Here is a 227200-nt window from a genome sequence, read left to right as displayed (position 1 = left end):
CGTAGATGCTCTGGTCGTCGTCGCCCACGGCGATCACGCTGCCGCGCGCCTCGAAGCGCCCACCGCTGTCGTTGCCGGCCAGTTGCTTGAGCCAGGCGTACTGCAGCTTGTTGGTGTCCTGGAACTCGTCCACCAGGATGTGCGCGAAGCGGCGCTGGTAGTGCTCGCGGATCGGGTCGTTGTCGCGCAGCAGCTCGTAGCTGCGCAGCATCAGCTCGCCAAAATCCACCACGCCCTCGCGCTGGCACTGCTCTTCATAGAGCTGGTAGACCTCGATCTTCTTGCGCGTGTCGCTGTCGTTGGCCTGCACGTCTCCCGGGCGCAGGCCCTCCTCCTTGCAGCCGGAGATGAAGTAGGCGAGCTGCTTGGGCGGAAAGCGCTCGTCGTCCACGTTGTGCTGCTTGCACAGGCGCTTGACGGCCGAGAGCTGGTCCTGCGTGTCCAGGATCTGGAAGGACTGCGGCAGGCCGGCGGGCTTGTGGTGCGCGCGCAGCAGCCGGTTGCACAGGCCGTGGAAAGTGCCTATCCACATGCCGCGCACGTTCACCGGCAGCATGGCCGACAGGCGGGCCACCATTTCCTTGGCCGCCTTGTTGGTGAAGGTCACGGCCAGGATGCCGCTGGGCGTGGCATAGCCGTTCTGCAGCAGCCAGGCAATGCGCGTGGTGAGCACCCGGGTCTTGCCCGAGCCGGCACCGGCCAGGATGAGCGCATGCCCCGCCGGCAGGGTGACGGCGGCGAGCTGCTCGGGGTTGAGATTGGCCAGCAGGGGCGGTACAGCCGATGGTGCAGCGGGCGTGGGGGGCACCAGGGGATCCGGTGCACCCGGAAACAGGTCTTGTGGGAACATGGGGGCATTGTAGAAAGCGCCAACGCCCGCCATGAAAAACATTGCCCTTGCCGCAGCCATGCTGCTGGCCCTGCATGCCCCCCACCTCGCAGCCCAGTCGAGCTGCAGCAGTGACGGCGTACCCCGCCCGGTCGCGCTGTTCGAGCGCTTCGTGAGCGCCGACTGCGACAGCTGCTGGGCCGACAAGGCCACGCCCGCTCCCAAAGCGCCCGGCACCCTGGTGCTGGACTGGATCGTGCCCGGCACCCAGGGTGACGACGCGCCGCTGTCGGCCGCCGCCACGCGCGATGCCCTGGCGCGGCTGGCCGCCCTGGGCCGCACGGCGCCCACGGCCACGGACGTGAACACCGCGCCCGTCCAGGGCGTGAAGGGCAGCCGGCTGCGCGTGTCACACGGGCCAGCCTTCAACGACTACCTGGGTGCCTCCATCGCCTTCTCTCCGGTGCCCACGCGCGGTGCGCCCCCTGCGGCACGGCCCGATGCGGGCGGTTTCTACCTGCTGCTGGTGGAGTCCATCCCTGCGGGGGCCGAAGGATCGCCGGTGGCCCGCCACCTGGTGCGTAACGTGTACCAGCGCTCACTGGACAACCCGCAGACGCTGTCCAAGGGCGAGCGCTCGGGCTGGCGTGACTCACGCCCCATCTACATCCCCGAAGGCGCCAAGACCGACCGCCTGCGCCTGGTAGGCTGGGTGCAGGACCAGGACGGCCGCATCATCGACGCTGCGCAGTCGCGCTGCACGCCATAGAACCCGTTCTCTATTGGAGAGATAACAGTAGGGATATACCCGCACCGGTTGGCGCGGGTAGAATCAATCACCGGGCCCAAGTTTCTTGCAGCCCGGTTTTTTTGTGCCTGCGCACAGCAGGGTTCGTTGCCACCACCACGGTGGCAATCGCATGACCGGTCTCCAAGCCAAGCGCCCACCGCAGCGGAAATCCTTCTGCTGCGTCCTCTTATGGAGCTTGGAAATCATGGAAATCTTCGACTACGACAACGTTCTCTTGCTGCCGCGCAAGTGCCGGGTGGAAAGCCGCTCGGAATGCGATGCCGGCGTGGAGCTGGGCGGGCGCACCTTCCGCCTGCCGGTCGTACCGGCCAACATGAAGACGGTGGTGGACGAAACCATCTGCACCTGGATGGCGCAGAACGGCTATTTCTACGTCATGCACCGCTTCGATCTGGACAACCTGCAGTTCGTCAAGGATATGCATGCCAAGGGCTGCTATGCCTCGATCTCGCTGGGCGTGAAGCAGCCCGACTACGACACGGTGGACCAGTTGGCGGCCGCAGGCATCACGCCCGAGTACGTGACCATCGACATCGCGCACGGCCATGCCGACAGCGTGAAGAACATGATCGGCTACCTCAAGTCCAAACTGCCTGCGGCCTTCGTGATCGCTGGCAACGTGGCCACGCCCGAGGCGGTGATCGACCTGGAGAACTGGGGTGCCGACGCCACCAAGGTGGGCGTAGGGCCGGGCAAGGTCTGCATCACCAAGCTCAAGACCGGCTTCGGCACGGGCGGCTGGCAACTGTCGGCGCTCAAGTGGTGCGCCCGCGTCGCCACCAAGCCCATCATTGCCGACGGCGGCATCCGCAGCCATGGCGACATCGCCAAGAGCATCCGCTTTGGCGCCAGCATGGTCATGATCGGCTCTCTGTTCGCGGGGCACGAAGAATCGCCCGGCAACACCGTGGAGGTCGATGGTGCCCTGTTCAAGGAGTACTACGGCTCGGCCAGCGACTTCAACAAGGGCGAGTACAAGCATGTCGAAGGCAAGCGCATCCTCGAGCCCATCAAGGGCAAGCTGGCGGGTACCCTGATCGAGATGGAGCAGGACGTGCAAAGCTCCATCAGTTACGCCGGAGGCAAGAAGCTCATGGACATCCGCAAGGTGAACTACGTGATCCTGGGCGGCGACAACGCAGGCGAGCACCTGCTGATGTAAACACGGAAGCCCCCCTGAGTCGCTTCGCGCCTTCCCCCGGAGGGGGACGCCGCCCCTGCGGCGGGGCGGCCCTTGCACGGCGGCACTGGCCTTGATTGCGCCGGTTGTCGCGTTCGTGGCTGTATTGCGGCCGTCTAGGCCCTCAGCAGGATCAGGGCCATGTGGTGCACATCGTGCCCGGGCCTGGCCAGCGCATCGACGATGCTGAAGTGGTTCAGGCCTTCCTGCACCTGGCAGCGCGGCACGGCGTGCGAGCCCCAGGCGTCCTGCACCAGCCGCGCCTGGCGGATGAACTCCGGGCTCTCATCGCCGCCCACGGCGCAGTACAGCATGCCCTGGCCGGGTGCCTGCAGGCGTGCCGGGCTGTACTGCAGCACCTGCTGCTCGGTGAGCTTGAGTGTCTCCTGCAGGAAGGGCGTGTGCATCAGCGGATCGAGGTCGTGCAGGCCCGAGATGGACAGGGCGCTGCGCACCGCGCCATCGGGCAGGTTGCCGATCAGGGGCCAGACGCTGGTGAGCAGCATCGCTGCCAGTTGTCCCCCCGCCGAATGCCCGGCCACCGTGATGCGGTGCGGGTCGCCGCCATAGCGCCCAATGTTCTGCCAGATCCAGGCGATGGCCTTTTCCATCTGCCGCATGATCTGGGGAATGCCGACCGGTGCCTCCGGGGTGCCTGGGCACAGCGAATAATTGACCACCACCACGCAGACACCTTCACGGTTGAACGCCGGCGCGATGAAGGAGTGGTCCGACTTGTCGAGTGCGCGCCAGTAACCGCCGTGGATGAAGACCAGCACCGGCGCCCCCTTGCCCGATCCGGGCGGCAGCTGGGTGGTGGGAAAGACATCCAGGGTCTCGCGCGCGCCCTTGCCATAGGCCAGGTCGGCCACGCAGGGGTGGTCGGCCCGCACCTGGGCCGACTCCTTCGCCCAGCGGGCGAAATAGTTCACGTGCTCGGGCACCAGGGCCCGGTTGTTGTACATCAGCTCGAGCCAGGCGGGGTCGTGCGGTGTTTTGGTATCCAGGGCCATGGGGTTGTTCTCCTCGTCGTCCTCGTTACATCATCCCGGCAAGTGGCGCGGACTGCAAGCCCGATGACAGGCTGGCAGCGCAAAAACCGCCGATGATGGCGCCAGAGACAAGCACACCAGGAGACAGACAGCATGAACAACAAAACCCCTCCCCTGCGCGCCGCCGTCCTGGGCATCGGCATGATGGGCGCGCCCATGGCGCGCCGGCTGCGCGCCGCCGGCCACGAGGTCCATGCCTGGAACCGCACGCGCGAGGCGGCCGACCCGCTCGCCGCCTTCGGCATCACCGTCCACTCCGATGTGCGCACTGCCGTGGCCGGTGCGGACGTGGTGATCAGCCTGCTCGCCAACGGGCCCGTGGTGGGCCAGGTGCTGTTCGAGCGCGGCGCGGCGCAGGCCCTGCGCCGTGACGCGCTGTTCATCGACATGGCCTCCATCCAGCCGCGCGAAGCGCGCGACCACGCGGCCCGCCTGGGCGAGATGGGCATCGCCCACCTGGATGCGCCGGTCTCCGGCGGCACCGTGGGCGCCGAAAGCGGCACCCTGGCCATCATGGCCGGTGGCCGGCCCGAGGACTATGCCCGTGCCCTGCCGATCTTTGCGGCCTTCGGGCGCGCCACGCATGTGGGGCCGCACGGCGCGGGCCAGCTCGCCAAGCTGGCCAACCAGATGATCGTGGGCATCACCATCGGCGCCGTGGCCGAAGCGCTGCTGTTCGCCGCCAAGGGCGGGGCCGACATGGCCAAGGTGCGCGAGGCCATCAGCGGCGGCTTTGCCGACAGCCGCATCCTACAACTGCATGGCCAGCGCATGGTGGAACGCAACTTTGCGCCCCAGGGCCGCATGACGGTGCAACTCAAGGACATGCGCAACGCCCTGGCCACGGCTGGCGAGATCGGCTTCGACGCGCCCGTAACCGCGCTTTTCGAGGCGCTTTACGCCGAAGGCGTGGAACACGGCCTGGGCGAACTGGACCACAGTGCGCTGTTCGTGGAACTCGCCAGCCGCAACGCGATGCAATAATTTTTGGGCCCTACTTGCAAGCCGGCCAAAAACTAGTGCATAATTCGAGGCTCTGCAGCAATGCAGGCAGATCACTAAAAGATTTGGGTTCTTAGCTCAGTTGGTAGAGCAGCGGACTCTTAATCCGTAGGTCGAGTGTTCGAGTCACTCAGGACCCACCAAATCTAAGCCGCAAGGCACATGAAGCCGACGCCATGAACAACATGGCGCCGGCTTTTTTGTTTCTGCCCGAGGCGATACGGGCCCTGCAGCGTGTCGCTCCCGCATCGTGGCCCCCGCCATGGCCGGCCCGCGCCGGCACCTTGCAATCGCCACATTCGCCACCATCTGCTGCTGTCGAAGAACTGCCGCTCAAATCACGTCCCGCCGCTGGACGCCTGCGTTCTGCAGACCTTTTCCCTTCCTCCGGGTACCTGCTTGCGCCTTCCTTTGCAGAGGGTTGCTGGCGGAGGCCCGAACGCCCCACCCCGGCAACGCTGCGGGTGGCTGAGACCATTGCGCCCGCCAACCCACGGGGCGTGTTCCAAGCGAAGGAGCCTTTCATGGCAGGAAAAGAACAGAAACGCGGCAACAAGGAATCGAAGAAGCCCAAGCAGAAGCCCGTAGCGGTGGTGGCACCCGTCGCCCCCGCGAAGGCCGGCGGCGCACCGCCGCCGCGCGCAGGCAAAAAGGGCTGATCTCCACCACAGGGCACAGCCCCTGGCTGCACCACTGCTTCAGGCGCCTCGCCTGAGCGCAGCGCTCAGCGTACTTGGCCTCGCGCGAGCGCGCAGGCCCGCCAGCGTGGCAACACGCAGGCACCTTTCAACGCGGACGGCCTGGCCCGTCCGCCCCTTTTCCTGCAGCGGGCATATCACAGGGCACAGCGCGGCCCCGGGGTGCCCCGAAAGGCGCCCGTGCTTGTTGTCGATACCCTGTCTTCCCTCTCCCATGTTCTGAGGGGCGCTGACGCGCCGCCGTGGAACGGCACCGCCCCCGTGCGCGAAGAACTCTTCGGCATGGAGCGGCTGGAGCAGCATGCGCGCAGCCTGGCCGCCGCCCAGCAGGTGAGCCTGCGTCCGCCCTCGGTCCCTTCGCTGCACCGGCGCCTGCGCTCCAATGCCAGCCAACTGCTAGCCGCGTACCGGGCCAGCGCCGCCGAGCTGGAGTCGGGATCCAGCGTGGTGCCCGCCGCCGACTGGCTGCTGGACAACTACCACGTGGTGGAAGAGCAGATCCGCGAGATCCGGGTCGACCTGCCCCCGGGCTACTACCGGCAGTTGCCCAAGCTGGCACAAGGGCCGTTTGCCGGCTACCCGCGCGTCTTCGGCATTGCCTGGGCCTTTGTCGCCCATACCGACAGCCACTTCGACCCGCTGGCGCTGCGCCGCTTCATCGCGGCCTACCAGGAAGTGCAGCCGCTGATGATCAGCGAGCTGTGGGCGGTGGCCATCACCTTGCGCATCGTGCTGGTGGAAAACCTGCGCCGGCTGGCCGACCAGATCAGCGCCGGCCGGGCAGACCGCGCCGATGCGCAGGCACTGGCCAACCGCCTGCTGGCCTCGGGCAGCGCGCATTCGGCCCTGGTGGGCGACATCGGCACGCGCGCCAGCGGCCCGCTGTCGGAGCTGTTCGCAGCGCAGCTGGCCAAGCGCCTGCGCGACCAGGACCCGCGCACCACCCCCGCGCTGCAATGGCTGGAAGAGCGGCTGGCCCAGCAGGGCACCAGCGTGGGCCAGGTGATCGAGCATGCACAGCAGCGCCAGGGCGCATCGAACGTGAGCGTGCGCAACGTGATCACCAGCATGCGGCTGATGTCCGACATCGACTGGGCCGACCTGGTCGAGGGCATGAGCCTGGTGGACACGCGCCTGCGGGGCGGCAGCGGTTTTGCGGCGATGGACTTTGCCACGCGCAACCTCTACCGCAACGCCATCGAACAACTGGCACGCGGCTCGGCCCTGTCCGAACTGGCGATTGCCGAACAGGCCATGGCCAGCGCGCAGGCAGCCGCGGCCGCCCAGGTCAGCGGGTCCACCCCCGCGCGCGCCACCGACCCCGGCTACCACCTGGTGGCCGAGGGCCGGCCCGCGCTGGAGCAGGCCATCGGCTTCAAGCCGCCCTGGGGCTTTCGGTTCAACCGTTGGCAGGTGGGCCTGGGCGTGCGCGGCTACATTGCCGCCATCCTGGGCCTGGCGCTGTTGCTGCTGGGCGCGGCCCTGTGGTGGGCCGGCCTGCACGGCACGCACCCGGGCTGGCTGGCGGCGCTGGCGCTGGCCGGCTTTCTGCCTGCCACCGAGGTGGCCAGCGTGCTCGTCAACCGGCGTGTCACCCGGCGCTTCGGCCCGGTGGGGCTGCCGGGCCTGGCACTGATTGAGGGGGTTCCCACCCATTTGCGCACCCTGGTCGTAGTGCCCACGCTGCTGACCAGCGAGGCCGACCTGCGCGCCCACATCGAGAGCCTGGAGGTGCACCACCTGGCGGGCGCGGGAGGCGACCTGTCGTTTGCGCTGCTGTCCGACGGGCTGGACGCCGCCACCGAGGTCACAGGCAGCGACGCCCACCTGATTGCCGTGGCGCAGGAGGCGATTGCCGCGCTCAACCTGCGGCACGGCCCGGCGCCGGGCGGCCAGCGCTTTTACCTGCTGCACCGGCACCGCCGCTTCAATGCCGGCGAGAACTGCTTCATGGGCTGGGAGCGCAAGCGCGGCAAGCTGCACGAGCTCAACCGCCTGCTGCGCGGCGCCACGGATACCAGCTTCATGGCACTGGACGGTGGGACACAGCCCGACATCCCGCCCGATGTGCGCTACGTCATCACGCTTGACGCCGACACGCGCCTGCCGCGCGATGCCGCGCTGCGCCTGATCGGCAAGATGGCCCACCCGTTGAACCAGCCCACCTTCAGCGCGGCCGAACAGCGCGTGGTGGGGGGCCATGCCATCCTGCAGCCGCGCGTGACGCCGGCGCTGCCCATGGGGCTGGAGGGGTCTCTCTACCAGCGCCTGACCTCGGGCCCTGGCGGCATGGACCCGTATGCGGCCGCCGTGTCGGACGTGTACCAGGACCTGTTCGGCGAGGGCTCGTACACCGGCAAGGGCATCTACGACGTGGACGCCTTCGAGGCCGCGCTGGCCGGGCGCGTGCCCGAGAACGCGCTGCTCAGCCACGATTTGTTCGAGGGCGTGCTGGCGCGTGCCGGCCTGGCGTCAGACGTGGAGGTGGTCGAGGACTTTCCGGCCCGCTACGACGTGGCCGTGCAGCGCCAGCACCGCTGGACGCGCGGCGACTGGCAACTGCTGCCCTGGGTGCTGGGCCGGCGCCACCAGGGCGCCGCCCTGCCCGCCCTGGGCCGCTGGAAGATGCTGGACAACCTGCGCCGCTCGCTGCTGGCCCCGGCCGGCCTGTTGACCCTGCTGCTGTGCTGCGCGCTGCCCTGGCCGCAGGCGCCCTGGGGCGTGCTGCTGGTGCTGGCGGCGCTGGGCGTGCCGGCATTCTTGCCGGGCATGGCAGAGCTGTGGGCCAGCCGCCCCGGCATCCGCGTGGCCAGCCACCTGCGCCTTCTGGCCTCGGACTTACGCGTGGCGGTGCTGCAGACCGTGGCCGCCATCGCGCTGCTGCCCGACCATGCCTGGCGCGCAGTGGACGCCATCGTGCGGGCGCTGGTGCGGCTGTTTGCCACGCACCGGCAGATGCTGGAGTGGAAGACCGCCGCGCAATCGGCCACCAAACCGCGCCCGGGGCCTGCGGGCTTTTACGGGCTGATGGCCGGCGGCCTGCTGCTGGCCACGGTGCTGGCTGCGGGAACCGCCATGCTTGCGCCCGCATCGCAGCCCCTGGTGCTGCCGCTGCTGGCCCTGTGGCTGGCGGCACCGACCCTGGCCTGGCGTTCGAGCCGCCGCTCGGTGCCCGCGCCGCAGAGCGCGCCCGCGCTGGACAACGCGCTGGCGCTGCGGCGCATCGCGCGGCGCACATGGCGCTTCTTCGAGACCTTCGTCACGGCGGCCGAGCACCACCTGCCGCCCGACAACTTCCAGGAGGACCCCAAGCCCGTGGTGGCGCGCCGCACCTCGCCCACCAACATCGGGCTGTACCTGTTGTCGGCCGTGGCCGCGCGCGACTTCGGCTGGGCCGGCGCCGTGCAGACTGCGGACCGGCTGGAAGCCACGCTGGCCAGCATGGGCGCGCTGGCGCGCCACCGGGGCCACTTCTACAACTGGTATGACACAGGCACGGCGCAGGTGCTGGCGCCGCCCTATGTGTCGTCGGTGGACAGCGGCAACCTGGCCGGCCACCTGATCGCGCTGGCCAATGCCTGCGAGGGCTGGGTGCGCGCGCCGCTGCCCGGCACCTGGGTGCAGGGGCTGGGCGATGCCGTGGCGCTGGCGCGTGAATCAGTGACCAGCGTGCCCGCAGCCCAGGGCGCGCAGGGCCGGCGGCTGCTGGCCATGCTGGCCGAGATCGACACCGCAGTGGCTGCAGGCGCCGTGGAGATGGGCCTGCCCGCCCTGCAGCGGCTGGCCGACAAGGCGCTGAAGGAGGCACAGGACATCGTGGTGCCGGCAGGCAGCGGTGATGGCGATGCATTGCTGTTCTGGACCAACGCGGTGAGCGCGCGCATCGCCGAGCAGGGGAGCGACCTGCACGCTGCCGGGGCGGATGCGTCCACGCTCGACATGCGCTGGCAGGGGCTGGCCGACACGGCGCGCGCGCTGGCGCTGGACATGGACTTCGCCTTTCTGCTCGACCCCGAGCGCAAGCTGCTGTCCATCGGCTACGCGGCGGTGGAAAACCGGCTCGACGCCAACTGCTACGACCTGCTGGCGTCCGAAGCACGGCTGGCCAGCCTGTTCGCCATCGCCAAGGGCGACGTGGAGACGCGCCACTGGTTCCGCCTGGGGCGCACGGCGATTCCGGTGGGCAAGGGCTCGGCCCTGGTGTCGTGGTCGGGCTCGATGTTCGAGTACCTGATGCCATCCCTGGTGATGCGCGCGCCTGCGGGCAGCCTGCTGGAGCAGACCAACACCCTGGTGGTGCGCCGGCAGATGGCCTACGGCGCGCAGCAGGGCATACCGTGGGGTATCTCCGAGTCGGCCTACAACGCACGCGATCTGGAGTTCACCTACCAGTACTCCAACTTCGGCGTGCCGGGGCTGGGGCTCAAGCGCGGGCTGGCCGAGAACCTGGTGATCGCCCCCTACGCCACGGGCCTGGCCTGCATGGTGGACGCCACGGCGGCCGGGCACAACTTCGCGCGCCTGGCGCAGCTCGGTGCCCTGGGGCAGCACGGCTTCTATGAAGCGCTCGACTTCACACGCAGCCGCCTGCCCGAGGGGCAGGCCGTGGCCATCGTGCGCAACTACATGGCCCACCACCAGGGCATGACCATCGTGGCCATTGCCAACACCCTGCACGGCGGGCAGATGCGCGAGCGCTTTCACCGCGAGCCCATGGTACAGGCCTGCGAGCTGCTGCTGCAGGAGCGCATGCCGCGCCTGGTGGCCGTGGCCCACCCGCGCGCCGAAGAGACGCAGACCGGCCCCGCCGACGTGCGCGACGACCTGCACGCCGTGCGGCGCATGGGCGCGCCGGGCGCGGGCGCACCAGCCACGCACCTGCTGTCCAACGGGCGCTATGCCGTCATGCTGACGGCGGCCGGCACCGGCTACAGCCGCTGGCGCGACCTGGCGGTGACCCGCTGGCGCGAGGACGCGACCAGCGAAGACTGGGGCTCGCACGTCTACCTGCGCGACGCGCACAGCGGCCGCACCTGGTCCGCTGCGGCAGAGCCCTCGGGCCGCGCTGCCGACAGCTACGAAGTGGCGTTTGCCGAGGACCACGCGGCCTTCACCCGCCACGACGGCAGCATGACCACCACCACCGAGGTGATCGTATCGGCCGAGGCCGATGGCGAGGTGCGCCAGGTCACCCTGGTCAACACCGGCCCGCGTGGGCGCGAGATCGACCTGACTTCGTACGCCGAACTGGTGCTGGCCCCGCCTGCGGCCGACAACGCCCACCCGGCGTTCTCCAAGATGTTCGTGCAGACCGAGTACCTGCCCGAGTTTGGCGCGCTGCTGGCCACGCGGCGCGCGCGCAGCCCGGGCGAGCCAGGGGTGTGGGCCGCGCATTTCGCGGTGGTGGAGGGCACGGTGATCGCCCCGGCGCAGTACGAGACCGACCGGGGCCTGTTCCTCGGCCGGGGCCGCACGGCGCGCAATGCGCTGGCGGTGCATGGCGGCGGCGCGCTCTCCAACACCGTGGGCACGGTGCTCGACCCGGTGTTCGCGCTGCGCCAGCGCGTGCGCATTGCCCCGGGTCAGATGGCCCGCGTGGCCTTCTGGACGCTGCTGGCGCCCACGCGCGAGGCGCTGCTCGACCTGGTGGACCAGCACCATGACCGCAGCGCCTTTGAGCGCGCGCGCACCCTGGCCTGGACTCAGGCCCAGGTGCAGCTGCGCCACATCGGCATCGGCGCCGAGGCCGCGGCGGACTTTCAGCGCCTGGCGGCGCACATCCTGTATGCGAACGCGCGCTTTCGGGCGCCAGCCGACGCCATTGCGCGCGGCGCGGGCCCGCAGTCGGGTCTTTGGCAGCACGGCATTTCGGGCGACCTGCCCATCGTGTTGCTGCGCATCGACGATATCGAGGACATCGCCCAGTTGCACCAGTTGCTGCAGGCGCATGAATACTGGCGCATGAAGCGCCTGGGGGTGGACCTGGTGGTCATCAACGAGCGTGCGTCGTCGTACGTGCAGGACCTGCAGATCGCCATCGAGACCGCCGTGCGCAGCAGCCAGTCGCGCCCGCGCCTGGGCGAGTCACTGGCGCAGGGCGTGGTGCACACGCTGCGTGCCGACCTCATGGATGCGGCCTCGCGCGCGCTGCTGCAGTCCATCGCCCGCGTGGCCCTGGTGGCGCGGTGCGGCCCCATCGCCCAGCAATTGGCACTGATGCCCGCAGAAGCCCCCGAGACGGTGGGCAGGCCAGCGCCTGTATCGGCGCTGCAGCCACCTCACGAACCGGCGCCGGCGCAGGACACCGCCGGGCTCGAGTTCTTCAACGGCCTGGGCGGCTTCGACAAGGATGGCACCGAGTACGTGACCATCCTGCGCGACGGGGCGACCACGCCCGCGCCGTGGATCAACGTCATCGCCAACCCGGCCTTCGGCTTTCAGGTGTCGGCCGATGGCAGCGGCTACACCTGGGCCGGCAACAGCCGCGAGAACCAGCTCACACCCTGGTCCAACGACCCGGTGAGCGACCCGGCGGGCGAGGCCTTCTTCGTGCGCGACGATGCCAGTGGCCAGCTGTGGAGCCCCACCGCGCAGCCCATTCGCGGCAACGGCACCTACACGGCGCGCCACGGGCACGGCTACAGCCGCTTTCTGCACGAGGCCCACGGCATCGCGCTGGAGCTGCTGCAGTTCGTACCCATCGCCGACCCGGTCAAGGTCTCGCGCCTCACGCTGCGCAACCGCACGGCGCAGGTGCGGCAGATCACCGTGACGCTGTATGCCGAATGGGTACTAGGCACTTCGCGCGGGGCATCGGGCCCGTTCATCCTGGCGGAGCGCGATGCCGACAGCGGCGTGCTGCTGGCGCGCAACCCCTGGAGCACGGCGTTTGCGGGCCGCGTGGCATTTGCCGACCTGGGCGGCCAGCAGACCGCGTGGACGAGCGACCGCACGGAGTTTCTGGGGCGCCATGGCAGCTTGGCGGCGCCAGCGGCGCTGCGCGGCCAGGCCGTGCTGTCCGGCGGCGGCGGCGCGGGGCGCGACCCGTGCGCGGCGCTGCAGTGCAGGCTCACGCTGCAGCCCGGGGAGACCCGGGAGGTGACCGGCTTCATCGGGCAGTGTGCAACGGCTGCCGAAAGCCTGGCCCTGGTCGCCCGCTACCGCCTGCTCGACGTGGACACCCTGCTGCAGGAGGTGGTGCGCCATTGGCGCAGCCTGCTCGGCGCCGTGCAGGTGCGCACGCCCGACCGGGCCATGGACATCATGCTCAACGGCTGGCTGCTGTACCAGACCCAGGCCTGCCGCATCTGGGCGCGCTCGGCCTTCTACCAGGCCAGCGGGGCTTATGGCTTTCGCGACCAGCTGCAAGACGGCATGGCGCTGGCGTTTGCGCGCCCCAGTGAGACGCGCGCCCACCTGTTGCGCGCCGCAGGCCGGCAGTTTGCCGAAGGCGACGTGCAGCACTGGTGGCTGCCGCACTCGGGCCAGGGCGTGCGCACACGCATCTCGGACGACCGGGTGTGGCTGGCGTTTGCCGCCGCCAGCTATGTGCAGGTGTCGGGCGATGCGGCGGTGCTGGACGAGGCCGTGCCCTTTCTGGACGGGCCTGCGCTGCAGGCGGGCGAGCACGATGCGTTTTTCCAGCCCATGCTGGCGGATGCATCGGCTACCCTGTTCGAGCACTGCGCGCTGGCGCTGGACCAGACCATGGCATTGACCGGTGACCTGGGCCTGCCGCTGATGGGCACGGGCGACTGGAACGACGGCATGAACCGCGTGGGCCAGGAAGGCCGGGGCCAGAGCGTGTGGCTGGGCTGGCTGCTGGTGCGCACGGTGGCATTGATGGCGCCACTGGCGGATGCCCGCGACCCCGCAAGGGCAGCGCGCTGGCGCGCGCATGCCGAGGCGGTGCGCGCAGCGCTGGAGCACGAGGCCTGGGACGGCGCCTGGTACCGGCGTGCGACCTTCGACGACGGCACCTGGCTGGGCACGCACGATGCGCAGGAATGCCGCATCGACTCCATCGCCCAATCGTGGGCGGTGCTCTCGGGCGCGGCCGACCCGGCGCGCGCGCTGATCGCCATGGCCTCGCTGGGCGACAAGCTGGTGCTGCCGCAGGAGGGCCTGGCGCTGCTGTTCACGCCGCCGTTCAACGCCACGCCGCACGACCCGGGATACATCAAGGGCTACCCGCCCGGCCTGCGCGAAAACGGCGGGCAGTACAGCCATGCCGCCATGTGGGCCATCATGGCCCGGGCCCAGCTGCGCAACGACCCACAGGCCGGCACAAAGGCCCACGCACTGTTCGCGCTGGTCAACCCCATCCACCATGCGCGCACGCCCGACGAGGTGGCGCGCTACCGGGTGGAGCCGTATGTGGTGGCGGCCGACGTCTATTCGGTGGCGCCGCATACCGGGCGCGGTGGCTGGACCTGGTACACCGGGGCCGCCGGCTGGATGTACCGGGCCGGGGTGGAAAGCATCCTGGGCATACGGCGCGAGGGGCAGATGCTGGTGATCGACCCGTGCGTTCCTGCCGAGTGGCCGGGGTTCCAGGTGCAGATCGTGCTGGGTGACGCCCGCTACACGGTGGAAGTCACTGCGGCCATGGGACAGGGCAGCAGTGTTGCATCTGCCGAGCTGGACGGGGAGGCTCTGCCCTGCCATGCAGGCCCTTTGCGCCTGCCTCTGCGCATGGGTGAGCACCACGTGCGCATCACCCTACAGCAGCGCTGAGGGCCGGGGGCGATAGCCCCCATACCCGACCAGACTGGCAGTGAATTTTGCGCGACAGGATTCTTTTTTTACACATTTGAATCCAGTTGGCATCTCCCAGCGTACAGGCTGCGTAAGTCCGAAAAAGCATGTGCGCTTAATTGCAAACTAGTGTCTTCCATCATTCCATAGCCAAAATGTATCGATACACTTTGTCATACAAATGACATCGTCGGCAGATGGACCACGGGCGTCTTTTGCACCAACACGCCAGAACACCCCTAAAGCACCGTGAATTCTCGACACACCACCCGAACAGCTCCCCTGCTGGCTGCGCTGATGGCCCTGGGCTTGGTCTCTGCGCCCCTTCCCACAGCCCAGGCCCAGACGGCGCCCGCCAAGGAATCGAGCGCCAAGGAGCGGGCCAAGGCACGCGCGGCGCGCGCGGCAGCGGCCGCCGCTGCGGCATCCGAAAGCGCCGCCCCAGCCCCCGTGGCGTCGGTAGCCACGGCGGCAGCGCCGGCCCTGCCGCTGCGCCAGTGGAAAACCAGCCTCAAGGACCTGGGCCTGGCACGCCCGGTCACGCTGCGCGGCGTGGAGAGCGAAGCCAGCGTGGGTGTGGGTGTGCGGCGCGACGAAATTGTGGAGGCCGCCCGGCTGCGCCTGACCTTCACGCTCTCGCCGGCGCTGATCCCGAACCTGTCGCACCTCAAGGTGATCTTGAACGACGAGACGCTGCAGACCATCGTGCTCGACAAGGAGCGCCTGGGGACGCAGCAAACGGTCGAGCTGAACATCGACCCGCGCTACTTCACCGACTACAACCGCTTTCGCTTCCAGTTCATCGGCCACTACACGATGGAATGCGAGGCGCCCAACCATTCGAGCCTGTGGGCCACCATCAGCAATGAAAGCCAGCTGGACCTGTCGCTGCGCCAGATCCCGCTGCGCGACGACCTGGCCCTGCTGCCCGCACCGTTTTTCGACCCGCGCGACAACCGGCCGGTGAACCTGCCCTTCGTGTACGGCGCCAAGCCCAGTACCGGCACGCTCAAGGCATCGGGCTCGATTGCCAGCTGGATCGGCATGCTCGCCGGCTACCGGGGCAACCAGTTCCCGGTGTTCGAGAACCAGCTGCCACGCCAGCACGCCGTGGTGCTGGCCACCAACGACAACCGCCCCGCCTTCCTGCAGGCGATGGCACCGGTCACCGAACCCACCCTCTCCGTGGTGCCCCACCCCGATGTCCCGGGCGCCAAGCTGCTGCTGGTGCTGGGCAAGGACGATGCGCAGGTGCAGATGGCCGCCGACGCGCTGGCTCTAGGCAAGGCCGTTTTGTCGGGCCAGACCATCGCCGTCAAGTCGCTTGAATACCCCGACCTGGCCAAGCCCTACGATGCGCCGCGCTGGATCACCACCAAGCGCCCCGTGCGCCTGGCCGAGCTGGTGCAGAGCGCGGCCGACCTGCAGTTGCGCGGCTCGGTGCTCAACGACACGGTGAACGTCTACACGCGCATGGCGCCCGACCTGTTCACCTGGAACGCCAAGGGCGTGCCGCTGGACCTGACTTACCGCTACACACCCAACAGCGTGTCGGACCACGGCGCGCTGAACATCTCGATCAACAACCAGTTCATCCAGTCCTACCCGCTGCAGTCGCGCGAGGACCGCACCAGCGGCAAGAGCACGGTGATGCTGCCGCTGTTCGATGACGGCAATGCCCAGACCCGTTCGGACCTGAAGATCCCGGCCTTCATGATCGGCGGCGACAACCAGCTGCAGTTCGCTTTCCAGATCCCGCCCAACGACCTGGGCCGCTGCCGCTCGGCGCCGCCCACCGAGCTGTTCGCCGCCATCGACCCGCAGTCGACCATCGACCTCACGGCGTTTCGCCATTACCTGGCCATGCCCAACCTGGCGGCCTATGCCAACAGCGGCTTCCCCTTCACGCGGGTGCCCGATCTGGCGCAGACCTCCATCATCCTGCCCAACCAGCCCACCACGGCGGACGTGGAGGTCTTCCTCACCGCCGTGGGCCGCATGAGCGCCTCCACCGGCTACCCCGGCACGCGTTTCAAGCTGCTGCGCGCGGACGAGGCCGACAAGGCCGCCGACACCGACATCCTCGTGATCTCCCAGGCCGACAGCGACGGCTTGCTGCAGAAGTGGAAGAACCACCTGCCGGCCCTGCTGGCCGCAGGCGCGCGTTCCGTGCAGCCGCTGGAGCGTGCCATGGGCTCCTTCATCGACCTGTTCAACCTCGAGTCCAACCAGCGCCTGTCGGCCTCGGGCGGCCAGGCCATCCTGCAGGGCAACGGGCCGCTGGCGGCAGTCACGGGCTTCGAGTCGCCCCTGTCGGCCGGGCGCAGCGTGGTGGCCCTCACGGCCACCGACAAGGAGGCCATGGCCCTCTTGAGCCTGGGCCTCAATGACGCGGGCAAGATCAAAAGCCTGCGCGGCGACCTGGGCCTGATGCGCGGCGACGCCATCGAGAGCTTCCGCATCAAGCCGGTGTACTACGTGGGCGACCTGCCCTGGTGGCAGCGCCTGTGGTTCCACATGCACAGCCACCCGCTGCTGCTGGCCCTGGTGGGCATCGGCACTGGCCTGCTGCTGACCTTCATCGTCTATGCCGCGCTGCGCAGCATGGCCCGGCGCCGACTGGCGGCACGCAATGACTGATTCCCTTCGACGCCGCACCGCACTGCAGGCCACAGCCGGTGCCGCACTGCTGTCCTGCCTGCCGGCTGCTCTGGCCCAGCAGGCGGGCGCCGGCCGCGCGGCCTGGCCCGCCTGGGATACCTTCAAGGCCCAGTTCATCAACGAAGGCGGCCGCGTGGTCTCCGACGACGACGGTGGCGGCCAGACCTACTCCGAAGGCCAGGGCTATGCGCTGTTCTTCGCGCTGGTGGCCAACGACCGCCCCATGTTCGACAAGCTGCTGCGCTGGACCGAGAACAACCTGTGCGCCGGCGACATGACGGCACGCCTGCCCGCATGGCTCTGGGGCAAGCGGCCCGATGGCACCTGGGGCGTGATCGACGCCAACGCCGCCTCCGACGCCGACCTGTGGATCGCCTACGCCCTGGGCGAAGCCGGCCGCCTGTGGAACGAGCGCAGCTACCGGGCCCTGTCGGCCCTGCTGGCGGCGCGCGTGCTGCGCGAAGAGACCGCCGACATCCCGGGCCTGGGCCCCACGCTGTTGCCCGCACCCAAGGGCTTCGTACAGCCCAATGGCCGCTGGCGCCTGAACCCGAGCTACATGCCCATGCACCTGATGCACTGGCTGGCCGCAGGCGACGCCGATCCGCAGTGGAAGCTGCTGGTGGACAGCTCGCTCAAGGTCATCCGCGGTTCGTCACCCAAGGGTTTCACGCCCGACTGGACGGTGTACGACGCCAAGCAGGGCTTTCTGGTCGACACCGAGGGCAAGGAAAAAGGCCAGGGCACCTACAACGCCATCCGCGTCTACCTGTGGGCCGGCATGATGCATGCCGACGCACCGGGCCGCAAGGCGCTGCTCGACACCCTGGCGCCCATGGCCCGCTACGTGCGCGACCAGGGCTACCCGCCTGAATCCATCGACATCCTGACCGGGCAGGCCTCGGGCCCCGCGCCCTCGGGCTTTTCGGCCGCGATGCTGCCCTTCCTGCGTGCTGCGGGGGACGACAAGGCCCTGCAAGCCCAGCGCATGCGCCTGGAAGCGCGGCCTTTGCGGCCCACGGCCTATTACGAGCAGGTGCTGGCCCTCTTCGGCCAGGGCGCATTCGATGGCCAGTACCGCTTCACGGCGGCGGGCCAGCTCATCGCGCGGTGGAAGCCGTGACCCGAACGCCGCGCCGACCCCGCCACTGGCTGCCCTCGCTCACCCTGCTGGCAGCCGCCTGCCTCCCGACCAGCCAAGGCGTGCTGGCCAGTGCGCCGCCGGCCATCGAGGCCGAGCTGCTCAGCGGTGCGCGCCTGTGGGCCTCCAAGAACCGCCCCGACATGGCGCGCCAGCTGATCGACAAGCTGCTGGCCATGGACCCCTACTCCCCCCAGGGCCTGGGCGCCCTCGGTGACCTGGCGCTGCGCGAGAAGAAGACCGACGAGGCCAAGCGCATCCTGGAGACGCTGCGCACCCGCCACCCAGGGCACAAGGTGACGCAGGAGCTCGAAACCCTGGTGCGCGTCTACGGCCCCGACCGCGAAAAGCTTTCGCAGATGCGGCTGATGGCGCGCGCCGGCCGCAAGGCCGAGGCCGCCGACGTGGCGCGCGAACTGTTTCCCAATGGCCCGCCCGAACTGGGCGGCCTGGCGCTGGAGTACCTGCAGATCGTGGGCGGCTCGGGCACCAAGGGCGGCGGCGAATCCGTGCGCCAGCTGGGCAAGCTCTACCAAGAGACGGGCGAGTCGCGCTACCGCCTGGCGCAGCTCGAAATGCGCATGTACGGTGGCGAGAACCCCAGCGCCGTGGTGCAGGAGATCGAGGCGCTTGCCAAACAACCCGACGTGAATGCCCAGCAGCTGCAGGACCTGTGGCGCCGTGCCGTGGACCGGCTGCCCAACACCGCCGCGAACATGCCGCGAGTGCGCGCCTTCCTGCAGCGCTACCCGGCCGACCAGGCCATGGTCGACCGCCTGGCCGCCATGCAGCAGGCCGTGGAGCGCGCGGAGCGCGCCGCCCGCGACCCGGCCAACATCGCGCGCAATGCTGCGCGCGTGGCGCTCGACCAGGGCAACACCGAACGCGCCGAAGAGCAGTTGCAAACCGTGCTCGCGCTGCGCCCCGGTGACGGCGAGAGCCTGGGCAACCTGGGCATGATCCGCCTGCGCCAGGGCCAGCATGGAGAGGCGCAGGACCTGTTCGGCCAGGCCTTCGCGCTCACGCGCCAGGGCAAGTGGAAGGACCTGCAGGCCACCTCCCGGTTCTGGGGCTTTCTGCGCCAGGCCGATGTGGCGCTGGAGAAGAGTGAACTGGCCACGGCCGCCGACCTCGCGGGGCGGGCCCTGGCCATGCAGCCGAACAATGCCGAGGCACTGACCACACTGGCCAGCATCCGCGACCTGCAGGGCGACCGCCCCCAGGCCGAAGCCCTGTACCAGAGCGCGCTCAAGGCCGAAGCCAACAGCAGCTCGGCCCTCAAGGGCCTGGCCGGTCTCTACGCTCGCACAGGCCGCTCGGGCGAGGCACTGGTGCTGCTGGAAAAGGCCTCGGCCAGCGACACGGCCCTGGGCGAGAAGCTCGTGGGCACGCAGGCCGACATCCTGGTGGCACAGGCCGACGGGCACATGCAGGCCCAGCGCCTGAGCGCCGCGATGCGCACGCTGGAGTCGGCCATCGTGCTGACGCCGGGCGATGCCTGGCTGCGCCACCGCCTGGCCCGCCTGTACCTGCGGCTGAACCTGCCACGCGAGGCGCTGAGCGTGATGGACGAAGGCATCGCGCGTGCCACCACGGCCAGCTCGGACCGCAGCGCCATGCACTACGCACGCGCCCTGATCCGTTCGGCCGTGGACAACGACCTGGGTGCCCTGTCGGACCTGGCACAAATCCCTGCCGCCGAGCAGACCGATTCCATGCGGGCGCTGGTGCAGCGCTCCACGGTCAAATCGCTGGTCGCACGGGCCGGCGCCAGCCGTGACGCGGCCGACGCACAGGCCCTGCTGGCCCAGGCCGAGCAGGCGGCAGGCAACGACGCCGAACTGTTGTATGCCGTGGCCAACACCTGGTTTCGCCGCACGCAACCGGCCCGTGGCGTGGCCGTGTTCGACCGCCTGGCCGCACGCAGCCCCGGTTTGCCACCGGAGGTACAGCTCGACCACGCCCAATTGCTCAACCGCGCGCTGGACGACGTGGGCCTGGCCGCCCGCCTGCCCACCCTGCTGCAGTCGCCGGGCTGGAGCGAGGAGCAGGAGGCACGGCTCATCGCCCTGTACACCGCGCACCGCGAGCGGCTCATCGAGCAGCAGCGCCAGGCCGGCAACCTGGGCGAGGCCTTGCGCCTGGCGCGCCAGCCGCTGCAGCTGCCCGACACGCCGACCACGGCACAGCAGCGCACGCAGACGCAGGCGCGCCTGCTGATGGCGGCCGGCGAGTACGCTGATGCGGCCCGGTTGCTGGCACCGCTGGCCAAGGCCCAGCCCGACAGCCTGGAAATCCGCATGAACCTGGCGGACGCACTGTCGCGCCTGGGCGATGCCCAGGGCACCACCGAGCAGGCGCTGTGGCTGCAGGACCACCTGCCGCCCGCCGACGCCGGCCAGCAGCTGGCGCTGCTGCGCATCTGGCAGCGCGCAGGCCGCATGGACGAGGCGCGTGCCCTGTCCGCCAGGCTGCTGCAGGCCTTCCCGCAGGACAGCGACGTGCTGCTGCATGCCGCGCGGCTGGAACGCGCCAACCGCAACTATGCGCAGGCGCTGGTGTTTTTCCGCAGCGCGCTCACGCTGGAGACGCGCGGCGCTGCCAGCGCGCCCACGGAGCCCGCCCCAAGCGAATCCGCAGTGGTCGAGCCCCCGCTGGCGCTGCAGCAAAGCTACGCCCTCTCACTGCCGGTGGACCAGGCCGTGGTGGCCAAGATCCAGGGCGAGATCGACTCCATCGAGGCGCGCCGCCAGGTGTGGATCGAGGCCGCCCACACGGGGCTGCGCAAGAACTCCACCGACGGCATCTCCAGCCTGCGCGGCTGGGAGCGGCCCCTGGTGGCCTTCATGCCGCGCGGCTACGACGGGCACTACTTCCTGCACGTGGACCGGGTCAAGCTCGATGCCGGCGAACTGCCTGCCGATGGCTCGGATTTCACGGACTTCGGCCAGATCGCGGCGCTGCCGCCCAATTCGCCATTGGCCTACCGGCGCCAGCGCGGCTCGGGTACCAACCTGGGCTTTGGTTTTGTGGGGGACGATTTCCAGTGGGACATTGGCACCACGGGCGTGGGCTTTCCGGTGACCAACCTGGTGGGCGGCATCGCCCGGACCGGCGACCTGGGCCGCTACGGCTACAAGCTCGAAGGGTTCCGCCGTCCCATCACCGGCAGCCTGCTGTCGTATGCCGGCGCGCGCGACCCCATCACCGGCCAGGTGTGGGGCGGCGTGGTGGCCACGGGCGCTTCCGGGCGCCTGTCGACCGACTTCGGCCCCTACAGCAGCTCGGTGAGCCTGAGCCTGGCGGCTCTCACTGGCAAGAACGTGGAGAGCAACACCCGCGCCCAATTGCGCGTGGCGGTAGACCGCGATGTCTGGAAGAACAACCACAGCGTGGTCAACATGGGCGTGACGTTCTCGGCCTGGCACTACGGCAAGGACCTGTCGGAGTACAGCTTCGGCCATGGCGGCTACTACAGCCCGCGCAGCTATGCCTCCGTGGCCCTGCCCCTCGAATGGAGCGGCCGCAAGGGGGCGTTCACCTGGCTGGCGCGGGGCGCGATCTCGGTCTCGCGCAGCAGCAGCGCCGACACCGATTACTTTCCGCAGAACGCGCTGCTGCAGTCGCTGGCGCGCGCACGCCTGGCCGAAAGCGGCAGCGTGCCGGTGTACACGGGCAGCTCCGGCTCGGGCTTCGGCCGCTCGTTCCGCGGCGTGCTGGAGTACCAGGTCAGCAAAAACCTCGCGCTGGGTGCCCAGCTGGAGCTGGACCGCTCGGCCTACTACGCGCCCACCAACCTCATGGTCTACGGCCGCTACCGCTTCGATCCGGTGCTCGCGCCGCTGGAGAACCGGCCGCGCCCCGTTCAGCCCTACTCGAGTTTCTGAGATGTCCTCCGCCTCTTCCTCCCAGCGAAAAGCCGCCCCGCCCGCGGGCTGGCTGCGCTCCCTTGCCCGGCTCGTGCGGCCCCCATCGCGCCAGGACATGGTCGGCGGCGCCGCACCCACGCGCATCGGCATCGAAGGCCTGCCCGACGGCGTGGGGCAGTTGCCGCCGCATGTGCCGGTGTCGCTGGTGGCGGCCGACGACAGCAGCGCCGCGCTGTGGTTCCCGGCACTCATCGAGGATGCCGTCGCCGCAGGCCCGGTGGCGCTGGTGGCATCGGGCACCGCATGGGCGGACCAGCTGCTGCTGCGCCCGCCGGTGCGCGAAGCCTACCGCACGGGCCGGCTCAGGCTGTGGGTGCTCTCGCCCGGCCTGCAGGCCGAGGTGCGGCGCCACGGCCTGCCGCCCTTGATGGAAGAGCTCGGGCGCACGGGACTCAAGGACGAACACGCCCTGTACATCTGTGACGCGCAGGGCCTGCTGACGGGCCTGAGCGTGACCGAGCTGGCGCGCGTGAGCCGCCAGCTCAGTGCGCTGTGCCGCGAGCGGCTGCACCCCGTGGTGCTGGGCTTCTTTCCCCCGCTGGAACCCGAGGTGCTGCTGCCTGCGCTGCGCAACCTGTGCCAGATGTCCATGCACATCGCCACGCTGCGCACCGAGGCCGACCGCTGGAGCCTGGGCCTGGAGCGCTGGAACACCGATGCCGGCGCTCTCTTCCAGACCGCCTTCGGCCTGCTGCACGACGGCGCATCGGGCCGCCTGGCCGCCGATGGCACGCGCACCCGCGGCGCCGTGCGCGAGCTGGTCGAGGCGGTGGACCAGTCGGAGGTGATCGCCACACGCGCCTCGGTCGATGGCCAGCGCGGCGTGCCCGGCCACTGGCGCATCGTCGACAGCCTGGCCGACATGGAAGTGGCCGCCGCCGCAAGCGTGGCCGCCACGGTGCTGATCGACGCCGGCCAGGCTTCGGACTTCGAGGCGCGCGCGCGCCTGGTGCACCAGTTGCGCCTGTCGCGCCCGCTCACGCTCAAGATCGTGGTGCGCGAAAACCTGGGCAAGCTGCGCACGCACAGCGAGCAGGCCCTGCTGCAACTGGGCGCGAGCGCCGTGGTCTACAAGGAAGTGGGCTTCTCCCGGCTGCTGCAGCTGCTGCAAGACATCAACGCCCAGAGCCACACGCGCAAGGTACACCCCGACTACGAAGAGGCGCTCGGCAGCTTCATGCCCGCGCGTGAGCGCGGCTACCAGCCGCCCGCGCAGTTCTGCACCCTGGTACGCGGCATGCTGGACCGCACGCACGGCATCGGCCTGTCGCACAGCCTGGTGCGGCTGAACGTGCTGGCGCAGATACCGCACCTCGACGCCCTGCGCGCCTGCCACACCTCGCGCGACGGTGACCTGTTCACGGCCGACCATGATAGCGTCTACGTCTTCCTGTTCGCCTGCCGCGAACCCGACGTCGAGCTGGCGCTCAACCGCCTGTTCACGCTGCCACTGACCCAGCTGTTCTCCAGTGAAGCCACGGACAGCTCGGACACCGGCATCCGCGCCATGCTGACGCCCCTGCAGGAATCGCTGCGCAAGGGCCTGCCCGACTACAGCGCCGCCCTGGCGGACAGCCCCCGGCCCAGCGCTTCACCGGCCCCAGCGCTGGCGGCGCGGGCGGTGGCACCGGTCTCTGCAGCGCTGCCGACCGCGCCCATCCCGGCGCCCGACGCGCCCGGCACCGAATCCCGCCCCCTGCTGCCCATGGCCGCCGGGCCTGGCGTGCAGCACCGGCCCATTGGGCGGCGTGCCGTGCCGCGCCCCTCACCGAGGTCCATGGCATGAAGATCCTGATGGAGCTGCTGCTCTACACCGTGCTGGGCGCGCTGCTGGCCTGGCCCTGCTGGCTGGTGCTGCGCCGCCTGCGGAACGCACGCCGGCCGCTGCGCTGCGTGCAGCCCTACCGCCCTGAGCTGCCGCACCCCGGCGCAGTGACCCCGCCCCGCGCGGAATGACCGAACGAATGAAGAGAGACCCTGCATGCGCGTGATTGCCGTCGTATCGCCGCTCGGTGGATCGGGGCGAACCACCCTGGCCGCCCACCTGGCCACGCTCCTGGCGCGCCAGGGCCAGCCCTGCCTGGCGGTGGAACTGTGTGCCCAGAACCTGCTCGGCAGGCACCTGGGCATGCACGAGCCCAGCGCCCTGGGCTGGGCGCCCCTGGCAGCGGCGGGCCAGTGGTGGGCCGATGGCGGCTTCGACAACACGGACGGCGTCAGCGTGCTGCCCTTCGGCAAGGCGCCGCCTGATGCCATCGAAGCCCTGCACCGGCAACTGCAGGCGCAACCGCGCTGGCTGCTGGACCAGCTGGAACTGCTCGACGTGCCCGACGATTGCACGGTGGTGCTGGACACGCCCGCGTGGCCATCGCCCCTGGCGCGGGCAGCGCTGCGCTGTGCCGATGTGGTGCTGGTGACGCTGGAGGCCTCTGCCCGCGCCTGCGCCGACCCCGCCGGGGTGCAGGCCATGCTGCACGAGGCAGCAGCGGCACCGTCCGACCAGGGCGTGCTGGTGACGCGCTTCGACCCGCGCCGCATTTCGCACCGCGAGGCCCTGCAGACGCTGCGCCAGCAATGGGGCGAACAGCTGATTCCCTACACGCTGCACGAAGACGAGAACATCCCGCGCGCGCTGGCACGCGCGATGTGCGTCCACAGTTTCGCGCCCCAGGCCCAGTCTGCCCATGACCTGCAGGGCGTGTGCAACTGGCTCACCGGCCAGCGCCAGGCACCCCCGTCGATGCTGGTGGCGGGAGCCAGCCGGCCATGATGGCGCAACCCGATACCAGCGCGGCCCTGCCCGCTGACACCCCGCTAGCGCAGGACGCCCGCGCACGGCTGCGCCTGGCGTGGGCCTGGTTGGCGCGCCAGCTCGAAGTGGCACCCGGCGCTCCCTGGTGGATGTGGCTGTGGCGCTGCGTGGTGCTGCCCGCCACCCCGGAGCGCGCCCTGCTGCCCTGGCTGCTGCAGCCGCTGCACTGGCTGTTTGCCGGCCTCGGCTTCGTGCTGCGCTGGGGCTGGAAGGGCCTGGCGCTGGCGCTGACCGCCGTGTTCTGGCCGATCCGGCTGTTCCTGCGCGCCATGGACCGCCTGGCCGCCCACGTCAATGTGGGAAAAGGCATGCGCCTGGCCGACCAGGTGCTGTCCCCTGCCCTGGAGATCCCCGGACTGCGCTGGGCCGTGCTGGCCGTGGGCATGGTGGCCGGCCTGGTCGTGATGACCACGCCCTTCAACTGGTTCGGACAGACCCTGTTCATGCTGCTGTGCTGGAGCCTGTCGCTGGTGCTGCGCCGCCTGCCGGGGCGCTACCCGTCGCTGGCCCTCGCCGCCATCAGCCTGCTGGCCATGGGCCGCTATGCCTGGTGGCGCATCACGTCGTCCATCGAGTTCGACTCGGTCATCGAGTCCTTCCTCGGCTATGGCCTGCTGGCCGCCGAGGCCTACACCTGGCTGGTGGTGGTGCTGGGCTTCATCCAGACCGCCTGGCCACTGCACCGCCGCCCGGCCGAACTGCAGGGCATGCCCGCATCGTGGCCCACGGTGGATGTGTACATCCCCACCTACAACGAGCCGCTGAGCGTGGTGCGCACCACGGTGCTGGCCTCCATGGCGCTGGACTGGCCCAAGGACAAGGTCAAGGTCTTCATCCTGGACGACGGCCGGCGTGAGGAATTCCGCGAGTTCGCCGAGTCCATGGGCGTGGGCTACATCGTGCGCCCCGACAACAACCATGCCAAGGCCGGCAACCTGAACCACGCGCTGGCCAAGACGGACGGCGAGCTGGTCGCCATCTTCGACTGCGACCACATCCCCACGCGCTCCTTCCTCTCCACGGCGGTAGGCTGGTTCCAGCGCGACCCCAAGTGCGCCATGCTACAGACGCCGCACCATTTCTTCTCGCCCGACCCGTTCGAGCGCAACCTGGGCACCTTCCGCCGCGTGCCCAACGAGGGCGCGCTGTTCTACGGCCTGATCCAGGACGGCAACGATTTCTGGAACGCCACGTTCTTCTGCGGCTCCTGCGCCGTGATCCGTCGCGGCCCGCTGATGGAAGTGGGCGGCATCGCCGTGGAGACGGTGACCGAGGACGCGCACACGGCCCTCAAGCTGCACCGGCGCGGCTACACCACGGCCTACATCAACGAGACGCAGGCCGCCGGCCTGGCCACCGAGAGCCTGTCGGCCCATGTGGGCCAGCGCATCCGCTGGGCGCGCGGAATGGCACAGATCTTCCGCGTGGACAACCCCTTCACGGGCAAGGGGCTCACGCTGTGGCAGCGCATCTGCTATGCCAATGCCATGGTGCACTTCTTCTTCGGGCTGCCGCGGCTGGTGTTCCTCACCGCGCCCATGGCCTTCCTGTTCTTCGAGTGGCACATCATCAACGCCGGCGCCGTCATGATCGCGCTGTACGTGCTGCCCTACATCCTGCAATCGAACATCGCCAACGCCCACGTGCAGGGCGAACACCGGCACACCTTCTGGGCCGAGGTCTACGAGACGGTGCTGGCCTGGTACGTGGCCCTGCCCACCACGGTGGCGCTGATCAACCCGCGCCTGGGCAAGTTCAACGTCACCGCCAAGGGCGGGCTGGTGGACCAGCCCTATTTCGACTGGGTGATCTCGCGCCCCTACACCGTGCTGGTGCTGCTGAACTTCGCCGCCTTCGGCATGGGGCTCATGCGCCTGTTCTTCTGGAACACCGAGGAGACCGCCACGGTGCTGCTGAACCTGCTGTGGACCACCTACAGCATCCTGATGCTGGGCGCCGCGCTGGGCGTGGCCTCCGAGGCACGCCAGGTGCGCCGCATGCACCGCGTGTCCACGCAGCTGCAGGCCACCCTGTACCAGGACGACGGCAGCGTGCTGACGGCCGTGTGCACCGATTTTTCGATGACCGGCGTGGGCCTGCAGCTGCCGCAAGGCACGCAGCTCACCGTGGGCGAGCAGGTCCAGGTAGGCCTGTGGCGCGGCGACACCGAGTGCACCTTCCCTGCCACCATCATGCTGCACCGGGGCCAGAGCGCCACGGGCCTGCAATTCGACCCCATGACCCGCGAACAACAGATCGACCTGGTGCAGTGCACCTTCGCGCGCCCAGACACCTGGCGTGAGTGGAACGACAGCCATGACACCGACCGCCCCCTGCACGGCCTGCAGGAGATCGCGCAACTGGGGGTACTGGGTTACCGCAAGTTCTGGGGGTCGCTGGTGGATGCCGCCAGGGCCCGCTGGCCGCTGGGTGCCCAGCGCGGGCAACAGAGGCTGCGCGCATGAGCTACTGGAACCTGTATTTCCTGGCCAAGGTTGGCCTGACCTTCTCCGGCTACATCGGCTTCAACTGGTGGCTGAACCTGCTGCTGTGGCTGGCGCTGCTGCCACCCATTGGCCACCGGCTGCTGCAGCGCACCCGCGCGGTGCTGGCCTGGCCGGCAGCGCTGGCGCTGCTCTACCACGACTCCTATCTGCCCACGCCGGCACGCGTGCTATCGCAGCTCAAGGCGCTGGCCGGCTTCAGCGCCGACTACTGGCTGGAGCTGGCCACGCGGCTGGTGAATCCTGCGGCGCTGGTGCTGGCCATTGCCGGACTGTTCCTGTACGCAGCACTGGCGCGCCGCGTGCGCTTTGCCACGTTTGCCCTGGTCGGCATCCTCAGCGTGCCGCTGGTGGCGGCCATCCAGGAGCACAAGGCCCAGGAAAATGAAGCCGGCGGCACCCTGGCCAGCCAGGGCGATGGCACGCAGCCGGCCGATGCCTCTGACCCCGACGCCCTGTTGCAGAAGTTCTACGCCAGCGAGGGCCAGAAACGCCTGCAGTTCACCTCGGCCGCGGGCAGCACGCCGCCCTTCGACATCATCCTGCTGCACGTGTGCTCGCTGTCCTGGGACGACATGGAGTTTGTAGGCCAGCGCAACCACCCGCTGCTGCAGCGCTTTGACGTGCTGTTCACCAACTTCAACAGCGCGGCCAGCTACAGCGGCCCGGCCTCGCTGCGGGTGCTGCACGGCTCCTGCGGGCAGACGCCGCACAAGAAGCTGTACGAGGGTATCGATCCGCAGTGCTACGTGTTCCCCAACCTGGAAAAGCTGGGCTACCAAACGGCAGGCCTGCTGAACCATGATGGCGTGTACGAGGAATTCGCCCACACCCTGGAGCAGCGCGGGGGCCTGGCCGGAAAGCTGCAGCGCAACCAGGATGCGCCGGTGCACATGCAGAACTTCGACGGCTCGCCGATCTACAACGACTACGCACTGTTGTCGCAGTGGTGGAAGAAGCGCAGCGCCCAGAGCGGCGGCGCGCCCGTGGCGATGTACTACAACACCATCTCGCTGCACGACGGCAACCGCGTGCCGGGCATGAGCTCTCGCAGCAGCCTCGATACCTACAAGCCGCGCCTGGTGCAGCTGATGGCCGACTTCGACAAGTTCATCTCGGAGCTGGAGAGCGCTGGCCGCCCGGTGGTGGTGGTGCTGGTGCCCGAGCACGGCGCCTCGCTGCGCGGCGACAAGATCCAGATCTCCGGCATGCGCGAGATCCCCGGCCCGCGCATCACCCTCGTGCCGGCCGCCGTGAAGCTGGTCGGCATGAAGAAGGCCGCCGACGCGCAGCCCGTCGCGCCGGTGGTGGTGAACCAGCCCATGAGCTACCTGGGCCTGTTCACGCTGCTGGGCGACCTGCTCGGCGACAGCCCCTATGCGCCGTCAGCCCGCCCGCTGTCCGAGCGGCTGCAGGCGCCCGAAACGACGCCTTTCGTCTCGGAGAACGCGGACGTGATCGTGATGCGTAATGCCGCCGGCAAGTACATGATGAAGTCGGGCAATGGGGAGTGGATTCCTTATACCTACTGATGCATCGGGGACCTGGGGCGCTTTGCGCCTGGGTGCAGGCCGGGCAGCCCCAATCTGGTGCAGGGATTGCGCTGGCACAGTGCCGCAGGCCGCCGCTTCCCGCATAATCGGTCGGAGAGCCCGCCACGCGTCGGGCCTCTTTCCTGCCCGCCTGCGGCGCACCCCTCACGAACTCCCGGCTCCTCCCGCATGAACCCACAAGCCCATCTGCTCTGGAAAGCACCCCGTTGGGCCCTGGCGGTGCTGCTGGCGGTGCTGGGCATGCTGGGGCCGTTCTCCATCGACACCTACATCCCGGCGTTTTCGGGCATTGCGGCGGCGCTGGGTGCCACGCCGGTGGAGATGCAGCAGACGCTGTCGGCCTACCTGTTCGGCTTTGCCTTCATGAGCCTGTTCCATGGTGCGCTGGCCGACAGCTTCGGCCGCCGGCCGGTGATCTTGTGGGGCATTGCGGTGTTCACGCTGGCATCGGCGGGCTGCGCGCTGTCGCAGACCATCGGGCAACTGGTGGTGTTCCGTGCGCTCCAGGGCCTGTCTGCGGGCGCAGGCATCGTGGTCTCGCGGGCGGTGATCCGCGACATGTTCCCGCCCGCCCAGGCCCAGAAGGTGATGAGCCAGGTCACGATCTATTTCGGCGTGGCCCCGGCCATCGCACCCATCGTGGGGGGCTGGCTGTTCGTGCACACCGGCTGGCACAGCATCTTCTGGTTCCTGACCCTGGTGGGTGTCGTGCTGTGGACGGCCAACTACCGGCTGCTGCCCGAGACGCTGCACATCGAGCAGCGCCAGCCCTTCAACGTGCGCCACCTGATGCAGGGCTATGTGCAGCTGGGTTCGAGCGCGCGCTTCGTGCTGCTGGCGCTGGCCAGCGGCGTGCCCTTCAACGGCATGTTCCTGTACGTACTGTCGGCGCCCGCCTTCCTCGGGGACCACCTGTCGCTGGCGCCCACGCAGTTCTTCTGGTTCTTCATCCTCACCATCTCGGGCATCATGGGCGGGGCCTGGCTCAGCGGGCGCCTGGCCGGGCGCATTCCGCCCAAGCGGCAGATCCGCCACGGCTTTCTGATCATGTTCACGGTGGCGCTGCTGAACCTGGCGGCCAACCTGCTGTTCCCGGCGCATGTCGGGTGGGCACTGCTGCCGATTGCGGCGTTTGCCTTTGGCTGGGCCCTCATGGTGCCGGTGGTGACCCTGCTGGTGCTGGACCTGTACCCCGAGCGGCGGGGCATGGCCTCGTCCATGCAGGCCTTTGTGGGTTCCACGGCCAACGGGCTGGTGGCGGGTGTGATCGCCCCGCTGGTGATGCATTCGACCATTTTGCTGGCCCTGTCATCCTTGCTGATGATGGGCATCGGCATGCTGGCATGGATCTACCTGCACCACCGCTGGCCCGACATCGGCCGCATGCCCGTCAATCTCTGACCCGCCCCAGCACCGGCCCCGGCATCACGACCCCGGTTGCCGGCGGTCGATGTTCTTTTGCTGGTAGTAGCGGTTCTTTTCCGCGTACATGGCCTGGTCGGCACGGTTGATGGTGGCCTCCACCGCATCGCCGGACTGGCAGCTGGCAATACCCATGGCCAGGCTCAGGTGCTGGCCGGGGTAAAACTGGTTGTTCAGGTCCAGCATGGAGATGATGCGCTCCTGCAATGCCAGGGCGCCGCGCTCGTCGGTGCCCGGCAGCAGCACGGTGAACTCGTCGCCACCGATGCGTGCCGCGCAGGCCGGGGCATCCACGGCCTTGGCCAGCACCTCGCCCACGCGGCGCAGCATGGAGTCACCGGCCGCATGGCCCTGCTCGTCGTTGACGACCTTGAGGCCGTTGAGGTCGATGGCGATGACGGACAGCGGCCAGGGCCCCTTGCGCGTGAGCCGGTTGAGCTCTTCGGCATAGAAGGCGCGGTTGCGCAACTGGGTCAGCACGTCGTGCTTTCCCAGGTACTCAAGGTAGGCCTCGGCCTTCTTGCGGGCGGTGATGTCCACCAGCGACAGCAGCACAAGGCCCCAATCGTGCCGGTGGCTGTCGGGCACCGAGAACTGCATGTGGATGTTCACCGCATCGCCCGAGAGCGAATAGTTCACCACCTCGCGCTGCTGGAAGGTCTTGCCCTCCCACAGGTCCTGCAGTTGTTCGCCGAAGGATTCGTGCATCTCGCCACGGAACACGCGGCCGATGCTGTTGAGCAGCATCTCCTTGCTGGAGGCTCCGAACATGCGCAGGGTCTGCTGGTTCACGTCGATGACGCGGATCTCCTGCATGCAGCGGGCCACGAAGTCCGGGTGCACCTTGAGGAAGGTCTTGAAATCGCCGATGCCCTGGGCACGCACGCCATCGAGCAGGTTCTTGACCGCGCTGAAGTCCTCGACCCAGAGCGACACGGGCGAATGCTCGAACAGGTCGCGCGCGTACTGCTCGCTGCGCTGGATGCGGCGCGCATCGTTGAACTGCACGGTGTTGTCTTCGAGCGAAACGAGCACACGGCTCCAGTCGTGCTCGTGGCCGGGCAGGATGCGCGCACGCACCTGCACGTCCAGGCGCCGGCCATCGAGTGTGTAGTTCACCGTCTGGTTGGAGAACTCCAGTTGCCCGTCCCACAGCTGCGCCAGCTCGTGCGCTGCGGTATCGTGCCGGTCGTCGCGAAAGACCTTGTCCAGGTTGGCGACCAGGTGCTCCAGGCTGTCGGCAGAGAACAGCTCCAGGGTGCGGCGGTTGACCTGAAGGACGCGCAAGGATGCACTGCACTGACGCAGGCGGGCTCGGTCCTGGGCCAGATGAGCACGGACATCGGTCACCCCTTGCGCGCGCCAGCCGTCGAACAGCTGCTTGAGTTCGCTGAAGTCCTCAAGCCACAAGGACACGGGCGTCAACTCGAACATGTGCTCGTAATCGGCCCCCGAGGATAGAGATGACACCACGAAAATTTCCTCCGTGGACAATTATTGACGACATGGCCAGGGAAAACCGGGCCTGTGCAAGCTGCCGACGCAAAAAAGGGCTGGCACCTTGCGGTGCCAGCCCTTCATGACCCTTCAGACCAGGGTCTCTGTGCGATCAGCGTGCAGGACGGGCAGGACGCTTGCGTGCGTCGTGGGCCACGAACGGCTTGGCGCCGCCAGCACCGGCTGGCTTGGAGAATGCGGGCTTGCGGGGAGCGAAGTCACCACGCGGTGCACCGGCGTCGGCACGGGGGGCAAAGCGGCCCTGGCCCGCGTCACCGAAGCCTGGCTTGCGGCCATAGCCATCGGCATCGCGGCGGGGAGCGCCACCACCAAAGCCACGGTCTTCACGGGGAGCGCCGTAGCCGCCACCACCGTTGCCACCCTGGTAGCCACCTTCACGGCCGCCACCCTGGGGGGCGGCGCCGCGGTTGTCGCTGCCACGGCCGGCAAAGCCGCCGCCAAAGCCACCACCGAAACCGCCACGGTCGTTGCCACCGCGGTCATTGCCACGTGCGGGGCCGTTGAAGCGGCCGCGCGATGGGTTTTCACGGTTGTCGTACGAACGGCCGGGGGCGCCACGGCCACCACCGAAGTCGCCACCGCGCGGTGCCTGGGGCGAGCGCTGCGTGGGTTCCATGCCGGCGATCACTTCCGACTTGAACTGCTGGCGGCTGTAGCTTTCGATGTCGAAGATCTTGCGACGATCGCGGAACTCGGCGAAGGTCACAGCCAGGCCGTCGCGGCCGGCACGGCCGGTACGGCCGATGCGGTGGGTGTAGTCCTCTGCCTTCATGGGCAGGCCGAAGTTGAACACGTGGGTAATCGTGGGCACGTCGATGCCGCGGGCGGCCACATCGGTCGCCACCAGGATCTGCACCTGGCCGGCGCGCAGCGCCATCAAGCGGCGGTTGCGCAGGCCCTGGCTCAGGGCACCGTGCAGTGCCACTGCCGAGAAGCCTTCTTGTTGCAGGTCGTTGGCCAGGCCGTCGCACTCCACCTGGGTGCTGGCGAAAACGATGGCCTGGTTGATCGTGGTATCACGCAGCCAGTGGTCCAGCAGCTTGCGCTTGTGCTGGGCGTTGTCGGCCCAGTACAGCATCTGCTTGATGTTGGCGTGCTTCTCTTGCGGAGAATCGATGGTCACCTTCTGCACCGACGAACCGCCGTCGTGCATCACGCGCATGGCCAATTGCTGGATGCGCGGCGCGAACGTGGCGCTGAACATCATGGTCTGCTTGCGCTGGGCGGTCAGCTGGTTCAGTTCGGCCAGGTCGTCCGAGAAGCCCAGGTCGAGCATGCGGTCGGCTTCGTCGACGACCAGGAATTGCACCTTGTCGAGCTTGATCTGCATCGAGCGCTGCAGGTCCAGCAGGCGGCCGGGGGTGGCCACAACCAGGTCGGCGTTCTGCAGCTTGGCGATCTGCAGTTGGTAAGGCATGCCGCCCACCACGTTGGCAACGCGCAGGCCACGGCAATGCTTGACCAGGTCGATGGCGTCGTGCGCCACCTGTTGCGCCAGTTCACGCGTGGGGCACAGGATCAGAGCGCCAGGGGTGGCGGCCTTGAAGTTGCGCGAGCTGGTAGGGTCCTTGCGCTTGGCGCGCTTGGGAGCAGGTTCGCCACGCTCGGCGGCTTCGGCCACGGAACGATCGAAGGCAGCGCGTTCTTCGGCTTCGGCAGCGGCTTGCTGGTTGATCAGCGTGTGCAGCACGGGCAGCAGGAAGGCGGCGGTCTTGCCCGAGCCGGTCTGGCTGGAGACCATCAGGTCGATGAACTTCGAGGCATCGCTGCCCATGGCCAGGGGAATGGCCTTGAGTTGCACGCTGGTGGGCTGGGTGTAGCCCAGGTCGGCCACGGCCTGCACGAGTTCAGGGGCCAGGCCCAGTTCCACGAAACCATTGGGTTCGGCGGTCACGGCGGCATCGGCTTCAGCGGCGGATTCCACCACGGCGTCGAGGGGGAGGGACTGCACGGAAATGTCGGCAGCAAAGGAAGTGTCGGCAGGCGCGAATTCGCCCTGCACCAAGGAGGTGTCGGTCATGATTTTTCTCTCACGAAGACGGCCGCAGGCGGAGCCCACGGTTGGCTTCGTTAAATGGTTAAAAAACATCAACCATCAAACGAAACCTGCGCTGACTCAGAAGGTCAAGGCGGGTGGGCGTTATTCGCCAGTCCTGCACTGTCTTGGACAGTCGGCTGGCAAGCCCGGTGTGTGAGGGGAGATGCACAATCTGCGAGGGATTCCTGCGCAGCCAGCGATTATGACACGATTAAGGGTTTCCCCGCAATACCCCTCAACTTCGAAAACTTGCAAGCCGCACAGCCTCATCCCGTGACCGGGAAGGGAGCCCGAGCGCCCCGGAGATTTACTTCACGTCCACGGACAGCAGGTGCTGGCGGTAGTGCGCGAGCTCGTCGATGGATTCGTGCACATCGGCCAGGGCCGTGTGCTTTTGCGCCTTCTTGAAGCTGCTGTAGGCCTCGGGCTTCCAGCGCTTGGCCAGCTCCTTGAGGGTGCTCACATCGACGTTGCGGTAGTGGAAGAACTGTTCCAGTTTGGGCATGTAGCGCACCAGAAAGCGCCGGTCCTGCCCGATGCTGTTGCCGCACATGGGCGCCTTGCCCTTGGGCACGTACTGGGCCAGGAAGGCGATGATCTGCTGCTCGGCCTCGGCCTCGGTCACGGTGGACGCCTTGACCTTGTCGATCAGGCCGCTGCGGCCGTGGGTGCCCTTGTTCCAGGCATCCATGCCATTGAGCAATTCGTCCGACTGGTGGATCGCAAACACCGGGCCTTCGACGCGGGGCTCCAGGGTGGGGCCGGTCACGACCACGGCGATCTCCAGCAATCGGTCGGTGTCGGGCTCCAGGCCGGTCATTTCGCAATCGAGCCAGACCAGGTTCTGGTCCGATTTGGCGAGCTTTACGGGGGTGGGGTTGTTGGCTTCTGACATGGCGCGCATTGTCTCCTATCCCCTAAACTCCCCGGTACATGCCGAACACAGAAGACTTCTCCCCCTCGATGCTGCTCACGCTGGCCTTTGCCGCGGCCCTGGTCATCGGCCTGGCGCTCAAGTTCTGGCTGGCCAGCCGGCAGATCCGCCACGTGGCAGGCCACCGTGCCAGCGTGCCGGCGGCGTTTGCCGAACGCATTCCCCTGGCTGCGCACCAGAAGGCGGCCGACCACACCATCACCAAGGCACGCTTGGGGCTGCTGGAAATGGCACTCGGTGCCGCCGTGCTGCTGGGCTGGACGCTGCTAGGCGGCCTGGATGCCCTGAACCAGGCGCTGCTCGCCGTGCTGGGCGGCGGCATGTGGCAGCAGCTCGCCCTGCTGGCGGCATTCGCGGCCATCAGCGGGCTCATCGACCTGCCGCTGTCGCTCTACCAGACCTTCGTGGTGGAGGAGCGCTTTGGCTTCAACAAGATGACGCTGCGCCTGTGGCTGGCCGACGCGCTCAAAGGCCTGCTGGTGGGCGCCCTCATCGGGCTGCCCATCGCGGCGCTGATCCTGTGGCTCATGGGCGCTGCCGGCCCGATGTGGTGGCTTTGGGCCTGGTGCTTCTGGATGGGCTTCAACCTGTTGCTGATGGTGGTTTACCCGACCTTCATCGCGCCGCTGTTCAATAAATTTCAGCCGCTCGAAGACGAGTCCCTCAAGGCGCGCGTCACCGCGCTCATGCAGCGCTGCGGCTTCTCGGCCAAGGGCCTGTTCGTGATGGACGGCAGCCGCCGCAGCGCGCACGCCAACGCGTACTTCACGGGCTTTGGCGCGGCCAAGCGGGTGGTGTTCTACGACACGCTGCTGCGCCAGCTCGCGCCCGGCGAGGTGGAAGCCGTGCTGGCCCATGAACTGGGGCACTTCAAGCACCGCCACATCATCCAGCGCATCGTGGGCCTGTTCGCCATGAGCCTGGCGGGCTTCGCGCTGCTGGGCTGGCTCTCCAACCAAGTGTGGTTCTACACAGGCCTGGGCGTGCGGCCCAGCATCTCGCTCGACGCGGGTGTGGCGTCCGCCCCGAACGACGCGCTGGCACTGCTGCTGTTCATGCTGGCCGTGCCGGTGTTCACCTTCTTCATCTCCCCGCTCTTCGCGCGGCAGTCGCGCCGGCACGAGTTCCAGGCAGACGCCTATGCCGTCGCCCAGGCCAGTGGTGCGGATCTGTCTTCGGCCCTGCTCAAGCTGTACGAGGACAACGCCTCCACGCTGACGCCCGACCCGCTCTACGTGAGTTTCTACTATTCACACCCGCCTGCCACCGAACGGCTGGCACGCATGCACACACCGACACTGACACCATGACAGCCCCCTCCTCGATGCTCAAGAAAAAAGACTGGTCGGCCATCACGCGCCGCGCGCTGACGGCGACCGAGGTGGTCACCCAGCTCGCCAAGCTGGAGGGCTGGAGCCTGACCGGCGATGGCGCCAACGTGGCCATCGAGAAGACCTACCACTTTGCGAACTACCACGAGACCATCTCGTTCGTGAACGCCGTGGCCTTCGTGGCCAACGCGCAAGACCACCACCCCGACCTGTCGGTGCACTACAACCGCTGCGTGGTGCGCCTGAACACGCACGACTTGAAAGGCATATCCAGCACCGACTTCGAGTCCGCCACGCGCTTCGACGCACTGGTCGCTTCATGAGGCCGCAACACCATGGCTGAGCGCAGCGCCCTCATGGAAGGTACGGTGGTCGCCAGCCACGGGCGCCACTGCATGGTCGAGACCCCCGATGGCGAGCGCCGCATCTGCCACCCCCGGGGCAAGAAGAGCCAGGCCGTGGTGGGCGACCATGTGCTCTGGCAGGCGCCCCCGCCCGGCCAGGGCGAGGAAGGCACCATCGAGAAGGTCAAGGAGCGGCGCAACCTGCTCTACCGCCAGGACGAGATCCGCACCAAGTCGTTTGCCGCCAATCTGGACCAGGTGCTGATCCTGATTGCGGCGGAACCGGTGTTCTCCGAAAGCCAGCTCTCGCGCGCACTGATCGCGGCCGAGGCGGCGCGCATCCAACCCATCATCGCGCTCAACAAGAGCGACCTGATCGAACCCTTCGCGCGGGCCTGGGAGCGGCTGCTGCCCTACCGCCACATGGGTGCAGGCAAGCACTACGGCGTGCTGCCGCTGTCGCTGCGCCTGTCGAGCGACGTGGACCGGGCCCTGCTCATGGAGCACCTCACGGGCAAGACCACCTTGGTGCTGGGCCCGTCAGGCTCGGGCAAGAGCACGCTGATCAACCTCCTGGTGCCCGGCGCCACGGTGCTCACGAATGAGATCTCGCACGCGCTGAACTCCGGCAAGCACACCACGACCAGCACGCACTGGTACTGGATGGACAAGGAGCGCACCACGGCGCTGATCGACTCGCCGGGCTTCCAGGAATTTGGCCTGCACCACATCGCACCCATGCAGTTGGCTGCCTGCATGCCCGACATCGCGGCGCACGCCACGGATTGCAAGTTCTACAACTGCACGCATCTGCATGAGCCCGGCTGCGGGGTGATCGATGCGGTCAAGCGCGGGCCTGCGGATGATGGCATCAGCGAGAACCGGTATCGGATCTACGGGGATCTGTTTGCTGAGTTGAGCCATACGCGGTATTGAAGTTTCGGCTTCTTTGACGGTGTTTGCTTCTGCTTTTGCTTTGAAGGCGGAGGCCGGGTCTCGGCCCGGCGGCCGAGGCACTTGTTCTTTGCTTCGCCAAAGAAAAGTGCCCAAAAGAAAGGCGACCCCGCTGCCCGTGTCCCCACTCGCCCGGTGGGCGAGTGGGGCAGCCTGCGATGCTCGGTCCTGGGGTGCACCGCGGAACTCGCTGCGTTCCCCCTGCGGGTGAACTCCGCTCGGACAACCGCGGTGAGTCAGTTCACGAGGCGCGTGTCCTTCGGCACGCGCTCACCCCAGGCCCTGCGCTTCTCGGCACGGTCAGAAGGGGGTGGGAGCGGGCTCCATACGGGCCATTGCTTCGCTCGGCCTGTGGTCCTTCGCTGCGCTCGGCTCGCCCAGGCGGTCGCCCAACACGTCGGCAGCGCACAGCGCGTAACCGACACCCGGCGCCGCTGCGAAGCAGCAGCCGTCCTTGTCCCCGCTCCCCACCCCTGCTGGCTGCGCCGAGAAGCGCAGGGCCTGGGGTGGGTGCGTGTGCCGCAGGACACACGCACTTCGTCCTCTGGCTTGCCGCAGCTGTTTGAGCGGAGTTCGAAGAACGCAGCGAGTTCTGCGGCACCACCCCAGGTCCGAGCATCGCAGGTTGCCCCCGTTCGCCCGACAGGGCGAACGGGGGACGCAGACTGGGGGTCGCCTTTTCTTTGCCTACTTTCTTTTGGCGAAGCAAAAGACAAGTAGGTGCGCCGCCGGGCGCACATCCCGGCCTCCGCACCCAGCACAGGCATGCCGCACAAACAAGCCTGCCAGCCAGCGAAGCCCCGAGGAGAGACCCGAGATCAGCCCAACAACCGAGCCAGAGTCAACAAAGCCAGCAGCAGCATCCACACCACCACCGACCGCCAAACCAGCCCTACGACACTGCGCAGATGCCCCACTTCAGGCTCGCGCCCCGGGGTAGCGTCACTGTCCCCCATGTCCGCATCAATCTCCAACCCCTGCGGCGTATGCAGCACCGACCGGGCCTTGAGCGCCTCGCCCCCCAAACGGACGTTGATGGCCCCGGCCGTCGCCGCCAGCACCACCCCGTCGTTGTCGTTGGGAAAGTGCTGCGCATGGAAACGCCAGCCCTCGATGGCCTCCTCGAAACTGCCCACCACCGCAAAGCTCAGCGCGGTGAGGCGCGCAGGCACCCAGTCGATCACCGTCCAGGCCTGGGCCGAAGCGCGCTGCAGCGATTCGCTCGCGGGCTGCGCCCCCATGCGCTGGCGGTAATGCCAGTAGCGCGAGGCGAATTCAGCCAGCCGGTACAGCACCGCCCCCGTAGGCCCCAGGCCCAGGGCGGCCAGCACCGAGAACCAGGCCAGCACGCCGAACACGTGGCGATGGGCGGCCAGCACCGAATACTCGATCACATGGCGCACGATCTCGCTGCGCGGCAGCAGGCCCACATCCACCTGCTGCCAGTGGGCCAGGCGTTCGCGGGCCGCGTCTTCATCGCCTTCTTCCAGCGCATCGCGGATGCCGGTGAAATGGTGGCTGAACTGCCGAAAACCCAGGGTGACATACAGCACCGCCACGCTCCAGAGCACGGCGAATGGCCAGCCCAACCCCCACAGCAGCAGCAAGTGGATGGCCAGCACGACCAGGGATGGGACGAGCGCCGCCAAGCCCCAGGCCACCCAGCCGTGGTGCGACTTGCCAGCGTCGAAATTGCGGCTCACCGACAGGGCCCAGGCACGCAGGCCTGCGTGGATGGGGTTGCTGCGGGCCAGCGGGCGGGCCTGCTCGATCAGCAGAGCGAACAGGATGGCGAAGAAACTCATGGGCGCCAATGATACTGGCGTGGCGGCCAGCGGGGAGGTGTTTGTGCAGGAGGCGCGTGAGCCCCCGCAGCCTCACGCCATCATGAAACGGTAGAAGTTGCGCAGCATGCCCGCCGTGGCGCCCCAGATGTGGTGGTTCTTCTCACCGTCCTGGTAGGGCATGGAGAACCACTCGCGGGCCACGCCCTCCCACTCCAGCCGGTGGCGCTGGTGGTTGGCCGGGTCGAGCAGAAAGGCCAGCGGCACCTCGAACAGATCCGCCACCTCGTAGGGATTGGGCGTGAGCACGCAGTCGGGCTGCACCAGCGCCACCACCGGTGTGATGATGAAGGAGGTGCCCGTCACGTAGAGGGGCAAGGAACCCAGCACCTCCACGTACTGGCGCTCCAGGCCCACCTCCTCGAAGGCCTCGCGCAGCGCGGTGTCGGCCGGGGTGGCGTCCTCGGGGTCGGCCCGGCCACCGGGAAAGGCGATCTGCCCCGAGTGCGTTGACAGGTGCGCCGTGCGCTCGGTCAGCAGCACCATGGGCTGCTCGCGCAGCACGATGGCCAGCAGCACCGAGGCATGGGCCGGCTCGCGCTGGGCAAACTTGCGCTCCAGCACCACCTCGGGCTCCCACTGCGGCGGGTGCGCAAAGCGCAGGCGCAGCGCCTCGGGGGTCTGGGCCGCCAGCGGCACCGCAGGCAGGTGCACATCCACCCCCACCACGGGCACCTTGCGCGGATCGAAATCGGGCAGCGTGGACAGGGGCGGGATGATGGAGGACACGGGGCTGATCGGTGGTTTCACTGCAGTCGGGATGAGGGAGCCAAGGGAGCGTTGGCGGGGCGGCACAATGCAAAAAGCCGCTACAGGCTGGCTGTAGCGGCTTGCCTGGACGGGTCCAGTCCTCAGGCGGCAGTAGCTGCTGCTGCTGCGGCGGCGACAGCCGCCTTGTTGACGCGCTGTGGCAGCTTTTCCTTGATACGTGCCGACTTGCCGCTGCGGTCACGCAGGTAGTACAGCTTGGCACGGCGCACGTCACCGCGGCGCTTGACTTCGATACCGGCGATCAGCGGGCTGTAGGTCTGGAACGTACGCTCCACGCCTTCGCCGCTGGAGATCTTGCGCACGGTGAAGCCGCTGTTCAGGCCGCGATTGCGCTTGGCAATCACCACGCCTTCGTAAGCCTGCACGCGCTTGCGGGTACCTTCCACCACGTTCACGCTCACGATGACGGTGTCACCAGGCGCGAATGCGGGAATGGTCTTGTTGAGGCGGGCGATTTCTTCCGCTTCCAGGGTTTGAATCAGGTTCATTTTTACATCCAACGATCATGTCCGCGCCAAAAATGGCAGCGTCGGGATTGACGTCTCAGTGTTTCGCACAAACGGCAGGAGCCTGCATGCTCCACATGTTTGCTCAGCAAAACGGCCGGCCAGAGGATCGAAAAGCCTTTGATTATAGCAAGTCAGCGCAACTTGGCCAATACGGCCTCGTCGGCAGGCGTGATGCGGCCTGCCTGGCGCGCTGCGGCGATCAGGTCGGGACGGTGGCGCACGGTGACGGCCAGGCGCTGATCACGCCGCCAGCGCTCGATCTGCGCGTGGTGGCCGGACATCAGCGCGGCCGGCACGGCCTGGCCCGCCCACTCTTCGGGGCGGGTGTAGTGGGGGCAGTCGAGCAGGCCGTCGAGCGCGGGGTTGAAGCTGTCGAGCTGGTGGCTGCCCTCGTCGTTGAGCACGCCAGGCTGCAGGCGCGCTACGGCATCGAGCAGGGCCATGGCGGCAATCTCGCCACCCGAGAGCACAAAATCGCCCAGGCTGATCTGCAGGTCCACATGGGCATCGATGAAGCGCTGGTCGATGCCTTCATAGCGCCCGCACAACAGCACGGCGCCCGTGCTGACAGACCAGCGCTCCACCGCCGCGTGGTTGAGCGCCGCTCCGATGGGCGAAAACAGCACCAGCGGAGCCTGGCCCTCGACAGGCTCGGCGCGCTCGGCGCGGATGGCGGCCAGGCAGCGCGCCAGCGGCTCGGCCAGCATCACCATGCCCGGGCCACCGCCAAAGGGCCGGTCGTCCACGCGGCGGTAGTTGCCCTCGGCCTGGTCGCGCGGGTTCCACAGCCGCACGTCGACCTGGCCGCCGGCATAGGCGCGCCGCGTCACGCCGCTGGCCAGAAAGGGCGCAAACAGCTCGGGGAACAGGGTGATGATGTCAAAGCGCATGGTGCGCAGCGGACCGCAACCGGTCGCTCAGTAGTCGGGCTGCCAGTCGACGGTGATGCGCTTTTCGGGCAGTTCCACCTTGTCGACGAAATGGGCCACGAAGGGAATCATGCGCTCCTGCACCTTGCCTGCCTCCTCGTACTCGAGCACCAGCACGGTCTGCGGGCCGGTGGACAGCAGTTCGCGCACGGTGCCCAGGGCCAGGCCCTCGCGGTTGACGACGGCCAGGCCGATCAGGTCCACCCAGTAGTATTCGTCGGTGGCGGTGGTCGGAAAGCCCGAGCGCGGCACGAAGATGCGCGCGCCGCGCAGCGCCTCGGCGCCGTTGCGGTCGTCGATGCCCTGCGCCCAGGCCACCACGGTGTCCGAGTGGTCCTTGGCCTGCCGAATCGGCAACAGCACCGTGCCGGAGAAGGTCTTGGCACCCCGCTCGGAGGGCTGCAGGTACCAGCTTTTGGCAGAGAACAGGGCTTCGGGGTTGCTGCTGTGGGGCACCACCTTGAACCAGCCTTTGATACCCCAGGCGTCGGCAATGCGGCCCACTTCGACGGCGTCGGCAGGCAGTTCTGCGGGTGCGAGGGTCAGGTTCGTGGCCATGGAATGGGTCTCGGAAATAGGAAAAGGGCGGGTTCCGCCAGGCAAGCCGACGGAACCCGCCCTTTTCAGGGAGCTTTAAGCAGCCTTCTTGGCAGCTTGCTTGATCAGGCGGTCCACGGTAGGCGAGGACTGGGCGCCCACGCTCTGCCAGTACGTCAGGCGGTCCTGTGCAATGCGCAGGCCTTCTTCGGTGTCCTTGGCGGTGGGGTTGTAGAAGCCCAGGCGCTCGATGAAGCGGCCGTCGCGGCGCACGCGCTTGTCAGCAACGACGATGTTGAAGAAAGGACGGCCCTTGGAGCCGCCGCGAGAAAGTCGAATGACGACCATGATTTATCCTTCGGGTGTTGGGTTCCGGCAGTGCCTGCCGAAAGCCATAGTGTTCGCAACCATATTCTCGCAACGCTTGAGACACGCGACATGGCCACCCGGCCAGCGACACGCTGCAAAGCCCGCGATTATATCCAATTCCCCATTCCATGCCCATTATTCGTCCAAGCACCGACGCTGACCTGCCTGCAATCACCGCCATCTACGCCCACCATGTGCTCCACGGCACGGGTACTTTCGAGATCGATCCCCCCACCGAAACCGACATGGCCGGCCGCCGCGCCGACGTGCTGGGCCGGGGCCTGCCCTGGCTGGTGGCCGAGCAGGACGGCCAGGTGCTGGGCTTTGCCTACGCCAACTGGTTCAAGCCGCGCCCGGCCTACCGCTTCTCGGCCGAAGACTCGATCTACGTGGCCGACAGCGCCCGCGGCAGGGGCTTGGGCCGACAGCTGCTGGCCGAACTGATGGTGCAGGCCGAGGCGGTCGGCGTGCGCAAGCTGCTGGCGGTGATCGGCGACTCGGCCAACGCCGGCTCCATCGGGGTGCACCGCGCCCTGGGCTTCACCGACGTGGGCGTGATGCGCTCCATGGGCTGGAAATTCGGCGCCTGGCGCGACATCGTGCTCATGGAAAAGACCCTGGGCGCGGGCGACACCACTTCGCCTGAATAATCCCCCCATGAAAAACAAAACCCTGGCCGCTTGGCTGGCCTTCCTGGGCGGCCCGCTGGGCCTGCACCGCTTTTACCTGCACGGCATGGGGGACATGCTGGGCTGGCTGCTGCCCATCCCCACGGCACTGGGGATCTACGGCATCCAGCGCGTGCAGCAACTGGGGCAGGACGACCATTACAGCTGGGTCCTGATCCCCCTGCTGGGATTCACGATCGCGGGTTGCGCCCTGCGCGCCATCCTGTACGGCCTGATGACGCCCGAACGCTGGAATGCCCGCTACAACCCCAGCGCCACGGCGGAAGCACCCGCTGGCCAGACGCAGTGGATCACCATCGGGGCCATCGTCCTGGCCCTGCTGATGGGCACCACGGTGCTGATGGCCAGCCTGGCCTTCAGCTTCCAGCGCTATTTCGAGTACCAAATCGAGGAAGCGCGCAAGATCTCGCAGTAGGCCCCTGATCCAACGAAAAAGCCCCTGCGGCGCGTGGCCGGCAGGGGCTTTTCTTTGGGCGTGCAGCAGCCGTCAGAACAACTGCAGGCTGACCCAATAGGCAATGGCTGCCACGAAGGCACTGGCCGGAATGGTGAGCACCCAGGCCCATACGATGTTGCCGGCCACGCCCCAGCGCACGGCGCTGGCGCGCTGGGTGGAGCCCACGCCCACGATGGCACCGGTGATGGTGTGCGTGGTGGATACGGGGATGCCCAGCGCGGTGGCCAGGAACAGCGTGATCGCCCCGCCCGTTTCGGCACAGAAGCCGCCCACGGGTTTGAGCTTGGTGATCTTCTGGCCCATGGTCTTGACGATGCGCCAGCCACCGAACATGGTCCCGAGGCCAATGGCCACGTAGCAGCTCACTATGGTCCAGGTGGGCGGCGATGCGTCGCTGGCCGAAGCGTAGCCCGTGGCGATCAGCAGCAGCCAGATGATGCCGATGGTCTTCTGCGCATCATTACCACCGTGGCCCAGGCTGTAGGCTCCCGCCGAGACGAGCTGCAGCCGCCGGAACCACTTGTCCACCTTGCTCGGCCTGGCGCGCCGGAAGATCCAGGCCACAGCCACCATCATCAGCGAGCCGAGCAGGAAGCCCAGCAGCGGCGAGACGAAGATGAAGGCCACGGTTTTCAGGATGCCGGCCGAGATCAACGCACCCGCGCCGGCCTTGGCGATCACCGCACCCACGATGCCGCCGATCAGCGCATGCGAAGAGCTGCTGGGGATGCCGTAGTACCAGGTGATCACGTTCCAGGTGATGGCGCCCACCAGGGCGCCGAACACCACGTGCGTGTCCACGATGCCGGGCTGCACGATGCCCTTGCCCACCGTGGCGGCCACGCTCAGGTGGAACACGAAGATGGCCACGAAATTGAAGAATGCCGCGAACAGCACCGCCTGCGCGGGTTTGAGCACACCGGTGGAGACCACCGTGGCAATCGAGTTGGCGGCGTCGTGGAACCCGTTCATGAAGTCGAACAGGATCGCAAGCGCCACGAGCAGAACGACAACCCACAGGGCTGCTTGTACGGTTTCCATGCTGCTGGGCCCTGCCGATCAGGAGTTCTCGAGGACGATGCCCTCGATGCAGTTGGCCACGTCCTCGCACTTGTCGGTGATGGTTTCCAGGAGCTCGTAGATGGCCTTGAGCTTGATCACTTCGCGCACATCGGGCTCCTCGCGGAACAGCTTGCTCATGGCGCTGCGCATCACGCGGTCGGCGTCGGATTCGAGCTTGTCGATCTCCTCGCAGGTCTTGAGGGCGGCCTCGGCCACGGCCGGGTCGGCGATCTTGTCGAGCAGCTTGACGGCGTCGCGCACGCGCTCGCAGCACTTGAGGCTCAGGTCGGTGAGGCGCGTGATCTCGTCCGTCATGTGGCGCACGTCGTACAGCGCCATGGTTTCCGCCGAGTCCTGAATCAGGTCGGCCACATCGTCCATGGTGTTGATGAGCGTGTGGATCTGCTCCCGGTCGATGGGGGTGATGAAGGTCTTGTGGATGGCCTTGTTGACCTCGTGCGTCACGCGGTCGGCAGCGCGCTCGGCGTTGTCCACGTCCTGGTTGTACTTGTCGCGCAGGTGGGGATCGTTGTAGTTGGCCACCAGTTGCGAAAAGGCGCGAGCCGCTTCCACGATGCGGTCCGCATGCTGGTTGAACATTTCGAAAAAATTGCCTTCGCGTGGCAACAGCTTGGCAAACAGCATGGGGGATGCTCCTGGAACGGGGGTCGGACTTCTTGAAAATGACAACGCCATGACAAAACCATGACGCCAACGTGACTGCCGGGAGTTTAACCGCCGGGCCGTTGCAAACCGGCCCGGGATCGATGGCAGCGGCTTCGCCCAGGTCGGCATCCCCGGGTCGGACCTACCCGCCAGGCACCCTCCGTCCTACAGCAAGCGCCGGTGCAGCACCTTAGATTGGGCATTCGCCCCGCGGGCATCTGTTGCCCGCCGAATTTCCCCACGTTCCAAGGACACCTTCCATGCCATCCTCGTTCCGCCTGATCCCCTGGCTGGTTGCAGCCGCCTGCGCCGCCACGGGCGTGCAGGCACAGACCAGCAGCGCTTCGCCCAAGCAGCGCGACTCTTTCATTCCGTATACCCAGCAAGGCTACTTCGGCCTGAGCGGCGGCCGCGCCAACTACGACCTCAATGCCGGCCCGCCGGGCACCGGCCTGGGCTTCGATGACTCCGACTCGGCCTGGAAGCTCTCCACCGGTGGCTATTTCCACCCCAATGCCGGCGTGGAGCTGAGCTACCTGAATGCCGGCAAGGCCCACCGCCTGGGCGGCACCACCAAGGCCGAGGGTGTCAACCTGAGCCTGATCGGGCGCGCCCCGCTGAACGAGCAGTTCGACCTGTTCGGCAAGGTGGGTACCACCTATGGCCGCACGCGCACTTCGGGCTTCTCGGGCCTGGGCGTGGCGACGGGCAAGGACAGCGGCTTCGGGCTGTCCTACGGCGTGGGCGCACGCTGGAACTTCAACCAGCAATGGGCCGCCGTTGTGGAGTGGGAGCGCCACAAGTTCCACTTCTCGGATGAGAACTCGGGCGTGAAGATGACGACGCTGGGCGTGCAGTACAAATACTGACCAGCAACTGGAGGGCTTGCGTCCTCCCCATGAAAAATGCCGTCCCGAGGGACGGCATTTTGCTGGCGCAGCGAAGCCCTTACTCGCCCAGGTAGGCGGCGCGCACCTTGGGGTCGCTCAGCAGCTCCTGGCCCGGGCCGGTCATGGTGATCAGGCCCGACTCCATCACGTAGCCACGGTCGGCGATGGCCAGCGCGCGGCTGGCGTTCTGCTCCACCAGCAGGATGGTCACGCCCAGGGCATACACGTCGCGCACTACCTCGAAGATCTTGTCCACCATGATGGGTGACAGGCCCATCGAGGGTTCGTCCAGCAGCAGCACCTTGGGCTGGCTCATCAGCGCGCGGCCCATGGCCAGCATCTGCTGCTCACCGCCCGACATGGTGCCGGCCAGTTGGTCCTTGCGCTCGCGCAGGCGCGGGAAGATGGTGAACATCTTCTCGATGTCGGCCAGGATGCCCGCCTTGTCCTTGCGGATGTAGGCGCCCATCTGCAGGTTCTCGGTGATGGTCATGCGCGCGAACACTCCACGGCCTTCGGGCACCATCACCAGACCGTCCTTGACAAGATCCCAGGCGCCCTTGCCCTTGATGCTCTTGCCCAGGTACTCGATGTCGCCATCGCCCATGGGCAGCGTGCCCGTGATGGCCTTCATGGTGGTGGTCTTGCCGGCACCGTTGGAGCCAATGAGCGAGACCAGTTCGCCTTCGCGCACTTCGAAGTCCACGCCCTTGACGGCCTGGATACCGCCATAGCCCACTTTCAGGCCCTTGACCTGCAGCAGTACCTTGTTGGATTTTTCGGCCATTCTCAATGTCCTCCGGTGCCCAGATAGGCCTCAATCACTTTTTCGTTCTTCTGCACGGTGGCAGGCGTGCCTTCGGCGATCTGCTTGCCGTAGTCGAGCACCGTCACGCGGTCGCACAGGCCCATCACCAGCTTCACGTCGTGCTCGATGAGCAGGATGGTGCGGTTGTCGTTGCGGATGCGGTCGATCAGCTCGCGCAGCTGCACCTTCTCGGTCGCGTTCATGCCGGCAGCGGGCTCGTCCAGCGCAATCAGCTGGGGGTCCGTTGCCAGGGCACGCGCGATCTCCAGGCGGCGCTGGTCGCCGTAGCTCAGGGTGCGCGCCTTGTAGTCGGCGAACTTGCCGATGCCCACGTAGTCGAGCAGCTCCTGCGCGCGCTTGGCGATGGCCAGCTCTTCGGCCTTGAAGCTCTTGGTGCGCAGCACCGCGCCCAGCAGGCCGGACTTGGTGCGGATGTGCCGGCCCACCATCACGTTTTCGAGCGCCGTCATTTCGGCGAACAGACGGATGTTCTGGAAAGTGCGGGCAATGCCCGCCTTGGCCACTTCGTGCACGGCCGTGGGCTCGTAGGGCTTGCCTGCGAGCTCGAACGTGCCGGAGTCGGGGGTGTACAGGCCGGTGATCACGTTGAAGAACGTGGTCTTGCCAGCACCGTTGGGACCGATCAGGCCATAGACCTGGCCGCGTTCAATCGTGATGCCTACGTCGGAGAGGGCCTGCAAGCCGCCAAAGCGCTTGGAAATGCCCGCAACCTTCAGCACCACTTCGTTGGATTTCTCTGCCATGTTCTAACTTTCGGTGGTGTTCAGGACTTCTGCGTGAGGCTCTTGCCATGGTCGGGCGCAGGCCACAGACCACGGGGGCGCATCAGCATGATGACGATCATGGCCACGGCAATCAGGAACTGGCGCAGGATGGCGGAATCAAGACGGCCATCGGTCATGGCCTGCAGCGGGCCGGCCACGTAGCGCAGCACTTCGGGCAAGGCCGACAGCAGCACGGCACCCAGGATCACGCCGGGGATGTGGCCGATGCCGCCGAGCACGACCATGGCGACGATCATGACCGACTCCATCAGGCTGAAGGACTCGGGCGAGACGAAGCCCTGGAAAGCGCCGAACATGGCACCCGAGACGCCGCCGAACGAAGCGCCCATGCCAAAGGCCAGGAGCTTCATGTTGCGGGTGTTGATGCCCATGGCCTTGGCAGCGATTTCATCTTCGCGGATGGCCATCCAGGCGCGGCCGATGCGCGAGTCCTGCAGGCGGTAGCAGATGATGACGCTGATGATCACCAGGAACAGGAACAGGTAGTAGTACAGCGTAACGGAGTTGATCTCGAAGCCGAACAGCTCCAGCCGCTTGCCCAGGTCCAGGCCGAAGATCTTGACCGAGTCGATCTGCCCCAGGCCCTTGGGGCCGTTGGTCAGGTTGACGGGGTGGTCCAGGTTGTTCAGGAAGATGCGGATGATCTCACCGAAGCCCAGTGTCACGATGGCCAGGTAGTCGCCGCGCAGCTTGAGCGTGGGCGCCCCGAGCACCGCCCCGAAGAGCGCCGCGACCAGCGCCGCCAACGGTATCACCACCCACAGCGAGGTGTGCAGCCCGTTGGGGAACATGGCGGCAAACGCGGTAAAGGTATCGGCCAGGTGGGGCGATGCCATCAGCGCGAACAGGTAGGCACCCACGGCGTAGAACGCCACGTAGCCCAGGTCGAGCAGGCCGGCGTAGCCGACCACGATGTTCAGGCCCAGGGCCAGCATCACGTACAGCAGGGCCAGGTCGGCGATGCGCACCCAGGCGTTGCCGAAGTACTGGAGGATGAGCGGGAGAATCAGCAGCGCGATGCCGCCCATGACCCATTTGGCAAGGTTGTTGTTCTTCATGGCAAAGGTCCTCAGGCTCGGTCGGCCACACGTTCACCCAGCAGACCCGAGGGGCGCAGCGTGAGGATGATGATCAGCACGATGAAAGCAAAGATGTCGGTGTAGTGGCTGCCCAGCAGGCCGCCCGTGAGGGTGCCGATGTAGCCCGAGCCGATGGCTTCGATCAGGCCCAGCAGAATGCCGCCGACCACCGCACCGGCCAGGTTGCCGATACCGCCGAACACGGCGGCCGTGAAGGCCTTGAGACCAGGCAGGAAGCCCATGGTGTGCTGCGCCGTGCCGTAGTTGGAGGCGTACATGATGCCGGCGATGGCCGCCAGCACGGCACCGATGATGAAGGTGGCCGAGATCACCATGTCGGGCTTGACGCCCATGAGCGAGGCCACGCGGGGGTTCTCTGCCGTGGCACGCATCGCGCGGCCCAGGTTGGTGTGGTTCACCAGGTACATCAGCGAGGCCAGGGCCACTGCGGTCACGCCCAGGATCAGGATCTGGGTCGGGGTGATGTAAGCGCCACCGACCTGGAACGGCGTGCTGGGCAGCATCGTCGGATAGGGCTTGTAGTTGGGCTTCCAGATGATCATGGCCAGCGTCTGCAGCAGGATGGACATGCCGATCGCGGTGATCAGGGGCGCCAGGCGCGGGCTGCTGCGCAGCGGCCGGTAGGCGACTTTCTCGATCACGAAGTTCAGGGTGGCAGCGACCACGCACGCGATGAGGGTGGCCAGCAGCAGGATAAGCCAGCCGGGCGCGCCGGGCATGGCCCCTTGCATTAACCCGATACAGCTCCAACTGGTGAGTGCACCGATCATGAGCACCTCGCCGTGGGCGAAGTTGATCAGTTGAATAATGCCGTACACCATCGTGTAGCCCAAGGCTATCAAGGCGTACATGCTGCCGAGAACCAGACCGTTGATGATCTGTTGCAGCAAAATGTCCATAAGAGAAGTCCTTCGTTTGTAACGCACCCCAAGCGCAGGCACCGGAATCGGTACAGCCTTGTGGGCCCGACTGCCATCTAGCAAAAAACCCGCCAGAAATGCAGCTGTGCGGGTTTGTGGACGGGATTGTAGCCAGTAGTGTCAGGAGCCCCTCTTCAGGATTGGCGGGGTTTTCCCTCGGGTTGCGGGTCCATCAGTGACGGGCCGGGCACATAAGTATTTTTGATACACGCAAGAATATTGCTGAGCAAACTTATTACCAGAATCATGCAAAATCGGCATAACGTCGGTTTTTCGCCGTTTCTCCTGCGGCCAATCAGTCCTCGGGGAGGTCGGCGCCATCGGCGGTGGTATTGCGATTGCGCAGCTCACGCAATTTCTGTGCGATCTTGATTTCGAGCCCGCGTTCCACCGGCTGGTAGAAACCAGGCGCCGGCATGCCCTCGGGAAGGTAGTTTTCGCCCGCCGCAAAGCCGCCCTCCTCGTCGTGCGCGTAGCGGTAGCCCTTGCCGTAGTCGAGCTGCTTCATGAGCTTTGTCGGTGCATTGCGCAGGTGCATGGGCACCGGGCGCGTCCCGTCCTGCTTGACCCAGGCGCGCGCGGCGTTGTAGGCCTTGTAGACGGCATTCGACTTGGGCGCCACGGCCAGGTAGACCACACACTCAGCCAGCGCCAGCTCGCCCTCGGGCGTGCCCAGGCGCTCATAGACCTCGGCCGCGTCGAGCGCCAGGCGCAGAGCGCGCGGATCGGCCAGGCCGATGTCCTCGCTGGCCATGCGCACCAGGCGCCGGGCCATGTAGCGCGGGTCGGCACCACCGTCGAGCATGCGCACCAGCCAGTACAGCGCCGCATCGGGGTCCGAGCCGCGCACGGATTTGTGCAGCGCGCTGATGGTGTCGTAGAACTGCTCGCCGCCCTTGTCGTAGCGGCGCATGCGCTCGCCCAGCACCTTGAGCAGCCAGGCGTCCGTGATCTCGGCCAGTTGCTCCTGCGTGGCCGCCATGGCCAGCGTTTCCAGCGTGTTGAGCAGGCGCCGGGCATCGCCATCGGCATAGGCCACAAGGCGGTCGACGGCGTCCTGCTCGATGGCGGGCAGCGCGTTGTGCGCCTGGGCCAGGGCCACGAGCTGCTGCAGGTCCTCGATCGACAGGGGCTGAAGCACGTACACGGCGGCGCGCGAAAGCAGCGCGGAGTTGACCTCGAACGAAGGGTTCTCGGTGGTCGCGCCGATGAAGGTGAACAGGCCGCTTTCCACATGCGGCAAGAATGCGTCCTGCTGGCTCTTGTTGAAGCGGTGCACCTCATCGACGAAGACGATGGTGCGCTGCTGCATGAGCCCATCGCGTGCCAGCTCGGCCCGCTCCACCGCCTCGCGGATGTCCTTGACCCCGCCCAGCACGGCGCTGATGCTGATGAACTGCGCGTCGAAGGCATCGGCCATGAGCCGCGCAATGGTGGTCTTGCCCACGCCCGGCGGGCCCCACAGGATGCAGCTGTGCGGACGGCCCGATTCGAACGCCAGGCGCAGCGGCATGCCCGGCCCCAGCACCTGCTGCTGCCCGATCACTTCGCCCAGCGTGCGTGGGCGCAGGCGCTCGGCCAGCGGCTGGTGGGCTGCGCCAGAGGAGGGAGATGGCGAAGGACTGCGGGAAGGACTCATGGAAAGAGCAGAAAGGGAACAGCGAATGGCATTCAGGTGAAGGCCCGGCGGCAAACTGCAAGCCGGTGGCAGGCCCCGATTCCAACACAGGCACATGCGCCAAACGCCGAAAATGTCACAGAAGCTTGCAGGCACTGGCGGCAGGCGGTGCCTGCATCGCTTATAAAGCCCGGCAGAACAACCACCGGCTTCGTTTTTTCCATGACCATGACACCCTGGCACAGGGCCCTGCGACTTCTCGTACTGGCCCTGCTGGGCTTTGTGCAGCCCATGCTCCCCGCCCATGCGCAGGAGGCCACCACCCAGGCCAGCACACCGGATGCGGCCACCGCCCTGGCGGGCTGGTGGGAGGAGTACTCCCCCTCGTCCAACATCGTGCAGTTCCTGCCCGATGGCACGGTCAGGCTCTACCTGAAGAAGGACGAGATCGGCGCGCTGCGCACCCTGGACGGCACCTGGAAGCTGGAGAACAACCAGACCACCATCGAGATGGTGTTCACTGTTCTCGGGCGCACCCTGAACCGCCAGGCACAGATATCCTTTGAAGGGGCCGAAATGGTCCTCACCGACAGCGGGGCGAAAAAAACCCGGCACCGCAGGCATTCGGGCCAGCTGCCTGCCGCCTACCGCTGGTGACAACACGCATTTGCATGATCCCACCTTTCCCCCCCAAGAACTGAACCATGACGCACCCACCAAGTTTCGCCAAACTCAGCCTGCTGCTGGGCCTGACCCTCGCCCTGCTGTGCGGCACCGCCCATGCCGACGTGACCGAAGCCGAGGCCATCGAAGCCCAGCTGGGCTCGGCCCTGGCTTCGGCCGATTTCGCCGCCAAGAACTGCCCGAACCTCGTCATCAACGACGACAAGGTGCAAGAGTTGCTCAAGCGCATCAAGAAGACGGCAGCAGACCTGCGCGCGGGCGAGGACTACGAAGACCAGGACAAGGTGGTGCAGCAGCTCAACAAGCAGCAGGGCCGCGCCATGATCTGCATGGTGCTGCCCTCCGCCCACGGCGGCTATGCGCGCGGCGTCATCCAGAAGAAATAGGCGCCAGCGCCACCCGCGGATTTACTGCTTGACCACGTCCGCCCCGGCGGGCGGCTTGAACTGGAAGGTGCCGGACGGCAGCGCCGCATTGGCCTGCATGCCAGTGAAGCGGATGGCCGAGCGTTGGCCGAAGCTGTCCAGGATGTCCAGGGCTGCGAGCTGCTCACCCGCAAAGCCCACGCGCACGCTCTGCAGCTGCCCGTCCTTGGCCTTGGGGCGTGCCAGCACCCACTGCAGGCCATCGGCCTCGGGGGCCGACTCCAGCGTGAAATCCGCCTTGAGCGCCGACAGGTCGGGCGCCGACGCCAGCAGCGCAGCCGGCGTGGTGCCCAGGGCCTGCGCCTGTGCGCGCTGCGTGACCTGGTTCAGGTCCACGTCATGCAGCCACAGGGTCTGTCCATCCGCCACGATGGTCTGCTCGAACGGCTTCTTGTAGACGAACTTGAAGCGCCCGGGGCGCTGGAACTCGAACGAGCCGCTGGAATTCTTGGTTCGCGCCGTCTGCCCCTCCTTGGGCGGCGAGGTCACCACCTGCGTGAAGTCGGCACGGCCCGTCTGGGTGCTCTTCATGAACGCTTCGAGGCTCTTGAGTCCGTCCGCACTGGCCCACTGGGCACTGGCGGCGATCACGATGGCTGTCACAATTTTTTTCAACAAAAGCTCCTGTCTGTGGGGTTGCAGGCCGCGAAACGCATGCTCCGCAGCCGCTGCGCCGATTACTCGGGACGCGCGGGCACCAGCACTTCGCGCTGGCCGCTGGTGGTCAGGCCGCTGACCAGGCCTGCTTTCTCCATGTCTTCGAGCAGGCGCGCGGACCGGTTGTAGCCGATGCGCAGCTTGCGTTGCACGTAGGAGATGCTGGCCTTGCGGTCCTTGAGGACCACTTCCACGGCCTGGTCGTACATGGGGTCTTTTTCACCCCCTTCACCGCCACCGCCCTCCCCTGACAGATCCCCGTCGCCGTCCACAGTTCCGCCTTCGAGCACGCCGTCGATGTAGTCCGGCGCCCCCTGCTCCTTGAGGTAATGGACGACACGGTGCACTTCCTCGTCCGACACGAAGGCCCCGTGCACACGGATCGGCAGGCCCGTGCCGCTGGCCATGTAGAGCATGTCGCCCATGCCCAACAGCGCTTCGGCGCCCATCTGATCGAGGATGGTGCGGCTGTCGATCTTGCTGCTGACCTGGAAGGCGATGCGGGTCGGGATGTTGGCCTTGATCAGGCCGGTGATCACGTCCACGCTGGGGCGCTGCGTGGCCAGGATCAGGTGGATGCCGGCAGCGCGGGCCTTTTGCGCCAGGCGCGCGATCAGCTCTTCGATCTTCTTGCCCACCACCATCATCAGGTCGGCCAGCTCATCGATCACCACCACGATGTGCGGCAGGCGCTGCAGCGGCTCGGGCTCCTCGGGCGTGAGGCTGAAGGGGTTGTAGATGAACTCCTCGCGCGCCTTGGCCTCGTCGATCTTGACGTTGTAGCCGGCCAGGTTGCGCACGCCGAGCTTGCTCATGAGCTTGTAGCGGCGCTCCATCTCGGCCACGCACCAGTTCAGTCCGTTGGCGGCCTGCTTCATGTCGGTGACCACGGGCGCCAGCAGGTGCGGAATGCCCTCATAGACCGACATTTCCAGCATCTTCGGGTCGATCATCAGGAGGCGCACGTCGCGCGCCTCGGCCTTGTACAGCAGCGAGAGGATCATGGCGTTGATCCCCACCGACTTGCCGGAGCCCGTGGTACCGGCCACCAGCACGTGCGGCATCTTCGCCAGGTCGGCCACCACCGGGTTGCCCACGATGTCCTTGCCCAGGCCCATGGTGAGCATGCTCTTGGCCTCGTGGTAGACCTGCGAGCCGAGGATCTCGGACAGTCGGATGGACTGGCGCTTGGCATTGGGCAGTTCCAGCGCCATGAAGTTCTTGCCGGGGATGGTCTCCACCACCCGGATGGACACCAGGCTCAGCGAGCGCGCCAGGTCCTTGGCCAGGCCCACGATCTGCGAGCCCTTCACGCCCGTGGCGGGCTCGATCTCGTAGCGCGTGATCACCGGGCCGGGCATGGCCGCCACCACGCGCACCTCCACGCCGAAATCCTTGAGTTTTTTCTCGATCAGGCGGCTGGTCATCTCCAGCGTCTCGGGCGCTACCGTCTCCTGGCGCTGCAGCGGACCGTCGAGCAGGTCCACCATCGGCAGCTTGCTGTCGGGCATCTCGGTGAACAGGGGCTTTTGCCGCTCCTTGACCACGCGGGCGCTCAGCGGCGGGTCGACCAGGATCGGCTCGATGATCTGCACCGGTTGCGGGTGGTGCTCTTCGCTCTCGGTCTTCTCTTCCAGCACCACCACGGCGCGCTCACGCGCTGCCTTGCGACCCACGGCCACATCCTTGGCCACCTCGCGCTGCGTGCGGCGCGACTGCACCAGCGCATCGATGCGCCCGCCCAGCACCTCGGCCACATGGCCCCAGGAGAAACGGAACACCAGTGCCGCGCCCAGCACGGCGAGCACGATGCACAGCAGGGCCGAACCCGTGAAGCCCAGCCACTTGACGCTGGCCGGCCCCGTGAGGAAGCCGAGCACGCCGCCGGCATGGCCGGGCAGCAGCGATTCGAAGCGGTACAGGCGCGACCATTCGAGCGCGGTGCTGGCACACATCAGCACCACCAACCCACCCCAGAACAGGCCGCGGCGCGCCATGGGACTCACGGCGCCGGGCAGCACCTCGCCGCCGCGCATCCAGCGTGCCAGCGACGACAGCCACGAGCGCACGCCCGCCGCCACGCACCACCAGACGGAGAAACCCAGGGCGAAATAGCTGCCGTCGGCCAGCCAGGCACCGATGCGCCCGGCCCAATTGAGCACGGCACGCGAGTCCGAGGGCCCCGAGGACGACCAGGCAGCGTCCTGCGCCGAGTAGCTGACCAGCGCCAGCAGCCAGAAAACCAGGGCCAGCAGGCCCAGCACCAGGCCGATTTCATGCCCGAAGCGGGCCGCTCCCGTGCGGGGCGGCGACTTCGCGGCGGACGATGCGTTCAGGGTATTGAGTGAATAGGTCATAAGGAGCCGGGCAAGCTTACCCCAAGCACCGCCCGGAACCGGCGCGCAGGATCAGCCCAGCGCGTCCAGGCGGTCCTTGAGCACGGTAGCGCCGGTGGGCAGCACCTCGATGAAGCCGCGCTCCTCCAGGTCCTTCATGACCCGGCTGACCATCTCGCGCGAGGCGCCGACCATCTTGGCCAGGTCCTGGCGCGATATCTTGTCGCGGATGATGCGCTGGCCCTGCGCATCGGTGACCGCGAAATCCAGCAGCGCATGGGCCACACGTCCGTACACGTCCAGCAAGGCCAGGGATTCGATCTTGCGGTCGGCATGGCGCAGGCGCTTGACCAGGCCGCGCATGACCACCAGCGACATGGAGGCGTTCTCGGTCAGGCAGCGCGCGAACTCGGTGCGCCCGAGCATCAGCACATCGGTCTGCACCTCGGCGCGTACCGTGGCGGAATGCGGTTCGTTGTCGATGATGCTCATCTCGCCCAGGTAGTCGCCCTGCGCCAGGTTGGCCAGGATCACCTCGCGACCCCGGCTGTCGGTCGTGAGCACGCGCGCGCGCCCGGTGAGCAGGATGAAGAGTGCGTTGGATTTTTGCCCCTGCTCGACCAGCGCCTCCCCGCGCTTGAAGCGCTTCTTGACCACGGCGCCACTGATCACCTCGGCCTGTGCCACGGTGAGCAGCGAGAACAGCGGTACCCGGCGCAGCAGGTCCAGGTTGGACAACATCGTTGACATGGAAACTTCTCCTCTCAAAAAGGCGCGGCTCCACCGGTGCCGCAGCGGGGTTATCACAGGGGCGCGCCATCGCACTCCCTGATGGGTTCTTACAATCGCCGTGATTGAAAATGGGCCTGCGTGTGAAGACCGTGCGCGGTTGATACTTGGCGCCCTGCCCCCCAGCTTTCCCAACAGCGCCCCGTGCAGCGGGCGCAAAACACAGGCTTTTACCATGTCTACCACCCAACACGCGAAAGTTCTGATCCTCGGCTCCGGCCCGGCCGGCTACAGCGCAGCGGTCTACGCCGCCCGTGCCAACCTCAACCCGGTGCTGATCACCGGCATGTCCCAGGGTGGCCAGCTGATGACCACGACGGAGGTCGACAACTGGCCGGCCGACGTGCATGGCGTGCAGGGTCCCGAGCTGATGCAGCGCTTTCTGGAGCATGCCGAGCGCTTCAAGACGCAGATCATCTTCGACCACATCAACAAGGTCGATTTCAGCAAGCGCCCGTTCACCCTCACCGGTGACAGCGGCACCTACACCTGCGACGCGCTGATCCTGGCGACCGGCGCCTCGGCCAAGTACTTGGGCCTGCCCTCCGAAGAAGCCTTCATGGGCCGGGGTGTGTCGGGCTGCGCCACCTGCGATGGTTTCTTCTACCGCGACAAGCCCGTGGCCGTGGTCGGCGGCGGCAACACGGCCGTCGAAGAAGCGTTGTATCTTTCCAACATCGCCAGCAAGGTCACCGTGGTGCACCGCCGCGACAAGTTCAAGGCCGAGCCCATCCTGGTGGACAAGCTCAACGAAAAGGTCGCTGCCGGCAAGATCGAGCTCAAGCTGTTCAACACGCTGGACGAAGTGCTGGGCGACGCCACCGGCGTGACCGGCATCCGCATCAAGAGCACCAAGGACGGCAGCACCGAGGACATCACGCTGCACGGCTGCTTCATCGCCATCGGCCACTCGCCCAACACCGACATCTTCCAGGGCCAGCTGGAGATGGACGGCGGCTACATCATCACGCAGGGCGGGCTCAAGGGCTTTGCCACGCAGACCAGCGTGCCCGGCGTCTTCGCGGCCGGCGACGTGGCAGACCATGTGTACCGCCAGGCGATCACCAGCGCCGGCACGGGCTGCATGGCCGCGCTCGACGCCCAGCGCTTCCTCGAACAGCAGGACTGAAAACCGCCGCCAGGGACGCAATTTGACGCCCCGGCGCGCGGGCCGCTATAATCCAAGGCTTTCCTGAATTCAGGCGGGTATTTTCGTACCCGCTTTTTCTGCAGGCAAAAACCAAATCGGGCCGGCCACATCGGTCTGCCCGGGGTTACCGCCACCCTTTCTGGCGAGGTGAGGTCGCAAGCTGTGCTTTTGGGAAACATCCCGCGAGCACGCAGCGAACGGCCGTTAAAAAGTATCGGAGTGTCCTCATGGCACGCGTCTGCGACGTAACGGGCAAGAAGCCCATGGTCGGGAACAATGTTTCCCACGCCAACAACAAAACCAAGCGCCGGTTCCTGCCGAACCTGCAATACCGCCGTTTCTGGGTCGAGACCGAAAACCGCTGGGTTCGCCTGCGCGTTTCGAGCGCTGCCCTGCGTTTGATCGACAAGAACGGTATTGACTCGGTGCTCGCAGACCTGCGCGCACGTGGCCAGGCTTAAGGAGAAACACCATGGCAAGCAAAGGCGGACGCGACAAGATCAAGCTGGAATCCACTGCGGGTACCGGTCATTTCTACACCACGACCAAGAACAAGAAGACGATGCCTGAAAAGATGCTGATCATGAAATTTGATCCCAAGGCACGCAAGCATGTCGAATACAAGGAAATCAAGCTGAAGTAATTCAGCGCTGGTTCTCCCCGAAAAAGCCGCCCGGCAGTCTGCCAGGCGGCTTTTTCTTTGGCCACACACAGGCCGTCATGCGGCCTGCCGCACCGCCCGGACTTGCCCATGCAGGAGGCGCCCGAGTTCGCCGTAGGCCCATTCCACCTCGGGCGAGAACGGCAGGCCGCAGCTCAGGCGCAGAAAGCCTTCGTACCGCCCCGAATTTGAGAAGATGGGCCCCGGCGCCACGCGGATGCCCAAGGCCAGCGCCTGCTCGAACAGCAGCGACGAGGACACGCCTGCGGGCAACTCGATCCACAGGCTGAGCCCGCCGGGCGGCACGGACAGGCGTGTGCCCTGCGGAAAATGCCGCGCCACCATCTGCACGCTGCGCTCGCGCTGCACCCGCAGCGCACTGCGAAAACGGCGCAGGTGGCGTTCGTGCGCGGCAGTCCCCACGGTGCGGGCCGCGAGCAACTGGGACCAGACCTGCATGTTGCGCGTGCGGGCGAATTTGAGGATCTGAATGCGGTCATGCCACCGCCCCCCATTCATCCACCCCTGGCGCAGGCCCGGCGCCAGGGTCTTGTTGAAGGACACGCAGTAGATCACCTGGCCCGTCTCGTCCCAGGCCTTGAGCGGGCGCTGTAGCTCGGGCACATCGACCAGCTCGCGGTAGATATCGTCCTCGATCAGCGCCAGCCCGTGGCGCCGGCAGAACGCCACCAGCCGCTCCTTGTGGCTGTCGGGCATGAGCGCGCCATTGGGCATCTGCAGGTGCGGCACGACGACCACGGCCTTCAGGCGGGGTTCGTGCTGCACGGCCAGCTCCAGTGCGTCGAGCGAGATGCCGGTGCGCGAGCTGCTGGGGATCTCCAGCGCGCGCAGGTTCTGCGTTTCCACCGCCTGCAGCACGCCGTAGAAGGTGGGGGATTCCACGGCCACCACATCGCCGCGCTCGGTCACCGCCGCAAGCGCCAGATTCACCGCATCCGAGTTGCCCAGCGTGGCCATCACCTCCTGCGGCGCCACGTGGACGCCCACTTCCAGCGCCTGCCGGGCCATCACGGCCTGGAACAGCGGGTGCGTGCCGGGCCGCGAATGGCCTTGCACCAGCACGTCGGGAAACTCGCGCAGCAGCGCGGCGCCCACCCGGTTGAGGGTGAGGTGGTCGAACAGTTCGGGCGCGGGCATGGCGGCCCCCAGGTCCACGCGCACCTGCGCGCGCCGCCCCTGCTCCAGCCACAGCGAGATGCGTTCATTGATGCCCGCGAACTGGGTGCCATCGATCTGTTGCACCGGGCAACGGGGATCGGGTTCGCTGCTGTGGTCCAGCAGGTGCACCTGCGGGTCCTGCACGAAGTAGCCGACCCGGGGACGCGCCTGCACGCTGCCCTGCTCCTCCAGGGTGCGCAGCGCCTGCAGCGCGGTCGACAGGCTCACGCCGTGGCGCTGCATCAGCTCGCGCACCGATGGCATGCGCGCTCCGGGCAGCAGCACGCCCTGGGCCACCGCCTGCTGGTAGTGGTCGGCCAGTTGGCGGTACAGGGGAAGGTTCGCTGCGGATGTGACAGGCATGGCCTGCCCATGATGCGCCCGAACCGCCGACCAGAACAGATACAGGATTACCGAAAACCGACCAGAACAGAGCAAAAATCAATCCGCTGCTCTGCATCCCCCAGCCAGTTTCTGTGCCTGTTGCGATGCAGGCTGCCGCCCTACGCTGAAGGCATGAAACAGCACCACCACACCCCCCCCTCCGTCGCGGCCAGCGGCGGCACGCCACAGGTCCTGCACCTGCCACTGGCCGCTGGCCAGGGCCGCCTCGTCTGGCTGGACGCAGGCTGCGAACTGCGCAGCCTCTCGGGCACGGCCCTGCTGCAAAGCACGGCGCCGGGCCACCTGGGTGCCGCACCTCCCGCCTGCCTGCCACCCCATGCGGCCTGGCGCAGCCCGCAGGGCATGTGGGTGGGCGTTCAGGCCCAGGGGTCGTCACCCGCCGCGCTCACACTGACCATGCCAGCGGGCGCCGACCTCACGCAGCCTGCCGAATCACCGGGGGCCCATGAAAAAAGCCGCCCAGGGCACGGGTCCCTACAGCGGCTTTGGCAGGCGCTGAGACGGCTTTTCGTCAGGCGCGCGCAGCACGCAGGCTGATCGAGAAGTCGCGCAGCGCGGCAATGCCGCTCTCTTCCGCGCGGCGGCACCAGGCCTGCAGGTCGGCGGTGAGCTGCTCGCGCGACTGCGTGGTGTTGAGCCACAGCTGGCGCAGCTCTTCGCGCATGGTCACCATCTTGTCCAGGGCCGGATGGGCAGCACGCACCTGGGCCAGCTGGGGCAAGGCATCGGCGGGCACCTTCTCGGCGTCGCGGTGCAGCCAGCGCTTGGCAGCCTTGAGCACCGAGGCGTCGGCCTGGCGGGCCTGCAGCGCGGCGATCTCTTCCCTGCACGCCTGGCGCACGCCGCGGGCATAGCCGGCCATGACCTCGTAGCGGTTGGCGATCAGCGCCTCCAGCGTCTTTTCGTCGGCCACGGGCTTCACGTCGCCGCGTTGCAGCTTGGGCGGCACCTTCTTCACGGTGGCCCAGCCGATGGACTTCATCAGGCTGATGTAGGCCCAGCCGATGTCGAACTCGTAGGGCTTGACCGAGAACTTGGCCGAGGTGGGGTAGGTGTGGTGGTTGTTGTGCAGCTCTTCGCCGCCGATGACCAGACCCCAGGGCGAGAGGTTGGTGCTGGCGTCCTGCGCCTCGAAATTGCGGTAGCCCCAGTAGTGGCCCACGCCATTGACCACACCGGCAGCCCAGAACGGGATCCAGAGCATCTGCACGGCCCAGACGGCAGCGCCCACGGCACCGAACAGCGCCAGGTTGAGCACCAGCATCAGGCCCACGCCCTGCCAACTGAAACGGGTGTAGACGTTGCGCTCGATCCAGTCATCGGGCGTGCCGTGGCCGAACTTCTTCATGGTCTCGAGGTTCTTCGACTCCGCGCGGTACAGCTCGGCGCCGCGCCACATCACGGTATCCAGGCCGCGCGTCTGCGGGCTGTGCGGGTCGTCCACGGTCTCGCACTTGGCGTGGTGCTTGCGGTGGATGGCCACCCACTCCTTGGTCACCATGCCGGTGCCAAGCCACAGCCAGAAACGGAAGAAATGCGAAGGAATCGCGTGCAGGTCCACCGAGCGGTGGGCCTGAGCGCGGTGCAGAAAAATCGTGACCGCCGCAATGGTGATGTGCGTGGTGGCCAGCGTGTACAGAACGATCTCCCACCAGGCGAGATTCCACAGGCCATGGCCGAGCCAGTCGATGGCCGCGTTCAGTACAACCCAGTCGGGTAACAGCATATTCAACAGAACCTTGTACAAAGTACCCGGCCACCAGCGATGGCAGGTGCAAAGATTTTAAAGCGCGGCCCCTCTTTTTGATTAGAGGTTATCCACAGTATCGGGAGTGAATTGGCCCCTGCGTCGCCTGCACGACAAGGCGGCACAACAGATATGCCAACGTGCTCGCGGGGCACATGGCGGATAAAACTGGCGCGGCCAAGGCCAGTGCCCCCGTGCAAGGGCCGCCAAGCCGCACAGGCGGCGCTTCGCTTGCGTGCACTGGGGGCGTCCCTCTCCCGACTCGCGCAGCGAGTCGGGAGAGGAGGCGCGAAGCGCTTCAGGGGGTGCTTACTTCCTTGTCCAGACCGCAGCAAAGAACCCGTCTGTCTTGTGGATATGGGGCCACAGGCGCAGATAACCAGTGCCCGAGGCACCGCCACTGCACAATTTTTCAGCACCCTCCACCTTGAGCTGCGTAAGCGCTTCGCCTGCATCCAGCGGCACGAAATCAGGGTGGGCGGCACTGAAGGCCTCGGCAATCGCCTCGTTCTCCTGCGGCAGGATGCTGCAGGTGGCATACACCAGCCGGCCACCGGACTTGAGCAGGCGTGCGGCGCTGGCAAGGATGGCCGTTTGCTTGGCCACGAGCTCTTCGACCGATTGGGGCGACTGGCGCCACTTGAGGTCGGGGTTGCGGCGCAGGGTACCGAGGCCCGAGCATGGCGCATCGACCAGCACCCGGTCGATCTTGCCGGCCAGGCGCTTGATGCGGTCGTCGCGCTCGTGCGCGATGGCGGCCGGGTGCACGTTGGACAGGCCGCTGCGCGCCAGGCGCGGCTTCAGGGCGTCAAGGCGGTGGCCCGAGACGTCAAAGGCGTACAGGCGACCGGTGTTGCGCATGGTGGCGCCGATGGCCAGCGTCTTGCCGCCCGCTCCGGCGCAGAAATCGACCACCATCTCGCCGCGCTTGGCGTCGAGCAGCAAGGCCAGCAGCTGCGAGCCTTCGTCCTGCACTTCCACGGCACCGCGGGTGAAGACGTCGAACTTGGCGAGCGCCGGCTTGCCGTCGATGCGCAGGCCCCAGGGTGAGTACGGGGTGGCCACGGCCTTGATGCCGGCCTTGGCCAGTTCCTTTTGCACATCGGCGCGCTTGTCCTGCAGGGCATTGACGCGCAGGTCCAGCGGCGCGGCATTCGACAGGCTCTCCACCAGTGGCCAGAAACCGGTACCCAACTGGTCCTTGAGGGGCTGCACCAGCCATTCGGGCAAATTGTGGCGGTGGCGCTCCATCAGGTCGTCGACCGTGACGCCATCGCACTGATCAAGCCACTTACGCTCCTGGTCGGTCAGGGCGCCCTCCAGAAAATCGCGCGGGCCGTAGAAGCCCAAAATGGCCAGGCGGCGCTCCTTGGGGCCGGAGCCCGAGGGGGCCATGTGGTCGAACAGCAGCTTCTTGCGCAGCACGGTGTAGACCGTTTCGGCCAGCGTGGCCCGCTCGCGGGGCCCCAGGCCCCGGTTGTCACGGAAAAAGCGCGACACCACCGCGTCGGCGGGGTGTTCAAAGGTGAGGGTGAGCCTGACGAGTTCGGCACAGGCGTCGAGAAGAACTTTGGGATGCATCCCCCGATTGTCCCACTGTGGCCCAAATCCCTCTTTCAGGGCCTTCGCCGGCCCGATCAGCGCGTGAAGACCGGGTCGAACGCCGAGCGCTGGATTTCCTTGAGCGTGGGCGATTCACCGGCCCAAAGCACCAGCGCCGGGCCTGGCAGGCCGAGCTGGCGCTCCATGGCGCGGCACAGCTGGTAGCGGCTGCCGTCGTCCAGGTCGGGCAGGTCCACGAAGACCAGGTAGGCGCGCCGCTGGGGGTGTTCGCGCAAGTTCTTGCGCACCAGCCAGCAGCGCTCCACGTCGGCATAGCGCACCAGCTCGGCCTGCAGTTCTTCGAGCTCGAACGGGCTCAGGTCGTGGCGCGTGGTCTGGCTGAAGAACGAGGTGCCCGAAAGCTCCTCCCAGGCGCGCTCCTCGGACTCCTGAGCGCGCTCGAGGCGCTTGCGCCACTGCTTGAAGGCCGTGGCGTCGTGGTCATAGCCAATGCGCGGGGTTTCGAGCTCGGCCAGTGCGGTGCGTGCGGTCCAGTAGCGGTCGCTGCTGCCGGCCTCCCACAGGCGGTGCAGCAGGGCCATGCGGCCCTCGCGGTCGTCGGCGGGCAGGCTCTGCACCAGGCCGCGCAGGGCACCGGGGTGGTCGGTGCTGCGCTGCAGTGCCGTGGCGTAAAGGCCGCGCACATCGGCCCCTGGGTCCAGGTGGCGCTGCAGGCGAGCCAGCTCCACCAGTTCTGCGGCGCTGGCCTGGGGCATGCCCGCCTGCAAGGTCTGGGCCCGGTCGCGCACCCGGCCCAGCCAGCCGTGGTGGCGCTTCCATTCACTGGCGTTGTCGCGGCACCACTGCTTGTCGAAATGCGCCACCCAGCGCTTGGCCTCGGGGCCCAGCAGGGCCAGAGCACTGCCGCGCGACCACTCGGCAGGCACGGTGGGCACCGCGTCCAGCGACTCGATGCGGTCACGCAGGCCCGGGTGGGTGTCGTCCACGTTGCTGATGCGCTTGAGCGCCTGGCGCAGGGCATCGTTGGCAAAGGCCGCATCCGGCACCTCGGCCAGGCGCTTGCGCATTGCGCGGTAAGGCCCCACCGGCAAGGGATTGCCGGCCGCTGCGCACCAGTGGTCACTCCAGAAGGTGCTGTGCAGCCATTCGCCGCGCACCTCGATCTCGATCAGCGCGGCCGCCGTGATATCGCGCCCCAGCAGGCGGCCTGCGATGCGATCGGCTTCGTACTCGTCTTGGCGCGCCAGTGCAAAGGTCTTGGCGACAAAGCGCGGGAAATACCAGCGCATGAAGGCCTGGGTGGCGGCGGCCACGGCGCCTTCATCGTCTTCGAGGCTGCTGTTCAAACGCATCCAGGTCAGCCGGGTGCGGTAGATCCAGGCTGCAAAACGGCCATGGTCGCCCCGCAGGTGCCCGTACTCGTGCGCGAGCACGGCCAGAAAGCGCGGCCGGTCCAGCGCCAGCAGCAGCGGCAGGCCGATGGTCAGGTAGTTCACCGCCCCGCCCAGCAGCCCGTAGCGGGGCAGTTGCTGGATGCTGGCGTTGAACTCGTCGTTCAGGTACACATGGTGGATGGGCGGGCCCTTGATCTTGCGGCGCATGCGCTCCAGCGCCTCGAACAGCTCGGGGGCCTCCAGCGCGGTGATCTCCATGCCCTTGGGCTCGTCCACGCGCACCCACAGCGCGCGGATACTCACCCACAGCAGGCTGGCCGCACCCAGCAGCACCAACACCAGCACCAGCCGGAACCGGCCATTGAACAGCTGCGGTATGACCCAGGCGATCAGGCCGGCCCCCACTGCCAGGCAGCCGAGCACCCAGGCATAGCCCAGCGCGGCGAACGCAGCCACGCCGAGCCGGTACCGGCGGCTGTTGTCGGCACTGGCATGCTCGCTCATGCGCACCAGGTGCACAAAATCTGCCTGATCCACTGGATTTCCCCCTCAACCTTGTTTTTTGACCACCTGCCATCCTAACCAACATGACCGACGACGACCTGCCCCAAATCACCCCGACCCCGCCCGGCCTGTACCGGCACTACAAGGGCATGCTGTACGAGGTGATCGACACCGTGCGCCACAGCGAGACCCTGGAGCCCATGACGCTGTACCGCGCGCTGTACGGCCAGCGAGGCCTGTGGGTGCGCCCGGCGGCCATGTTCGCCGAGGAGGTGCTGGTCGACGGCCGCAGGCGCCCGCGCTTCGAGAAATGCGCCGACGAGGCTTTGCCCCCACCGTCAGCACCGGCCTGATCGCCAACCTGCACAACCGCACGGGGCCAAAACGCCGAACTGGCCGGCAATCATCCGCCAGTTCGGCAGATTGATGCCGCCATTGTGTCCCCATGGACACAAACAGTACAAACCGCCTTGACCTGGCCTTTGAAGAATGGGATCCGGGCCGTTGCCGGCGTTGTTCGCCACCTCGGGGAGCACGGGCCGCAGCCCGCAACCCTTGGAAGGAACGACGATGACGAGCATCAATAGCGTCAGCAGTGCCTGGTCCAGTGCAAGTGTGCAGCGGGCGTCACGCCCGGGGCCCTCGCCTGAGCGGCTGCTGTCCAAAATAGACGCCGACGGCAGCGGCGGCGTGAGCGGTACCGAACTGCAGGGCCTGCTGGACGATGTGGCCAAGAAGACCGGCGCCAGCAGCCAGACCAGCGCTGCCGACCTGGTCCAGCAGTACGACAGCGACGGGGACGGCAGCCTCAATGCCGACGAGCTGGGCAAGACGATGCAGAGCGTCCTGCCCCCACCGCCCTCGACCATGTCCTTTGCCCAGTCGCGCAGCGACAGCAGCAGCACGGGTGCCACGGGCCAGGCCGGTGATGACCTGTTCGGCAAGGTGGACACCGATGGCGACGGCGCCGTGGGCCAGGCCGAGCTGCAGGCCTTGCTGGAGAAGATGTCCGGCGGCACGGCCAGCAAGACGGGTGTCAGCAGCGACGAACTGTTCAGCCAGCTCGACGCGGACGGCGATGGCAGCCTTTCGAAGGCCGAATTCGACGCCGGCCGGCCGTCGGGCGAGGCCGGTGGCGGTGCCGTAGGCGGCATGCCACCGCCGCCGCCCGGTGGGCCTGGCGGCCCCGGCGGAGCCTCTGCCAGCAGCAGCACCTACGACCCGCTCGATACCAATGAAGACGGGGTGGTGTCCGCCGCAGAGCAGGCAGCGGGCGCAGCCCAGACGGACGCCATCACGGCGCTGTTCAAGACCATCGACACCGACGGGGACAGCAGCATCAGCAGCGAGGAGGCCCGCTCCTTCGTCGACCAGCTGGCCAGCCAGCTCACCAGCGCCAACAGCACCACCGATGCCGGTAGCCAGACGGCGGACAGCGGGCAGAAGACGGACCTGATGAAACTGGCACAGTTCGCACGCAGCCAGTACGAGGCCGCCGCGGGATCCTGGTCGAGCACCGGGAGCACGCTGAGCGCACTGGCCTGACACCAGAAATGGGGAACGGCGGGCAGGGAATGGGCTTGCGCCGCCATGCCGCACCGTCCTACAGCCCGGGCGCAATGCCCGGGTTATCTTGGGATCCATCACCCCACATGTCCCGTGCTGCCACGGACTGATCGAGGGAGCCACCCGCCGGTCCAGGCTGGAGCATTGCACGCCTCGCACCGTTGTGCGCATGACACGGAGCACCCCATGGACTATCTATTGCAAGGAATGTTCAGCGAAAAGTCGCTGAGCAAGGTCGTCGGATTTTTCGCCAGGCAAGCCGATGCGGACATCGCCGTGCGCCGGTTGCTGCGGCTGCCCGGCATGGAGCCCGGCCAGGTCCGGTTGATGGGGCCGCAGCACGCGGACCTGCGCAACCGCGATCTGCTCAGCCGGGCACTGGAGCCAGAAGCCCGCGGCGTGTTCACCACCCTGGTGCGCACCCATGCCATTGCCGGCCTGGTGGGCGCCGTGCTGGGCCTCATGGCGTTTGGTTACCTGATCGCCACTTATGAACCCGCAGTATTGAACAACCCCTTGCTGGCCTTCATCGCCATCGTGGGTTTCGGCACCACCTTCGGCCTCATGCTGGGAGCACTGAACGCGCTGCGGCCCGACCGCGTCTGGGTCGTCAACCGGGTGCGGTCTGCACTGCGCAAGCGCCAATGGGTGGTGGTGGCGCACCCGACCGATGCGCACCAGGCGGCACTGGCCCAGGACCTGCTGGACAGCAGCGAAGCCCAGGTGGTGCGCACCCTGTAGCCCCCGATTACGCCAGGGCCGCCATGAAGGCCCGCACGGCACGCGGGTAGATCACATGCTCCTGCGCCTGCACCCGGGTCGCCAGCACCTCGGCCGTGTCCCCAGGCAGCACGGGAACCACGGCCTGGTCCAGGATGGGGCCCACGTCCAATTCGTCCGTCACCTGGTGCACCGTCACGCCCGCAACCTTGCAGCCCGCGTCGATCGCGCGCTGGTGGGTGTTCAGGCCCGTGAAGGCTGGCAGCAGGGACGGATGGATGTTGATCAGCCGGCCCGCGTAGCGCGCCACGAATCCCGGTGTGAGAATGCGCATGAAACCGGCCAGCACCACCAGAGCGGGTTCATACCGGTCGACGGCCTGCGCGAGCGCGGTGTCGAAGGCCTCGCGGCTATCAAAGGCCTTGTGGTCGAGCGCCTCGGTGGCGATGCCTTCGCTGCGGGCAAACGACAGGCCTGCCGCGTCGGCCTTGTTGCTCAGCACGGCGGCCACCCGGGCGCCGTACCGGCGGGCCCAGTCTTCCTGTTGCGCGGTGCGCACGATGGCCGCCATGTTGGAACCGCTGCCGGAGATCAAAATCACGATGTTCTTCATAAATTGCCACGGATTATCCCAGCCATGCCCTTCGAACCCGCAAACCGCCCCCTGACCGCGAACGAGGCCCGCGTGCTGGCCACGCTGATGGAGAAAGCCCGCACAGTGCCCGACAGCTACCCGATGTCGCTCAACGGCCTGCTCACGGGCTGCAACCAGAAGACCAGCCGCGAGCCGGTGATGACGCTGAGCGATGCCGAAGCGCAGGAGGCCCTCGATTCCCTGCGCCAGCTGACCCTGGCGTTCGAGACCAGCGGCAACCGCACCACGCGCTGGGAGCACAACTTCCAGCGCGGCGTGGGCGTGCCCGAGCAATCGGCCGTGCTGCTGGGCCTGCTGATGCTGCGCGGCCCGCAGACAGCCGGCGAGCTGCGCATCAACGCCGAGCGCTGGTACCGCTTTGCCGATATCTCCTCGGTCGAGGCCTTCCTGGACGAGCTGCAGGAGCGCAGTGCCGAGAAAGGCGGCCCGCTGGTGGTGTTGCTGCCGCGCGCACCGGGCGCACGCGAGCCACGCTGGACGCACTTGCTGTGCGGGCCGGTGGACACCAGCAGCAGCGCTGCCGCGCCCGCCACGGGCGGGGCAACCGGGGCACTGCAATCGCGCGTGGCGGCGCTGGAGACCGAGGTGGCCGGTCTGCGCGCCACGGTGGAACGGCTGTGCGCCGAACTTGGCATCGAGCCGGTGGCGCCGGCGATGTCGCCACCCGGACAGGAATAAAACGAACGACCGTGCTACAAACACGACTTCTCAGGAGACAAGCCGCATGGATCTCGCATTCACCCCCGAAGAACAGGCCTTCCGCGACGAAGTTCGCGCATGGGTCCACAGCAATCTGCCGCCCGCCATTTCCCACAAGGTGCACAACGCCCTGCGCCTGACCCGTGACGACCTGCAGGGCTGGGCCAAGATACTGGGCAAGAAGGGCTGGCTCGGCTTTGGCTGGCCCAAGGAGTTCGGCGGCCCTGGCTGGACCGCCGTGCAAAAGCACCTGTTCGAAGAAGAGTGCGCCCTTGCCGGCGCACCGCGCATCATCCCCTTCGGACCCGTGATGGTAGCCCCGGTGATCATGGCCTTCGGCAATGCCGAGCAGCAAAAGCGCTTTCTGCCCGGCATCGCCAGCGGCGAAGTCTGGTGGAGCCAGGGCTACAGCGAACCGGGCTCGGGCTCGGACCTGGCCTCGGTCAAGACCCGCGCCGAGCGCGTGGGCGACAAGTACATCGTCAACGGCCAGAAGACCTGGACCACGCTGGGCCAGTACGGCGACTGGATGTTCAACCTGGTGCGCACCAGCACCGAAGGCAAGCCGCAGACGGGCATCTCCTTCCTGCTGCTGGACATGAAGTCGCCCGGCGTCACCGTGCGCCCGATCAAGCTGCTGGACGGCGAGTGCGAGGTCAACGAGGTGTTCTTCGACAACGTCGAAGTGCCGGCCGAGAACCTGATCGGCGAAGAGAACAAGGGCTGGACCTACGCCAAGCACCTGCTCAGCCACGAGCGCACCAACATCGCCGACGTGAACCGCAGCAAGCGCGAACTCGAGCGCCTCAAGCGCATCGCCAAGGCCGAAGGCCTGTGGGATGACAGCCGTTTCCGTGACCAGGTGGCCCTGCTCGAAGTGGACATCGTGGCCCTCGAAATGCTGGTGCTGCGCGTGCTCTCGGCCGAAAAGTCGGGCAAGAACTCGCTCGACATCGCCGGCCTGCTCAAGATCCGCGGCAGCGAGATCCAGCAGCGCTATGCCGAGCTGATGATGCTGGCCGCCGGCCCCTTCGCCCTGCCCTTCATCGAAGAGGCGATGGAAGCCGGTTGGCAAGGCGACTTTCCGGGCGGCGAGGTGGCCAACGCGCCCCTGGCATCGACCTACTTCAACCTGCGCAAAACCACCATCTACGGCGGCTCGAACGAAGTGCAGCGCAACATCGTGGCGCAGACGGTTCTGGGCTAAGGAGACATACAAATGGATTTCGATTTCTCTGACGACCAGGAACAGCTGCGTGACGCCGTGCGCAAGTGGGTGGACAAGGGCTACACCTTCGAGCGCCGCCGTGCGGCCGTGGAGGCCGGCGGCTTCTCGCGCGAGGCCTGGACCGAACTGGCAGAGCTGGGCCTGACGGCCCTGACCGTGCCTGAGGACCACGGCGGCCTGGGCCAGAGCGCCATCGACGCGATGGTGGTGGCCGAGGAACTGGGGCGCGGCATGGTGCTCGAGCCCCTGGCACAGGCCTTCATCGCCAGTGCCGTGCTGTCGCAGCACGGCTCTGCCGAGGTGCAGGGCGCCTGGCTGCCCCGCGTTGCCAGCGGCGAAGCCCTGGTGGTGCTGGCCCAGCAGGAACGCAAGGCGCGCTACCGCCTGGATGTGTGCGATGCCAAGGCCACGGCAGCCAGCGGCGGCCACAGCGTGAGCGGCACCAAGAGCATCGTCGCCGCGGGTGACCAGGCCGATGCCTTCCTCGTGCCCGCCCAACTGGACGGAAAGATAGCGCTGTTCCTGGTGGAGCGCTCGGCCACCGGCGTGGCCACCAAGGGCTACGTCACTCAGGACGGCAGCCGCGCCGCCGAAGTGCAACTGGCCAACGCCCCCGCCACCCTGGTGACCACCGACGGCCTGGCCGCGCTGGAATTGGCCGTGGACATCGGCATTGCCGCCACCTGCGCCGAGGCCGTTGGCGTGATGGACAAGTCCGTGGCCGCCACGGTGGAGTACATGAATCAGCGCAAGCAGTTCGGCGTGCTGATCTCGAGCTTCCAGGCCCTGCGCCACCGCGTGGCCGACATGAAGATGCAGCTCGAACTGGCCCGCTCGATGAGCTACTACGCCAGCCTCAAGCTGGGCGCCCCTGCTGCCGAGCGCCGCGCCGCCATGGCCCGCGCCAAGGTGCAGCTGGGCCAGTCCATGCGCTTCGTGGGTCAGCAGTCGGTGCAGCTGCACGGCGGCATCGGCGTGACCGACGAGTACATCTGCAGCCACTACTTCAAGAAGCTCACACAGCTCGAAATGACCTTCGGCGACACGCTGCACCACCTCGGTGAAGTGTCGGCCCGCATGCAGGATACTGCCGGCGTGTTTGCCTGAGAACAACTGACGCAAGGGCGTAACACCCATCGATCATGCTCGTGGATTTGACCGATCCACGGGCATTTTTTATTTTCAGAAAAGAACACATGATGATGATTTCCCTACAACGCCGGTTGGCCCTGATGGCCGCAGCCACTACCGTGATGGCCCTCGCCGGCTGCGCCACGCAAGGCCCTTCACAGCAGGCGTTGCCCCCCATCGTCTTCGTGCACGGCAATGGCGACACGGCCGCGCTGTGGCAGACCACGGCCTGGCGATTCGAGTCCAACGGCTGGCCGCGCGAGCGCCTGCACGCCATTGACGTGCCCTACCCGATCAACCGCGACGACGATACCAAGGCCCAACCCGGCCGCACTTCGGCCGCAGAACACATGGCCTACCTCAAGGCCGAGGTGGACAAGGTGCTCAAGGCCACGGGTGCGCGCAAGGTCGTGCTCATGGGCAATTCGCGCGGCGGCAATGCCATCCGCAACTACATCCAGAACGGCGGCGGCGAGCAGACCGTGAGCCACGCCATCCTGGGCGGCACGCCCAACCACGGGGTGTGGGCGATTCCCGGCTTTCGCGAAGGCAGCGAGTTCGCCGGCACCGGCCCCTTCCTCAAAGGCCTGAATGCACCCAAGAACGCCGCAGGCGACGAAGTCACCGGGCCCGTGCAGTGGATGACCGTGCGCTCTGATAACAACGACAAGTTCGCCCAGCCCGATGGCCTGTGGATAGGCCAGAAGGGCACGGCTACCAACGTCACCGCAGCAGGCCCTGAACTCAAGGGCGCGACCAACGTGGTGATCCCGCGCATCGACCACCGCGAGACCTCGTTCTCGCCTGCCGCCTTTGCGGCGGCCTACCAGTTCATCACCGGCAAGACCCCCGCGGCCACGGCCATCGCCAGCGAAGCGCGCGTGGCGATCTCGGGCAAGGTCACCGGCCTGGGCGTGGACCCGCTGGACGCCAAAACCGGCAATTTCAGCAACAACCTGCCCCTGCCCGGCGCGCAGCTGGAGGTCTACGCCACCGATGCCGCCACGGGCGCACGCACCGGCAATGCCCTGCTGCGCACCACCGTGGCGGCCGACGGCCAGTGGGGTCCCCTGGTCGTACCCACCGGCGCCCCGCTCGAATTCGCCATCGCCGCGCCCGGCTACGCCACCACGCACATCTACCGCAGCGGCTTCCCACGCAGCAGTGCCATCGTGCACCTGCGCGCCGAACGCATCGCCGACGCCGACAAGACCGCCGCCAGCGTGGTCACCATGACCCGCCCCCGCGGCTACCTGGACCCGGCGCGCGACCAGATGCTGTTCGACGGCGTGCCCCCCGTAGGCGTGCCCGCCGGCGCCGGCGCAGCATCGGCCAAGATCAAGCCCGAAGGACCCCAGCGCAGCGTGGCCGCGCAATTCAATGGGGAGCGCGTGGTGGGACAGACCTGGCCGGCAGCCAACGGGCACCTGGTGTTTCTGGAACTGACGTATTGATGAGCAGACGCTGCGCGGTACCCGAATTCCGTGCAGCACACCCCCAAGAGTGGTCAAGACGGCCCTTATGGCTAGGCGTTACGTCGCAGACAGTACGCTAGTACGGCAAGACGGAACAACGACGCCAGAAGGGTCGTATTGGCCGCTCCGCCCGCTAGGCAAGAAGACGTGAAGATTTGGGGACGTGGGCCATTAGGAATTCCATTTGATCGGCCAGGATGCGACGATTGCGCAGAATGAAGTCTTCCCACAGGCTGGGCACATAAGGCGCGTAAAGCAGCGGCATGTGCGCCTGCTCCGGCGTGCGCGGCCCCTTCCTGTGGTTGCAGGGCCGGCAGGCCGTCACCACATTCATCCAGTGGTCCTGCCCGTTGCGAGCAAAGGGCACGATGTGTTCGCGCGTGAGGTTGTCTTCGTGGAAGTGCCCGCCGCAGTAGGCGCACACGTTGCGATCGCGCACGAAGAGCTTGCTGTTGGTCAGGCCCGGCTTGAGATCGAAGGGGTTGATGCTGGGCACACCCTTGGTGCCGATGATGCTGTTGATGGCAATCACCGATTGTTCGCCCGTGACGGCGTTGTAGCCACCCCGAAAGCGCGCGATCTGGCCGCCGGACTCCCAGCGCACCTCCCCCGCGGCGTAGTGGATGACCGCCTGCTCCAGCGATATCCACGACTGGGGCAGCCCCTGGGCTGACAGCTTCAAGACCTTCAAAACACGCCTCCTGGAACAAGAATGAACACAAGGAATCGGAACGCGGATGTCTCGCGGACCCCACTGCGCTGTGAAGTCCGTAGTACACAATATACTCTGTTTTCATGACAGATTGGCGTCTGGTGCTTTACCCATCGGCCCAAGCTGCTATCAAAAAGATAACAAAACAATGAAGATCTTCCGCGGATTCCACCACCCCGGCATCGCCCGTGCCTGCGCGCTGACCATCGGCAACTTCGACGGTGTGCACCGGGGCCACCAGGCCATGCTGGCCCTGCTCAACAGCGAGGCCGCCCACCGCGGGGTGGAGAGCTGCGTGCTGACCTTCGAGCCCCACCCGCGCGATTACTTCGCCGGGGCCCTGCACAAGCCGGAGCTGGCGCCCGCACGCATCGGCACGCTGCGCGACAAGCTCACCGAGCTGGCGCGCTGTGGCGTGCAGCAGACGGTGGTACTGCCCTTCGATGCACGGCTGGCGGCCCAGTCGCCCCAGGCCTTCATCGACGAGGTGCTGCTCCAGGGCCTGGGTGCGCGCTACGTGCTGGTGGGCGACGATTTCCGCTTCGGCGCCCAGCGCGCGGGCGACTACGCGCTGCTCGATGCCACGGGCCAGGCCCGGGGCTTCGACGTGGCGCGCATGAACAGCTACGAGGTGCACGGGCTGCGCGTGTCGAGCTCGGCCGTGCGCCAGGCGCTGGACCAGGGCGACATGGAGGCCGCCGCCCGCCTGCTGGGCCGGCCCTACACGATATCGGGCCACGTGGTGCATGGCCGCAAGCTCGGGCGCGAACTGGGGGCCACGGCCGAGGGTGCGGGCGACGGTTTTCGCACGCTGAACCTGCGCTTTGCCCACTGGAAACCCGCTGCCAGCGGCATCTTTGCCGTATTGGTGCATGGCCTGGGCGAGCTCCCATTGCAAGGCGTGGCCAACCTGGGCGTGCGCCCCTCGCTGGACCCCGACGACGTGAACGGCGGGCGCGTGCTGCTGGAGACGCATTGCCTGCAATGGCCCGCCGATCTGGGGGCCGAAGGGGCGTACGGTAAAATCGTGCGGGTGGAACTGCTGCACAAACTGCACGACGAGCTCAAATACGACGGTCTGGATGCCCTGACGACGGGCATTGCCAAGGACTGTGCGGACGCGCGCGCCTATTTCGCGTCGGCCCACGCACCCACCAACCACACCGAGACCCGGCGCCAGACCACGCGCGACCGAATTTGAGGGGGCTGCCTGCGCAGCGCCTGCCCCGCAGGCCCGACACCTCTCCACGCCTCCTCTTTTCCCGCTTTGCTCCGGGCCTGCCCCGGATTGCCCCGTTTTAAGGCTCCCCCATGTCCGACAACGCCAGTACCACCGAATCCACCGCCCCGGATTACCGCAGCACCCTGAACCTGCCCGACACCCCCTTCCCCATGCGCGGCGACCTGCCCAAGCGCGAGCCGGGCTGGGTCAAGGAGTGGGAGGACAAGGGCCTGTACAAGCGCCTGCGCGACGCACGCTGCGGCGCGCCCAAGTTCATCCTGCACGACGGCCCGCCCTATGCCAACGGCCAGATCCACATGGGCCATGCGGTCAACAAGATCTTGAAGGACATGATCACCAAGGCGCGCCAGCTCGAAGGCTTCGACGCGCTGTACGTGCCCGGCTGGGACTGCCATGGCCTGCCGATCGAGAACGCCATCGAGAAGAAGCACGGCCGCAACCTGAGCCGCGACGACATGCAGGCCAAGAGCCGCGCCTTTGCCACCGAGCAGATCGCGCAGCAGATGGGCGACTTCCAGCGCCTGGGTGTGCTCGGCGAATGGGACAACCCCTACAAGACCATGAACTTCTCCAACGAGGCGGGCGAGATCCGGGCCTTCAAGCGCGTGATGGAGCGCGGCTTCGTCTACCGCGGCCTCAAGCCCGTGTACTGGTGCTTCGACTGCGGCAGTTCGCTGGCAGAGTTCGAGATCGAATACGCCGACAAGAAGAGCACCACGCTGGACGTTGCCTTCAAGGCGCACGAGCCCGCGAAGCTGGCCGTCGCCTTCGGCCTGCCCGCGCTGGCCAAAGACGCCTTCGTGGTGATCTGGACCACCACCGCCTGGACCATCCCCGCCAACCAGGCGCTGAACCTGAACCCCGCACTGACCTATGCGCTGGTGGACACCGAGCGCGGCATCCTGGTGCTGGCCGAGTCGCTGGTGGAGGACTGCATGGTGCGCTACGGCCTGACCGGCCAGGTGCTGGCCACGGCCCTGGGCGAAAAGCTCGGCGGCCTGGAATTCGAGCACCCGCTGTACGACGTGGATGCCGGCTACCGCCGCCTGTCGCCCGTGTACCTGGCCGACTACGCCACGGCCGATGACGGCACCGGTATCGTGCATTCCTCGCCCGCCTATGGGCTGGAGGATTTCAACTCCTGCGTGTCCCACGGCCTGGCGCTCGACGACATCCTGAACCCCGTGCAGGGCAATGGCACCTATGCGCCGGACTTCCCGCTGTTCGGCGGCCAGCACATCTGGAAGGCCGTGCCGGTCGTCATCGAGGCGCTGCGCGGTGCCGGCCGCCTGATGGCCACCAAGGACATCACGCACAGCTACCCGCACTGCTGGCGCCACAAGACGCCGGTGATCTACCGCGCCGCAGCCCAGTGGTTCATCCGCATGGACGAAGGCGAAGGCGTGTTCACCAAGGACAAGGCCGAGAAGACGCTGCGCCAGACGGCGCTGGACGCCATCGAGCACACGAGCTTCTACCCCGAGAACGGCAAGACCCGCCTTCACGACATGATCGCCGGACGGCCCGACTGGTGCATCTCGCGCCAGCGCAGCTGGGGTGTGCCCATCCCGTTCTTCCTGCACAAGGATTCGGGCGAGCTGCATCCGCGCACCATGGAAATCATGGACCAGGCGGCCGATATCGTCGAGAAGGGCGGCATCGAGGCCTGGAGCCGTGTGACGCCCGAGGAGATCCTGGGCGCCGAGGACGCGGCCTGCTACACCAAGAGCACCGACATCCTGGAGGTGTGGTTCGACTCGGGCTCGACCTTCTTCCACGTGCTGCGCGGCACGCACCCCGGCGTGCACCACGACACCGGCCCCGAGGCCGACCTGTACCTGGAAGGCCATGACCAGCACCGCGGCTGGTTCCACAGCTCGCTGCTGCTGGCCAGCGCGCTCGAAGGCCGCGCGCCCTACCGCGGCCTGCTGACCCACGGCTTCACCGTGGACAGCCAGGGCCGCAAGATGAGCAAGTCGCTGGGCAACGGCATCGATCCGCAGGAGATCAACAAGAAACTGGGCGCCGAGATCATCCGCCTGTGGGTGGCCGCCAGCGACTACTCGGGCGACATCGCGGGCGACGAGAAGATTCTGGCGCGCGTGGTCGACGCCTACCGCCGCATCCGCAACACGCTGCGCTTCCTGCTGGCCAACGTGAGCGATTTCGACCCCGCCACCGACACCGTGCCGTTCGAGCAGATGCTGGAGATCGACCGCTACGCCCTGACGCGCGCGGCCGAGTTCCAGGCCACCGTGTTGGCCCACTACAAGGTGTACGAGTTCCACCCCGTGGTGGCCAAGCTGCAGCTGTACTGTTCGGAAGACCTGGGCGGCTTCTACCTCGACGTGCTCAAGGACCGCCTGTACACCACGGCGCCCAAGAGCCTGGCACGCCGCAGTGCGCAGACCGCGCTGTACCAGATCACGCACGCCATGCTGCGCTGGATGGCGCCGTTCCTGTCGTTCACCGCCGAAGAGGCATGGAAGGTGTTCGGCAAGTCCGATTCCATCTTCGTGGAAACCTACGGCTCCATCGCCGGTGGCGACGAAGGCCTGCTGGCCAAGTGGGCGCGCCTGCGCGAGATCCGCGATGCGGTGAACAAGCAGATCGAGGTGCTGCGCGCCGACGGCCAGGTGGGCTCGTCGCTGCAGGCCAACGTGGTGCTCACGGCGGCACCCGAGGACCATGCCCTGCTCGCCAGCCTGGGCGACGACCTCAAGTTCGTCTTCATCACCTCGTCCATCGAGCTGGTGGCGGGCGATGCCCTGCAGATCAGCGTCAAGCCCAGCGCCGACGCCAAGTGCGACCGCTGCTGGCACTACCGCGCCGACGTGGGCCAGGATGCGGCCCACCCGACGATCTGCGGCCGCTGCACAAGCAACCTGTACGGCGCCGGCGAAAGCCGGGTGCACGCATGATGGCGGCAAGCGGCACCTCTAGCTCGGCCCTGGGCCGCATGTGGCCCTGGCTGGCCTGGGCGCTGGTGATCCTGGTTGCCGACCAGATCACCAAGTCGCTGATCCTGGATGCCTACCGCCTGGGCGATGCGACGCCCATCACCAGCTTCTTCAACATCGTGCGGGCGCACAACACGGGCGCGGCCTTCTCGTTCCTGGCCGATGCCGGGGGCTGGCAGCGCTGGGCCTTCACCGGCATCGGCGTGGCCGCCACCGTGTTCATCGTGTGGCAGCTGCGCGCGCATCCGCAACAGAAGCTGTTCTGCTTTGCACTGTCCAGCATCCTGGGCGGCGCGGTGGGCAACGTGGTGGACCGGCTGATGCACGGCTACGTGGTCGACTTCCTGGACTTTTACGCACGCGGCTACCATTTCCCGGCCTTCAACCTGGCCGATTCGGCCATCACCGTGGGTGCGGTCTGCCTGGTGCTGGACGAGTTGCTGCGGATGAAGAAGTCGAAGTAGACCTCTCGCTCCCTCATTTCTGAACGGCCCCATCGAGGGCCGTTTTTCATGGGCCTTGGTCACAAGGGCGTCACACGGCTTCGCTCCAATGTAAACGTTTACATTGCAACGAGGTTCCATGAGCATCCAGGACGTGGCCCGCCAGGCGGGCGTGTCGGTCGCCACCGTGTCGCGGGTCTTCAACCTGCCCGACAAGGTGACGCCGGCCACGCGCGGGCATGTGGAGCAGGTCGCCCAGGCGTTGGGCTACCTGCCCAACGCCAGCGCGCGCACCTTGCGCACCCAGCGCAGCCGCGTCATCGGCGTGGTGCTGCCCACCCTGCTCAACCCGGTGTTTGCCGAATGCCTGCAGGGCCTGGCCCAGGCGGCCGTCGCGGCCGGCTACGCCATCCTGCCGTTTGCCACCGACTACCAGATCGCCCAGGAAGACCGTGCCGTGCACTTGCTCCTGGCCGGCAACGTGGACGGCATGGTCCTCGTGGTCTCCAACCCCGCCACATCGAGCGCGCTGCAGCGCCTGGCCGAAGCCGGGCTGCCCTACGTGCTGGCCTACAACCGGCACCCGGACCATCCCTGCGTCTCGGTGGATGGCGAGCAGGCCGTGGCCGAGCTGGTGGCCCATCTGGTCTCGCTCGGGCACCGGCGCATCACCATGGTCAGCGGCCAGCTTGCCGCATCGGACCGGGCGCAGCAGCGCAGCCGGGGCTTTCACAGCGGCATGGCCGCCGCCGGCCTGCCCGAGGGGCCGGTGCTCGAAGTGCCCTTTGTCGAGACCGCCGTGCAGGACGTCACGGCCCTGCTGCAGGCGCCGGGCCGCCCCACGGCCCTGGTGTGCTCCAACGACCTGCTGGCCATCCGCAGCATCCGCGCTGCCCACCTGGCCGGGCTGGCCGTGCCGCGCGACCTGAGCGTGGCGGGCTTCGACGGCATCGCCCTGGGCGAAGACCTCACGCCCATGCTGAGCACCGTGGCCCAGCCCAACGCCGACATCGGCCGCTGCAGCGTGCAGCTGCTGGTGCAGGCCATGGCCAGCGGCGCACCGCTGGCGCCCGATGCCGGGCTCACGCTGGCCCACCACTTTCGCACCGGCGAATCCTGCGCGCACGCCTGACCCCTTTCACCCACGTTCCCCGCCACCTCTGATCACAGGAGTTCTCGATGACATTCCCGCTCACCCCATTCATGCGCGCCGCGGCGCTCGCCCTCGGCCTGGCGGCCAGCGGCGCGGCCATGGCGCAAACGGCCATCTGCTACAACTGCCCGCCCGAATGGGCCGACTGGGGCAGCCAGATCAAGGCCATCAAGGCCAAGACCGGCATCACCGTGCCGCCGGACAACAAGAACTCGGGCCAGTCGCTGGCGCAGATGACGGCCGAGAAGGCCAGCCCCGTGGCCGACGTGACCTACCTGGGCGTGACCTTCGCCATCCAGGCGCACAAGGATGGCCTGGTCACCACCTACCAGCCGCCTGCGGCGTGGAAGGACATTCCCGACGGCCTCAAGGACCCGGCCGGCCACTGGTTCACCATCCACTCGGGCACGCTCGGTTTCATGGTCAACGTGGATGCACTCAAGGGCAAGCCCGTGCCGCAATCCTGGGCCGACCTGCTCAAGCCCGACTACAAGGGCCTCATCGGCTACCTGGACCCGGCCTCGGCCTTCGTGGGCTACGTGGGTGCGGTGGCGGCCAACCAGGCGCGCGGCGGCACGCTGGAGAATTTCGGCCCCGGCATCGACTACTTCAAGGCGCTGCAGAAGAACGAGCCCATCGTGCCCAAGCAGACCTCCTATGCGCGCGTGCTCTCGGGCGAGATCGCGATCCTGCTGGACTACGACTTCAACGCCTACCGCGCCAGGTACAAGGACCAGGCCAACGTGCAGTTCGTGATCCCTGCCGAGGGCACGCTGGTGGTGCCCTACGTGATGAGCCTGGTGGCCGGCGCGCCCCATGCCGCAGAGGGCAAGAAGGTGCTGGACTTCGTGCTCTCCGACGAAGGCCAGGCCCTGTGGGCCAATGCCTACCTGCGCCCGGTGCGCGCCAGCGCCATGCCCAAGGAGGTGCAGGCGCGCTTCCTGCCCGCCAGCGAATATGCCCGCGCCAAGACGGTGGACTATGGCCGCATGGCCGCGGTGCAGAAGGCGTTCTCGGACCGCTACCTCGCAGAAGTGAAGTGATCCTGATGCGCCACGGCTTCGCTCCCTCGCGCACGCTGCTGCTTGCCTGCGCCGCGCCGGCCGTGGCCTTCTTCGCGGCCTTCTGGCTGCTGCCCGTGGCCCTGCTGCTGGCGCTGCCGGCAGGCAAGGGCTGGGCCAGCTATTTCGCTGTGCTGACCAACGCCCGCTACCTGCAGAGCCTGCTGCAGACGCTGGGCCTGTCGCTCGCTGTCACGCTGGCCACGCTGGTGCTGGGCGCCCTGGTGGGCATCACGCTGGCGCGCCAGCGCTTTCGCGGGCGGCAGCTGCTGCTGTCGCTGCTCACACTGCCGCTGTCCTTCCCCGGGGTGATCGTGGGCTTCTTCATGATTTTGCTGGGCGGTCGCCAGGGGCTCGTGGCGGACCTGACGGACGCGCTGGGCCTGGGCCGCATCACCTTCGCCTACGGCCTGGCAGGCCTGTTCCTGGCCTACCTGTATTTCTCGCTGCCGCGCGCGATTGCCACCTACACCGCCGCAGCGGGTGCCATGGACGCCGCCCTGGAAGAGGCCGCCCGGTCGCTCGGTGCCTCGCGCTCGCGCGTGGCGCGCGATGTGTGGCTGCCCGAGCTGGCCACCACCACGCTGGCCTGCGGTGCCATCGTCTTCGCCACCGCCATGGGGGCGTTCGGCACAGCCTTCACGCTGGCCAGCAAGTTCGAGGTGCTGCCCATCACCATCTACAACGAGTTCACCAACTACGCCAACTTCGCGCTGGCGGCCAGCCTGTCGATCACGCTGGGGCTCATCACCTGGCTGGTGCTCTGGGCCGCACGCCGTGCGTCCGGCACCTCGGCCTTCTGAAAAATCGACCATGAGAAACGCACGACAAGCCCCCTGGTCCCTGGTGGCGCTCACGGCCTTGGTGGCCCTGTTCATGCTCGCCCCCATCGCCCTGTCGGTCATGGCCGGGCTGGTGAACAACTACAGCGCTGGCCTCAAAAGCGGTCTCACGCTGCGCTGGCTCTCCGAGGTGTGGGAGAACTATGGCGGCACCGTCGGTGCATCGTTGCTGCTGGCACTGCTGTGCGTGCTGGGCAACCTGCTCATCGGAGTGCCCTGCGCCTATGCGCTGGCGCGCAGCCGCTCGCGCTGGGCGCGGCTGTTCGAGGAACTGCTGACCCTGCCCGTGGCCGTGCCCGGGCTGGCCAGCGCGCTGGCGCTGATACTGGCCTACGGCACGCTGCAGGGATTTCGCCAGAGCTTCGCCTTCATCCTGGTCGGGCACATGGTGTTCACGCTGCCCTTCATGGTGCGCACGGTGGGTTCGGCCTTCCAGAAGGGCGAACTGCGCTCGCTCGAAGAGGCGGCGCGCTCGCTGGGGGCCAGCTTCGCGCAGCGCTTTCTCGGAGTGCTGGTGCCCGCCGTGCTGCCGGCCATCGTTGCCGGCAGCCTGATGGTGTTCACGCTCTCGGTGGGCGAGTTCAACCTGACCTGGATGCTGCACACCCCGCTCACGCGCACGCTGCCCGTGGGCCTGGCGGACAGCTATGCCTCCATGCGCATCGAGATCGGCTCGGCCTACACCCTGGTCTTCCTGATCGTCATCCTGCCCGTGCTGTGGGGCCTGCAGGCCGTCGGCACCTTCATCGAGAAACACCATGGAACTTGAACGCACGCGCGTGGACGTGGTCCAGTGCGCGAAGACCTATGCCGACGGCACACGCGGCCTGCAGCCTACCGACCTCACGGTGGAGCCCGGTGAAGTACTGGCGCTGCTGGGCCCCTCGGGCTGCGGCAAGACCACGCTGCTGCGCCTGATCGCGGGGCTGGAGTCGCCCGACGCGGGCAGCCGCATCGCCTTTGGCGGCACGGACGTGACGCAACTGCCCATCGAGCGGCGCGGCATCGGCATGGTGTTCCAGCACTACGCGCTGTTCCCGCAGATGACGGTGGCCGCCAACATCGGCTACGGCCTGCGCATCCGCGGCACCGATGCGGCCGAAGAGCGCCGCGTGGTGGGCGAGCTGGTGGACCTGGTGCGCCTGAATGGGCTGGAGAACAAGCGCCCCGCCGAGCTCTCGGGCGGCCAGCGCCAGCGCGTGGCCCTGGCGCGCGCCGTGGCCGTGCGGCCGCGCGTGTTGCTGCTCGACGAACCGCTGACCGCACTGGACGCCAAGCTCAAGGAGTCGCTGCGCGACGAGCTGGCCGAGCTGCTGCGCCGCCTGCATATCACGGCCATCCACGTCACGCACGACCAGCAGGAGGCCCTGGCCATTGCCGACCGCCTGGCGGTGATGCAGGCCGGCCGCATCGTGCAGGTGGGCGATGGCGAGACGCTGTACCGCACGCCGGCCCACCCCTTCGTGGCCGCCTTCCTGGGCCGGGTGAACCGGCTGCAGCGCGACGAGGCGGCCCGCCAGCGCCAGGTGCTGCCCCTGGGCGGCATCGAGCTGCCCTGCCCCGCCGCCTGCGCGGCCGACACCGTGTTGCTGGTGCGGCCCGAGGACATCGAGGTGCAGGTCGACCCTGAGGGCGGCGACGGCTGGGGCCGCGCCGAAGTCACGCGCCGCAGCTTCCTGGGCGAGCGTGTACAGCTCACCCTGGCGCTGACCGGCCAGCCCCCGCTGCAGGCCGAGGTGGCCCGCGACCACCCGGCCCGCCAGGGCCAGCAGGTGGCCATCCGCATCCGCCCCGAGCACCTCATGCCCAGCCACGGGGCTTCCTGACCCCTTCCACGCACTCCCATGACCACCTTGCTGCTGCAACTGTCCGACCTGCATATCCGCGAGCCCGGGCGCCTGGCCTATGGCCGCATCAACACCGCGCCCTACCTCGCGCAGGCGGTACAGGCCATCCTGCGCCTGCCGCAGCGGCCCGACGCGCTGGTGATCACCGGCGACCTGACGGACTTCGGCCGCGCGGCCGAGTACGCGCACCTGCGCGCGCTGCTGTCACCGCTGGGTGCCATGCCGACCTACCTGCTGCCCGGCAACCACGACGAACGCGCCCAGCTGCGCCAGAGCTTTGCGGAGCACGGCTACCTGGGCACCGAAGGCTTCGTGCAGTACTGCGTGCCGGTCGGCGGCCTGACCCTGATCGCGCTGGACACCGTGGTACCCGGCGCCAGCGAAGGCAGCCTGTGCCGCGAACGCCTGGCCTGGCTGGCCGACGCGCTCGATGCGCACCGCCACCGCCCCGTGGTGATCGCCATGCACCACCCGCCTTTTCAGACGCTGATCGGCCACATGGACACCATCGGCCTGCTGAGCGGCGCGGCAGAACTCGAAGCCCTGGTGGCGCAGCACCCTAACGTGGAACGCATCGTCTGCGGCCACCTGCACCGCAGCATCCAGGTGCGCTTTGGCGGCTCCATCGCCATGACCGTGCCCTCGCCGGCCCACCAGGTCTGCCTGGACCTGGCGCCCGACGCCGCCTCGGCCTGGACGCTGGAGCCCCCCGGCTTCGGCCTGCATGCGCTGCCCCAGGGGGGGCGCCTGGTGAGCCATACCGGGGCCAGCGGGCTGTACGAAGGGCCCTATCCCTTCCACGACGGCGGACAGCTGATTGACTGAGGTCGCCCGGCACCCGGGGGCACCGCGCCCTTTTTCCAGCCCGGCCGGAGCAACACACCTTGCCGTGTCATGGACATGATTCCTGTGCTATGGATTCAGGAGTATGCTAGAGCGTCCGTAATGTGACAGTTTTGTGACTAAAACGGGCGCTTCCCTGGTTTGCGGTCTGCCGCTTTTGCTGCAGTGCCGGCCTTTCGGCCTCGCAAACCTTTCCCGCGCCCGTTTCCGGGCCACACCAGCCTGCCCCCAAGGCAGCCGCAGCGGGCATGGCACGTGCTTCACAGTGCAGGTCAAAAATAAGAAAAGTTAGCGTTTACTCATGAAGCATCTCCTGAATCTCCTGGCCGCCGTTGCGCTGCTGATCTGGGGCACGCACCTGGTGCGCACCGGCATCCTGCGCGTGTTCGGCGCCAACCTGCGCCAGCTGATCGCCCACAGCGTCAGCACACGCATCACCGCCGTGCTGTCGGGCATTGGGGTCACGGCGCTGGTGCAGTCGAGCACGGCCACCGCGCTCATCGTGTCCTCGTTCGTGGGCCAGGGGCTGGTGACCCTGCCCGCCGCCCTGGCCGTGATGCTCGGGGCCGACGTGGGTACCAGCGTGATGGCGGTCGTCTTCGCGATGGACCTGTCGTGGCTGTCGCCGCTGTTCATCTTCGTCGGGGTAGTGCTGTTCATTACCCGCAAGGACACCGCCGCAGGCCGCGTGGGCCGGGTGCTGATCGGGCTCGGCCTGATGCTGCTGGCACTGCGCCTGATCACCGAATCCACCACCGTGCTGACGCAATCGCCCACGGTGCGCACCTTGCTGGGCGCGCTCACCAGCGACCTGCTGCTGGAGATCTTCACGGGCGCCGTGCTGGCCGTGGTGGCCTACTCCAGCCTGGCCACCGTGCTGCTGACCGCCACCCTGGCCGGCTCCGGCGGCATTCCGGTGGACGTGGCGCTGGGCCTCGTGATCGGAGCCAACCTGGGCAGTGGCCTGCTGGCCGTGCTGACCACCATGAAGGCGAATGTGCAGACGCGCCAGGTGCCCCTGGGCAACCTGTTCTTCAAGATCATCGGCGTGGCCATCATGACGCCGCTCACCGGCCTGTGGCTGCAGCACGTGCGGCCGTACGTCCCCGACACGGCCACGCTGGTGGTGCTGTTCCACCTGGCCTTCAACGTGGTGGTGGGCATCATCTGCATCGGCCTGACCGGCGCCGTCGCCCGAGCCGTGCAGCGGCTGTTGCCGCAGCCGGACGCACAGGCGTCCGCTGCCGGGGCACGCCCCAAGCACCTGGACCCTTCGGCGCTGGCCACCCCATCGCTGGCCATCTCGTGCGCGGCACGCGAGGCCCTGCACCAGGCCGACGTGGTCGAGTCCATGATGATCGGCCTGCACACCGTGATCCGCACCGACGACCTCAAGCTCGCGCAGGACCTGCGCAAGCTCGACGACGAGGTGGACGGCCTGTACTCGGCCATCAAGTACTACCTGACCAAGATCTCGCGTGAGGCCCTTGACGAACGCGAAGGCCGGCGCTGGGCCGACATCATCAGCTTCACCATCAACATGGAGCAGATCGGCGACATCATCGAGCGCGTGCTGATCGACATCGAGGACAAGAAGATCAAGAAGGGCCGCCACTTCTCCGAGGCCGGGATGGAAGAGATCAACGAGCTGCACGCCCGCCTGCTGGACAACCTGCGCCTGGCAATGAGCGTCTTCCTCAACGGCAACGTGCGCGATGCGCAGAAGCTGCTGGAGGAAAAAGCCCGCTTTCGCGACCTGGAGCGCGCCTATTCGGCCACCCACCTGGTGCGCCTGTCGGACAACACGGTGCAGAGCATCGAGACCAGCTCGCTGCACATCGACCTGATCAGCGAGCTCAAGCGCATCAACTCGCTGCTGTGCTCGGTGGCCTACCCGATCCTGGAATCGGCAGGGGCGCTGGCGCCGAGCCGGCTGCGCGCGGCGACCACCACAGACTGAGGCGCGCTGCGGCGATCGCCGTCAGGCGTTGGAATCCAGGTAGCCGCCGATCACCAGCCCCGCCTCCTGGGTAAAGCCGCCCTGGGCCACCCGCTGCTGTACTTGATCCAGGTCCAGCAACTCGAAGCGCTCCACCTCGCCATCCTGGTTGGCAGGCTCCATGCCCTCGGGCACCGTGGCCCGGAACCAGTCGATGCGCTCGACCATGTAGCCGATGCCGCCGCCCTCGCGGCTGGGGCGGCCAAAGAGCACATGGCCACCGTGGGCCACCTGTGCCAGGTCCGACACATGCAGCCCCGCCTCTTCCCAGGTCTCGCGTGCCAGGGCTTCGACCAGCGTATCGGCGGCCGAGACCATGCCCCCCATCAGCGTGTCCCACATGCCAGGGTTGTTGGGCTTGCTGCGCGAGCGCAGCTGCACCCACATGCGCCCGCCGGGCGCCAGGCCCACCAGGTGCACGGCCCGCGTGGCGATGCCCAGCACGCGCACGGCGCCCCGCTCCACGGTGGCGATCACCTCGCCCTGGGCGTTGGGCACGGCCAATTGCTCATTGCGCCAGGGGCCGCACTGGCCCCGGGCGCGCAGCACGGCGGCGATGGCATTGAGGCCGGCCGTGGCCTGGCCATCAAGGTGCCAGCCGCCTGCCGCCCTGTGCAGGCGATGGCCGCCCTCCAGCGCAGGGGCCACCGTATCCAGCACGCCTTCAGCCACCGAGCCCACCACCTGCCCTGCCACCTGCAGCGGCAACCGGGCCTGTGCCGGCGGCTGCTGGGCTGCAAGCCGCGCCGCCGCCAGCCAACCGGCAATGGTCTGCGCGGGCGTGCTCACAGCGTGAGGATGGTGCAGCCGGTGGTCTTGCGGCCTTCGAGGTCGCGGTGCGCCTGCTGCACCTCGGCCAGCGGGTAGCGCTGGTCGATGTGGATCTTCACCTGGCCGCTGGCCACCACGGCGAACAGGTCGTCGGCCATGGCCTGCGTGCTCTCGCGCGTGGCGATGTGGGTGAACAGGGTCTGGCGCGTGACGTACAGCGAGCCCTTGGCACCCAGCGAGCCCGGTGCGAAAGGCGGCACGGGGCCCGAGGCATTGCCGAAGCTGGCCATCAGGCCGAAGGGACGCAGGCATTCGAGCGACTTGTCCCAGGTGTCCTTGCCCACCGAGTCGTACACCACCTTCACGCCCTGCCCGCCGGTGATCTCCTTGACGCGGGCCGCAAAGTCCTCGGTGTTGTAGTTGATGGCGTGGGCCGCGCCATTGGCCAGCGCCAGCTGGCACTTGGCATCGGTGCCGGCGGTGCCGATGAGCTGCAGGCCCAGGGCCTTGGCCCACTGGCTGGCGATCAGGCCCACACCGCCAGCGGCGGCGTGGAAGAGCACATGGTCGCCGGCCTGCAGGCCCTGCACCGGCAGCGTCTTCTTGAGCAGGTACTGCGCCGTGAGGCCCTTGAGCATCATGGCTGCGCCGGTCTCGAAGCTGATGGCATCGGGCAGCTTGCAGACGCACTTGGCGGGCATCACGCGCAGTTCGCAGTAGCTGCCGGGCGGCTGGCTGGCATAGGCGGCGCGGTCGCCCACCTTGAGGTGCGTAACCCCCTCGCCCACGGCCTCGACCACGCCGGCCGCCTCCATGCCGATGGTGGCGGGCATGTTCAGGGGGTACAGGCCCGTGCGGTGGTACACGTCGATGAAGTTCAGGCCGATGGCATGGTGACGGATGCGGATCTCGCCCGGGCCGGGCTCGCCCACGGTGACATCGACGAGGTGGAGTTCTTCGGGACCGCCATGCTGGCGGATCTGGACGGCGAGGCTCATGGGATCGGTCTCCTGTAACGGGTGGGACAAACGGCGGCCATCCTGCCATGAATCTGCAAGTCTTGCCCGCCGCAGGCAGATACAGTCACGGCATGACGCAAAGACTCACGCCCGGCACTGCGGCGCTGCTGGTGGTACCGCCACTGCTCTGGGCCGGCAATGCCGTGGTCGGCCGGCTGGTGCACGACCTGATCCCGCCCCTCACCCTGAACTTCATCCGCTGGGTGCTGGCCTTTTTCATTTTGCTGCCGCTGGCGCACGCCGTGCTGCGCCGGGACAGCCCGCTGTGGGCACACTGGCGCCGCTATGCATTGCTGGGCCTGCTCGGCGTGGGCTTGTACAACGCGCTGCAGTACATGGCACTGCAGACTTCCACGCCCATCAACGCCACCTTGGTAGGGTCGAGCATGCCGGTCTGGATGCTGGCGGTGGGCGCGCTGTTCTTCGGCGCGTCAGTCACGCGCCGCCAAGTGGCAGGGGCCTTTCTGTCCATGTGCGGGGTGCTGCTGGTGCTCAGCCGTGGCGAGTGGGGCCAGTTGCTGGCCCTGCGCCTGGTGCTGGGAGACCTGTTCATGGTGCTGGCCACCATCTCCTGGGCGTTCTACAGCTGGATGCTCTCGGGCACGCGCGAGCCGGTCTCCATCCGCGGCGACTGGGCGGCGTTCCTGATGGCGCAGATGGTCTTCGGCCTGGCCTGGTCGGGCTCGTTCGCGGGAGCCGAATGGGCCAGCGGGCGCACGCACATCGAATGGGGCTGGCCTTTGATTGCCGCGCTGGCCTTCATCGCCGTGGGGCCTGCCGTGCTGGCCTACCGCTTCTGGGGCGTGGGGGTGCAGCGCGCCGGGCCGGCCCTGGCGAGCTTTTTCGTGAACCTCACGCCACTGTTCGCGGCCCTGCTGTCGGCGGCCTTCCTGGGCGACACGCCGCAGCTGTTCCACGGCGTGGCCTTCGCGCTCATCGTGGGCGGCATCGTGGTGTCCTCAAGACGCTGAGCCGCGCGCGCCACGAGGGGTCTGAGCGCACCTGCCCTCAGGCCATTGCCGTGCTTGCAGCGCCCAGCAGACTCTCCAGGTCGGCCACCGGCACGGGGCGGCCCATCAGGTAGCCCTGGAAGAACTGGCAGCCGTGCAGGGCCAGGAAATCCTTTTGCGCCTGGGTCTCGACGCCCTCGGCAATCACGTCGAGCTCCAGGTTGCGCGCCATGCCGATGATGGTCTGCACGATCACGTCGTCGGTGTGCTTGACGCCCAGGTTGCGCACGAAGGACTGGTCGATCTTGAGCTGGTCCAGCGGCAGGCGTGTGAGGTAGGCCAGCGACGAATAGCCGGTGCCGAAATCGTCCACCGAGAAGCGCACGCCCTTGGTCTTGAGCAGGCCCATCTTGGCGATGGTGTCGTCCACGTTGTCGAGCACCAGGGACTCGGTGAGTTCGAGCTTGAGCAGGTGCGGGCGGGCCCCGGTCTCGCGCAGCACCTCGACCACCCGGGCCACGAAATCGCGCTGGCGGAACTGCCGCGCACTGACGTTGACCGACAGCTGCACATGCCGGTAGCGCGCGTCGCCCTGCCAGGTGGCCAGTTGCTCGCAGGCCGTGCGCAGCACCCAGTGGCCCATGGGCACGATGAGCTCGCTCTCCTCGGCCACGCCGATGAAGTGGCCCGGCCCGATCAGGCCCCGCTCCGGGTGGCGCCAGCGGATCAGCGCCTCGGCCCCGACGATGCGGCCATCCAGGTGGAACTGGGGCTGGTAGTGCAGCACGAACTGGCGGCCGGTCAGCGCCGCCTGCAGGTCGCTCTCGAGCTGCGCACGCTGGCTGATCGCGATCTGCATCTGCGGGTCGAAGAAGCACAGCGCATTGCGGCCCTGGGACTTGACCTGGTACATGGCGATGTCGGCCTGCTTGAGCAGGTCCACCGAAGGCTGCATGGCGCCCCCCATCAGCGTGGCGCCGATGCTGGGGGTGCTGTGGTAGGTGTGCGTGCCCAGCGTGTAGGGCTGGTTGAGCTTGCGCAGGATCTTCTGGCCCACCCGGCGGGCATAGGCGGCGGCCTCGCTGCTGTGCTCCGACAGGTCGCTGAGCATCACCACGAATTCGTCCCCGCCCAGGCGGGCCACCGTGTCTTCGCGCCGCACGCAGGCCTTCAGGCGCTGCGCCACCTGGCGCAGCAGCATGTCCCCCACCTCATGGCCCAGGGTGTCGTTGAGCGTCTTGAAGTGGTCCAGGTCCAGGAACAGCAGGGCGCCGTGCTGGCCGCTGCGCACGCTGGCGGCCGTGGCCTGCTGCATGCGGTCCATCAGCAGGCGCCGGTTGGGCAGGTTGGTCAGGGGGTCGAAGAAGGCCAGGCTCTCGATCTCGGCACTGGCCTGGCGCAATTCGGTCACGTCGTGGTAGGTGATGACCAGCCCCGACTCCGGCGTCACCCGCTCGGTGATCTGAATCACGCGGCCATCGGGCAGCGATTGCTCGTGCGGCCCCTGCGGCTGCAATTGCAGCGCCAGGCGGTGCTCTATCCACAGCGCACGCTCCGAGTCGGAGGCGTGCGGCAGGTGGTGCCGGGCCTTTTCTTCCAATACCTTGCGGAACGGCACCTGCGGCGCCAGCATGGGCTGGAGCCAGGGAAAGATCTCCTCGAAGCGCCGGTTCCATTGCACAACGCGCTGCGCGCCATCGAGCAGCACAAAGCCGCTGACCATCGATTCGAGGGCCTGGTCCAGCGTGGCCTTGCTCTGGGCAATGGCCAGGCGTGCCTGCGTCATGCGGTCGATGTAGCGCAGGGCGAACCCGCCTGCCGCCAGGATCATGGCCAGAAACGCGAGCGCCGTGAAGGCCACGGCATTGCGCTCGGTGCGCCAGGAGGCCAGGGCATCGCTCTGCGGGATGCTGGCCGAGATGCGCAGGTCCTGGTACAGGATGGGCCGGTACACCACCAGCGCGACCTCGCCGCTCAGGCGCGCCGGGGCGCGCCATTGCGGGCCGCTGTCGTCCAGGGTATCGAGCGGCGGTAACAGGGTGTGGGTGACGACGTCCTCGCGGCCGGGCACGCTCAGCAGCATCTGCCCCCCCGCACGCTCCATCGTGACCTGCAGGCCGCTGATGTCCACGCCCTGCACCAGCACCGAACTGAGCGAGGCCACGGGCAACTCGGCCAACGCCACCACGCGCGAGCTGTCGGCCATCTTCAGGTGGCGCGCAAAATACAGCACCCGCTCGGCGCTGGCAAAGCTCACCACCGGCTGGCTGACCATCAGGGTCGAGACCGACTGGCGCAGCACCTCGTCCAGAAAGCCGGACGGCAGGTCCAGCGCGAGCCGGCTGCCGGCCGCGTCGGAGGATGCGATCACCTTGCCCTGGGCATCCACCAGCGCCACGTAGCGCACCATGAGGTTCTGGCGGGCCGAGCTGCGCAGGCGCTGGCTGGCGCTGTCGGAGTCGATCCAGTCCACCATGGCGGCCGACAGCCCCAGCAGTTCGTCCATGCTGGCCAGCAGCACGTCCACGGAGAGCAGCGAACGGTTGAGCGCCGCCTCGGCCCCGGCCACGAAGCGCGTGGCCTGCGTGGCGCTGTCGGCCAGCGCCACCTGGCGCGCATTCCAGACCAGCGCGGCCGCCACCAGTGCCACCGACGCGAGGAAGAACGCCACCGCCCCCGAGACGTAGATCTTGATGCGCGCGGGCGAGGATGGGTTCATTTGCCAGGCGCCGCGGCCAGGCCGCGCACGGGCCCGATGGTTCGGTTCCAGATATCTGCGCAGCGCGGGCCGCAGCGCTGCACCCAGCGCGGCAGCACCGTGGAGGCCAGGATCTCGCGGCGGCTCTTCTCGTCCTGCTCCGACACAGGCACGATGACCATGCCGCCCTTGCGCCCGCCGCTGCAGCTGGCCGCTCCGCGGTTGCAGGCCATGCCGTCCGCGGTCTCGCGCTCGGCCTCCTCCCAGATCGCAGCCTCCAGCCGGGGCAGCTCGCGGCGCAGCAGTGCCCGCAGATCCGGCGGCAAGGCCTCCCAGGCCGCCTGGTTGGCGGCAAACACCGCCAGGCCCCAGGTCACCGGCAATGCGTGCAGGTGCGAGGTCATGGTGTGCAGGCCCAGGGTGTTGCCCGACATGGTGCCGGTGATCGCACACTCGGTGTTGCCGGCCGACAGGCTGGTCACGATCTGCGCAAAGCCCGTGAGCACGGGGATGCCGCCCAGCGCCCCGACGAAATCGGCCTGGCTGGACGAGGAGACACGGATGCGCCGGCCCGACAGGTCGGCCAGGTTGCGCAGGGGCTTCTTGCAGAAGACCACCTGGGCCGGGTAGACATAGATGGCCAGGGCCTCGACCCCGTGCTGGTCACGCAGGGCCTTTTCCAGATAGGGACGAAACGCGGCCACGGTGGTCTTAAGCGTGGCAATGTCGGGGTTGAGCCCCGCGAGGTCGGGCGCCGTGTACTCCGGGTACTGGGCCGAAAAGGAACTCATCAGCGTGGTGCCGAAGGGCACCACCCCGAGCTGCAGCAGACGCAACATCTCCCCGCCGGGCACGCCAGCACGGTCGAAAGGCACGATCTCGGCCTCGAACTTGCCACCGCTCAGGCGCGCCAGGTCCTTGCTCCAGAAAGGCTCTTCCTGCCGCGTGTATTGGTTGATGCTGGCCAGGCCACCCACGATGCGCAGCTTGTAGGGCGCAAGGGTCTTGGCAGCCGGTGCAGCCCCGCCCGCCTGGGCCCAGACCGCGCCGCTGCCGCACGCCCACACGCTGGCTCCCAGCAGGGCCAGTGCGGCGAATCGGCTTGTCAGGACACGGGACAGGTTCATGGCGTTGGTATCTCCGGCCTTATTTTTCGTCCTAGTTTCCCAAAGTATGGAAAAAATGTGCGCAAAACACAACGCACAACGGTAGGGTTACCAGTCCATTGTGCCTTTGCGAACCCCATTCAATACCGGGAAAACACGCTGGAATGCGCACCCTGTAACACACCGGGATGCCTCTTCCCACGCCCCTTGATGGAAATCAAAAGGTTACAGGACCCAGCCCAGGGCGCTCACGGCCCCGGCATGGACCCTTCCCACGCAGGCCGCATCCGTGCCGGACAGCAGCCGATCAGAACGTGCCCTGGTAGGCGCCCCCATCCGCCAGCACATTCTGGCCCGTCATGTAGCCGGCCTGCACGCTGCACAGGAAGGCACAGATGGCTCCGAATTCTTCGGCCGTGCCATAGCGCCCGGCCGGGATCTGGGCCTGCTGCAGTTTGCGAAATTCTTCCACGCTGGTGCCGGACTTGGCAGCGGCAGTGCCGATGGTGGTGGCCAGCCGGTCGGTATCGAACTTGCCCGGCAAGAGGTTGTTGATGGTCACGCCACCCCCAGCCAGCTTGCTGCGTGCCACACCGGCGACAAAGCCCGTGAGCCCGCTGCGCGCGCCATTGGACAGGCCCAGGATGTCGATGGGCGCCTTCACGGCGCTGGAGGTGATGTTGACGATGCGGCCAAAGCCGCGCTCTGCCATGCCATCCACCGTGGCCTTGATGAGTTCGATGGGGGTGAGCATGTTGGCGTCCACGGCCTTGATCCAGGCGTCGCGGTCCCAGTTGCGGAAATCGCCCGGGGGCGGCCCGCCGGCGTTGGTGACCACGATGTCAAAGCCCTGCCCCGGGCCACCGGCGGCCGAGAACACGGCGGCCCGGCCCTCGGGCGTGGTGATGTCGGCGGCCACCGCCAGCACCTGCACCTTGCCCGCCGCGCCCTGGGCCTCCAGGCGGGACACCGCCTGGGCCAGCACATCGGCATTGCGGGCATTGATGACGACATGAACCCCCTCGTTCACCAATGCCTGGGCACAGCCGAAGCCCAGGCCCTTGCTCGCACCACACACCAAGGCCCACTTGCCTGCAATACCCAGATCCATGTCCAACTCCGTGATTCATATGGAGGTGCACACCGCACCCCCGTTCGCCAAATCATAAGTGGACTTGGACGGCCCTGCCCACAACGGGACACTGACCCGGCCTCAGGCGGGCTTGCGGGCCGGGCGGGTGAAGACGAAGATGCCCGCGACCACCAGCGCCGTGCCGCACGCCACCCACACCGTGAAGGGCTCCCCCAGGATCCAGATGCCCATGAGAATGGTGGACAGGGGCCCCACCATGCCGATCTGCGCGGCCGTGCCGGCGCCGATGCGCTCGATGGCCATCATCACCATGAGCACCGGCACCGCCGTGCACAGCGTGGCATTGAGCACCGACAGCCAGATCACCTCGGGCGCCACGATGGCCGCCGAGAGCGGGCGCAGCAGCACGAACTGCAGCAGGCAGCACAGGCAGGCCACGGTGGTCGCCAGGCCCACGAGCCTGAGCGAGCCGATGCGCTGGACCATCTCGCCGCTGTACACCAGATAGACGGCGTAGCTCACCGCGCTCAGGAACACCAGCAGCGCGCCCAACGCGGCGTCGCTGCCCTGCAGATTGGCCTCGTGACCGAAGACCAGCACCACGCCGCAGTAGCTCACCAGCATGCCCAGGGCCTGGCCCCAGCGGATGCCCCGGCGGTACAGCACCCAGCCGAGCATCATCACCAGGGTGGGGTTGAGGTACAGGATCAGGCGCTCCAGGCTGGCACTGATGTAGGCCAGCCCGGCAAAGTCAAGAAAGCTGGCCAGGTAGTAGCCCGTGATGCCCAGGCCTGTGATGCCCAGCCGGTCCTTGCGCGACAGCGGCGGCTTGCCCCGGCTGGCCCACCAGCCCATGGCGGCAAAGATGGGCAGCGCGAACAGCATGCGGTACATGATGAGCGTGACCGCATCCACCCCGTGGCGGTAGGCCAGCTTGACGATGATGGCCTTGCCGCTGAAGGCGATCGAGCCGAACAGCGCCAGCAGCAGGCCTGATGCGATGGGTTTGCTGGCGGCTTTGGCGTGCGCAGCGGGCTGCGGTGGCTGGGGCGGTGAGGGGTTCGACAAGAAAAGGCTCTCTCAGATCAAGCGCACAGCAGGCGCCGCTGGCCCCTCCTGCATCGTGTGCATACCTATGAGTTTGGCACGGTATCCCGCACTGCGCCATCGGGCCTGCGCGCGGGCGGCCCCGCCATCGGCGATGGCTGCCCAGAGCCCTGCTCAGTGCCGGTTGCGGAACAGGCGGTGGTGCAGCCGCCGCAGCGACCACCACACCCCGAGCGCCACCAGCGGGATCGCCACGGCCGCCGTGGTCTCGGCCGACAGGGGCCAGCCCAGCTTCTGCGCGCCCTTGGCCAGGAAGCTCACCAGGCCCACGATGTAGTAAGTGATGGCCGCCACCGACAAGCCCTCCACGGTGGACTGCATCTTGAGCTGCAGGTCCTGGCGGTGGTTCATGGTGGCCAGCAGCGCCTGGCTGCTTTGCTGCTGCTCGATCTCCACGCGCGTGCGCAGCAGGTTGCTCATGCGCGAGACGCGCTGCGACAGCGCATCCTGGCGCCGGGCCGCCCATTCGCAGGTGCTGCGGGCAGGGGTCAGGCGCCGGTCCATGAACTCGCGGATGGTCTGCATGCCCGCCAGGCGCGACTCGGCAATGTCCTGTATGCGCTTGTCCAGCAGCTCGAAGTAGGCGCTGCTGGCGGAAAACCGCGAATGCGTGGCCGCGTACTGGCTTTCCACCTGTCCGGCCAGCCGCGTCAGGCGGTCCAGCAGCGCCGGCTCGGCATCGCGGTTGGCGGTGCGGATGGCATCGGCCAGCTCGGCCAGTTCGCGCTCGGCAAAGGCCAGCACGCTGGCGGCCTCGCGCGCAGCGGGCAGGCCCAGCAGCGCGGCCATGCGGTAGGTCTCGATCTCCAGCAGGCGCTGCACCAGCCGGCCCAGGCGGCGCGGCGTCATGCCGCCGGCCAGCAGCACCATGCGCGAGAAGCCGTCCGCATGGATCGCAAAGTCGGTGTACACCTCGCCATGGCCATCGGCCACGGTGGAAGCCACCAGCGTGTCCTCGTGCAGCACATGCTTGACCAGCGAGCCCGAGCCGAAGGTGTGCGTGGGCTGCACCCACAGGTTCAGGCTGCACAGGCACTGGCCGGGCAAGGCCGCCAGCCACTCCTGGGGGACGGCATCGGTGGCGCCCACCGGGTCACGGTCGCCAAAGGCATCCACCGGCGCGGGCACCATGAAGGTCCAGGAGATGAACTCCGTGTGCAGCTCCCAGCGCATGCGAAAGGCCCCCAGGTCCATGCGCAGGTGGGTGGTCTGGGCATCGGGCAGCGCCATGTGGTGGTCGCGCAGGAGCGCGGCCACATGGGCCCGGCTGGCCTCGCGCCCGGCGGCGTCCGCCAGCATCACGATGTGGGCAATCGCCAGCGGCGCCGCCATGGCCTCTGGCGGGCGGGCATGGATCTCGTTGTGCAGCAGGGCCCGGTGCGGGTGCTGCAGGAAACCGGTGGTGGATGTGGGCATGCGAAGTTCTGGGAACGTTGCGCCATTGTGTACCGGGCTCCTGCAGGCCCTGCCCGGCAGGCGCGCCAAAAAACAACGGCGCCCTAAGGCGCCGTTGCATCAGCTGTCACAGCAGGCCGGGGGGATCACTCCTCGACGAAAGCCTCTTCGCGCTTGTTCTTCACCGCAGGCAGCAGCACGATGACCAGCAGCAGGGCGGCAGCCGCCAGCAGGCCGGCCGACAGCGGACGCGTGACGAACACGCTCCAGTCGCCACGCGACAGCAGCAGCGCACGGCGCAGGTTTTCTTCCATCATCGGGCCCAGGATGAAGCCCAGCAGCAAAGGTGCAGGCTCCGTACCCAGCTTGTAGAAGATGTAGCCGACCAGGCCGAAGATGCCGACCATCCAGATGTCGAAGGTGTTGTTGTTGGTGGAGTACACACCCACCGCGCAGAACAGCACGATGGAGGGGTACAGCCAGCGGTAAGGCACCGTGAGCAGCTTGATCCAGATGCCGATGAGCGGCAGGTTCAGGATAATCAGCATGGCGTTGCCGATCCACATCGAGGCGATCAGGCCCCAGAACAGCTCGGGGTTGCTCGTCATCACCTGGGGACCAGGCTGGATGTTGTGGATGGTCATGGCACCGACCATCAGCGCCATCACGGCGTTGGGAGGGATACCCAGCGTCAGCAGCGGGATGAACGAGGTCTGTGCACCCGCGTTGTTGGCGGCTTCGGGCGCGGCCACACCACGGATGTTGCCCTGGCCGAAAGGCACTTCGCCGGGCTTGAGCTTGGTCTTCTTTTCGATGGTGTAGGCAGCGAAGGCAGCCAGCAGGGCGCCACCGCCAGGCAGGATACCCAGAGCAGAGCCCAGGGCCGTACCGCGAAGCACGGCAGGAATCATGCGCTTGAAGTCGTCCTTGGTGGGGAACAGGCCCTCGACCTTGGCCGTGAACACTTCACGCTCGTCGTCGGGACGCGAAAGGTTGGCAATGATTTCACCGTAGCCGAACACGCCCATGGCGATGGTCACGAAGCCGATGCCGTCGGTCAGTTCAGGGATGTCGAAGCTGAAGCGGGCCACACCCGAGTTCACGTCGGTACCCACCAGGCCCATCAGCAGGCCCAGCACGATCATGGCCACAGCCTTGAGCAGCGAGCCCGAGGCCAGTACCACGGCACCGATCAGGCCCAGCACCATCAGCGAGAAGTATTCGGCAGGGCCGAACTTGAAAGCCACTTCGGTCAACGGAGGAGCGAAGGCCGCCAGGATCAGCGTACCCACGCAACCGGCAAAGAATGAACCCAGGCCAGCCGCTGCCAGCGCCGGACCTGCCCGGCCCTTGCGTGCCATCTGGTAGCCGTCGATCACGGTCACCACCGAAGACGATTCACCTGGCAGGTTGACCAGAATGGCCGTGGTGGAACCACCGTATTGCGCACCGTAGTAAATACCGGCCAGCATGATCAGCGCGGCCACGGGAGGCAATGCGTACGTGGCAGGCAGCAGCATGGCGATGGTGGCCACGGGGCCGATGCCCGGCAGCACACCGATCAGCGTGCCCAGGAGACAGCCGACAAAACAGTAGATGAGGTTCTGAAACGTGAAGGCGACGCCGAAGCCGAGCGCCAGGTTGTCAAACAAGTCCATGGTGTGGATGCTCCTGCCTTAACCGGAAATGAAACTGGGCCACACCGGGAACTGAAGCTTCAGCGCCCAGACGAATGCCACGTAGCTGCCAATGGCCAGCACGGTGGCAAGAATGAAGACGTCGCGCGCCTTGAACTCGTTGCCCGCCAGGCTGGAGATGAAGGTCAGCGCATAGATGCCGACGATCAAGCCCATGGCGGGGACCCCGAGGCTGGGCAAGCCGCCCAGCAGGATGCCGAACGTGAAGTTGGCAGCCAGGATGAAGAACAGCGGCTTCCAGGCCCACTTGCCGATCTTGTCGCCGCCCACCGTTTCAACCGCAGTGGCCTTGAAGGTGATCACGCTGCCGATGATGGCGAGCAGTATGCCCAGCATGAGCGGGAAGTAACCGGGTCCCATGCGGGCACCGTTGCCGACGTTGTACGTGGTGGCTCCCCACGCAAACGCGACCCCGACGCCCATGAACACCAGGCCGGAAAAAAAGTCTTTCTGACTTTTGATTTGCACGATATGTCTCCTATGCGGATTTCACAACCGTGCGATTGTGCTGGCAACAGGAGGCCTGTCGGATGTGGATTCCACCTACACCCGGTAACACTCGGGACTGCGCGTTTTCCCTCTGTACGGAGCCCTCAAATCAGTCCATGGGCGGCGTCGCGGACATCACTTCCTCGATCGTCGTGAGCCCCTCTGCCACCCGCAGCGCACCGGCCAGGCGCAGGGGCCGCATGCCGTCGGTGATGGCCTGGCGGCGCAGGGCTTCCATCGAGGGCGCGGTGGTGATCTTGTCCTTGAGCGCCTCGCTCACCGTGAGCAGTTCATACAGCCCCATGCGGCCCTGAAAACCGGTCATGCGGCAGTCCACGCATCCCACGGCCTTGTAGGGCTGGTAGGCACCGCTGAGCTTCCAGGGCTTGATGAAGGCGCTGAGCGCCTCGCGGTCGGCCGACTCGTCCTTTTGCTTGCACTGCTTGCAGAAGGTGCGCACCAGGCGCTGCGCGAGCACGCCGAGCAGCGTGGCGTTGATGAGGTACGAGGGCACCCCCAGTTCCATCATGCGGGTGATGGCCGACGGCGCGTCGTTGGTGTGCAGCGTGGAGAACACCAGGTGGCCCGTGAGCGCCGCCTGGATGGCCATCTCGGCCGTCTCCAGGTCGCGGATTTCGCCGACCATGATGATGTCCGGGTCCTGCCGCATCAGCGCGCGCAGGCCTTCGGCGAAATTGAAATCGAGTTGCGGCTGCACCTGGGTCTGGTTGAAGCTCGGCTCGATCATTTCGATCGGGTCCTCCACCGTGCTCACATTGACCTCTTCCGTGGCCACGCGCTTGAGCGTGGAGTACAGCGTGGTGGTCTTGCCCGAGCCCGTGGGCCCGGTCACCAGGATGATGCCGTGCGGGCGCTTGACCAGCGCCTCCCAGCGCGCCGCGTCGTGCTGCGCAAAGCCCAGTGCATCGAGGTCCTTGACGGTGTTGTCCGGGTCGAAGATCCGCATCACCATCTTTTCGCCGAAGGCGGTGGGCAGCGTGGACAGGCGCATTTCCACCTCGTCGCCGCGCTGGTTGCGGGTCTTGATGCGGCCGTCCTGGGGGCGGCGCTTTTCCACCACGTCGATGCGGCCCAGCAGCTTGATGCGCGAGATCATCGCGTTGTGCACACCCATGGGCATCTGGTAGACCGGGTGCAGCACGCCGTCGATGCGAAAGCGGATCACCCCCTGCTCGCGCCGCGGCTCCAGGTGGATGTCGCTGGCACGCTGGTCGAAGGCGTACTGCCAGAGCCAGTCCACCACCTTGACCACGCCCTGGTCGTTGGCGTCGAGCTGCTTGTTGCTGCGCCCCAGCTCCACCAGTTGCTCGAAGCTGCTGCCGCCCGATGCGCCACCCGCCTTCTGCGCGGCGCGCACGGATTTGGCCAGCGCGAAGAACTCGGCCGTGAAGCGGTGGATGTCCTGCGGGTTGGCCACCACGCGGCGCACCGTGCGGCGCGCCTGGCGCTCGACCTCGGCCACCCAGTCATCGACGAAGGGCTCGGCCGTGGCCACCACCACCTCCTTGGGGGTCACCTGCACGGGCAGCACCTTGTGGCGCTCGGCGTAGGTAGCGCTCATGGTGTCGGCGACCCGGCCCACGTCCACCCGAAGCGGGTCGATGCGCATGTAGGGCAGGCCAGCGCGCTGCGCCAGGTACTCGGTGAGCAGTTCGATGTCCAGCGGCTTGCCATCGGAGGCGCGCGTCATGGCCACGGCGGCCAGCCGGACCAGGGCCGGCTGCGAGCTTTCGGCCTGCGAGCAGCGGGCAATGGTGCGCTGCGCCTCCTCCTGGGAGATCACGCCATCGGCGCTCAGCCATTCGACCATGCGGCGCCAGTCAACGGGCCCGATATGGTTGACCGGCTTGATGGCCGCCTTGGCGGCGGGGACGGGGGGGATGACGGCGGTGCTCATGTCTGCAGACCTCTCAGAGGGGATGGACGGGGCAGGACGAAGGACTCGGGTGCAGCATGTTCAGGCAACCGGCTTGAAAACGCGCATCCACTTGGTGGTGGGCAGGCCCCAGCGCTCCTGGATGGCCTCGGCACGGGCGGCCAGCTCAGTGCGCTTGGGGCGCGTGGGGTTGCGATGGGCCAGCACCACGGTGTTGCCTTCGCGCGTGGGCTTGAAGGCCCACAGCGCATCGTCGCCAAAGGCGCTGGCCATGCTCTTCAAGCTCTTCTCGTAGCTCGAGGAGCGGCCGAACAGGTTCACGGTCATGCTGCCGTCCTCGGTCAGCAGGGCACGGCAGTCGGCGTAGAAATCGGGGCTGTCGAGCACGGGGGCTGCTGCATCGTGGTCGTACAGGTCCACCGCCAGCGCATCGACCGTGCCCAGCCACATGGGGTTTTGGATCTCCTTGGCCGCATCGGCCAGCACCACGCGCAGCTTGGGGCCGTCGGGCGGCAGCTTGAACCACTGGCGGCACACGGCCACCACCTGCGGGTTGAGCTCGATGGCCGTGGCGCACAGGCGCAGCTTCTTGTGGCAGAACTTGGTGATGGCCCCGGCACCGAGGCCCAGCTGCATGGCGTGGCGCTTGCTCACCAAAGCGGGCTCGACGAAGAGCAGCCAGGCCATCATGCGCTGCACATATTCGAGCTCCAGCACGAAGGGTTCGGCCACGCGCATGGAGCCCTGGATCCAGGGCGTTCCCAGGTGCAGGTGGCGCACCTCGCCATCGTCGGAGACGCTGACTTCGGGCAGTTCGATGGGGCTGGTTTTCTTGCGGGTCATTCAGGTCAATTGGTGGCGGGCCATGAGTTCGGCCCACACGCTCAGTTTGCGCTCGAAGCTCCACGAGGCATTGGCCGGGCTGGTGGACGGCAGTTTGTACACCGGCACGCCCAGGGCTGCGGTGCGTGCGGCGTGCTTGAAGCTCTCCCCCCCATTGTGGGCGATGGCGGCCAGGCGCGGTGCCACGGCGCGCAGCGAGGCGAAGTCGTTCACCACGGCATGGCGGATGTCGGCGTCCAGGCTGCCCTCGCGCTCGCAGCTGGCATACACGTCCCACAGGCCCAGGCCGCGCGCCAGCAGCCACTCGCAGCGCAGGGCATAGCTGGCGGGTCCGGCAGGACCGGGCAGAGGGTGCCGTGGCCAGATGGCCTGCAGGATGCGCCAGAAGTGGTTCTGCGGGTGGCCGTAGTACTGCTGCGCGCGCAGCGAGGCCGCACCAGGGAAGCTGCCCAGCACCAGGACGACGGTGCGGGCGGACACCACGGCGGGCAGTCCGACCAGCCGGGGGGCGGGAGCGTCGGGATCTTCGGGTGGCAACGGGTTGATGGGGGCAGGCATGCGGCGTGGAGAGCCGGATGCACGGGCATCCGATCACTATCAAATATATAGCTAAAACCCCAGATCGATCGTCACGAATCGGTAAAAGACCGTGACACACCCTGCCGGGACTGGAGCAGCGAGGCCACGCGCGGCAGGGCCGCCAGCGCGTTGGCGGTGCAGGCCTCGGCCAGCGCCTGCACGGTCATGCCGCGCAGTTCGGCCACCACCTCGCCGATGCGCGGCAACTCGCCCGGGGTGTTGCGCCCCTGGGGCCGGCCCGCGTCGCGCTCGGCGGCGGTGGTGTAGAGCCAGTGCGGGGGGATGTCGGGGGAATCGGTCTCCATCACCAGGCATGCGAGCGGCAGTTGGGTGGCCAGGCGGCGCAGCTGCAGGGCTCGGTCGTAGGTGACGGCCCCGCCAAAGCCGAGCTTGAAACCCAGGTCCACGAAGGCCTGGGCCTGCTGCTCGCTGCCATTGAAGGCATGGGCAATGCCCGACAGGCCCTTGACCTCGCGCAAGGCCTTGAGCAGCCGGTCGGCCGAGCGGCGCACGTGCAGGATCACAGGCAGGTCGAAGCGCCGCGCCAGCTGGAGCTGCGCGCGGTAGAAGTGCTCCTGGCGGGCCGGATCCAGCCCAGGCACGAAATAGTCGAGCCCGATCTCGCCCACGGCGACGAGGCGCGGGTCCTCCCGGTGCTGCGCCAGCGCTTGCCCAAGCAGTTCAAGGTCGCCATCTGCGGCATGTCCGGTGTACAGGGGATGGATGCCCAAGGCGTAGCTGTCCCCATACTGGTGCGCAAGGGTGCGCACGGCCTCCCAATTGGCACGCGCCACCGCAGGCAGCACGCAATGCCCTACGCCGGCCTGGCGGGCGTGGTCGCGCACGGCATTCACATCGGGCGCCAGCTCGGGGGCATCGAGGTGGCAATGGGTGTCTATCCAGAAGCTCATGCAGCATGATGCACGATGGATGAAGCCCCAGGGTGTGCACAGGCCCGCGATCCGTGCTACTGTGAAACCATGCACCGCGCCATGGTGTACCGGAAGGTGACAGGATGCCCAGACCCACTGTCTACAGCAGCTCCCGCCCCGCCCGCCGCCCTGCCGGGGCCGCGGCCCCGAGCGATGCTGCGCCCTCGGAACCGGTAGCCCAGGCGGCGCCCGTCGCGGCGCCATCCCTCAGCCAGCCTGCCGGCAGGTCCCAGGCGGTCACGCTGTCGCGCCGCAACCTCTACGCCCTCTGGGGTGCCTTGCTGCTGCTGGCCGCACTGCTCGTCACCAGCGTGTGGCTGAACCAGCGCAGCGTGCCCCGCAAGCTCACCCAGGAAGACATCGACCAGGCGGTGCTGCGCACGCTGGAAACCACCACCCTGCCCTCGGCGGCGGCACGGGCCGTGGAGACCATCGCCCCCTCGGTGGTGCGCGTGGTGGGCTTCGGGCGCAGCAAGAACGGCAAGGACGAGGTCGAGCGCGGCGTGGGCACGGGCGTGGTGATCGTCGACAAGGGCGTCATCCTCACCAACCTGCATGTGGTGCAGGGGTCCGACCGCATCCAGCTGACCTTCCACGACGGGCTGCAGACCACGGCCACCATCACCGGCGTGCAGCCCGAAAACGACTTGGCCGTGCTCCAGGCCCACAAGGTGCCCGACGACCTGGAGGCGGCCTCCCTGCGTTCCACCAATGATTTGCGCCCCGGCGACCAGGTCGCCGTGGTGGGATTTCCCTTCGGCATCGGCCCATCGGCCTCGGCGGGCGTGATCTCGGGCCTGGGGCGCCAGTTCACCTCGCCCGAAGGCAAGCGCGAGCTGGGCAACCTGATCCAGTTCGACGCGGCGGCCAACCCCGGCAACTCGGGCGGCCCGCTGGTCACCATGGATGGCGAGGTGATCGGCATCGTCACCGCCATCCTGAACCCCACGCCGGCGCGCACCTTCATCGGCATCGGCTTTGCCGTGCCCATCGAGAACGCGGCCTCGGCCGTGGGCATGTCGCCCTTCTGACCCCCCCTTTCAATACGCACCCCATCCTCGCAAGGAGTCCCATGGAATCGACCCCGCAGCCGTTTGCATCGAATGCCGCCACCGCCACGCTGATGGAGCAGGTGCTCTACGAAGTCAAGCGCGTCGTGGTCGGTCAGGACCGCTTCCTGGAGCGGGTGATGGTGGCCATGCTGGCCCAGGGCCACCTGCTGGTCGAGGGCGTTCCGGGCCTGGCCAAGACGCTCACCGTGAAGACCCTGGCCAGCACCATCCAGGGCAGCTTCAAGCGCATCCAGTTCACGCCCGACCTGGTGCCCGCCGACCTGGTGGGCACGCGCATGTACAACCAGAAGACGGGCGAGTTCAGCACCTCGCTGGGCCCGGTGTTCACCCACCTGCTGCTGGCCGATGAAATCAACCGCGCCCCCGCCAAGGTACAGAGCGCGCTGCTCGAAGTGATGCAGGAGCGCCAGGTGACGATTGCCGGCGAAACGCACAAGGTGCCCTCTCCCTTTCTGGTGATGGCCACGCAGAACCCCATCGAGACCGAAGGCACCTACGCCCTGCCCGAAGCCCAGGTGGACCGCTTTATGATGAAGGTGCTGCTCGACTACCCCACCGAGGAAGAGGAATTCGTGATCGCCCAGCGCGCGCTCGCCGATCCCGTGCAGGTGCTGCCCGTGGCCACCACGGCCCAGTTGGCCACGCTGCAGGCCGAATGCCGCAGCGTGTATGTCGACCCCTCGCTGCTGCAATATGCCGTGAAGCTGGTGGCCGCCACGCGCGCACCGGCCCGACACGACCTCAAGGACCTGGCGCCCTTCATTGCCTGCGGCGCCAGCCCGCGCGCCACCATCTGCCTGGCCGAAGGCGCCCAGGCCCTGGCCATGCTGCGCGGGCGCAGCTACGTGCTGCCCGAAGACATGACGGACCTGGCGGCCGACGTGTTGCGCCACCGGCTGTCGCTGTCGTACGAGGCGCTGTCCGAGGGCCTGGACGCCGATGCGCTGATCACGCGCATCATGGCCAAGGTGCCCGCCCCTGCCAAGCCATTGCACCATGAGCAAAAAGCCGCCTGACACCCCAGCCACCGCCGCGCGCGCGCTGCCCACCCTGCCTGGCGAGGCCGACCGCCTGCTGCGGCAGTTGGAGTGGAGCGTCATCCGCCGCCTCGACGGGCTGCTGCAGGGCGACTACCGCACGCTGATGCGCGGGGCCGGCCTGGACCTCATGGACCTGCGCGAGTACCAGCCCCACGACGACGTGCGCCACATCGACTGGAATGTGACGGCGCGCCTGAACACCCCCCACGTGCGCGTGTTCACCGAAGACCGCGAGATGTCCGCCTGGTTCCTGCTGGACCTGAGCCCTTCGGTCAACTTCGGCCCCCAGGGCAACGCCAAGCGCGACATCCTCACCGGCTTCGTGGCCGTGCTCTCGCGCCTGCTCACGCGCCACGGCAACCGCGTGGGCGCCATGCTCTACGGCGCAGGGGGTGCCGACACACGCGCCGTGGACACCGTGCTGCCCCCGCGCAGCGGCCGCGCCCATGTGCTGCACCTGGTGCACCAGTTGCTCAAGCCCGCGCCCCAACTGCAATCGGGCAGCACCGAGCTGCACCTGCTTTTGCAGGGAGCTTTGGGCACCTTGCGCCGCCGCTCCACGGTGTTCGTGGTGTCCGACTTCATCAGCGCCCCCGGCTGGGAAAAGCCCCTGGCCCAGTTGGCCCGCCGGCATGACGTGGTGAGCGTGCGCCTGCTCGATCCGCTGGAGCTGGAGCTGCCCGATGTGGGCCTGGTCACGCTGCGCGACGCCGAAAGCGGCGAGCAGCTGCAGGTGGACACGCACGACAGCGGCTTTCGCCACCGCTTTGCCCGCCTGGCGGCCCAGCGCGAAGCCGTGCTGCGCGAGGGCCTGGCCAAGGCCGGCGCCGACACGCTGGAGCTGCGCACCGACGACGACCTGGTGGATGCACTGCTGCGCTTCATGGACCTGCGCCGGCACCGCGTGCGGCCGCCCACGCACCCCTCGTTCCAATGGACGGCCCCACGGGCCGCCGCCTGACAACCACAGGACACGCCACCATGGTCTTTCTCTGGCCCTCCCTGCTCTGGCTGCTGCTGGCCGTGCCGCTGCTGGTACTGCTGTACTGGTGGCTGCTGCACCGGCGCAAGAAAACCGCGCTGAGCTACTCCAGCCTGTCGCTGGTGCGCGAGGCCATGGGCCCGGCACAGCACCTGCGCAGGCACATTCCGCCGTTTCTCTTTCTGCTGGCGCTGGTGGCCCTGCTGCTGGCCGCAGCCCGGCCGCTGGCGGTGATCACCCTGCCCTCGCAGGACCAGACCATCATGCTGGCCATGGATGTCTCGGGCAGCATGCGCGCCACCGATGTGCAGCCCGACCGCATCACCGCCGCGCAGGACGCCGCCAAGGCCTTCATCGCCGAGCTGCCGCGCCATGTGCGCGTGGGCATCGTGGCCTTTGCCGGCAGCGCCCAGCTGGCCCAGTTGCCCACGCAAAGCCGCGAAGACCTGGTCAAGGCCATCGACAGCTTTCAGCTGCAGCGCGGCACGGCCACGGGCAACGGCATCATGCTCTCGCTGGCCACCATCTTCCCCGACGCCGGCATCGATATCTCGGCCTTGGGCGGGCGCCAGGCGATGAAACCGCGCCCGCTGGACGAGCTCAACAAGCAGGACGCCGCCAAGCCCTTCACGCCCGTCGCACCAGGCTCCTACAACTCGGCCGCCATCATCATGCTGACCGACGGGCAGCGCACCACGGGGGTGGACCCGCTGGAAGCCGCCAAGTGGGCTGCCGACCGGGGCGTTCGCGTGTACACCGTGGGCGTGGGCACGCTGCAGGGCGAAACCATCGGCTTCGAGGGCTGGTCGATGCGCGTGCGGCTGGACGAAGAGACCCTGAAGGCCGTGGCCACCCGCACCGCCGCCGAATACTTCCACGCCGCCACGGCAGCCGACCTCAAGAAGGTCTACGAGACCCTGAGCTCGCGCCTCACGGTGGAGAAAAAGGAAACCGAGATCTCGGCGCTGCTGGCGCTGGCCGGAGCCGTGCTGGCGCTGCTCGCAGCCAGCCTGTCGGTATGGTGGTACGGGCGGGTGATGTAGGAGGCTGGCCTGCCTCAAGTGGCTTTAAAGGCCTGGTACCGGCCTCGCCCCAGGCGCTTGGCCTCGCAGAGCTTAATTGGCATAGGCCCGCGCCAGAAGTTCCACCCAGCTCTCCTCGGCCTCGGTGCCAAAGGCCAGCCCCACGCGGGCACCCACCGAGTGCGGGAACAATCGCATCGAGCAAGCGCTCGGCCGGGGTGTCCAGCACCATCAGGGCGCGCTAGGCCTCAAGCCTGCGCGCTTCGTCGGAAGGGATGGATGCCGGAACCGTCATCTGCGGCCTCTCCTGGAGCGGACTTCGGCAATCTTAGAGTGTCCTGGCGCGGATGGAGACTTTTCGATCGCAGCGGCAAGGATGCCGTGCGCCGGCACTCACGGCAAGGCCCGGGGGAAATGCGCTATCCCAGCTTGCCCAGCACCAGGTGCACCACGCGGTCGCAGCGCGCGGCCAGCGACTCGTCGTGCGTGACCATCACGAAGGCCGTGCCCTGCTCGCGCGCCAGCTGCAGCATGAGCGCGAAGACGCCGTCCGCCGTATTGCGGTCCAGGTTGCCCGTGGGCTCGTCGGCCAGCACACAGGCCGGGCGCGTGACCAGGGCACGCGCAATCGCCACGCGCTGGCGCTCGCCGCCCGACAGCTCGGCCGGGCGGTGGTGCAGGCGCTCCTTGAGGCCCACCGACGTCAGCACGCGCGCTGCCTCCTCGCGGCATTGCTCCTGCGGCATGCGGCGGATGCGCAGCGGCATGGCCACGTTGTCCAGCGCGGTGAACTCGGGCAGCAGGTGGTGGAACTGGTAGATGAAGCCCAGGTGCTGGTTGCGCATCCGGCCCTGCTGCTCGGGCGACAGCGCCGAGAGCTGCTGCCCCTTGAGGCGCACGCTGCCGGCCGTGGGCGCATCCAGGCCGCCCAGCAGGTGCAGCATGGTGCTCTTGCCCGAGCCCGACGCACCGACGATGGCCAGGGTTTCGCCCGCATGCACCTGCAGGTCCACGCCGTGCAGCACGGTCACGTCCAGCCGGCCCTCGGTGAAGCGCTTGGTCAGGCCCTGGGCCTGCAGCACCACCTCGCCCCGGGCGGACGGTGCGGCGGGCAGGGATGCGGCGGATGGAGCGTTGTTCTTATTCATAGCGAAGCGCCTCGGCGGGGTTCACACGGCTGGCGCGCCAGCTGGGGTACAGGGTGGCCACGAAGGCCAGCACCAGGGAAATGACGGCGATAGGCACGATGTCCGAGCTTTGCGGCTCGCTGGGCATCTTGCTGATGAGGTAGATGTCCTTGGGCAAAAAGCTCGCGTTCAGCGCGTGCTCGATGACCGGCACGATGACGTCGATGTTGAAGGCGATGGCCAGGCCCAGGGCCAGGCCGGCCAGGGTGCCGATGACGCCCACCATGGCCCCCTGCACGACGAACACGCCCATGATGCTTTTCGGGCTGGCGCCCAGGGTGCGCAGGATGGCAATGTCGGCGCGCTTGTCGGTCACCGTCATCACCAGGGTGGAGACGAGGTTGAAGGCCGCCACCGCCACGATGAGCGTGAGGATGATGAACATCATGCGTTTTTCGAGCTGCACGGCGGCGAACCAGGTGCGGTTCTGCTGCGTCCAGTCGCGAATCACCAGCCCGCCGGTCACGGTGCCCGCCAGCTCGGCCGCCACGGCGCGTGCCTGGTGCACGTCCTTGAGCTTCAGGCGGATGCCCGTGGGGGATTCGAGGCGGAAGATGCGCTGCGCGTCCTCGTGGTGCAGCAGCACCAGGGCCGAGTCGTATTCGTAGTGGCCCGAATCGAAGGTGCCGGCCACCGTCATCTGCTTGAGGCGCGGCACCACCCCGGCCGGGGTGACCTGGCCAGCGGGCGCGATCAGCGTCACCATGTCCCCGGCACGCACACCCAGCGAACGCGCCAGCTCACCGCCCAGTACCACGCGAAACTCACCGGGCACCAGGAGCTTGAGCGTCTTCTCGTTGCCTGCGGCCAGGTCGGTCACCGAGCTTTCGAGCGCCGGGTCGATGCCGCGCACCAGTGCGCCGCGCATGTCCTGGCCGCGCGAGAGCAGCGCCTGGGCCGAGACGAAGGGCGCGGCCCCGGTCACGTTCGGATTGCGCCGGACCTCGGCCAGGGTGGCAGCCACGTCCGGCAGCGGCGCACCCTGGGGTGCCAGGATCTCGATGTGCGAGACCACGCTGAGCATGCGGTCGCGCACCTCGCGCTGAAAGCCGTTCATCACCGACAGCACGATGATCAGCGCCGCCACGCCCAGGGCGATGCCCAGCATGGACACGCCCGAGATGAACGAGATGAAGCCATCGCGCCGCGTGGCACGGCCCGCGCGGGTGTAGCGCCAGCCCAGGGCCAGTTCGTAGGGGATTTGCATAGCTAGTTCAGGCCGCGCTCATTCATAGCGCAGCGCTTCTGCGGGGTTCACGCGGCTGGCGCGCCAGCTCGGGTACAGGGTGGCCACGAAGGCCAGCGCCAGCGAGATCAGGGCGATGGGCACGATGTCGGTGCCCTGCGGTTCGCTGGGCATGCGGTCGATCAGGTAGATGTCCTTGGGCAGGAAGGTGGCACCCAGCGCCTTCTCGATGGCCGGCACGATCACGTCGATGTTGTAGGCAATGGAGAGGCCCAGCGCCAGGCCGGCCAGGGTGCCGATCACGCCCACCATGGCGCCCTGCACCACGAAGACGGTCATGATGCTTTTCGGGCTGGCCCCCAGCGTGCGCAGGATGGCGATGTCGGCGCGCTTGTCGTTGACCGTCATCACCAGGGTGGAGACGAGGTTGAAGGCCGCCACGGCGACGATCAGCGCCAGGATGATGAACATCATGCGTTTTTGCAGGCGCACCGCCTCGAACCAGGTACGGTTCTGCTGCGTCCAGTCGCGCAGCAGCAGATCGCCGCTGAGCGTGTGCGCCAACTCGATGGCCACGGCATTGGCCTGCTGCAGGTCCTGCAGCTTCAGGCCAATGCCCGTGGGGCCGCGCAGGCCGAAGATGGCCAGGGCATCGTCCTGGTGCATCCAGACCAGGGTTGAGTCGTACTGGAAATGGCCCGAATCCACCGTGCCCGCCACCGTGAGCGGCTGGTAGCGCGGGCCGCCCTGGCTGCTGCTGCCGCCCTGGGCCACCGGCACCACCATGGTCACCGCATCGCCAGCCTTCACGCCCAGCGATTTGGCCAGCTCGCTGCCCAGCACCACGCGGAACTGCCCGGGCACCAGGGTGGCAAGCACCTCGGCGTTGGCCTGGGCCAGCGAGGTCACGCTGCCTTCGAGCGCGGGATCGATGCCGCGCACCAGCGCCCCCTTCATGTCGTCGCCATGCGCGATCAGCGCTTGGGCCGCCACGAACGGGGCGGCGCCAGTGACGGCCGGGTTCTTGCGGGTTTCGGCCATGGTGCGTGCCGCGTCCTGCATGGCGGCGCCCTGGGGCGCAAAGACCTCGATGTGGGCGACCACGCCCAGCATGCGCTCGCGCACCTCCTTCTGAAAGCCGTTCATGACGCTGAGCACCACGATCAGCGCCGCCACGCCCAGGGCGATGCCCAGCATGGACGCGCCGGAGATGAAGGAAATGAAGCCGTTGCGCCGCGTGGCCCGGCCCGAGCGGGTGTAGCGCAGGCCCAGGGCCAGTTCGTAGGGAAGTTGCATGGATGGGAAAAAAGTGCCTGGACCCTGATGGGATAGCAGAGCCCGGCGGGAGCGATTGTGGCATCCCGGACAATAGAGGGATGTCGGACATCCCCCATTTGCTCATCCCCTACGCTGCCAGCGCCTCCGAGGGGTGCCGGCAAACGCTGGCAACGCTCGACCTGCCGCACCTGGATCGCCTGCTGGCGCGCCTCGCGGCCGATCCTGCTGGCTCCAGTACCGCCGAGGAGACCAGTTTCTCTGCCCCCCATGAGCGCGCCCTGGCCCAGGCCCTGGGCCTGCCCGCCGGGGACGGGCTTACGCCCTGGGCCGCCTGGTACCGCCTGCAGCAAGGCCAGCCTGCGGACGGCAAGGCCTGGGCCTTCGTGGCCCCCTGCCAGTGGCAGGTGACGACCGACCACATCACGCTGCGCGACCCCGAGGCCCTGGGCCTCACCGAAGCATCCTCGCGCGCCCTGCTGGCCATCGTCTCGCCCTGGTTCGCCGAGGACGGCATCCACCTGCACTACGACCAGCCCACCCGCTGGCTTGCCGAAGGCCCCCTGTTCGCCCACCTGGCCACCGCCTCGCTCGACCGCGTATTGCTGCGCGACGTGCGCGCCTGGATGCCCGATGCCGCCAAAGCCCGCACGCTGCACCGCCTGAACAGCGAGATGCAGATGCTGCTGTACACCCATGCCTTCAACGATGCGCGGGCCGAAAGCGGCCTGCCCATGGTCAACTCCTTCTGGGTGCACGGCGCAGGCGCCTTGCCGACCACGGCGCCCGCACCCGCGCCCCAGATGCCCCTGGCACTGCGCGACGCCGCGCTGCGTGAGGACTGGCGTGCCTGGGCGGCCGCCTGGAGCGCGCTGGATGCGGGCCCGCTGGCCGACCTGCTGCGCCAGGCCGAGCAAGGCGCCGCCGTGCGCCTGACCCTGTGCGGCGAACGCGCTGCGCTGGCCTTCCACACCGCCCCACGCGGCCTGCTGCAGCGCATAAAGGCCCACTTCCAGCCCACCCGTTTTTCCCAGGTGGCGCCCCAGCTATGAAAATCACGGCAAGAGACATTCCCCCGCGCGCGGCCTGGGCGCTGGAGCAGGCCGGCGTGCACCCGCTGCTGGCCCGCCTGTATGCCGCGCGTGGCGTGCGTGACAAGGAGGAGCTGGACGACGGCCTGGCCCGCCTGCTGCCACCCGCAGGGCTCAAGGGCATAGAGCAGGCCGCCACCTTGCTGGCCGATGCCATGGCGCAGGACCTGCGCCTGTGCATCGTGGCCGACTACGACTGTGACGGTGCCACGGCCTGCGCCGTGGCCGTGCGCGGCCTGCGCCTGCTGGGCGCAAAGCATGTGGACTACCTGGTACCCGACCGTGTGACCGACGGCTATGGCCTGACCCCACCGATCGCCCGCCGCGTGAAGGAGCGCGGCGCCGATGTGCTGATCACCGTGGACAACGGCATCGCCAGCGTCGAGGGCGTGGCCGAGGCCAAGGCCCAGGGCCTTCTGGTCCTCGTGACCGACCACCACCTGCCCGGCCCCGAGCTGCCCGCAGCCGACGCCATGGTCAACCCCAACCAGCCGGGCTGCACGTTCGAGAGCAAGTCCCTGGCCGGCGTGGGCGTGATGTTCTACGTGCTCATGGCATTGCGCTCCGAACTGCGCGCGCGCGGCGTGTTCAACACCGCCAGCCAGCCCAAGCTGGACCCGCTGCTCACGCTGGTGGCCCTGGGCACCGTGGCCGACGTGGTGCGCCTGGACGCCAACAATCGCCGCCTGGTGGCCCAGGGCCTGCGGCGCATCCGCGCGGGCGCCATGCCGGCCGGCGTGGCGGCGCTGTTCACGGCTGCCGGCCGCAAGGCGGCCGTGGCCACCACCTTCGACTTCGGTTTTGCGCTGGGGCCGCGCATCAACGCCGCCGGCCGCCTGGCGGACATGACGCTGGGCATCGAGTGTCTGCTCACCGACGACGCTGGCCGCGCCAGCCACCTGGCCGGCCAGCTGGACACCATCAACCGCGAGCGCCGCGAGATCGAAGGCGGCATGCGCGAGCAGGCCATGCTGATGGCCGAGAACCTGTTCGACGAGAGCGAAGACCCGCCGCCCGCCATCAGCGTCTTCGACCCCGATTTCCACGAGGGCGTGGTGGGCATCGTCGCTTCGCGCATCAAGGACAAGCTGCACCGCCCGACCTTCGTCTTCGCAGCCAGCAGCGCGCCAGGCAAGGAGCACGAGCTCAAGGGCTCGGGCCGCTCCATTCCCGGGTTTCACCTGCGCGATGCGCTGGACCTGGTGGCCAAGCGCCACCCCGGCGTGCTGCTCAAGTTCGGCGGCCACGCCATGGCGGCCGGCTGCACCGTGGCTGCAGAGGCCTTCGATACCTTCGAGCAGGCCCTGGCCCAGGTGGCGCAGGAATGGCTGGATGCCTCAACGCTCACGCGCCGCATCGAGACCGATGGCCCGCTGGCGCCCGAATACTGCAGCGCCGACGTGGTGGACACCCTGCACCGCGAGGTCTGGGGCCAGGGCTTTGCGCCGCCCACCTTCAGCGAAGAGGTCGTGGTGCTGAGCCAGCGGCTGGTGGGCGAGGGCAAGAACCACCTGTCCATCAAGCTCATGCACCAGGGCAACCCCGTCGACGCCATCTGGTTCGGCCACACCGACCAACTGCCCGCCCGCGTGCTGCTGGCGTTTCGCCTGGATGTGAACGAGTGGCGCGGCGAGCGCAAGGTGCAGTTTCTCGTGGAAGGCGCAGAAATCTAGCGCGGCGAGCTGCTCATACGGATTTGCATTCAATCGTATAGCTAGTGTCCCGAGTTGGAAATTCGTTGAATCAATCTACCGACAATCCCCGCCATGCGTCGTTGCAAATGCTCGCCATGCTCCCAGCATGGCTGTGCTTTGCGCCTAGCCTGACAGGGATTTCGGCTGATTGCTTTATTCAACGACTTCCAACCCGGGACACTAGGCGGGAAGCCGCAGACAGTGCTGTAGCACGGCAAGGCGGACCAACGACGTTAGACGGTTGAAGGCAAATCCGTATCACGCCTGCACGGGCCCCTTACCGCGCTGGCGCACCACCGTGACCTGCTCGCCGCCCACGCCCCAGTTGTCGGGGTCGATCTCATCGATGATGACGGTCACGGTCTCAGGCTTCTTGTCCAGCACCTCCTGCATGAGGCGCGTGACGCCGGCAATCAGCGCGGCCTTCTGGGCGGAGGTGGTGGGAATGTCGCGGTTGGCCAGGCGGATGTTGATCAGGGGCATGGGAAGGCTTTCTTTCCGTCGGTAAGTTGCAGTCTCAGGAATGGCAAAGGCAGCCTGCGCTGCCTTCGTGGATTGTCTGCGGGAGCGCTGCCCCGTTGCAACGCCTGCGGTCAGAAGCTTTCCCAGTCGTCGTCCCCGCCCTTGGCCGTGGCGCGGGGGGCTGGCGCCGGTGCGGGCCCTGCAGCAGCGGGCTTGTGGGCAGCCGTCGCCTTCTTGGGCACGGATGAGGTCAGGCGCGCAGGTGCGGGCGTATGTGCAGGTGCAGCGGCCCGTGCGGCGGGCTTGCCGGCAAGGGCCGTGCGCGCCGGTGCCGGCACGGCCCGGCTGGCGGCCGGCGCGGGGCGTGGTGCGGCGGCCGCACGCGGCGGCGCGGCGGGCGCGCGCACAGCCACGGCGCCTACGTTGAACATGGACACCACCTCGGCCAGCTTCTGCGCCTGGTCGCGCATCGACGCCGCTGCCGCCGTGGACTCCTCCACCAGCGCCGCGTTCTGCTGCGTCATCTGATCGAGGTGCGTCACCGCCTGGTTGACCTGTGCAATGCCATCGCGCTGCTCGGTGGACGAGGCCGTGATCTCTCCGATCAGGTCGCTCACCCGGCGCACGCTCGATACGATCTCTTCCATGCTCTGCCCGGCCTGCGCCACCTGGGCCGAGCCGGATTCGACGTTCTCCACGCTGGCGCTGATCAGGGCCTTGATCTCCTTGGCCGCCTCGGCGCTGCGGCCCGCCAGGCTGCGCACTTCGCTGGCCACCACGGCAAAGCCACGGCCCTGCTCGCCTGCGCGTGCCGCTTCGACAGCCGCATTCAGGGCCAGGATGTTGGTCTGGAAGGCGATGCCGTCGATGGTGCCGATGATGTCGGCGATCTTGCGCGAGCTGTCGGTGATCTGCTGCATGCTGCTGACCACCTGGCCCACCACTTCACCACCGCGCGCTGCGGCCTGGGCAGCCGTGCCGGCCAGTTGATTCGCCTGGCGCGCCGTGTCGGCCGATTGCGACACCGTGGCCGTCAGCTGTTCCATGCTGGCCGCCGTTTCTTCGAGGTTGGACGCCGTCTGCTCGGTGCGCGCCGACAGGTCGTGGTTGCCGTTGGCAATTTCCACCGAGGCCGAGGACACCGAGTCCACGCCCGAGCGCACCTCGCTCACCACGGAACGCAGGCGGGTGGACATTGTGGACAGGGCCCGGGTCAGCACCCCCAACTCATCCTTGCGGTCGTCCTGGATGTCCTGCGTCAGATCCCCGGCAGAAATGGCCTCGGCCAGGGTCACCGCCCGGTCGAGCGGCCGCGTGATGGAGCGCACCAGCAAGGCCGCCATCAGCATGCCCAGCACCACCACCACGGCGGCACTGGCCGCGCCGATCACCACGAGCTTGTCGCGTGTGGCGCGCGCCGCCTGCACGGCCTGGTCGCGCTGGCGCTCCTGGGCCGCCACGAACTTGTCGATCGACTCCAGGTAGGCCACCGCCTTCGGGCGATAGACGCTGGCCAGGTACTCCTGCTTGGCGGCCGCATCGCCCGCATCGGTCAACGCCTTGAGCTTGTCGGTCTGGCCGCGGATGTCGGCGCGCGTGGCGGCCACGTGGGCCAGGGCCGCCTTGTCGTCGGCCGACACCGAGGATTTGCCGATCTTTTCCTGCACCGGCGTAATGCGGGCAGTGAGGGCCGCCACGCGCGTGTCGAAATCGGCCTTGAGCGCCGCGTCCGTGGTCACGAAGCCGGCCATCGACATGGTGACGGCCACCTCGGCCAGCCCCCGCCAGCTGACTGCCGTGGTGATGGCGGACTCGTATTTCTCGACGGCCTTCTCGGTCTCGGCGGTCACCTGCCGCCCATACCACTGCGTAAAGATGGCGGCCACCAGCATCAGCGCCAGCAGGCCCAGGATCACGCTCCACATCTTGTGGGCCACGCGCAGGTTGTTGAAATTCATGGTTGATCCTTACGCTCTGCCGGGACAGGCAACTGCCCCCGGCTCTGTGAGTTCTTGCTTTAGGAAAACCGTCAAACCAGCGATAGCTGCCAGGACAGCAAGCGGGCACCGGGAGGTGCCTTGGCCTGCTTGTAACCAGTGTTGCTGGAATCAGCACGCCGCGTTATCGGTACAAGCCCTAAAATGATCCCGTGACCACCCTGCTCAACGCCGACCTGCATTGCCATTCCGTAGTATCCGACGGAACCATGACCCCTGAAGACCTGGCTGCCCGTGCCAAGGCCAACGGGGTCGAGCTGTGGGCGCTGACAGACCATGACGAAATCGGCGGCCAGCACCGGGCCGCAGTTGCGGCCAGCGCACAGGGCATGGCCTACCTCACGGGCGTGGAGATCTCGGTAACCTTTGCCGACACCACCGTCCACATCGTAGGCCTGGGCTTCGATCCCGACAACACCCAACTGGCCGCCGGCCTGGCTGCCACCCGCGGCGGACGGGGCGAACGCGCCCAGGACATGGCGCAGCAACTGGCCCGGGTCGGCATCGAGGGTGCCTACGAGGGTGCGCTGCAGTTCGTGGGCAACCCAGCACTGATCTCGCGCACGCATTTCGCGCGCTTTCTCGTCGAGACAGGGGTCTGCCGGGACACCTCTGAGGTGTTTCGCCGCTTTCTCACCGAGGGCAAACCCGGCTATGTGCCACACCGCTGGGCCAGCCTGGGCGATGCCGTGCGCTGGATCACCGAGGCCGGGGGCGTGGCGGTGATTGCCCACCCGGCACGCTACAAGTTCAGTGCGAACGAAGAATACGCGCTGTTCTCGGAATTCAAGGCCCATGGCGGGCGCGGCGTGGAGGTGGTGACCGGCAGCCACAGCCCGCCGGAGTACGTGACCTACGCCGCGATGGCCCAGGAGTTCGGCCTGGCCGCGTCGCGCGGCAGCGATTTCCACAGCCCGGACGAGTCGCACACCGACTTGGGCACGCTGCCCCCGCTGCCCGGCACGCTGACCCCCGTCTGGGAACTGCTGGCAGACCGCATCCGCCCGGCAGCTGCCGCCTGACCTGACTGCATCTTCCCCATGGCCCAGTATTTCGAAGTCCACCCCGACAACCCCCAGCCCCGGCTGCTCAAGCAGGCGGCAACACTGCTGCAAAAGGGCGGCATCGTCGCCGTACCCACCGATTCGAGCTATGCGCTGGTGTGCCACCTCGATGACAAGGATGCGGTAGACCGGCTTCGCCGCATCCGCCAGGTGGACGACAAGCACCACCTGACCCTGCTGTGCCGCGACCTCTCGGAACTGGCCAACTACGCGCGCGTGGACAACCGGCAGTACCGCCTGCTCAAGCTGGGCACGCCCGGGCCCTACACCTTCATCCTCGAAGCCACCAAGGAAGTGCCGCGCCGCGTCAGCCATCCGTCGCGCAAGACCATCGGCCTGCGAGTGCCCGAAAGCAAGGTAATGCAGTTGCTGCTGGAGCAGCATGGCGCCCCGCTGCTGGCCACCACGCTGATCCCCGCCGGCGAGACCGAACCCCTGAACGACCCGGAAGAAATCCGCGAGCGCTACGAAAAGCTGGTGGATGCCATCGTGGATGCCGGGGCCTGCCCCCGCGAGCCCACCACGGTGGTGGACCTGACGCCCATGGGCACCGGCGGTGACCCCGAGGTGGTGCGCGAAGGCCGCGGCAGCCTGCAGGCACTGGGCCTGTAAGCCCAGCTCACCCGCTCAATCCAGCTTGAACGCGCCCACGGCGCGCTGCAGGTCTTGTGCGCGCGACGACAGGGCCGAGGCGGCACTGGCCGCCTGCTGAACCAGGGCCGCGTTCTGCTGCGTGGCGCTGTCCATCTGCGCCACGGCGCCGTTCACGTGCTCGATGCCCGAGCTTTGGGCATGCAGCGCACCCGAGATCTCGCTCAGCAGCGTGCTGACCTGGCCGACAGCGCCCACGATCTCTTCCATGGTCTTGCCGGCGCGGCCCACGTGGCCGGCACCGCTCTCGACCTGGTCCACCGACTGGCTGATCAGGGTCTTGATCTCGCGGGCCGCCACGGCACTGCGCTGGGCGAGGCTGCGCACCTCGCTGGCCACCACGGCAAAACCGCGGCCCTGCTCACCGGCGCGGGCAGCTTCCACGGCGGCATTGAGCGCCAGGATGTTGGTCTGGAAGGCAATGCCTTCAATCACCTGGATGATGTCCACGATCTTGCGCGAGCTGCCGCTGATGGCCTGCATGGTCTGCACCACGTCACCCACCACGGCACCACCGCGCTCGGCGATCTGCGAGGCGTTCACGGCCAGGCTGCTGGCCGAGCGGGCGCGCTCGGCGTTCTGGCGCACGGTGGTAGTCAACTCGGCCATGCTGCCGGCCGTGTCGGCCAGGGAGCTGACCTGGTCGTCGGTGCGGCGCGCCAGGTCGGCATTGCCCGAATCGATGTCCGCCGCCGCCTCGGTGATCGAGTCCGTGGACTGCTTGATGCCCGAGACCAGCTCGGTCAGCGTGTCCTCCATGGTGCCCAGCGCCGTGAGCAGGCGGCCGAAGTCGCCTTCGAGTTCCGACGAGAACTCCTGGCTCAGGTCGCCCGATGCCACGGTCTCGGCAATCAGGATGGCCTGGTTCAGAGGATGCACGATGCCGCCGCGCAGCAGCACGAAGGACACCAGCGAGACCACGAACACGCCAGCGCCCAGCAGCAGCACCCACAGGCGTGCGCTTTCCAGGTGGTCATGGCCGGCCCGGATGGCCTGCTCCAGCGGCGCACGCTGCTCTGCGGTGAGCCCCGTGGCGGCCCCCACCGCAGCGCGGTAGGCGTCATCGGCCTGGCCGATGCCCGAACTGGCCACCGCCATCAGTACCGCCACCAGCAAGGCAATGGTGCCAAACGCCAGAATGAGGCGCGTTCCAATCTTCAAACGATCCAGGCCCATGGGATGCATCTCCGATATCAATGTTGTATGTATGTATATATACGGCGACCGTTGCACTCAATGTAGCGCGGGCAGGGCCTGCGCCCAGTCTGCCACGCCTGTATCCATTTGAAACGGCCATGGCATGGTAACAATCCCGCCAGGAACCTGCTTGGAGGAGCGGATGTCGCGCGTCTGAGACAATTGGGCCGGTGGACATCTCCAATCTCATCCAAACCGTTCTGATCTACGCCTTGCCGGTGCTCTTCGCGATCACCGTGCACGAGGCAGCCCATGGCTATGCGGCGCGCCACTTTGGCGACAACACCGCGTACATGATGGGCCGAATCACCCTCAACCCCCTCAAGCACATCGACCCCATCGGCACCATCCTGATGCCGCTGGTGCTGTACTTTGCGACCTCGGGGGCTTTCCTTTTTGGCTATGCCAAGCCGGTGCCGGTGAATTTCGGCAACCTGCGCAACCCCAAGCGGCACATGGTCTGGGTGGCACTGGCAGGACCGGCATCCAACTTCGTTCAGGCCGTTTTCTGGGGCCTGGTCCTGGTGGGCCTGATCGGTGCTGGAGTGCAGGAGCGCTTTTTCATCGAGATGGCGCGCGCCGGCATGCTGGTCAATCTCGTGATGTGGGCGTTCAACCTGTTTCCGTTGCCCCCGCTTGATGGCGGCCGCATCCTCGTTGGCCTGCTCCCCTGGAAGGCGGCCCACATGGTCTCGCGCATCGAGCCTTTCGGCTTCTTCATCGTGATGGGCCTGGTAGTGGCCGGCGTAGTGGGCACGATCTGGCTGCGCCCGCTGATGACCCTGGGCTACGCTGCCATCAACCTGCTGCTCACGCCCTTGATGGCACTGCTGCGCTGAGCGCCTTGTCCGTCCCTCTTTTTCGCTGAATCCGTTCCCCCCATGAGCACCACGCGCTTTCTCACCGGCATCACCACCACGGGCACGCCCCACCTGGGCAACTTCGTGGGCTCCATCCGCCCCTCGGTGGCGGCCAGCCTCACGCCCGGCGTGCAGAGCTTCTACTTTCTGGCCGACTACCACGCACTGATCAAGTGCGAGGACCCGGTGCGCATCCAGCGCTCCACGCTGGAGATCGCCGCCAGCTGGCTGGCGGCGGGGCTGAACCCCGAGCAGGTCACGTTCTACCGCCAGTCCGACATCCCCGAGATTCCTGAGCTCACCTGGCTGTTGACCTGCGTGACCGGCAAGGGCGTGCTCAACCGCGCCCACGCCTACAAGGCCAGCGTGGACAAGAACACGGCTGCCGAGCGCGATGCCGACGACGGCGTAACCGCCGGCCTGTTCATGTACCCCGTGCTCATGGGCGCCGACATCCTGATGTTCAAGGCGCACAAGGTGCCCGTGGGCCGCGACCAGATCCAGCACATCGAGATGGCGCGCGACATGGCCGCCAGCTTCAACCACCTGTATGGCGAGCACTTCGTGCTGCCCGAGGCCGCGATCGACGAGCATGTGGCCACCCTGCCCGGCCTGGACGGCCGCAAGATGAGCAAGAGCTACGACAACACCATCCCGCTGTTCAGCTCGCGCGAGCAGCTCAAGAAGCTCATCGGCGGCATCCTGACCGACTCGCGCGCGCCTGGCGAGCCCAAGGAAGTCGAGGGCTCGGCTCTGTTCCAGATCTACCAGGCCTTTGCCACCGAGGCCGAGACGGCCGCGCTGCGCCAGCAGTACGCCGACGGCATTGCCTGGGGCGATGCCAAGCAGGTGCTGCTCGAGCGCGTGGACCAGGTGATCGCCCCCATGCGCGCGCAGTACGAAGAGCTGATCAACAACCCCGCCCGCATTGAGCAGACGCTGCTGGCCGGTGCCGAGCGCGCCCGAGCGCTGGCCACGCCCTTCATCCGCGAGCTGCGCTCGGCCGTGGGCCTGCGCAGCCTGGTGCAGGCCGCCACGGCCACCAAAGCGGCCAAGACAGCCAAGGTGGCCCTGCCCTCGTTCAAGCAGTACCGCGAGGCCGATGGCAAGTTCTACTTCAAGCTCGTGGCCGCCGACGGCCGCCTGCTGCTGCAGAGCACAGGCTTTGACGCCCCCAAGGAGGCCGGCCAAGCCATCGGCCAACTGCAAAAGGGTGGCGATGCCCTGCAGGCGCTGGCACCCCGGCTGGCGCCAGTGGACGGAGTAGAACCGGCCGACGTGACGGCGGCGCTGCAGGCACTGGCGGATGCAGCCGCTGCCAGCTGATACAGCCGCGCCCCTTCAATCCCTGTAGCGCACGCGCGCCCACAGGGTCGGCCGGGTAACGCCATTGAGCGGCGCCTGCGCCGTGGCGATGAACGACCAGCGCCGGTCCGCCGAATCCATCGAATGCACCAGCACCAGGTCCCAGCCCGGCCTGCGCGCAATGCCGTTGGCCTCGTCGGCAAAACGCGAGCCCCTGTAGACCAGCGAGCCTGCCGACAGGTCGCGCCCGCCATGCTTCCAGACGCTGGCCAACGCCAGCGTGTGCCTGGCAAACCCCGGCAGCGCGTTGCCGCCGAACTGGCGGCCCAGGTTGCGCGACTGCGCCCAGGTGTAGCTGCCCAGCACACTCCAGCGCAGTGCCAGCACCCGGTTGAGTGCCACGCCGGCCTGGTGCAGCCGGCCCTGGCTGAACACCGGGTTCTCGTTGTAGGGATCGACCACGGTCTGCCCGGTCTGGATCTGCGCACCCAGGCTGCCCACACGGTCCAGGTTCACCAGCCCCCGGGGCGGCAGCACCAGGCTGCCGTTGGCGAAGGTGGGGTTGACGATGTCCTGGCTGGACAGGGTGGCGAAACCGAAGCTGCGCTCGTCGAACTCCCAGTCCAGCTGCGCCGCGCGCTTGCGCCCGAAGCTGCCGGGCAACTGGTAGTGGTGGTCGATGGCGATGGCTCCCAGCGCGACGGGCGAGAGCGTGTGCGCACTGGGTGAGCGCACATTCTCGATGTAGGCCAGGTGCAGCGCCCGGCCCGGCCCCATGCGGTAGGACATGCCCAACCGGGGCAAGGGGTGGCGCGCATGGCCACCGTTCTCGGTAGCAGGGTCCGCCAGGTCCTCGTCGGTCAGCGAATCGTAGAAGCGCTCGCCGTAGCGCACCGCCAGGCGCGGCCAGTAGGCTTCTGCGTGCCAGGTCCAGGGACCATCGCGCCACTCGCCAGCCAGCCAGGGCATCCGAAAGCGCGCCTGCGTGCGCTGGGTGGAGGTGACCACCGGATCGGACAGGCCCGAGTCCGATGCTCCGCGGGTGCCCTCCCAGCCCAGGCTCAGGCGACGGGGGCCCCACTGCACGGTGTGGCGCAGCAGCACGCCGTCGTCCGAATCGGTGATGCGTGAATCCTGCGGGCCGTAGGTGGCGTCGTCGAGCACCAGGCCCTGGCCAAAGCGTGCGCGGTGCAGCTTGAGCCAGGTCTGCGCATCGGGCGACCAGCGCCAGGAGCCGCCCAGGTCGGTGCGCTCCGAGCGCTGGCGCGCCAGGCCATTGAAGGTGATGCCGTTGCCGAAATCGCGCCCTTGCGGAAAACTGTAGCGCAGCCGGTCCTCGGTGTGCAGAAGGAACAGGCCCAGGCTCTCCGTGGGGCGCATGCCCAGCGCCAAATCGAAGCCCGGCGACGACAGGCGGTAGCTGGGCGCGCCGCCGTTGTTCGGCCACATCTGCACGCCGTTGGTGCGCACCTGCCAAGCCAGGGGCACCGGTGCGGCGGCAAAGCCGTGGTGGCCTACATCGGCGGCCAGTTTGTCCTGCACCGGGCCGCGCTCGGCGCTGGCGATCCAGAGCCACTCGCCCCCCTGCGTGAGCATCAGCGGGGCCTGCTTCTCGCTGGCGCCGAAGGCCGTCGGGTCGCTCAGGTAGCCCTGGTAGCGCTCGGAATTGCGGCTGAAATCGCTCTCGTAGCGGTTGGCCAGAAAGAAGTGGCTGCCCGCCCACAGCGGGTAGTACGAGGCACTGGCATAGGCCCGCGCCCAGTGCTCCATGCCGAAATCGCCCAGTGCCTTGCCCAGGTTGGCCGAGCCCTGGCTGTCGCTGGTGAGCGGGTCGAGCGACTTAAGGTACGGCAGGCGGGTGAGCGCCTCGCGCGCGGCGGCAATGGCCTGCACCGGCTCCCCCTGGTCGTTGCGCAGCACAGACTCGATCTGCCAGGGCAGCGGGTCATTGGGGTCGGCCACGCGGGCGCGCGCCAGCGCGTCGAGCGCAGCGGTGCGCTCGCCCAGCTGGTATTCGGCCACCGCCAGCCAGACCTGGGCGCGGGCATAGCGCGGCTCGATCACCAGGGCCTTGAGCAACTGCGTGCGGGCGGCGGCAGGGTCGCCCTGCTGCAGCGCCAGCAGGCCCGCACCGGCCAGGCTCACGTAATCGTCGCCGGCCTGGGCCAGGGCCGCGTTGAAACCACTTTGCGCATCGGCCAGGCTCAGCGCCTCGGCCGCCGCGGTGGCCTGCTCGCCTTGGTAGGTGGCGTTCACGGGCGCCAGTGCCACGGCGCGCTCCAATGCCTGGCGCGCGCCGCGCAGGTCGCCGCGCTCGCGCAGCGCCCGGCCCAGGCCCCACTGGGCTGCGGCCTGGTCGGTGGCCGGCTCCTGGCGCGCCTGGCCCCCCGCCACGGCGCGCCGGTAGAGGGCGATGGCCTCCTCGCCCCGCCCTTCCAGGCGATGCCAATCGGCATCGGCCAGCAGCAGCGCCGTGGCTTCCGGTGCCTGGGCGCGCGCGGCGTCGAGCCAGGTCCGCGCCTGTGCGCCCTGCTCCAGCGCCATCAGCAGCTCGGCCCGGCGCGCAGCCGTGCGCGGGTCCCGAGTGCGCTGCCAGGCGGCGGCCAGGCGCTGCTGGGCGGCGTCCATGCGGTCGTCGAAGACTTCGAGGTCGGCCAGCAGCAGCTCGGTCACAGCTCCGCCCTGCCCGCTGGCAGACAACGCCAGCAGCCGCTCCCGCGCGCGCGGCCACTGGCCCGAACGCAGGTCGTCGCGGATGGAGGACAACGGGGGCGCCACCTCGGGGCCCTGCAGCTCGGCCCAGCGCGCGGCATCCACCGGGTTGGCCATGACCCACTGCACGCGGTCACGCGGGCGCACCAGCACGCGCTTGACCGGTGCCTTGCCAGGCTCCGCAGTGCCCTGTTCCGACGGGCCCAGCTCCACCCGGCCGAAATCATTGGACAGGTCGACCTGGCCCGAGAGCACGGTGAGCGTCGTGCGGCCCGCCGCATCTACCTCCACGTCCCAGTCGGTGCCGCGCACCACGGCCAGGGCTGCCGGGGTCTGCAGCTGCAGCGAGGCCGGGGTTTTCTTGGTGCGCGCCCACAGCCGCCCGGCGGCCAGCTCCAGCAGGGTGCGCTCCGGCTGCGACTCGCACAGACGCAGCTGGGCGTTGGCGGACATGCGGATCTGCGTGCGATCGGCCAGCAGCAGCGCGGCCGACGACAACTCCAGCGTGCGCACGCCCGCACCCGCGCCCAGTTGCTGGGCCAGCGCGGCGGGCGACCAGGGGCCCTGGCCTGCCGGCCGGGTCTGGCCCTGCCCGGCCAGGGCCACGACCTGCGCAGCCACGGCGTCTGGGGCGACGGACACCCCCGCACACTGGGCCCAGGCACCGGGAAGGCACAAGGCGCACGCTCCCAGGGCAACCGGGGTCGTGATCCACAAGCGTGTCGACGGCATAGCGGGCCTTTCAGGGCTATTTTTCCAGCGCGTGTGCAAACGCGTCAGCACCGGCCGCAGCGGGTCCCTGGGCATCGGCCAGGCCCTGCACGTGCGCCTGCAGCCGGTCGGCCTGGGCGGCCCACAGCGGTGCCAGGTGTACGGCCCGTTCTCGCCACTCGGCACAGCACGCCAGCGCCTCGCCCCAGCGGCCCGCACGCACATGGGCCTGCAAAGCCAGGCTGGTGGCCACGAGCGGCGCGTCCTCGCACGGGGTGTAGACATCGATGCCGCTGCTGCGGCCGGCCAGCACCACGGCGTCGAGCCAGAGCAGGGGCAGTGCCTGCGCCCCGTTCTGCGGCAGGGCGCTGCGCGTGGCTTCGGACAGCAGGATGCCGGTGCCGAAGGCCTTGTTGGCGCCCTCCAGCCGGGCGGCGGTGTTCACCGCGTCGCCCACGGCGGTGTAGGTGAAGCGGCCTTCGGAGCCCAGGTGGCCCACGGCCGCCTCGCCCGTGTGCAGGCCGATGCGCAGCTGCAGGTCGGCAAAGGGGCTTCCTGCCCACTGGCTGCGCAAGGCGTTCATTTGCACCTGCATCTCCTGCGCGCAGGCCAGGGCGCGTGCCGCGTGCTGCGGCTCGGCCAAAGGGGCATTCCAGAAGGCCATCACGGCATCGCCGATGAACTTGTCGAGCGTGCCTCCATGGCGGTGCACGGCATGGGTCATGCGCGTGAAGTAGGCGTTGAGCGCACGCGCCACCGCCTCGGGCGGCAGGTGCTCGCTGGCCGAGGTGAAGCCCGCCAGGTCCGAGAACAGCAGCGTGAGCACGCGCCGCTCGCCGCTGATGGCCGGTGCCGCCCCACTGGCGATCAGCGCGCTGACCACCGCCGGCGGCACGTAGCGCCCGAAGTCCAGCCGCAGGCGCTCGCGCTGGCGCCGCTCACGCCAGTAGCTGTCGGTCGCGCCCACGTTGAAGTGCAGCACCAGCGCCAGCAGCGTGGGCAACGTGGGCCACCACACACCCTGCAGGTAGGCCCACAGCCCGCCGATCAGGGCCAGCAGCGCCAACGCCACGCTCAGCCACACGGCCAGCCAGGCGCGCCAGCGCCGCGTGAGCGCCGCCACCAGGGCAATGGCCGCTGCCGCCTGCAGCAGCGGGCCCGCTGGGTGCGCGGGCACGATCCAGTCCCCGGTCAGGCCGTTGATGAGTGCCGTGGCATGCAGCAGCACGCCCGACTGTGTACCGTGCCCCAAGGTGCGCAGCGGCGTGGTGAACTGATCCACCCCGCCCACCGGCGTGTTCTGGCCCAGCAGCAGCAGCCGGCCCTGCAGCGCGCCAGGCGCCAGCTGCCGCGCCGGGTCCAGCGCCTGGGTGTAGTGCACGTAGGGCAATGCCACCTCGGGGGCGTAGTAGCGCAGCATTGCGCCGGGTGGCGGTAGCACGGTGGTGCGGCCCGCAGCCTGTGCGAGCACACGCCACAGGGCATCGCTGTGCCCGGGTGCGCTGCGCTGCACGCCGTCATCGTCGGGGTGCATGCCCACGTCGCCGTGGCGCGCCTGGTCGAAGACGGACATCACCTTCTGCTGGTACTGCGCCACCTGCCCGCTCTGCACGGCCACCTGGGCGCTGGCAAGCACCACCGGCATGCGCCCCTGCAGGGATCGGCCCAGGGCCGCGTCGTCTTCGGGTGTCTGGGCGGTGGACAGCAGCAGGTCGATGCCGAGCCCCGCTGCGCCGGACTCGGAAAGCGCGTCGACCAATTGCGCATGCAGCCGCCGTGGCAGCGGAGGAGCGGCCTGCAGGGCCGCGAGGCTGGGTTCGTCGATGCCGATGACCACCACACCGGCATCGGGCCGCACGGGGGCCGTCAGGCTGCTGAAGAGATCGTATTCCAGGCGCTGCAGCGGCTGCCATAGCGGCAGCAGGTGCAGCACGGCCAGGAGTCCGAGCGGCACGAGCAGGCGCAGCGCCCACTGGCGCCCCGCATCCCCTGACACCGCCGACCGGATCCAGGCCATACAACTCCCATCATATGTAACGCACTGTATCCCAGGGCGCGACTGCAGCAAAGCCTGCTGTCTATCCGCCCACACTGGCTTAGACTGGCCCGACGCCTACCGGAGATTTCCATGAAGACCTTGATTGCATCCGCTGCCCTGCTGGCTCTGCTCGCGGGCTGCGAATCGGCCACCACCCGCCCGCCCTCGGGCCCCATGGCCTCGGGCGGGGACCGCACCTTCAGCGTGCCGGTGTATGGCACCGACGCCTCGCCGGCCTACAACGCCGCCACCCGGGAATGCCAGAAGCTGGCCTTGTTCCCCAAGCTGCTGCGCAACGAGGGCTCGCGCCTCGTCTTCGAGTGCGTGAGCGACAACCCCAATCGCTGAGCCCAATGGCCAGGCGCCGAACTGCCGCCGTCTCTGCCGTGCTCGCGCTGGCTGCAGGCCTGCCTGCGCTGGCCCAGATGCGCCAAGACCGGCAACACCCCGTGTGGACCAACAGCCTGGGCATGCCGTTCGTGCAGGTGCCCGCGGGCAGCTTCGTGATGGGCGGCACCGAGGCAGCCGATGTGCTCGCACAGGCCTACCCGCAACTGGAGCCCAAGCGTTTTGCCGAGCTGACCGATGAAGGCCCGGCGCACCGGGTGGTCATCGGCAAGGCCTTCTACCTGGGGCAGCACGAAGTCACGGTAGGCCAGTTCCGGCGCTTCCTCGCAGCGTCGGGCTACCAGCCCGAATCGGAAGTCGACGGCACCGGCGGATATGGCTACAACGCTCTGTACGACCCGGCCACCACGCGGCGCGGCGATGCCTTCGAGGGGCGCGACCCGCGCTATTCATGGCGCAACCCGGGGTTCGCGCAGGGCGACGAACACCCCGTGGTCAACGTCACCTGGAACGACGCCCAGGCCCTGGCACAGTGGCTCAGCCGCACCGAAGGCCACCGATACCGCCTGCCGACCGAGGCCGAGTGGGAATACGCCTGCCGCGCCGGCACGCGCACCCGCTACCCGCACGGCGACGACCCGGAGGGCCTGCTGAAAAACGCCAACACCTTCGACCAGGACGCCGCCCCCTACTGGCTGCGCTGGCAGCAGCATGCGCTGCGCGGCAGCGACGGCCACGCCTTCACCGCCCCGGTGGGCAGCTACGCGCCCAATGCCTGGGGGCTGCAGGACATGCTGGGCAATGCCTGGGAGTGGGTGGCCGACTGGCATGGGGACAGCTACTACGCCGAATCACCGGCCGTGGACCCCGGGGGCCCGGCAGAGGGCAGCGTGCGCGTGCGCCGCGGGGGATCCTGGCACACCTGGTCTTTCTACGCACGCTGCGGCTACCGCAACTGGAACAGCCCGCAGACCCGCTACACCCTGGTGGGCATGCGGCTGCTGCGCGAAATCGCGCCCTCCGCAGCCGCCAGGCCCGGCCCGCGCCCGGCAGCCACGCGCCGCCTGTCATCGCCCGTGGCACGGTGAACAACTGTCAAACCTGGCGATCCCCAAGATGGGGCATGGAATGGACCGCCGCACATCGCGAATAATGCACAGTTAATCTTGAATGGAACGAACCATGCGCATAGCGGCGTTAGACGACGATGCGCTTCAGCTGGATCTGATCAAACAGGCCACCGAAGCGATGGGGCATGTGTGCCATACCCACCTGACCGGTGCCGCGCTGATGCGCGAGATGCGCCGCGAAACCTTTGACCTCTTGATCGTGGACTGGCACCTGCCCGACACCACCGGCCCCGAGGTGGTGCGCTGGGTGCGCGAGAACGTGGGCAAGCAGTTGCCCATCCTGTTCGTGACCAACCGGCAGGAAGAGCGCGACATCGTCGAGGGCCTGGGCAGCGGGGCGGACGACTTCATGGTCAAACCCGTGCGCATTGGCGAGCTCAATGCGCGTGTGGCCGCGCTGTTGCGCCGAGCCTACCCGCAGAGCACCGGTGGCGCGCTCGATTTCGGGCGCTACAAGTTCTTCCCGGAATCGCGCTCGCTGGAGATCAACGGCACGCCTGCCGAACTCAAGAACCGCGAATACGACCTGGCCCTGTTCCTGTTCCAGAACATGGGCCGCCTGCTCTCGCGCGACCACCTCAAGGAGGTGATCTGGGGCCAGGGTTCGGACGTGCTGTCACGCTCGCTCGACACCCATGTCTCGCGCCTGCGCACCCAGCTGGACCTGCGCCCCGCCAACGGCTACTTCATCACCGCCGTGTATGGTGTGGGCTACCGGTTCGAAGCGGTCGAGCCTGGCCGCTAGCCTGCGCCTGGCATCCCATTGCGCAATGGAAACAACGTTTCTGAATGAAGCTTTGCCGCCCCCTGCGGCACCTAGGAGAGTTGACGTGGTCATCCACCGCCTTGCATTGCCCTTGTCGGCCGTTGCCCTGCTCACGGCGGGCCTCGGTTGCGCGCATGCGCAAACCACCCCCGACACGCAGACGGACGAAATCCCGCACACCGTGCGGGCCGGCGACACGCTCGAAGGCCTGGCCAACACCTACCTGGACAATCCACGCCAGTGGCTGCTGCTGCAGCAGCGCAACAAGGTGGCCAACCCCCGGCGCCTGCAACCTGGCTCCACCGTGTGGATCCCCGTGCGCCTGCAGCCCAAGGCCTCGGCCCAGGTGGAATTCGTGCACGGCAGCGCCACGGCACAGCCCGGCGCCCAGGCCGCAGCCCAGCCTGTGGCGCAAGGTGCCCGCCTGGACGAAGGCACCCGCCTGCAGGTGGGGCCGGACAGCTTTATCGCCGTGCGCCTGGCCGACGGCACGCTGGTGCGCGTGCAGGCCCAGTCCGACCTGCAGTTGCGCCAGTTGCGCCGCCGCGGGCGCGCAGGCAGCGTGCAATCGGTGCTGGAAATGCGCGCCGGCAGTGTGGAGTCGAGCGTGACGCCCAGCGCCGATGCCCTGCGCCGTTTCGAGATCCGCACGCCGCGCGCCGTGACCAGCGTGCGCGGCACCGAGTTCGGCGTGGCGCTGGCGGCCTCTGGCCAGGCCACGGCCTCGGTGCTGGAAGGCTCGGTGGCCGTGCAGTCGCGTGCCGAGAATGCCGCGCAACCGGCCCCCGACACCACCTTGCTGGCCCGTGGCCAGGGTTTGTCTGTCGCGCCCGATGGGACGCTGGGTGCACCACGCACCCTGCTGGCGCCGCCCGACCTGTCCACCGTGCCCGCCCAACTGCACGACCTGGGCCTGCTGGCCATCAATGTCCCTGCCACCCCCGGCGCTGCGGCCTTCACCGCCCAGGTGGCACGCGATGCGGCCATGACGCAGGTGCTGCGCAGCGGCCGCTTTGCCGACGGCCAGCTGCGCTGGGCCGCACTCGACGATGGCAGCTACCACCTGGCCGTGCGCGCCGTGGATGAGGCCGGCATTGCCGGCCTGCCGGCCACGCGCCCCATCACCATCAAGACCCGGCCGGTGCCGCCGCTGTACCAGCAGCCGGCCCCTGGCGCCGTGCTGCCGCGCGTAACCGGCACCCTGCGCTGCACCGAAGTGCCTGGCGCGCGCTGGTACCGCATCCAGGTGGCAGCCAGCGCCGACTTCGCCACGCCGTTGCTGGACGAGGGCCGCCTCAGCACCTGCCAGCTGACGCTGGCCACGCTGCCCCTGGGCAACTACTTCTGGCGCGCGGCCAGCATCGCAGAGCCCACCGGTGGCGCACCGGACCAGGGACCGTTCGCGCCCGCCCAGCCCTTCTCGGTGGCCCAGCAGCCTGCCGCGCTGGACCTGTCGGCCATGCAGGCGACGGATGGCGACACCACCGTGCGCCTGCACTGGCCCGCCCAGGCCGGCCAGCGCTTTCGCGTGCAGCTGGCACCGGACCTGGAATTCAAGACCATCACCCAGGACATCCAGCTCGACGAGCCCCGCTGGACCTCTGCGGATGGCCTGGCGGCAGGCACCTACTTCGTGCGCATCCAGGTGCTGGACCCCTCGGGCCTGCAAAGCGATTTCTCCCCGCCGCGCAGCATCCGCGTGGGGACGGGGCTGAACACCAGCTCTGGGCTGCCGCTGTCCACCATGGGCGGTGAGCCCGTGCGCCGCCCCTGAGCCCCTTGCGGTCGATGCCCACCCCGCACTCCCGCACGCGAAACCAGCAGCGGCGGGTCGAATGGGCCGCCATCGCGCTGACGCTGCTGGCCCTGGTCGCCTGGCTGAGCACCCCCAGCATGCTGCCGCGCACCAACCACCTGGTGCAGGACACCGGGCTGCGCCTGGTGTCGCGCCCGGCGCAAGCCGATATCGCCGTGATCGCGGTGGACGACCGCAGCATCGGCGTGATCGGCCGCTGGCCCTGGCGGCGCGCCCTGCACGCACAGCTGATCCAGAACGTGTCGCGCCAGGCACCGCAGGTGATCGGCATGGACGTGCTGTTCAACGAGGAAGACCTCGACTACCCCGAGGACGACCTGCTGCTGGCCGATGCCGTGGCCCGAAGCGGCCGGGTGGTACTGCCGGTGATGCAGCGCCAGGGTCCAACCGAGCCGGGCGACGGTGCGGACCGCCCCATTCCTGCACTGGAGCAGGCCGCTGCCCGGCTGGGGCATGTGCACGTGGCCTCGGACGAGGACGGCGTGGTGCGCAGCCTGTACTCGCGCGAGGGGCCGGCCAGTGCACCCTGGCAGCACTTCAGCATCGCCATGCGCTGCGTGGCCACGCCGTCGCTCGGTGGCTGCCCGCCCGCCCGCTGGAGCGATCCGCCCGCCGATGGCGCCCGCTGGGAGCGTGCAGACCGTCGCCTGATCCCCTACGCGGGCGGGCCGGGGCACTTCATCACCTACTCCTACATCGACGTGCTGCGCGGTGAGGTGCCGGCCGATGCCTTCCGCGGCAAGTACGTGCTCGTGGGCTCCATCGCCGCCGGGCTGGGCGACATGTTCGCCACCCCCGTGGGCCAGGAGTCGCGCCTGATGCCGGGCGTGGAAGTGATCGCCCAGGTGCTCGACGCCGACCTGGCGGGGGTGCAGATCCACAGCGCGCCGCCCGCGCTGAACATGGCCTTCAACCTGCTGCCGGTGGTGCTGGCGCTGGTGGCGCTGCTGCTGCTCGGGCCCTTCGCCGCCCTGCTCACCAGCATTGCCTTGGGCGCGCTGACCCTGGCCATGGCCGTGGTGCTGCCGGTCTGGAGCGGCATGCAGTTCGCGCCCGCCGCCGCCCTCATCGGGCTGGTGCTGGCCTATCCGCTGTGGAGCTGGCGGCGCCTGAGCGCAGCCGCCCAGTTCCTCAGGCTGCAGATGGAGACCCTGCAGCGCCAGGGCCTGGTGATTCCGCTGCGCGGCCCGGCGGCCAGCAGCGGCGACTTCCTGGAGCGGCGCATCAACGCGGTGGAATACGCCTCGCGCCAACTGCGCGACATGCACCATTTCGTGAGCGAGAGCCTGCAGCAACTGCCTTCTCCCACCATGGTCTGCGACACCGAAGGCCGCATCCTGCTGGCCAACACGGCCGCACGGCGCCATGTGCTGGGCATGGCCGAGGTCGAGGGCGACCCCATGGTCTGGCCCCTGCAGGGCCGCCAGATCACCGACGTGCTCGGTGACCTGATCGACATCGCCACCGAGCAGCCGCTGGTGACGCCAGAGCGGCTGGCCAGCCGCAACCTGCCGGCCCGCCGGGAGGGCCGCGATGCCAAGGGCCGCAGCGTGCTGGTGCAGAGCCGGCAGTTCACCGACCTGGCGCAGGCCGGCTGGCTGGTGACGCTGGTGGACCTGACGGAGATGCGCAGCGCGCTGCAGCAGCGCGACGAGGCCATGCACTTCATCTCGCACGACATCCGCGCCCCCAATGCCTCCATCCTCACCCTGCTGGAGATGCACCAGGCCTACCCGGGCCGCATGTCGGACGCGGAACTCATGCACCTCATCTCGCGCTACGCGAAAAGCTCGCTGGGCATGGCCGAGAATTTCATCCAGCTGGCCAGCGCCGAGTCACAGGCGATGCGGCGGGAACCCCTGGACCTGGCGGACGTGCTGCACCAGACCGTGGACGAGGCCTGGGTGCTGGCGCGCGATGCCGACGTGCAGGTGCTGGTGGCCGATGCGCCGGAAACCGCCCCGTGCATGGGCGACCGCTCGCTGCTGTGCCGGGCGCTGGCCAATGTGGTCAACAACGCCATCAAGTACAGCCCACGCGGCAGCACCGTGCGCTGCACCCTGGTGGCACGGCCGGGGCACTGGGCCATTGCCGTGCGCGACGAAGGCCCCGGCATTGCGCCGGCTCTGCAGGACAAGCTGTTCGCCCCGTTCCAGCGGCTGCATGACCGCAGCCACCCCGGCATTGCCGGCGTGGGCCTGGGCCTGGCCCTGGTGCGCACCGTGGTGCAGCGCCATGGAGGCAGCATCGAAGTCGAGAGCGACGAAGGAAAGGGCGCGGAGTTCAGGCTGGTTCTGCCGCAGAGCGAGGCACCGGCAGAGTAGCCTGGGCCTGCCCGTCAGGCCGTGGCTTCGGCTTCCAGGTGCACCTGGTCGGCCAGGGCATCGCCTTCGCCAGCCAGCAGGCCGATGCAATCGAGGGCCGTTGGGGGATCGCAAGGCTCAGCGTACACGCGCAAGGCAATGTCCTGCGCTGCGGGCGAGAAGAACAGCCACAGCCTGTCGGCCTGCTTGTCGTAGCACGAGAACAGCGCCCGCTTGGAGCCTGCCGGCGAGATCAGGAACTGCGACATGAACATCTGCTGGATGCGCTGGGTGGGCTCGAAGGCCTGGGCATCGTTGCCCAGCGACAATTTGTACCAACTTTTCATAAGAGCCTTTCGACCACAAGGTCTGTGTGTGCTGGCTCCATCGTATTTTCGACTGCGGGTTTTCCCACCTCTTCGAAGGCGCATAGGCCTGTAGGACTGCGGCCACCGGGCGCGAAGGAGCGCGATCAGTGCTTCCCCAGATAGGCCTCGCGCACGGAAGGATCCGCCAGCAAGGCCTGCGCCGGTCCCGAAGACGCGATCTCCCCGGTCTTGAGCACGTAGGCGCGGTCCGCCACCTTGAGCGCCTGGTTGGCCATCTGCTCCACCAGCAGGATGGTCATGCCGCGCTGCTTGAGCGCGCGAATCACACCGAAGATCTCCTTGACGATCAGCGGCGCCAGGCCCAGCGAGGGCTCGTCGAGCAGCAGCAGGCGCGGGCGCGCCATCAGCGCCCGGCCGATGGCCAGCATCTGCTGCTCGCCACCGCTCAGGGTGCCGGCCATCTGGTGCTGGCGCTCACGCAGGCGCGGGAAAGTGGTGAACTGCTCTTCGAGGTCGGCTTCGACCGCGGGATCGCCCGCGGGACGCAGGTAGGCGCCCAGCAGCAGGTTGTCGCGCACGCTCTGGTCCGGAAACACCTGGCGCCCCTCGGGCGACTGGGCAATGCCCAGGGCCACGCGCCGGTGGGCCGGCGTGCGCGCGAGGTCCTGGCCCTCGAACACGATGCGGCCCCCAGCACAGGGCTCCAGGCCCGAGATGGCCTTCATCAGCGTGCTCTTGCCCGCGCCGTTGCCGCCGATGAGGGTGACCACCTCCCCGGCGACCACCTCCAGGCTCACGCCCTTCAAGGCATGGATGGCGCCGTAGTTCACTGCGAGTTGTTCGATTTGGAGCATGGTCGCCTCAGGCAAGGGCATGGGCTGGTGTGGCGGGGCTCTCGCCCTCGTCATCCACACCCAGGTAGGCGGCAATCACGCGGGGGTCCACCTGCATGGCAGCGGGCGCGCCTTCGGCGATCTTGGCGCCGTAGTCGAGCACCACCACATGGTCGGACACGGCCATCACCAGGTCCATGTGGTGCTCGATCAGCAGCACGGTGATGCCCTTGGCGCCGATGCGCCGGATCAGCTCCGTCAGCTCCTGTGTCTCCTGGGGGTTCAGGCCGGCGGCCGGCTCGTCGAGCAGCAGCAGGCGCGGCTGCGTGGCCAGCGCACGGGCCAGCTCCAGCCGCCGCTGCAGGCCATAGGGCAGGCTGCCGGCCTCGTCGTGGGCACGGTCGAGCATGCCCACGAACTGCAAGAGGCGCACGGCCTCCTCACGTGCCTGGCGCTCCTCGCGCCGTGCCGATGGCAGGCCAAACAGGCTGGCCGCAAAACCCACGCGCAGGTGCGGGTGCAGACCGACGAGCACGTTATCGAGCACGCTCATGTGCGTGAACAGCTTGAGGTTCTGGAAGGTGCGCCCTATGCCCAGCCGACAGATCTGGCTGGCGCGCACGCGGGCGATGCTCTGCCCGGCGAATTCGATGCTGCCCCGGTCTGGCGCCACGATGCCCGACAGGATGTTGAGCAGCGTGGTCTTGCCCGCGCCGTTGGGGCCGATCAGGGCATGCACATGCCCCGCGCGCAGCGACAGGCTGACGCCGTTGGTCGGCACCACGCCGCCATAGGCCTTGTAGAGCCCACTGGCCCTCAGCACCACGCCCTCGGCAGGGGCCCCGGCCGCCTGGCGCGGCAACCACTCGCCCTGCACCATTGGCAATGGCGGCGCCCGGTGCAGCCGAGGCCACAGGCGCCGCCCCAGCCGCTGCAGCGCACCGGCCAGGCCCTGCGGCATGGCATACAGAGCGAACAGCAGCAGCGCCCCATAGGTGAAGTGCTGCAGCCCCGGCCAGCGCGCCAGGAAGGCGTCGAGCAGCGTGAGCGCCACGGCGCCCACCGCCGGCCCCATGACGGAGGGCCCGCCGAACAGTACGATCAGCAGCAGGAAGATCGACAGGTTGAAGCTGATGAAATCGGAGTTGATGTACTGGTTCTGCTGCGCCACCAGGGCCCCGGCCACACCGCAGGTGACAGCGCTGATGACGAAGGCCAGCACCTTCATGCGGTAGACGTTGATGCCCACGCTCTCGGCAGCTACCTCAGCGGCCTGCACGGCCTGGAAGGCCCGGCCGTACTTGCCGCCCAGCAGGGTGCGCAGCATGAGGTGCGTGGCCAGGGCGAAGGCCAGCACCAGCCAGGCCCAGCCGCGCATGTCCAGCATGCGCCCGCCGATGGACGGCGGCACGATGCCGTAGATGCCCTGCTGGCCGCCGAAGGGCACCTGCCATTCGGTCACGATCTTCTCGACCACGATGCCGAAGCCGATGGTCACCATGGCCAGCGACGGCCCCTTGACGCGCAGCGAGGGCAAAGCGATCAGCACGCCGAAGAGCCCCGCCACCACGGCCGCAGCCACCAGCGCCAGCCAGGGGTTCCAGCCCGCCTGCGTCGTGAGCAAGGCGGCTGTGTAGGCCCCGGCAGCGAACAGGCCGGCGTGGCCCAGCGACTTCTGCCCGCTCCAGCCGACCAGCACGTTCAGGCCGGCGGCGGCCAGGTAGTACATGCCGGCTGTGAAGATAATCTTGAGATAGAAGTCGTTGCTGATCGCCAGCGGCGCCAGCACGGCAACGGCGGCGACCGCAATGAACGCCAGGGTGTGGGTGGAAATGCGCATGGCGGCGTCACACCTTCTCGAACGGCTTCTGGCCGAACAGCCCTTCGGGCTTGACCACCAGCACCAGGATGATGAGCGCAAAGACCGTGATCTCGCGCATCTCCGCGCGCCACAGGCCCACCAGCGCCTCGATGCAGCCGAGCATGAAGCCCCCCGCAATGCAGCCGCGCGGGTTGGTCAGGCCACCCACGATGGCCGACGAGAAGGCCTTGAGCGCGATCGCCAGGCCCATGAAGACCGAGGCCGTGGTGATGGGTGCGATCAGCAGGCCGGCCAGCCCCGCCAGGCTCGACGAGATGACGAAGGCCAGCACCACGATGGCGCCCACGTTGATGCCCATGAGGGCCGCGGCCTGCTTGTTCACCGCCACGGCGCGCACGGCCTTGCCGACCTTGGTGCGCCGCAGCACGTAGTCCAGCACCAGCATGACCACCGCCGTGACGCCCAGCACCAGGATCTCCTGCGCGCGGATACCAGCCCCGGCGATGCGGATGACCTCGTCGCCCAGCGGCGAGGGCATGGCCATGGAGCCAGGCCCCCAGATGGCCAGCGCCGTGTTCTGCACGATGATGCCGAAGCCGATGGTGCTCATGACCCAGGCCATGCCGGTGGCGCCCACGAAGGGCCGCACCGCCGTGAAGTACAGCACCACGCCGAGCAGGCCCAGCACCACCAGCGAGACCAGCAGCGCCAGGCCATAGCGGGCAAAGGTCACATCCGCTGCAGCCAGCACCCCGGTGTGCCCCTTGCCCGAGAGCAGCAGCAAGGTGGCCACCGCGATGAAGGAGCCCGCGACCAGGAACTCGCCCTGGCCGAAGTTGAGCGTCTTGGTCGTCGTGTGGGTGATGCTGAAACCCAAGGCGACGAGCGCATAGATTCCGCCGAGGGCCAGGCCGCTCAGCAAGGCTTGCAGTACGTTGGTCATGGTGATGGTGCTGTCTCCGGGGCCCGCGATGCTGGGGCAGATTTACTTCTTGTAGTCTGCCGGCGTCAGCGCCTTGGTGATGGCGTCTTCATAGGCCGACACCTTGCCATCGCGCCACCGGGCCAGGTGGAAGTCGGCCACCGAGAGCGCCTCGTGGTCGCCCTTGGCAAAGGGCTTCTGGTAGAGCTTCACGACGCCCTGGGTGTCGGGCACGCCGTTCTCCAGCGTGGCGGCGAGCTTCTCGCCATCGGTGCTGCCGGCCTTCTTCACAGCGGCGGCCAGCAGCATCACCGAGTCGTAGGACTGCGCGGCCGCCACGAAGGTGGGCAGTTGCGGGTAGCGCTCGCGCACGCGGGCGGCCAGCGCCACGGCGCGCGGGTTGCTGTCCTCGGCCGTGGAAGTGGCGAAGATGATGTGCTCGGCCAGCTTCTTGCCGGCCGTGTTGAGCAGCGGCGTGCTCATGTTGCCCCAGGTGCCGAGCGTGGTGGGCATGTAGTTGATCTTCTCCATGCTGCGCAGCAGTTGGGCATTGGCGTCGGCCAGACCGTAGACGATGAGCGTGTCGGCCCCGGCGTCGCGGATCTTGGCCAGCTGCGAGGTCATGTCCGTGTCCTTGGGGCCGAACTTCTCCACCGCCACGGCCTTGTTGCCGTGCAGGGCCAGCACCTCGGTCAGGTCCTTCACCCCCTGCTGGCCAAAGCCCGTGGAATCGGCGATGAAGGCGATCTTCTGGTTCTTGGTGGCCTTGACGGCGTAGGCGATCAGCAGCGCCACCTGCTCGCGGTCCACCATGGAAACGCGGTAGATGTAGTTCTGCGCCTCGCCCGCATAGCGCTTGGTGATGTCGGTGGCGGTGGCCACGGGCACGATCACGGGGATCTTCTTTTGCTGCGGTATGTGCAACCAGGCGAGCGCGTTGCCCGAGTTGGTGGGCCCGACCACGGCGGCCACCTTCTCGCTGTCGATCAGCTCGGTCATGTTCTGGATGGACTTGGGCGGCTGGCCCGTGTCGTCGCGCACGATACCGACGACCTTCTTGCCCAGCAGGCCGCCAGCCTTGTTGATGTCCTCGATGGCCAGGTCGAAGCCGTGGCGCGCGGCCACGCCCAGCTCGGCAGCGCCGGTGCCCGACTGGTCGGCATTGAAGCCGAAGCGGATGTCCTGCGCCTGGGCAGCGGACAGGCCCCAGGCCAGCGCCGCAACCGCGATCAGCGGCCGGGCCAGGGAGGGAATGCGGTGGTTCAACGTCGTCTTCATGTCTTGTCTCCTGTCGTTGTCATTGGAAAAGGCGGCCCTTGTTCCGGGCCTGCCGGCGGGCTCTGTCAGCTTCTTATGTCTGCGAGCAACGCAAGCGCGCGGTCCACCCGCACGTCGTGCTCCTGCGCCATCTGCTTGGCGATGCGGTCGATCTCCTCGCCCGTGGCCCCTGCCACCAGCGCAATGTTGCGGGCATGCAGCGCCATGTGGCCGCGCTGGATGCCTTCGGTGGATAGCGCACGCAGGGCGCCCAGGTTCTGCGCCAGGCCCACGGCCACGGCCACCTCGCCCAGTTCCTGCGCCGACTGCACGCCGAGGATGCGCAGCGCCAGGCGCGCCAGCGGATGGGTCTTGGTGGCACCACCCACCAGGCCCACGGGCATGGGCATGTCGATGGTGCCGACCAGGGCGCCGCTGGCGTCCTTCTCCCAGCGCGTGAGCGAGGTGTAGCGCCCGCTGCGGCAGGCATAGGCATGGGCGCCGGCCTCCACCGCGCGCCAGTCGTTGCCGGTGGCGACGATAACGGGGTCGATGCCGTTCATGATGCCCTTGTTGTGCGTGGCCGCACGGTAGGGGTCGATCACGGCGAAGGTGCAAGCGTCGACGATGCCTTCGATGATGCGCTCGCCACTGTGCTCGGCCGTGGCCATCACCTCGGGCGTGAGCCGCACGCGCGCCCGCGCCAGGCGCAGGTCGGCCAGGTTCGAGAGGATGCGGAGGCGCACCGTGCCGCCGGTGATCTTCTCCACCAGCGGCGAGACGGCCTCGGCCATGGTGTTGACGGTGTTGGCGCCCATGGCGTCGCGCACGTCCACGATCAGGTGCATGACCACCATGGCGCCGCGCGGCGCATCGTCGAACACATGCACCTCGATGTCGCGGCAGCCGCCACCCAGGCCGATCAGCACCTTGTCGCGGCTGTTGGCCACGGCCAGGATGGCCTCGCGCTGCAGCAGCAGGGCCTGGCGCGCGCCGTGCGGGTCCGCCAGCCCGAGGATCTGCACCTGGGCACGCATCAACGGCCCGGTGCTCGATGCCTGGAAGCCCCCGCACTCGCGTGCCAGCTTGGCCATGTAGGAGGCGGCGGCCACCACCGAAGGCTCCTCCACCACCATGGGCACCAGCACATCGCGGCCATTGACCTGGAAGTTGCCAGCCACCGCCAACGGCAGCTCGAAGGTGCCGATGACGTTCTCGATCATGCCGTTGGCCCGCTCCACGCCCAGGGCGCCCGGCTGGCCGAGCAGCGCGGCCTCGTCGGCCGTGAGCCCGGCGGCCCGCACCACGTGGTCGAAACGCTGTGCAGGGCTCAGTGCGCGGAAGTTGGGGAGGCGGGAGTCGGCGACCATGGTGGGATGTCCTCGGGATGTGATGGAGCGGACTCTAGGCCATCTGTACCAGTCGCAATGGGTACAGTTTGCAGGGACACTTCGTGCAACTGTCCAGGTACAGGCGGGCCGTGTCATAGTCCATCGAACCGACCCAGACCACTGCATCGCCCGCGCATGAAAGCCTCCAAGCCCGCCTCCGTCACCCAGGCCCTGGCCGACTCCATCGACCGGCAGATACGGGATGGCGCCTACCAGGCCGGAGACAAGCTGCCCTCGCTGCGCGAGCTGGCGCAACTGCACGGCTATGCCAAGAACACCATCGTCGCGGCCTTCGAGGTGCTGGTGGCCCGAGGCCTGATCGAGCCACGCCGGGGCTCGGGCTACTTCGTGCGCGCGCAACCCAAGGCCCAGGCCAAGGAGGAAGAAGCCGGCTCGCTCGGCCGCGCCATGGACATCGTCTGGCTGATGCGCGAGCAGCTCAAGTCCGAGCCGGGAGCGCTGGCTGTGGGCGATGGCTTCCCGCCCGTGGAATGGCTGGCCGACGTGCGCCTGGACAAGTTCCACCACAAGGTGGTGCGCACCGGCCTCGGGGCGCTTTTCCGCTACGGCAACCGCTTCGGCTACGAGCCCCTGCGCCAGCACCTGGTGCGCAAGCTGGCGGACCTGGGCATAGGCACCGAGCCACGGCAGATCGTGCTCACGCACGGCGCCAACGAGGCCATGGACATCGTCATCCGCTACTTCGTGCCGCCAGGGGCGCCGGTGCTGGTGGACGACCCGGGCTACTACCCGCTGTTCGGCAAGCTCAAGCTGGCCGGTGCGCACATCGTCGGCGTGCCGCGCCTGGCCGACGGGCCGGACCTGGAGGCGCTGGAGCAGTTGCTCATCACCCACCGGCCCCGCCTCTTCTTCACCCAATCGGTGGCGCACAACCCCACGGGGTCGGACCTGACTGCTGCCAAGGCCTTCCGGGTGCTGCAACTGGCGCAGAAGTACGACCTGATGATCGTGGAGAACGACCCGCTGGCCGACTTCAAGCCCACCAGCGCGCCACGCCTGTCCTCGCTGGACCAGCTCGAACGCACGATCTACATCGGCAGCTTCTCCAAGTCATTTTCTGCGGCGCTGCGCGTGGGCTACATCGCCTGCGGTGCCGATCTGGCCAGCGATATTGCCGACCTCAAGGCGCTGATCCACGTGAGCAGCTCGGAGTACGCCGAGCGCACGGTGGACGTGATCCTGAGCGAGGGCCACTACCAGCGCCACATCCAGCGCCTGCGCGATCGCCTGGCCGCCGCCACGCACAGCGCGCTGCAGATCTTCGATGGCGTGGGCGCCGAGGTGTTCACGCGCAACCCGCAGTCGCTGTACCAGTGGGTGGCGCTGCCAGGAGTGCCGGACTCGCTGGCTTTTGCACAGGAAATGCTGCCGCGCAAGGTCGTCATGGCGCCGGGGCGCATCTTTTCGGTGGACTTCGCGGCGACCTCGCGCTGGTCACGGTTCAACGTGGGCGCGGTGGCCGACCCTCGCTTCGCCAAAGCCTTGCGCAAGGCGTTGGTGCAGGCGCAGACAGCGGATGCCACCAAGCGAATCGCGTGAAAAACTCGAGGTCAGAGCTACGGCAGAGCGCTGGCCCCGCCCCGTCAATGTTTGCACCCGCTGCAGGCAAGCCTGCGCAATTGCGTTGCAGTGGATTGCGGCGCTGCAGTTGCAAAGGCTTGATAGGATGCACAGATACGACTGTTGCATCCTTGCAGGATGCCCAGCGTGGAATCACACCCCCAATTTTGGAAAAGATATCCCATGAAAAAACCTGCTGTACTGGCCCTTGCACTGTTGGCGTCGCATGGTGTTTTTGCGGAACCTCTGTGGGGCAAGGTAGAGGCCGGGGCCTCGCTGGAAACCATCAAACGCAGCTACCCCGATGGGACGGTGATTGAGCCATCTGCCAAGGAAAGAACCAAGAGCGGCGCCACCTTGCAGTTTCGAATTCCGTCGATCCCTATCGTCGGAGAAAACTTCAAGGCCAGTTTCTACTTGCTGGAGGACCGGCTGGAGCAGGTTCTTTTGAGCTTCACCGCATCCAAGACCGAGAGCGACTGCCGCCGTCTGATCGGCGAGGTACGAGAGGCGCTGGCATCCAAGTACGGCCCCGCCATCAAGACAGACCAAAGCTCGATGTCCGAGGATGCATCCTGGTCGGCAGGAAAAACGACCATCGAGTTGTATGGATTGAGCATCTCGACGGTTCAAAGCTGCAGTGTCTATGTGACCTACAGCCAGCGCATCGCGGCGTCTGCCGGAAATCTCTAGACTTTCCTGACCTATGCTTGATCACGGGTACAACGGGCCTGCCCAGGCCCGCAAACATACCCACCCGCCCGGCGCAACCCACGACCATGGGGGCCACGAGCACCCAGAAGGCGTGGGACACAGCCACGCCCCTTCCGTCACCGCCTCCAACGAGCAGCGCATCCGCCTTGTCTTTCTGATGACCGCCGGCTATGCCGCGGTGCAGGCCGTGGGCGGGGCGCTGTCGGGATCGCTGGCGCTGATCGCCGATGCGGGGCACATGGTCTCCGACGCGGCGGCCCTGCTGCTGGCGCTGATTGCCTACCGCGTGGCACGGCGCCCGCCGGACCTTGAGCGCACCTACGGCTTTCACCGCGTGCGGGTGCTGGCCGCGCTGGCCAACGGCGCATCCCTTCTCTTGCTGGTGGCCTGGATCGCCTGGGAGGCGGTGCAGCGCTTTCGCACGCCGTCAGAGGTAATGGCCGGGCCCATGCTGATCGTGGCGACCATCGGCCTGGTGGTGAACCTGGTGGGCGCCTGGATCCTGGCGCGGGGCCAGCGCAGCGATGGCAACCTGCGCGGCGCCCTGCTGCATGTGGTGGGGGACCTGCTCGGGTCGGTAGGCGCCATCGCGGCGGCCATCGGCATCATGGTGACGGGCTGGACCGTGCTGGACCCGCTGCTGTCGGTGCTGGTGGCCGTGCTGGTCGTGCGGTCGGCCTGGGGGCTGGTGTCGGATTCCCTCGTGGTGCTGCTGCAGGCCGTGCCCCGGGGGCTGGACCTGGCCGCGGCCGAGGCGGGCATCCACGCCCTGCCCGGGGTGGCCGAGGTGGGCCATTTCCACGCCTGGACCTTGACGGACGACAGCACGGTGGCCACGGTGCACGTGACGCCGGCCCCGGGCACCGACCCGCTGGCCTTGCCGGCCCAGGTGGCCGGCTACCTGCGCCGGGAGCACGCCATCGGCCATGCCACGGTGCAGGTGGATGCGCCGGGCCACATCGAGGCCACGGCGCACTGAACGGGTCGATCAGCGGTAGGTGAAGGTCGCGACGATGGGGATGGCGGCCGCCACGGGGGTGGTGATGGTCAGCGTGCCGGTCATGCGGCCCGTGCTGCCGTTGAAGGTGCAGGTCGACATGGTCCAGGTGGCCTGCGCGGCGCCGGCGTTTTCCAGCACGGCCTGCTGCAGCGACGGGTCGTTGCAGAAGGCGGCCTGGGTGGCGGGCCTGGGCACGTTGTTGATCGTGATCAGGGGCACGGGGGTGCCCTGCGCCGTGACGCGGACGTCCAGGGTGGCGTTGCTGGGCGAACCGGCATCGATGACCACATCACCGAAGCTCACCAGCGAGAAGGCAGGGGTGGTGAGGCTGACGGCGGGGTAAACCGCGCCACCGAAGCTCAGCTGCGGAATGCGCAGCACATTGCCTGCCGAGGTGAAGCTGATGTCCGCCCCCACGCTGGCATCGTTGAGGCGCAGCTGGCCGGGCGAGACCAGCTGGATCACCACGTCGCGGAACTTCAGGTTGCCGTCGATCTGCAGGATGGGAAAGCGCAGGCGGCCCGTGGCCGCGTCGAACACGGCAGGGTCGGCGGCGTGGGCGGGAAACATCATGACCGCACCAGCGACAAAAGCGAAGGCAGCGGCAGTTTTACGAAGCATCATGAACACATCCTTTTGACGTCAGGAACTGGCAAAGCAGGGTGAGTGAATCTACCTACAAATTCTCACACGAAGAGAACGCAAGAGATAGCGACAAACGGGTGAGATGCAGAAAGCAAACATGCCTCGCGATCCCCACGGCCCATGGAGGCGCACCAGGTTAGCCCTGGCACGGACACGATGGGCAAAAGAAAAAGCCCCGTGCCATTTGCGATGGCACGGGGCTTTGTCAGTGGCGGAGAGGGTGGGATTCGAACCCACGGTAGTGTTGCCACTACGCCTGATTTCGAGTCAGGTACATTCGACCACTCTGCCACCTCTCCTATGTGTCGAAGCCTGCGATTATAGCAGGCTTTTTTTGCGCTCTGCAACGAGCGCAGCGTGCATTGAGATTCAGGCCTTGCCCATATAGTCCCGCTTGCCCAGTTCCACCCCGTTGTGGCGCGCCAGGGCGTAGGTGGTGGTCACGTGGAAGAAGAACTGCGGCAGGCCGTAGTGCAGCAGGTAGGCCTGGCCCAGGAACTGCTTTTCGCGCGGGGTGCCGGGCTGCAGGGTGATCTGGCGCGTGGCGGCTTCCGCGAAGTTCTCGGCGGGCAGGCCTTCGATGAAGGCCAGCACGGTGTCGATGCGCTCGTTCAGCTCGGCAAAGCCGGGGTGCTCACCGTCCGGGAACGAGGGGACTTCGACGCCAGCCAGGCGCGCGCACACGCCCTTGGCGAAGTCGCAGGCGATCAGCACCTGGCGCGCCATGGGGAACATGTCGGGGTACAGGCGGGCCTGCAGCAGCGCGTCGGGCTCGATCTTGCGCGCGGTGGCATGGGCCTCGGTCTTGGCGAGCACGTCCTTCAGGGCGCCCAGCATCTGGCGGAACACGGGGATGCTGGAGGTGTGCATGGGGTAGGTCATGGGAGTCGGTCCTGGTGGGTAGGTGTTGTGGCGATGCCGCCGCAAGGCGGCCTGCATCGGAAGCGGATTGCACCACAACGCGCAGGATGCTGCTTGCCACGCCACCGCGGCCTCTTGCGGGCATGAAAAACGGGCCCGCAGGCCCGTCTCGTTCAAGGAATGCAGCCGCCCTGCATCAGGCCTGTGGCGCCAGCACGGCCAGGCCACCCATGTAGGGGCGCAGCACCTCGGGGATGGCCACGCTGCCGTCGGCCTGCTGGTAGTTCTCGAGCACGGCGACGAGCGTGCGGCCCACAGCCAGGCCCGAGCCGTTCAGGGTGTGCAGCAGCTCGTTCTTGCCCTGGGCGTTCTTGAAGCGCGCCTGCAGGCGGCGCGACTGGAAGGCCTCGCAGTTGCTCACCGAGCTGATCTCGCGGTAGGTGTTCTGCGCGGGCAGCCAGACTTCGAGGTCATAGGTCTTGGCGGCGCCGAAACCCATGTCGCCGGTGCACAGGCTCATCACGCGGTAGGGCAGGCCGAGCTTTTGCAGCACGACCTCGGCATGGCCGGTCATGGCTTCGAGCGCCTCGTAGCTCTTCTCGGGATGCACGATCTGCACCATCTCGACCTTGTCGAACTGGTGCTGGCGGATCATGCCGCGCGTGTCGCGCCCGTAGCTGCCGGCCTCGGAACGAAAGCATGGCGTGTGCGCCGTGAGCTTGATCGGCAGTTCGGTCTCGGCCACGACCACGTCGCGCACGAAGTTGGTCAGCGGAACCTCGCTGGTGGGGATGAGGTAGAGCGCGGCGTTGTCCGGCACGGGCTCGCCATCCTGGCCGCCCTTCTTGGCTGCGAACAGGTCGCCCTCGAACTTGGGCAACTGCCCCGTGCCCTTGAGCGAGTCGGCGTTGACGGCATAGGGCACGTAGCACTCGGTGTAGCCATGCTCCAGGGTCTGCACGTCGAGCATGAACTGGGCGAGCGCGCGGTGCAGCCGGGCGATGTTCCCCTTCATCACGGTGAAGCGCGAGCCCGAGAGCTTGACACCCATGTCGAAGTCCAGGCCCAGGGGCGTGCCCACGTCGACATGGTCCTTGACCTCGAAGGCATAGCTGCCGGGTGTGCCCCACTTGCGCACCTCGACGTTGCCCGATTCGTCCGGGCCCACGGGCACGCTTTCGTGCGGCAGGTTGGGCACGGCCGCCAGCATGGTTTGCAGCTCGGCCTGGATCTGCTCCAGGCGCGCGGCCGATTGCTCCAGCTCTGCCTTGGAGGCGGTGACCTGGGCCTTGGCGGCTTCGGCGCCGTCCTTGTCGCCGCGGCTGATCAGCATGCCGACCTGCTTGGAGAGCTGGTTGCGCTGCGACTGCAGCTCTTCGGTGCGCGATTGCAGGGTCTTGCGTTCGGATTCCAGGCCCTGGAAGGCGGCAACGTCCAGGAAGGCCTGGGGCTTTTTGCGGGTCTCCAGGCGCGCGATGGCGGTGTCGAGGTCTTTGCGGAGAAGAAGAATGTCTAGCATGGTGTCGATTTTAGAGGGGGACGCGCAGGGGGCCTCAGGCGAGGCTTGCCGGGTCGAAATTGGCGCCGCACAGGATCATGGCGACCGTCTCCTGCGGCTGGGGCTTGTAGGCACCGGTCTGCAATGCCGCCAGGCCCAGTGCCGCCGCCGGCTCCACGGCCAGCTTGAGTTCCTTCCACAGCCATTGCTGGGCGGCGCGGATGGCCTCATCAGGCAACAGCAGGGATTCGTGCACATGGCGCTGGCTCACCTCCCAGCCGATGGCGCCGATGCGGCGCGCGCCCAGCGAGTCGGCGGCGATGCCGCCCACGTCCACATCCACCGGCATGCCGGCGGCGCGGGCGGCGTGCAAGGTGGGTGCGCGCTCGGGCTCCAGGGCCACCACGTGGGCACGGCTTTCCACCCAGGCGGCCACGCCGCCGATCAGGCCGCCGCCGCCCACGCTGACGAGAACGGTATCGGGCAGGCGGCCGCCCTGCTCCTCGATCTCGGCGGCCAGGGTGCCAGCACCGGCCACCACCTCGGGCTGATCATAGGCGTGGGCCTGCAGGGCGCCGGTGGTTTTCTGGCGCGCAACGCAGGCCTCGAAGGCCTGGGAATAGGCGGCGCCGGTGACGACCACCTCAGCCCCCAGCGAGCGCAGCCGGGCGCGCTTGGCCTCGGGCGAGACCTCGGGCACGAAGACTTCGCAGCGCACGCCCAGGGCCTTGGCAGCTGCGGCCACGGCAATGCCGGCATTGCCACCGGAGGCAATGATCACGCCGCTCTCGGGCACGGGGTTGGCCAGCAGGCGGTACAGCATGCCGCGCGCCTTGAAGCTGCCACCCACCTGCAGGTGTTCGAGCTTGAGCCAGACCTCGGCGCAGTCCACGCCCAGGGATCGGCCGCTCAGGCGCAGCAGCGGCGTGGTGCGCAGGAAGTCGGGGCGGGAGGCCAGTTGGGTGCGGGCGGCGGAGATGGCGGCGCGGTCGATCATGGAAATGCGGAGGCCCGAAGGCCCGGTTCAGGACAAACTGGGAGTGTAGATGCCCCGTTGCGCACCGCAGCACACAAACGGATACACCCTGGGCTGTGCCCAGGCCATTTTGCTGCCGATAACATGGGCATGGGCCGCCGCTTGTTGCGGGCGTGCCCGCAGGAGGTTGCTCGCATGTTCTTTGTGTTCGGCCCTTCGGGGCAGATGTACCGTGGCGGGCCTGAAAACCTGGCCACCATTGCACCGGTGCGGCGCGTGCAGCGCCCGCAGGCTTTGCGCACCCGTTCGCTGGACGTGCAGGCACGAGAGCCCGACCTGCCTACGCCCCCCACCGGCGCCGCCGCGCTGCCCGTGAACCTGCGCCTGCAGGATGCCGTGAGCGCCTATGCCCAAACGGAACAAGGCCCCCAGCAGGTGCGCAAGCCGCTGACGCTGGTCAGCGACGTGATGACCCTGGAGGCCCTGACCGTACAGCCCGACGCCATAGTCAACGCCGCCTGGCAGACGCTGGCCGAGCACCATGTGGCACAGGCGCCGGTGGTGGACGCCCAGGGCCGCGTGGTGGGCCTGCTGCTGCGTGCCGACATGGCGCCGCTGGACCTGCTGCCCGAGCCCGGCGCGGTAAAGCAGGCCATCGACCTGGCCCGGCGGCCCGTGTCCGAGGTGATGGTGAGCCCCGTGCCCGCCGTGGCGGCCGACACCGAACTGCGCCGCGTAGCGGCCGTGCTGCTGGACACCGGCCTGCCCGGCCTGCCGGTGACGGACGACACGGGCCGACTCACCGGCTTCATCTCGCGCACCGACATCCTGCGCGCGGTGGCGGCCGACCCGCCGCTGGACCTGTGGAGCGGCACGGCAGTCGCATTGTGAGCACCTACTTACCGGATTTCAATGACCGGATGGCCCTGTCTCGGGCTGGCGCTCCTTGATTTCGAAGCCTGTGGCGGCATCGATCTTGAGTCCCTTGGGCAGCGGGAACTTGATGGTTTCCTCGATGCCCGCCATGGTGCGCACCGAAACGGCGCCCAGCGCCTTGATGCGGTCGATGACCTGCCGGACCAGGATCTCGGGGGCCGAGGCGCCGGCCGTGAGGCCCACGCGCGCCACGCCGGTGAACCACTCGGCCTGCAATTCCTCGGCGCTGTCGACCATGTAGGCCGTGGTGCCCAGCTTGGCGGCCAGTTCGCGCAGGCGGTTGCTGTTGGAGCTGGTGGGGCTGCCCACCACGATGACCACGTCCACCTGGGGGCTCAGCACCTTGACGGCGTCCTGCCGGTTCTGCGTGGCGTAGCAGATGTCCTGGTGCTTGGGCTCGCGCACCTGCGGAAAGCGCGCGCGCACGGCGGCAGAGATTTCGGCGGCATCGTCCACGCTCAAGGTGGTCTGGGTAACTACGGCGAGCTTTACGGTCTGCCTGGGCTGCACGCGGGCCACGTCGGCCACGTCTTCCACCAGGTGGATGCCGTGGTCCAGCTGGCCCATGGTGCCCTCCACCTCGGGATGGCCCTTGTGGCCGATCATGATGAACTCGTAGCCTTCCTTGGCCAGCTTGGCCACTTCGACGTGGACCTTGCTCACCAGCGGGCAGGTCGCGTCGAAGATGGAAAAGCCGCGCGCCACGGCCTCTTCCTGCACCGCCTTGCTCACGCCATGGGCGCTGAAGATCAGCGTGGCGCCCGGGGGCACGTCCGAGAGCTCCTCGATGAAGATCGCGCCCTTGGCCTTGAGGTCGTTGACCACATAGGTGTTGTGCACGATCTCGTGGCGCACGTAGATGGGGCGGCCGAATTTCTGCAGCGCGCGCTCGACGATTTCGATGGCGCGGTCCACGCCGGCGCAAAAGCCACGCGGCTCGGCCAGTAGGATTTCCTGGGGGGTCTGCATCAGAGGATTCCGATCACGAGCACTTCGAAGGTGACAGGCTGGCCGGCCAGCGGGTGGTTGAAGTCAAAGCGCACGGCACCGTCCTCGCGCACCTGCATCACCGCACCGGCATAGCTGCCCATGCCGTCCGGAGTCGGGAATTGCACCACATCGCCGGGGCTGTACTTTTCGTCGGCACTGCCCAGTTCGTTGAGCAGCTTCTTGGCCACCCACTGCTGCATGTCGGGGTTGCGCTCGCCAAAGGCTTCGCCCGCAGGCAGCTCGAAGGTAGCGCGCGTTCCCTCCACCAGGCCCAGCAGGTGCTGTTCCATGGCGGGTGACAGCTCGCCCGTGCCCAGCGACAGCGTGGCCGGCTTGTCGGCAAAGGTGTTGATCACATCCCCCGCCGGACCTGCCAGGCGATAGTGCAGCGTGAGGAAGGAGCCCGGCTGTATGGTGGGAAGGGCTGTGGCGGTAGAGGTCATGAAAGTCCCGATAAACTGGCCTCTATTGTAGAAAAACGGGCAATCCCCCATGGCTCGGTGTCCGAGTCACCCATATTACCTGCAAGCCATGGCCATCAAAGACCTTCCCCCGGACGCCCAGCCGCGCGAAAAACTGCTCGCGCGCGGCCCCGCCGCGCTGGCCGATGCGGAGCTGCTGGCCATTCTGCTGCGCACCGGCATTGTGGGCAAAGGCGTGTTGCAGATGGCGCAAGAGCTGCTCGACCCACCGGTGCGCGATGCCGCCACCGGCAAGCTCGCGGGGGGCTTTGGCGGCATCGCCGGCCTGCTGCACACCAGTGCGGAGGACCTGGCGCGCATCAAGGGCCTAGGCCCCGCCAAGCGCGCCGAGCTGGTGGCCGTGCTGGAGCTGGCACGCCGTGCCCTGGCCCAGCAACTGCGCGAACGCGAGGTGTTCGACTCGCCCGACACCGTCAAGCACTATGTGCAGTTGCACCTGGCCGCCAAGGGGCACGAGGTGTTCGCCGTGCTGTTCCTGGACAGCCAGAACCGCCTGCTGGCGCTCGAAGAACTGTTCCGCGGCACCTTGACCCAGGCCAGCGTCTACCCGCGCGAGGTGGTGCTGCGCGCCCTGCACCACCAGGCCGCCGCCGTGGTGCTGGCCCACAACCACCCCAGCGGCAGCGTACAACCGAGCCGCGCCGACGAGGCGCTGACCCAGACGCTCAAGACCACGCTGGCGCTGATCGACGTGCGCGTGCTCGACCACGTCATCGTGGCGCCGGGCCAAGCGCTATCGATGGCCGAGAAGGGGCTGATGTGAGCCCGGCACCACCGGTGCGCCCGCCCTCGCCCAGTACACGGCCGGCGGCCCCCACCGCGCTGCAGACAGCCCTGGCCCGTGCCGCCAATACCGCAGGCAAGGAGGCCCTGCCCCCCAGCCTGGCTGCAGCCCTGCCCGTCCCGGTGCCACCGGTGCCAGAACCCACGCGCGCCGCACGGCGCGCATCGGCAGCGGCCCGCCTGGCGGCTGCCCGACCGGCGCGCGTGCCCCGGCCGCCAGCCACCGCACCGAGTCCCACGGCCACACCCAAACGACGGACGGCCCCCGCACCCCGGCGCGCCAGCCAGCGCATCACCGACCTGCAGGAGCTGGCCACGGTGGCCCGCCATTTGCGCGAGCAGCACGAACGCGAGCAAGCCGAAGAGCAGGCCCGGCGTCAGGCCGCCGCGCGCCAGGAGGCCGAGAACCAGTTCTTCAGCCGCAGCGTGGGCCCCATCACCCCGCTGCGCGTGCGCAATCTGGCGCGCCTGCAGCGCCGCCTGCCCCAACCGCTGCCGCTGCAGCACTGGCTGGACGAGGAGCGCGTGCTGCTCGAATCCATCAGCGACGACTTCGACGTGAGCACCTTGCTCGACACCGACGACGCGCTGAGCTACCGGCGCACTGGCATCGGCGTGCAGGTCACGCAGCGGCTGCGCTCGGGCTACTGGTCCATCCAGGGCCAGCTCGACCTGCACGGCCTGCGCGTGGACGAGGCGCGCGAGGCCCTGGGCCAGTTCATCCGCCAATCCCACCGCAACGGGCTGCGCTGCGTGCGTGTGGTGCACGGCAAGGGCCTGGGCTCGCCCGGCAAGAGCCCCGTGCTCAAGGGCCGGGTGCAGCGCTGGCTGGTGCAGAAGAACGAGGTGCTGGCCTTCGTGCAGGCCCGGCCCGTGGATGGCGGCGCAGGAGCACTGCTGGTGCTGCTGCAGCCCGTGGGGCCACGCAATCCATAGGCGCATGCGCGCCGTGGGCAGCAACCAGGCGGGAGCCGCAGACAGTGCAGTGGCACGGCAAGGCGAACCAATGACGTTATACGGTTGAAGGCAAATCCATATCAATCGGCTGCAGCGATCAGGTCCACTTCGACGGTGGCATTCTTGGGCAGCTGCAGCACCCCGACCGAGGTGCGGGTGTGCGCGCCCACCGGGCCGAGCACACGGTAGAGCACTTCCGAGGCACCATCGGCCACCTCGCTTTGCTGCGTGAAACCGGGGGCCGACTGCACGTAGACGGTGATGCGTAGCACGGCCGTGACGGCATCGAGCGTGCCCAATGCGCGCTGCAGCAGCGCCAGCGCCCGCATGGCGCAGACCTTGGCGGCGCGTTGCGCGTCCTGCAGCGAGGCATCGCCCCCTGCCGCGCCCGTGACCACCACGGTATCGCCCACGCGCGGGATCTGGCCGCTCAGGTAGATATGGCGGCCATCGCGTACCAAAGGCACGTAGTTGCCGCCGATCTTGATTTCGCCGTCAAAGGAGTAGCCCAGCGCCCGGGCCTCCAGTGCAAAACGTTCATCGCAGGACATGGACAGCCGTTCTCCCGTAAAAATAAGACCTATTGGGGCGCGACAGCGCCCTCGAAGCCCAGCGACATGGGTTGCTTGAAATCGCCCTTGTTGCTCATGCCCACGGGCGCCAGGCGCAGGTTGCGCGCGGTGAAGTACAGGTAGCCATTGATATTCGCTACCGTGACGGTGCCGGCCTTGTCGGCGCTCTGCCAGCCCAGCAACTTGCCGCCCGATGCATCGGTGAGCGATACCAGGGCCTTTTTCTGGGCGGGATCGGGCTTGGCGGCCACCTCGTAGGTACCTGGTGCGGGGCGCTCGGTGCCAAAGTCCACCTCGACCAGTTGCGTCTGGGAGTTGGTGGCAAACACGTACGACTTGGACGTGACAAGGTAGTTGAGCCCGGTCTTGAACGCATAGCGGGTCTTGGCGGCATTGGCCACCTCGGCACGCACCTCGCCGAAGTTGTGCCAGCCGTTGGGCCCCGCGTAGAGCTTGCTCTTGGGGTTGGTGAAGCGGTCGTCCGAGGCTGGTGGCACGTTGCTCCAGGTGTCGCCAGCGGCGGGCGCCGGCTGGGCGTGCGTCAGGGCACAGGCCAGCAGGCTGGCGGCAAGGACAAGGGAACGCTTCATGGCACGGGCTCCTTCGGTGGAATGGACAACCGCAGTATGCCTGCGGGCGCATCCTGGAGCCCAGGCCCGCGGGCCCGCACAGCCGCTCACATCAGTTTCTTGGCCACCAGGGGCTGGTTGACCATCCAGTCCGCCGTGCCCGTGAAGCTCTCGCGCAAGCGCGTGCGCAGCGCCTCGGGCACGCCCGTCTCGCCCATGGCCTGGTCCATGCAGGCCACCCACTGGCGGCTCTCCTGGGTGCCGATGGAAAACGGCATGTGGCGCGCGCGCAGGCGTGGGTGGCCGAACTGGTCGGTGTAGTAGGACGGCCCGCCCAGCCACCCGCACAGGAACCAGAACAGCTTTTGCCGCGCTTGGCCCAGGTCGCTGCCGTGTGCGGCGCGCAGCTCGGCATAGCCCGGCTCCAGGTCCATCAGGTCGTAGAAGCGCTCGACCAGGGCGCGCACGCGCTCTTCGCCGCCGATCCATTCGAAGGGCGTGGTGGCGGGGGTGGTGTTGTCTGGGGTGTCGTCGTCCATGGGGTCACAGTCTGCGCCAGGCATGTCTGGCGAGCTTGGTTGCAAGAGCAGGGATGTTCATATTTCTCAGTTGGAAGCCGCCCTGGCCGATCGATGCACCGGAAGGAGACCTCGCCGGGCTGCCAAGGGTAGCCTGCGTGCTGCCTCCGGTCGCCCTACTCCGAGGCGCGGCGCAGCGTCTCCACCACGGGCCGACGCAGCACATCGCGCAGCCCCCACCAGCCTGCAGCCAGCGCCAGCACGGCGCCGGCCAGTGCACCGGCCAGCGGCACCCAGGGCGATGCCGTCCAGGTGAAATCGAACACGAAGCGCGCCAGCGCCCAGCCCACGACCACGGCCACCGTGCTGGCCAGAAAGCCCGCGAGCAGGCCCACGCCCATGAGCTCGGCGCGCTGTACCTGGCGCAGCAGGCTGGCGCGTGCGCCCACGGCGCGCATGATGGCGAACTCGCGCGCGCGCTCCTCGCGCGTGGCGGTGACGGCCGCGAACAGCACCACCAGGCCGGCGGCGAGGGTGAAGGCGAAGAGGAATTCCACTGCGCGGATCACCTGGTCGAGCACGCGCTGCACCTGGGTGATGGTGGCGCCCATGTCCACATTGGTAATGTTGGGGAACTGGCGCACCAGCGCATTGTCGAAGCCGGCCTTGTCGGGTGCGCGGTAGGCAGCCAGGTAGGTCACGGCCACGCCTTCGAGCTGCTCCACCGGGTACATCACGAAGAAGTTGGCGCGCATGGAGCCCCAGTCCACCTTGCGCAGGCTGGTGATGCGCGCCTCGTTCTGCACGCCGCCGATGTCGAACTGCAGCCGGTCGCCCATTTTCAGGCCCAGCGTCTCGGCAATGCCCTCTTCCACGCTGATGGCGTCCTTCTCGTTCTCTGTCCACTGGCCGGCCACCACCTGGTTGTGGGGCGGCTGCTGCACGGCAGTGGAGAGGTTGAACTCGCGGTCCACCAGGCGCTTGGCGCGGTCGTCGGTGTAGTCGGCCGGGCCCACGGCCTTGCCGTTCACGGCCAGCAGGCGGCCGCGAATCATGGGGTACCAGTCGTAGCGCTTGACGCCGCCGTCCTTCAGGTTTTGCTGAAAGGCGTCGGCCTGCTCGGGCATGACGTTGATCACGAAGCGGTTGGGCGCGTCGGGCGGCGTGGCCTGGCGCCAGCTACTGATGAGGTCGGTGCGCAGCAGCACCAGCAGCACCAGCGCCAGCAGGCCCACGGCCAGGCTGCTGACCTGCACCACGGCATAGGCCGGGCGCGCGGAAATCTGCCGCGTGGCCAGCACCAGCCAGCGCGGCGCGGTGGCCTCGTTGACGCTGCGGCGCAGCAGCTTCACGGCCACCCAGCTCAGGCCTGCGAACAGCGCCACGGCACCGGCAAAGCCGCCCACGGCGATCAGGCCCAGCATGATGTCGCTGCTCACGGCCAGCAGCAGGGCCGCAAAGCCGGCCACGCCCACGCCCAGCACGGCCACGGAGGCGGGCTTGAGCCCGCCCACGTCGCGCCGGATCACACGCAGCGGCGGCACCTGGGCCAGTTGCAGCACGGGCGGCAGGCCAAAGGCAAACAGCAGCGTGAGCCCCATGCCCAGCCCGAAGGCCACGGGCCACAGGCTCGCAGCGGGCAGGGTCGATTCCACCAGCCCCGCCAGCAGCAGCACGAAGACGTAGTGCACCAAGTAGCCCACGGCCACACCCAGCGCGCTGGCGAACAGCCCGATCAGCGCGAATTCTGTGGTGTAGGCGCCGGCGATGGTGCGCTGGCTCTGCCCCAGCACGCGCAGCATGGCCGAGGCGTCCAGGTGGTCGGCGGCAAAGCCGCGTGCGGCCAGTGCCACGGCCACGGCCGACAGCAGCGCGGCCAGCAGGGCCACCAGGCTCAGGAATTTCTGCGCCCGGTCGAGCGTCTGGCGCATCTCGGGGCGGCCGCTTTCGAGCGACTCCACGCGCACGCCGTGCTGTTCGGGCTTCTTGGCCTCGTCGGCAGCCCACTGGCTGAAAGCCTTGACGGCGGCCGGGGCGCCGGAGACGGCAAACCGGTAGGTCAACCGGCTGGCGGGCTGCACCAGGCCGGTGGCGGGCACGTCGGCCTCATTGAGCATGACGCGCGGCGCAAAGCTCATGAAGCCCGCGCCCCGATCCGGCTCGATGACGATGATGCGGGCGATGCGTAGCTGCGCATCGCCCAGCAGCAGCATGTCGCCCATGGCCAGCCCCAGCGATTCGAGCAGCGGCGCATCCACCCACACCTCGCCGCGCGCCGGGATGTCGCGCGTGGTCTGCTCGGCCGCACCCGGGCCCACGGCCACGGTGAGGGTCCCGCGCAGCGGGTAGCCCGGCTGCACGCTTTTGAGGGCCACCAGCTTGCTGGCACCGCCCTTGGCATCGGTGGCCCGCCCCATGGTGGGGAAACCCATGGTGGTCACGCTCTGCAGCCCCAGGGCCTTGGCGCGCTCCACGAAGGAGACGGGCGTGGGGTTGTCGCTGGCCACCACGGCATCGCCGCCCAGCAACTGCAGGGCATCGCGCTGCAGGCCGCCCTGCAGGCGGTCGGCAAAAAAGCCCACGGAGGTGAGTGCGGCGACAGCCAGCGTGACGGCCACGACCAGGAGGCGCAGCTCGCCTGCGCGCAGGTCGCGCAGCAGGGTGCGCCAGCCCAGGCGGATAAAAGAAAGGTTCATGGGCGTGACATTAGCGCAAAAGCCCGCCAATCCACGGCAATGAAACATTTCCAGCCGGCGTGCAGGCCCTTTCGGGCCCTCCACCCTAACGGGGAGCGACGTTCAACCGCTCTTCCAGGCCCTTGAGCACCGGGGTGATCTCGGCGCCCACGCGGATCTGCGGGTTCGAGAAGCCGTCGCTCTTGCCGGCCTCGACCTCGCGCTGCTGGATCAGGGGCACGGCCTTCTTGAATGCCTCCTCGAAGGAATGCGTGCTGCGCAGCTGTTCGTCGAACACGGCGCGGCCGAAGAAGGTCAGCTCCGACAAGGCGCCGCAGCCGTAGGAGGTGTGCGTGGCGTCCGCCGCCGTCATGATCAGCGTCGAGGGCGTGGCCAGGGTGTCGATCCAGCCGCCCGAGTAGCAGGCCGAGATCGCGATCACCCGGTGGCGTATGCCCGCCGTGTCCAGGGCCTCGCGCAGCATCTCGGGGCTGATGGCAGGCACCTCCAGCGGCCAGTGCGAGGCGGCGAGCTGGTGATTCTGGGCGCCATGCGAGGTCATGTAGACCACGAGCACGTCGTTCTCCTTGTCCATGCGCCCAGCCAGCGCCGTCACCGCTCGGTCCAGGTTCTCGGGCGTGGCCCAGACATGGGTGTCGGCGGTTTCGGCGTGGTTGAGCAGGTGCAGCACCCGGCCCGGGGCGTCGAAGCGCTCCTGCAAGAGGTCGCTGACCATGGTGCTCTCGCGGCGGAACACGTTCTCGCGGGCGTAGGGAGCGAACACCAGGGCATACACATCGGTCACGCCGGGGCGCTCGGGCACCAGGGCGTCGACCTGCTGCTGCATCAGGTCCTGCTGGGATTCGAACAGCGATTGGGACAGATGCAGGCGGGCGGGGGCGGGCGTGTCGTCGCCGGAGGTGTCGGGCACCCAGGAGCGGCTGGATGCGTACTGCATACCCACCCCAAGCACAGCCAGCAGCAACAGTGCGTACAAGCCCGTGCGCACCTGCGAACGCACGAAGCGGGACAGCACCCGAACATCGGCCGCCAGCATCCACAGCAACGTCGCCGCATAGATGACCCAGAAAGCGGTGGGGCCGTATCCCGAAGACCAGCGAGCAGGCTGGTGTGCGCCCCATGCCATCAATGCGTAGGCCACCACTGACGCGGGCAGGACGGCCACGCTGGTGAGCGCGAGCCAGGCAGCGAGGCCACCGGTCACCTGCGCCGGTGAATCCTGGCGCCGAGCGGCAGATAGCGCCCACCAGGCACACCAGACGAGCAGCGGCAGCGACCACCATGTCAGCAGCCAGCCGCGCAGGTTGAAATGGGCCGGGCCCGCCACATGCAGACGCTCCAAGCCCAGCAAAACCCCGCTGCACAGCAGCACCAGCACGATCAGCTGCAGGGGCCTGGGCACGGCGGCACCCGTTCGGGGCGCCAACAGCACCGCGGCCCGCAGCCCTTGCCACAACCACTGCCCGAGCGGCAGGCGCGGCAAATCTACCGCTTCGGTCGCTGCGGATACGGGCGCATCGGGCTCCCCGGGCCCTTGGGGCACGGGAATGCGATGGGTGTCCGGCACCTCATCGGGGTCGTAGGGGCCAAACTGGCTGGGCAGGGTGTCCGGCCATGCGTTGGGGGATTTCTGGTCGCGCATCACCCGATCATGCCATCGCCGCGCGGCGGCCCGGTGTCAGGTGGCGGAGGATGAAGGGGTGGTGGCCTGCGCCAGTTCGGGCTGCAGCACCAGCCGCTGCATGCCGCTGTAGCAGACGAAGCGCCGGTTGGTGGCCCGGCCGATGGCGCACAGGCCCAGTTGCTCGGCCACGGCGTGCCCCATCTGCGTCATGCCGCTGCGCGAGACCACGATGGGCACGCCCATCTGGGCGGACTTGATGACCATCTCGCTGGTCAGCCGGCCCGTGGTGTAGAACACCTTGTCGGCGCCCACCATCGGTGCCGCGTCCCCGGCCGCCATCCACATCCACCCCGCAATCGTGTCTATGGCATTGTGGCGGCCCACGTCCTCGACGAAGACCAGCAGTTCCTCGCCCTGGAACAGCGCGCAGCCGTGCACCGAGCCGGCCGACTTGTAGGTGCTCTCCTTGAGGCGGATGGCGTTGACGATGCCGTACAGCTGGCCCTGCGTGAGCCGCGCCTCGGGCAGCACGATGCGATCCACCTCGTCCATCAGGCCGCCGAACACACTGCCCTGGCCGCAGCCGGTGGTGACCACCTTGCTGGCCGTGCGCTCCTCGATGCGCGCGATGCCGTGGCGGGTGCGCACGGCGGCGGCGTTGACCTCCCAGTCCACCGTGATCGACTCGATGTCCTGCACCGACTCCACCAGGCGCTGGTTCCGCAGGTATCCCAGCACCAGCAGCTCGGGGTGCGCGCCCAGGGTCATCAGCGTGACCAGCTCGCGGTTGTCCACGTACACGGTCAGCGGCCGCTCGGCCGGGATGGACAGTTCTTCGCGCTCGCCATGCTCGTTGACCACCTCGACGCGGTGGGTCAGCGGCGCCTGCGCCTGGGTCAGGCGCGGCAGGCGGGGGGTCATGGTGGCGGACAGGGGCGTGCTCATGGGCACAGCGTACCCCATCCCCGCCAGCTGCAGCGGGCTGGCGCCCGCCTGTGCCGGGCGGTGCTCAGGACTTGGGCGCCGAAGCGGCGGCAGAGGGCGTCTGCGTACTGGGCGGGCTGCTGGCCGTGCCCGGTGGCGAGTGCGCACCGGCCGCCTCGATGGGCTTGGCTGCAGGTGGAGTGTAGGCAAAGGGGCCCGGTTCCGTACAGGACGCCCCCGCAGAGGCAGCAGGTTTTGCGGCGGTGTTGGTCTTGCGGTAATGGGCCGCAACCCGGTCCTGCGACTGGCACAGCTTGTAGTTGTCGACCTTGCCGGCCCATGCGGCCTTGGCAGCGGCTTCGGCCGCCTTGGCGGCTGCCTCGGGCGCAGGTGGGGGCAACTTGGCCAGCGCGGCGCTGCAGGCACAGGCGGCGCACAGGGCCAGCAGCAATGGGCGAATGAAAGGGTGCATCGTCATGGTGGGCCTCATGCCTGAACGGGCTTGACTGCAGGGGCCTCGCCCGTGGCGGCGGCACTGCGTTGCGGGGGGATCTTGCCGGCCCGGATATCGTCGTACCAGAGCTCGTGGTGCTCCTTGGCCCAGGTCTCGTCCACATAGCCGGTCCTCATGGCCTTGTAGGCACCCTGCATGCCGATGGTCCCCATGTAGATGTGGCCCATGAACATCACCATCATCACCACCGTGGCCACGGCGTGGACCATGTGCGCAATCTGCATGGTGCCGCGCTCATATAGCAGTCCTGGAATCAGCATATCCAGCACCAGGCCCGAGGCGACCACAATGAAGCCGAGGCCCAGCACGCCACCCCAGAAGACGACCTTCTCGCCCGCATTGAAGCGGTGCGATGGCACCTCCTGGCCCGACAGCATTCCACCGCCCTTGGCCAGCCACGTGATGTCTTCCCTGCGGGGCAGGTTGTCCTTGAGGAAGGTGAAGAACACGATGACCAGCGACACCGCAAACAGGGGCCCGGCGAAGTTGTGGACATTCTTGAGCACGTAGGCCAGCCAGCCGAACAGCGTGCCGCCCAGGATGGGCAGCAGGAAGAACTTGCCGAAGGCCATGACCAGGCCCGAGATGGCCAGCGCCACGAAGGCGATGGCATTGGCCCAGTGGGCCGAGCGTTCGAAGGGGGTGAAGCGCTCGATCTTGCGGCCAGTCTCGGCACCGTGCAGCTTCATCATGCCCTTGCGCCAGTAGAACAGCGCGATGGCACCCGCCACGATGAGCAGCAGCGCACCGCCGTAGGGGATGATCCACTGGTTGCGCACCTGGCGCCAGGCCTCGCCCGCGTTGGTCACGCGCGAGCCCGGGTATTGCACGAAGGGCTGGATAAGGTTGCCCGCCTCGGGCGCCTGGCTCTTGGGCAGGCTGCTGTAGCCCGTGACGCCCTCGCCCACCTGGCGCCACATGGGCGCGTTGTTGCCCGGCTGCACCTTGGCGCGCTCGCCGTTGTTCTGCTGGGCGTAGCCCGGTTCTTCGCTGGCATCGGGCTTGACCTGGAAGATGTTCTGGCCCTGGATGCCGCCGACCGCGGGCGCCGCCGCTGGCGTCGCCGCAGAGGCCGCTTGCGCGCTGGCCGGGGCCTGGGCCCCTGCCGTGCCCCAGGCCAGGCCCGCCAACAGCGCCATGCTGCACAGGAAGTTTTTCATGGCAGGCCTCGCTCTACCGGGTGGTGCGGGTGTATTCGTTCTGGCCGTACTGCTGGCGCGCCTTGAGCTGCTGCTCCCAGGCAGCCTTGTCGCCGGCCTTCCAGCCGGGCTGCGTGAAATTGCTGCCCGTGCCGGCGTACGGTGGCGCATCGATGCGCACGCCGCCGCCGGTCTGCGGCTTCTCGGTACAGGCCACCAGCGCCAGCAGCCCACCGACTGCGCCCAGGATCAGTACAGTGCGCCCGGTCATGACTTGGCTCCCGGGGTGGGTTGGCCGGCCTGCTTGGAGCCATAGGCCGTGCCCCAGCCCCAGACCTCGGCACCCTTGCCGCGCTGCACCACGCGGTTGCGGAAGATGTCGGCCACCACATCGCCATCGCCGGCCAAGAGGGCCTTGGTGGAGCACATCTCGGCGCAGGCCGGCAGCTTGCCTTCGGCCAGGCGGTTGCGGCCGTATTTCTCGAACTCGGCCTGGCTGCCGTGGGTCTCGGGGCCGCCGGCGCAGAAGGTGCACTTGTCCATCTTGCCGCGCACGCCAAAGGTGCCCTGCGAGGGGAACTGCGGGGCGCCGAACGGGCAGGCATAGCTGCAGTAGCCGCAGCCGATGCACACGTCCTTGTCGTGCAGCACCACGCCCTCGTCGGTGCGGTAAAAGCAGTTCACGGGGCACACGGCCATGCAGGGGGCGTCACTGCAGTGCATGCAGGCCACCGAGATGGATTTTTCGCCCGGCACGCCGTCGTTCAGGGTGACCACGCGGCGGCGGTTCACGCCCCAGGGCACTTCGTGCTCGTTCTTGCAGGCGGTGACGCAGCCGTTGCATTCGATGCAGCGCTCTGCATCGCAGATGAATTTCATTCGTGCCATGGGGTGTCTCCTGGTCGCTGCTGCGTGTTCATGCCCGTTCCACGTTGCAGATCGTGGTCTTGGTTTCCTGCATCATGGTCACGCTGTCGTAGCCATAGGTGGTGGCCGTGTTCACGGCTTCGCCGCGCACGATGGGCGCTGCGCCCTTGGGGTAGTGGTCCAGCATGTCCGCGCCCTGCCAGCGGCCCGAGAAGTGGAACGGCATCCACACGGTGTCGGGCGCCACGCGCTCGGTCACCAGGGCCTGCACGTTGATGCGGGCGCCCGTGGGCGAACTGAGCCACACCTGCTCGCCGTTGCGCACACCGCGCTCGCCGGCGGTCTTGGGGTGGATCTCCACGAACGACTCCTGCTGCAGCTCGGCCAGCCAGGGGTTGGAGCGGGTTTCCTCGCCGCCGCCTTCGTACTCGACCAGACGGCCCGAGGTCAGGATCAGCGGGAACTTCTCGTGCACCTTGTCGGCGATGTTCTTGTCCTGCACGCTCTTGTAGAGGGTGGGCAGGCGCCAGAAAGCCTTTTTGTCGTCGTGCGTGGGGTACTTGGCCATCAGGTCGGGCCGGGTGCCGTAAAGCGGCTCGCGGTGCTGCGGAATGGCATCGGGGAAGTTCCACACCACGGCGCGCGCCTTGGCGTTGCCGAAGGGGTGGCAGCCATGGTTCTTCATGGTCACGCGGATGATGGCGCCCGTGGGGTCGGTCTTCCAGTTCTTGCCTTCGGCGGCCTTCTTCTCGGCGTCGGTGAGTTCATCCCACCAGCCGAGCTTCTTGAGCAGCACATGATCGAACTCAGGGTAGCCGGTGGTGATGTCGGAGCCCAGCGAATGCGAGCCATCCTCGGCCAGCAGGTTTTGGCCATCCTTTTCCACCCCGAAGTTGGCGCGGAAGTTGCCACCGCCATCCATGACATGTTTGGAAGTGTCATAGAGGTTGGACGAACCCGGGTGCTTGAGCTCGGGCGTGCCGTAGCACGGCCAGGGCAGGCCGAAGTAGTCGCCCGTGAAGTCGTAGCCGGTCTCCTTGTCCTTGCCGCCCTTGGCCTTCAGGGTCTTCACGTCGAACAGGTGCATGTTCTTCATGTGCGCCTTCAGGCGCTCAGGGCTCTGGCCTGTGTAGCCGATGGTCCAGACGCTGCGGTTGATCTCGCGCAGGATGTCCTCGATCACGGGCTCGTCCATGCCCTGCACCTTCTGCAGCTTGTAGTTCTTGACCAGTTCCTTGTCGAAACCCAGCTTTTGCGCGAACTGGTACATGATCATGTGGTCCGAGCGGCTCTCCCACAGCGGCTCGATCACCTTCTCGCGCCACTGCAGCGAGCGGTTGGATGCCGTGCACGAACCACTGGTTTCGAATTGCGTGGCGGCGGGCAGCAGATAGACCGCACGGTTCGGATTCAGGTCTTCGGCCCGGCCGGGCATGGCGGCCATGGCCGCGGTGGCCGAAGGGTAGGGGTCGACCACCACCAGCAGGTCGAGCTTGTCCATGGCGCGCTTCATCTCCAGGCCCCGGGTCTGGGAGTTGGGAGCATGGCCCCAGAAGAACACGCCGCGCAGGTTGGAGTCCTGATCGATCAGCTCGTTCTTCTCGAGCACGCCATCGATCCAGCGCGACACCGTGAGGCCCGACTTGGTCATCATGGCCGGGCTGGAATAGCGGCCCTTGATCCACTCGAAATCCACGCCCCAGACCGCAGCGAAATGCTTCCAGGCGCCTTCGGCGATGCCGTAGTAGCCGGGCAGCGAGTCGGGATTGGGGCCCACGTCGGTGGCGCCCTGCACGTTGTCGTGCCCGCGGAAGATGTTGGTGCCGCCACCGGTCTTGCCCACGTTGCCCAGCGCCAGCTGCAGGATGCACGAGGCGCGCACGATTGCGTTGCCGATGGTGTGCTGCGTCTGGCCCATGCACCAGACGACGGTGCCGGGGCGGTGGGCATTGAGCATGCTCGCGACCTTGAACACCTGCTCTTCCTTGACGCCGCAGGCCTCCTCGACCTTGTCGGGCGTCCACTTGGCCAGGATCTCCTCGCGCACCTTGTCCATGCCGTAGACACGGTCGTTGATGTACTGCTTGTCTTCCCAGCCGTTCTTGAAGATGTGGTACAGCAGGCCGAAGAGGAAGGGGATGTCGGTGCCCGAGCGGATGCGCACGTACTCGTCGGCCTTGGCCGCCGTGCGGGTGAAGCGCGGGTCCACGACGATCATCTTGCAGCCGGTTTCCTTGGCGTGCAGCATGTGCAGCATGCTCACCGGGTGGGCCTCGGCCGCGTTGGAGCCGATGTACATGGCGACCTTGCTGTTCTGCATGTCGTTGTACGAATTCGTCATGGCCCCGTAGCCCCAGGTGTTGGCCACCCCGGCCACCGTGGTGGAGTGGCAGATGCGGGCCTGGTGGTCGCAGTTGTTGGTGCCCCAGAAGCTCACGAACTTGCGCAGCAGGTAGGCCTGCTCGTTGTTGTGCTTGGACGAGCCCACGAAGTACACGCTGTCGGGCCCGCTGGCCTTGCGCAGGTCCTGCATGCGGGCCGTGATCTCGGTGAGCGCCGTGTCCCAGCTGATGCGCTCGTACTTGCCGTTGACCAGCTTCATCGGGTAGCGAAGGCGGTACTCGCCATGGCCGTGCTCGCGCAGCGCCGCGCCCTTGGCGCAGTGCGCGCCCAGGTTGATGGGGGAGTCGAACACCGGCTCCTGGCGCACCCAGACGCCGTTCTCGACCACGGCATCCACCGCGCAGCCGACCGAGCAGTGGGTGCAGATGGTGCGGCGCACCTCGATCTTGCTGTCACCCAGGCCGATCTTGGCGCCCTCGGCGGCGCTGGATTTCTTGACCAGGGTGAGCTGCGAGGCGGCTATACCGACGCCGACGCCCAGGCCCGAGCGGCGCAGGAAGGCACGCCGATCCATGGTGGGCAGGGCCTTGGCCAGGCCGCGCTGCAGGCTGTGGACGAAGGGAGAGGACGAGGAGGTGGCCGCAGCGCCCTCTCGGGAGTGGGAAGACTTCTTGGTGAGCAACATGGCGCGCCCCGCGGTCAGAGTTGGGTGGTCTTGTAGTACTGCTGCACGTGTGCCGAGAGGCGGTAGCCGCCACCGCGCTCAGGCGGTGCGGGCACGGGCTCGGCTGCAGCGGTGGCACCTGGGGCTGCGATGTGCGGCAAGGCCACGACAGCGGCGGCAGCAGCCCCCGCAGTGGCTGCACCTACAAAGAACCGGCGGCGAGAAGGTTGGGGCTGGCTGTCCTGCATCATTGTCTCCAGGAGGGCTTGCGGCTATGCAATGTCGTTCATACAGTCTATGCGAGTGTTTCGCCCGCTGCAATCGGGTATGGCCACCCCATGGAACTTCACTCGGGTTTGGCGCGTCCGTTAGGGCCCGCAGCGGCTCACTCCAGCATGTCGAAACCCTGGGCTTCCACAGCCACGAAAGCCCGTGTGAAGCGGGCCAGCGCACCATAGAAGGGGGCGGCGGGGTGGGCCTCCAGCACATCGCACAGGGCCAGCACCCAGGGCTGCAGATGGGCAGCAAAAAAATCCCGTTGTGTCGTAAGGTTGCACACCGCCATGTCGTCTCCAGCGATCAGGTAGCGCATGGCCTCGCACAGGTAGGCCAGGTGGTCCTCGGTCTCGGGCATGGCCTCGCTGCGCGCCAGGCCCAGGGCATCCAGGTCGGTGCGCAGGCGCGCCAGCGGCTTCTCGTTGAGAAAGCCGCTCAGGTAGTGCGACCCGTAGAGAAAGACCTCGGGCTTGCCCATGCCGCCGAACAGGCGCTCGAACTCGGCGGCGATGGCCGCGTCATCCCGCGCACGGGCGGCCCCCACCAGTTGCTGCCAGGGCTCCTCCAGCAAGCCACCTTCGGCGGGCGCCTGGGTCACGGCCACGCGCAGGGTGGCCAGCAGGCCGGGCGCCGGGGCGCTGTAATACAGCTGCGCCAGCAGGCCATAGAGTTCGGCACGCGCGGTTTCCTCGTCGAGGGCGCCGCTGGCGGCCATGGTCAGGGGTGCGGTGGCGCTCACAGGTCCGTCACTTTCGCTTCGCTCTGGGAAGAATAGAGGTCGATCACGCGGCAGTCGCCGCACATCTTCAGGCGTTCCAGCGCCTCGCCCTGGAACATGGCATGGCCCGAGAGCCGGTCCAGCATGGCCTCGATGGCCTTGAGCGTGCCAAAGGGTTTGCTGCAGCGCACACAAGACCAGGGCTGGGTTTCGGCCAACACCCGCAGTTGCGCCCGTTCGGGCGTGAGCAGCAGGCGCGGCTGCAGAGCGATGGCATCCTCGGGGCAGGTGGTGGCGCACAGGCCGCACTGCACACAGTTCTTTTCGAGGAAGCGCAGCTGGGGCAGCTGCGGGTTGTCCTGCAGGGCGCCGGCCGGGCAGGCACTCACGCAGCTCAGGCACAGGGTGCAGCGGTCTTTGGCGACCGTGATGGCGCCCAGCGGCGCGCCGGCCGCGGGCAGCGCAATGGCCTCGGGCAGCCCCTCTTTCAGCAGCGGCGCATGGGCGATGAAATGGTCGAGCACCATCTCCAGCGTGGCGCGCTTTTCCTGGGCCACGGCATGGCGTGCCACCACCGGCGGCAGCACCTGGCGGGTCTGGCGCAGGGATTGCAGGGCGGCATCAAGAGCGGTGGCATCGCCCGCGCGCAGCAGCCGCAGGTGGCTGCCGGTGTAGCCGAGGCCATGCAGGATGGCCTGGGCCACGTCCATCTGCGCCTGCAGGCCTGAGAGGTACTGGGGTGCCTCTTCGTGCGTGGCCAGCACCACCACCTGCGATGCGCCGTAGGCCAGCGCGCTGAGCCACAGGTCCACGCCCGTGCTCGCGGTGTGCCACAGCGGCACCGAGATCACATGGGCCGGTAGGCCCTGGGCGCGCCGCAGCTGGGCGGCGCGGCCCAGCGCATCGACCAGGGCCTGGCCCTGTTCCTGGCTGTGCAGCAGCAGCACGGCGTTCTGGCCGCCTGCGGCAGCGTAGGTGGACAGCAGGGCCTTGAAGCGCGCGCCCTGCTCCGTGGCACCGGGGTAGGCAAAAGACAGCGCGCCGGTGGGGCACACCGTGGTGCAGGCACCACAGCCCACGCACAGGTGGGGGTTGACCTTGATCTGCTGGCGGCTCTTGTCGCTGGAAATGGCCTCGGCAGAACAGATGTCGATGCAGGCATTGCAGCCCACGGTCTCGTTGCGGCTGTGGGCGCAGAGCTTTTGCTTGTAGGCAAAGAAACGGGGCTTGTCGAACTCACCCACCATCTCGCGCAGCTTGAGCAGCACGGCCATGTCGCGCCCGTCGGAGCGGAAGTAGCCCTGCGGCGGTGCATGCTGCGTGAAGGTGGGCTCGGCCGTGGCCGGGCGCAGGTCCAGCACCAGGTCAAAGCGCTCCTGCTGCGTGCTGGCCTCGCGGCCGAAGTCGATGGCGCCGGCCACCTGGCAGGCACGCACGCAAGCGCGGTTGGCATCGCAGGCGGACAGGTCCACCTGGTAGTCCAGGCCGATGGCGTTCTCGGGGCAGGCCACGATGCAGGCATTGCAGCGCGTGCACAGGTCCAGGTCGATGGGGTTGTCGGCAGCCCACTGCACGTCGAAGGCCCCGAGCCAGCCGGTGAGCCCGGTGAGGCGCCCGCCGAGCACGGGAAAGCGCCGGGCCTGGGCACCGCCTGCCTGCCCCGGGCCCTGCGCGAACAGGGTCACGTCGAGCACGTCGGCCACCAGGGCCGCAGCCTGCTCGGCGGCATCGAGCGGGCCGATGACCAGCAGGCGCCCGGCGCTCTTGTAGCTGACGGTGGCCACCGGCGGCGGCTCGGGCAGCCGGGCGGCGGCCAGCAAGGCGGCGATCTTGGGGCCGGCATCACGGGCATCGCGGCTCCAGCCGCCAGTTTCGCGGATGTTCACGAAGCGGATCGGCGACACCGCGCCTTCGGTCTGCGCGCCGAGTTCACCGAACAGGCGCTGCTCCTGGGTGCAGGCGACCACGACTTCCTGGCCGGTGCGGATGGCATCCTGGAAGGCGCCGGCCTCGCGCCGGCAAAGCGTGGAATGGAGGGTCAGTTCCTCATGCAGGGCCGCGCCCAACGCCTTCGCGTCGAGGGGCATCGTCTGGTTGCAGTCGCAGATCAGCGTGGTCATGTTCGGTATGGCTGGCTACCCTGGCCCCATCGCCCCCTGCGGGGTCGGCTGTGGCCAGTTCTGGCGAGCTAGGAATGGCGGTGCATACCCCCGACTGTGCCACGTCTGGCAGCGTCGGCGTCTCCGCATCATCCCGAGGCTGAGGGTCTTGCGGGGCGATTGCCTGCGCGGCCTCAGGCACGGCCTTCCCGGCGGCGTCCTTTTCATGGTCGAAGAAGCCCATGAAATGGGCGCTGGCCATCTGGCGCAACATGCCTTCAGGCAGCGGATCGGGCTTGGAGTAGTCGTCGATGTAGGTGTCCAGCCCATCCATGGCATTGAAATGCGGGTCGGCAAACAGCTTCTTCATGGCCGTGTTGCGCACATCGGGCGCCACGCCGCGGCCCATGAAGGGCTTGAAGTCGGACTCGGCCGTCAGGGCCTGCGCATCGGCCAGCGTGGGCAGCTCTGGCTCAGCGGCGGCAGGCACGGCCACCGGCTCTGGGGCAGGCGTGGCCTCGGAAGATGGCACCGCCTCGGGTGGTGGCGGTGGCAGGGGCGATGGCTCCGGTTCCTGCACAGGCCTGCCCGCCGCAACCTCCTGCTTGCGGCGCGACCAGCGCGAGAGAAAACCGTCAGCCATGGTGCGGACCGCCCCGGCCACCGCGCTGCTTGTCGGTGGAGACCGATGCCGGGTTGCCGAAGCGGTCGGTCAGCGACTGGAAGCTGTCGGGCCGCCTGCGGCGCTTGGGCTCGGGCGCGTAGTGCTCGTCGACAAAGGCCTGCAGCGCCTGCAGCACGGCCGCTGGCGCGGGCACCTGCTCCACCGTTTCCTGCGCATCGAGCCAGCGGCCGGCGTCGTGGTAGCTCAGGCTCACGGCCACGGGCCGGGCCAGCGGCTCGGGTTCGGTGCCCTCCTCGTCCATGCGCCACAGCACGAACCAGCAGGGTGCGGGCGCGGACAGGTTCAGGTGGTAGCCCTCGCCGTCGTCCTTGAACAGTTCGACCGCAAAGCCCGGGAACAGCCACAGTGCCTGGTTTTCGTCCTCGCGCAGCTGGCGCGGCACATCGCCAAAGGCGGCTTCTGCGGGGACCACGTCGTCCAGCACCCAGCGCCAGGGCTGCCAGCGGTTGTCCAGGCGCTCGCGGCGCATGATGACGGCGACTTCGATGGTAGGGCGCAAAGACATGGCCCGACTGTACTGCGCCGTGCAGGGATCAGGGTTTTTACCCCGCTTGCGCGCCCGGCGCGTACAGCACCGCGCGCGGCGCGCGGCACAGGCCCCACAGCCGCAGCCCGGCCAGCTCGGCCACCTGCACGCCGGTGGCGGTGGGGGCCGATATGGTGGCCAGTGCCGACAGGCCCACGCGGGCGCACTTGCGCACCAGCTCGTGGCTGCCCCGGCTGCTGAGCACGACGAAGCCGGGCTCGGCCAAGCGCGCGTTGCGCGACAGCCAGCCGATGAGCTTGTCCAGCGCGTTGTGCCGGCCCACGTCTTCGCAGACCTGGGCCAGGCGCCCGTCCAGCGTGGCCCAGCCGGCGGCATGCAGCGACCCTGACTGCGCGTTGTGCGGCTGCAGGGCCTTGAGGTCGGCAAAGGCGCGCAGCACGGTGGGCAAGTCCACCCGCTCCAACCAGTCGCGCGCCGGCAGGCGCTCGGGGGCCAGGTCGAGCGCGGCAAAGCTTTCCACCCCGCACACGCCGCAGCCCGTGCGGCCGGCCATGCTGCGGCGCCGGTTCTTGAGGCGCTCGAAACTGCGCGTCGAAATCTCCAGGTGCACCTCGACCCCCGGCACGCCGAGCGGCAGGTGTGCCGCGCCGGCATCGGCCAGCTGCAGCGTGGTGCCCCGGCAGTCGTGCGCATGGTCGAGGATGCCCTCGCTCAGCGCGAAACCGATCGCAAAATCGCCAAGGTTTTCCGGCGTGGCCATCATCACCGCATGCGAGACACCGTTGAACACCAGGGCCACCGGGATCTCCGCCGCAAGGGTGTCGAAGCGCAGGGCCCCGCCCTGCGGCACACCCGCCTCGCCAAACACCCGCACGGAGCGCTGGGCCAGTGCCGAGAGGTCCGCTACGGCGCCCCCATCGCCATCGAACGGCGTGGACACCTGTGCGCTCATGGCGCCGCCCCCGCCGCAGGCAGTTCCCGGGCCACGGCCCGGCCGGCGTCGGTCAGGTGGGCCACCCAGCGCTCACCCACCTGGTCCACGCGCACCCAGCCGGGGCCGCGCTGGCCACCCACCGAGGCATCGCTCATCAGCGTGAGTTCGCGCAGGAGCACGCTCACGCCCTGGCCCAGGCGCTTGCCCAGGCGCGGCAGCGACACGCCGGGCGCACCGGCCGGCGTGTCCGGGGACTCTTCGGCCAGCGCACGCAGGATGGCGCCCGCCAGCGTCTCTTGCACGGCCGTCATGGCATGGGCTTTCTGCGGTCCACCGCGCTCATGGGGCCTCGGCCTGCGCCGGCACGGCAGACGCCGCAAGGGTGGCCCCGCCCGGCACGTGCGGCTCCAGCAGCACCGGGATGGACTTGGAGGTGGGCGTGCCCGCCGTGTCGGCCACGGCCGACAGCGGCACCAGTGGATTCGTCTCGGGGTAGTAGGCCGCGAGGTTGCCGCGCGGGATGTCGTAGGCCACCAGCTTGAAGCGGTCGGCCCGGCGCTCCTGCCCGTCGCTCCACACGGTCTGGATGTCGACCCAGTCGCCGTCCTGCATGCCCAGGGCGCGGATGTCCTTCTCGTTGATGAAGACCACGCGGCGCTGGCCGTAGACGCCGCGGTAGCGGTCGTCCATGCCGTAGATGGTGGTGTTGTACTGGTCGTGCGAGCGCGTGGTGAGCAGGGTGAAGACGATCGAATCCTTGAACCGCTCGCGCGCCTTGTGCGAGGGCGTGTCCTGCGGCACCAGGGGCGCATGGAAGCTGGCCTTGCCCGAGGCCGTGGCCCAGACCCGCTCGCTGGCCGTGTTGCGCAGCCGGAACCCGCCGGGCACGGCCACGCGCTGGTTGAAGTCCTTGAAATCGGGGAAGACCTTTTCGATCTGGTCGCGGATGCGCGCATAGTCCTCGACCAGCCAGGCCCAGGGCACGCTGCTGCGCGCGCCCAGCGTGGCGGCAGCGAGACGCGCCACGATGGCCGGCTCGGACAGCAGGTGCTCGGACGCGGGCGGGTTGATGCCCACCGAGATGTGCACCATGCTCATCGAGTCCTCCACCGTCACGCCCTGGGGGCCACCGGCCTGCACGTCGATCTCGGTGCGGCCCAGGCAGGGCAGGATCAGCGCCTCCTTGCCATGCACGATGTGGCTGCGGTTGAGCTTGGTGGTCACGTGCACCGTGAGGTCGCAGCGCTGCAGCGCCTTCCAGGTCTCGTAGGTGTCGGGGGTGGCGGCGGCAAAGTTGCCGCCCAGGGCGAAGAACACCTTGCCCTTGCCGTCCAGCATGTGGCGGATGGCCTCCACCGTGTCCACACCGTGCTCGCGCGGCGGCTCGAAGCCGAACACGTCGCGCAGCCTGTCGAGCAGGGCCACCGGGGGCTTTTCCCAGATGCCCATGGTGCGGTCGCCCTGCACGTTGCTGTGGCCGCGCACCGGGCAGGGGCCGGCGCCTTCGCGGCCGATGTTGCCGCGCAGCATGAGCCAGCTCACGATGGCCTGGATGGTGTCCACCGCATGCTTGTGCTGCGTGATGCCCATGCCCCAGCAGGCGATCACGTTCTTGGCGCCGATGTAGATGTCGCCTGCAGAGCGCATCTGCTCCTCGGTCAGGCCAGACTCCTGCTCCAGCAGCGCCCAGGATTCCGCGCGCAGGTTCTCCACCAGCGCCTCGAAGCCCGTGGTGTGCTCGGCGATGAAGGCCTTGTCGAGCACGCCGCCACGCGCGTCCTCCTGCTCCAGCACATGCTTCATCATGCCCTTGACGGCCGGCAGGTCGCCGCCCACGCGCAGCTGGAAGTAATGCGTGCTGATGGGGGTGGAGCCGAAGGTGGCCATCTCCAGCTTGTCCTGCGGGTCGGCAAAGCGCTCCAGCCCGCGCTCGCGCAGGGGGTTGAAGCTTACGATGCGCGCGCCGCGCTTGTGCGCCTCGCGCAGCTCGCCGAGCATGCGCGGGTGGTTGGTGCCGGGGTTCTGGCCGAAGATGAAGATCGCGTCCGCGCACTCGAAGTCGTGCAGGGTCACCGTGCCCTTGCCCACGCCGATCTGCGGGCGCATGCCGCTGCCGCTGGGCTCGTGGCACATGTTGGAGCAATCGGGGAAGTTGTTCGTGCCGTACTGGCGCACGAACAGCTGGTACAGGAAGGCCGCTTCGTTGCTGGCCCGGCCCGAGGTGTAGAAGATGGCCTGGTTGGGGTCAGGCAGCGCGTTCAGGTGGCGCGCGATCAGCGCGAAGGCGTCGTCCCACGAAATGGGGCGGTACTGGTCGCTGGGCGCGTGGTAGGCCATGGGCTGCGTGAGCCGGCCCTGGTCTTCGAGCCAGAAATCGCTCTGCTCGGCCAGCTCGGCCACCGTGTACTGGGCAAACAGGCCGGGCCCCGCGCGCCGGGCCGTGGCCTCTGCGGCCACGGCCTTGACGCCGTTTTCGCAAAACTCGAAGGTCGAGGCATGGTTGCGGTCCGGCCAGGCGCAGCCCGGGCAGTCAAAGCCATCGGGCTGGTTGGCCGACAGCAGTGTCCTGGCGCCCTTGATCGGGATGTCCTGGCGCAGCAGCGCATTCTTGACGCTGTTGAGCGCCCCCCAGCCGCCGGCGGGGCCTTTGTAGAACTCGATCTTTTCCTGTTTCATCATGGTCTCCTGGACTGGGTTTGCCGGCCGCACCGCTGCGCCTGCGGCGTCCCCGGCACCCCCTGCTGTCGTCTATGTGGGGGTCTTGAACGTGGCGGCCGCATCGGCCAGCGTGGCCGCCTGCTCCCGCATGCGCATGGCGGCAGCGGCGGCTTCTTCCACCAGGGCGGCGTTCTGCTGCGTCATCTGCTCGATGCGCCCCACGCTGTGGTGGATGTCTTCGATGCCATGGCTTTGCTGCCCGCTGGCGGTGGCAATGCCCTCGATGAGCCGGGTCACCTCACCGATGGATTGTGCAATGCCCTGCATGGATGTGCGAGCGGCCTGCACCAAGCCCCCACCGGCATCCACACGATCCACCGAGGTGGAGATGAGCCCCCGGATCTCGCTCGCAGCGGCCGCCGAGCGCGTGGCCAGGCCCCGCACCTCCGAAGCCACCACCGCAAAGCCCCGGCCCTGCTCGCTCGCACGGGCGGCTTCCACCGCAGCATTGAGCGCCAGGATGTTGGTCTGAAAGGCAATCGAGTCGATGATGCCAATGATGTCGCGGATGCGGTGGGCACCGTCGCGGATTTCGGCCATGGTGGTCACCACCCGCTCTACCGCCGCACCGCTCTCGCCGCTGGCCTGGGCGACGGCGCCCATCAGGCCATTGACACGGCGCGCATGCTCGGCGTTCTGCGCCACCGTGGCGGTCAATTGCTCCAGGGCGGATGCCGTGGTGTTCACCTCGCCGGCCTGCTGCTCGGTGCGGGTGGCCAGGTCGTTGTTGCCGTCGGCGATCTCGCGGGTGGACAGGCGCAGCCCTTCGGCCCCGCGCCGCACGTTGCCCACCAGGCCGGCCAGGCCCACGCCGATGCCGTTGATGGCCTGCAGCATCTGCCCCACCTCGTCGCGCTGCGCGACATGCATCTGCGTGGTGAGATCGCCCGCAGCCAGCCGCAGCGCGGCACTGCGGCCCTGTGCCACTGGCATGGAGATGGTGCGCTGCACCAGGCCATGGACCAGCGCCGCCAGCAGCAGCGGCTGGCACACCCCGAAGGCGAGCCAGGCGGCTGGTAGCGCAGGCAGCGCCAGCCAGGCCAGCGCCCACAGCAGGTACTGCCCGCCCAGCACCCACAGCGCCAGGCGCCCGGCCATACCGAGGGAGGGGATCTCGCTCACGTCGAGCCCCACGTAGAGCACGCCCACCACCTCGCCGGTGGCGTTGCGCACCGGGTCGTAGCGGGTCATGTTCTGGCGCCCGAACACGGTGGCGTAGCCGGCATAGGGCTGGCCCGCCAGCAGTTGGCGGTAGGCAGGGTGCGAGCGGTCGAGCAACGTGCCCACGGCACGCTCGCCATTCTGCTTGCGCACCGACGTGGCGATGCGCACGAAATCTTCACCCTGGCGGGCAAAGACGGTGGCGCGCACCCCCGTCTGGGCCGTGAAGCGGTCCGCCACAGCGAAATCGCCGTTGAGCGACCGGCCACTGCACAGCAGCACCGGCGCCTGCCCGGCAGCCGCCGGTGCGGCCAGGCTGAACGCTCCGTTGTGCTCAGCCGCAAAGCGCCCGGCCGCAGCATTGATCCGACGCTTCCGTGAGCCAGGTAGCACCAGCATGCAGTCGCCTGCTTACTGGAAGAACTTGGCGGCGCTCACCAGGGTCTTATAGATGCCCCAGAGGAGGGGGATGCCCACCGCTGCCCAGGCGAAGGCCACCACGGCGGGGCTGGTCGTTCCGCCACCACCGGTACCGCCGCCCACTTCGGCCGCCACGATCTTTTCGTGGGCCAGCTTCTTCTCGTGCGCCAGTTCCGTGTCGCTCATGAACCACTTGTCGGCCAGGGGGCGCACCATCAGGTTGGCAATGAGCCCGATGACCAGCATGCCCACCAGGATGTACATGGTCTGGTTGTAGACCTGCTCGCGCGGCAGGCCCAGGCCCAGCTGGTACTCGCGCATGTAGTTCACGACCACGGGGCCCAGGATGCCGGCCGTGGCCCAGGCAGTGAGCAGGCGGCCATGGATGGCACCCACGAACTGCGTGCCGAACAGGTCGGCCAGGTAGGCTGGCACCGTGGCGAAGCCACCGCCGTACATCGACAGGATGACGCAGAAGGCGCCCACGAACAGCAGCTTGCTGCCGGCGCCGGCAGAGCTGGGAATGCTCGCGTACATCAGAGCGCCGAGCACGAAGAAGATCACATAGGTCATCTTGCGGCCGAACTTGTCGGACAGGCTGGCCCAGAAGAAGCGGCCACCGATGTTGAACAGCGACAGCAGTGCCGTGAAGCCGCCCGCCACCGCCGCGATGGCGGCCAGCTGGGTCTTGTCAAGCTCGCCGAACTTCTGTTGCACACCGATCAGCCCACCGCCGAAGACTTCCTGCAGCATGGGCGAGGCCATGCCGATCACGCCGATGCCGGCGCTCACGTTCATGCACAGCACGACCCAGATCAGCCAGAACTGGGGAATGCCCCAGACACGCTTCACATGCACGTGGCGCTGGGTGATCATGGCATTGGCCGACGGGGGCGGAGGCGTCCAGCCAGCGGGCTTCCAGCCTGTGGGGGGTACGCGGTAGCCCAGCGCGCCGGCCATCATGAACACGAAGTACCCCAGCGCCATGACCACGAAGGTCTGCATCACGCCCACGTCGGTGGGGCTGGAGAAGTTCTTCATCAGGTCCACGGCCAGGGGCGAGCCGATCATCGCGCCGCCGCCGAAGCCCATGATGGCCATGCCGGTGGCCATGCCGCGCCGGTCAGGGAACCACTTGATCAGCGTGGACACCGGGGAGATGTAGCCGAGCCCGAGCCCGATGCCCCCGATGACGCCCGAGCCCAGGATCATGAGCCAGAACTGGTGCAGGTGGATACCGAGTGCCGACAGCAGCATGCCGCCGCACCAGCACACGGCCGAAACCACGCCGGCCTTGCGCGGGCCCGAGCGCTCCAGCCAGCCGCCCCAGATGGCGGCCGAACAGCCCAGGAAGACGAAGAACAGGGTGTACATCCACCCAAGCGTGGCCACACGCCAGTCGCATCCGCTGGCGAACAGTTCAGCAAAGAAGCTCATGTCCTTGGGGCAGGCCGCACCGGTGCCGGCCGTGGCCAGGGCCTTGGACAGCGGCAGCCAGAACACCGAGAAGCCGTAGGCCATGCCGATGCACAGGTGGATCGCAAGGGCCGCCGGGGGCACCAGCCACCGGTTGAAGCCAGGCCCCGCAATGATGCGTTCCTTGTCCAGGAACCCGGGGGATGCGTAAGACCCGGGCATGGGTGCAGTCGCCGCAGATGAAGCAGTCATATGTTCTCTCTCCCTTGTTGGTGCGCACGCGCTGTGTTCTTGACGCCGGTCAAGACGCCCAGCGCAGTGTCCGAAGAGGAGCGCCATAGCGTCAAATTGAATCCGCACATATGGCGATTCAACTCATGAATGAAGGACAGCGCACAAATCAGTATCCAATGGACGGGGAGCGTCCCGCTCCCGCACCGCACAGCGAGGCGCGGGGGACGGTGAAGGCGCGCAGCGCCTCAAGGCGGATGGCCTGGCGTCAGTCGCGCAGCTCGCCGCAATACTCGGTGACGTGGTCACGCCACTGCGGCAGGTCCAGCAGCACCAGCGCTGCCTCCAGCGCCCGCGAGACGCGCGGGCCGCGCTGGGTCATGAAACCGATGGGCGTGCGCACCTCGGGAGCAACCAGGGGCAGCACCTCCAGGCTGCGCTCGCTGCGCGCGGCAGCCACCATGGCACTAGGCAAGACGCTGCATACCTCGCCCGAGAGCACGGAGAGCACCAGGGTCAGCACCGAGTTGGTCTCGATGGCCGGGGGCGCGGGCACGCCGGCCTCGCGCAGCGCCTCGTCGATGATGAAGCGGTTGTGCATGTCGGTGGTGAGCAGGCACAGGGGCAACTGGCCGGCATCGCGCCAGCGCATGGGCTCGCCGATGCGCATGCGGTCGGGTGCGGGGGTTTTGGCGCGGCGCAGCAGGTAGTAGTGCTCGTTGCATTGCTGCCAGGAGCGAAGCTTGCCCTCCTTGGCCTGCATGCGCTCGCTGTAGCCCACGGCCAGGTCCAGCGACAGGTCTTCGAGCCCCTGCTCCAGCTCGCGCGAGCTCATGGACAGCACCACCGGCAGGATGCCCGGGTGCTGGGCCTGCAGCAACGCCGCAAAGCGCGAGAGCATGGGGATCGCTGTGGGCGTGGCCGCCATGCGCAGCCTGCCGCGGGGTGCGGCCTCGGTGCTGCGCAACTCTTGGCGCAGCACCTCGTTGTCGCGCAGCATGCGCTGCGCCGTGGCCAGCACCGCTTCGCCTTCGTGCGTGAGGCCCGCATAGGTGCGCGCGCGTTGCACGATGACCACACCGAACTCATCCTCCAGCGCCCGCAGGGCATTGGACAGGGCGGGCTGCGTGATGTGGCAGGCCTGGGCGGCCCGCCCGAAGTGGCGGTGCTCGTCGAGCGACACCAGGTAGCGCATGGCAGCCAGCAGGTTCATCGGATCAAGGGCCCTTCTCTGTAGGAGTGGACCGAAGATAACCGACCTGTGCGCACCGGCACGCAGGCGCCTGAATCCTTCCCGCCCAAAAGGCCATGCAGGAAGCGGCCACGAAAACCGTCAGGTGTCCTTGCTGACCGAGATGCTGGGGAACTTGGACGAAAAATCCTTGGACTGCTGGGCGATCTTCACCGCCACGGTGCGCGCCACTTTCTTGTAGATCTGGGCCACATCGCCATCGGGGTCGGCCACCACGGTGGGCTTGCCGCTGTCGGCCTGCAGGCGGATCTGCATGTCCAGCGGCAGCGCGCCCAGGTAGTCCATGCCGTAGTCGGCCGCCATCTTCTTGCCGCCATCGGCCCCGAAGATATGCTCCACATGGCCGCAGTTGGTGCACACGTGCACGGCCATGTTCTCGACGATGCCCAGGATGGGCACGCCCACCTTCTCGAACATCTTGATGCCCTTCTTGGCGTCGAGCAGGGCGATGTCCTGCGGCGTGGTGACGATCACGGCACCCGTCATGGGCACGCGCTGGGACAGCGTGAGCTGGATGTCGCCGGTGCCGGGCGGCATGTCGATGATGAGGTAGTCGAGGTCCTTCCAGTTGGTCTGGCGCAGCAGTTGCTCCAGCGCCTGGGTGGCCATGGGGCCGCGCCAGATCATGGCCTCGTCCTGGTCGACCAGAAAGCCGATGGACATGACCTGCACGCCATAGTTCTCCAGCGGCTCCATGGTCTTGCCGTCTTCGCTCTCGGGGCGGCGGCTGATGCCCAGCATCATCGGCTGGCTCGGGCCGTAGATGTCGGCATCGAGCACGCCGACGCTGGCGCCCTCGGCCGCCAGTGCCAGGGCCAGGTTGGCGGCGGTGGTGCTCTTGCCCACCCCGCCCTTGCCCGATGCCACGGCAATGATGTTCTTCACCTGGGGCAGCAACTGAACGCCGCGCTGCACCGCATGGGCCACCACCTTGGTGGTGATGTTGACCGAGACGTTGTCCACCCCGGCCACGCCCTTGGCCGCGGCCACCAGGCTGCGGCGCAGCTCGGGGACCAGGCTTTTGGCCGGGTAGCCCAGCTCCACGTCGAAGGCCACGTCGCCGCCGCTGATCTGCACGTTGCGCAACGCCCGCGTGCTGACATAGTCCTTGCCCGTGTGCGGGTCTTGTACGCTGGAAAGTGCGGCCAGAAGGCCTTGTTCGGTGACTACCATGCAATTAACTCCTGTGGGGCAGGTAGTCTATCCAAGAGCCTGTTCAAAGTCTTTTTGAAGCCGCGCAAGTCCCTTGCCGGGATGGGATGCCAGGCGCGGTGCGCAGCCGATAGCCGTGCTATCGGCAAGCGCCGCAACGCCGCAGACCGCCCGCCAAGGCCACTGACCGAAGGGTTGGAGCGAAATCGGGCGATTGGACGCCCCGGCTGCTTGCATGGGCACGTGCCCATGCGGCGCATCCGAAGCATCCACTCATCCCGATTGCGCCCCAACGCGGCTGCAAAAAGACTTGGAACAGGCTCTCAGCCTTCCCTGATCCAAGTGCGGGACAATGCGCGTCTTCCCCCTTCTGTCACCGACTCCCGAAAGCCCCCCGTGAAATTCAAGATGGCCGAGAAATCCCTGTTCGCCGTGCTGCTGCGCTCGCCCTGGTGGGTCAGCTTTCTGGTGGTGGGGGTGATCGCACTGGGCGCCGGCGCCCTGCTGCCGCGCGAGTACGCCTATGTCGGCGCCGTGGGCACGCTGCCGATCTTCGTGGTGGGCTGCATTGCGGCCTGGCGCCAGCTCAGAGCCCCGAGCCCCGCCAAGGTCGAGGAAATGCTGGGCGCCGTGAACAGCATGCCCTGGCGCCAGTTTGCCGATGCGCTGGAAGCCGCCTGGGTGCGCGAAGGCTGCACGGTTGAAAAGCCCCGGTCCGGCCCCGTGGACCTGCGCGTGGCCAAGGGCGGCCAGGCCACCCTGATCAGCGCCAAACGCTGGAAGGCTGCGACCCATGGCGTCGAGCCGATGCGCGAACTGCAGGCCGCCATGCAGGCGCAGGGGGCTTCGGCAGGGATCTATGTGATGACCCAGGGGCAGCTCTCCGACAACGCCCGCCTGTTTGCGCGCGACAACGGCATCACCGTGCTGCAGGGCCCGGGCGTCGCCGCCCTCCTTCTCGCAAAGGCCTGATCCGGCCGCCCGCCATGCGGGTTTCCCCAAGTGGCGGCCTGCGGGCAACGCAGCACACTTGGCCCTGACGCCACAGACCCCGTGCACCGATGCAATCACCCGACAGCCCCGCCCCGCCTGCCCCCCTTGCCACGGGCCTTCTGCTGACGGGCGGCGGCGCCCGGGCGGCCTACCAGGTGGGGGTGCTCGAAGCCATTGCCGACCTGCGCCTGGCCTGTGGTGCGGGCGACGAACCCAACCCCTTTCCCATCATCACCGGCACCTCGGCCGGGGCCATCAATGCGGCGGCGCTGGCCTGCGGGGCCGACAACTTCGACCGGGCCGTGCGCCGCATCGCCCGCGTCTGGCGCGACTTCCATGCGCAGCAGGTGTACCGGGCCGACTCGCTGAGCGTGCTGCGCAGCGGCGCGCGCTGGCTCTCGCTGCTGTCGCTGGGCTGGGCCCTGGCGCGCTGGCGGCGCATGCGGCCGCGCTCGCTGCTGGACAATGCGCCGCTCGAAAAGCTGCTGGTCAAGATGGTGCCGCTGGTGCGCCTGCCGCGCCTTTTGAAAAAGGGCCACCTCAAGGCCCTGGCCGTCACGGCGTCGAGCTACAGCTCGGGCGAGCACGTGACCTTCTTCGAGACCGAGGCCCCGCTGCAGCCCTGGGTGCGCTCGCAGCGCAAGGCGGCGCGCGACCGCATCACGCACGAGCACCTGCTGGCCTCCTCGGCCATCCCCTTCGTGTTCCCGGCCAAGGCCATCAGCATCGGGGACCACATGGAGTTCTTTGGCGACGGCTCCATGCGCCAGTCGGCACCGATTGCGCCAGCCATCCACCTGGGGGCCGAGCGCATCCTGGTGGTGGGCGCCGGCCGCATGCACGAACCCAAGGGCGACGCGGCCGCCAACCCCACGCCCACCTACCCCTCGCTGGCGCAGATCGCGGGGCACGCACTCTCCAACATCTTCCTCGATGCGCTGTCGGTCGACGTGGAGCGCGTTCTGCGCGTGAACCAGACGCTGTCGCTCATTCCACCCGATGTGCGCGCCAAGAGCGCCTTGCGCCCCATCGAACTCTTGGTGATCGCGCCCTCCCAGCGGCTGGACGCCGTGGCCGCCCGCCATGTGGGCGACCTGCCCACCCCCGTACGCGCCATGCTCGGCGCCCTGGGCGTCACCTCCAACATGGCCGACGTGCGCGGCGCGGCGCTGGCCAGCTACCTGCTTTTCGAGTCGGGCTACACGCGCGAACTCATGGCCCTGGGGCGCGAGGACACACTGGCCATGCGCGCCGAGGTCTGCAGGTTCTTCGGCTGGACGGACACCGGCGCCGAGGTCCAGACCCTTGTGCACAGCTGATTGCGGGGCGGCTGGCCGCCCGCGAATCCGCTACGGCGCCTTGAGTACGTCTCGGGGCAGCCAGCCCAGGCCCTGCGCGTGCAGGCTCTGCACATACAGCCGGTCCGCCGTCTCGGTGATGGCCGTGGTCTCCGGGTAGGCGCCCGCCGGGTCCTGCAGGTCGGCCACGACCTGGCCGTCATCGGTAAAGGCGATCACATGGCCGTAGGGCTTCGGAATAGGCCACAGCGCGCGCGGCAGGCGCAAGGTGAGGCGGCGCAGCCAGGGCTTGCCGGCCATGTTGTCGATGGCGGCGCCGCGCGGCTTGGCAAAGCCCAGCCAGATCCGGCCGTCCAGCCCGCGCATCAGGTTGTCGGGGTAGCCGGGCAGGTTGTCGAGCAGCACCCGGGCCTGCGCCTGCGCACCCGCCGGGAGTTGGCCGATGTCCAGGTCGTTCGCGTCCACCACGATTTTCCACACCCGGTACTTGCCGGTTTCGTTGACGAACAGGCTTTTTTCGTCTTGGCTCAGCGCCACGCCGTTGGCAAAGCTGATGCCCCGGGCCACCACCCGCGTGGCGCGCGTGGCGGGGTCGTATTCGAGCACACGGCCGGTGCTGGCCTGCTCCAGGATGTCGAGCACGCTGGCCTCGAAGGTGCCGCCCCAGTCCTTGGGGGCAAAGCGGGTGGAGGCGTCGCTCAGGTACATCTTGCCGCTTCGGGCCACCACCACGCCATCGGCATAGCGGATGGGATCGCCCCCGACCTGGTCGGTGAGCAGGCGGACCTTGCCATCGGGGGCGATGGACAGCAGGCCCTTGACCGCATCGGCCGCGACCAGGTTGCCCGCCGCGTCGAAGTCGAAGCCCAGCACGCGCCCGCCGGTGTTGGCGAACACCTCCTGGCCCGAGCCATCGGGGTTCATGCGCAAAATGTTGCCGCTGAGCACCGTGGTGTAGAGCTTGCCGTCCTGGCCCAGCGCGATGTGCTCGGGGCCGATCTCGCCCTTGAGGTCGATCATCCGCAGCCCGGCCAGGCGCTGGTTGGGCGCATGCACGCCCTGGTAGCCGGGGGCGGCCGGCGCGCTCCAGGCCACGGGCTCTATCGGCACCGGCCACCAGGCCAGGTAAGCCGCGCCCGCCAGCACGGCAACGCCCAATACCCCTGCGAGCCGGCCCCAACGCATTTTTGCCATGGTGTCCCCTGTTGTTCTTGAAGGCGGGCATTGTGGCATCTGCCCCTGCCGGGCGAACGGGGGTCCCAAGCGCCTAAAATCGCGGGTTCCGCCTGAGAAAGTCCGTCCCATGCCGTCCTCCGCACGCAAACTCTTCGTCACCACCGCCCTGCCCTACGCCAATGGCAATTTCCACATCGGCCACATCATGGAATACATCCAGGCCGACATCTGGGTGCGGTTCCAGCGCATGCAGGGCAACGCGGTCAACTTCGTCGGCGCCGATGACACCCACGGCGCGCCCATCATGATCGCGGCCGAGAAGGCCGGCAAGACGCCCCAGCAGTTCGTGGCCGACATCGCCGCCGGCCGCAAGCAGTACCTGGACGGCTTTCACATCAGCTTCGACAACTGGCACAGCACCGACGGCCCGGAAAACCACGAGCTGGCGCGCCAGATCTACCGCGACCTGCGCGACCGGGCCGACGGCTCGCTGATCGAGACCCGCACCATAGAGCAGTTCTTCGACCCCGAGAAGAACATGTTCCTGCCCGACCGCTTCATCAAGGGCGAGTGCCCCAAGTGCCACGCCAAGGACCAGTACGGCGACAACTGCGAGGTCTGCGGTTCGGTCTACGCGCCCACCGACCTGATCAACCCGTTCTCGGCCCTGTCGGGCGTGAAGCCCGAGCTCAAGAGCTCGGAGCACTTCTTCTTCAAGCTCTCGGACCCGCGCTGCGTGGAGTTCCTGGAACGCTGGACGCAGGACGGCAAGCTCCAGCCCGAGGTGGCCAACAAGATCAAGGAATGGTTCACCGTGCGCACCAACCCGGACGGCACGACCAGCGAGGGCCTGGGCGACTGGGATATCTCGCGCGACGCGCCCTACTTCGGCATCGAGATCCCCGACGCACCGGGCAAGTACTTCTACGTCTGGCTCGACGCGCCCGTGGGCTACCTGGCCTCGCTCAAGAACCTGCTGGAAAAGCGCGGCGAGAGCTACGACGCCTACATGGCCGACCCGGCCCTGGAGCAGTACCACTTCATCGGCAAGGACATCGTCACCTTCCACACGCTGTTCTGGCCCGCGATGCTGCATTTCAGTGGCCGCAAGACGCCCGACAACGTGTTCGTACACGGCTTCCTGACCGTGAACAATGGCGAGAAGATGAGCAAGAGCCGCGGCACGGGCCTGGACCCGCTCAAGTACCTGGGCCTGGGGATGAACCCCGAGTGGCTGCGCTACTACCTGGCGGCCAAGCTGTCCAACCGCAACGAGGACATCGACTTCAACGCCGATGACTTCATGGCCCGCGTGAACAGCGACCTGATCGGCAAGTTCGTCAACATCGCCAGCCGTGCAGCGGGCTTTCTGACCAAGCGCTTCGACGGCAAGCTCACCACGCAGTTCAGCGCCGATGGCGCGGCGCTGCTGGCCGAGGTGCGCAGCGCGGGCGACGGCCTGGCGCAGTTGTACGAGGCACGCGAATTCGGCAAGGCCACGCGCGAGATCATGCTGCTGGCCGACAAGGTCAATGCCTACGTGGACCAGAACAAACCCTGGGACCTGGCCAAGGACGCGGCCAACAACGAGGCCCTGCACCAGGTGTGCTCGGTGCTGATCAACACCTTTGCCGTGCTCACGCGCTACCTGGCCCCCGTGCTGCCGGGCCTGGCCCACGCGGTGCAAGGCTTCGTGGGCAGCGACATGCAGCGCTGGGCCGTGCCCGGCGACGTGCAGGCCATCACCCCCTACCAGCACCTGATGCAGCGCGTGGCTCCCGAGCAGCTCGACGCGCTGTTTGAAGCCCCCGCCCAGCCCGTGGAGGCGGCGCCTGAAGTGGCAGCGCCCGGCGGCGAGGAACTGGCGCCGACCATCACCATCGACGATTTCACCAAGATCGACCTGCGCATCGCGCTGATCGTGAACTGCGAGCCCGTCGAAGGCTCGACCAAGCTGCTGCGCCTGACGCTGGACGTGGGCGAAGGCCGCACGCGCAACGTGTTCAGCGGCATCGCCAGCGCCTACCAGCCGGCCGAGCTGATCGGCAAGCACACGGTGATGGTGGCCAACCTGGCACCGCGCAAGATGAAGTTCGGCGTGTCCGAGGGCATGGTGCTCGCCGCCAGCCATGGCGACGAGAAGGCCAACCCCGGCATCTACGTGCTCAACCCCTGGCCCGGCGCCACGCCCGGCATGCGCGTGCGCTGAGTCTTACTGGAACTGCAGCGCCTGCGGACGCTGCGTTGGGCCCTTGCGCCGCAGGTACCACTCGGCCACGAGCGCATTGGGCACCCAGCACAGCCAGGCGATGAAGGGGTAGGACAGCTGTTCGTCGATGCCCACGGCCATGCTGGCGCCCAGGTAGATGCGCAGCGTGATGGCGGCGCCCGTGAGCGCAAAGCTGCGCAGCATCCAGCGCCGGTGCTCGGCAAAGCGCCGCTGCAGGGCACGCGCCAGGCCCATGCCGGTCGTCGCGATCCACGCCAGGCCCAGCGCGAAGAAGCCGGCGGCCGCCACCGCTCCCGTCATGGCATTCACGGCCAGCGGTAGCGACGACAGCCAGGCCACGGCAATCGACAGCACATAGGCGCGCCCCACCCAGCGGTGCAGCGCTGGAAACCGCGCACGCCAGGCCGGCACGAACTGCAGCGGCCCGAGCACCAGCGCCAGCGAGGCGCTGACGGCATGCACGACGAAAGGCCGGGGCGACAATGCGAGGCTGGGCAGGTCCAAAGAGAAGGGCATGCCGGGCAGCGCATAGCGCAGCGAAAAGATGCCGATGGCCAGGGCGGACAGCGACAACAGGCCCCAGGACCAGGCCAGGGCGGAAGAGGAAAAGAAGCGTGCTTTCATCGCAGGAACCTTGAGAGGATGGGAGTCCATCCACTCTAGGAAGCGCGACTAAGGCCAGGATTAGCGCTCACTCAGAGCGCAATGAGGAAGGTGCACCCGTGCCACCAGACCCGCCCCCCCATCGTCCCGCGCGCGCAGCTCCACCCGCAGCCCATGGCGCAGCGCAGCGGCCCGGGTGATGGCCAGGCCCAGGCCGCTACCGTCGGCTGCGGCGCCGGGCACGCGGAAGAAGCGGTCAAACACCCGCTCCAGCAGCTCGGGCGGGATGCCCGGCCCGGTGTCGATGATGTCCACCACCGGGCCACCCGCGAGCGGATGCAGGCGCACCTCGACACTGCCACCCTCGGGGCTATAGCGCAGCGCGTTGTCCAGCAGGTTGTCGAACACGCTGCGCAGATCGCTCGCATGGGCCTGCACCACCACCTGCGCACCGCCGTCAAACCCCACGTCGATCCGGCGCTGGTCGGCCAGCGGCATCAACTGGCCCACGCTCTCGCGCAGCAGGGCCGTGATGTCCAGCAGGGCGGGCGGCAGCGATGGCGCCGGTGCGTCCTGGCGAGACAGGCGCAGCAACTGGCCGACCAGGTGCTGCGCGCGCCGCATGCCGGCACCGAGTTGCGCGAACTGCTGCTGCGCCTCGCCAGGGGGCAGCAGGGGTCGCAGGTTCTCCATCTGCAGCGCCATGGCGGCCATGGGGGTGCGCAGCTCGTGCGCGGCATCCTGCACGAAGCGGCGCTGGGCGGCAAAGGCCTCGTCCAGGCGCGCGAGCAGGGCATTGAACGAGCCGACCAGCGGCACGATTTCCTCGGGCACGCGACCCATGGGGATGGCGCCCAGGCTGCGGTCGTCGCGCCGCGCCACCTCGTCGGCCACCGCGCGCAGCGAGCGCGACGCACGGCCCACCACCATCCAGAGCGTGAACAGCAGCGCCGGCACCAGTAGGGCCAGCGGCAGCAGCACGTAGAGGGTTCGCCCCACCACCTCCTCCTGCAGGAACTGTTCGCTCTGCAGCACCTGCACCCGGTGCAGGCCGGACCCGGACGGGGGCTCGGAATACACGCGCCAGCCGTACTTCCAGGCGGTGCCCTCGCGCACCAGGGAATGGCCCGCAGCGGGCTGCAGGGGTACGGTGGCTTCGGGGCTGGACGTTGCCAGCAGACGCCCATCGGCGGACCACACCTGCACGACGAGGGCGCCCCAAAGAAATATGCTCTGCTCGCTCAGCAGCGGCAGGGTTGGCGGCATCTCGCCCGCGCTGCCCGGCGCATGGGAGCGGGCGAGCACCTCCATCTGGTTCTTCATGAAGGTGTTCAGCAGGTAGCCATAGCTGGCGTAGAACGCCCACCCCGCCACCAAGGCGCCACCCAGCACCCACGGCGCCAGCCACAGCACTATCTGCCCACGCAGCGACCGGGGGCGAAACCAGCGCGACCCGGCCTCAGGCACCGGGCCCGTCATGGCGCCGCCACCCGCCAGCCCAGGCCGCGCACGTTGCGGATGGCATCGGGCCCGAGCTTGCGGCGCATGCCGTGGATGAGCACGTCCACGGCGTTGCTGCTGACCTCCTCGCCCCAGCCGTAGATGCGGTTTTCGAGCTGCTCGCGCGAGAGGATGGCGCCGGGCCGCTCGAGCAGCGCGTGCAGTAGCGCGAATTCGCGGGCGGTAAGGGCACCGCGCACGCCGCCCTGCAGCACCTCGCGCGTGGCCAGGTCCAATTGCACCGCCCCGTTGCCCACCAAGGACTGGGCCGCACCACTGCGCCGGCGCACCACGGCGCGCATGCGTGCCAGCAGCTCGCTCATCTCGAAGGGCTTGAGCAGGTAGTCGTCGGCCCCGGTGTCCAGCCCGAGCACGCGGTCCTCGAGCCCGTCGCGCGCCGTGAGCACCACAACCGGCGTGAGGTCGCCGCGCGCCCGCGCGCGGCGCAGCACCTCGGTGCCGTCCAGCCCCGGCAGGCCCAGGTCCAGCAGCACGCAGCTGTAGTCGCCATAGGCCAGGGCGCTGTGGGCCAAGTCGCCATTGCGCACCCAGTCCACCGACCAGCCCGCGCCCTTGAGGGCGTGCGTGAGGCCGCGCCCGATCATGTCGTCGTCTTCCACCAGCAATGCGCGCAACGGGGTTCTCCTTGGAAACAGGGGGCCAGGCACAGCGTAATGCGCAATTCTTAGCCGGCCATGAGCAGCGCCCGCCCTGGCTGACCATAGGGCTAACGGCGGGCTAAGAAAGCCTTCCTACAGTCCACCGGCCAGCCGCAGCAAAGCTACCACCGCTGCGGCCCCCTGTCCACGCAGGTCCCCTGCCCCGAATCCCTTTCTTCTTGTGGAAATTGAGACCATGACGCTTCGCCTCCCGCATTCCCTCATCCGCCCCCTGGCGACACTGGCCGCCACGCTGCCCCTGCTGGTGCCCGCCAGCATTCAGGCCCAGGAGGCAGGCGCCGCCTCCTGGGGCCTGGGCCTGGCCGTGGCCGCCGACCGCAAGCCCTACCGCGACTTCGACGACAAGCTGCAGCCGCTGCCCCTGCTGACCTATGAAAACCGCTGGATCCACATTGCCGGCCCGGGCGTGGACGTCAAGCTGCCCTCGCTGGGCCCGGTGGGCCTGCGGCTGCGCTCGCGCTTCGGCTTCGACGGCTACGAGGCCGATGATTCGCCCTGGCTCGCCGGCATGCGCGAGCGCAAGGGCAGCCTCTGGCTGGGCGCGGCAGCGACCTGGGACACCGCCCCGGTGCAGCTGTCGGCCGAGCTGCTGGCCGATGCCTCGGGCCACAGCAAGGGCCGCCAGTTCACGCTCAAAGCGGAGCGCCGCTTCCAACTGGGCGCCTGGGACATCACGCCGCGCCTGGCGCTGCAGCAGCAGGACCGCAAGACCGTGGGCTACTACTACGGCGTCGAGGGTACAGAGGCCCGACTGGGCCGCCCGGCCTATAAAGGCAGCTCGGCCTTGAACCTGCAGGCCGGCGTGCGTGTGGGCTACACCCTGGCACCGCGCCAGTGGGTGTTCGTGGACGTGGGCAGCACGCGCCTGGGCAGTGCCATCAGGAACAGCCCGCTGGTCGACAAGTCCAGCCAGCCGGCGGTAGTGGCGGGCTACCTGTGCCGGTTCTGACCCAAGGGGCTCAGTGCCCCACGTAGCGCCCGGGCCGGTGGCTGATCCACAGGAAACCGCTCATCACCAGCACCGCCAGCACCGAGTACGCCACCCGGTCGACGGGCACGATGAACAGCGCCAGCAGCACCACCGCGCAGTCGATGCCCATCTGCACCTTGCCGGCTCGGATGCCGTAGCGGTCCTGCATGTACAGCGAAAGCACCGTGGCGCCGCCCAGGCTGGAGCGGTGCCGCGCCAGGAACAGGCAGCCCGTCCCTAGCAGCAGGCCACCGAGCAGCGAGGCGAACAGCGGGTTGAGGTAGTCCACATGCATGACATGAGGGAACAGCTCGGTCAGCCCCGACAGCAGCGCCACCGAGACAAAGGTCTTGATGGTGAACTCGCGCCCCATGCGCGTCCAGGCGAACCAGTAGAACGGCAGGTTGACCAGGAAGAACAGCTTGCCGAACGAAACGCCAGTGACGTAGTGCAGCAAAAAGGCGATGCCCGCCGTGCCGCCCACCAGCAGGCCCGCCTGGTTGAACAGCATGAGCGCCATCGCCACGAACAAGGTGCCGGCGAAGATGGCCTGGGCGTCCTCATAGGTGCCATGGCGCAACGACGGGGGGGTGTCGGTTTCGGTGGTCGGGGCGGGGGTGTCAGGCATGGTCGGTTCGTCAGGATACAGCGGCAACCCACCGTGGGGCATGCATTTGTACAAGCAAGCACTGCGCCAGAAGGGTCGCGCAAGCTCCGGCACAGGACATGCTTGCATTCTCGGCGCACCCCACACCCGTCTGGCCCAGCGACCCATGGCTGCGCTCACCGGCCTGGGGAATACACTGGAACCCACCGCCCCATGCAGCTGTCCTTCGCCTTCCACCCCCGGCTGATCGATGCCCTGAGCGGCTACAACCGCAGCCGCTGCCTGGCCGATGTAGGCGCGGGCATCACCGTGGGCATCGTGGCCCTGCCCCTGGCCATGGCGTTTGCCATTGCCAGCGGCCTGCCACCGGGGGCGGGGCTGTGGACGGCCATCATCGCCGGCTTCCTGATCTCGACCCTGGGCGGCACCAATGCGCAGATCGGCGGGCCGGCAGGGGCCTTCATCGTCATCGTCTACGGCATCGTCGAGCGCTATGGCGTGGCCAACCTGCTGATTTCCACCGCCTGCGCCGGGGTTTTGCTGGTGCTGCTGGGCCTGTTCCGCCTGGGCACGCTGGTGCGCTTCGTTCCGGTGAGCATCGTCATCGGCTTCACCAACGGCATTGCCGTGCTGATCGCGCTGTCGCAGGTCAAGGACTGGCTGGGCCTGTCCATCGCGCGCATGCCGGGCAACTTCTTCTCGCAGGTGGGCACGGTGGCGCAGCACATCGGCAGCTTCAACCCCTATGCCTTCGGCCTGGGCGCCGTGTGCCTGGTGGGGCTGTTCGTCTGGCCGCGCCTGTTCATGAGCGGCTCGCCGGTGATCAAACTCATGGACGGCTACCGGGTGCGCAGCTTTGCACGGGTGCCGGCCCCTGTCGTGGCACTGGTCACGCTGAGCCTGCTGGCCTGGGGCCTGGAATTACCGGTGGAGACCATAGGCTCGCGCTTTGGCGGCATTCCGCAGGGCCTGCCGGCCTTCGCGCTACCCGACTTCTCATGGGAGACCGTGCGCCTGCTGGTCACGCCCACGCTCACCATCGCCCTGCTGGGCGCCATCGAGTCGCTGCTGTGTGCCCGGGTGGCCGACCAGCTGGCCACCGACCCCCACCACCGCAAGCACGACCCCAACCAGGAACTCATGGCCCAGGGCCTGGCCAACCTGGTCGTACCCTTCTTCGGTGGCATGCCGGCCACCGGCACCATTGCGCGCACGGTGACCAACATCCGCTCGGGCGCCTCCTCCCCCGTCGCAGGCATCGTGCACGCGCTGACGCTGGCGGTGATCGTGCTGGCTGCAGCGCCGCTGGCACTGCACATTCCACTGGCGGTGCTGGCGGGCATCCTGCTGTTCGTGGCCTGGAACATGGGCGAGTGGCACGAGTTCGTGCGCCTGCGCCACTTCAGCAACCACTACCGGCTGCTGATGCTGGGCACCTTTTTCCTCACGGTGGTGTTCGACCTGACGGTGGCGGTGGAGGTGGGCCTGTTCATGGCCTGCGCACTGTTCGTGCGGCGCATGAGCCGGCTGTTCCGGGTGGAGCTGCAGCCCGAGGCTTCGGGGCCCCCGGCTGGCGGGCACCCCCGCATGACCTGGCGCCTGCATGGCGCGCTGTTCTTTGGCGCAGCCGGCAAGATCGACCCTATCGTGCAGGCGGTGGAGACCGGCCCTGCGGGCGTGGACGTGGTGCTCGATGCCAGCGAACTCGTGGCCCTGGACACCACGGGCCTGGATGCCCTCACGCAAATCCTCAAGGCAGTGGCCCAGCGCGGTGGGCGCCTGTACCTTGTGCATCTGCACGAGCAGCCGCGCTCGCTGATGGAGCGCTCTGGCTTTGCCGACCGCCTGGCCGCCCAGGGCGGCACGGGCGTGAACGTGTAAGCGCCGTTATTTGCCGCCCTTGAACTCCGGGGCATCCAGGTCGGGCCCGGTCTCGGTGCGCAGCACCTGGGCGCCCGGCCCCTGGACCACGGTGAACACCTGCGGCTCGTTGCGCGCGTTGGCAAAGCGCCACTGCACATGGGTTTCACCCTTGAGCGGGTAGGGCACCACCTTGGCCGCCTTGCCCAGCAGGCGGCGCACGGCATCCATGCCCATGCCGGGCTGCACCTGGGCGAAGTTCTCGGGCGTGAGCACCTGGCGCACGGCGATCAGCTTGCCGTCGGGCCCGATGGCGATCATGTAGTTGACCTGGCCGGCGGGCTGGCGGTTGTACTCGAAGGTGCGGCTGCCGTCGGCCTCGTTCCAGGTGTTCTCGGGCACACCGAAGCGGTCGCGCACGTCCGCCTCGGTGGACACGCCGGGCTGCAGTTCGCTGATGCGCTGGGGGTCGCAGCCGGCGGCGGCGAGCAGCGCCAGGGTGGTGATGGCGGCTGCTGCGGCACGAAAAAATGGGGGCATGGGGTCATCCCGGTAAAATCAAGGAAAAGAGGTTACCAGTCCATGTCCATTTTCCGCCGCCCCGATTACCAATCCGACACCACGCAGTTCATCAACCAGCTCAAGGCGAGCCGGCCCGAACTGGACGCCCAGCAGGTGGCAGGCCGCGCCCTGCTGTGGGACAAGCAGGTGGACCGCAAGATCTGGGGCGAGTACCGCGAAGGCCAGGTCGAGCAAAAGCCCTACGTCTACCAGACCAACGCGGACTGAGCGAGTTATCGGCATGAAAATGGCATCCAGCGCTTTCCTGAAAAGCGTTTGAAGCTCTCTATTTCATAGCAATTGATGAGCAGCGCCAGCGAAGCCAACGCGGCCCGCCAGGACCACGGCATGCCCGACGTGGTGGACCAGGTCGCCCTGGCGCGCCTGTATGGCGAGCCGCTGTTCGCGTTGCCCACCGATCTGTACATCCCGCCGGATGCGCTCGAGGTCTTCCTCGAAGCCTTCGAAGGGCCGCTGGATTTGCTGCTGTACCTGATCAGAAAGCAGAACTTCAACATCCTCGATATCCCCATGGTGGGGGTCACCAAGCAGTACCTGGCTTATGTGGACGAGATCCGCAGCCGCAACCTGGAACTGGCCGCCGAGTACCTGCTGATGGCGGCGATGCTGATCGAGATCAAGTCGCGCATGCTGCTGCCGCCCAAGAAGCAGGCCGAGGGCGAGGAGCCCGTCGACCCCCGGGCCGAGCTGGTGCGCCGCCTGCTCGAATACGAGCAGATGAAGATGGCCGGCATGCGCCTGTCGCAGCTGCCGCAGTATGGGCGCGACTTCCTCAAGGCCCAGGTCTATATCGAGCAAAGCCTGCAGCCGCGCTTTCCCGACGTGCACGTGGTGGAGCTGCAGGAGGCCTGGCGCGACATCATGAAGCGCGCCAAGCTGGTGCAGCACCACAAGATCACGCGCGAGGAACTCTCGGTGCGCGAGTACATGAGCATGGTGCTCAAGACGCTGCAGGGCCGCCGCTTCGTGGAGTTCGAGGAGCTGTTCGAGCCCGAGAGGGGCAGCACCGTGCTGGTGGTGACCTTCATCGCCCTCTTGGAACTGGCCAAAGAGACGCTGATCGAGATCACCCAGGCCGAGGCGTTTGCGCCCATCTACGTGCGCCTGGCGTACACGCCCGCCTGATCACCGCCGCCTGATTTCTGGCCATGGCGGGCGGCCATGGTCCCACCACCTCTCCATTCCCAGCAAGCCATGGCATCTCACGACTTCGACGTTCTCATCGTAGGCAGCGGCCTCGCCGGGCTTTCGGCCGCGCTGCACCTGGCGCCCACGCACCGCGTGGCGGTGATAACCAAGCGCCAGCTGCACGACGGTGCCAGCGCCTGGGCCCAGGGCGGCATTGCCGCCGTTCTGGCCGATGGGGACAGCTTTGGCGCGCATGTGGAAGACACCCTGGTGGCCGGGGCCGGCCTGTGCGACCTGGCCGCCACCCGCTTCGTGGTGGAGAACGCGCCCGATGCGATTGCCTGGCTGCAGCAACTGGGCGTGCCCTTTTCGCTGGAAGACGGCGCCTTGCACCTCACGCGCGAGGGCGGCCACAGTGCGCGGCGCATCGTGCATTCCACCGACGCCACCGGTGCGGCCGTGCAGCGCACGCTGATCGACGTGGTGCGCGCCACGCCGGGCATCACGCTGTTCGAGCAGCACACGCTGGTGGACCTGATCACGGCACGCAAGCTGGGTGCCAAGGGGGCCGACCGGTGCCTGGGCCTGTACGCGCTGGACGAAGCCACCGACGAGGTCATCACCTTCCGCGCGCCGCAGACCATCCTGGCCACGGGCGGGGCCGGCAAGGTCTACCTGTACACCACCAACCCCGACACGGCCACGGGCGATGGCGTCGCGGCCGCCTGGCGCGCGGGCTGCCGCGTGGCGAACCTGGAGTTCATCCAGTTCCACCCGACCTGCCTGTACCACCCGCACGCCAAGTCGTTTCTGATCACCGAGGCCGTGCGCGGCGAGGGTGGCCTGCTCAAGCTGCCTGCATCGGCCGGCGGCACGCGCTTCATGCCGCAGCACGACGAGCGCGCCGAACTGGCGCCGCGCGACGTGGTGGCCCGCGCCATCGACTACGAGATGAAGAAGCGCGGCCTCGATTGCGTGCATCTCGATATCTCGCACCAGAGCCCGGCGTTTTTGCAGGAGCATTTCCCCAACATCCTCGCGCGCTGTGCAGAACTGGGCATCGACATCACCAAGGAGCCCATCCCCGTGGTGCCGGCCGCCCACTACACCTGCGGCGGCGTGCTCACGGATCTTTCGGGCCGCACCGACCTGCCGGGCCTGTTCGCCATCGGCGAGACGGCCTGCACGGGCCTGCACGGCGCCAACCGGCTGGCCAGCAACTCGCTGGTGGAGTGCATGGTGTTCGCGCGCGCGGCCGCCCAGGCCATCGCCGCAGCACCGGCCGTGGAGTTGCCCGAGCTGCCCCAGTGGGACGACAGCCGCGTGACCGATGCCGACGAATGCGTGGTCATCTCGCACAACTGGGACGAGCTGCGCCGCTTCATGTGGGACTACGTGGGCATCGTGCGCACCAACAAGCGGCTCGAACGCGCGGCCCACCGCATCGCGCTGCTGCAGGGCGAGATCCACGAGTTCTACTCGCACTTCCACGTCACGCGCGACCTGCTGGAGCTGCGCAACCTGGTGCAGGTGGCCGAGCTCATCGTGCGCAGTGCGCAGATGCGCCGCGAGAGCCGGGGCCTGCATTTCAGCCGCGACTACCCCGAGCTGGCCGCCCCGGCCGCGCCCACCATCCTCGTGCCCCCAGTGGCCTGACAAGGTATGACCTACAGCGTCAAGGAAATTTTCTACACCCTGCAGGGCGAAGGCGGGCAGGCAGGCATGCCCGCCGTGTTCTGCCGCTTTGCCGGCTGCAACCTCTGGAGTGGCCGCGAGGCCGACCGCGCCGGCGCCATCTGCCGCTTTTGCGACACCGATTTCGTGGGCACCGACGGCACCCTGGGTGGCAAGTTCGCCACGGCCGATGCCCTGGCCGAGCGCATTGCGGCCCAGTGGCCGGCCCACGATACCGATCACCGCCTGGTGGTGCTCACGGGTGGCGAGCCGCTGCTGCAGGTGGATGCGGCCCTGATCGACGCCCTGCACGCACGGCAGTTCCGCATTGCCGTGGAGACCAATGGCACGGTGGCCGCGCCGCCGGGCATCGACTGGCTGTGCGTGAGCCCCAAGGCTGGCGCGCCCTGGGTGCAGCAGCAGGGCCAGGAGCTCAAGCTCGTCTGGCCCCAGGCCGGCATGGACCTGGCAGCCATCGCCGCCACCGGGCAGTTCGCCCACCGATTTTTGCAGCCCATGGACGGGCTTGACCAGGCCGCCCACATCGCCCTGTGCATCGCCACCTGCATGGAGCAGCCCACCTGGCGGCTGAGCCTGCAGACCCACAAGATCAGCGGCATCCGATAGCCCATCGCGCTTTTTCACCCATGCAGTTCACCATTTCCCAGCGCTTCTTCTTCGATGCGGCCCACACCCTGCGCCGCGAGATCGAAGCCGAAGGCAGCCGCCGCATCCACGGCCACACCTACCACGCCGAGGTCTCGCTCAGAGGCCCGCGCGATCCCGCCACCGGCATGGTGCTGGACCTGGGCCTGCTGCGCCGGGGACTGGAGGTGGTGCGCGAGCAGCTCGACCACCACATGCTCGACGAGGTGCCCGGGCTGGGCATTCCCACGCTCGAAAACCTGTGCCTCTTCATTGTGCAGGCACTGCCTGCCGAACTGCGCCCGCTCGTGAGCCGCGTGCGCGTGTGGCGCGAGGCGCTGGGTGATAGCTGCGCGCTCGACTTCACGCTGCAGTGATGGCGTTCACCACCGCACCCAAGACGGCCAGGGAAGACCTGGTCGCCCGCAGCCTGGCCCATGTCTGGCACCCCTGCACGCAGATGAAGCGGCACGAGGCACAGCCGCCCGTGGCCATTGCCCGCGCGCAAGGCCCCTGGCTTTACGGCACCGATGGCCGGCGCTACCTCGATGGCATCAGCTCCTGGTGGGTCAACCTGTTCGGCCACAGCCACCCGCACATCAAGGCCGCCCTCGCCGACCAGATGGAGCGGCTGGACCATGTGATGCTGGCCGGCTTCACGCACGCGCCGGTGGTCGAGCTGTCGGAGCGCCTCTCTGCACTCACCGGCCTGGGCCACGCCTTCTTTGGCAGCGATGGCGCAGCCGCCACCGAGATCGCGCTCAAGATGAGCGCCCACTACTGGCGCAACACGGGCCGCCCGGCCAAGAGCCGCTTCGTAGGCCTGGCCGGCGGCTACCACGGCGAGACCGTGGGGGCATTGGCGGTGACCGACATTGCGCTGTTCCGCGAGGCCTATGCCCCGCTGGTGCGCCTGGCCGCCACCGTGCCCAGCCCCGATGCACGCAATGCCGCGCCCGGCGAGACGCCCGAGGGCGTGGCCCGGCGCAGTGCCGCCGCGCTCGAGGCCTGGCTGGCCGAGCACCATGCCGACACCGCCGCGTTGATCGTGGAGCCTCTGGTGCAGTGCGCCGCCGGCATGGCCATGCACGACCCGGAGTACCTGCGCCTGGCGCGCGCGCTGTGCGACCGCTACGAGGTGCACCTTGTGGTGGACGAGATCGCCACGGGCTTTGGCCGCACGGGCAGCATGTTCGGGCACCAGCAGGCGGGCATGCGGCCCGACTTCATTTGCCTGTCCAAGGGCCTCACGGGTGGCACCCTGCCGCTGTCGGCGGTGCTGACCACGGACACGGTTTACCAGGCCTTCTATGCCGACGACGTGGCGCGCGGCTTTTTGCATTCGCACTCGTACACCGGCAACCCGCTGGCCTGCCGTGCGGCCCTGGCCACGCTGGAGCTGTTCGATCAGTTGGATACGCTCAAGGCCAATGGGGTGCTGGCGCAGCGCATCGACGCGGCTTGCGCACCCCTCACCCAGCACCCGCGCGTGCGCCATGCGCGCCGCCTGGGCATGGTCTGGGCCTGGGACATCGACACCATCCTGCCCGACTTTTCACGCCGCTACCACCAGCACGCCATGGCGCGGGGGCTGGTGCTGCGCCCCATCGGCAACACGCTGTATGCCATGCCACCCTATGTGCTCGACGGCGAGGCGGTTGACTGCCTGGCCAGCGGCGCGCTCGACGCGCTGAACGCCACCCTGCAAGAGGAAACCTGTTGATGATTGGATGCTTTGTGACCGGCACCGATACCGGCGTGGGCAAGACGCTGGTGTCCGCCGGCCTGCTGCATGCACTGGCAAGGCACCACCACCGCGTGGTCGGCATGAAGCCGGTGGCGGCCGGCGTCGTACCCTGGGGCGGCGACTGGGCCAGCGAAGACGCCATCGCGCTGCGCGCGGCGTCCACTGTGGCCGTGCCCGCGGCGCTGGACAACCCGGTGCTGCTGCCCGACCCGCTCTCGCCCCACATCGCGGCGGCCCGCGCCGGTGTGCAGATCGACATCGCCGCCATCGAGCACTGCTACAACGCCCTGGCTGCCCAGGCCGATGCGGTGGTGGTGGAGGGCGCGGGCGGCTTTCACGTGCCGCTGTCGGACACCGCGACCGGTGCCGACCTGGCCCAGGCCCTGGCCCTGCCCGTGGTGCTGGTGGTGGGCCTGCGCCTGGGCTGCCTGAACCATGCACTGCTGACGGCCGAGGCGATCCGCGCGCGCGGCCTCACGCTGGCCGGCTGGGTGGCCAACCAGGTAGACCCCGCGATGCAAGCCGTGGATGAGAACAAGGCCTACCTGGGTGCGCGCCTGGGAGCTCCCCTGCTCGCCGACGTACCGTACCAGACCTTGCCAGAAGCGCGCGGCCTGGTCTTCGAACTGCCTGCCCACTGGCTATGACGCCCCCTTTCACCCCCTCTTCCCCACCCTCCTGGCTCGACGAGATTCCGGCACGCCTGGCCGACATCGAGCGCGCCCATCTGCTGCGCCGCCGCCGCGTGGTGCAGCCCGCAGGCGGCGCCCACCTGCTGGTGGACGGGCAGCCCATGCTGGCCTTCTGCAGCAACGACTACCTGGGTCTGGCCAGCCACCCGGCGCTGGCCGCAGCTGCGCGCGAGGCCACGCACACCTTTGGCGTGGGCTCGGGCGGCTCGCCCCTGGTCAGCGGGCACAGCGCCGCCAACGCGGCGCTGGAGCATGAGCTGGCCGCCTTCGTGCAACTGCCCCGGGCCCTGTACTTCTACGCCGGCTATGCCACCAACACGGGCATCATCCCGGCGCTGGTGGGCGAAGGCGATGCGCTGTTCTCGGACGCGCTCAACCACGCCTGCCTGATCGACGGCGCGCGCCTGTCACGTGCCACCATCCACCGCTACCCGCACGCCGACCTGGTAGCGCTGGAGGCGGCCCTGGCCGCCAGCACAGCGCGGCGCAAACTCGTGGTCAGCGATGCCGTGTTCAGCATGGACGGCGACCTCATCGACATACCGGCGCTGCTCGCACTGTGCGAAGGTTTCGATGCCCTGCTGCTGCTCGACGATGCCCATGGCTTTGGCGTGCTGGGGCCACAGGGGCGCGGCAGCCTCGCCGAGGCAGGCCTCACAGGTGCCACCGCATCGCGCCGGGTGCTCTACATGGCCACGCTGGGCAAGGCCGCCGGCGTCGCAGGCGCCTTCGTGGCAGGGGATGCAGCGCTCATCGAATGGCTGCTGCAAAAGACGCGCACCTACATTTTCGCTACCGCCGCCCCACCGCTGCTGGCCAGTGCACTGAGCAAGAGCCTCGCGCTGATCGCGGCTGCGGATGACCGGCGCCAGCAGCTTGACGCCCGGATCGCACAACTGCGCGCCGGGCTGGCAGCCCTGCCTGATGCACTGGGCTGGCGCCTGCTGCCATCGCACACCGCCGTGCAGGCGCTGGTGATCGGCAGCAACGAGGCCGCGCTGGCAGTGATGGAGAGCCTGCGGGCAGAGGGCCTGTGGGTCCCCGCGATCCGGCCTCCGACGGTGCCGGAGGGGACGGCGCGGTTGCGCATTGCGCTGTCTGCGGTGCACACCGCAGACGATGTCGATCAGTTGCTGCGTGCACTACACCGGCACGCAGCGCACGCGCCTGCCTGAGCCCGTGCAGCCAACGGCTGCACGGGCCTGCCTGTCAGATCAGGTGCTTTCCTTGACCACGCGGCCATGCAGCGGCTGCAGGGGGCGTGCGTTGGCGTTGTAGACCTTGCGGAAGGCCTTGATCTGCTGCGCGCTGAGCTTGACAGGCTCCTTGAGCACCATCCACTGCACGCCTTCGGAGCAGGGTGGCGTGGTCAGCGAGCCTTCGAAGCTGTAGTAGCCGCGCTTTTCCGGCAGCAGGGCGGCGGGGTGCAGCGCCAGGCCATCGACCGTGACCTGCTCGCCCACACGCGGCAGGTGCGCGAAGATCGGTTCCCAGGCCTGGTTCTTCTTGCCCGGCTGGATCAGCACGGCCACCACGCCCAGGCCGCCGTCTTCGGCCTTGTGCACGAAGTGGGCGACCATGGCGGCGCGCTTGCCGCCCACGGCCTCCTCGCTGGGGGTATGGAAGTGGAACTGCAGCAGCTCCAGCGCCCGGCCGCCCACCACCAGCTTGCTGCCGGCGGGCATGTTGACCTGCACCGTGTGGCCGTTGTTGACCAGCGTGGGGGCACCGGATGCGTACTGGAAGTCGAGCGCTGGCAGCGCCTCCTTCACCGTCTTGCGGATGTCGACAGGGCTCTGGGCCGTGCCGCGTGCGCAGGCCTCGAAGCCCTCTTCCAGCGCGCCCCAATGGGCGGCGCCATGCTTGCCCTTGTACTCCCAATGCGCGTGCGGGCCCTGGGCATTCGCCAGGGAGGCACACAGCGCCAGGCAGGCAAAGGTCACGCGTCGGATCAATTTCTGGTGTGTCATGGTTATATTGAAGACGAGAGTGGTAAATACCGCTGCTGCCCCAAGCAAAAAACATGCGCGCACGCGCATCCGGCATCGTTCAGGGGCGGCGGGGCAGGCAGTCGGACCAAGTGGGTCAACAACGCAAAGAGGCGTGCGCAGCCAGCCTGGGGACCACCCCAGACTGCCGCGATTCTGTACAGCAATGCCCGGTTTGCGGCCCCTGGAGGCGAGAGCCCCTTGGCCCATGTCAACCATACGCCAGCGCTCCGGCCCACACGCCCCCGGTGCCATCCCGGCGCCGGCTTGCCACACAATCCGCACCATGCCCCAACTCCTGCTGGTGGACGACCACCCCCTGTTCTGCGTCGGCTTTGCCCATGCGCTGGCCCATGCCTGGCCGGGCGCGCGCGTGGACACGGCCTGCACGCTGGAGGAAGGTCTGCGGGCTGCCGCCGGCCAGCCGGGGCTGGACATCGTGCTGCTCGACCAGCGCCTAGGGGCCCACACGGGGCTGCAGGGCCTGGCGCTTTTTGCCCGGCAGTTCCCCCTGGTGGCCCGGGTGCTGATCTCGGGGGATGAAGACCCGGCCCTGCAGGCGGCGGCGCGTGGCGCGGGCGCCAGCGGCTTTCTCGGCAAGTCGCAGTCCGTGCAGGCCATGGCAGCTGCCCTGGGCGCCATCGCGGCAGGTGGCATGGCATTCGACGCGCCGCCTGCGGCAGCGCCAGGCGACTTGCCGAGCGACCTGGCAGGCCCCACGGCCCGGCAGATGGAAGTGCTGCTGCTGGTGGCCCAGGGCCAGCCCAACAAGCGCATCGCCCAGGTACTGGGCATCGCCGAGCGCACCGTCAAGCTGCACGTCACGGCACTGCTCGGTGCGCTGCAGGCGCGCAACCGCACGCACCTTGTGGTGGCGGCGCGCGAAAAAGGGCTGCTGTAGATGGCAGCGACGCCCGGCGCCCCGCCCGACGCACAGGCCCTGGACACCCTGCACCGGGGAGCGCCCCTGTCAGCAGTGGTGGGGGTGGTGGAGGCCTTCTTCCTGAGCGTGCTGTTCTGGCGCGAGGTGCCGGCCACCGCCATCGCCCTGTGGCTGGCGGCGTTTGCAGCCGTGCGCTGCCTGCGCATCGGCCTGGGCATGGCGTATCGCCGCTCGGCCGGTACACGCAGTGCCCGCCCCGCAATCTGGGCACGCTGGGTGGTGGTGAGCGCCCTGGCGCAGGCCCTGGCCTGGGGCGTCGGAAGTTGGGTGCTGTGGGCGCCTGCCAACCTGGTGGCCGAGATGGCCCTGCACATCGGCCTGGCCGCCGTGGTGCTGGGCAGCGTGGCCCACCTGGCACACCACCTGCCCGCACTGGGCGCCTATGCGGTCGGCGTGTTCGGCCCGCTGGCCGCGCGCGACCTGCTGGTGGGAGAACCGCTGCACACCCTGCTGGCGCTGGCGTCGGTGCTGATGGCGCTGTACGTCTGGCACGCAGGCCGGGCCCAGGCGCGCGCCATCGCGCAGGCCGCCGCCCAGCAGCGCGAACGGCAGGAGCTGATTGCCGCGCTGCAGCGCGAGAACCAGGCCACGCGGCTGGCGCGCCAGGAGGCCGAGGCGGCCCACGCCTCCAAGGCGCAGTTCCTTGCCGCCGTGGGCCATGACCTGCGCCAGCCGCTCAATGCCATGCAGTTGCTGGCGTACACGCTGCAGCAGCCCGCATCGAGCGAGCGGGTGGACTACCTCGCGGCCACCCTCATGGAATGCGCCGAGAGCATGGGCTCGCTGGTGGAAGGGCTGCTGGAGCTGTCGCGGCTGGACGCCCGCTCCATCACGCCCCGCCCCACGCGCTTTGCGCTGCAGGCACTGTTCGACGAAATGGCGGGCACCTTCGGCGTGCAGGCCCAGGCCAAGGGCCTGGCGTTCACGGTGGAGCCCACCACCGCCCATGTGGAGGGCGACCGCGCGCTGCTGGCGCGCGTGCTGTCCAACCTGGTCGCCAACGCCATCCGCTATACGCCGGCAGGCTTTGTGCGGCTGGGCGGCCGCGAGCAGGGCGCCATGGTGGAGGTCTGTGTGCACGACTCGGGCGTTGGCATCGATGCCGCCGAGCTGCCGCGCATCTTTGACGAGCACTACCAAATCGGCCATCCAGAGCGCGACCGCAGCCAGGGGTTGGGCCTGGGGCTGGCAACCGCCCGGCGCCTGTGCGACTTGCTGGGGCTGGAACTCAGCGTGCAATCGCAACCGGGCCAGGGCAGCCGCTTTGCGCTGTGCCTGCCGCTGGCCGCCCCGGAGCCCGTTGCGGCGGGCGCCGCCGTCACCACCATGGGGGATGAAAAGGCGACTGCGCAACCAGGGCCACCGGCGCAGCGGGTGCTTGTGCTGGAAGACGATGCCGGCTCGCGCCGCGCGCTGACCGAGGTCTTGCAGGGATGGGGCTGCGAAGTCATCGCGGCGGCCAGTCTGCAGGAGGCGATGCAACCACAGCACGCACGGCCCGATGCCCTGGTGGTGGACTGGCACCTGCCGCACGGCGTACAAGGCCCCGAGGCGGTCGCGGCCCTGCGCAGCGCCTTCGGCCATGCCGTGCCGGCCCTGCTGGTCACCGCCGAGGCGACACCCGAGCTGCAGGCCCGTGCCGCAGCGGCCGGCCTGCCGCTGCTGCCCAAGCCGATTGCGCCGATGAAACTGCGCGCCTTTCTGCAAAGCCAACCGACCGTGTGAACGCAGCATGGGTGGGCAAAGCAGCCACCCGACCTGCCCTTTGGTGCTATTGGCAGGAGGCCACGGGCTTTCTAAGCTCGGCGGGATTACTTCATCCGGTTCGCGCCCTTCCTGAACATGCTTCCACCTTTCACCATTGCGGCGGCCACGCTGGCCACCCTGGCCCTGCTGCTCACGGCCCTGTCCATGCATGTCTCGCGCCTGCGCATGCGCCACCGCCAGACCTGGGGCGATGGCGGGCACAAGGACTTGGCCGTGGCAGTGCGCACGCACGGCAACACGCTGGAGCAGTCGCTGCTGTTCGGCCTGCTCGTGCTGGCGCTGGCACAGTCAGGCGGCACGGCGGCCACGGCACTGGCAGCCGTCTGCTGCACCTTTGTCCTGGCCCGCATCGTCTACTGCACAGCCGCTTTCGGCCGCCGCCTGCCCTGGCGCCAGGCGGCGCATGCGCTCACGCTGCTGTGCCAGCTGGCGGCCACCCTGCTCCTGGTGCGCGCGGCATGGACCAGCTGACCCCCGCCCTGCAGCGCTGGCACGAGCACGGCCAGTTCGCCACGGTACACGGCCAGCGCCTCTTCGTTGCCGAGGCGGGCCAGGGCAGCACCTTGCTGCTGGTGCATGGCTACCCCACGAGCTCCTACGACTGGCATGGCGTGTGGGACGCCCTGGCAGCACACTACCGCGTGATCGCGCCCGACCTGCTGGGCATGGGCTTTTCGGACAAGCCGGTGGCGCACGCCTACCGCATACAGGACCATGCCGATCTGCTTGATGCCCTGCTCGCGCAACGGGGCGTGCACCGCTGCCACATCGTCGCCCACGACCTGGGGGTGAGCATTGCGCAGGAGATGCTGGCACGCCGGGTGGAGCGGCCAGAGGCGGGGTGCCGCATCGAATCGCTGCTGTTGCTCAACGGCGGCGTGTGCCCTGAAGCGTATGCGCCGCGCCCCATACAGCACCTGCTGTCGTCGCCACTGGGGCGGTGGATAGGCCCGCGCATTCCGCGGCGAGCATTCGAGCGCACGGTGGCAGGCCTGTTCGGCGCGCGCACGCAACCCACGGCCGGGCTGCTCGAAGACTTCTGGGCCCTGCTCAACCACGGCAACGGGCGGCGCATCTCCCACCAGGTGGGGCGCTTCTACATCGAGCGCATGGCCCTGCGCGATCGCCTGGTGGCGCCGCTGGTGGCCGGGGCCGTGCCGGTGCGCCTGATCAACGGCAGCGCCGACCCCAACTCGGGCGCCCACATGGCACAGCGCTACCGCGAGGTGGTACCGCATGCGGACGTGGTGGCGCTCGACGGCATCGGCCACTGGCCGCAGATCGAGGCCCCGATGGCCATGCTGCGGGCGGTGCATGGCTTCGTGCAGTCCAACGACACCCCGGCGCAGGACGCGCAGGCCAACGCCGGCACCACCCCGATAAGCCGATAAACTGGTGGGCCCTGCGCCGCGCACCCCGTGGCGTCTTCGCCCACCGCACCGGCCCTCTGCCGGGTGCACCGATTTTTCGTGGAACCGCCATGCCCCATCTCATCGTCGAGTACTCCGGCAACCTGCCGCACTACCCCGAGGCCGAAGCGCTGACCGCGCTCAATGCCGCGCTGTGCGCCCACCCCCAGGTGCTGGACGAGCTGGACCTCAAGACCCGCTTCGTGGTGGCCGACAGTTTCGAGATCGGCACCGCCCCGGCGCAGCGCGCCTTCGTGCACGCGCAGCTGCGCGTGCTCTCGGGCCGCACGCCCGAGGCCAAGAAGGAGCTGTCGGACCTGATCGCCGGCGTGCTGCGCGAACTCACCCCCAAGCCCCAGGGCGTGCTGGTGCAGCTGAGCGTGGAGATCGTGGACATGGACCGTGGCTCGTACGCCAAGGAAAAGCTATAAAAATCTGCCTGGCAGGCAGTCCCCAATGACAAAGCCGCCCCGGGCATTGCCCTGGGCGGCTTTGTCATTGCTGTAACGCAGGAAAGTCCGTGCTGCGCCCCCCTCGCATCCCCACCAGGTGGAAGGCGCACAGCACGGCCTCAAGGCCAGGGCACCCGCTGCAACAGGTGCCCCTGCCCGTCCACCATCAGAACGTGTGGCGCACGCCGAACTCGTAGCCGGTCACGTCGTTGCCGGCACCGATCGTCGGGCTGCCAAGCGAGGATGAGGACACGGCCAGACCGCGCGTGGCGGCGCCGTCGTTGCTGATGCGCGCCACAGTAGCGTACAGCTGCGTGCGCTTGGACAGGTTGTGGCCATAGCCGAGGGCGAACTTCTGCGAGTCGGCGTTGTTCACGTCCTTGCGCTTGAAGTTGGTATACGACACGCGCAACTCGCCCACGCCCAGCGGCACGGTGGCGCCCAGGCCGAGCATGTCCACGCGGCGGCCGGCGCCGCGCTCGGTGGCGAACAAGGCCATGGGCTTGACCACGCCGAAGCTGTAGGACACGCCCACGTTGCTGGCCTTGTAGTCGACCGAGTTGGCAGTGGCGGCGCCGCCGCGTGTCTCGCCGAAGGCCACGGCCACGTTCAGGGGGCCGTTGGCGTAGCCAGCGCGCAGGGCCAGCGAGTTGCCCATGCGGTCGTTGACCTGGTTGGACAGCTGCTCGCCCAGGGCGTACTGCAGCTGGCCGTAGAAGCCGCCCAGTTCGGGCAGCAGGTAGTTCACGCCGTTGCTGGTGCGCTTGGGGGCGCTGCCTTCGGGCGTGCCAGCAGCCGAGGTGGCGCTGCCGACCAGGTTGGCACCGTTGATGCCGCCCACGCCGGAGTCGCCGAAGGGATCGAAGGTTTCGATGTTCAGGTAGGCGGGCGACTTGTCGCGGCCCAGGCGGACTTCACCGAAGCCGCCGGAAATGCTCACGGTGGAACGGCGGTCGAAGCGGAATCCGGCGGCGGTGCCGTTGTCGGCGGCCAGGCCACCCTCCAACCAGAAGCCGGCCTTCAGGCCACCACCGAGGTCTTCCACGCCGCGAAAGCCCAGGCGGCTGCTGGACTGACCGCCGCTGGACAGACCGGTGACGCTGTTGGTGTTGCTGGACATGTGGACCACCGAGGCGTCGACCACGCCAAAGAGGGTGACGCTGGACTGCGCATGGGCGCCGGCGGCAAGAGTCAGGGCTGCGAGGGCAAGGAGCTTGAGTTTCATGGAGTTCACTTCTTCGAAATGGGCAGATCACCGGGACATGGGCATACCGCAAGGCAGGCGTCTTACCGGTCGGCACCCCATGGTGGGGCGCTGGACTCATTAGAAAAAAGCTGTGTGACAGTCCTGGGGTAAACCCTTGCATGCCACTGCGGGAAATAAGCATGCATAGCGACCCCCTCGCAGCCTGGTGTATACGCACAGGCAAACGCCCGAGCGCGAAGGCGAGTTCGCAGTGCACGCAGGCGCGTGCAGCCCTGCGGCTCAGGCCATCAATTCCGCGGCCAGCCAGCCGCGCAGGCTGTTGATGAAGGCCCAGCCATCGACACGCGGCAGGTCGTCGAGCCGCACCACGGCCTCTGCCACGCGGCCCTGCCGCAGGGCCACCGCACGCCCCACGCCAGGCAGCAGGCCGCAGGCCAGCGGCGGCGTGACCCAGCGGCCATCGAGCCGCAGCGCCAGGTTGCCGAAGGTGCCCTCGGTGACCTCGCCGGCACGGTTCCACAGCACCGTATCGAACACGCCGGGCGCGGTGGGCGCAAAGGCCGCGTAGTGCGCGCGGCGCGTGGTCTTGTGGCGCACGAATTCACTGTCGGCCTCGTCGAAGGCCCGGCCGGCGAGCTGCAGGCAGACGGGCACCTGCGTGGGCTGCAGCACGAAGGCCTCGGCGCGGGGTGCGCCCCGGCTGTCCAGCAGCAGGCGCACGCGCCATGCACCACTGGCGTGCTGCGCGGCCAGCGCCTGCAGGCGGGCATGAACGCGATCGGCGTCCCACCCATAGCCGAAGTGCCCAGCGGCCACGGCCATGCGCGCCAAGTGCTCGCGCAGGTGGCGGAACTGCCCACCCTCGAGTGCCAGGGTTTCGAGCAGGTCGAACGCTGCGCTGGCGCGCTCCACGAAGGCGCGCTTGTGGCGCCATTCATGCCATTCGGCCTCTGCCTCGGCGCCCGAGGTGATGCCGCTGCCGATGCCGCAGGTGGCCTGCACCATGCCATCGCGCGCCTGCAGCACCACGGTGCGGATGGGCACGTTGAAGGTCGCGGCCACGCCACCCTGGCCCGGTGGCCCGTGCGGGCGCACGACGCCCAAGGCGCCGCAGTACACGCCGCGCGGCGCGGGCTCCAGATCGCGGATCAGCTGCATGGCACGCACCTTGGGCGCGCCCGTGACCGAGCCGCAGGGGAACAGCGCCGCGAACACATCGGTCAGCGTGGTGCCCACCCGGGTGCGGGCCTGCACGTCGGACGTCATCTGCCACACGGTGGGCAGGGCCTGGGTGTGGAACAGCCGGGGCACGCGCACGCTGTGCGGCTGGGCAATGCGCGAGAGGTCGTTGCGCAGCAGGTCCACGACCATCACGTTCTCGGCCCGCTCCTTGGGCGCCGTGCGCAGGTGCTCGGCCTGGGCGGCATCGGCCGCGGGCGTGGCGCCGCGCGGGGCCGTGCCCTTCATCGGGCGCGCAACGATGTCGCCGCCCGCCGCATCGGTGGTCCAGTCGAAGAACAGCTCGGGCGAGACCGACAGCACCTGGGTGTCGCCCGCGTCGATGTGCGCGCAGTAGCCCTCGGGCTGGGTGCGGTGCAGTGCCTCGAACAGCGCCTGGGCGCTGCCCTGCGCACGGCCCTGCAGGGGTGCGGTGTAGTTGACCTGGTAGACCTCGCCATCGGCGATGGCCTGGTGGATGCGGGCCAGCGAGGCATCGAAGTCGGCACGCGGCAGGCCATCGGCCCATGTCACTTCGGCGCTTGCGTCGGGCTGTGGTCCATCCGGCCAGGGCAGGGCTTCATCGTGCACCGAAAACCATGCCAACGGGCCCTGCGCCGTGTGGGTCTGCAGGGCGGCGTCAAAGGCCGCCGCAGCCTCGTAGCGTACATAGCCCACGCACCACGCCCCGCCCTGTGCGGCGGCGTGCACCGCATCGAGCACGCCGCGCACCTCGTGCAGCGCATGGGCCACCAGCACCTCGCGCGGCGGGCCGAAAGCGTGGCGCAGGCGCGGTGTGCCGGGCTCCTGCGGCTGGGTGAAATCGATGCGCGAATGGACAGTTGTGGTCACAGGAAGGAATCTCGCCACCCGGTTCTGCGGGCAGCCGTGTCTGCAGGTTCAGGCAGCGCCCAGGTGCGGCACCAGCCCTGCGGCGGGCTGCCCGCGCTTGAGCGCCGCCGTGAAGGCCAGCATGCGGTCGATGGGCTGGCGGGCGCGCGGGATCAGCGTCGGGTCCACTTGCACCGCATTGGCACCCGTTTCCAGCACGCGCGCCACGTCGGCCAGGCCGTTCATCGCCATCCAGGGGCAGTGCGCGCAGCTCTTGCAGGTGGCGCTGTTGCCGGCGGTGGGGGCTTCGTAAAAGGTCTTGCCGGGGTTGAGGGTGCGCAGCTTGTGCATCATGCCGTTGTCGGTGGCGACGATGAATTCGCGCGCATTCATCTCGCGCGCGGCCTTGAGGATGGCCGAGGTCGAGCCCACGGCATCGGCCAGCGCCACCACATCGGCGGGGCTTTCGGGGTGCACCAGCACCTTGGCCCCGGGGTGCTCGCGCTTGAGCGCTTCGAGTTCGAACGCCTTGAACTCGTCGTGCACGATGCAGGCGCCGTTCCAGAACAGCATGTCGGCGCCGGTCTCGCGCTGGATGTAGGCGCCCAGGTGGCGGTCGGGCGCCCACAGAATCTTGTGGCCCGCCGCCTTGAGCGCGCCGACGATTTCGAGCGCACAGCTCGACGTGACGAGCCAGTCGGCCCGCGCCTTCACGGCCGCACTGGTGTTGGCATACACCACCACGGTGCGGTCTGGGTGGGCGTCGCAGAAGGCGCTGAACTCGTCGACCGGACAACCCAGATCGAGCGAGCAGGTGGCGTCGAGGTCGGGCATGAGCACGGTCTTCTCGGGCGAGAGGATCTTCGCCGTCTCGCCCATGAAGCGCACGCCCGAGACCACCAGGGTCTGCGCCGCATGGTCGCGGCCAAAGCGCGCCATCTCCAGCGAATCGCTGACCAGGCCGCCGGTTTCCTCGGCCAGGTCCTGCAGGTCGGGGTGCACGTAGTAGTGCGAGACCATGACCGCGTTCTTCTCCTGGAGCAGGCGGCGGATGCGGTCCTTGAGCGCTGCGCGCTCGGCCTGCGAGGGCTCGGGTGGCACACGGGCCCATGCATGTTTCGTGGAGCAGACGGCGCCGCCGGCTTCCAGCACCGTGAGCGGCTGGTCGTATTCGACGTCGATGCGGTTCAGCATGGCCGTGTTGCTCATGACAGTTCCTGCAGCCGCATCGAGAAGTCGGTGGCCTTCACGTCCTTGGTCAGCGTGCCGATGGAGATGCGGTCCACGCCGGTCTCGGCCAATTCGCGCAGGCCATCGAGCGTGACGCCGCCCGAGATTTCGAGGATGGCGCGGCCGGCGTTGATGCGCACGGCCTCGCGCAGCGTGGGCAAGGGCATGTTGTCGAGCAGCACCATGGTGGCGCCTGCGTCGAGCGCCTCGGTCAGTTGTGCGAGCGTCTCAACCTCGATCTCGATGAAGGCGGCCTGCGCAGCCACCTGCTGCGCGGCGCGCAGCACGGCCGTGACGCCACCGGCGGCGGCGATGTGGTTTTCCTTGATCAGCACGGCATCGTGCAGGCCGATGCGGTGGTTGGTGCCACCGCCCACGCGCACGGCGTACTTCTGCGCCAGGCGCAGGCCCGGCAGGGTCTTGCGCGTGTCCACGATGCGCGCGCGCGTGCCGGCGACCACGTCGGCATAGGTGGCCGTCTTGGTGGCCACGGCCGACAGCAGCTGCAAAAAGTTGAGCGCCGTGCGCTCGGCGCTGAGTAGCGCACGCGCGCTGCCCTCGATCTCCAGCACCACCTGGTCGGGCGCGCAGCGCTGGCCTTCGGCCACCTGCCAGGTGAGCTGCACCTCCGGGTCCAGGGCACGCAGGGCGGCCTCCACCCAGGGCGTGCCGCAGATCACGGCGGCCTCGCGCGCCAGGATGCGCGCGCGGGCGCGGCGTGCGGGGTCGATCAGGCCGGCGGTCAGGTCACCGCTGCCCACGTCTTCTGCCAGGGCGCGGGCCACGTCGGCACGGGCCAGGGCGGCCACGTCGGCACTTTTTTCATCGTCGCTGGGATGGGTCATGGGGCGCGAGCATAGCGGCTTCTGGGAACGGGTTTTGGGACACCGCTGTCCCGGCTGCATACCCCCTACACTCGCGCAATTTTGTCCAGGGGAGCCCCATGACCGATCCAACGCCTTCCGCCACGCCCTACGGCACGCTGCCACCGGCCTCGCCGCTGCCCCAGCGCCGCCCCATGAGCCTGCCGCGCCTGGCGCAGATGCGGGGTGCGGGCGAGAAGATATGCATGCTCACGGCCTACGACGCCACCTTTGCAGCCGTCGCCGATGCCGCGGGCGTGGAGTGCATCCTCGTCGGCGATTCGCTGGGCATGGTCTGCCAGGGCCTGCCCAGCACCGTGGGCGTAACGCTGGATAGCATGGCCTACCACACGGCCAGCGTGGCGCGCGGCCTGCAGCGCGTGCAGGGTACGGCCTGGCTGGTGGCCGACCTGCCCTACGGCACGTATGCCGAAAGCCACGAGCAGGCGCTGCGCAGTGCCTGCGTGCTGATGCAGGCGGGCGCGCACATGGTCAAGCTCGAAGGCGGCGGCTGGACCGCGCCCACGGTGGATTTCCTGGTGCAGCGCGGCGTGCCGGTGTGCGCCCACCTGGGGCTGACGCCGCAGACGGTGCACGCCCTGGGCGGCTACCGCGTGCAGGGCCGCAGCGACGATGCCGCCCGCACGCTGCGCAAGCATGCGCACGAACTGCAGGACGCAGGCGCCGCCATGCTGGTGTTGGAGATGGTGCCCGCCGTGCTGGCCGCCGACCTCACCGGGGAACTGGCGCACTGCCACACCATCGGCATCGGCGCGGGCAACGGCACGGCCGGCCAGGTGCTGGTGTTGCACGACATGCTGGGAATGAACCTGGGCAAGAACCCGAAGTTCGTCCACAACTTCATGCAGGACGCCGGCAGCGTGCGCGGCGCCATCGAGGCCTATGTGCTGGCCGTCAAAGAGGGCCGCTTTCCCGACAACGCCCTGCACGCCTGGTAAGACCGGCCGTGCGCGCTTTTCTCCCTTCTCTTTTTTCTTTCTTGCTGTTTCGCCATGCTGATTGCCCACACCATCGACGACCTGCGCCAGGCCCTGGCCCCCTACCGCCGCCCGGCCTTCGTGCCCACCATGGGCAACCTGCACGACGGCCACATCGCGCTGGTCGAACAGGCGCTGCCCCTGGGCGACGTCACGGTGGCCAGCATCTTCGTGAACCGCCTGCAGTTCTTGCCGCACGAGGATTTCGACAGCTACCCGCGCACCTGGGAGGCCGACTGCGCCCGCTTGCAGGCCGCCGGCTGCAACCTGCTCTTCGCCCCGCGCGAGGGGGACCTCTACCCGCAGGCGCAGACCTTCAAGGTGCACCCCGACGCGGCCCTGGCCGACATGCTGGAAGGGCACTTTCGCCCCGGCTTCTTCACGGGCGTGGCCACGGTGGTGATGAAGCTGTTCGCCTGCGTGCTCGGCCAGAGCGGCGGCACGGCGGTGTTCGGCAAGAAGGACTACCAGCAGTTGATGGTGATCCGCCAGATGGTGCGCCAGTTCGCCCTGCCCATCACCGTGGTGGCCGGTGAAACCCGGCGCGCGCCCGACGGCCTGGCCCTGAGTTCGCGCAATGGCTACCTCAGCCTGCAGGAGCGGCAGGAGGCGGTGGCCTTGTCGCAGGCCTTGCGCCAATTGGCGCAGCGCTGGGGGCAGCATGCCGGCGCGGGTGTCGAACTGGAGCAGCAGGCGATGGATGGGTTGCGGGCGCGGGGGTGGCAGCCGGACTATCTGACGGTGCGGCGGCGGGTGGATCTGGGGGTGGCTTCGGCTGCGGATGGGGTGGGGGAGTTGGTGGTGCTGGGGGCTGCGAGGCTGGGGGGTACAAGGTTGATTGATAACTGGGAGTTTTGATTTGGTTTCGTTTGGGCAGCATGCCTGGTTGAAGGGCGGAGGCCGGGGTGTGCGCCCGGCGGCGCAGTAACTTTCTCTTGCGTCGCCAAGAGAAAGTCACCAAAGAGAAGGCGACCCCCAGTCTGCGTCCCCCATCGCCCGGTGGGCGATGGGGGCAACCTGCGATGCTCGGTCCTGGGGTGGTGCCGCAGAACTCGCTGCGTTCTTCGAACTTCGCTCAAACAGCTGCGGCAAGTCAGATGACGAAGCGTGTGTGTCCTTCGGCACACACGCCCACCCCAGCCCCTGCGCTTCTCGGCGCAGCCAGCAGGGGTGGGGAGCGGGGTCCAAACGGCTGCTGCTTCGCAGCTGCGCCTGGGGTCGGGGACGCGCGCCGTGCGCGCTGCCGACGGCCTGGGCGCGATCTCCCTGCCCAGGCCAAGCGCAGCGAGGCAGTTGGGGCCGAGCGAAGCAATGGCCCGAGTGGAGCCCGCTCCCACCCCCTTTTGACCGTGCCGAGAAGCGCAGGGCCTGGGGTGAGCGCGTGCCGAAGGACACGCGCATCGTGAACTGACTCACCGCGGTTGTTTAAGCGGAGTTCGCCCGCAGGGGCGAACGCAGCGAGTTCCGCGGTGCACCCCAGGCCCGAGCATCGCAGGCTGCCCCACTCGCCGCCAGGCGAGTGGGGCCACGGGCAGCGGGGTCGCCTTTCTTTGGGGTACCTTTCTTTGGCGACTCAAAGAAAGGTACATCGGCCGCCGGGCCGAGACCCGGCCTCCGCCCTCGACAAAAGCACGCGCCAACCATCGACAACAGCAGCGACACACAAGCAAGCCACCGATAATCCCCACCCATGATCAAGCTGTTTGTAGGCCTGGGCAACCCAGGCCCCGATTACGAAGCCACCCGCCACAACGCCGGCTTCTGGTGGATTGACGCCCTCGCGCGCGAATTGAAGGTGAATCTGGTCCCGGAACGCTCCTACCACGGCCTGGCCGCCCGGGCCACTGTGCACGGCCAGAGCGTGTGGCTGCTGCAGCCCCAGACCTTCATGAACCTGTCTGGCAAATCCGTGGCCTCGCTCGCGCGTTTCTTCAAGATCGCGCCCGAGGAAGTTCTGGTGGTGCACGACGAACTGGATATTCCCCCGGGCCAGGTCAAGCTCAAGCGCGGCGGCAGCCATGCGGGGCACAACGGGCTGCGCGACATCCATGCGCAACTGGGCTCGCCCGACTACTGGCGCCTGCGCATCGGCATCGGCCACCCGGGCGTGAAGTCGGAAGTGGCCAACTGGGTGCTCAAGAAGCCTTCGCCCGACCAGCGCACGCTGATCGAGGACAGCATCCTCCACTCGCTCAAGGCCTACCCGGCGATGCTGGCCGGCGAGATGGACAAGGCCACGCTGCTGATCCACACCGTCAAGCCGCCGCGCCCCAAGCCGCCCCGCCCGCCAGAGCTGGGCGCTGCGGCTGCCACACCACCGGCTGCCGCGAAGCAGCCCGACGCAGCCAGCTGACAGATATCAGTTCTGGGCGGGGGCCTGCAACCGCTGGAACTTCTGCCACAGCGTCTCGCGGGTCTCCACGTACTGCGGATTCACGGGGATGCAGGCCACGGGACAGACCTGCACGCACTGAGGCTCGTCGAAATGCCCCACGCACTCGGTACATTTGCGCGGATCAATCTCGTAGATCTCCTGGCCCAGGTAGATCGCGTCGTTGGGGCATTCGGGCTCACAGACGTCGCAGTTGATGCACTCGTCGGTGATCATCAGCGCCATGGCACGCCTCCCTGCACACGGGGTGCGGTCGATACAAGGGGAGACAGTGGGCGCTTCATGGTGCACATTATCGTGGGTCCGGGCATGTACCTTGCGAGCCACACCACAACACAACACCGTCGGCGGGGTGTTTTTGCCGTTATGCTGTGTATACACATTAATTGTGACGCCAGGGAATTCCCAACCCAGGGCGCCACACACAACCACCACTACCCACACGACACCCCACCATGGGACTGTTCTTCCTCAAGCGGTTCATCACCCTCCTGACCACGCTGATCGGCGCCTCCATCGTCGTCTTCCTGGTGCTGGAGATCCTGCCCGGCAATGCGGCACAGATGCTCATGGGCCCAGACGCCTCGCCCGAGGCCGTCGCCGCGCTGGCCACCAAGCTCGGGCTGGACCAGCCGGCCATGCAGCGCTACTGGGAGTGGGTCAGCGGCCTGGTGGTGGGCGACATGGGCAACAGCTACGCCTACAGCACGCCGGTGCTGGAACTGGTGCTCGAGCGCCTGGCCCTCACCGTGCCGCTGGCGCTGATGGCCATGGTGATCACCACGGTGCTGGCGCTCATCGCGGGCGTGTACGCCGCCTCGCGCCACAACAAGGTGGGCGACGTGGGCGTGATGGGCCTGGCGCAGATCGGCATCGCCATCCCCAATTTCTGGTTCGCCATCCTGCTGATCCTGCTGTTCTCGGTCAAGCTGCAGTGGTTCTCGGCCGGGGGCTTCCCGGGCTGGACGGAAGACGCCGGCGGCAGCCCGCTCGAAGCCCTCAAGGCGCTGCTGCTGCCCGCCATTGCGCTGGCAGTGGTGCAGGCGGCCATCCTGGCGCGCATCACGCGCTCGGCCGTGCTCGAGGTGCTGCGCGAGGACTTCGTGCGCACGGCGCGCGCCAAGGGTCTGTCGCAGCGCGCGGCGCTCTGGGGCCACGTGCTGCGCAATGCCATGATCCCGGTGATCACCGTGATGGGGCTGCAGTTCGCCAACCTGCTGGCCGGCACCATCGTGGTCGAGAACGTGTTCTACCTGCCAGGCCTGGGCCGGCTGATCTTCCAGTCCATCTCCAACCGCGACCTGATCGTGGTGCGCAACTGCGTGATGCTGCTGGCGGCCATGGTGGTCATCGTGAACTTTGTGGTGGACATCCTCTACGCAGTGATCGACCCGCGCGTCAAAGCCAGCGATATCTGAACGACACCCCAAACCCCATGAGCGCCGTTCCCTCCACTCCTTCGATCCGGCCCGCCGGCACGCCACCGCCCGGCTGGTGGCACCGCGCGCTGCGCCACCGCAGCTTCGTCATCGGCGCCGTGCTGTCGCTGATGCTGCTCGTCGCCGCCGGGCTCTCCCTGGTCTGGACCCCCTGGTCCCCCTACGAGATGGACCTGCCCGGCAAGCTGCAGGCCCCCACCCTGGCGCACTGGCTGGGCACCGATGCCTTCGGGCGCGACGTGGCTTCGCTGCTGCTGGTGGGCGCGCGCAACTCCATCCTGGTGGGCGTTATCGCGGTCGGCATCGGCCTGTCCATCGGTACGGCACTGGGCCTGCTGGCCGCCGCCAAGCGCGGCTGGGTGGAAGAACTCATCATGCGGCTGGCGGACTTCACCTTCGCCTTCCCGGCCATCCTCTCGGCGATCATGATGACGGCGGTGTTCGGTGCGGGCATCGTCAACTCCATCATCGCCATCGGCATCTTCAACATACCGACCTTCGCGCGCGTCACGCGCGCCTCGGCCAATGCCGTGTGGTCGCGCGAATACATTCTGGCTGCGCGCGCCTGTGGCAAGGGGAGCTGGCGCATCACACTCGAACACGTGCTGCCCAATATTTTGTCGGTGCTGATCGTGCAGGCCACGATCCAGTTCGCCATCGCCATCCTGGCCGAGGCGGCGCTGTCCTACCTGGGCCTGGGCACGCAGCCGCCCCAGCCCTCGTGGGGCCGCATGCTCAGCGAGGCGCAGACGCTGATGTTCCAGGCGCCGCTGCTGGCCGTGTGGCCGGGTCTGGCCATCGCCTTCGCCGTGTTGGGCCTGAACCTGCTGGGCGACGGCCTGCGCGACCTGCTGGACCCGCGCCTCTCACGCAAACGATGAAGACGACCTTCTGCCATGCCCTTGCTTGAAGTCTCCAACCTGCAGATCCGCCTGCAGACCCACCGGGGCCCCGCCGACGCCGTGCGCGGCGTAAGCTTTGCCCTGGAGCGCGGCGAAACCCTGGGCCTGATCGGTGAATCGGGCTGCGGCAAATCCATCACCGCCATGTCTCTCATGGGCCTGCTGCCCGACAGCGCCCAGGTCTGCGGCAGCATCCGCTTCGATGGCGAGGAACTCGTGGGCCGCACCGACGCGCAGATGTGCCGCATGCGCGGCAACCGCATCGGAATGGTGTTCCAGGAGCCCATGACGGCCCTGAACCCCGTGCACAGCATCGGCCGCCAGGTGGCCGAGCCGCTGCGTCTGCACCGTGGCATGGGCGCGGCCGACGCGCGCAGGGAGGCCATCTCCCTGCTCGACCGCGTCGGCATCCCCAACGCCGCGCAGCGCTTCGACGCCTACCCGCACCAGTTCTCGGGCGGGCAGCGCCAGCGCATCACCATCGCCATGGCCCTGGCCTGCGGGCCCGATCTGCTGATCGCCGACGAGCCCACCACCGCGCTGGACGTGACCATCCAGCAACAGATCCTGGACCTCATCAGCGACCTGGTGGCCGAGCGCAACATGGCCCTGATCCTGATCTCGCACGACCTCGGGGTGATCTCGCAGAACGTGGACCGCATGATGGTGATGTACGGCGGCAGCGTGGTCGAGAGCGGCTCCACCGCCTCGGTGTTCTCGGCCATGGCCCACCCCTACACGCGCGGCCTGTTCGCCGCCCGCCCACACCTGGGCGCGGTGCATGCGCCGGGCCAGCGCCCGCGCCTGTCCACCATTGCCGGCACCGTGCCCGAGCTGGTGGACCTGCCCGCCGGCTGCCCCTTTGCCGGCCGCTGCAGCTACACCGTGGACGCCTGCCACCACGAGCGCCCTGCGGCCACCCTGGTGGCCACCGATGCCGATGGGGACCACGAGGTGCGCTGCCTGCGCCGCGACGCCATCGCCCAGGCGCTGAGCGCGCAGCAGGCGGTCGAAGTCGTGGAGGTGGCCGCATGAGCAGCAAGCAGCCCCAGGCTCAGGCCAGCGCCGATGCCGCCCTGCTCCAGGTCACGGACCTGGTGCGCGAATACACCCTGCCTCGCGAGCACCTCTTCAAGCCGCCGGGCAAGGTGCATGCCGTCAACGGCGTGAGTTTTTCCATCGCCTCGGGCCGCAGCCTGGGCATCGTGGGCGAATCGGGCTCGGGCAAATCGACCCTGGCGCGCACGGTGATGGCGCTCGATGCGCCCACCGCCGGCACGGTGCACCTTCTCGGGCGCAACCTGCACGCGCTGGCGCCGGCCGAGCTGCGCCAGGCGCGGCGCGACTTTCAGATGGTGTTCCAGGACCCCTATGGCTCGCTCGACCCGCGCCAGACGGTGGAGCGCATCGTCACCGAGCCGCTGCAGGCCCAGGGCGAGACCAGCCGCGCCGAGCAGCGCGAGCAGGCCGGCCAGGTGCTCGCGCAGGTGGGCCTGCGCACCAACGACCTGGGCAAGTACCCGCACGAATTCTCTGGCGGCCAGCGCCAGCGCATTGCCATCGCGCGCGCCCTGATCACGCGCCCGCGCCTCATCGTGGCCGACGAGCCGGTGAGCGCGCTCGACGTCTCGGTGCAGGCCCAGGTGCTCAACCTGATGCAGGACCTGCAGCAGCAGTTCGGCATCACCTACATGCTCATCAGCCACGACCTGGCGGTGGTCAACCACCTGTGTGACGAAGTGGTGGTGCTCTACCAGGGGCGCATTGTCGAGCGCGGATCGCCGGCCGAGCTGTTTCGCAACGCGCAGCACCCCTATACCCGCTCGCTGGTGGGCGCGGTGCCCCAGGTGCAGCCCGGTCGCGCGCGTGCCCGACGCGCCGCTGCGGCCGCAGCCGCGAAAACCGCATAACCACAAGCACCCCCAATGGTGTACAAAGCTTCCGTGCTCCCCGGTAACAAATTGCACCGGGGTCTTCGTCAGTTTTTTGTCTGGAGAGTCCGAACATGCTGAACCGCCGTACCGTTCTTGCCACTGGCGCCATCGCCACCGTTCCCCTCGCCACCCCGTTCGGCGCCCTCGCCCAGGGCCGCAAGGACGCCGTGGTGCTGGCCATGACGCTGGAGCCGCCAGGACTGGACCCGACGGCCGGCGCCGCCTCGGCCATCGCCGAGATCGTGCAGTACAACATCTTCGAGACGCTCACCAAGATCAATGCCGACGGCAGCGTCTCGCCGCTGCTGGCCGAGAGCTGGGAAGTCTCGCCCGACCTCAAGACCTACACCTTCAAGCTGCGCCGCGGCGTCACCTTCCAGAACGGCGAGCCCTTCAACGCCGCCGCCGTGAAGTTCTCCTACGACCGCGCTGGCGGCGAGAAAAGCACCAACAAGGACAAGCGCACCTTCGCCAACCTCACCACGCAGGTGGTGGACGACTACACCGTGGTGTTGCTCAACAAGGACATCGACCCCGACCTGCTGTTCATCCTGGGCCAGGCCACGTCCATCATTGTCGAGCCCAAGAGCGCCGAGAGCAATGCCACCAAGCCCGTGGGCACCGGCCCCTACCAGCTGAACGCATGGAACAAGGGCTCCTCCGTCGTGCTGGCCGCCTGGGCCGGTTTCCGCGCCCCGGCCAGCATCAAGATCAAGCGCGCCACGTTCCGCTTCATCTCCGATCCGGCCGCCCAGGTCGCCGCACTGCTGGCAGGCGATGTGGATGCCTTCCCGCGCGTCACACCCCGCAGCGTGAGCCAGTTCAAGGCCAACCCGCGCTTCCAGGTGGTGGTCAGCGGCTCGCGCGCCAAGACTATCCTGGCCATCAACAACGGCAAGAAGCCGCTGGATGACGTGCGCGTGCGCCGCGCCATCGCTGCTGCCGTGGACCGAAAGGCCGTGATCGAGGGCGCAGCCGACGGCTATGGCGCGCCCATTGGCAGCCACTACGTGCCCGGCGCCTTCGGCTACGTGGACACCACGGGCGTGAACCCTTTCGACGTGGAAAAGGCCAAGAAGCTGCTGGCCGAGGCCGGTGTGAAGACGCCGCTGGAGTTGACCATGACGCTGCCCCCCACGCCTTACGCGCGCCAGGGCGGCGAGGTGATTGCAGCCCAGTTGGCCAAGATCGGCATCGTCGCCAAGCTGCAGAACGTGGAATGGGCGCAGTGGCTCAGCGGCACCTACGGCAGCAAGAACTACGACCTGACCATCATCTCGCACGTGGAGCCGTTCGATCTGGGCAATTTCGCCAAGCCCGACTACTACTGGGCCTACAACTCGCCCAAGTTCAACGAGATCTTCAACCAGATCAAGAACGCCGCCCGCCCGGCCGACCGCTCGCGCCTGCTCGGCGACGCGCAGCGCCTGCTGGCGCAGGACTCCGTGCACGCCTTCCTGTACTCGAACCAGTGGATCACGGTGGCCAACAAGAACCTCAAGGGCCTGTGGAAAGACATGCCGGTGTTCGTGAACGACATCTCGTCGCTGTCCTGGTCCTGAGAGACCGTAAGATGGTTCCCCGGCGGCACGCACTGCCCGGGCAACCCGAACTTGCAGGGGCTCGCAAGAGCCCCTGCTGCGCTCCGGGGCCTGGTGCCGTGCACTTCGCCTGCTTCATTTTTTGCTGACCGCTCCTGGCGTGCCTTCCCAGCCGCCCCGCGCCCTCCCCTCCTGCCCAGCCACCTGCCATGAGTGACCTCCACGACCTGCCCGCCCACGCCCTGCTCGCTGCCTACCGCCAGCGCACGCTGTCCCCCGTCGAGGTCACCGAGGCCGTGCTCAAACACATCGATGCGTGGGAGCCCCACATCCAGGCCACCTACCTGCTGCGCCCCGACCTGGCGCTGCAGCAGGCCCGCGCTTCCGAGGCCCGCTGGATGCGCGGCGAGCCCATGGGCCTGCTCGACGGCGTGCCCGCCACCATCAAGGAAAACATCGCCACACAGGGCGACCCGCTGCCGGCCGGCACGGCCGCCGTGGACCTGGTGCCCGCCGCAGCCGATGCGCCCCCCGCCGCGCGCATGCGCGAAGCCGGTGCCGTCATCGTGGCCAAGACCACCATGCCCGACTACGGCATGCTGTCCTCGGGGCTGTCGAGCTTTCACCCCCTGGCGCGCAACCCCTGGGATGTGAGCAAGGGCCCGGGTGGCTCCAGCGCCGGCGGTGGCGCCGCCGCTGCAGCTGGCTACGGCCCGCTGCACATCGGCACCGACATCGGCGGCTCGCTGCGCCTGCCGGCCAGTTGGTGCGGCATCTTCAGCCTCAAGCCCAGCCTGGGCCGCATCCCCATCGACCCGCCCTACACCGGCCGCGCCGCCGGCCCCATGACGCGCACCGTGGCCGACGCCGCGCTGATGATGCAGGTGCTCAGCCAGCCCGATGCCCGCGACAGCATGGGCCTGCCCGCACAGGACATCGCCTGGGGCGAATACGACCGCAGCGCCGAACACCTGCGCGGCCTGCGCATCGGCCTGTTGCTGGACGCCGGCTGCGGCCTGCCCGTGGACCCCGAGGTGCGCGCCGCCGTGGAGAGCGCCGCGCGCCTGATGGAGGCCGCCGGTGCCACCATCGTGCCCATGCAGCCCTTCATGACGCAGGCCATGCTCGACGGCATGGACCACTTCTGGCGCATGCGCTCGCACATCGACCTGCAGGCGCTGCCGCCAGCCAAGCGCGGGAAAGTATTGCCCTACATCCGAGCCTGGGCCGACAGCGCAGCCGGCATGTCGGGCACCGCGGTGTTTACCGCCAGCCACCAGTTTCACCTCACGCGCCTGGCCGCCGTGAAGGCCTGCAGCGCGTTCGACTACGTCATCTCGCCCGTGGCACCCAACGTCGCCTTCCAGGCCGAGCTGCCCTCGCCCACCAACGACCCGCTGCGCCCGCTGGAGCACATCGGCTTCACCGTGCCATTCAACATGTCCGAGCAGCCGGCCGCGTCGGTGAACTGCGGCTACACCGAGGCCGGCCTGCCCATCGGCCTGCAGATCGCGGGCGTGCGCTTCGACGACCTCGGGGTGCTGCAGGTTGCGCACGCCTTCGAGCTGATCCGCGGGCCCCAGCGCCCGTGGCCCCAGCCGCCCAAGGGTTGAGCCGCCATGGATGTCCTGATCCTGTCGATCCTCATCGCCAGCGGCGTCTACATGCTCAATGCCAAGGAGCAGCGCAAGCGCATTGCGCTGCTGGGCAGCCACCTGGGCAACTACCAGATCGAGAAGCTGATGGAGGCGCTGACCGAGGGCTACCTGCGTGCCTTGGGCGAAAGCACCGACGAGCGGCGCGGCCAGATCTGGTCACTGCTGGAAACCACCGAATCGCAACTGGCCGAGCAGTTCGCGCGCTTCGCCGCCGATTTCTCCAAGGTGGATGAAGCCCAGGCCCGCGTGAGCCGCCTGGCGTTGGCCATACCATTCGCGCAGGCCATCCTGCCCGCCGCCACCTTCGACATGCGCCGTGCCCTGGCCATTCACGCGCGGGGCATTGCCAGCGCAGCGCAGAACAGCGAGCATCTGACGCCCAAAGACAAGGCCTTCGTGATGACGGCCGAGCTGCTGCTCATGCAGCACACCTGCCACTGGTTCTGCAAATCCAAGACGATTGCCACGGCGCGCATGCTGGCGCGGCACAAGACACCGCACGAACAGCTGGTGGCCTCGGTGTCCGCCCCCACGCGCACCGCGTACCTCGCGCTCATCCACGGGAAATGAGTTACCGCAAGACGGGGTAGCTTCTTGCCCCGCACAATGCACCGATGCACACCGCCACCGACAGCCTGGGCAACCCCGTCACCCTGCACGAGCAGGGCAGCCTCTCAGCACTGAACGATTTCGTCGAAGGGTTCATCAGCTGCGAGGCCCGCGCCGTGAACGTACTCGCGGCCGAGCACGACCACAGCGCCATCGTGCAGGCCTGCTGCGCGGCGCTGCACATGTTTGCCGAGTCGGCCGATGCGCCGCGCAACGCGCGCCCCTACCTGGCACGCGCGCAGGCGGCAGCCGGCCAGGCGAGCGAGCGCGAACAGCGCTTCGTGGCGGCCGTGGCCGCCTGGGTCGATGGCGACCTGCCGCGCGCCATTGCCCTGCACGAGGAACAGGCCCGGCTGCACCCGCGCGACCTGGCCTCGCTCAAGCTGGGGCAATACCACCTGTTCAACCGCGGCGACTCGCCGGGCATGCTGCGCATTGCGCTGGCAGCCCTGCCCGCTGCGGCCGAGGTGCCCTACCTGCACGGCATGCTGGCCTTTGGCTGGGAGCAGTGCCACCTGCTCGACCGCGCCGAAGCCTCGGCACGCCATGCCGTGGCCCTGTGCCGCAAGGAGCCCTGGGCCCACCACGCCCTGGCGCATGTGATGCTGACGCAGGGCCGCATCGCCGAGGGCACCGATTTCATGGCCAGCGTGAGCGACACCTGGACGGGCCTGAACTCCTTCATGGTTACCCACAACTGGTGGCACCAGGCGCTGTTCCTGCTGGAGCGGGAGCGCCATGCCGAAGTGCTGGCACTCTACGACCAGCAGGTGTGGGGCGTGGTCAAGGAATACACGCAGGACCAGATCAACGCCGTCTCGCTGCTGGCCCGGCTGGAGCTGGCTGGCGTGGACGTGGGCCGCGCGCGCTGGGACGACCTGGCTGGCCATCTGGCGCTGCGCCTGTCGGATCAGGTGCTGCCCTTTCTGGACCTGCAGTACCTCTACGGGCTGGCGCGCGCCGGGCGTGTGGACGAAGCACGCACGCTGCTACGGCACATCGAGGCCCACGCCGCCAGCCGCACCGAGGCGCACGAGCGCACCGTGTGTCAGCAGGTCTGCGTGCCTGCCGCCCACGGCTTGCTGGCACATGCCACAGGCGACTGGGCCACGGCCGCGCAACAACTGGGCCTGGCCCTGCCCCAACTGGTGGCCGTGGGCGGCAGCCATGCGCAGCGCGATCTGTTCCACCAGATCTACCTCGACGCCCTGGCCCGAAGCGGCCAGTGGGCCACGCTGCAGAACCTGTTGCAGCCCCAGGCCAACGCGCAGCCCGAGTCCCTGCGCCTGGCGCGGCAGCTTCAGAGGGTGTACAGCGCCCTGGCCCTCGACCGCGCCCTCGGCACCGCGTAGGACGAGACCCCGCGGCCGTGTAGCCCCACGGCGCATTGCCACCGCGGCACACGGTGCAGGGGGCAAACCCCTGCCCGCACAGGCCCTCTGCCGGCCAATCCGGTTCTAGAATGGGAGTGCACTGTGCCCCTGGGTGCGGTGCCTTATCTGCCGGTCTTCCGTACCTTGTCCCACAACACCCTCGCTCCTCCATTGCCCCTGCCTGCCATGACCGATGCGCTGCAGGCGCTGCGGCGCGCCACCGCCGAGCGGCATGTCCAGCTCGACTCCGGCCTGCCCATCGCCCGTGCCGACGCCAGCCTGGCCGACTACCTGGAGCACGTCCACGCCCTGGCTGCCTGGCTGCAGGCACTGTGGCCTGCGCTGCAAACGCTGCAGGCGCACGCGCCCGGGTTTGGCTTCGCGCCTGCAGCGCGGCTGTCCGCGCTGCGCGAGGACCTGGCGCACCCGGCTGAACAAGCCACCCTGACCTGGCCTCGGCCCAGTGCCACCACCGCGCAGTGCCTGGAGCAGGCCCTGGCGCGCCACCCTGGCCAGACCGATGCCGTGCGCTGGGGCCTGGCGTATGTGGTCGAGGGTTCGCAGCTCGGCGGGCAGGTGCTCCATCGCGGCCTCGCGCCCCGGCTGGCGCCGCACCCGCTGCGCTATCTGCAAGGCGATGGCGCGGGCACCGGTGCGCGCTGGAAGGCATTCATGGCGCTGCTGCGCGCGCACGTGGCCTCGCCCCCGGCCATTGCGGCCGCGTGCGACGGTGCGCTGGCCGCCTTCCAGGGCCTGCAGGCGCACTTCGACACCATGGACGCCACACAAGGAACGCCAGCATGACCTCCGCCGCGGCCCCTGTGCAGCCCACCACGCTGGAAAACTGCGACCGCGAGCCCATCCACATCCCGGGTTCCATACAGTCCCACGGGGTGCTCGTGGCCGTGGATGCAAGCGGCGTGGTGCACCATGCCAGCAGCAACGCCGAGGCACTGCTGGGACACGCGCTGCTGCCGGGCGACGTGCTGCGCAGCAGCGCGCTGGTGGCGCAGCATCCCCAGATCGGCGCGCTGCTCGACGAAGGGCTGGCGGCATTGGGCGCCGCCGCCGATCTGCCCATGCCGACCGAGCTGGAAATCGAAGGCCGCAGCTTCGACGTGGTGCTGCACCAGTCGCACGAGCTGCTGGTGATCGAGTTCGAGGCCCGCCAGGCATCTTCCGACGCGCTCACGGGCTTTGCCATGCAGGCCCACCGCGCCATGGAAAAGCTGCGCCGCCCGCGTGCCGCCATCAACGACCTGCTGCAACTGGCCACCCAGGAGCTCAAGGCGCTCACCGGCTTCGACCGGGTGATGGCCTACCGCTTTCGCCCCGACAGCAGCGGCGACGTGGTGGCCGAATCGCGTGCCGGCTTCCTGGACCCCTACCTGGGCCGGCGCTACCCCGCCAGCGACATACCGGCGCAGGCGCGCGCACTGTATGTGGCCAACACCCTGCGCCTGATCGCCGACGTGCAGGCCGCGCCGGTACCCCTGGCTCAGGCCGCAGGCAGCAAGCTGCTGGACCTGAGCGCCGCCATCCTGCGCAGCGTCTCGCCTATCCACATCGAATACCTGAGCAACATGGGCGTGGGCGCGTCCATGAGCATTTCCATCGTCATCAACAACCGGCTGTGGGGCCTGCTGGCATGCCACCACATGGGGCCGCGCCAGGTGCCCTACAGCGTGCGCATGGCCTGCGACGTGATGGCGCAGATGCTGGGCGCCACCATCCAGGCGGCCCTGGCGCGCAAGCAGGCCGAGCGCCAGCTGCAGGTGGCCGAGTTGCGCACCCGGGTCATGGAGAGCGTGCTGCACTCCGACGATGAATTCACCGCGCTGTGCTCCCATGCGGGCGCTCTGGCCGAATCGATGCATGCCGACGCCATCATCGTGTCCGAGCACAGCAAGCTGTGCACCGAAGGCGGCATCAGCGACCCAGCCGCCAAGGCCCTGCTGCAATGGCTCGATGCCACGCACGCCGGCAGCACCCTGTACGCCACCCATGCCCTGCCGCTGGAGGCACCGGCCATTGCCGTGCAACTGCCCCCCTGGTGCGGTGTGCTGGCCCTGCCGCTGGATCTGCAGCGGGGTAGTTGGCTGGTCTTCCTGCGCAAGGAGCAGATCGAGACCATCCACTGGGGCGGCAAGCCCGACAAGGAAATTCGCCCAGGCCCCCTGGGCCCCCGCCTCACACCGCGCGGCTCGTTCGATCTGTGGAAGGAGATCGTGCGCTCCACCTCCGAACACTGGGCCGCCGATGACCTGGACATCGCACGGCAACTGCTCGCAGAGCTGGTGCGCGCCCAAAACGCCCGCCACGCCGAACTGAACAACGCCCGAAGCCACCTGATGGCCGTGCTGGGCCACGATCTGCGCGATCCGCTGCACTCCATCAGCATGGCGGCGCGGGTGCTGGAAAAGAACAATGGCGCCGATGGCAACACCGGCAAGCTGGGGCAGCGCATCCAGTCGTCGAGCAGCCGCATGCAGCGCTTGGTGAGCCAGGTAATGGACATGTCGCGCCTGCAAAGCCGGCTGGGGCTGGACCTGCAGCCCGCCAGCATCGACCTGGTGCAGTTGCTGGCCGACCTTATGGACGAGGCGCGTACGGCCCACCCGGGCATGCAACTGATGGGGCACCTGCCCGCCAGCCTGCAGGCCGAGGTCGACCCCGACCGCATGGCCCAAGTGTTCTCCAACCTGGTCAGCAACGCGCGCCATCATGGCGACGCAGGGCAGCCGGTCGAGGTGCACATGCAGGCCACGCCAGAAGGCCCGCTCATCCAGGTGCGCAACGTGGCCCCGGCCATTGCGCCCGAGGTGGCCGGCGACCTGTTCACCCCCTTCAAGGCCTCGTCGGTGGGCAAGGCGCGCAACCGCTCCGGCCTGGGCCTGGGCCTGTACATCGCGCACCAGATCGTGCAGGGCCACGGCGGCAGCATCGGCTACGCGCACGAGGCGCCGCATGTGGTGTTCACCGTGCACCTGCCGCAGCGCCCGGCACGCCCTCCTGCAGACCCCTCCACCTGACACCCGCTGGCCCCTGACACCACCATGCCGCTAGACATCCTCGTGATCGATGACAACCAGGACGCCACCGAGCTCCTGGAAGAACTGCTGTCCATGGAGGGCCATTCCGTGCGCACGGCCGCCACGGCAGCCCGCGCCCTGGCCCTGGCCAGGGAAAAGCCTGCGCAGATCTTTCTGGTGGACCAGAACCTGCCGGACATGAACGGTTCGGACCTGGTGCCACTGCTACGCGCGAGCGTGGCCGAGCACGGCGCAGGCCCCTGCTTTGCCATTGCGATCACCGGCATGGCCTCGGGCAACCCCAGGACAGCGGGCGGTCAGATGGGCGTTTTCGACTACATCCTGGGCAAACCGCTCGACTTCGACGCCTTCGACGCGCTGCTGGCGCGCTGCGCTGCTGCGCTGCAAGCCCCTCCCGCTCCCTGAGCGCCTCCACTCCAGCCCCCATCAACCATGCCTGCCAAGAATCCCGAGCCGCCCCTTCCCGAACATGCCCGGGCGCTGATGGACGCCGGCCTGCAGCATGCCGTGCTGATGCGCGCCATGCCGGTGCTGCGCCATGACCTGGCCAGCCCCCTGTCCGTGATGCGCATGGGGACCATGCTGCTCAAGCGCCGCCTGGCCAAGGGCGACATGACCCCCGAGCAGGCTGTGGAACGTGTGGAGCAGATCGAGGAGCAACTGGGCGACATTGCCCACCACATCCGCCGCCTGCGCCAGTGGGACCTGCAGATCAACGAACGCCAGGCCCTGCGCGCGCTGGTGGCGGAAGCCGTCGAGCTGGCCCGGCCCATGCTGATGGTGCGCGGCACCGAACTTGAGCCCCTGGCCGAGGATGCAGCCGGCTGGGACGAGCAGGCCACGGCACGGCACACGCTGCTGTACGTGGTGCTGGCCGCCCTCTACCACCTGGCAGAGCGGCCCGGCCCCGTGCCCGCCCGCATCACTGTGGAGCCCTCGGGGGCCAGAGGGGTGCGTGTGCGCACCCAGGGGGTATCGGCGTCGCAGGACCTGCCACCCATGCAGGGCAGCAGCCTGGCCCAACCACCGGCCCTCGACCTGGCAGCGCTGCACCAGTTGGCCCGGCCCCTGGGCATCACCGTGCAGGTCGCGCAGGACCAAGTGGAGATCACCCTGCCCGGCGCCTGAGCACCACAGGGTCTTCCATCAGAGCCGGCCACCAGGGCCGGCGCCCTGGGCTCAGTCAGCGCCGTCCACCGCTGCCACCAGCAGCTTGGCCTGGTCGTAGACCGGCTGCGGCGGCAGGTCGGCCAGGTGGCGCACGTCGCCCCAGTGCAGCAGTTCGATGGCGTCGCCATCCAGGCGCACGCGGTTGAAGCCCGCATTCGGGATATCGCTCTGGCGCGGCCCGTGCAGGCCTACACCCTGCGCCGTGCGCCAGACCATGTCGAGCACGCCGCCGTGGGTCACCACCATCAGGGTCTTGCCCGCATGCTCCTGCGCCAGGCGGCGCACGGCGCCCATCACCCGGGTGTGGAACTGGCGCGTGGTCTCGCCGCCGGGCATGCCGCCGTCGGCGTCGAAGCGCAGCCAGTTCTCCCAGGCCTCGGCATGCTGCAGCTTGATGTCGTCCACGCGCATGCCGTCGACCAGGCCAAAGCTCTGCTCGCGCAGGCTGGCGTCCACCACGTTGTCGATGTGCAGCTGCGGCAGCAATGCGCCCAGCACGGGCTGCGCCGTCTGGCGCGTGCGGATGAGGTCGCTGCAGACCAGGTGGTCCACCGCCAGGCGTTCGGCCCCCAGGCGTTCGGCCAGGCGGCGCGCCTGCTCATGGCCGGTGGCGTTCAGGGGCACGTCCACTTGGCCCTGGAAGCGCAGTTCCCGGTTCCAGTCGGTCTCGCCGTGGCGTATCAAGATCAGTTCGGTCATCCCGTCCATTATCGAATGCATGCACAGTATTGCAAGCAATACTCCTGCCAACGGCATGCAGACCGTCCCCAGGCGCTATGCTTTTTGACAACCAAGGGGCGATTGCACCTGTTTCGCTCCTCAACGCATTGGGACGATGAGCACCTTGCGGCGCGGGGCGCAGCCGGGGCCGTCGTAGGGCGGGCTGTCTTTCTCCCAGCCGCTGCCGGGCGAGGTCTGGGCGCAGACGCGCTGAGCATCGACCTTGCTGCGCCAGTAGAACCAGGGTGCGGGCGCAGCCAGTGCGGCGGTGCATGCGAACGCGCAAACCAGCGCCCCGACCCACAGCCGGTGATTTCGTGCGCAAGCAGCAATTCGCATCATGCCTTCATTGTGGCGCGCCCTCGTCCACCCTGCCACCCGGCATGGGCGCGGTGACGATCCAGCCTTCCAGCGGGTCCAAGCCGGGCGGCAAGCCGTAGAGGGCATCGCCCTCGGCATGGCGCTGCTCGGCCCAGCCGGCCTGCAGCATGCACAGCACGGCGTCCAGGCTGTCGCCGCTGGCGTCGGCCACCAGGGCATCGCGCTGGGCGTGGCTCAGCTTCAGTCGCAGCGCCAGGCGCGTCTGCCCCAGCTCCAGCGCGGTCAGCAGGTCCTTGCGCGCGATCAGGCGGTCCGGCGTCTGCTTGGCAACATCGTCGCTCTTGTAGCTGCGCCGCTGCAGCACCTCGCGCGCGAGCAGGCCGGGGTAGGCCTCCAGCGCCACGCGTGTGGGGTCGCCTGCATGCAGGCCGGGCAGGTGCACGCCGGCCCCGAGCAGCAGCGGCACGCCCGCATGCAGCATGTAGGCCACGGGCGGGTTCACCCATTTCATCGACGGGCTGGAGCCGGCGGGCCCGTCGGTTGCGCGGTGCGCGAACTTGCCGCCCACGGGGCGCGCATCGCAGAAGGCGGCAAAGGCTTCGCGGATCTGTGGGCGGGTGAGCGAATGGTAGTGCTGCATGCTGGCATGCCACTGCAGCGGCCAGCCCAGGGTCTGCAGCAGCTCGCGCGGCAGGCCGAAGGGCAGGTCGAACCCACCCACCCAGTGGCGCGGCTCGGCCAGCCAGGCGCCCACCGCGGGCAGGGTTTCCAGCCGCACCAGCTCCGCGAGCTGCACGCGCGCGCCGTCGCGCAGGCCCAGGGCCAGCACCACGGGCTTGCGGCGCGTGGGGCTGCTTGAGAAGTCACATCCGAGCAGCATGGCCTACCCAAGGGCGAGCGCGGTGACGCCGGCCGCGATGAGCACGGCCCCGCAGATGCGGGCCACGCGGTCGCCTTCGCCCAGCAGGTGCCCGCCGATCAGCGCGGCGAACAGCATGGACACCTCGCGTGCGGGCGCGACATGCGACAGGGGCGCCTCCTTCATCGCATACAGCACCAGCACATAGGCCACGGGGCTGATCATGGCCACCAGCAGCGCGAAGCGCCACTGCGCGCGCCACAGTTGGCCGGCGGTGGGCAGGTCGCGCAGCACCACGGGCGCCAGCAGCGCCACGCGCACGAAGTTGCCCATGTAGTCCACGAGGATGGGCGACATCAGCAGGATCTTGACGGCATAGCCGTCGACCACCGTGTAGCTGGCGATGAAGGCCCCCGTGAGCAGGCCGTAGAACATGCCCTTGTGCACGCGCGCTCGCGCGGCCGGATCATGCGCGGCGCGCAGCAGGCCCGGGCCGCCCGCGATCAGGAACACCCCGCCCACCACGCCCGCGATGCCGCCCACGCCCAGCGCCGAAATGCGCTCGCCCAGCAGCGTGACCGCCACCAGCGACGACATCAGCGGCCCCGAGCCGCGCGCCAGCGGGTAGACCACGGTGAGGTCGGCCTTGCGGTAGCCGCGCAGCAGGATGACGAAGTAGCCCACGTGCAGCAGCCCGCTGGCCACCACGAAACCCCACTCCACCGAGCCCCACAGCGGCACCGCATCGCGCCCCAGGTACCAGCCCAGCGGCGCCCAGACCAGCATCATCAGCACCGAGGTGAAGAACGCGAAGCGCGAATCCCCACCCGCCTTCTTGGCCACGATGTTCCAGCAGGCATGGATCAGGCCCGCCAGGATGATGAGGCCGAAGGCATTGAGGGTCACGGTGGGAAAGCGGAAAAGAGAATGCAAAAGGCCGCAGCGCGTTGGCGGCTGCGGCCCAGGTTCGGATGTCTGGAAAAGAGGGCAGGCCTGGAGGCCAGCCCTTTTTAAGCTCGCCCGATGATGGACGCCGTGGCCATCAGCTCTTCCAGCAGCGCAAACGACACCTTGCCGGACGCCCCATACGGGTCGAGCTCCGGCTTCTCGGAGTACTTGAGCAAGATGGAATGGTTGATCTTGGAAAGATTCACCTGGCCCATGGTCCAGCCGCCAAAACGGCGCTCGGTGATTTCCTCGTAGTGCAGCAGCTCCACGTTCTGGTGCCGCGGGTCGCGCTGGATGTGGCCATACAGGTCGCTCACTGCAGAGCGGCCGCCCTCGATGGCCTGCAAAAAGATGCCGCCGCCATAGCACAGCACCCCGGTGATGCCACTGCCCGGGTTGTGCTGGCGCGACTGCGACAGGATGGCTTCGATGGCGGAGGGCGAGGTATCCACCGCGCGGCTGGCATAGAGCAGGCGTACGAGCATGGTCAGTTCTTTCCGGGGATGAGGGACAGGAATTCACGGCGCAGCGAGGGGTCCTTGAGGAACACGCCGCGCATCACAGAGTTGATCATCTTGCTGTCCATCTCGCGCACGCCGCGCCAGGACATGCAGAAATGGCTGGCCTCCATCACGATGGCCAAGCCGTCGGGCTGGGTCTTTTCCATGATCAGGTCGGCCAGTTGCACCACGGCCTCTTCCTGGATCTGGGGGCGGCCCATGACCCAGTCGACCAGGCGCGCGTACTTGGACAGGCCGATCACGTTGGTGTGCTCGTTGGGCATCACGCCGATCCAGATCTTGCCGATCACCGGGCAGAAATGGTGGCTGCAGGCGCTGCGCACCGTGATGGGCCCGACGATCATGAGCTCGTTCAAGTGCTCGGCGTTGGGGAACTCGGTGATCGGCGGCTGCGCCACGTAGCGGCCCTTGAACACCTCGTTGAGGTACATCTTGGCCACGCGGCGCGCGGTGTTGTGTGTGTTGTGGTCGCCCACGGTGTTGATTACCAGGCTGTCGAGCACGCCCTGCA

General features: G+C 68.1%; 198 protein-coding genes, 2 tRNA genes and 1 pseudogene (2 of these 201 cut by a window edge). 99 read left to right on the top strand and 102 right to left on the bottom strand.

The window, feature by feature from the left end; all coding sequences use genetic code 11:
• Positions 1-850 carry the beginning of a UvrD-helicase domain-containing protein gene (locus QYL93_RS02560; protein WP_305742172.1) on the bottom strand. 1604 nt of this gene lie to the left of the window's left edge, so the window shows 850 of its 2454 coding nt (coding positions 1-850); the start codon lies at positions 848-850; its stop codon lies beyond the left edge, outside the window.
• A gap of 31 nt (positions 851-881) precedes the next feature.
• Between QYL93_RS02560 and QYL93_RS02555 the strand changes: the two genes are divergently transcribed.
• A complete protein-coding gene (locus QYL93_RS02555) occupies positions 882-1598 on the top strand; it encodes a hypothetical protein (protein WP_305742171.1) in 717 nt (238 codons plus the stop codon).
• Positions 1599-1824: 226 nt separating this feature from the next.
• Positions 1825-2802 carry a GMP reductase gene (locus QYL93_RS02550; RefSeq protein WP_305742170.1) on the top strand — a complete coding sequence of 326 codons (978 nt, stop codon included), beginning with the start codon at positions 1825-1827 and terminating at the stop codon, positions 2800-2802.
• A gap of 134 nt (positions 2803-2936) precedes the next feature.
• Here QYL93_RS02550 and QYL93_RS02545 read toward each other — a convergent pair whose 3' ends face one another.
• A complete protein-coding gene (locus tag QYL93_RS02545) occupies positions 2937-3833 on the bottom strand; it encodes an alpha/beta hydrolase (RefSeq protein ID WP_305742169.1) in 897 nt (298 codons plus the stop codon).
• A 126-nt stretch (positions 3834-3959) separates the two neighbouring features.
• Between QYL93_RS02545 and QYL93_RS02540 the strand changes: the two are divergent.
• The 13 genes and pseudogenes from QYL93_RS02540 to QYL93_RS02480 form a co-directional block, all read left to right on the top strand.
• Positions 3960-4856, top strand: a pseudogene (locus QYL93_RS02540) (NAD(P)-dependent oxidoreductase); the annotation flags it as partial.
• Between the two features lie 85 nt (positions 4857-4941).
• Positions 4942-5017 (top strand) — tRNA-Lys (locus QYL93_RS02535).
• A gap of 33 nt (positions 5018-5050) precedes the next feature.
• Entirely contained in the window at positions 5051-5533 is a 483-nt protein-coding gene (locus QYL93_RS02530) for a hypothetical protein (protein ID WP_305742168.1), read from the top strand.
• Positions 5534-5854: 321 nt separating this feature from the next.
• The gene (locus tag QYL93_RS02525; RefSeq protein ID WP_305742306.1) at positions 5855-14308 is read left to right on the top strand and encodes a GH36-type glycosyl hydrolase domain-containing protein; all 8454 of its coding nucleotides are present in this window, start codon (positions 5855-5857) and stop codon (positions 14306-14308) included.
• 270 nt (positions 14309-14578) lie between these two features.
• Positions 14579-16969: a cellulose biosynthesis cyclic di-GMP-binding regulatory protein BcsB gene (gene bcsB, locus QYL93_RS02520; protein ID WP_305742167.1), complete on the top strand. Its 2391-nt coding sequence runs from the start codon at positions 14579-14581 to the stop codon at positions 16967-16969.
• On the top strand, positions 16962-18113 hold the full coding sequence (gene bcsZ / locus QYL93_RS02515) for a cellulose synthase complex periplasmic endoglucanase BcsZ (protein WP_305742166.1): 1152 nt from the start codon (positions 16962-16964) through the stop codon (positions 18111-18113). Before bcsB ends, bcsZ begins: the two co-directional genes overlap by 8 nt.
• Positions 18110-22018, top strand: coding sequence for a cellulose synthase subunit BcsC-related outer membrane protein (locus tag QYL93_RS02510; RefSeq protein ID WP_305742165.1), 3909 nt, complete (start codon positions 18110-18112; stop codon positions 22016-22018). Before bcsZ ends, QYL93_RS02510 begins: the two co-directional genes overlap by 4 nt.
• Before the next feature lies 1 nt (position 22019).
• Positions 22020-23846 (top strand): cellulose biosynthesis protein BcsE, encoded by a 1827-nt coding sequence (gene bcsE / locus QYL93_RS02505; RefSeq protein WP_305742164.1) that lies wholly within the window; start codon positions 22020-22022, stop codon positions 23844-23846.
• Positions 23843-24016, top strand: coding sequence for a hypothetical protein (locus QYL93_RS02500; protein WP_305742163.1), 174 nt, complete (start codon positions 23843-23845; stop codon positions 24014-24016). Before bcsE ends, QYL93_RS02500 begins: the two co-directional genes overlap by 4 nt.
• 25 nt (positions 24017-24041) lie before the next feature.
• A complete protein-coding gene (gene bcsQ, locus QYL93_RS02495; protein WP_305742162.1) occupies positions 24042-24830 on the top strand; it encodes a cellulose biosynthesis protein BcsQ in 789 nt (262 codons plus the stop codon).
• On the top strand, positions 24827-27337 hold the full coding sequence (gene bcsA / locus QYL93_RS02490) for a UDP-forming cellulose synthase catalytic subunit (protein WP_305742161.1): 2511 nt from the start codon (positions 24827-24829) through the stop codon (positions 27335-27337). Before bcsQ ends, bcsA begins: the two co-directional genes overlap by 4 nt.
• Positions 27334-28908, top strand: coding sequence for a cellulose biosynthesis protein BcsG (gene bcsG, locus QYL93_RS02485; RefSeq protein WP_305742160.1), 1575 nt, complete (start codon positions 27334-27336; stop codon positions 28906-28908). Before bcsA ends, bcsG begins: the two co-directional genes overlap by 4 nt.
• A gap of 189 nt (positions 28909-29097) precedes the next feature.
• The gene (locus tag QYL93_RS02480; RefSeq protein ID WP_305742159.1) at positions 29098-30330 is read left to right on the top strand and encodes a multidrug effflux MFS transporter; all 1233 of its coding nucleotides are present in this window, start codon (positions 29098-29100) and stop codon (positions 30328-30330) included.
• 24 nt (positions 30331-30354) lie between these two features.
• Here QYL93_RS02480 and QYL93_RS02475 read toward each other — a convergent pair whose 3' ends face one another.
• The 3 genes from QYL93_RS02475 to orn all read right to left on the bottom strand — a co-directional run bounded on the left by QYL93_RS02475 (position 30355) and on the right by orn (position 34802).
• Entirely contained in the window at positions 30355-31824 is a 1470-nt protein-coding gene (locus QYL93_RS02475; RefSeq protein WP_305742158.1) for a GGDEF domain-containing protein, read from the bottom strand.
• A gap of 136 nt (positions 31825-31960) precedes the next feature.
• Complete coding sequence (locus tag QYL93_RS02470; protein ID WP_305742157.1) at positions 31961-33889, bottom strand: DEAD/DEAH box helicase; 1929 nt, start codon at positions 33887-33889, stop codon at positions 31961-31963.
• Positions 33890-34214: 325 nt separating this feature from the next.
• The gene (gene orn, locus QYL93_RS02465) at positions 34215-34802 is read right to left on the bottom strand and encodes an oligoribonuclease (RefSeq protein ID WP_305742156.1); all 588 of its coding nucleotides are present in this window, start codon (positions 34800-34802) and stop codon (positions 34215-34217) included.
• 38 nt (positions 34803-34840) lie between these two features.
• Here orn and QYL93_RS02460 point away from each other — a divergent pair, with 38 nt between their 5' ends.
• Genes QYL93_RS02460 through rsgA form a run of 3 tightly spaced genes read left to right on the top strand, consistent with a single transcriptional unit; the run spans position 34841 to position 37452 of the window.
• The gene (locus QYL93_RS02460) at positions 34841-36151 is read left to right on the top strand and encodes a M48 family metallopeptidase (RefSeq protein ID WP_305742155.1); all 1311 of its coding nucleotides are present in this window, start codon (positions 34841-34843) and stop codon (positions 36149-36151) included.
• Positions 36148-36495, top strand: a complete 348-nt coding sequence (locus QYL93_RS02455) for a 4a-hydroxytetrahydrobiopterin dehydratase (RefSeq protein ID WP_305742154.1) — start codon at positions 36148-36150, stop codon at positions 36493-36495. The genes QYL93_RS02460 and QYL93_RS02455 overlap by 4 nt, the downstream gene beginning before the upstream one ends.
• A gap of 12 nt (positions 36496-36507) precedes the next feature.
• A complete protein-coding gene (rsgA, locus tag QYL93_RS02450; RefSeq protein WP_305742153.1) occupies positions 36508-37452 on the top strand; it encodes a ribosome small subunit-dependent GTPase A in 945 nt (314 codons plus the stop codon).
• 836 nt (positions 37453-38288) lie between these two features.
• Here the strand turns inward: rsgA and QYL93_RS02445 are convergent.
• The 6 genes from QYL93_RS02445 to rpsP form a co-directional block, all read right to left on the bottom strand.
• The gene (locus QYL93_RS02445) at positions 38289-39275 is read right to left on the bottom strand and encodes a CobD/CbiB family protein (RefSeq protein WP_305742152.1); all 987 of its coding nucleotides are present in this window, start codon (positions 39273-39275) and stop codon (positions 38289-38291) included.
• A gap of 72 nt (positions 39276-39347) precedes the next feature.
• Positions 39348-40043, bottom strand: a complete 696-nt coding sequence (locus tag QYL93_RS02440; RefSeq protein ID WP_305742151.1) for a CoA pyrophosphatase — start codon at positions 40041-40043, stop codon at positions 39348-39350.
• A 122-nt stretch (positions 40044-40165) separates the two neighbouring features.
• Complete coding sequence (rplS, locus tag QYL93_RS02435) at positions 40166-40573, bottom strand: 50S ribosomal protein L19 (protein WP_057202005.1); 408 nt, start codon at positions 40571-40573, stop codon at positions 40166-40168.
• A 152-nt stretch (positions 40574-40725) separates the two neighbouring features.
• Complete coding sequence (gene trmD / locus QYL93_RS02430) at positions 40726-41484, bottom strand: tRNA (guanosine(37)-N1)-methyltransferase TrmD (RefSeq protein WP_305742150.1); 759 nt, start codon at positions 41482-41484, stop codon at positions 40726-40728.
• Between the two features lie 27 nt (positions 41485-41511).
• Positions 41512-42081, bottom strand: a complete 570-nt coding sequence (gene rimM / locus QYL93_RS02425) for a ribosome maturation factor RimM (RefSeq protein WP_305742149.1) — start codon at positions 42079-42081, stop codon at positions 41512-41514.
• Between the two features lie 75 nt (positions 42082-42156).
• Positions 42157-42408, bottom strand: coding sequence for a 30S ribosomal protein S16 (gene rpsP / locus QYL93_RS02420; RefSeq protein WP_305742148.1), 252 nt, complete (start codon positions 42406-42408; stop codon positions 42157-42159).
• A 149-nt stretch (positions 42409-42557) separates the two neighbouring features.
• Here rpsP and QYL93_RS02415 point away from each other — a divergent pair, with 149 nt between their 5' ends.
• Together QYL93_RS02415 and QYL93_RS02410 are read left to right on the top strand one after the other, a co-directional pair.
• Positions 42558-43079 (top strand): GNAT family N-acetyltransferase, encoded by a 522-nt coding sequence (locus QYL93_RS02415; RefSeq protein WP_305742147.1) that lies wholly within the window; start codon positions 42558-42560, stop codon positions 43077-43079.
• A 7-nt stretch (positions 43080-43086) separates the two neighbouring features.
• Positions 43087-43533, top strand: a complete 447-nt coding sequence (locus tag QYL93_RS02410) for a hypothetical protein (protein WP_305742146.1) — start codon at positions 43087-43089, stop codon at positions 43531-43533.
• Positions 43534-43605: 72 nt separating this feature from the next.
• Here the strand turns inward: QYL93_RS02410 and QYL93_RS02405 are convergent, their stop codons facing one another.
• Together QYL93_RS02405 and QYL93_RS02400 are read right to left on the bottom strand one after the other, a co-directional pair.
• Positions 43606-44616: an inorganic phosphate transporter gene (locus QYL93_RS02405; protein ID WP_305742145.1), complete on the bottom strand. Its 1011-nt coding sequence runs from the start codon at positions 44614-44616 to the stop codon at positions 43606-43608.
• An 18-nt stretch (positions 44617-44634) separates the two neighbouring features.
• Positions 44635-45282 (bottom strand): DUF47 domain-containing protein, encoded by a 648-nt coding sequence (locus tag QYL93_RS02400; protein WP_007859787.1) that lies wholly within the window; start codon positions 45280-45282, stop codon positions 44635-44637.
• Between the two features lie 281 nt (positions 45283-45563).
• Between QYL93_RS02400 and QYL93_RS02395 the strand changes: the two genes are divergently transcribed.
• Positions 45564-46172: an outer membrane beta-barrel protein gene (locus tag QYL93_RS02395; RefSeq protein WP_305742144.1), complete on the top strand. Its 609-nt coding sequence runs from the start codon at positions 45564-45566 to the stop codon at positions 46170-46172.
• A gap of 79 nt (positions 46173-46251) precedes the next feature.
• Here the strand turns inward: QYL93_RS02395 and QYL93_RS02390 are convergent, their stop codons facing one another.
• The 5 genes from QYL93_RS02390 to QYL93_RS02370 all read right to left on the bottom strand — a co-directional run bounded on the left by QYL93_RS02390 (position 46252) and on the right by QYL93_RS02370 (position 51466).
• Positions 46252-46980, bottom strand: a complete 729-nt coding sequence (locus tag QYL93_RS02390) for an ABC transporter ATP-binding protein (RefSeq protein WP_305742143.1) — start codon at positions 46978-46980, stop codon at positions 46252-46254.
• A 2-nt stretch (positions 46981-46982) separates the two neighbouring features.
• On the bottom strand, positions 46983-47765 hold the full coding sequence (locus QYL93_RS02385; RefSeq protein ID WP_305742142.1) for an ABC transporter ATP-binding protein: 783 nt from the start codon (positions 47763-47765) through the stop codon (positions 46983-46985).
• Between the two features lie 20 nt (positions 47766-47785).
• A complete protein-coding gene (locus QYL93_RS02380) occupies positions 47786-48865 on the bottom strand; it encodes an ABC transporter ATP-binding protein (RefSeq protein ID WP_305742141.1) in 1080 nt (359 codons plus the stop codon).
• A gap of 11 nt (positions 48866-48876) precedes the next feature.
• Complete coding sequence (locus QYL93_RS02375; protein ID WP_305742140.1) at positions 48877-49806, bottom strand: branched-chain amino acid ABC transporter permease; 930 nt, start codon at positions 49804-49806, stop codon at positions 48877-48879.
• Positions 49807-50122: 316 nt separating this feature from the next.
• A complete protein-coding gene (locus tag QYL93_RS02370) occupies positions 50123-51466 on the bottom strand; it encodes a replication-associated recombination protein A (protein WP_305742139.1) in 1344 nt (447 codons plus the stop codon).
• 201 nt (positions 51467-51667) lie between these two features.
• Between QYL93_RS02370 and QYL93_RS02365 the strand changes: the two genes are divergently transcribed.
• Together QYL93_RS02365 and QYL93_RS02360 are read left to right on the top strand one after the other, a co-directional pair.
• Complete coding sequence (locus QYL93_RS02365; RefSeq protein ID WP_305742138.1) at positions 51668-52102, top strand: hypothetical protein; 435 nt, start codon at positions 51668-51670, stop codon at positions 52100-52102.
• A 47-nt stretch (positions 52103-52149) separates the two neighbouring features.
• Positions 52150-52515 carry a hypothetical protein gene (locus QYL93_RS02360; protein ID WP_305742137.1) on the top strand — a complete coding sequence of 122 codons (366 nt, stop codon included), beginning with the start codon at positions 52150-52152 and terminating at the stop codon, positions 52513-52515.
• Between the two features lie 21 nt (positions 52516-52536).
• Here QYL93_RS02360 and lolA read toward each other — a convergent pair whose 3' ends face one another.
• From lolA to QYL93_RS02345, 3 genes are all read right to left on the bottom strand, one after another.
• Entirely contained in the window at positions 52537-53169 is a 633-nt protein-coding gene (lolA, locus tag QYL93_RS02355) for an outer membrane lipoprotein chaperone LolA (RefSeq protein ID WP_305742136.1), read from the bottom strand.
• A gap of 62 nt (positions 53170-53231) precedes the next feature.
• Complete coding sequence (locus QYL93_RS02350) at positions 53232-55568, bottom strand: DNA translocase FtsK (RefSeq protein WP_305742135.1); 2337 nt, start codon at positions 55566-55568, stop codon at positions 53232-53234.
• 51 nt (positions 55569-55619) lie between these two features.
• On the bottom strand, positions 55620-56297 hold the full coding sequence (locus QYL93_RS02345) for a Crp/Fnr family transcriptional regulator (RefSeq protein WP_057201989.1): 678 nt from the start codon (positions 56295-56297) through the stop codon (positions 55620-55622).
• Positions 56298-56511: 214 nt separating this feature from the next.
• On the opposite strand from QYL93_RS02345, the gene trxB reads away from it, so the two are divergent.
• From trxB to rpmG, 3 genes are all read left to right on the top strand, one after another.
• Positions 56512-57465 (top strand): thioredoxin-disulfide reductase, encoded by a 954-nt coding sequence (trxB, locus tag QYL93_RS02340; RefSeq protein WP_305742134.1) that lies wholly within the window; start codon positions 56512-56514, stop codon positions 57463-57465.
• A gap of 248 nt (positions 57466-57713) precedes the next feature.
• Positions 57714-57947: a 50S ribosomal protein L28 gene (rpmB, locus tag QYL93_RS02335; protein WP_007859763.1), complete on the top strand. Its 234-nt coding sequence runs from the start codon at positions 57714-57716 to the stop codon at positions 57945-57947.
• Positions 57948-57958: 11 nt separating this feature from the next.
• A complete protein-coding gene (gene rpmG / locus QYL93_RS02330) occupies positions 57959-58129 on the top strand; it encodes a 50S ribosomal protein L33 (protein ID WP_007859760.1) in 171 nt (56 codons plus the stop codon).
• Positions 58130-58204: 75 nt separating this feature from the next.
• Here the strand turns inward: rpmG and QYL93_RS02325 are convergent, their stop codons facing one another.
• Positions 58205-59689, bottom strand: a complete 1485-nt coding sequence (locus tag QYL93_RS02325) for a PLP-dependent aminotransferase family protein (RefSeq protein WP_305742133.1) — start codon at positions 59687-59689, stop codon at positions 58205-58207.
• Positions 59690-59842: 153 nt separating this feature from the next.
• On the opposite strand from QYL93_RS02325, the gene QYL93_RS02320 reads away from it, so the two are divergent.
• Positions 59843-60268, top strand: coding sequence for a hypothetical protein (locus QYL93_RS02320; RefSeq protein WP_305742132.1), 426 nt, complete (start codon positions 59843-59845; stop codon positions 60266-60268).
• Here QYL93_RS02320 and QYL93_RS02315 read toward each other — a convergent pair.
• The 3 genes from QYL93_RS02315 to QYL93_RS02305 form a co-directional block, all read right to left on the bottom strand.
• Positions 60243-61457 (bottom strand): fatty acid desaturase, encoded by a 1215-nt coding sequence (locus QYL93_RS02315; RefSeq protein WP_305742131.1) that lies wholly within the window; start codon positions 61455-61457, stop codon positions 60243-60245. The two genes, QYL93_RS02320 and QYL93_RS02315, sit on opposite strands and share 26 nt — an antisense overlap.
• Before the next feature lie 330 nt (positions 61458-61787).
• Positions 61788-63059, bottom strand: coding sequence for an RsmB/NOP family class I SAM-dependent RNA methyltransferase (locus tag QYL93_RS02310; RefSeq protein ID WP_305742130.1), 1272 nt, complete (start codon positions 63057-63059; stop codon positions 61788-61790).
• Positions 63060-63115: 56 nt separating this feature from the next.
• On the bottom strand, positions 63116-64972 hold the full coding sequence (locus tag QYL93_RS02305) for a M48 family metallopeptidase (protein WP_305742129.1): 1857 nt from the start codon (positions 64970-64972) through the stop codon (positions 63116-63118).
• A gap of 50 nt (positions 64973-65022) precedes the next feature.
• On the opposite strand from QYL93_RS02305, the gene QYL93_RS02300 reads away from it, so the two are divergent.
• The 3 genes from QYL93_RS02300 to QYL93_RS02290 all read left to right on the top strand — a co-directional run bounded on the left by QYL93_RS02300 (position 65023) and on the right by QYL93_RS02290 (position 67246).
• Positions 65023-65292 carry a DUF1653 domain-containing protein gene (locus tag QYL93_RS02300; protein WP_305742128.1) on the top strand — a complete coding sequence of 90 codons (270 nt, stop codon included), beginning with the start codon at positions 65023-65025 and terminating at the stop codon, positions 65290-65292.
• A gap of 217 nt (positions 65293-65509) precedes the next feature.
• The gene (gene xopAW / locus QYL93_RS02295; RefSeq protein ID WP_305742127.1) at positions 65510-66484 is read left to right on the top strand and encodes a XopAW family type III secretion system calcium-binding effector; all 975 of its coding nucleotides are present in this window, start codon (positions 65510-65512) and stop codon (positions 66482-66484) included.
• 207 nt (positions 66485-66691) lie between these two features.
• Positions 66692-67246 carry a hypothetical protein gene (locus QYL93_RS02290; protein ID WP_305742126.1) on the top strand — a complete coding sequence of 185 codons (555 nt, stop codon included), beginning with the start codon at positions 66692-66694 and terminating at the stop codon, positions 67244-67246.
• Between the two features lie 7 nt (positions 67247-67253).
• Here the strand turns inward: QYL93_RS02290 and purN are convergent, their stop codons facing one another.
• Positions 67254-67838, bottom strand: coding sequence for a phosphoribosylglycinamide formyltransferase (gene purN, locus QYL93_RS02285; protein ID WP_305742125.1), 585 nt, complete (start codon positions 67836-67838; stop codon positions 67254-67256).
• A gap of 24 nt (positions 67839-67862) precedes the next feature.
• Here purN and QYL93_RS02280 point away from each other — a divergent pair, with 24 nt between their 5' ends.
• From QYL93_RS02280 to QYL93_RS02265, 4 genes are all read left to right on the top strand, one after another.
• Positions 67863-68558, top strand: a complete 696-nt coding sequence (locus QYL93_RS02280; protein WP_057201978.1) for a YceH family protein — start codon at positions 67863-67865, stop codon at positions 68556-68558.
• A gap of 46 nt (positions 68559-68604) precedes the next feature.
• Complete coding sequence (locus QYL93_RS02275) at positions 68605-69786, top strand: acyl-CoA dehydrogenase family protein (RefSeq protein ID WP_179681727.1); 1182 nt, start codon at positions 68605-68607, stop codon at positions 69784-69786.
• 12 nt (positions 69787-69798) lie between these two features.
• Complete coding sequence (locus QYL93_RS02270) at positions 69799-70914, top strand: acyl-CoA dehydrogenase family protein (protein WP_305742124.1); 1116 nt, start codon at positions 69799-69801, stop codon at positions 70912-70914.
• A 95-nt stretch (positions 70915-71009) separates the two neighbouring features.
• Entirely contained in the window at positions 71010-72392 is a 1383-nt protein-coding gene (locus QYL93_RS02265; protein ID WP_370876931.1) for an alpha/beta fold hydrolase, read from the top strand.
• Between the two features lie 154 nt (positions 72393-72546).
• Here QYL93_RS02265 and QYL93_RS02260 read toward each other — a convergent pair whose 3' ends face one another.
• Positions 72547-73104: an HNH endonuclease gene (locus QYL93_RS02260; RefSeq protein ID WP_305742122.1), complete on the bottom strand. Its 558-nt coding sequence runs from the start codon at positions 73102-73104 to the stop codon at positions 72547-72549.
• Between the two features lie 169 nt (positions 73105-73273).
• Between QYL93_RS02260 and QYL93_RS02255 the strand changes: the two genes are divergently transcribed.
• From QYL93_RS02255 to QYL93_RS02210, 10 genes are all read left to right on the top strand, one after another.
• A complete protein-coding gene (locus tag QYL93_RS02255; RefSeq protein ID WP_305742121.1) occupies positions 73274-74326 on the top strand; it encodes a bifunctional riboflavin kinase/FAD synthetase in 1053 nt (350 codons plus the stop codon).
• Positions 74327-74436: 110 nt separating this feature from the next.
• Positions 74437-77289 (top strand): isoleucine--tRNA ligase, encoded by a 2853-nt coding sequence (gene ileS, locus QYL93_RS02250; protein ID WP_305742120.1) that lies wholly within the window; start codon positions 74437-74439, stop codon positions 77287-77289.
• On the top strand, positions 77289-77792 hold the full coding sequence (gene lspA, locus QYL93_RS02245; protein ID WP_305742305.1) for a signal peptidase II: 504 nt from the start codon (positions 77289-77291) through the stop codon (positions 77790-77792). The genes ileS and lspA overlap by 1 nt, the downstream gene beginning before the upstream one ends.
• A 118-nt stretch (positions 77793-77910) precedes the next feature.
• Positions 77911-78903, top strand: coding sequence for a LacI family DNA-binding transcriptional regulator (locus QYL93_RS02240; RefSeq protein ID WP_305742119.1), 993 nt, complete (start codon positions 77911-77913; stop codon positions 78901-78903).
• Between the two features lie 47 nt (positions 78904-78950).
• Positions 78951-79967 (top strand): ABC transporter substrate-binding protein, encoded by a 1017-nt coding sequence (locus QYL93_RS02235; protein WP_305742118.1) that lies wholly within the window; start codon positions 78951-78953, stop codon positions 79965-79967.
• A gap of 5 nt (positions 79968-79972) precedes the next feature.
• On the top strand, positions 79973-80788 hold the full coding sequence (locus QYL93_RS02230; RefSeq protein ID WP_305742117.1) for an ABC transporter permease: 816 nt from the start codon (positions 79973-79975) through the stop codon (positions 80786-80788).
• Between the two features lie 10 nt (positions 80789-80798).
• Positions 80799-81596, top strand: a complete 798-nt coding sequence (locus QYL93_RS02225) for an ABC transporter permease (RefSeq protein WP_305742116.1) — start codon at positions 80799-80801, stop codon at positions 81594-81596.
• A complete protein-coding gene (locus QYL93_RS02220) occupies positions 81586-82653 on the top strand; it encodes an ABC transporter ATP-binding protein (protein WP_305742115.1) in 1068 nt (355 codons plus the stop codon). Before QYL93_RS02225 ends, QYL93_RS02220 begins: the two co-directional genes overlap by 11 nt.
• An 18-nt stretch (positions 82654-82671) precedes the next feature.
• Complete coding sequence (locus QYL93_RS02215) at positions 82672-83499, top strand: phosphodiesterase (protein ID WP_305742114.1); 828 nt, start codon at positions 82672-82674, stop codon at positions 83497-83499.
• A 319-nt stretch (positions 83500-83818) separates the two neighbouring features.
• The gene (locus QYL93_RS02210; RefSeq protein WP_305742113.1) at positions 83819-85477 is read left to right on the top strand and encodes a Na/Pi cotransporter family protein; all 1659 of its coding nucleotides are present in this window, start codon (positions 83819-83821) and stop codon (positions 85475-85477) included.
• 21 nt (positions 85478-85498) lie between these two features.
• Here the strand turns inward: QYL93_RS02210 and QYL93_RS02205 are convergent, their stop codons facing one another.
• On the bottom strand, positions 85499-86305 hold the full coding sequence (locus QYL93_RS02205) for an NUDIX domain-containing protein (RefSeq protein WP_305742112.1): 807 nt from the start codon (positions 86303-86305) through the stop codon (positions 85499-85501).
• Positions 86302-87285: a quinone oxidoreductase gene (locus QYL93_RS02200; protein WP_305742111.1), complete on the bottom strand. Its 984-nt coding sequence runs from the start codon at positions 87283-87285 to the stop codon at positions 86302-86304. Before QYL93_RS02200 ends, QYL93_RS02205 begins: the two co-directional genes overlap by 4 nt.
• Positions 87286-87377: 92 nt before the next feature.
• Here QYL93_RS02200 and QYL93_RS02195 point away from each other — a divergent pair, with 92 nt between their 5' ends.
• A complete protein-coding gene (locus QYL93_RS02195) occupies positions 87378-88277 on the top strand; it encodes a DMT family transporter (RefSeq protein ID WP_305742110.1) in 900 nt (299 codons plus the stop codon).
• Positions 88278-88314: 37 nt separating this feature from the next.
• On the opposite strand, the gene QYL93_RS02190 is transcribed toward QYL93_RS02195, so the two are convergent.
• The 11 genes from QYL93_RS02190 to QYL93_RS02140 form a co-directional block, all read right to left on the bottom strand.
• Positions 88315-90975: an EAL domain-containing protein gene (locus QYL93_RS02190; RefSeq protein WP_305742109.1), complete on the bottom strand. Its 2661-nt coding sequence runs from the start codon at positions 90973-90975 to the stop codon at positions 88315-88317.
• A complete protein-coding gene (locus tag QYL93_RS02185) occupies positions 90972-92081 on the bottom strand; it encodes a TRAP transporter substrate-binding protein (RefSeq protein ID WP_305742108.1) in 1110 nt (369 codons plus the stop codon). Before QYL93_RS02185 ends, QYL93_RS02190 begins: the two co-directional genes overlap by 4 nt.
• Before the next feature lie 286 nt (positions 92082-92367).
• Positions 92368-93171, bottom strand: a complete 804-nt coding sequence (locus QYL93_RS02180; RefSeq protein WP_305742107.1) for an SDR family oxidoreductase — start codon at positions 93169-93171, stop codon at positions 92368-92370.
• Between the two features lie 102 nt (positions 93172-93273).
• Positions 93274-94221: a DMT family transporter gene (locus QYL93_RS02175; protein ID WP_370876926.1), complete on the bottom strand. Its 948-nt coding sequence runs from the start codon at positions 94219-94221 to the stop codon at positions 93274-93276.
• A gap of 153 nt (positions 94222-94374) precedes the next feature.
• Positions 94375-95676: a DUF3422 family protein gene (locus QYL93_RS02170; RefSeq protein WP_305742106.1), complete on the bottom strand. Its 1302-nt coding sequence runs from the start codon at positions 95674-95676 to the stop codon at positions 94375-94377.
• Positions 95677-95801: 125 nt separating this feature from the next.
• Positions 95802-97313, bottom strand: a complete 1512-nt coding sequence (locus QYL93_RS02165) for a tripartite tricarboxylate transporter permease (protein WP_305742105.1) — start codon at positions 97311-97313, stop codon at positions 95802-95804.
• An 18-nt stretch (positions 97314-97331) separates the two neighbouring features.
• The gene (locus tag QYL93_RS02160; RefSeq protein WP_305742104.1) at positions 97332-97820 is read right to left on the bottom strand and encodes a tripartite tricarboxylate transporter TctB family protein; all 489 of its coding nucleotides are present in this window, start codon (positions 97818-97820) and stop codon (positions 97332-97334) included.
• Between the two features lie 130 nt (positions 97821-97950).
• Complete coding sequence (locus QYL93_RS02155; protein WP_057268346.1) at positions 97951-99759, bottom strand: GspE/PulE family protein; 1809 nt, start codon at positions 99757-99759, stop codon at positions 97951-97953.
• Between the two features lie 60 nt (positions 99760-99819).
• Positions 99820-100581 carry a spermidine synthase gene (locus QYL93_RS02150; protein ID WP_305742103.1) on the bottom strand — a complete coding sequence of 254 codons (762 nt, stop codon included), beginning with the start codon at positions 100579-100581 and terminating at the stop codon, positions 99820-99822.
• A complete protein-coding gene (locus QYL93_RS02145; RefSeq protein ID WP_305742102.1) occupies positions 100582-101139 on the bottom strand; it encodes a DNA-deoxyinosine glycosylase in 558 nt (185 codons plus the stop codon).
• A 71-nt stretch (positions 101140-101210) separates the two neighbouring features.
• A complete protein-coding gene (locus QYL93_RS02140; RefSeq protein ID WP_305742101.1) occupies positions 101211-102071 on the bottom strand; it encodes a TatD family hydrolase in 861 nt (286 codons plus the stop codon).
• Positions 102072-102175: 104 nt separating this feature from the next.
• Here QYL93_RS02140 and QYL93_RS02135 point away from each other — a divergent pair, with 104 nt between their 5' ends.
• Genes QYL93_RS02135 through QYL93_RS02120 form a run of 4 tightly spaced genes read left to right on the top strand, consistent with a single transcriptional unit; the run spans position 102176 to position 106230 of the window.
• Positions 102176-103123 (top strand): S1C family serine protease, encoded by a 948-nt coding sequence (locus QYL93_RS02135; RefSeq protein ID WP_305742100.1) that lies wholly within the window; start codon positions 102176-102178, stop codon positions 103121-103123.
• 41 nt (positions 103124-103164) lie between these two features.
• Positions 103165-104181 (top strand): MoxR family ATPase, encoded by a 1017-nt coding sequence (locus QYL93_RS02130; RefSeq protein WP_305742099.1) that lies wholly within the window; start codon positions 103165-103167, stop codon positions 104179-104181.
• Entirely contained in the window at positions 104162-105166 is a 1005-nt protein-coding gene (locus QYL93_RS02125; protein WP_305742098.1) for a DUF58 domain-containing protein, read from the top strand. The genes QYL93_RS02130 and QYL93_RS02125 overlap by 20 nt, the downstream gene beginning before the upstream one ends.
• A gap of 20 nt (positions 105167-105186) precedes the next feature.
• The gene (locus QYL93_RS02120; RefSeq protein ID WP_057202530.1) at positions 105187-106230 is read left to right on the top strand and encodes a VWA domain-containing protein; all 1044 of its coding nucleotides are present in this window, start codon (positions 105187-105189) and stop codon (positions 106228-106230) included.
• A gap of 398 nt (positions 106231-106628) precedes the next feature.
• Here the strand turns inward: QYL93_RS02120 and lolD are convergent, their stop codons facing one another.
• Genes lolD through QYL93_RS02105 form a run of 3 tightly spaced genes read right to left on the bottom strand, consistent with a single transcriptional unit; the run spans position 106629 to position 109878 of the window.
• On the bottom strand, positions 106629-107357 hold the full coding sequence (lolD, locus tag QYL93_RS02115) for a lipoprotein-releasing ABC transporter ATP-binding protein LolD (RefSeq protein WP_305742097.1): 729 nt from the start codon (positions 107355-107357) through the stop codon (positions 106629-106631).
• Complete coding sequence (locus tag QYL93_RS02110) at positions 107350-108603, bottom strand: lipoprotein-releasing ABC transporter permease subunit (protein ID WP_305742096.1); 1254 nt, start codon at positions 108601-108603, stop codon at positions 107350-107352. Before QYL93_RS02110 ends, lolD begins: the two co-directional genes overlap by 8 nt.
• A gap of 18 nt (positions 108604-108621) precedes the next feature.
• Positions 108622-109878 (bottom strand): lipoprotein-releasing ABC transporter permease subunit, encoded by a 1257-nt coding sequence (locus tag QYL93_RS02105; RefSeq protein WP_305742095.1) that lies wholly within the window; start codon positions 109876-109878, stop codon positions 108622-108624.
• Positions 109879-109958: 80 nt separating this feature from the next.
• Between QYL93_RS02105 and QYL93_RS02100 the strand changes: the two genes are divergently transcribed.
• Together QYL93_RS02100 and recJ are read left to right on the top strand one after the other, a co-directional pair.
• Positions 109959-110909 carry a phosphoglycerate mutase gene (locus tag QYL93_RS02100; RefSeq protein WP_305742094.1) on the top strand — a complete coding sequence of 317 codons (951 nt, stop codon included), beginning with the start codon at positions 109959-109961 and terminating at the stop codon, positions 110907-110909.
• A complete protein-coding gene (gene recJ, locus QYL93_RS02095; protein ID WP_305742093.1) occupies positions 110906-112621 on the top strand; it encodes a single-stranded-DNA-specific exonuclease RecJ in 1716 nt (571 codons plus the stop codon). Before QYL93_RS02100 ends, recJ begins: the two co-directional genes overlap by 4 nt.
• Before the next feature lie 279 nt (positions 112622-112900).
• Here the strand turns inward: recJ and QYL93_RS02090 are convergent, their stop codons facing one another.
• Both QYL93_RS02090 and QYL93_RS02085 read right to left on the bottom strand, forming a co-directional pair.
• The gene (locus QYL93_RS02090; RefSeq protein ID WP_057268337.1) at positions 112901-113125 is read right to left on the bottom strand and encodes a 4-oxalocrotonate tautomerase family protein; all 225 of its coding nucleotides are present in this window, start codon (positions 113123-113125) and stop codon (positions 112901-112903) included.
• A gap of 110 nt (positions 113126-113235) precedes the next feature.
• Positions 113236-115062, bottom strand: coding sequence for a methyl-accepting chemotaxis protein (locus tag QYL93_RS02085; protein ID WP_305742092.1), 1827 nt, complete (start codon positions 115060-115062; stop codon positions 113236-113238).
• Positions 115063-115253: 191 nt separating this feature from the next.
• On the opposite strand from QYL93_RS02085, the gene QYL93_RS02080 reads away from it, so the two are divergent.
• Together QYL93_RS02080 and QYL93_RS02075 are read left to right on the top strand one after the other, a co-directional pair.
• On the top strand, positions 115254-116123 hold the full coding sequence (locus QYL93_RS02080) for a 3',5'-nucleoside bisphosphate phosphatase (protein ID WP_305742091.1): 870 nt from the start codon (positions 115254-115256) through the stop codon (positions 116121-116123).
• 18 nt (positions 116124-116141) lie between these two features.
• Positions 116142-116777, top strand: a complete 636-nt coding sequence (locus QYL93_RS02075) for an L-threonylcarbamoyladenylate synthase (protein WP_305742090.1) — start codon at positions 116142-116144, stop codon at positions 116775-116777.
• Between the two features lie 15 nt (positions 116778-116792).
• On the opposite strand, the gene QYL93_RS02070 is transcribed toward QYL93_RS02075, so the two are convergent.
• Complete coding sequence (locus QYL93_RS02070) at positions 116793-117992, bottom strand: methyl-accepting chemotaxis protein (protein ID WP_305742089.1); 1200 nt, start codon at positions 117990-117992, stop codon at positions 116793-116795.
• A 191-nt stretch (positions 117993-118183) separates the two neighbouring features.
• Between QYL93_RS02070 and QYL93_RS02065 the strand changes: the two genes are divergently transcribed.
• On the top strand, positions 118184-118852 hold the full coding sequence (locus tag QYL93_RS02065; protein WP_057268334.1) for a site-2 protease family protein: 669 nt from the start codon (positions 118184-118186) through the stop codon (positions 118850-118852).
• A 42-nt stretch (positions 118853-118894) separates the two neighbouring features.
• The gene (locus tag QYL93_RS02060; RefSeq protein WP_305742088.1) at positions 118895-120199 is read left to right on the top strand and encodes a tryptophan--tRNA ligase; all 1305 of its coding nucleotides are present in this window, start codon (positions 118895-118897) and stop codon (positions 120197-120199) included.
• A gap of 15 nt (positions 120200-120214) precedes the next feature.
• Here QYL93_RS02060 and QYL93_RS02055 read toward each other — a convergent pair whose 3' ends face one another.
• Together QYL93_RS02055 and QYL93_RS02050 are read right to left on the bottom strand one after the other, a co-directional pair.
• Entirely contained in the window at positions 120215-123532 is a 3318-nt protein-coding gene (locus QYL93_RS02055) for a FecR domain-containing protein (protein WP_305742087.1), read from the bottom strand.
• A 106-nt stretch (positions 123533-123638) separates the two neighbouring features.
• Complete coding sequence (locus tag QYL93_RS02050; protein WP_305742086.1) at positions 123639-125618, bottom strand: adenylate/guanylate cyclase domain-containing protein; 1980 nt, start codon at positions 125616-125618, stop codon at positions 123639-123641.
• A gap of 111 nt (positions 125619-125729) precedes the next feature.
• Between QYL93_RS02050 and QYL93_RS02045 the strand changes: the two genes are divergently transcribed.
• The 5 genes from QYL93_RS02045 (at position 125730) to QYL93_RS02025 (ending at position 132023) form a co-directional block, all read left to right on the top strand.
• Positions 125730-125987, top strand: coding sequence for a hypothetical protein (locus QYL93_RS02045; RefSeq protein ID WP_305742085.1), 258 nt, complete (start codon positions 125730-125732; stop codon positions 125985-125987).
• A 5-nt stretch (positions 125988-125992) separates the two neighbouring features.
• Complete coding sequence (locus QYL93_RS02040) at positions 125993-127075, top strand: formylglycine-generating enzyme family protein (RefSeq protein WP_370876925.1); 1083 nt, start codon at positions 125993-125995, stop codon at positions 127073-127075.
• 94 nt (positions 127076-127169) lie between these two features.
• The gene (locus QYL93_RS02035; RefSeq protein ID WP_305742084.1) at positions 127170-127862 is read left to right on the top strand and encodes a response regulator transcription factor; all 693 of its coding nucleotides are present in this window, start codon (positions 127170-127172) and stop codon (positions 127860-127862) included.
• Between the two features lie 85 nt (positions 127863-127947).
• Entirely contained in the window at positions 127948-129657 is a 1710-nt protein-coding gene (locus tag QYL93_RS02030) for a FecR domain-containing protein (RefSeq protein ID WP_305742083.1), read from the top strand.
• A 14-nt stretch (positions 129658-129671) separates the two neighbouring features.
• Positions 129672-132023, top strand: a complete 2352-nt coding sequence (locus QYL93_RS02025; protein WP_305742082.1) for a CHASE2 domain-containing protein — start codon at positions 129672-129674, stop codon at positions 132021-132023.
• A gap of 14 nt (positions 132024-132037) precedes the next feature.
• Here QYL93_RS02025 and QYL93_RS02020 read toward each other — a convergent pair whose 3' ends face one another.
• The 6 genes from QYL93_RS02020 to QYL93_RS01995 form a co-directional block, all read right to left on the bottom strand.
• Positions 132038-132349: a hypothetical protein gene (locus QYL93_RS02020; protein WP_305742081.1), complete on the bottom strand. Its 312-nt coding sequence runs from the start codon at positions 132347-132349 to the stop codon at positions 132038-132040.
• A 125-nt stretch (positions 132350-132474) separates the two neighbouring features.
• Positions 132475-133185 (bottom strand): ABC transporter ATP-binding protein, encoded by a 711-nt coding sequence (locus QYL93_RS02015; RefSeq protein WP_305742080.1) that lies wholly within the window; start codon positions 133183-133185, stop codon positions 132475-132477.
• A gap of 7 nt (positions 133186-133192) precedes the next feature.
• Positions 133193-135004 carry an ATP-binding cassette domain-containing protein gene (locus tag QYL93_RS02010; protein ID WP_305742079.1) on the bottom strand — a complete coding sequence of 604 codons (1812 nt, stop codon included), beginning with the start codon at positions 135002-135004 and terminating at the stop codon, positions 133193-133195.
• A 7-nt stretch (positions 135005-135011) separates the two neighbouring features.
• Complete coding sequence (locus QYL93_RS02005; protein WP_179681775.1) at positions 135012-135929, bottom strand: branched-chain amino acid ABC transporter permease; 918 nt, start codon at positions 135927-135929, stop codon at positions 135012-135014.
• Positions 135930-135971: 42 nt separating this feature from the next.
• Entirely contained in the window at positions 135972-137186 is a 1215-nt protein-coding gene (locus QYL93_RS02000) for an ABC transporter substrate-binding protein (RefSeq protein ID WP_305742078.1), read from the bottom strand.
• Between the two features lie 65 nt (positions 137187-137251).
• Complete coding sequence (locus QYL93_RS01995; protein ID WP_305742077.1) at positions 137252-138535, bottom strand: hydroxymethylglutaryl-CoA reductase, degradative; 1284 nt, start codon at positions 138533-138535, stop codon at positions 137252-137254.
• Between the two features lie 156 nt (positions 138536-138691).
• On the opposite strand from QYL93_RS01995, the gene QYL93_RS01990 reads away from it, so the two are divergent.
• The 3 genes from QYL93_RS01990 to QYL93_RS01980 all read left to right on the top strand — a co-directional run bounded on the left by QYL93_RS01990 (position 138692) and on the right by QYL93_RS01980 (position 141830).
• Positions 138692-140116 (top strand): PLP-dependent aminotransferase family protein, encoded by a 1425-nt coding sequence (locus QYL93_RS01990; RefSeq protein WP_305742076.1) that lies wholly within the window; start codon positions 138692-138694, stop codon positions 140114-140116.
• A gap of 204 nt (positions 140117-140320) precedes the next feature.
• Complete coding sequence (locus tag QYL93_RS01985) at positions 140321-140830, top strand: hypothetical protein (RefSeq protein ID WP_305742075.1); 510 nt, start codon at positions 140321-140323, stop codon at positions 140828-140830.
• A gap of 112 nt (positions 140831-140942) precedes the next feature.
• The gene (locus QYL93_RS01980; protein ID WP_305742074.1) at positions 140943-141830 is read left to right on the top strand and encodes a cation diffusion facilitator family transporter; all 888 of its coding nucleotides are present in this window, start codon (positions 140943-140945) and stop codon (positions 141828-141830) included.
• 9 nt (positions 141831-141839) lie between these two features.
• Here the strand turns inward: QYL93_RS01980 and QYL93_RS01975 are convergent, their stop codons facing one another.
• From QYL93_RS01975 to QYL93_RS01955, 5 genes are all read right to left on the bottom strand, one after another.
• The gene (locus tag QYL93_RS01975) at positions 141840-142475 is read right to left on the bottom strand and encodes a hypothetical protein (RefSeq protein ID WP_305742073.1); all 636 of its coding nucleotides are present in this window, start codon (positions 142473-142475) and stop codon (positions 141840-141842) included.
• 230 nt (positions 142476-142705) lie between these two features.
• Positions 142706-142795 (bottom strand) — tRNA-Ser (locus tag QYL93_RS01970).
• A 70-nt stretch (positions 142796-142865) separates the two neighbouring features.
• Positions 142866-143378 (bottom strand): DUF1993 family protein, encoded by a 513-nt coding sequence (locus QYL93_RS01965; protein WP_305742072.1) that lies wholly within the window; start codon positions 143376-143378, stop codon positions 142866-142868.
• Between the two features lie 175 nt (positions 143379-143553).
• Complete coding sequence (gene serS, locus QYL93_RS01960; protein ID WP_305742071.1) at positions 143554-144876, bottom strand: serine--tRNA ligase; 1323 nt, start codon at positions 144874-144876, stop codon at positions 143554-143556.
• Positions 144877-144910: 34 nt separating this feature from the next.
• On the bottom strand, positions 144911-145852 hold the full coding sequence (locus QYL93_RS01955; protein ID WP_305742070.1) for a threonine/serine dehydratase: 942 nt from the start codon (positions 145850-145852) through the stop codon (positions 144911-144913).
• Positions 145853-146026: 174 nt separating this feature from the next.
• On the opposite strand from QYL93_RS01955, the gene QYL93_RS01950 reads away from it, so the two are divergent.
• Complete coding sequence (locus QYL93_RS01950) at positions 146027-146722, top strand: HPP family protein (RefSeq protein ID WP_305742069.1); 696 nt, start codon at positions 146027-146029, stop codon at positions 146720-146722.
• Positions 146723-146740: 18 nt separating this feature from the next.
• Here QYL93_RS01950 and ispH read toward each other — a convergent pair whose 3' ends face one another.
• A complete protein-coding gene (gene ispH, locus QYL93_RS01945) occupies positions 146741-147736 on the bottom strand; it encodes a 4-hydroxy-3-methylbut-2-enyl diphosphate reductase (protein ID WP_305742068.1) in 996 nt (331 codons plus the stop codon).
• Positions 147736-148200 (bottom strand): peptidylprolyl isomerase, encoded by a 465-nt coding sequence (locus tag QYL93_RS01940; RefSeq protein ID WP_305742067.1) that lies wholly within the window; start codon positions 148198-148200, stop codon positions 147736-147738. Before QYL93_RS01940 ends, ispH begins: the two co-directional genes overlap by 1 nt.
• Positions 148201-148288: 88 nt before the next feature.
• Here QYL93_RS01940 and radC point away from each other — a divergent pair, with 88 nt between their 5' ends.
• Entirely contained in the window at positions 148289-149002 is a 714-nt protein-coding gene (radC, locus tag QYL93_RS01935; protein ID WP_305742066.1) for a DNA repair protein RadC, read from the top strand.
• A gap of 320 nt (positions 149003-149322) precedes the next feature.
• Positions 149323-149958 (top strand): Smr/MutS family protein, encoded by a 636-nt coding sequence (locus tag QYL93_RS01930; protein ID WP_370876930.1) that lies wholly within the window; start codon positions 149323-149325, stop codon positions 149956-149958.
• Between the two features lie 101 nt (positions 149959-150059).
• On the opposite strand, the gene QYL93_RS01925 is transcribed toward QYL93_RS01930, so the two are convergent.
• The 23 genes from QYL93_RS01925 to apbC form a co-directional block, all read right to left on the bottom strand.
• Positions 150060-150530 (bottom strand): RidA family protein, encoded by a 471-nt coding sequence (locus tag QYL93_RS01925; protein WP_305742065.1) that lies wholly within the window; start codon positions 150528-150530, stop codon positions 150060-150062.
• 29 nt (positions 150531-150559) lie between these two features.
• On the bottom strand, positions 150560-151141 hold the full coding sequence (locus QYL93_RS01920) for a hypothetical protein (protein ID WP_305742064.1): 582 nt from the start codon (positions 151139-151141) through the stop codon (positions 150560-150562).
• Positions 151142-151227: 86 nt separating this feature from the next.
• Complete coding sequence (locus tag QYL93_RS01915; protein WP_305742063.1) at positions 151228-151659, bottom strand: group II truncated hemoglobin; 432 nt, start codon at positions 151657-151659, stop codon at positions 151228-151230.
• A 155-nt stretch (positions 151660-151814) separates the two neighbouring features.
• Positions 151815-154334 carry an ABC transporter permease gene (locus QYL93_RS01910; RefSeq protein ID WP_305742062.1) on the bottom strand — a complete coding sequence of 840 codons (2520 nt, stop codon included), beginning with the start codon at positions 154332-154334 and terminating at the stop codon, positions 151815-151817.
• Positions 154335-154419: 85 nt separating this feature from the next.
• On the bottom strand, positions 154420-155976 hold the full coding sequence (locus QYL93_RS01905) for a C13 family peptidase (protein ID WP_305742061.1): 1557 nt from the start codon (positions 155974-155976) through the stop codon (positions 154420-154422).
• Positions 155977-156012: 36 nt separating this feature from the next.
• Positions 156013-156903 (bottom strand): formate dehydrogenase accessory sulfurtransferase FdhD, encoded by an 891-nt coding sequence (locus tag QYL93_RS01900; RefSeq protein ID WP_305742060.1) that lies wholly within the window; start codon positions 156901-156903, stop codon positions 156013-156015.
• A 64-nt stretch (positions 156904-156967) separates the two neighbouring features.
• Positions 156968-157354, bottom strand: a complete 387-nt coding sequence (locus QYL93_RS01895; protein WP_305742301.1) for a hypothetical protein — start codon at positions 157352-157354, stop codon at positions 156968-156970.
• Positions 157355-157368: 14 nt separating this feature from the next.
• On the bottom strand, positions 157369-158556 hold the full coding sequence (locus QYL93_RS01890; protein ID WP_305742059.1) for a formate dehydrogenase subunit gamma: 1188 nt from the start codon (positions 158554-158556) through the stop codon (positions 157369-157371).
• A 13-nt stretch (positions 158557-158569) separates the two neighbouring features.
• On the bottom strand, positions 158570-158806 hold the full coding sequence (locus QYL93_RS01885; protein WP_305742058.1) for a hypothetical protein: 237 nt from the start codon (positions 158804-158806) through the stop codon (positions 158570-158572).
• Complete coding sequence (gene fdh3B / locus QYL93_RS01880) at positions 158803-159423, bottom strand: formate dehydrogenase FDH3 subunit beta (protein WP_057201907.1); 621 nt, start codon at positions 159421-159423, stop codon at positions 158803-158805. Before fdh3B ends, QYL93_RS01885 begins: the two co-directional genes overlap by 4 nt.
• A 28-nt stretch (positions 159424-159451) precedes the next feature.
• Positions 159452-162430 (bottom strand): formate dehydrogenase subunit alpha, encoded by a 2979-nt coding sequence (locus QYL93_RS01875; RefSeq protein WP_305742057.1) that lies wholly within the window; start codon positions 162428-162430, stop codon positions 159452-159454.
• Positions 162431-162444: 14 nt separating this feature from the next.
• Complete coding sequence (locus QYL93_RS01870; protein ID WP_305742056.1) at positions 162445-162657, bottom strand: formate dehydrogenase; 213 nt, start codon at positions 162655-162657, stop codon at positions 162445-162447.
• A gap of 137 nt (positions 162658-162794) precedes the next feature.
• Entirely contained in the window at positions 162795-163400 is a 606-nt protein-coding gene (locus QYL93_RS01865) for a molecular chaperone (RefSeq protein WP_370876929.1), read from the bottom strand.
• Between the two features lie 20 nt (positions 163401-163420).
• Positions 163421-165490 (bottom strand): 4Fe-4S binding protein, encoded by a 2070-nt coding sequence (locus QYL93_RS01860; RefSeq protein WP_305742300.1) that lies wholly within the window; start codon positions 165488-165490, stop codon positions 163421-163423.
• Positions 165450-166145 carry a DUF3306 domain-containing protein gene (locus QYL93_RS01855; protein ID WP_305742054.1) on the bottom strand — a complete coding sequence of 232 codons (696 nt, stop codon included), beginning with the start codon at positions 166143-166145 and terminating at the stop codon, positions 165450-165452. The genes QYL93_RS01860 and QYL93_RS01855 overlap by 41 nt, the downstream gene beginning before the upstream one ends.
• The gene (locus QYL93_RS01850; RefSeq protein WP_305742053.1) at positions 166138-166692 is read right to left on the bottom strand and encodes a DUF3305 domain-containing protein; all 555 of its coding nucleotides are present in this window, start codon (positions 166690-166692) and stop codon (positions 166138-166140) included. The genes QYL93_RS01855 and QYL93_RS01850 overlap by 8 nt, the downstream gene beginning before the upstream one ends.
• A 37-nt stretch (positions 166693-166729) precedes the next feature.
• A complete protein-coding gene (fdhD, locus tag QYL93_RS01845; RefSeq protein WP_305742052.1) occupies positions 166730-167626 on the bottom strand; it encodes a formate dehydrogenase accessory sulfurtransferase FdhD in 897 nt (298 codons plus the stop codon).
• On the bottom strand, positions 167623-167919 hold the full coding sequence (locus QYL93_RS01840; RefSeq protein WP_305742051.1) for a hypothetical protein: 297 nt from the start codon (positions 167917-167919) through the stop codon (positions 167623-167625). The genes fdhD and QYL93_RS01840 overlap by 4 nt, the downstream gene beginning before the upstream one ends.
• A 28-nt stretch (positions 167920-167947) precedes the next feature.
• Positions 167948-170284 (bottom strand): FdhF/YdeP family oxidoreductase, encoded by a 2337-nt coding sequence (locus QYL93_RS01835; protein WP_305742050.1) that lies wholly within the window; start codon positions 170282-170284, stop codon positions 167948-167950.
• A gap of 72 nt (positions 170285-170356) precedes the next feature.
• Positions 170357-171886, bottom strand: coding sequence for a methyl-accepting chemotaxis protein (locus tag QYL93_RS01830; RefSeq protein WP_305742049.1), 1530 nt, complete (start codon positions 171884-171886; stop codon positions 170357-170359).
• 12 nt (positions 171887-171898) lie between these two features.
• A complete protein-coding gene (locus QYL93_RS01825) occupies positions 171899-173575 on the bottom strand; it encodes an OFA family MFS transporter (RefSeq protein ID WP_305742048.1) in 1677 nt (558 codons plus the stop codon).
• Between the two features lie 247 nt (positions 173576-173822).
• Positions 173823-174767, bottom strand: a complete 945-nt coding sequence (locus tag QYL93_RS01820) for a LysR family transcriptional regulator (RefSeq protein WP_305742047.1) — start codon at positions 174765-174767, stop codon at positions 173823-173825.
• 120 nt (positions 174768-174887) lie between these two features.
• Complete coding sequence (gene apbC, locus QYL93_RS01815) at positions 174888-175979, bottom strand: iron-sulfur cluster carrier protein ApbC (RefSeq protein ID WP_305742046.1); 1092 nt, start codon at positions 175977-175979, stop codon at positions 174888-174890.
• 387 nt (positions 175980-176366) lie between these two features.
• On the opposite strand from apbC, the gene QYL93_RS01810 reads away from it, so the two are divergent.
• Entirely contained in the window at positions 176367-176930 is a 564-nt protein-coding gene (locus tag QYL93_RS01810; protein WP_305742299.1) for a restriction endonuclease, read from the top strand.
• Between the two features lie 89 nt (positions 176931-177019).
• Complete coding sequence (locus QYL93_RS01805; RefSeq protein ID WP_305742045.1) at positions 177020-178270, top strand: patatin-like phospholipase family protein; 1251 nt, start codon at positions 177020-177022, stop codon at positions 178268-178270.
• A 30-nt stretch (positions 178271-178300) separates the two neighbouring features.
• Here QYL93_RS01805 and QYL93_RS01800 read toward each other — a convergent pair whose 3' ends face one another.
• On the bottom strand, positions 178301-179443 hold the full coding sequence (locus QYL93_RS01800) for an SMP-30/gluconolactonase/LRE family protein (protein ID WP_305742044.1): 1143 nt from the start codon (positions 179441-179443) through the stop codon (positions 178301-178303).
• A 109-nt stretch (positions 179444-179552) separates the two neighbouring features.
• Here QYL93_RS01800 and metG point away from each other — a divergent pair, with 109 nt between their 5' ends.
• Positions 179553-181634 carry a methionine--tRNA ligase gene (gene metG, locus QYL93_RS01795; protein WP_305742043.1) on the top strand — a complete coding sequence of 694 codons (2082 nt, stop codon included), beginning with the start codon at positions 179553-179555 and terminating at the stop codon, positions 181632-181634.
• Between the two features lie 3 nt (positions 181635-181637).
• Here metG and QYL93_RS01790 read toward each other — a convergent pair whose 3' ends face one another.
• From QYL93_RS01790 to QYL93_RS01780, 3 genes are read right to left on the bottom strand one after another with little or no spacing between them, the layout of a single operon-like run.
• The gene (locus QYL93_RS01790; RefSeq protein WP_305742042.1) at positions 181638-182279 is read right to left on the bottom strand and encodes a DUF2306 domain-containing protein; all 642 of its coding nucleotides are present in this window, start codon (positions 182277-182279) and stop codon (positions 181638-181640) included.
• 60 nt (positions 182280-182339) lie between these two features.
• Positions 182340-183737 carry a cell wall metabolism sensor histidine kinase WalK gene (locus QYL93_RS01785; RefSeq protein ID WP_305742041.1) on the bottom strand — a complete coding sequence of 466 codons (1398 nt, stop codon included), beginning with the start codon at positions 183735-183737 and terminating at the stop codon, positions 182340-182342.
• The gene (locus QYL93_RS01780) at positions 183734-184393 is read right to left on the bottom strand and encodes a response regulator (RefSeq protein ID WP_305742040.1); all 660 of its coding nucleotides are present in this window, start codon (positions 184391-184393) and stop codon (positions 183734-183736) included. Before QYL93_RS01780 ends, QYL93_RS01785 begins: the two co-directional genes overlap by 4 nt.
• Positions 184394-184613: 220 nt before the next feature.
• Here QYL93_RS01780 and QYL93_RS01775 point away from each other — a divergent pair, with 220 nt between their 5' ends.
• Complete coding sequence (locus QYL93_RS01775; protein ID WP_305742039.1) at positions 184614-185387, top strand: MipA/OmpV family protein; 774 nt, start codon at positions 184614-184616, stop codon at positions 185385-185387.
• A gap of 10 nt (positions 185388-185397) precedes the next feature.
• Here the strand turns inward: QYL93_RS01775 and QYL93_RS01770 are convergent, their stop codons facing one another.
• Positions 185398-186036, bottom strand: a complete 639-nt coding sequence (locus QYL93_RS01770) for a YitT family protein (RefSeq protein WP_057202508.1) — start codon at positions 186034-186036, stop codon at positions 185398-185400.
• Positions 186037-186228: 192 nt separating this feature from the next.
• On the opposite strand from QYL93_RS01770, the gene QYL93_RS01765 reads away from it, so the two are divergent.
• The gene (locus QYL93_RS01765) at positions 186229-187896 is read left to right on the top strand and encodes a SulP family inorganic anion transporter (RefSeq protein ID WP_305742038.1); all 1668 of its coding nucleotides are present in this window, start codon (positions 186229-186231) and stop codon (positions 187894-187896) included.
• Between the two features lie 6 nt (positions 187897-187902).
• Here the strand turns inward: QYL93_RS01765 and QYL93_RS01760 are convergent, their stop codons facing one another.
• Positions 187903-188415 carry an outer membrane protein assembly factor BamE gene (locus QYL93_RS01760; protein WP_305742037.1) on the bottom strand — a complete coding sequence of 171 codons (513 nt, stop codon included), beginning with the start codon at positions 188413-188415 and terminating at the stop codon, positions 187903-187905.
• 42 nt (positions 188416-188457) lie between these two features.
• On the opposite strand from QYL93_RS01760, the gene QYL93_RS01755 reads away from it, so the two are divergent.
• From QYL93_RS01755 to bioF, 8 genes are all read left to right on the top strand, one after another.
• Entirely contained in the window at positions 188458-188664 is a 207-nt protein-coding gene (locus QYL93_RS01755; protein WP_007861239.1) for a DUF3460 family protein, read from the top strand.
• 75 nt (positions 188665-188739) lie between these two features.
• Positions 188740-189582 carry a ScpA family protein gene (locus tag QYL93_RS01750; RefSeq protein ID WP_305742036.1) on the top strand — a complete coding sequence of 281 codons (843 nt, stop codon included), beginning with the start codon at positions 188740-188742 and terminating at the stop codon, positions 189580-189582.
• Positions 189583-189651: 69 nt separating this feature from the next.
• The gene (nadB, locus tag QYL93_RS01745) at positions 189652-191241 is read left to right on the top strand and encodes an L-aspartate oxidase (RefSeq protein ID WP_305742035.1); all 1590 of its coding nucleotides are present in this window, start codon (positions 189652-189654) and stop codon (positions 191239-191241) included.
• Between the two features lie 6 nt (positions 191242-191247).
• Positions 191248-191886, top strand: a complete 639-nt coding sequence (queE, locus tag QYL93_RS01740) for a 7-carboxy-7-deazaguanine synthase (protein WP_305742034.1) — start codon at positions 191248-191250, stop codon at positions 191884-191886.
• Positions 191887-191906: 20 nt separating this feature from the next.
• Positions 191907-192281 carry a 6-carboxytetrahydropterin synthase gene (locus QYL93_RS01735; RefSeq protein ID WP_305742033.1) on the top strand — a complete coding sequence of 125 codons (375 nt, stop codon included), beginning with the start codon at positions 191907-191909 and terminating at the stop codon, positions 192279-192281.
• Positions 192281-193627 (top strand): adenosylmethionine--8-amino-7-oxononanoate transaminase, encoded by a 1347-nt coding sequence (gene bioA, locus QYL93_RS01730; protein ID WP_305742032.1) that lies wholly within the window; start codon positions 192281-192283, stop codon positions 193625-193627. Before QYL93_RS01735 ends, bioA begins: the two co-directional genes overlap by 1 nt.
• Positions 193627-194298, top strand: a complete 672-nt coding sequence (gene bioD / locus QYL93_RS01725; RefSeq protein ID WP_305742031.1) for a dethiobiotin synthase — start codon at positions 193627-193629, stop codon at positions 194296-194298. Before bioA ends, bioD begins: the two co-directional genes overlap by 1 nt.
• The gene (gene bioF / locus QYL93_RS01720; protein WP_305742030.1) at positions 194295-195518 is read left to right on the top strand and encodes an 8-amino-7-oxononanoate synthase; all 1224 of its coding nucleotides are present in this window, start codon (positions 194295-194297) and stop codon (positions 195516-195518) included. Before bioD ends, bioF begins: the two co-directional genes overlap by 4 nt.
• A 39-nt stretch (positions 195519-195557) precedes the next feature.
• On the opposite strand, the gene QYL93_RS01715 is transcribed toward bioF, so the two are convergent.
• Complete coding sequence (locus tag QYL93_RS01715; protein WP_305742029.1) at positions 195558-196313, bottom strand: carbonic anhydrase; 756 nt, start codon at positions 196311-196313, stop codon at positions 195558-195560.
• 304 nt (positions 196314-196617) lie between these two features.
• Here QYL93_RS01715 and QYL93_RS01710 point away from each other — a divergent pair, with 304 nt between their 5' ends.
• From QYL93_RS01710 to QYL93_RS01690, 5 genes are all read left to right on the top strand, one after another.
• Positions 196618-197232, top strand: a complete 615-nt coding sequence (locus tag QYL93_RS01710) for a response regulator transcription factor (protein WP_305742028.1) — start codon at positions 196618-196620, stop codon at positions 197230-197232.
• Positions 197233-198999, top strand: a complete 1767-nt coding sequence (locus QYL93_RS01705; RefSeq protein ID WP_305742027.1) for a hybrid sensor histidine kinase/response regulator — start codon at positions 197233-197235, stop codon at positions 198997-198999. It begins immediately after the preceding gene.
• 117 nt (positions 199000-199116) lie between these two features.
• The gene (locus QYL93_RS01700; RefSeq protein WP_305742026.1) at positions 199117-199512 is read left to right on the top strand and encodes an MAPEG family protein; all 396 of its coding nucleotides are present in this window, start codon (positions 199117-199119) and stop codon (positions 199510-199512) included.
• Positions 199500-200432, top strand: a complete 933-nt coding sequence (locus QYL93_RS01695) for an alpha/beta fold hydrolase (RefSeq protein ID WP_305742025.1) — start codon at positions 199500-199502, stop codon at positions 200430-200432. The genes QYL93_RS01700 and QYL93_RS01695 overlap by 13 nt, the downstream gene beginning before the upstream one ends.
• Positions 200433-200521: 89 nt before the next feature.
• The gene (locus QYL93_RS01690; RefSeq protein ID WP_057201879.1) at positions 200522-200881 is read left to right on the top strand and encodes a 5-carboxymethyl-2-hydroxymuconate Delta-isomerase; all 360 of its coding nucleotides are present in this window, start codon (positions 200522-200524) and stop codon (positions 200879-200881) included.
• Between the two features lie 187 nt (positions 200882-201068).
• Here the strand turns inward: QYL93_RS01690 and QYL93_RS01685 are convergent, their stop codons facing one another.
• The 4 genes from QYL93_RS01685 to nadC all read right to left on the bottom strand — a co-directional run bounded on the left by QYL93_RS01685 (position 201069) and on the right by nadC (position 206233).
• On the bottom strand, positions 201069-202127 hold the full coding sequence (locus QYL93_RS01685; RefSeq protein ID WP_305742024.1) for a porin: 1059 nt from the start codon (positions 202125-202127) through the stop codon (positions 201069-201071).
• Positions 202128-202388: 261 nt separating this feature from the next.
• Positions 202389-204179: a chorismate-binding protein gene (locus QYL93_RS01680; protein ID WP_305742023.1), complete on the bottom strand. Its 1791-nt coding sequence runs from the start codon at positions 204177-204179 to the stop codon at positions 202389-202391.
• 48 nt (positions 204180-204227) lie between these two features.
• Entirely contained in the window at positions 204228-205367 is a 1140-nt protein-coding gene (gene nadA, locus QYL93_RS01675) for a quinolinate synthase NadA (protein WP_305742022.1), read from the bottom strand.
• Positions 205364-206233, bottom strand: a complete 870-nt coding sequence (nadC, locus tag QYL93_RS01670; protein ID WP_305742021.1) for a carboxylating nicotinate-nucleotide diphosphorylase — start codon at positions 206231-206233, stop codon at positions 205364-205366. The genes nadA and nadC overlap by 4 nt, the downstream gene beginning before the upstream one ends.
• 98 nt (positions 206234-206331) lie before the next feature.
• On the opposite strand from nadC, the gene panB reads away from it, so the two are divergent.
• From panB to pth, 3 genes are all read left to right on the top strand, one after another.
• Positions 206332-207210, top strand: coding sequence for a 3-methyl-2-oxobutanoate hydroxymethyltransferase (gene panB, locus QYL93_RS01665; protein ID WP_305742020.1), 879 nt, complete (start codon positions 206332-206334; stop codon positions 207208-207210).
• Between the two features lie 54 nt (positions 207211-207264).
• Positions 207265-208107 carry a pantoate--beta-alanine ligase gene (gene panC, locus QYL93_RS01660; RefSeq protein WP_305742019.1) on the top strand — a complete coding sequence of 281 codons (843 nt, stop codon included), beginning with the start codon at positions 207265-207267 and terminating at the stop codon, positions 208105-208107.
• 832 nt (positions 208108-208939) lie between these two features.
• Positions 208940-209602: an aminoacyl-tRNA hydrolase gene (pth, locus tag QYL93_RS01655; protein WP_305742018.1), complete on the top strand. Its 663-nt coding sequence runs from the start codon at positions 208940-208942 to the stop codon at positions 209600-209602.
• 6 nt (positions 209603-209608) lie between these two features.
• Here pth and QYL93_RS01650 read toward each other — a convergent pair whose 3' ends face one another.
• Entirely contained in the window at positions 209609-209866 is a 258-nt protein-coding gene (locus QYL93_RS01650) for a YfhL family 4Fe-4S dicluster ferredoxin (protein WP_305742017.1), read from the bottom strand.
• A 230-nt stretch (positions 209867-210096) separates the two neighbouring features.
• Between QYL93_RS01650 and QYL93_RS01645 the strand changes: the two genes are divergently transcribed.
• The 12 genes from QYL93_RS01645 (at position 210097) to QYL93_RS01590 (ending at position 223278) form a co-directional block, all read left to right on the top strand.
• Positions 210097-211059 (top strand): ABC transporter permease, encoded by a 963-nt coding sequence (locus QYL93_RS01645; RefSeq protein WP_305742016.1) that lies wholly within the window; start codon positions 210097-210099, stop codon positions 211057-211059.
• Positions 211060-211076: 17 nt separating this feature from the next.
• On the top strand, positions 211077-211961 hold the full coding sequence (locus QYL93_RS01640; protein ID WP_305742015.1) for an ABC transporter permease: 885 nt from the start codon (positions 211077-211079) through the stop codon (positions 211959-211961).
• 15 nt (positions 211962-211976) lie between these two features.
• Positions 211977-213017 (top strand): ABC transporter ATP-binding protein, encoded by a 1041-nt coding sequence (locus tag QYL93_RS01635; protein WP_305742014.1) that lies wholly within the window; start codon positions 211977-211979, stop codon positions 213015-213017.
• Positions 213014-213892 (top strand): ATP-binding cassette domain-containing protein, encoded by an 879-nt coding sequence (locus QYL93_RS01630; protein WP_305742013.1) that lies wholly within the window; start codon positions 213014-213016, stop codon positions 213890-213892. Before QYL93_RS01635 ends, QYL93_RS01630 begins: the two co-directional genes overlap by 4 nt.
• Positions 213893-213987: 95 nt before the next feature.
• Positions 213988-215478: an ABC transporter substrate-binding protein gene (locus QYL93_RS01625; RefSeq protein ID WP_305742012.1), complete on the top strand. Its 1491-nt coding sequence runs from the start codon at positions 213988-213990 to the stop codon at positions 215476-215478.
• 188 nt (positions 215479-215666) lie between these two features.
• On the top strand, positions 215667-217070 hold the full coding sequence (locus QYL93_RS01620) for an amidase (RefSeq protein ID WP_305742011.1): 1404 nt from the start codon (positions 215667-215669) through the stop codon (positions 217068-217070).
• Between the two features lie 6 nt (positions 217071-217076).
• Positions 217077-217685, top strand: coding sequence for a hypothetical protein (locus tag QYL93_RS01615; RefSeq protein ID WP_305742010.1), 609 nt, complete (start codon positions 217077-217079; stop codon positions 217683-217685).
• Positions 217686-217729: 44 nt separating this feature from the next.
• Positions 217730-219076, top strand: a complete 1347-nt coding sequence (locus tag QYL93_RS01610; RefSeq protein ID WP_305742009.1) for a tetratricopeptide repeat protein — start codon at positions 217730-217732, stop codon at positions 219074-219076.
• Between the two features lie 207 nt (positions 219077-219283).
• On the top strand, positions 219284-219901 hold the full coding sequence (locus QYL93_RS01605; RefSeq protein ID WP_305742008.1) for a biliverdin-producing heme oxygenase: 618 nt from the start codon (positions 219284-219286) through the stop codon (positions 219899-219901).
• Complete coding sequence (locus tag QYL93_RS01600; protein ID WP_305742007.1) at positions 219898-222129, top strand: ATP-binding protein; 2232 nt, start codon at positions 219898-219900, stop codon at positions 222127-222129. The genes QYL93_RS01605 and QYL93_RS01600 overlap by 4 nt, the downstream gene beginning before the upstream one ends.
• A 24-nt stretch (positions 222130-222153) precedes the next feature.
• Positions 222154-222555 (top strand): response regulator, encoded by a 402-nt coding sequence (locus QYL93_RS01595; RefSeq protein ID WP_305742006.1) that lies wholly within the window; start codon positions 222154-222156, stop codon positions 222553-222555.
• A 27-nt stretch (positions 222556-222582) separates the two neighbouring features.
• Complete coding sequence (locus tag QYL93_RS01590; protein ID WP_305742005.1) at positions 222583-223278, top strand: hypothetical protein; 696 nt, start codon at positions 222583-222585, stop codon at positions 223276-223278.
• A 51-nt stretch (positions 223279-223329) separates the two neighbouring features.
• Here the strand turns inward: QYL93_RS01590 and QYL93_RS01585 are convergent, their stop codons facing one another.
• From QYL93_RS01585 to folE, 6 genes are all read right to left on the bottom strand, one after another.
• Positions 223330-224019 (bottom strand): histidine phosphatase family protein, encoded by a 690-nt coding sequence (locus tag QYL93_RS01585; RefSeq protein WP_305742004.1) that lies wholly within the window; start codon positions 224017-224019, stop codon positions 223330-223332.
• Between the two features lie 120 nt (positions 224020-224139).
• Positions 224140-224382 (bottom strand): hypothetical protein, encoded by a 243-nt coding sequence (locus QYL93_RS01580; protein ID WP_082607907.1) that lies wholly within the window; start codon positions 224380-224382, stop codon positions 224140-224142.
• A 4-nt stretch (positions 224383-224386) separates the two neighbouring features.
• Positions 224387-225241, bottom strand: coding sequence for a DUF429 domain-containing protein (locus QYL93_RS01575; RefSeq protein WP_305742003.1), 855 nt, complete (start codon positions 225239-225241; stop codon positions 224387-224389).
• 3 nt (positions 225242-225244) lie between these two features.
• Complete coding sequence (locus QYL93_RS01570) at positions 225245-226126, bottom strand: DMT family transporter (RefSeq protein ID WP_305742002.1); 882 nt, start codon at positions 226124-226126, stop codon at positions 225245-225247.
• A 104-nt stretch (positions 226127-226230) separates the two neighbouring features.
• Positions 226231-226653, bottom strand: coding sequence for a BLUF domain-containing protein (locus tag QYL93_RS01565; protein WP_305742001.1), 423 nt, complete (start codon positions 226651-226653; stop codon positions 226231-226233).
• A 2-nt stretch (positions 226654-226655) separates the two neighbouring features.
• On the bottom strand, positions 226656-227200 hold the 3' portion of the coding sequence (folE, locus tag QYL93_RS01560; protein WP_305742000.1) for a GTP cyclohydrolase I. It continues 187 nt past the right edge of the window; 545 of the gene's 732 nt are visible here — the last part of the coding sequence; the start codon falls outside the window, past its right edge — the gene reads right to left on this strand; it ends in the stop codon at positions 226656-226658.

It is taken from the genome of Acidovorax sp. A1169, assembly GCF_030704685.1.
Lineage (GTDB): Bacteria > Pseudomonadota > Gammaproteobacteria > Burkholderiales > Burkholderiaceae_C > Acidovorax.
The sequence above is the reverse complement of the archived record's forward strand: the minus strand, read 5'-3'. Positions and strand labels throughout refer to the sequence as shown.

What these genes read in the sequence shown, in the direction of transcription:
- rplS (WP_057202005.1), bottom strand. Translation starts at nt 40,573, where the DNA reads ATGAACCTGATTCAAACCCTGGAAGCGGAAGAAATCGCCCGCCTCAAC.
- QYL93_RS01605 (WP_305742008.1), top strand. Translation starts at nt 219,284, where the DNA reads ATGACCGATGCGCTGCAGGCGCTGCGGCGCGCCACCGCCGAGCGGCAT.
- QYL93_RS02120 (WP_057202530.1), top strand. Translation starts at nt 105,187, where the DNA reads ATGGTCTTTCTCTGGCCCTCCCTGCTCTGGCTGCTGCTGGCCGTGCCG.
- QYL93_RS01750 (WP_305742036.1), top strand. Translation starts at nt 188,740, where the DNA reads ATGAGCAGCGCCAGCGAAGCCAACGCGGCCCGCCAGGACCACGGCATG.
- QYL93_RS01575 (WP_305742003.1), bottom strand. Translation starts at nt 225,241, where the DNA reads ATGCTGCTCGGATGTGACTTCTCAAGCAGCCCCACGCGCCGCAAGCCC.
- QYL93_RS02310 (WP_305742130.1), bottom strand. Translation starts at nt 63,059, where the DNA reads ATGCATCCCAAAGTTCTTCTCGACGCCTGTGCCGAACTCGTCAGGCTC.
- QYL93_RS02240 (WP_305742119.1), top strand. Translation starts at nt 77,911, where the DNA reads ATGAGCATCCAGGACGTGGCCCGCCAGGCGGGCGTGTCGGTCGCCACC.
- QYL93_RS02265 (WP_370876931.1), top strand. Translation starts at nt 71,010, where the DNA reads ATGATTTCCCTACAACGCCGGTTGGCCCTGATGGCCGCAGCCACTACC.
- QYL93_RS01925 (WP_305742065.1), bottom strand. Translation starts at nt 150,530, where the DNA reads ATGTCCTGCGATGAACGTTTTGCACTGGAGGCCCGGGCGCTGGGCTAC.
- lspA (WP_305742305.1), top strand. Translation starts at nt 77,289, where the DNA reads ATGGCGGCAAGCGGCACCTCTAGCTCGGCCCTGGGCCGCATGTGGCCC.
- QYL93_RS01910 (WP_305742062.1), bottom strand. Translation starts at nt 154,334, where the DNA reads ATGAACCTTTCTTTTATCCGCCTGGGCTGGCGCACCCTGCTGCGCGAC.
- QYL93_RS02085 (WP_305742092.1), bottom strand. Translation starts at nt 115,062, where the DNA reads ATGAATTTCAACAACCTGCGCGTGGCCCACAAGATGTGGAGCGTGATC.
- QYL93_RS01690 (WP_057201879.1), top strand. Translation starts at nt 200,522, where the DNA reads ATGCCCCATCTCATCGTCGAGTACTCCGGCAACCTGCCGCACTACCCC.
- QYL93_RS02370 (WP_305742139.1), bottom strand. Translation starts at nt 51,466, where the DNA reads ATGAGTCCTTCCCGCAGTCCTTCGCCATCTCCCTCCTCTGGCGCAGCC.
- recJ (WP_305742093.1), top strand. Translation starts at nt 110,906, where the DNA reads ATGAAAATCACGGCAAGAGACATTCCCCCGCGCGCGGCCTGGGCGCTG.
- QYL93_RS01955 (WP_305742070.1), bottom strand. Translation starts at nt 145,852, where the DNA reads ATGATCGACCGCGCCGCCATCTCCGCCGCCCGCACCCAACTGGCCTCC.
- queE (WP_305742034.1), top strand. Translation starts at nt 191,248, where the DNA reads ATGACCTACAGCGTCAAGGAAATTTTCTACACCCTGCAGGGCGAAGGC.
- QYL93_RS02060 (WP_305742088.1), top strand. Translation starts at nt 118,895, where the DNA reads ATGAGCACCACGCGCTTTCTCACCGGCATCACCACCACGGGCACGCCC.
- QYL93_RS01735 (WP_305742033.1), top strand. Translation starts at nt 191,907, where the DNA reads ATGCAGTTCACCATTTCCCAGCGCTTCTTCTTCGATGCGGCCCACACC.
- QYL93_RS02185 (WP_305742108.1), bottom strand. Translation starts at nt 92,081, where the DNA reads ATGAACCTGTCCCGTGTCCTGACAAGCCGATTCGCCGCACTGGCCCTG.
- QYL93_RS02405 (WP_305742145.1), bottom strand. Translation starts at nt 44,616, where the DNA reads ATGGAAACCGTACAAGCAGCCCTGTGGGTTGTCGTTCTGCTCGTGGCG.
- QYL93_RS02015 (WP_305742080.1), bottom strand. Translation starts at nt 133,185, where the DNA reads ATGCTCCAAATCGAACAACTCGCAGTGAACTACGGCGCCATCCATGCC.
- pth (WP_305742018.1), top strand. Translation starts at nt 208,940, where the DNA reads ATGATCAAGCTGTTTGTAGGCCTGGGCAACCCAGGCCCCGATTACGAA.
- rpsP (WP_305742148.1), bottom strand. Translation starts at nt 42,408, where the DNA reads ATGGTCGTCATTCGACTTTCTCGCGGCGGCTCCAAGGGCCGTCCTTTC.
- QYL93_RS01950 (WP_305742069.1), top strand. Translation starts at nt 146,027, where the DNA reads ATGTTCTTTGTGTTCGGCCCTTCGGGGCAGATGTACCGTGGCGGGCCT.
- QYL93_RS02470 (WP_305742157.1), bottom strand. Translation starts at nt 33,889, where the DNA reads ATGACCGACACCTCCTTGGTGCAGGGCGAATTCGCGCCTGCCGACACT.
- QYL93_RS01700 (WP_305742026.1), top strand. Translation starts at nt 199,117, where the DNA reads ATGCTTCCACCTTTCACCATTGCGGCGGCCACGCTGGCCACCCTGGCC.
- QYL93_RS01770 (WP_057202508.1), bottom strand. Translation starts at nt 186,036, where the DNA reads ATGCCTGACACCCCCGCCCCGACCACCGAAACCGACACCCCCCCGTCG.
- QYL93_RS01810 (WP_305742299.1), top strand. Translation starts at nt 176,367, where the DNA reads ATGGCCGAGAAATCCCTGTTCGCCGTGCTGCTGCGCTCGCCCTGGTGG.
- QYL93_RS01760 (WP_305742037.1), bottom strand. Translation starts at nt 188,415, where the DNA reads ATGCCCCCATTTTTTCGTGCCGCAGCAGCCGCCATCACCACCCTGGCG.
- QYL93_RS02195 (WP_305742110.1), top strand. Translation starts at nt 87,378, where the DNA reads ATGACGCAAAGACTCACGCCCGGCACTGCGGCGCTGCTGGTGGTACCG.
- QYL93_RS02400 (WP_007859787.1), bottom strand. Translation starts at nt 45,282, where the DNA reads ATGCTGTTTGCCAAGCTGTTGCCACGCGAAGGCAATTTTTTCGAAATG.
- bioA (WP_305742032.1), top strand. Translation starts at nt 192,281, where the DNA reads ATGGCGTTCACCACCGCACCCAAGACGGCCAGGGAAGACCTGGTCGCC.
- QYL93_RS02070 (WP_305742089.1), bottom strand. Translation starts at nt 117,992, where the DNA reads ATGGGCCTGGATCGTTTGAAGATTGGAACGCGCCTCATTCTGGCGTTT.
- QYL93_RS01885 (WP_305742058.1), bottom strand. Translation starts at nt 158,806, where the DNA reads ATGACCGGGCGCACTGTACTGATCCTGGGCGCAGTCGGTGGGCTGCTG.
- QYL93_RS02415 (WP_305742147.1), top strand. Translation starts at nt 42,558, where the DNA reads ATGCCCATTATTCGTCCAAGCACCGACGCTGACCTGCCTGCAATCACC.
- QYL93_RS01870 (WP_305742056.1), bottom strand. Translation starts at nt 162,657, where the DNA reads ATGCAGGACAGCCAGCCCCAACCTTCTCGCCGCCGGTTCTTTGTAGGT.
- QYL93_RS01595 (WP_305742006.1), top strand. Translation starts at nt 222,154, where the DNA reads ATGCCGCTAGACATCCTCGTGATCGATGACAACCAGGACGCCACCGAG.
- fdhD (WP_305742052.1), bottom strand. Translation starts at nt 167,626, where the DNA reads ATGAGCGCACAGGTGTCCACGCCGTTCGATGGCGATGGGGGCGCCGTA.
- QYL93_RS01825 (WP_305742048.1), bottom strand. Translation starts at nt 173,575, where the DNA reads ATGACTGCTTCATCTGCGGCGACTGCACCCATGCCCGGGTCTTACGCA.
- QYL93_RS02075 (WP_305742090.1), top strand. Translation starts at nt 116,142, where the DNA reads ATGGCCCAGTATTTCGAAGTCCACCCCGACAACCCCCAGCCCCGGCTG.
- trmD (WP_305742150.1), bottom strand. Translation starts at nt 41,484, where the DNA reads ATGCGCTTTGACATCATCACCCTGTTCCCCGAGCTGTTTGCGCCCTTT.
- QYL93_RS01630 (WP_305742013.1), top strand. Translation starts at nt 213,014, where the DNA reads ATGAGCAGCAAGCAGCCCCAGGCTCAGGCCAGCGCCGATGCCGCCCTG.
- nadC (WP_305742021.1), bottom strand. Translation starts at nt 206,233, where the DNA reads ATGACCCATCCCAGCGACGATGAAAAAAGTGCCGACGTGGCCGCCCTG.
- QYL93_RS01785 (WP_305742041.1), bottom strand. Translation starts at nt 183,737, where the DNA reads ATGACGGGCCCGGTGCCTGAGGCCGGGTCGCGCTGGTTTCGCCCCCGG.
- QYL93_RS02225 (WP_305742116.1), top strand. Translation starts at nt 80,799, where the DNA reads ATGAGAAACGCACGACAAGCCCCCTGGTCCCTGGTGGCGCTCACGGCC.
- QYL93_RS01920 (WP_305742064.1), bottom strand. Translation starts at nt 151,141, where the DNA reads ATGAAGCGTTCCCTTGTCCTTGCCGCCAGCCTGCTGGCCTGTGCCCTG.
- rpmG (WP_007859760.1), top strand. Translation starts at nt 57,959, where the DNA reads ATGGCAAGCAAAGGCGGACGCGACAAGATCAAGCTGGAATCCACTGCG.
- QYL93_RS02395 (WP_305742144.1), top strand. Translation starts at nt 45,564, where the DNA reads ATGCCATCCTCGTTCCGCCTGATCCCCTGGCTGGTTGCAGCCGCCTGC.
- QYL93_RS02390 (WP_305742143.1), bottom strand. Translation starts at nt 46,980, where the DNA reads ATGGCCGAAAAATCCAACAAGGTACTGCTGCAGGTCAAGGGCCTGAAA.
- QYL93_RS01645 (WP_305742016.1), top strand. Translation starts at nt 210,097, where the DNA reads ATGGGACTGTTCTTCCTCAAGCGGTTCATCACCCTCCTGACCACGCTG.
- QYL93_RS02110 (WP_305742096.1), bottom strand. Translation starts at nt 108,603, where the DNA reads ATGCAAATCCCCTACGAACTGGCCCTGGGCTGGCGCTACACCCGCGCG.
- QYL93_RS02530 (WP_305742168.1), top strand. Translation starts at nt 5,051, where the DNA reads ATGAACAACATGGCGCCGGCTTTTTTGTTTCTGCCCGAGGCGATACGG.
- QYL93_RS02320 (WP_305742132.1), top strand. Translation starts at nt 59,843, where the DNA reads ATGAAACAGCACCACCACACCCCCCCCTCCGTCGCGGCCAGCGGCGGC.
- QYL93_RS02090 (WP_057268337.1), bottom strand. Translation starts at nt 113,125, where the DNA reads ATGCCCCTGATCAACATCCGCCTGGCCAACCGCGACATTCCCACCACC.
- metG (WP_305742043.1), top strand. Translation starts at nt 179,553, where the DNA reads ATGCCGTCCTCCGCACGCAAACTCTTCGTCACCACCGCCCTGCCCTAC.
- rpmB (WP_007859763.1), top strand. Translation starts at nt 57,714, where the DNA reads ATGGCACGCGTCTGCGACGTAACGGGCAAGAAGCCCATGGTCGGGAAC.
- QYL93_RS01865 (WP_370876929.1), bottom strand. Translation starts at nt 163,400, where the DNA reads ATGGCCGCCAGCGGCGCCCTCGACGAGGAAACCGCGCGTGCCGAACTC.
- QYL93_RS02125 (WP_305742098.1), top strand. Translation starts at nt 104,162, where the DNA reads ATGAGCAAAAAGCCGCCTGACACCCCAGCCACCGCCGCGCGCGCGCTG.
- ileS (WP_305742120.1), top strand. Translation starts at nt 74,437, where the DNA reads ATGTCCGACAACGCCAGTACCACCGAATCCACCGCCCCGGATTACCGC.
- QYL93_RS02005 (WP_179681775.1), bottom strand. Translation starts at nt 135,929, where the DNA reads ATGACCAACGTACTGCAAGCCTTGCTGAGCGGCCTGGCCCTCGGCGGA.
- QYL93_RS02150 (WP_305742103.1), bottom strand. Translation starts at nt 100,581, where the DNA reads ATGACCCGCAAGAAAACCAGCCCCATCGAACTGCCCGAAGTCAGCGTC.
- QYL93_RS02270 (WP_305742124.1), top strand. Translation starts at nt 69,799, where the DNA reads ATGGATTTCGATTTCTCTGACGACCAGGAACAGCTGCGTGACGCCGTG.
- QYL93_RS01585 (WP_305742004.1), bottom strand. Translation starts at nt 224,019, where the DNA reads ATGACCGAACTGATCTTGATACGCCACGGCGAGACCGACTGGAACCGG.
- QYL93_RS01755 (WP_007861239.1), top strand. Translation starts at nt 188,458, where the DNA reads ATGTCCATTTTCCGCCGCCCCGATTACCAATCCGACACCACGCAGTTC.
- QYL93_RS01765 (WP_305742038.1), top strand. Translation starts at nt 186,229, where the DNA reads ATGCAGCTGTCCTTCGCCTTCCACCCCCGGCTGATCGATGCCCTGAGC.
- QYL93_RS02180 (WP_305742107.1), bottom strand. Translation starts at nt 93,171, where the DNA reads ATGGATCTGGGTATTGCAGGCAAGTGGGCCTTGGTGTGTGGTGCGAGC.
- QYL93_RS01835 (WP_305742050.1), bottom strand. Translation starts at nt 170,284, where the DNA reads ATGAAACAGGAAAAGATCGAGTTCTACAAAGGCCCCGCCGGCGGCTGG.
- trxB (WP_305742134.1), top strand. Translation starts at nt 56,512, where the DNA reads ATGTCTACCACCCAACACGCGAAAGTTCTGATCCTCGGCTCCGGCCCG.
- bcsZ (WP_305742166.1), top strand. Translation starts at nt 16,962, where the DNA reads ATGACTGATTCCCTTCGACGCCGCACCGCACTGCAGGCCACAGCCGGT.
- QYL93_RS01650 (WP_305742017.1), bottom strand. Translation starts at nt 209,866, where the DNA reads ATGGCGCTGATGATCACCGACGAGTGCATCAACTGCGACGTCTGTGAG.
- QYL93_RS01855 (WP_305742054.1), bottom strand. Translation starts at nt 166,145, where the DNA reads ATGGCTGACGGTTTTCTCTCGCGCTGGTCGCGCCGCAAGCAGGAGGTT.
- QYL93_RS01590 (WP_305742005.1), top strand. Translation starts at nt 222,583, where the DNA reads ATGCCTGCCAAGAATCCCGAGCCGCCCCTTCCCGAACATGCCCGGGCG.
- QYL93_RS01915 (WP_305742063.1), bottom strand. Translation starts at nt 151,659, where the DNA reads ATGGACGACGACACCCCAGACAACACCACCCCCGCCACCACGCCCTTC.
- QYL93_RS02385 (WP_305742142.1), bottom strand. Translation starts at nt 47,765, where the DNA reads ATGGCAGAGAAATCCAACGAAGTGGTGCTGAAGGTTGCGGGCATTTCC.
- QYL93_RS02275 (WP_179681727.1), top strand. Translation starts at nt 68,605, where the DNA reads ATGGATCTCGCATTCACCCCCGAAGAACAGGCCTTCCGCGACGAAGTT.
- apbC (WP_305742046.1), bottom strand. Translation starts at nt 175,979, where the DNA reads ATGGTAGTCACCGAACAAGGCCTTCTGGCCGCACTTTCCAGCGTACAA.
- QYL93_RS01580 (WP_082607907.1), bottom strand. Translation starts at nt 224,382, where the DNA reads ATGATGCGAATTGCTGCTTGCGCACGAAATCACCGGCTGTGGGTCGGG.
- QYL93_RS02020 (WP_305742081.1), bottom strand. Translation starts at nt 132,349, where the DNA reads ATGAAAAGTTGGTACAAATTGTCGCTGGGCAACGATGCCCAGGCCTTC.
- QYL93_RS02455 (WP_305742154.1), top strand. Translation starts at nt 36,148, where the DNA reads ATGACAGCCCCCTCCTCGATGCTCAAGAAAAAAGACTGGTCGGCCATC.
- QYL93_RS02235 (WP_305742118.1), top strand. Translation starts at nt 78,951, where the DNA reads ATGACATTCCCGCTCACCCCATTCATGCGCGCCGCGGCGCTCGCCCTC.
- QYL93_RS02210 (WP_305742113.1), top strand. Translation starts at nt 83,819, where the DNA reads ATGAAGCATCTCCTGAATCTCCTGGCCGCCGTTGCGCTGCTGATCTGG.
- QYL93_RS01600 (WP_305742007.1), top strand. Translation starts at nt 219,898, where the DNA reads ATGACCTCCGCCGCGGCCCCTGTGCAGCCCACCACGCTGGAAAACTGC.
- QYL93_RS02025 (WP_305742082.1), top strand. Translation starts at nt 129,672, where the DNA reads ATGCCCACCCCGCACTCCCGCACGCGAAACCAGCAGCGGCGGGTCGAA.
- QYL93_RS01900 (WP_305742060.1), bottom strand. Translation starts at nt 156,903, where the DNA reads ATGAGCACGCCCCTGTCCGCCACCATGACCCCCCGCCTGCCGCGCCTG.
- QYL93_RS01840 (WP_305742051.1), bottom strand. Translation starts at nt 167,919, where the DNA reads ATGACGGCCGTGCAAGAGACGCTGGCGGGCGCCATCCTGCGTGCGCTG.
- QYL93_RS02410 (WP_305742146.1), top strand. Translation starts at nt 43,087, where the DNA reads ATGAAAAACAAAACCCTGGCCGCTTGGCTGGCCTTCCTGGGCGGCCCG.
- QYL93_RS02365 (WP_305742138.1), top strand. Translation starts at nt 51,668, where the DNA reads ATGACCATGACACCCTGGCACAGGGCCCTGCGACTTCTCGTACTGGCC.
- QYL93_RS02140 (WP_305742101.1), bottom strand. Translation starts at nt 102,071, where the DNA reads ATGAGCTTCTGGATAGACACCCATTGCCACCTCGATGCCCCCGAGCTG.
- QYL93_RS01875 (WP_305742057.1), bottom strand. Translation starts at nt 162,430, where the DNA reads ATGTTGCTCACCAAGAAGTCTTCCCACTCCCGAGAGGGCGCTGCGGCC.
- QYL93_RS02155 (WP_057268346.1), bottom strand. Translation starts at nt 99,759, where the DNA reads ATGAGCACCGCCGTCATCCCCCCCGTCCCCGCCGCCAAGGCGGCCATC.
- QYL93_RS02375 (WP_305742140.1), bottom strand. Translation starts at nt 49,806, where the DNA reads ATGGACATTTTGCTGCAACAGATCATCAACGGTCTGGTTCTCGGCAGC.
- QYL93_RS01610 (WP_305742009.1), top strand. Translation starts at nt 217,730, where the DNA reads ATGCACACCGCCACCGACAGCCTGGGCAACCCCGTCACCCTGCACGAG.
- QYL93_RS02215 (WP_305742114.1), top strand. Translation starts at nt 82,672, where the DNA reads ATGACCACCTTGCTGCTGCAACTGTCCGACCTGCATATCCGCGAGCCC.
- QYL93_RS01565 (WP_305742001.1), bottom strand. Translation starts at nt 226,653, where the DNA reads ATGCTCGTACGCCTGCTCTATGCCAGCCGCGCGGTGGATACCTCGCCC.
- QYL93_RS01905 (WP_305742061.1), bottom strand. Translation starts at nt 155,976, where the DNA reads ATGCGCGACCAGAAATCCCCCAACGCATGGCCGGACACCCTGCCCAGC.
- ispH (WP_305742068.1), bottom strand. Translation starts at nt 147,736, where the DNA reads ATGCAGACCCCCCAGGAAATCCTACTGGCCGAGCCGCGTGGCTTTTGC.
- QYL93_RS02255 (WP_305742121.1), top strand. Translation starts at nt 73,274, where the DNA reads ATGAAGATCTTCCGCGGATTCCACCACCCCGGCATCGCCCGTGCCTGC.
- bcsQ (WP_305742162.1), top strand. Translation starts at nt 24,042, where the DNA reads ATGCGCGTGATTGCCGTCGTATCGCCGCTCGGTGGATCGGGGCGAACC.
- orn (WP_305742156.1), bottom strand. Translation starts at nt 34,802, where the DNA reads ATGTCAGAAGCCAACAACCCCACCCCCGTAAAGCTCGCCAAATCGGAC.
- QYL93_RS02525 (WP_305742306.1), top strand. Translation starts at nt 5,855, where the DNA reads ATGGAGCGGCTGGAGCAGCATGCGCGCAGCCTGGCCGCCGCCCAGCAG.
- QYL93_RS02290 (WP_305742126.1), top strand. Translation starts at nt 66,692, where the DNA reads ATGGACTATCTATTGCAAGGAATGTTCAGCGAAAAGTCGCTGAGCAAG.
- QYL93_RS01705 (WP_305742027.1), top strand. Translation starts at nt 197,233, where the DNA reads ATGGCAGCGACGCCCGGCGCCCCGCCCGACGCACAGGCCCTGGACACC.
- QYL93_RS02500 (WP_305742163.1), top strand. Translation starts at nt 23,843, where the DNA reads ATGAAGATCCTGATGGAGCTGCTGCTCTACACCGTGCTGGGCGCGCTG.
- QYL93_RS01620 (WP_305742011.1), top strand. Translation starts at nt 215,667, where the DNA reads ATGAGTGACCTCCACGACCTGCCCGCCCACGCCCTGCTCGCTGCCTAC.
- QYL93_RS01850 (WP_305742053.1), bottom strand. Translation starts at nt 166,692, where the DNA reads ATGTCTTTGCGCCCTACCATCGAAGTCGCCGTCATCATGCGCCGCGAG.
- QYL93_RS02145 (WP_305742102.1), bottom strand. Translation starts at nt 101,139, where the DNA reads ATGCCTGCCCCCATCAACCCGTTGCCACCCGAAGATCCCGACGCTCCC.
- bcsA (WP_305742161.1), top strand. Translation starts at nt 24,827, where the DNA reads ATGATGGCGCAACCCGATACCAGCGCGGCCCTGCCCGCTGACACCCCG.
- QYL93_RS02550 (WP_305742170.1), top strand. Translation starts at nt 1,825, where the DNA reads ATGGAAATCTTCGACTACGACAACGTTCTCTTGCTGCCGCGCAAGTGC.
- QYL93_RS01975 (WP_305742073.1), bottom strand. Translation starts at nt 142,475, where the DNA reads ATGATGCTTCGTAAAACTGCCGCTGCCTTCGCTTTTGTCGCTGGTGCG.
- QYL93_RS02460 (WP_305742155.1), top strand. Translation starts at nt 34,841, where the DNA reads ATGCCGAACACAGAAGACTTCTCCCCCTCGATGCTGCTCACGCTGGCC.
- QYL93_RS02325 (WP_305742133.1), bottom strand. Translation starts at nt 59,689, where the DNA reads ATGCCTGTCACATCCGCAGCGAACCTTCCCCTGTACCGCCAACTGGCC.
- QYL93_RS02135 (WP_305742100.1), top strand. Translation starts at nt 102,176, where the DNA reads ATGCCCAGACCCACTGTCTACAGCAGCTCCCGCCCCGCCCGCCGCCCT.
- serS (WP_305742071.1), bottom strand. Translation starts at nt 144,876, where the DNA reads ATGCTAGACATTCTTCTTCTCCGCAAAGACCTCGACACCGCCATCGCG.
- rsgA (WP_305742153.1), top strand. Translation starts at nt 36,508, where the DNA reads ATGGCTGAGCGCAGCGCCCTCATGGAAGGTACGGTGGTCGCCAGCCAC.
- QYL93_RS02105 (WP_305742095.1), bottom strand. Translation starts at nt 109,878, where the DNA reads ATGCAACTTCCCTACGAACTGGCCCTGGGCCTGCGCTACACCCGCTCG.
- QYL93_RS01800 (WP_305742044.1), bottom strand. Translation starts at nt 179,443, where the DNA reads ATGGCAAAAATGCGTTGGGGCCGGCTCGCAGGGGTATTGGGCGTTGCC.
- QYL93_RS01895 (WP_305742301.1), bottom strand. Translation starts at nt 157,354, where the DNA reads ATGCACCCTTTCATTCGCCCATTGCTGCTGGCCCTGTGCGCCGCCTGT.
- QYL93_RS02130 (WP_305742099.1), top strand. Translation starts at nt 103,165, where the DNA reads ATGGAATCGACCCCGCAGCCGTTTGCATCGAATGCCGCCACCGCCACG.
- QYL93_RS02300 (WP_305742128.1), top strand. Translation starts at nt 65,023, where the DNA reads ATGACCGACGACGACCTGCCCCAAATCACCCCGACCCCGCCCGGCCTG.
- bioD (WP_305742031.1), top strand. Translation starts at nt 193,627, where the DNA reads ATGATTGGATGCTTTGTGACCGGCACCGATACCGGCGTGGGCAAGACG.
- QYL93_RS02010 (WP_305742079.1), bottom strand. Translation starts at nt 135,004, where the DNA reads ATGCGCATTTCCACCCACACCCTGGCGTTCATTGCGGTCGCCGCCGTT.
- QYL93_RS01830 (WP_305742049.1), bottom strand. Translation starts at nt 171,886, where the DNA reads ATGCTGGTGCTACCTGGCTCACGGAAGCGTCGGATCAATGCTGCGGCC.
- QYL93_RS02345 (WP_057201989.1), bottom strand. Translation starts at nt 56,297, where the DNA reads ATGTCAACGATGTTGTCCAACCTGGACCTGCTGCGCCGGGTACCGCTG.
- QYL93_RS01990 (WP_305742076.1), top strand. Translation starts at nt 138,692, where the DNA reads ATGAAAGCCTCCAAGCCCGCCTCCGTCACCCAGGCCCTGGCCGACTCC.
- QYL93_RS01625 (WP_305742012.1), top strand. Translation starts at nt 213,988, where the DNA reads ATGCTGAACCGCCGTACCGTTCTTGCCACTGGCGCCATCGCCACCGTT.
- lolD (WP_305742097.1), bottom strand. Translation starts at nt 107,357, where the DNA reads ATGAATAAGAACAACGCTCCATCCGCCGCATCCCTGCCCGCCGCACCG.
- QYL93_RS02480 (WP_305742159.1), top strand. Translation starts at nt 29,098, where the DNA reads ATGAACCCACAAGCCCATCTGCTCTGGAAAGCACCCCGTTGGGCCCTG.
- xopAW (WP_305742127.1), top strand. Translation starts at nt 65,510, where the DNA reads ATGACGAGCATCAATAGCGTCAGCAGTGCCTGGTCCAGTGCAAGTGTG.
- QYL93_RS02050 (WP_305742086.1), bottom strand. Translation starts at nt 125,618, where the DNA reads ATGGCCTGGATCCGGTCGGCGGTGTCAGGGGATGCGGGGCGCCAGTGG.
- QYL93_RS02170 (WP_305742106.1), bottom strand. Translation starts at nt 95,676, where the DNA reads ATGCCCACATCCACCACCGGTTTCCTGCAGCACCCGCACCGGGCCCTG.
- QYL93_RS02280 (WP_057201978.1), top strand. Translation starts at nt 67,863, where the DNA reads ATGCCCTTCGAACCCGCAAACCGCCCCCTGACCGCGAACGAGGCCCGC.
- fdh3B (WP_057201907.1), bottom strand. Translation starts at nt 159,423, where the DNA reads ATGGCACGAATGAAATTCATCTGCGATGCAGAGCGCTGCATCGAATGC.
- QYL93_RS01695 (WP_305742025.1), top strand. Translation starts at nt 199,500, where the DNA reads ATGGACCAGCTGACCCCCGCCCTGCAGCGCTGGCACGAGCACGGCCAG.
- QYL93_RS02200 (WP_305742111.1), bottom strand. Translation starts at nt 87,285, where the DNA reads ATGAGCCTCGCCGTCCAGATCCGCCAGCATGGCGGTCCCGAAGAACTC.
- QYL93_RS01985 (WP_305742075.1), top strand. Translation starts at nt 140,321, where the DNA reads ATGAAAAAACCTGCTGTACTGGCCCTTGCACTGTTGGCGTCGCATGGT.
- QYL93_RS01940 (WP_305742067.1), bottom strand. Translation starts at nt 148,200, where the DNA reads ATGACCTCTACCGCCACAGCCCTTCCCACCATACAGCCGGGCTCCTTC.
- panB (WP_305742020.1), top strand. Translation starts at nt 206,332, where the DNA reads ATGACCGATCCAACGCCTTCCGCCACGCCCTACGGCACGCTGCCACCG.
- QYL93_RS02230 (WP_305742117.1), top strand. Translation starts at nt 79,973, where the DNA reads ATGCGCCACGGCTTCGCTCCCTCGCGCACGCTGCTGCTTGCCTGCGCC.
- QYL93_RS01685 (WP_305742024.1), bottom strand. Translation starts at nt 202,127, where the DNA reads ATGAAACTCAAGCTCCTTGCCCTCGCAGCCCTGACTCTTGCCGCCGGC.
- panC (WP_305742019.1), top strand. Translation starts at nt 207,265, where the DNA reads ATGCTGATTGCCCACACCATCGACGACCTGCGCCAGGCCCTGGCCCCC.
- QYL93_RS02035 (WP_305742084.1), top strand. Translation starts at nt 127,170, where the DNA reads ATGCGCATAGCGGCGTTAGACGACGATGCGCTTCAGCTGGATCTGATC.
- QYL93_RS01995 (WP_305742077.1), bottom strand. Translation starts at nt 138,535, where the DNA reads ATGGTCGCCGACTCCCGCCTCCCCAACTTCCGCGCACTGAGCCCTGCA.
- QYL93_RS02045 (WP_305742085.1), top strand. Translation starts at nt 125,730, where the DNA reads ATGAAGACCTTGATTGCATCCGCTGCCCTGCTGGCTCTGCTCGCGGGC.
- QYL93_RS02000 (WP_305742078.1), bottom strand. Translation starts at nt 137,186, where the DNA reads ATGAAGACGACGTTGAACCACCGCATTCCCTCCCTGGCCCGGCCGCTG.
- purN (WP_305742125.1), bottom strand. Translation starts at nt 67,838, where the DNA reads ATGAAGAACATCGTGATTTTGATCTCCGGCAGCGGTTCCAACATGGCG.
- QYL93_RS02165 (WP_305742105.1), bottom strand. Translation starts at nt 97,313, where the DNA reads ATGGACTTGTTTGACAACCTGGCGCTCGGCTTCGGCGTCGCCTTCACG.
- QYL93_RS02445 (WP_305742152.1), bottom strand. Translation starts at nt 39,275, where the DNA reads ATGAGTTTCTTCGCCATCCTGTTCGCTCTGCTGATCGAGCAGGCCCGC.
- QYL93_RS01820 (WP_305742047.1), bottom strand. Translation starts at nt 174,767, where the DNA reads ATGAACCTGCTGGCTGCCATGCGCTACCTGGTGTCGCTCGACGAGCAC.
- QYL93_RS01890 (WP_305742059.1), bottom strand. Translation starts at nt 158,556, where the DNA reads ATGAAAAACTTCCTGTGCAGCATGGCGCTGTTGGCGGGCCTGGCCTGG.
- QYL93_RS01635 (WP_305742014.1), top strand. Translation starts at nt 211,977, where the DNA reads ATGCCCTTGCTTGAAGTCTCCAACCTGCAGATCCGCCTGCAGACCCAC.
- QYL93_RS02315 (WP_305742131.1), bottom strand. Translation starts at nt 61,457, where the DNA reads ATGCTGTTACCCGACTGGGTTGTACTGAACGCGGCCATCGACTGGCTC.
- QYL93_RS02545 (WP_305742169.1), bottom strand. Translation starts at nt 3,833, where the DNA reads ATGGCCCTGGATACCAAAACACCGCACGACCCCGCCTGGCTCGAGCTG.
- QYL93_RS02100 (WP_305742094.1), top strand. Translation starts at nt 109,959, where the DNA reads ATGTCGGACATCCCCCATTTGCTCATCCCCTACGCTGCCAGCGCCTCC.
- QYL93_RS01710 (WP_305742028.1), top strand. Translation starts at nt 196,618, where the DNA reads ATGCCCCAACTCCTGCTGGTGGACGACCACCCCCTGTTCTGCGTCGGC.
- nadA (WP_305742022.1), bottom strand. Translation starts at nt 205,367, where the DNA reads ATGAGCAACACGGCCATGCTGAACCGCATCGACGTCGAATACGACCAG.
- rimM (WP_305742149.1), bottom strand. Translation starts at nt 42,081, where the DNA reads ATGGCCACGAACCTGACCCTCGCACCCGCAGAACTGCCTGCCGACGCC.
- QYL93_RS01860 (WP_305742300.1), bottom strand. Translation starts at nt 165,490, where the DNA reads ATGCCCCTCGACGCGAAGGCGTTGGGCGCGGCCCTGCATGAGGAACTG.
- QYL93_RS01640 (WP_305742015.1), top strand. Translation starts at nt 211,077, where the DNA reads ATGAGCGCCGTTCCCTCCACTCCTTCGATCCGGCCCGCCGGCACGCCA.
- QYL93_RS02190 (WP_305742109.1), bottom strand. Translation starts at nt 90,975, where the DNA reads ATGAACCCATCCTCGCCCGCGCGCATCAAGATCTACGTCTCGGGGGCG.
- bcsG (WP_305742160.1), top strand. Translation starts at nt 27,334, where the DNA reads ATGAGCTACTGGAACCTGTATTTCCTGGCCAAGGTTGGCCTGACCTTC.
- QYL93_RS01615 (WP_305742010.1), top strand. Translation starts at nt 217,077, where the DNA reads ATGGATGTCCTGATCCTGTCGATCCTCATCGCCAGCGGCGTCTACATG.
- radC (WP_305742066.1), top strand. Translation starts at nt 148,289, where the DNA reads ATGGCCATCAAAGACCTTCCCCCGGACGCCCAGCCGCGCGAAAAACTG.
- nadB (WP_305742035.1), top strand. Translation starts at nt 189,652, where the DNA reads ATGGCATCTCACGACTTCGACGTTCTCATCGTAGGCAGCGGCCTCGCC.
- QYL93_RS01715 (WP_305742029.1), bottom strand. Translation starts at nt 196,313, where the DNA reads ATGACACACCAGAAATTGATCCGACGCGTGACCTTTGCCTGCCTGGCG.
- QYL93_RS02360 (WP_305742137.1), top strand. Translation starts at nt 52,150, where the DNA reads ATGACGCACCCACCAAGTTTCGCCAAACTCAGCCTGCTGCTGGGCCTG.
- QYL93_RS01965 (WP_305742072.1), bottom strand. Translation starts at nt 143,378, where the DNA reads ATGACCTACCCCATGCACACCTCCAGCATCCCCGTGTTCCGCCAGATG.
- bioF (WP_305742030.1), top strand. Translation starts at nt 194,295, where the DNA reads ATGACGCCCCCTTTCACCCCCTCTTCCCCACCCTCCTGGCTCGACGAG.
- QYL93_RS02555 (WP_305742171.1), top strand. Translation starts at nt 882, where the DNA reads ATGAAAAACATTGCCCTTGCCGCAGCCATGCTGCTGGCCCTGCATGCC.
- bcsE (WP_305742164.1), top strand. Translation starts at nt 22,020, where the DNA reads ATGTCCTCCGCCTCTTCCTCCCAGCGAAAAGCCGCCCCGCCCGCGGGC.
- QYL93_RS02350 (WP_305742135.1), bottom strand. Translation starts at nt 55,568, where the DNA reads ATGACCTATTCACTCAATACCCTGAACGCATCGTCCGCCGCGAAGTCG.
- QYL93_RS01805 (WP_305742045.1), top strand. Translation starts at nt 177,020, where the DNA reads ATGCAATCACCCGACAGCCCCGCCCCGCCTGCCCCCCTTGCCACGGGC.
- QYL93_RS02380 (WP_305742141.1), bottom strand. Translation starts at nt 48,865, where the DNA reads ATGAAGAACAACAACCTTGCCAAATGGGTCATGGGCGGCATCGCGCTG.
- QYL93_RS01790 (WP_305742042.1), bottom strand. Translation starts at nt 182,279, where the DNA reads ATGAAAGCACGCTTCTTTTCCTCTTCCGCCCTGGCCTGGTCCTGGGGC.
- QYL93_RS02220 (WP_305742115.1), top strand. Translation starts at nt 81,586, where the DNA reads ATGGAACTTGAACGCACGCGCGTGGACGTGGTCCAGTGCGCGAAGACC.
- QYL93_RS01775 (WP_305742039.1), top strand. Translation starts at nt 184,614, where the DNA reads ATGACGCTTCGCCTCCCGCATTCCCTCATCCGCCCCCTGGCGACACTG.
- QYL93_RS02040 (WP_370876925.1), top strand. Translation starts at nt 125,993, where the DNA reads ATGGCCAGGCGCCGAACTGCCGCCGTCTCTGCCGTGCTCGCGCTGGCT.